We start from the raw sequence: 230686 nt of genomic DNA, 5'->3' as shown, positions 1-230686 counted from the left end.
AATACATATCCAACTCTTTGCAGGCTCATAACACGCAATCAGTCCATCGGCAGAGAAACAAACAGACACGCTGACCTATCTGCTCTGATACGAGTAGGTAGATCAGCAAGGAGGCATTGATGGTACAAGCAGAGACTCATCATTGGCATAACTGGTCTGGATCTGTGCAGGCAAGTCCACAACAGATCGCTACTCCGCAGAACATTGGAGAGTTAACAGAACTCGTCAAGCGTGCTGGACACGCTAGTCAGCATGTACGTGTGGTAGGTTCAGGACACTCATTTACTCCCCTGGTGCAGACCGACGATATATTAGTGTCGCTCGATCATCTGCAAGGAGTAGAAGCTGTCGATAGAGAGCACGGAACGGCGACTGTGCTCGGAGGAACAAAGCTCAAAGCGTTAGGGGATACCCTGCTGGCCCAGGGAGTAGCGCAGGAAAATCTGGGGGACATCGACGTCCAGAGTATCGCAGGAGCGATCAGCACAGGGACCCATGGTACAGGGATTCGCTTCGGAAATCTAGCCACACAGGTCGAAGAGATCACGCTACTCACAGCGGCAGGCGAGCTCCTGACCTGCTCGGCGGAACAGCATCCCGATATCTTCAAGGCCGCCCAGATCTCTCTGGGGATGCTTGGCATCATTGTAAAAATCAAGTTACGTGTGGTACCGGCCAGGCACCTACAATTCAACACGCGCCGCGAACACCTCCGCATCTGCCTTGCACAGCTTGAAGACTATAAGCAAAATTATAGCCACTTCGAGTTCTACTGGATGCCCTATACCGAATGGGTGCAGGCAAAATTTTTACATGAAACGGAGGAGAAGGCCACCGGTAGTAACTTATGGAGTTCATTCAATAAAGTCGTCCTGGAAAATGGCGTCTTCTGGCTACTCTCGGAGATCAGTCGCCTGTTTCCCCCATCCGCTCAACTCATCAGCAAGATCTCGGCCAGAGGGTTGAGTACCACCAGTGAGATAAATTATAGCCATCGCCTTTATGTGACAACGCGTGCGGTGCGCTTTCAAGAGATGGAATACAATATTCCCGTTGAGCACTTTCCCACCGTCTTGAACGAGATCCGTGCGTGCATCGACAAGCATCAGTTTGCCGTCCACTTCCCGATCGAATGTCGTTTCGTCCATGCAGACGACATATGGCTCAGTCCAGCGTATCAACGTCCATCGGCCTATATTGCCATCCACATGTACAAAGGCATGGCCTATCAGGAATATTTCCGCCACGTCGAAGAGATCTTCAAACGTTATCAGGGACGTCCTCATTGGGGCAAGATGCATACCCAAAATGCTGCCAGTCTGGCAAATCTCTATCCACACTGGCAAGACTTTCAACGCATACGAGCATCCCTTGATCCTCAAGGCATCTTCCTCAATGACTATTTACGTAACCTCTTTGGCGTCAAAGAAGCAGCGGAGGAACCTGCATTAGAGAATGATCAGTCCAGATAATCGCTTCCCTTGAAGTGCGTCATTAAGTGTATCAGATATTCTGATGACAAATACGTAAGCTATTTTTTTAAGGAGTACTATCGTGAGTGATGCATTATCTCCCTTGCAGGCACGTGATCAGCCTCCCACCCTCAACAAAGGAGTCCTTGGCCTGCGTCATGCCATCGTGATTTCGGTCGCCGTCATGTCGCCAGCCGCCTCAATCTTCTTCAATACGATTCCGCAAGCGGGGCTCGTCGGAGCGGCCATTCCACTCTGCTATGTGATTGGCTTCATCGTAGCGCTCTTTGCCGCCAATCAGTACAGCGAATTATCACGCGAGTTGCCTTCCAGCGGCTCAGCCTACACCTTTGTCGTAGAAGGGATCAACGGGCATTGGGGCTTTCTAACCGGCTGGATCGGCTTAATCGGTGTTGCTATTGGCGCACCTTATTCATTCGTCTTGATGAGCGCCAACCTTCAAGCGCTCGTCCAGCGCTGGTTTGGCGTCAACATCCACTGGACCATCTGGTTTGTGATCGCAGTTGGCATCGTTTTTGCGGCCTGCTATATAGGCATTCGCCAATCATTGAGGATCGATCTCACCTTACTCACCTTTGAGATAGGCATCTGTCTGATACTGGCGCTGTTGATCTTCTTGCATGTAGGTAGTCAGGGGGGATTGACACTCGCGCCGTTCAGTGTCAGCCAGGTACCAAAGGGGGGAGATCTCACCGTAGGCATCATCCTTGCCGTCTTGAGCTTTATTGGTTTTGAAACGGCGGCGACCCTGGGCGAGGAGACAAATGATCCTGGTCGCAACATTCCGCGTGCAATCTTTGGCTCGATGATTGTGGTAGGAGTTTTCTATGTCTTGATGGCCTATGCTGCGACCATTGGCTATGGCATTCCTAACATGGTGACTGGTTATGCGAACAATGCGGCGCCATTTGATACCATTGGCCGTCAGTTTGGAGGCAATATCTTCGCGCTACTGATTGACCTGACAGGCATATTTTCTTTCTTTGGGGCGGCACTCGCCATTGTGAATGGCGGGGCGCGCATTATGTATACGATTGGACGCGATGGCTTGCTTCCTCGTTGGACAGCACGCACGAGCAAATATCATACGCCAATTGGAGCGATTACATTCCTTTGCCTCTTTGCCCTCATCATCGGCATACCCATGGGCCTGCTGATGACTCCTATCGCCGCCTTTTCATTTCTGGGGACCCTTGACGCACTCTTTATCTTACTTATCTATATTCTCGTCAACATCGCCTGTATCCGCTTCTTCTGGCGCAAACGACGCACGCAATTTAAGATTATCCGTCACGCTGTGATCCCTGTCATCAGTACCCTGATCATGACAGCCATCTTCGTCGCAGCCTTCTTATCGCCGGGAAGTGCACCACTCAGCTTTGTGCCTTACGTGGTTGCAGCCTGGGTTCTCATCGGGCTCGTGGTATTGTTCATGTTGCGCAAGCAACTATAGTTATAGCAGAAAAGGAAGGTTGCACTACTGACGGGGATTTACAGACAAGCGTGTATCACTTCATGAATAAATTGGCTAGCAGTATGGATTTAAATGATTGGGACAGATTACTCTATATCTGGTTGAATGATGGTGAGCGGTACTCAATTTATGAAGCATTCGCTCGCAACAAACGACGAATCACCGTCTCTAGTTGATCTAGATCAAAGGGCTTCGTCAGCACGACGTCGACATCCACATCTTTCAAGGCGGGTATCCCTGCCGCGGTTAACAAGATAATTGAAGGACGCCTGCGTTTGCGAGAGGCTGCCTCTGCATAGAGTGACTTGATCAGATCAGCGCCATTCATTTTAGGCATCATGAAATCTGTAATTACCAATATAGGCCATCGTTCAAATGCCTGTGTCAGCGCTTGCTGTCCGTTTGGAGCACTATAGGGTAGATAGCCAAGGTCGCTCACAAATTCCGAGAGCAGATCCACAATTGCCTCTTCATCATCAACAATGAGGATAGAGAGCCTCTCCCTATCGTGCGGACGGCCTGCTGAGTCCCTGTCCATCATAGATTTACCTCTTCTACGACAATCTGGTCTTGGTCATTGCATGTGGGAGCGATGCTATTCCTTGCTGCTCCATCAGACCAAGTATAACCTCTTGCCCACTTTCATCTGGGGTCAGCACACTCAATCCTTCTGGAGAGACTATTTGAAACTCACGCAACATATAATCATGCGATGAAAACCGCATCTTGAGCACTGAGAGCACATTATGCAACATACCACGATACGCAATGTGCTGCAAAAGCAAGACATTCTCAGCCAAAATGGACAGAGCATCAGCCGAAAAATCTAGCTGGGTTGTAATACTCTTAGGAGTCTCTTTAAGCGCTAATAGGGTCACACCGCGTTCGCGTAAGAGGGATAATAGAGCTGCCAGATAATCTGAGCCACGCTCATGCCCACTCCCTTCCGAAATAGCCCGTTCCAGCTCAACAATGCTATCAATGATAACGCGTCTTGCCCCTGTGCGATCCAACGTCGAGAGAAGCCTCATCGCCACTTGATCGGGATCCAACTCAACTGGTTCCCAACGTTGCAGTGTCAGACCACCATTTTGAGCCAGAGCCGCACGTATTTGTTTCCCTAAAGAGAAATTCGTCGCCTTCTGGATCAATTGGGCACCCGTCTCGCGAAAGCTAAGAAATAGTGTCGCTTCCCCCTGACTCACTCCATGGAGAGCAAAATACAGCGCCATGAGCGTCTTTCCGGTACCCAGGCTGCCAGCCAGCAAAGTACTCGTCCCACGTGTCAGTCCGCCCCCCAGTTGCAGATCTAACTCCGCCAATCCAAAGCCGGCTCGCTGCATCAGTTCTGCATCAGTTCCCTCTATCGACCAATCCTCATAAAATTTTGGCCTCACAAGAGTCTCCAAACGAGGAAAGACCTGGACACCATCATCGGTTAAAAGCAAGCTGTGTTGACCACCCAGGGGAGCACGTCCCCGCACCTTAATCACTTCCAGATTACGGAAGGTACGCATCCCCATGGCTTTAAAATAAAGACCAATCAGTACATCGGCCGTCGTCATCTCAGGAAAGAGACCAGGATCATGAGGATCAGCTTCAGTGGTGATCAAGGTTGTTGTGCCACGCAAACTCATACGCGCACCCAGATCATAGAGCAGACGCCGTGCAGCCTCAAAGTCCGGTTCCATACTGCGAATACTTTGAAAGCCATCGAGCACCACCAGCTGCGCATTCGTTTGACGCACCGCTGCGATGATCTCCTGACTCGTCGCCGTCACCCCCTGCGGCAAGAACTGCTTTAAACTATAGACCTGCACCGTACTGCCAATCAGGCTCGGATCAAAGAAATTATACGAGCGCAAATGGGACAATAAGGTGGTAGTTGGCTCCGAGAGAGCGGTTAAGAGCATCACCGACTTTCCACGCTTGGCGGCCGCAAAGGCAATCTGACTTGCCAGAGTTGTCTTTCCACTGCCAGGCGGGCCAACGATGATTGATAAAGCTCCCTGGGGTATCCCTCCCCCCAATATCAGATCAAGCTGAGGCACACCAGTCAGTTCAAATTTTGTCTGCACAGGGGGCACAGACTCAGGGCCGATATCATTTATGTTACTCATCTTTTATCAATCGCACGGATACCCCTGTCTTCAGACATGGGGAGGAGTGCGCCTCCTCTTTTCTTCATCTGCAAGCCCCCTCATTCAGGCGCAGGAGACTTGACTTGCGGACCGAATACTACGGGAATAGTATGACATACAAACTACCTGAACAGCAAGTAAAATGAGGTTGAAATCACAACAGCCCGACGTTTTTGTGCCGCTCACTCACCACCAACCCAAAAGAAGTAAAGGGATCTCTTGCCACTGTAAGAGATCCCTTTACTTCTTAAGACGGCGTCTGACCACTACGAATGCAGAGAGCCACAATCATATAAATGTGTGTTTCCTGTACTTGAGCCATTCCACGTACTTGCTGCTACAGCGGTACAGTTAGTACTTACCCAGTTGGACAAATTACTTTGCGGTGAACCACCAAAGCCGCCAGCCCTGGCATCAAAACCATCAAAGCCAAAATCGAATCCTCTGCGTGCAGTATTCGTCGTACCTCGCGCCGTGTTCGCTGTTGTTCCACTCAACAGAAAGAAGCGCACTGTACCAGCAGTAATCAAACTCTTGAGCGTGCTCGTCGTCAAGATTGGATCACTACCACCAAAGCCACCCATAGCCATTACAGGCTCATTTGTAGAGAGAATAATTGCATCAGCAGTAGTCGAGCTTGGAGTCGCCACCAAAAACTTCGTACTCCCTTGATTAGTCTTCAGATAGGAGATAAGTGCGGTATCAGCTTGCGAGGAAGCATCCCCACCACCAAAGCCTGCCACGCCAGTACCATTGAAAGGATTCTGCGTCGCCGTCGCTCCATCTATGCCAGCGCGATTTCCCGCTCCAACTCCGACAAAGGCAAAAGTATTCGCACCACCGCGAGTTGTAGGACCTGCGGTAGGAAATGAAGACTCCAGATTATTGATAACCGAATAGCCAGACCAGATAGCTGGAGCAATCAATAGTACCAGCATACCGAGACCAAACACCAGACGACCAGCACTGAACAGCGATTGACGCACATTCATACGCGGCCGCAGCCTGAAGATCAGCAATACAACCACGACGATAGCCGTCCCGATACCGATCACTGGACTCAGCCACTGCGACCAATCAGGATAACTTGCCAGCATATAAATCTGTGCACCAGCCGTAACTGCCAGAGCAATCGGTAAGAGCCAGCCATGCCAGCTAGAGCCACGATAATCGTGCCACATGACAACCGCACCGATACCAACCAGCGCACTCAATCCCGGAGCCATCTCGGTCATATAGTATTGATGAAACGAAGCATCGGCCGAGAAAAAGATCGCCATCGTCAGTAGCCAGCCCCCCCAAAGCACAAGACCTAGCTGCTGATTATCTATCTGAAACCTGAAACGTCGCTGCCAGGCCAGGGCAACTATCCCTAAGAGGGCAAACGGCAAGAGCCAGGCAATCTGACCTCCCAGCGCTGTGCTAAAGAGATGAAATGGTCCAATTGCCCCTGTCTGGAAAGTGCTACCACCACCGCCAATGCCACCAGTACCTCCTCGATTCCCTCTTGTCGTACCAGATCCATCAGCAACATCAGATGTGCCGGGCTCATCGGCACGCGCTGCGAGCGTCTGCGTGCTAGAGCTTGTCGTCCCACCCGATGACTTCGATGGGCTTGCGGTTTGGGCTGTATTTATGCCAGTACTGGCGCGTGTATTTCTGCCCCCGCCCCCAAAGCCATTGCGACCAGAAGCGCCAATATGTAGGCGGCTCAAGCCATTATAGCCAAAAGCCAGATCAATTTCAGAATTATCCTGTGTCGAGCCCACATAGGGACGCTGCGAAGCCGGCGTCAGATCAACAGCTGCTGCCCATGAGAGCGAGATGAGCAACATGACCAGTGCGGCCAGCAAGAGATGCCAGATCCTCGTCCAGAGCTTGCGCGGCGCACAAAGGATGTATGTCAGGCCCAGAGCCGGCACCACAAGATAAGCCTCAGCCATCTTCACGTTGAATCCCAGACCGACAAAGACCGCCGTGAGAATTAGCCAGCGCAACTTCCCTGATTCGGCAGCATGGATCACCGCCCAGCTTGCCAGCAAGAGCACCAGCGCAAGTGTTCCATCGATAGTATTGTTGCGATCGGTTACAACGCTAATCGGCGTAATTGCCAGCAGAGCGGCGATCAGTCCAGCCACAGTCCCAAAATGTCGCTGCACCAGATAATAGAGCAACACAACCGCCAGCACGCCACATAGTGCTTGCGGCAGAAAAATACTAAAAGCGGTAAAACCAAAGATTTTTGTACTGAGTGTCTGTAGCCAGAAGCCCAGCGGCGGTTTATCAATCGTGACAAAACCACCAGGATCAAAAGAGACAAAGAAAAAGTTATGCCAATTATCCGCCATGCTCCTGACACCAGAAGCATAATAGAGATTGCCATATCCATTTTGTCCCAACTGGTAGAAATTCATAAAGATGGCGAGTAAAACAATCACCCCCAAAGAGATCTTTCCCCACCAGCTAGAGTTTTCTCTCTGCCATGACTCATCCCCAAAAGGCGATGTTAAAAAGGAGGTTGTATCGACGAGATCAGCCATACGTTATCGCAGCCTTTCCAAGGGAACATTCCCATAAGCGTTCATATTTATATTGCTCAAGCATTTTTTCCTCAGTACAAGAAAATAGTTGCATTCATCAGCTCTTACATACAGGAGAAAAGCAGTCAAAATGCACATTCTATTTTGACTTTCCTGCTATGTACAACTACTCGATCCCACACTTCACACATGCAATACCTTCTATCAGCATAAGTATAGAGAAACAACTTCAACAAACACTCTTGAAATTGTAAAGAAAATGTGAAAAGAAAGATATATTCAAAGCTATAAATATAGCTTATTCGCCCAATACATATGTATAAATAAAACATTTTCCCACCTAATATCAATCAACCCGATAATATGTATTGACATTTTTCTCTTTTTAGTGAATACTTCTAAGTAAGAGTATCTGGTGCCAAACGAAACAGAGAACTTTCTCTTTTCGAGATACTCGAGAAGGCTATGCATACGGGGGTATGGCATAGTAACTTTCACATCTATCTACTTGTATTGATGTTGTCTAAAGCACTGACATGAGATCCTTTATGCCCTTGTGCTCAGATAAGCGTCGTTATAAGCGCTTATAGACGCATTTGTGGATAAATGGTTCTTTCTGTCTACGGAAAGGAAGCCGTGTTGCGAAGACTTATTACCTCCCTCTCCTCGATGGCTGTTCTTGTTTTCCTTCTGCTAGGAACCTCGACAGCAGTATTTGCTCAATCAGAGAGCCTCACACCTGCATTCGTATCCCACAGTGTTTGTAGCCTCGCCAAAGTAGGTTTTGCTTCATGTAGTGCGATCCAGATCGACAAAAAAAATGGTGCTGTCACACCAAATGCTACCCCATCTGGTCTCAGCCCAGCAAACTTGATTTCTGCTTATAAGTTGCCTTCCTCAACTGCTGGTAGCGGACAGACGGTAGCGATTGTCGATGCATTCAACGATCCCAACGCTGAATCAGACCTGGCTGTGTATCGTGCACAATTTGGTCTGCCAGCTTGCACCACCGCCAATGGCTGCTTCAAAAAAGTCAACCAGACCGGTGGTACCAGCTATCCAAGCAATGACACTGGCTGGTCCGAAGAGATTTCGCTTGACCTCGACATGGTAAGTGCCATCTGCCCCAATTGTAAAATCATCCTTGTTGAGTCAACCAGCACATCCTTTACCAGCCTGGGTACCGCAGTGAACGAGGCCGTTGCACTGGGAGCCAATACTGTCAGCAACAGCTACGGTGGTAGCGAGTCCAGCAGCGAAACCAGTTATGCCTCTTACTACAACCATGCCGGTCATATCATCACCGCTAGCTCGGGCGATGGTGGTTATGGCGTTGAGGTGCCTGCCGCATATAACACCGTTGTTGCTGTAGGTGGTACATCACTGAGAACAAGCACATCCTCACGTGGTTGGGCTGAAACAGCATGGAACGGTGCTGGTAGCGGTTGTAGCAGATACATCGCCAAGCCCAGCTGGCAGACAGACTCAAGCTGCTCCAGAAGAACTGTCGCCGACGTCTCAGCAGTGGCTGATCCAAACACTGGTGTCTCAGTGTATGACAGCTACGGCGAAAGCGGTTGGCTCGTCTTCGGTGGCACAAGCGTTTCTTCGCCCATTATCGCCAGCGTCTACGCTCTGGCCGGTAATGCCAGCACCGTCAACGCCGCACAGTCTCTTTACTCCCATTCCAGCAGCTTGTTCGACGTGACCAGTGGCAGCAACGGCTCTTGCAGTGGAACATACCTCTGCACAGCCAAGACTGGCTATGATGGCCCAACAGGCTTAGGAACTCCTAATGGAGTAACAGCATTCTAATAGAGGAAGCGGCAAGACTACTCCTCTTGCCATATTACATGGTCCAGCCAGTACCAACGTTGTTACTGGCCGGACCAGCATCACTAATAAAAAGTTGCAGATTTACTAATTAACTCCTCTTCCAAACGTCCCCAGACCAGCGCTTCAATCTCGACATTACTTAGCGGCTGCTTACGATCCAGAGCATCGAGCATCGTTGCAGTCATCATTTGATGAAATTTGTCAAAATACACAAGTTGTTCAGCATACGGCAGCATCATTTCGAGCGCGATCTGATCTATTTCATAAAAGTCCGATGAGGCGAAAGCCAACGTCACCAGGTAGGCATAATGCTGCATCAAATCGGTACGAACCTCTGAGAGAAAATGGTTCGCCACAGTGCTAGAGATCATCAGAGCTCCAGCGACGCGACCAACATATAGTAGTGGATAAATAGCCACGCTTAGCTCCTGCTCATCGCGAGAGGAAATGAAAAGATGATGTTCTTTGCGCACATCCTGCACAAGCGCGGGATGGCAACGCGTCACAACGTCGCCAATCAGCGACTCGGCCCCCAGAAACATCGCCTCATGCTCCAGATTTCCCATCCATGGAGGTGTTCCAACACCGATGCAGCCACGTAAACTGCGTACTTTTTGCTGCGGTCCTGAAGGAGGCATACACCCAATTACCCAGATCGCCATCCCATGCCGCTCTGGATCAAGCTGCCCCAACGCGTGCTGCAAAACAAGTTGACACAGGGACCAAAAACGCATATGCGGATTGACAACGGCACGAGCCCTCAATGTACGCGCATAGATATCAGACAAGATAGTCCGAGAGAGTGTGCTAGGTCCCGACCAAACAGCATCATGTATCCCCTCCACCTCCGGCAGCAGAGCCTGCATCCGCTCTCGATACGGCGGTGACAGTACTCCAAGAAGCTGTTGCAAGTTGTGACGTCGAGGCTCAGATTTCCCATCCACCCAACGCATAAGCGTCACTGGCGAGATATGCAAAGCTTTAACCAAACGCTTCTTTTCGTTCGCATCGCAAATAATCTGCCCCAGCAGAACACGCCACGTCTGTGAGCCTGGAGATGATAGAACATGCTCTCCATCTGTATGAGCATAGGTGATTTCTTTACCCTGGACATCAGAAGACGACGCAGAGAGCATACTAGAATCTGTAAATGTGTATTCTTTGTCCAATTTCACATCTCCCCAAAACATGATTCGTATCCAAAACACCACATGGAACGCAAGATTTTCCCATATATAGCAGCATATTTCTTTATTTTTATCCATTTCAGGCTAGCGTATACACATTACGATCACCACACTATTTTCTTATATGTTCATTAATTATAGAACAATACTCTGGCTATAAAAATCAGTCAAGTGAAGGCTTCACAATACGACTGAGCATAAGAGAATTTTATTTGTGCTTATCATACGATTCACGAACAACTTTCGCATACTCTATTGTGACATCCTGGACACATTACACGTATTTCTTTAGAAGATCATAATCTGGATAGCAAAGCTTATAGATAACAAGAAAAGGATGAACCTATGCAAATCGCCTTAATTTCGGATATTCACGGCAACCTACCTGCTTTAGAGACAGTGCTACAAGATATCGCTCAAAGACAGATCAGACATATTCTCTGCCTGGGAGATGTCGCCTGTGGAGGTCCCCAACCGCATGAAGTTATCCAGCGCCTGCGTGAGGTAAATTGTCCAATCGTAATGGGTAACACCGACGACTGGCTCCTGCATCCACAACTCACCCAACATAACACGTTAGAGGAACAGAATAATCAGGATATCGAGTATTGGAGTGCTCAACAGCTCAACAAGGATGATAAAGACTTTATTCGTACCTTTGCCGCCACCTTTGAGTGGCAGATCAATGAGACAACTATGCTCCTTGGCTATCATGGCTCGCCGCGCTCGTTCCACGAGAAAATTTTACCCATCACATCTGATGAGACATTAGGGCAAGCCTATGCGCTCACATCCGCCCAACTACTGGCAGGTGGACATACTCATATGCAGATGCTACGACGCTATCAGGCACGTCTGGTCATTAATCCCGGCAGTATCGGAATGGCCTTGGATCGCACAGCTCCATCAGAAGATGTCTACAAAGCCCCCTGGAGTGAATACGCGATCCTCACTGTAGGCAAAAGTAAATTAAATACGGTTAACGTAGAATTCTGCCGGATACCCTTTGATCGCGAAGGCTTCCTGGAGACTGTTAAGCAAGTACAGATGCCTCATGCCAACTGGCTGGCCAATCGATGGGCGAAAGCATAGAGAAAATATTTTCCACTAGCCATTATCAATAGCGATCATAGACGTTCCAGGCATTACCTATGCTATAGTGATTACATAACTTATTTGTACTTGAAAGCGAAAGATAGCAAAGCGATGAGTAAACAACCGACCGTTGGCATTATCAGTCCTGGTGATATGGGCCATGCCATCGCCGGAGTACTACAAGCGCATGGACTCCGTCTGATTACCAATCTCCAAGGGCGAAGCGCTCGATCCGCCGCACTGGCATCCCAGGCGGGCATCATCGATGTTGCAGACGATGCCACCCTGGTACGGGAAGCGGATATTCTCTTATCTATACTGGTACCAGCGCGAGCGCGGGAACTAGCTGAACGTATAGCAAAAGCTGTCCAGGAGACTCAGACACATCTACTATTCGCCGACTGTAACGCCATATCGCCAGGCACGGTAAAAGCTATCGAGCAGATTGTGACGGCGACGGGCATCGATTTTGTCGACGCGGGCATCATTGGTGGACCGCCAAGCCCTGGCGCGAAGGGTCCAAGCCTATATGCCTCTGGACCTCACGCCACACAATTCGCCCAACTCAAAGAATTTGGGCTGGATATCCGTGTTCTGGGACCATACATCGGTCAGGCGTCCGCCTTAAAGATGTGCTATGCCTCGATGACCAAAGGACTAACGGCCCTCCTGACCGAAGCCTTTGCCGCCGCCGAAGCTCTTGGTCTAACCGATGCTTTATCCAGCGAGCTAGAATCGAGTCGGCCGGGCCTGCTGCGCTGGGCGGAGGGAAATGTGCCTGCCATGCCGCCCAAAGCCTATCGCTGGGTTGGCGAGATGGAAGAGATTGCACAGACGTATGCCGATCTGGGGCTACCACCACAAATCATGGCAGGAGCTGCTGCTATGTATCATTTTGTGGAGCAAACAGAGCTCGGGACAGAGACGCCAGAAAAGCGTCACAAGGGTCAGACGTTGGCCGAGGTTACCGCGATCCTGGCTGATGCATTAAAAAAAGAGGCATTGTAAGCTTTCTTTTTCTACCAAGACTCTACTAATTTCCCTTATATTCTAGAATATAAAGTCCGGCATTATAATCAGTGACGTAGAGTAATCCCTGCCGATCGACAAAGACGTCGCACGACTGGATTACTTGCGCACTTTCGGGACGCGGATCATACATACGCGCCGGTGCCGGCGGGATAAAGTGTCCGATATCTTCCGGGCGAAACGGATTCTTGATGTCAAAGACACGCACGCCCGCGTTCTGATAGGTGGCAAAGATAATCTCTGAACTCTGGAAGCTGCCTGGACGGTTCTCATGCAGGTTGTGAGGTCCAAAGTGTCCACCTTTGGCACAATAATCTTCCTCGCTCGGCGTGGGAAAGGTCGAGATGGTAACTGGATTACTGGGTTCTCGTACATCGACCACCCAGGTATACTTGACCTGATCGGAACAATTATCGGCCACACCTTCATCCGCCACGATTACCAGATCGCGATCCGGCAGCGGCAGGCTGGTATGAGTCCCACCTCCAAACGGAGGACTCCAGTTACGATGTGCAATTAACTGCGGAGCGCTGGGATCTTTGATATCGATCAATGTCAGGCCACCGTCACGCCACGAACCATAAGCCGTCGTCCCGGCGATGATCGCATGATGGAGCGCGTAACGCCTATCGGGAGCCCAGGTAGGCGTCTCGCCACCTTCGCGCCACATTCCCGGTATCCACCACTTGCCAAGCACATGCGGATGGGTTGGATCGGTCATATCGATGGTCAGAAAAATATGATCGGTATAGCCAGCCACCGATGCCGACGCGTACGCGTACGGGCCACCAACGTACCAGATGCGATGCAATCCAAAACCATTGACCGGCATAAAGCCAATCTCGCGTGGCTGATCAGGCTTAGAGATATCATAAACACGCATGCCAGCGGCAAAATCGAGCTCCTGCTTACCAAAGGTATCGGCAAAGGACTGGCTATAGTATTCCACTTTGTCGATGTGTATCTGGTCGGAATGGATATAGACACCGTTGATGACTAACAGAAGATCATCATGCGTCTGTAAGTGTAACGACCAGGTATTAGGTGGTGCCGGGATGAAGTTGACCGGCCTGGGATGCTTAGGATTGGAGACGTCGACAACGCTTACACCCTTACTAAACATATGGCCGATATAGGCATATCCTTTATGAACCATAATTTGCACGCCATCACCACGATCGCCGATATCTGAATAGCTCACAAAGTCAATATTCTTATGTGGAGAATCCTGTGGGGCATAGTTCATCAAGCATCAACCTTTCTCGCACCTTGTCACTTAGACCAGATAACATCCTCAGACTCCAGTAGCAGTATAGCATGCAGGTCAGAACTCTGTCTAATTGCTTTCAGCCCTGACATCGTAAAGACCAGATCAACACTTCATCGCTAATTCTTTGAGCTTTCGGTAGGAATCGCAACCATGATGTCATATGGTTCTGAATGAAAGACAAGTGGTTTTTTCTCAGTCAGTGAACTGGCCGCACGACCAATCATCTGGCTTAAAAAAAGAAAGTCGTAAGGAGAGAGATATAATCCTGCTTGCCCAATACGTAGAGAGACATAGTTATTATGGATACGCACGAGCGAGAACCAGGGTGCTTTCACATTTAAGGGTTTATTAGAAACCTCAGACGGTTGAAACGCTTTCGAAAGGGTTAAAAGATTCTCACGTGTGAGGTGAATAGTCATGATATCCCAACCCAAATGGATCGTTCCATGCTCGCACTGAGCAATATATCGTTGTTCTTCGAGCTCAGCCAGCATTATTAGATGTTGACACACAGTTATCTCACTTTCACTCGCCTCCCATTTTGTGCTATCTGCACAGAGAGAAGACAGATTCATGGTTCATTCGTGGGCCTAAAGTTTATATTAGGTCATGCTAATACCTTACTATTACACTCGGATATTAGCATGACCTAATATAAAAAGCAAGCGAGAGCTCCTCATCCAGAGATTTTTTGTTGGAGGATGAAGATCAGCAATAAAGATGGATGCGGGGTAACGATTCACAGTTGTATGAAACGAAGCATTTATCTAGACCAAAGGTACTAAATTTCTTTTTAGCCCTAAAGGGTTTTCTATTCCTAATTGTCCGATATTTGACAAAACATAGTCTAACGTGGTATATGTTTTGTGAAATAAGTAAGCAACTGTCCAGGCGCTTGTGAAACCTCGGGCAACCGGGTACCGGGTAATACATTGATATAAAGAAGGCAACATCTATTGTATCAAACTATTGCCCGGTTTTCTTTTTATGACGGCGTAACTGATAGAAACTATCCATATGAATAAGCACGACTATATCTAGTTCTACCTTTTGCTTCTTTCGCTGCCATAAATGTGCGTTCCAGACCCCGCACAGTGCAAACTCTACCAGCTACGTTTCACACCCACACTTCATAAGACAGTGCAAACAATTCTATCTCAGGATTCTAACACTATTGCGATGGCAATCGATTAAGATTGTATAAAAAAATCCTGCTATTTTCTTTGTCTGAATGCAATCTGATTGATAGTCACCCACATATCACACTCACTCCCTCATCAACTTTGCACTTGCAAGAAGAAATAAAATTTTGTTATTATAGCAGAGCCAAAAAAAATGAAGATCGATACCAGAATTTATGTCAGCAAATGGCCTACTTGTACCTGATTCAGGCTGCTCATACGTGAATACAGGAAAGAGGGAAAAGTTTAATACATGACACATATACCTGATCCAACACCCGATGAAACGAAATCGCTCTCCACATTGCTCACGGAAGTTAGAGAGACGGAACAGCGCTTCCAGGCAACGTTTGAGCAGGCAGCGGTCGGGATGGCACATGTGGCACTTGATGGTCGTTGGTTACAAGTCAATCAGAAACTCTGTACCATTCTGGGCTACGACAAGCAGGAGTTACTCAGCCAATCCTTCCAGGATATGACATACGCCGATGACTTACAAAAAAACTGGGATTATATCCATCAGTTAATCGCGGGAGACATTGAGAGCTACTCAATGGAAAAACGCTATATTTGTAAAGATGGGTCACTGGTTTGGGCCAATTTAACAGCAACGCTGGCTCGCGATGAGGTTGGACAGCCACAATATTTTATTTCTGTGATTGAAGATATCAATCACAGAAAACAGCTTGAAGAGAATCTCCGCCAGCAGCAGCTATCATTCCAGGCAGTCGCCGAAAACGCCCCCGATGTCATTGCTCGCTTTGATCGGCAGTATCGCTACATCTATGTAAATCCAGTCATTGAAAAGACGAGCGGGAAGCCCACAACCGCGTTCATCGGCAAGACGCATCTAGAAGTTGGGCTGGGCGTCGAGTATGCAAAAATGTGGAGAGGCTTTCTCGATAATACCATTTCCTCGCGGCAGATACAAGTGGAGGAATTTGCCTTTGATGGTGGTCCTGATGGACAGCGCTTCTACCAGGTACGTCTCACACCTGAATTCGATGCTACGGGGACGGTGACCTCGGTCCTGAGCATCGCCCGTGACTTTACCGAACACAAACGCCTTGAAATCGAGCGGGGACGCTCTCTCATCCTCGAACAAAACGCTCGTGCGGAGGCCGAAGCCGAGCGCAAGCGTCTCTACGAGCTCTTTATGCGAGTGCCAGCACTGATTGCCTTGCTTACCGGCCCCGAGCATGTCTTTGAATTTGCCAACCAACCCTATCTTCAGCTCAGCAGCCAGCGCGATATCATTGGCAAATCTATCCTTGAAGCGTTTCCCGAAGCTGGCGGTCAACATCTGTATCAACTACTTGATCAGGTTTATCATACAGGCCAGCCTATCGTCGGCAATGAAGTAAGGGTACCTGTAGATCGGCACCAGAATGGCACACTTGAAGACTGCTTTTTCAACTTTGTCTATCAGCCCTCATACAATGAACTTGGAGTCGTTGATGCTATTCTAGTGCATGCCGTAGAAGTCACCGAGCAGGTGCGGGCTCGCGAACGCTTAAAAGCCAGCCAGGAACGTCTGGAGCTCTCCCAGCGCACCGGTCGCGTGGGTACGTTTGAATGGCGCGTCCAGGAAAATCACATAATCTGGACTCCGGAGCTTGAGGCACTCTATGGGTTACCAGCCGGTAGCTTTGAAGGCAAATATGAAAATTGGACGCAACGTGTCCATCCCGACGATTTACAGCGTGCCGAAGAAAATCTCCTTGCCTCCACCAGAGGAGGCCCGGCCTACAATGTTGAGTTTCGCGTGATCTGGCAGGATGGCTCGTTGCATTGGATGCTGGGTAAAGGTGAAGTCGTCGAGCAGGTTGATGGACAAGCTATCCGCCTGATCGGCGTCAATATTGATATCACGGAACGTAAAGAGGCCGAGTTACAATTGGCCAGGACACTTGAACAGGTAAAATTCCTCGCCACAGCGGGTAAGCTTCTGGTCTCCACCCTCGACTTCCAGGAAATCCTTGAGCAAGTTGCCAGGCAGGCAATTCCAGCTATTGCTGATTGGTGCAGGATTGATCTCTATCATGATAAGGAGAACGTTCTCGCTCAGAGTATCTCATATCCACAGTCTACTCATACTTCAGAATCTGAGAGATCGAGCAAGCTCATAAAGGAGGTAACAACGCCTCAGGCCAGTATATCGGTCCATCAACAGCAAAAATCGGCTTTACATTTTCATCTGGCTTCCAACGAGCTGCATTTAGTTACAAGTGATCAGCAAGAACAGGCTTTGTTACAGAGCCTGGATGCGACCTCAGTGATGATTATTCCCCTGACCGTACAGGATCGCTGCCATGGTACCATCACACTTGTCTCCTCGTCAGAACGGGGACCCTATAGGGTGGACGATTTGAGTATCGGCGAGGAACTGGCCAGCCGCATTGCAATGGCGATCGAGCGAGCTCAGATTTATCATAACTTACAGGATCTCAATGCCAATCTCGAAAGTAGAGTCATCAAACGTACCGAGGAATTGAATATCCTTAACACGGAGCTTGAGCGAAGCAATCAAGAGTTACAGGAATTTGCCTATGTAGCCTCTCATGACCTGCAAGAGCCATTACGAAAAATACAAGCCTTTGGCAATCTACTTCAGGAGGAATATTCACCAGAGCTAGGCGACGGAGCAGAATATATCGATCGTATGCGCAACGCGGCTACACGTATGCGCGTCCTGATCGATGATCTCTTAACGTTCTCCCGCGTTGCCACCAAGACGCTGCCCTTTTCGCCCGTTAATCTGGCAACGATCGCCAAAGATGTGATCGATGACCTGGATACACGTATCGAGGAGACGCACGCCAGCGTAGAGATAGGACCTCTTCCAACTATCGATGCAGATCCACGACAAATGTACCAGATTCTCCAGAATCTGATTGGAAACGCCCTAAAGTTTCATCGTCCAGACGTTACACCTGATATCAAGGTAACAGCCAGCCTACAAGATAGCACGGCTATGGATGGCGGTTCCACTCGTCAGCAATGCGTGTTGAAGGTGGAGGATAACGGTATCGGTTTCGATGAGAAATATCTCGATAAGATCTTTACTGTCTTTCAGCGTTTGCATGGAAGAAACGAATATGCGGGCACCGGTATTGGCCTGGCAGTCGTCCGCAAGATCGTTGAACGGCATAGCGGACATGTCACTGCGACCAGTAAACTTGGAGCAGGTTCAACCTTTATCGTCACTTTACCCGCATCCCATCCAACGAAAGTAGAGACACTATGATCAAACCAAATTCAATCGTCATTCTCATGGCCGACGATGATGAAGATGATGTTCTGCTTACCAGCAAAGCTTTGAAAAAAGGCAAGCTCCTCAATACTCTCTTTAGCGTCAGCAATGGTGAGGAACTTTTAGACTATCTGCTCAGGCGCGGCAAATATGAGGGGGCCACCGATGAGATCGCTCCGCTGCCAGGACTGATTCTGCTCGACTTGAATATGCCCAAGAAGGATGGTCGTGAGGCGCTACGGGAGATCAAGGCCCATCCCGAATTACAGGACATCCCGATCGTGGTCTTTACCACCTCTAAGGCCGAAGAGGATATTTATCGTACGTACAAACTGGGCGTGAATTCGTTCGTGACCAAACCTGTGACGTTTGAGAAATTGATTGAAGTGATGCAGGCATTAGGAAAGTATTGGTTTGAGGTCGTGACCTTGCCATCTAAAATGAAGAAGGATACTTATGGAAATACAGCCAACGACGATTCTACTCATTGAAGATGATGAGGAGGATTATATCCTCCTCAAAAAGGTCCTTGCCAGAATCACACGTGCTCAATACCGGCTCACCTGGGAAAGTCGCTATTCATCTGGCCTTGAGCTTATGCTCACCGCACAACACGATCTCTGCTTGCTCGACTATCGCTTGGGAGCACATAATGGCATCGATCTGATCCGCGAGGCCAGAGGAAGAGGCTATACACGGCCAATCATTCTCTTGACCGGTGCCAACGAGTCTGAAATAGATATCCTGGCATTGCAAGCCGGTGCCGATGATTATATCCCCAAAGAGTACTTACAGGCTGATCTTTTAAGTCGTAGTATTCGCTACGCCATCGAACGCAAAAAAGCTGAACACGAGCGCGAAATCCTGTTGAGTGAGCAGCTCGCCAGCCAGGAACTGGAGAAGAAGCGCAACGAATTTATCAGTATGGTTGTGCATGAACTGAGAACCCCGCTTACCAGTCTTAAAGCGCATGCTCAACTGTTGCGCAAGCGCTTCTTGCTGATCGGGGACGAAGCGGTCATCCACACGACAACCCGCATGAATGCTCAGATCAACAAGCTAACCGACCTGATCTCCGATTTCCAGGACGTCACACGTATAGAAGGCGAACGGCTGCAATTTCGTCGGACCTATTTCTCTTTTGACAGCCTGGTGGATGAATTAATTGAAGAGATCCAACCCATCACAGAAAAGCATCAGCTCATCCGCGATGGCATCACGAATAAAACTATCTGGGGAGACCGCTCGCGCACGGGCCAGGTCATTACAAATTTATTAATGAACGCCATCAAATATGCCCCCGACAGCAACCAAATTATTATCAAAACGCATGCTACGGATGATACCGTGACGCTCTCGGTACAAGACTTTGGACCCGGTATTCCCCAGGAGCAGTTAGAGAAAATATTTGATCCTTTCTATCGGCTGGAAGATGCAAAGAGAAATGCAATCTCGGGCCTGGGCCTGGGACTCTATATTTCAGCCGAGATGATCAAGCGCCAGGATGGACACCTCTGGGTAGAAAGCGAGACAGGAAAAGGATCAACTTTTAGTTTTACGCTGCCAGTAGAAGGCAAACACACATCGGAAGAAGAGCCAGCGGTCTAGCACACAGATCTCCTACAGCGAGCAGTGCGTTAGACCATGCACCCCGACGCGAAAGATTTGCCACAGAACAACACTCCCGATCATAGTCCAGCTTCAACCTGGAATATAATCAGCAATGAGACTGAATATACCAGTTATCCACACCATCAAGCGCTTATGCACATGTCATCTCGACTTATACACAAAGCTTCCACACAATCGTCAGATAATCTGTGGATAAGCTACTAGATCTCAACGATACACTGCGCTACAATTTCCCCATAGAGTATTTATTCCGACGTACGCAGATAGAGACAGTCTCCTCCGGTTTGACTTAACTATTTCTTGTGATTATCTTAACTTATTCCTATTTGAGGAGGGGATATCATTATGCCAGTATCCAATACTTCCAGAGGTATGCCATCCAGCACGCTACGCCATCGACCGATCAACCCGACAACGGAAGATATCGATTTGATCACGCCCAGAGCATCGCGCCCACAGGGTCAACCTGAGAAACGTACGACAGGTGATACGCTTCTGGTCAAATCCGGCAAAAAATCCGCCCGAACCGCTACGCAATCGATCAGAGCAAATCCACAACCGCAGCGGCGCACAACTGGTGACGCACAACTGGTTAAGAGCAGCGAAAAGACCAGGAAAACCAACACGCAGCCAGTTAGAGTGAGTAGCCAACCAATCAAAGTAAACACGCGTAAACAGGGCCATCAGAGCATGCACTGGTCGCTAACAGTTGGCATCTCGATGCTGGCGATGCTTGCACTCTTGTGGCTGGGGCAGATTCTCTGGTCCTGGGGCACCATAACCTATGATGACATTAAGTACGGACGTCCCCGCACCACGCAAACAGATGCCTTTGTTGGGCATGAAACAGGAACAACGGCGAGTCACTTCATCGCCCTCAATGAGCATGGGCGTATCGAGATCATTGAGCTGCCCGGGGGAGACGCCGCACATGCCCGTATCTTCCTTGGTCCGCAACTGATGGGAAATGGAGCCGATCTGGCACCAATCACACTCACATTTATCCCATCCGCCCCACACAGCAAATTGCTCGACATGCAAGTCTCCTTCCAGGGAACGCATATCCTGTTTCACAACAGCAAAGGCACATTTGTGCTGGTCACATCCTGAAAAAAAAACGGTTAACCATTGACAAGTCCAACAAAATTTCTTTATGCTATTATCTCTATAAAGACTCATATCAATATTATTGTTTTTTAGCCAGAAACATCTCTCTTATGAATTCGTCTATCCGGTTTTGCGATAATTGTGGGGCAACCAATCGAGCAGATGCCCGCTTCTGTTATGCGTGCGGTCAACCACAACTCACAGTTTCCACTACAACTACGGCCACGGGACTCCTTACTTCTACCTATGAGCTAAAACAGCGCTACTATATTCTCGAAAAGTTGGGACAGGGAGGTTACGGTGCGATCTATAAAGTTAAAGACTCTCTTTTCAAACAGACAATCAGAGCGGTCAAAGAGATGGGGATGCGTGGTTTAAACGCGACAGAGATACAAGAAGCGATTGCCGCATTTCATCAAGAGGCCACCCTATTAGCCAATCTCTCACACCCCAACCTGCCCCGTATTTATGATCATTTTGAGGAGCGAGGACGCTGGTATCTGGTGATGGATTATATCGAAGGCCAGACGCTTGCCCATTATCTTGAGAAGCAACCAGATGATCATCTACCCATCAAAGAGACAGTTGAGATCGCGCTACAACTCTGTACAGTCCTGAGCTATCTGCACAGCCATCAGCCACCGATCATCTTTCGTGATCTCAAGCCCGACAACATCATGCTGACGGACGATGGACAGTTATATTTGATTGATTTCGGGATTGCGCGTTTCTTTAAGCCTGGTCAGGCCAAAGATACCATGAGTCTGGGCACGCCCGGCTATGCGGCTCCAGAGCAATATGGACGCATGCAAACGACCATCCGCTCCGACATCTACAGCCTGGGAGCCACCCTCTATCATCTCGTCTCCGGTATCAATCCAGGCCTCACGCCATTTCTCTTCCAGCCACTGCAACTCGACACACATGAGCCCGCCAACGCCATCCTGGAAAAGTTAATCATGCAGATGTTAGCGATGAAGGAGGATCAGAGACCTACTGATGCCAATGAAGTAAAACAGGAGCTTCAAAATATTCAGCAGATGCTCCAATCGGCCAGCATCAAAACCATCGTGTATCCTATCTACCAATGGCAATCCGGCCAACCGGTAACGCCCAATCCGAGTACAGCAGAACAGGATAGTGGACAGCCACGACCCAGCGTTGTCGTCTCGCAGCGAGGCGACGGAGACTACACATCACTCAAAGAGGCCATTCAGCAAGTGGACGCGAATAGCTTCATCTTGTTAAAAGAAGGCCACTATCAAGAAAGCATCGTCATCGACAAAGCCATCGAAATTATCGGTAACGGCCCCAAAGACCAGATCATCCTGGAGAGCAGCGACACTCATTGCATCGTCATTCAAACCTCCCATGCAATACTTCGTGGCCTGACAATCCGTTGTCAGGCTGGTACAGCAGAGAAAGATTATCAGGCCCTCAATATTATCGCAGGGCAAGCCTTGATTGAAGACTGCGATCTTTCATCGAACGCGGCAGCCTGTATTGGAATCCAAAACGCGGCATCCAATCCAACCATCCGCTACTGCACCATCCACGACGGCGCGACCCATGGTGTCACGATCACGAACAGCGCTCGAGCCACGCTCGAGTACTGTGAGATTTTCAATCAGCGATCAACGGGCATCTCCATTGCCACTGGAGGTAATCCCATGATCCGGCACTGCTCCATCTACAACTGCCAGCAATACGGACTCTCTATCCGCGATCATGCACAGGCAAGCTGCGAAGATTGTGAGATCAAGCAGAATGCAACTGGCATTGTGACGATGACACAAAGCAACCCACTATGTTTGCGCTGCCAGATCCACGATAATCAGATATACGGCATAGAGATCCTTCAGGAAGGACTGGGATCGTACCAGGATTGCAATATTGAGGCCAATCTTGAAGCAAACGTCTCCATCTCCACCGGAAGCACACCCTATTTCTATCGCTGCAAAATCCATCAAGGAACTTACGGAGTATCGGTCAGAGATAGTGGACGAGGAATACTTGAATACTGTGATATCTTTGCGCATAAGCAAGCGAATGTTCTCATCTCGACCAAAGGAGATCCCATGCTTCAACGGGATACGATCAGGCAGAGCGCCCAATACGGCCTTCAAGTCACCGACAACGGGCGAGGAACCCTCGAAAACTGTACCTTCGAGGATAACGCCAGGGGAGCTTTCAAAGTCGCGCCAGGATACAATGTCACATGGAAACAAAACTTCTTCCATTAATAAGCATCCATCTATTGCCTGATAATCTGCATCTGCGCATCTTTAAACTTGCACTTTTGTCTGTGCTGCATTATAGTGGACAAGAGCATTGCTAGACGCATAAGCTACTATATACTGGAGGAAGCATGACAATCAATCCCTTTAAAATCCAGGTAGATGACGCTATTCTGGCGGATCTCAAACAACGCCTGACACGAACACGCTGGCCCGATGAAATTCCCGCGACAGGCTGGGAGTATGGCACCAATCTGGCATATTTGCAGGAACTGGTGACTTACTGGCATGATACCTTCGATTGGCGTGCACAGGAACAACTCCTTAATTCCTTTCCACAATTCAAGGCTAAGGTTGATGGACAAGAGATCCACTTTATCCATGTCAAAGGTAAAGGGATTAATCCCCTCCCCCTCATCATCTCACACGGCTGGCCCGGCTCCTTTTTCGAAATGTACAAAATCATCCGGCCATTGACCGATCCAGTCAGCTTCGGCGGTAAGGCTGAAGATGCATTTGATGTGGTGGTGCCTTCCCTGCCCGGTTATGGTTTCTCCGGACGTCCACGTGAGCGTGGCATGGATGCCGGACGTGTCGCCGAGCTTTTTCAACGTCTGATGACGGAACAGCTCAACTACTCGCGCTTTGGCGCTCAGGGAGGCGATTGGGGAAGCATGATCACCTCACGTCTGGGACGGCGCTATCCTGCGAATCTCATCGGAATCCATCTTAATATGTTGATCGGGCTCCCTGGCTCTCAAAATGCTGAGCCAGATCCTGAAGAACAACGCTGGCAAGAGCGGATGAAACATTTTCAGCAGGAAGAGTCTGGTTACAGATATATACAGGGCACCAAGCCACAAACGCTCGCCTATGGCCTCAATGACTCGCCTGCCGGTCTGGCTGGCTGGATCGTCGAGAAATTCCGTACCTGGAGCGATTGCCATGGCGATGTTGAAAGCGTCTATACGAAAGACGAACTGCTCACCAATATCATGATCTATTGGGTGACGGAAACAATCAATTCGTCGACACGACTCTATTATGAAACGATGCACAATAGTACATTCACTCCGGAACGTATCACCGTTCCGACAGGAGTCGCCTTTTTCCCGAAAGATATTCCCCAACCTCCACGTGCTCTGGCCGAGCGGTACTATAACATCCAGCACTGGACAACGTTGGAGAAAGGTGGACATTTCGCTGCGCTCGAGCAACCAGAATTTCTCATCAACGAAGTACGTGAGTTCTTTCGACCACTCAGAGCTTAGTTCAGTACCTGATCAACAGACCGAGAAAGACAAGGAGAGAGATCTCTCCTCCTCTTTCTCCAATTTACTCGCTGAACTGAATAAACCTCGTCGTAAAACATCATACTAACGCAAGGATGGGTAAAAACCATGGCAGATCAAATAGATCAAGGGTTCAATGCACAGATATCGACCCTTATGATGCAGCTATTCGCGCTGGTTGAGGCATGTCCCTCTGGCCGCGTCACGACATACGGCTGGCTGGGCAAAGCGCTGGGATATCCCAAAGGCGCTCGTATGGTTGGCTGGATGATGCGCGCCACACCAGATGAAGTGCCAGCACAGCGCGTTATCAATAGTAAAGGAGAACTTTCGGGCAGCAAAGCCTTCGGGCAGGCCGGTCGCATGCGTAAGCTACTTGAAGATGAGGGGATTATTTTCTCGGCCAACGGCACAGTCAACCTGACTCGCTATGGCTGGGACCCTATGCGTGATCTCAGTGAGACCGAACGCCAACAGATCCTGGAGGCAAATACCACCAGCACAATCGAGCCAGATGCCAATCTATTGCATCTCTTACACGACGACCCTGCATCCCCATTTAAAGCGTAAAGCCCGTAGTGTGTTTTACAACAGAACGGGCAATAACGAATTATCTATCAGGCAAACCCAGGACGCCAGCCAATTTATGTAACATCTGACCCTCTTTGTGGCTGACAGCGGTCCCTCCCATATTCAAAATGTTGGCCCCTTCGTTTGCCGAACCAGCCACCTCCTGACCAATCTCTATCAGCCAGCGCTTATATTCATCGGCCTCAGCAGGAGTACTCTTGCGCTGTAGCACGCTTACAGCTCGACTACAGATATCCAATGTTTGGGCATCGTTTGATGGTGACTGCCGCAGCATATCGCGAGCCGTATTTGTCAATGCGTCGATCTACTCACGCTTGATACCCAACGGAGCTACGTCCTGGATAAGCTGATTCCCCGGATGATGATGAGCGGCGTTAAGCATCCCATTAACAATCGCCATCCCCTCTTTTAGAGTTCCGACGACGCCACTCGGCGATGCAACTGCAACGGCTCCACCTACTGACAGTGGAGCCGTAGTAAGAATTTTCCACTCCTCAGGAGTATAGTTTGTGTGTGTTGTCATAATATATGACTTCCTTTCAGTATTCAATCACAAATCTCAAGATCGACCATTACCTACACGTTGTAAACGGCCCCGATGGAACTCAACCTTGCTATTTTGCTTTTCAAAAGGAAGCTCATACCTCCGGCACATCTTACTCGGGCTGCGCCCAACCAGGCAGGTCGGGACGATTTTCGCCGCGCTGATGCAATTGTGTCATAGTTGTAGCGCGTCCTAAATAAGGGCTATGGATATCGTTACGCAGAGCCAGAAGATTGCGCACCTGATCCTGTATCTCGGCGGGCAAGAGAGGTAGCACGACGCCAAGCGCTTTCAGCACTTCGCCATCGGCTGTCTGCAACACGGCCTGATCATGTGCAGCACGTACCTTCAAATCCTGCAACAGCCCGATCGATTGATCGAGTGTCAAATGCACGCTGTGCACCACAGACTTATTTCCCGTATTTTTCATAGCTTATCCTTCTCACAATTTCATAGGCAAGAAATCTTTTCTCTCTAATCAGTATAATTGATTATCTCAAGCACAGGCACACATCAACACAAATTCATCCTCTAAAACTTTCAGACATTCTGCTCTTTTCACTCGAAATCATCATCTATACATACCTATTTTATGTCTACATCCTTTTATAACTTCTCACGTTCAGACACCTTTACCCATCAGAGAGCGTTTTGAGAGATCTAAAGCAAGAAGTTTATCTTCATAAGCGATGCCTTCAATTTCCAGGTATTCAAGCGCTATAAGAATTGCATCTTATTCTTCTCTTGCTATTTTCCTCAAGATATGTCAATATACAGGCAATATCGCATCAGGAGAGACGCTAGATGACAAGCATTCGATATCCAAGACGCCTACAACCGACGAGACTGAACGCCAAGCAGCGCCTCCACGCCCTACTACGCGAAAACACGTCACTCAATTCAGAGGAGCTTGCCCGAAGAGTCGGTTGTACACCCGCATCAGCGCGTATCTGGAAAAGCACATTCTTCGCCAAACAGTATCCCACACAGGAAGAGGAGGGACAGCCAAAGTCACCATAACTATGAAAGCTACAACTTGCGGCTGACTACTATCAGCGCGTAGAATTGAGAAAGCACAAGACAGATTTCACACTATCCCTGGCATAGCAAAGGTACAAAAAATCACATGATCGATTATAGCTGGGCAAACTGCTCAAAAGTCATCAAATCCGAAGTGCAGACCCTGCTCACAGAACTGCAACAGCGACTCGGAGAGAACGTCCAGGGGATCTACCTCAATGGTTCGTTGGCCGCGGGCGGATTTAATCCGGAGCGTAGCGATATAGATGTCCTGGCGGTGATCTCTCACGACCTGACTGGAGCGGTCAAACGTGAGCTGATCACATTACTTTTACGTATCTCCAGGATGCCCAGCCCTCTTGAGATCTATCTTGTCGTAGAAAATATGCTCCAGCCCTTCCAACAACCCATCTCAGTCCACCTCTTCTATGACGAAAAAGAACGCGAGCGCTATCAGCGCGAGATCCATCAAAACGACATGCAGTATTGGTCAACCGAAACGCAGCGCTCAAGCGACCTCACCATCTATCTGGCCACGCTGCGACAATATGGGATCTGCCTCTATGGAAAGAGTATCGAGGAAGAGATCCCGCTTGTACCAGCCGAAGCATTCCGCTCCTCGCTCCTGGTAGAGATGCAAAAAAAGCTTGATCATCGCCTACAAGATCCCATCACATTCATCTTGAACGCCTGCCAGACCGAAGCCTATCTCCGTACAAAAAGTATACTCTCCAAGAGCGCAGCCGGAAATTGGGCACTCACCCAGCTACCAGAAGAATTTCATCCCCTGATCGAGCAGGCACTGGCAACCTATCAAGGCGGGCGCTTGAAGCGTCCCGCAGGACGCGCCATGCTCGATACCTTTGCTGCTTTCATCCAGCAAGATCTGCATTGAGGCTACACCTCTGTCAACGGTGATATTACCCATGGCTTTTTTTATGGATTTTTCCTGTACTCAGTCATAGATAATTGATATTCTATTTTTTTTATGTTATAAACACATTAGTATCCATATATCAAAGAATATGAATATTGATGTTTCATACAAGGTTGTTATCCAGGTGCCACCAAAAAGAAGGACTATCTTTTTGGAAATGAGTACAATTTTTGTAGAACATTATGATGCAGTGAAAGGACATAGGATGTTCTCTTCTACTCGTATGCGTATATCCCAATATACGCGCATAACAGGGATGAGTCTGACTCTCCTCTTCTTCTTAAGCACATCATTATTTATCAATGCGCCAACCACTGTCGCTCGCAGCGCTCCACACATTGGAGCCTTGTCCGAGTACGGACATTGGACAAAGTGGGATGCCAATAGTGCTCCCAGCGATACAAGATGTCGTGCCAACATCGGCGTCCCATGCTACAGTCCCCAGGAGATCCGTCAGGCATATAACTTGAGCTCGCTCGTCAATCACGGTGACACAGGTAAAGGTCAGACAATCGTCATCATCGACTCATTTGGTAGCCCCACCGCCTATGCGGACCTGCAAAAGTTCGATGCCGACTATGGCCTACCTGATCCTCCATCATTTAAACAGCTCGCTCCACTTGGATCGGTGACATTCGATCCCACCAGCGGCGCTCAGCTCGGATGGGCCGAAGAAACATCGCTGGACATCCAATGGGCACACGCGATGGCTCCGGGCGCGAACATCGTAGTGCTCACCAGTCCAGTTGCCGAAACGGAAGGCGTCACGGGCATGCCCGAGTTCCTGAAACTTGAGCAGTATGCCGTCAATAATCACATCGGTAAGATCATCACGCAAAGCTGGTCGGCGACCGAAAATACCTTCTTCGATCCTCAGGGCAAACAAGTACTCAGCCAATTCGAAAAATTCTATCAATATGCCGCCTCGCAACACGTCTCTGTCTTCGCCTCAGCTGGCGACTCAGGCTCAGCCAACGTTGATCTCAATGACAACAACTACCCATTTCCAACCGTTGGTTATCCTGCGTCGTCTCCCTGGGTCACCGCAGTTGGGGGCACAAGCCTGTACGCCGATACCAGCGGCAACTATCAATCAGAGACTGTCTGGAACGATGGACTTGATAGCGCTACCGGCGGTGGTATCAGTCAGTACTTTAAAGAGCCTTTCTATCAAAGTCTAACCTTGCCGAGACAGACACAAAAGTTGTTGAAGGGATATCGTGCCATTCCAGATATCTCTATGAATGCCGATCCTAATACCCCGGTCCCCGTCTACCTGGGTTTCCTGGGTGGAGACAACAACGGTTACTACCTCTTCGGTGGCACCAGCGAAAGCTCTCCCCTCTGGGCAGGACTCACAGCTGATGCCAACCAATACGTTGGACATCCACTCGGCTTCTTGAATCCCATCCTGTACGCACTCGGAGCCAACAAGTTTACAGCCTCCAAAGTCTTCCACGACATCACAGTGGGCAATAATGCCCAGGGAACCATCCCCGGCTACCAGGCCGGTCCTGGCTGGGATGCGACTACAGGTTGGGGCAGTCCTGATGCACAACCTCTCTTCAGTACCTTGAAACTATTGACGCACTGATCCAGGCCCCACGCACAAGCGTACTGACAAGAGCCAACAACCTGCAAGAGATCCTACAGCATGTCAAATTTGATTGCTATAGGATCTCTTCCTCTATATCTCTCAAGATAAAGCATTATCAGGCAACAATGAATTTCTTCACAAGAAGATACTTCACACCGGCCATATTCTGTGCTATACTATTGTTGTATCCTAACAATAAGTAAGCAGGCGGGCAGAAACCTGACGAAGTGGAGATAATTATGACGACCTTAGAGACAAATGTAGCACAGCAGGAGATAAATCCGACCAGCTGGCCTTTACAAAGAGTGGGTTTACGCGTTCAAAATCTGGCACGTAGCATCGAATATTACCAGAGCCTGGGTCTCTCCATCGTCAGGGACGAGCGCGATGAGGCAGGCAACGGCAGCGTAGGGCTTGGTGTAGGGACACGTGAAGTGCTTCAGTTGCGCACGCTCCCTGGAGGCAAACCACGCCCACGCCATTCAGCCGGACTCTATCATTTTGCACTTCTGGTGCCGACGGAGGCCGAACTCGGCTCCTTCTTAACACACAGTCTGGACCGCAGCAATAAAATACCACTGGGCGGCGCTTCAGATCATCTGGTGAGCGAGGCACTGTATCTCACTGATCCAGAAGGGAACGGCATCGAGGTCTACTATGACCGTCCACGTACGCAGTGGCCCTATCAAGATGGACAGCTACAGATGGATACGATTCCACTGGATGCGCAGCGTCTAATCAAGCAGTCCACCGGAGCTTTCACCGGCTTCTCCGACAAACTAAGACTGGGTCATATGCATCTCAACGTCGGAGACCTGGAGCAGAGTTATGCTTTCTATCAGCAGATAGGCATGAAGCTTGTCGTCGGGATGGGCAATCAAGCCTACTTTATGTCCTGGGATGGCTACCATCATCACCTTGGCAATAATCTCTGGGCCGGCAGAAACGTCAGCCCTGTGGCCGAGGATAGTTATGGCATCGATTTCTATGAGGTCAAGCGTCCAGAACTGACGCCAGCGACGCTCAAAGATCCCAATGGTATCACGATAGAGCTCATCTAAGCATTTGCAGATGTGCCTATCTTAGATCGAAGAAGCAGAAGATATTTTCCGACGTTCTCTGCGTAGACGTAGTTTCTTCTGCTTCCAGAGCCACCACACGCAAAGGAAGATGAGACCAACGCCCAGGATAACTACGCCTGATTGCTCGATGATGCGCTGCAATTGATCAAATTCAACGGCGATAAAATAGCCGATCAGGCTGTAGGCAGTATTCCAGAGCGAGGCCGCGATCAATTCCCAAAAGAGAAAGTTCCGATAGCGCATATGTGTAATTCCGGCGCTCAGAGCGACAAAAGAGCGGAGATGTCCGACCACGTGGGATAGCAAAATAGCTGGACCGCCGCGTTTCGCCAGCATTCGACGAGCTAACCGCAAACGAACTTCGATCCGTAAGCGACGTCCCCAGGAGCTCTTACCCCATCTTGCCAGCAGTCCTGCCAGAGCATAGCGTCCAAGCAAGTAATCGATATGATAGCCAATCACGGTTCCGGCCGTGGCAAAAAAGATCACCCAGCCAAGATTGAGTGTTCCCTGCCTCGCATAGAATGCTCCCAGTAGAGCCAGCGTTCCTCCCGGCAAAAAGATACCGAGAAAGGCTGTGTTCTCACCCAGTGCTCCAAGGAACACAATCAGGTATCCATAGGTATCGTAGGCCGCTCGCAGCCATACAATCCATGTCTGGATATGAAACATAGAGCCTTTCTCGACTTTCTTTCTGACATACGACGACGACTACTTAGCTCGTGATTCGATCAATTGCACGTTTACATTCATCTGCTGCTGCCCGCGATAGAGCTGAATTGTGACTGTATCGCCCGGCTTTTTACTGGTCAGAGCCTCAGTAAGAGCAGGTGCGTTATCGATTATTTTGTCACCAACTTTGATGATAATGTCACCAACTTTTATACCAGCCTTCGTCGCGGCACCATCAGCCAGCACATTCACAATCAGAGCCCCGTGATCAACAGAAAACTGATTTTGCGTTGCCATGACGCTATCTACGCTGGTCACATTAACACCCAGGGCTGCTCGACCGGTATCAGTAACTTTCCCTTTCTCGATTAGTTGCGGCACAATAAATTGCACACGGTTCGAGGGAATTGCAAAGCCGACTCCATTGGCAGGTTTCTTAAACTCAGGATCAACAGCTGTGGCAGTCGGAATGCCAACGACTTTACCATCCAGATCGATCAAGGCGCCACCACTGTTGCCAGGATTGATAGCCGCATCAGTCTGAACAGTATCACGCAAAGCACCGACACTACGTCCCAGAGCACTCACAATACCGCTGGTGACTGTCTGAGTAATCCCTAATGGATTGCCCACAGCCAGTACTTCCTGTCCCACCTGAAGTTTTGAAGAGTCGCCCAGTTGCGCCACGACCAACTTCGTCTTCGGAGGATTAACCTTTAGAACTGCAAGATCGTCATCGCTCGTGGCGCCTACGACGGTGGCACTCAATAAGGTTCCATCTGAAAGCATCACCTGGATTTGTTGTGCCCCATTCACTACATGGTTATTGGTCACAATATAGCCACGAGCATCAATGACAACGCCTGATCCCAATCCTTTTCCCGTCTGGGTCACAACGTTCACCTGCACAATAGCCGGCCGAACCTTCGCGATAACGGCTTCACGGCGCGTTTCGATACTTTCTCCAGTAAAGGCGGGCTGCGTCAACGACGCGGTCGACGTTCCATTCGCCTGCGATGGACCTATGCCGGCGCCTCTACCTGTACCAAATTGCCAACCAGCAAATAGTCCAACACTAAAGACACTCAGCAGCACCAGCGCCAACAAAAAGATCGCGCCCGTGCGGATGCGCTGCGTCGAACGTCTGGGCGTATCGTATGGAGGCGGGATAGGGGTTGGAGCCATATTAGTTTCTGTACTTTGCATAGGAGCTTCCTCACTTCTTTCTATCAAGGGCATAAAACACATATCTATAACTATGACAAGCAAAAAAACGCTTCTTAAAGGCAGACATGAGATACATACCATATCGGAACTCCAGAGAGGTCAGAAAGCTTCATCGCTTCTTACCTCCCTGGATTACTATGAGCATACGCTATGTACATGAACTGCTACTGTGAACATCCTGAAATGAAACTGAGAAGACAAAATCAACACAATCCAACGTAGCGTCGTGCCCTCGGGCACGATGTCCCAGTAGCTCGTACGAAACAGCACGATCTCGTCGAGCCACACTGGCCTGCCTGATCATACGTCAAGTGGAACATAGTGCCCGAGGGCACGACGCTACGTCGGGTTGCGCTGATCCCTGACAGAGTCCTATGTTCGCAGTAAGAGTCAGTTCAAGAAGGGAGCCGTAAAGTAAGCGCATTTTCAGGCAAGAGGAAGCCAGATGCGAAATGTACTGCCCTGACCAGGGATGCTTTCAACAGTAATTCGACCATGGAGTTGGATCACTAACGTGTGTGCTATCGAAAGCCCCAGACCGGTTCCCTGACGCATGCGTGCACGGTCGGCTCGATAGAAGCGCTCAAAGATATGTGGCTGGTCAACTGGATCGATACCCATGCCAGTATCACGTATCTGCAAAACCGCCTCCCTCTCTTTGCTTTCGAGAGAAACGGTCACACGTCCTTCCCCTTTCTCCATTATACTGGTCGGCGTATATTTAATTGCATTATCGAGTAGAATGAGCATAATGCGACGTAACGTCTCTTCATCGCCGTGTACTCTGATCGGCTCGATGTGGCCAACATCAATGTGTACAGTGGTATCTTCACTTGCCAGTCGGCCACGCAACTGACGTACGAGTTGCAACACGATGCGATCCAGTTCTACAATTGATGAGGAGCTATGTTCAGCCAGTTGAGAGGATGTGGTCTGTGAAGAAGAAGTATCAATATTGGCATCGGCACGCGCCAGTAGTAGCAACTGCTCCACCAGTTCGGCCAGACGTAGCGTCTCTTCATAGGCATCGGAAAGCATTGTATGCTGCTCCGACGGCGATAGTTCATCGATATGGCGCTGCAAGAAGGCTAGATTCCCCTGGATGGTCGTCAGAGGCGCACGCAGCTCATGTGAGGCGTCAGCGACAAAGCGCTGCTGCCCATAAGCGGCGTGCTCAAGATCGGAGAGCATCGTATTCAAAGTATCAATCACTTGAGCCATCTCATCCTGTCCCTGAGGTCGTCGAATGCGTTGATGCAGGTTGCCGATGCGTGTACCACGCGCCGTTGTCGCTGCGATTGAGCGTGCTGTCCGAGCCATTTCAGAGAGAGGTGATAAGACGCGAGCCGCTATCGCCCAGCCGCCAATCAGAGTCCCGGCAAAGGTTGCCAACCCCACAAACACCAGTAACGTCTGAAAGAGAAACAGTGTTTGCTGGATTTCGCCACGCGACTTTGCGACCAATAACATACCAATGACTGGATCTGTAGCGTCAGCTTGCTGCGAGGAGAGGACAGGAGTCATCACAGGAGTCATCAATTGAGCCCCTATATGAGTAGTTGAGCGGACCATCCTGGCTTCAGTAGAGAGTTGGGGGCGAACAGGTACTGCCTCTACCTGTACCTCTCCTCCATCGACAGCGGCCTGGTATTGGATCGAGTTACCCGATAAAACTTTCTGCGCGTTGGCAACAGTGATCGGAATATGCGTGCGACTATTGTCATCCGAATCGTAAAGCATCGTGCCTTGCTGATTGATAACCTCGACCACAACGCCCGGCTCTTGATAAGCATCGAGCGTCTCCAGATGCACTTGAGCAGGCCAATAGGGAGAGCTGGATAAGAGTTCAGCATTGACTTGTGACTCGGCCACGCGCACTTCTCCATGCACCTGACTGGTGATACTTTGATTAAGCGCATCTGTGACAAGAAAGAGGACCAGCACTGCAAAAAAGAGCAAGGCACTGGCTACGAGCAGACCATACCAGAAAACCAGCCGCAAGCGTAAAGAACGTGGCTTTCTCTGCTCTGTAGGAAGAGATTGCTCGCTAGTTTGCAACGCACGAGGTTCATTCTTTAAAAACATAGCCAACCCCGCGTACGGTATGGATCAAGCGAGTATCGCCATTCGCCTCTAATTTCCCACGCAGATAGCCAACATAGACCTCCATCACGTTCGATGATCCTTCAAAGTCCATACCCCAGACGCGGTCCAGGATGATGTCACGCGTGAGCACCTGACGAGGCCGACGAAGAAAGAGAACCAGGAGTTCATATTCTGTTGGCGAAAGTTCAATCTCGCGCCCCTTGCGATGAGCGATACGCGTCCCCGTATCCAACTCAACGTCCGCATAGCGCAACACCTCCTGACGCTCCACCAGGTTTCTGCGCAGCAGCGCTTTGACGCGAGCCACCAACTCTTCAGGCGCAAAGGGTTTGACCAGATAATCATCTGCCCCCGTCTCCAAGCCCGCCACACGGTCTGAGATCGCATCACGGGCAGTCAGCATCAGGATAGGGACGTTATCGCCGGCAGCGCGCAGTCGCCGCGCCACCTCTAAGCCATCGATCCCCGGCAGCATAACATCAAGAATGACCAGATCTGGAGCACGCTCCAGCGTACTGGTCAAAGCAGCCTTGCCTGTAGCAGCCACGGCAACGCTATATCCTTCGTAGGCCAGGACACGCCGGAGCAGATCTGTAATGCGTGGATCATCATCCACAACCAGAAGATGTGCTTTCATGTTTAGCTTCTTTCCTCTCCTGAACATAAAGTGTTTGCAGATCTGCTGGTACACAACGTCCCAGACCACTTCGACCAGGACAACTTATTCGCTAAGAGAATTATATCATCCCACGCGGCTAACGCTCTCAACAGTCACCGCCGCTCTTTCCTGGAGTTGCCTCATGATCGACTCACGATTGACCACTCCCACCAACCGTTGATCCTCAACCACAGGAATATCTTGAATATCTTGCGCCACAATCATATCCAGAATCTCAGAAAACTGTTGATCGGCTGTAGCAACATACAGTTTTTCGGGCAGACGCATTACATAGCCAACAGGAGTCACCGCCCAGGCATCGCGCTCGACGCGTCCAATATCTGTCAGCGAGAGCGCACCAGCGAAGAAATCTCCCTGTACGACCATCACAGAATACAGGCTCCTGGGAATAAAGAACGTGTCGAACGCCTTCTGGATCGAGATATTCGCCGGTATGACTATAGGATGTGCATCCATCACCTCTGCGACACGCAGTCCTGAGATTGTCGATTGCAAAGCATTGCGCATCCGCGCCGTCCGAGCTGCATCGATCAAAAACCAGCCGATAAAGCCGATCCAGATCCCATTAAAGATATTTCCGGTGAAGAGGCTGAAAGCACCTACGATCATCAGAAGATATCCAAAGCCCTGGCCCACGAAGGTAGCAATATTCATCGAGCGGGAACGATTGCCTGTCCATTTCCAGATGATAGCTTGCAGGACACGTCCTCCATCAAGTGGAAATGCCGGAATGAGATTGAAGCCGCCCACCAGCAGATTCGTGATCGCCAGATAATCCAGCACAGCCTCGGCAGCAGTATCACTGCCCTGTAAGGGTAATGCCATTAAAACGGCCAGACCAGCCAGCAGAAAACTTGTCAGCGGACCCACTAACGCGATCCGTAGCTCGACCCCTGGACGCCTCATCTCCTGCTCGACATCTGCCATGCCACCAAAGACAAAGAGAGTAATCCCTTTCACCTTTTGTCCATAGAAGCTTGCCACCCATGCGTGAGCAAGCTCGTGCAGGAGAATACAGAGCGAGAAAAGTAAAGTGGCGGCAAGTGCGACCATCCAATAAGCCAGCGACGACCAACCGGCAAAAGACTGGGGAAACCAGCTCGTGGCCAGAGACCACGTCAACAGGACGAGAATAATAAACCAGCTAAATTGGGCGAACACATTGATGCCCAGGATTTTTCCAAGTCGAAATGAGCCAACCATACAAATGCTCCTTTCTGCATCGGCATGAAACACATATCTCTATGCAATCAGCAAAGAATTAAAAGATTGTCCCTACAACGCTCTCCTCATATTCAAAGCATACAGCCCCCATATGAGTTAGCACTGTGAAGAAACTGAGATGAAACTAAGTGTTTCAGCGTTTCCAAAAAGGAGCACTCACGCAGGCAGTGAACTCCCCATTGAAGGGGAGCCACCTACGACGCAATCTGGCTATGATGCTCCACCTGACGAGCGCGCAAGCGTAACCAGACATCAGCAATCAGGACAATACCTAAGGCAACAGCAGGTACAACGATCGCTGTCCATGAATAATCATCCAGAATAGCGCCCAGACGCAGATCGTGTAACATCATAGAAGCACCAGTCCAGGCCAGCACCAGAGCAGCGATATCCAGCAGCCAGGGAATCCATTTAATCAGCTCGGCCACCAGAGCACTCCCCACCAGCAAAATGATAATACTCAACAGGATACCGATCGCCAGCACCAGCAAATTTCCATGGGAAAGCGCCCCAACCGCCAGAACATTATCCAGACTCATCGTCACATCGGCCACCAGGATCGTCAGGAGCGCCGGAAAGAAGCCATTTGCAGCTGCGGGGACAAGAGGCAGCTTGACATGTCCAGAGGCTGAGACAGTATCCTGTCCTTCAACCGCAGGAGCTTCTTTGTGCTGCCGATCAGCCAGCAGGCGGATCGCAATGACCAAAAGAATGACACCTCCAATCGCCTGTATCCAGGCGAGTTGCAGTAAGAAGGAGGCAATAAACGCAAACAGGATACGTAAAACAACAGCGCCAGCGCCTCCCCAGAAGATAGCCAACCAGCGTTGCCTTCGCGGCAGTTTGGCGGCCGCCGCGCCAATCACAAGAGCGTTATCCCCGCTCAAGACAAAATCTACTAAGAGGATACCCGCAATCGCGCTCAAGATTTCTATCACAATACTTCTCCATTTTTTTCACATCTATAGATGGCCCACAATACTTATTATCAGAATGTTTATCTTTCCTGACTAAGTATAGTGGGCCTCTATGAGCTAATCCTATGAGAAAGCTTAAATAGAACTGAGAACGTTCAACCGCGCAGGACGACAGAAGATGAGGAAAGTCCCCAGGCTGGCCAGGCCAAACGCGGCAATGGCGAGCGCCATCGGCACAGCGCTCGTGTTGCCACCCAGGCCAACAAGTGGAGCAACGATCGCTCCGATCACAAGCTGCAACACGCCAAGCAGGCCTGAGGCACTTCCGGCGACGCGTGTAGTAGCGAGTGCCAGCGTGGTCGCGTTCGGCATGATCAGACCAAGGCTGGATACGAGCAGGAAGAAGGAGGGCAACAGGCCAATGAGACCGATCCCGGTGAGGACCGAAGCAAGCACACCCAGACCACCAAGGACAAGAATCCAATAGCCCCAGTTCAGAAGTGTCCGCGGCGAAAGCCGATCAATAAGCCGGGTATTAATCTGCGCCGCAATCACAATCCCCAGCCCATTTATCCCGTAGAGGATACCCAGCAGTTGAGATGAGACTCCATAGATCCCCTGGAGAATAAATGGCGAGATGGAGATATACACAATGGTGGCCGTAAAAGCAAAACCACAGGAAAGCGCATACCCCATGAAACGACGATCTATCAGCAACTCACGAAAATCCGAAAATGTGACAGAGATCCCCCCACGCCGTCGACGTGAAACGTCTAGCGTCTCGCCGAGTCCGAATACAGTAACGATAAACAAGAAAGTCCCATAAAGAGTCAGCGTGATAAAAAGGCCATGCCAGGAGGTAAATCTGAGCACCTGTCCTCCAAGCATCGGTGCAAGCATAGGAGTGATGCCATTGATCTGCATCAGTAGCGAGAAGAAACGCACGCGCAAGCTACCAACATAGAGATCGCTGGCAATCGCGAGAGCAATCGCAATGCCAACTGACCCGACAAAGCCCTGCACAAAACGCAGCAAGATGAGCATGATAATTGAAGGCGTAATGTTACAAAGTAGAGCGGTAAGAGCGTAGCTGGCGACTCCAACCAACAAAGGCCGACGTCGTCCCAGCGCATCGCTGATAGGCCCAACGATGACCTGTCCCAACGCCAGACCGAGAATGAAAGCGCTCAAAGTCATCTGTGCCTGCGATGTGCTAGCATGCAGATCATGACTGAGCGAAGGAAGAGCTGGCACATACATATCAGTCGCCAGCGCCCCAAGCGCTCCAAATCCACCTAGGACAAGCACATGAAACACGCGAATCCGGGTCAACGTCGTATGCACCTCAGAGCCCTCAACCGGCAGGCCGCCAGGATACCTCTTTTCACTCTGCTGCACCGACGAAGTATTATTGCTTGACATGATAATCTCCACAAATCATGAAATGGCACACTTATTATTTATCTGATTGAAACGGGAATGGAAAAACACGCTCTGGCTCGACAACAACGACAACTCTCTGCTCCCCTGGTCGCAAATTAGCCGTCGCATCCTGGCCCAGATACTTTTGAGAGAGTGCATTGATGACATCATAATTGAGATCTTCATCAATACGTGCGACCTTGCCTCGAATCTCAAGTGAGCGATAAGGGTTGGTGATGTCAGTGATGGCAAACGCGATACGAGGCTCGCGTACGAGATTACGATACTTCTGACGTACTTTATCCATGCTGAAGTAAAGATATGTTCCATCCCACCTAAACAATACAGGACTTACATGTGGCTCTCCTTTTGGACCAACAGTCGCCACATATGCCATAGCTTTCGATTGCAATATATCTTGATAGTCTTCCGGGATAAGTGACATAATATTCGATTTCCTTTCATTATTAACTTATAAATGTTATAAGTTAATTGATGCTCTTAAATTTTTACGCTTGCCAGGAGTATACTTGATCTGCTATAATGAACGCAAATCATATTTATCATAAGCTTATGAGGAATCTGCATATGAACTTTACACAGCTCCAAAGCTTTGTAGCGTTAGCCGACACGGGCAGTTTCACGGAAGCGGCCTACAGCATCAACCTGACACAATCGGCGGTCAGCCATGCCCTGGCAGCCCTTGAAAGCGAACTGGGTATCACCCTGATTGAACGCAACCGCAAAGGCATGGTGGCTCTCACCAGCGTCGGACAAACGATCATACCGCATGTGCGCTCGCTGCTGGCATCAGCTTCAAGCATCGAACAAGAAGCCAGAGCCGCACATGGAGAAGTTATGGGAAAGCTGCGTCTGGGAAGTATCAGATCCATCATCTCGCCCGGATTACTGGCTAGCGTCTTAAACTGCTTTCGCACTTCATATCCCGACATAGAGGTGGTGCTGTTTGAAGGGGCGATGCATGAGGTAGGCGATTGGATCGAAAAAAGCGTCATCGATGTTGGATTCGTAATCCTCCCCACACATTGCATCGAGGATACACCGATCACAACCGACGAGATGTGCGTTCTCGTCTCAGCCAAACATCCTTTACATACCAGAAAGGCAATAGCGCCCAAAGAGCTACGCGCTGAAGACTTTGTGATGGAAAAAACTGAATGTGCACTGGCACTCATGCAGAAAGCGGGGATGGAGTTGGGGAGAACCGGACCACATATTCGCTATCAAGCCAGCGATAGCGCCACTATTCTTGCGATGGTCCGCGAGGGGCTCGGTATCACACTCTTTCCACGTCAGATGCTTCCCAAAAAGCTTGACGGAGTCATCGCGCTACCACTTGATCCGCCAAAGCCGTTGCAGATCGGACTTGCAGTCAAATCCCAAACGACGGCCTCTCCGGGAGCAAAATTGTTTATCCAAACGGCATTGTCCTGGACACAGGAACAAGCCATATTGAATGTTGTTTGAAAATACTACTATCCTTTTGTAAATTTGTGTTCTTTACTATTGGCTATCTTTTTCTTCTTTGCCAGGTACCTGGGTATCCTGGATCTTATAAGGGCTACCTATCTCCTTCAGCTCTTTTTCAAGATGGGGGTTTAAAATGACTTTATCAATATAATCTGACTGGCCCTCATCTTTTTTCTTCTTATCATCGTCTACCACTACCACACCTCCTTCATCATAAAGCTTTGAGTACCCCAACAAGTTCCTCGATAAATGTATCCACACAATTCCATTCAGGCAACGGGATCAGGCGAAACGGAGTGGATTGATAGCATTTATGCGCTCCGTAAGCTCCTAAAACAAAATGCTGAGCCAGAAGACGTCGCTCCTCACACGCCAACTCAGAAAAATGTACAATCAACTTTTCATACAGGTCGTCGATTAACAGAAAGGAACGCGGTGATACTGCCAGTTGAGACGCAATAAGCCTCAATTTCGCTCGTGGATCCTCACAAAACCTGATGTTTTCCTGCATCGGAAACCGATAACGCTGCAACCATGTTCTTGTTGCTTGTTGCAAGTCATGATCCCAACGCTCAGTACTTCCTTTACGTGCTGTACAATAACCAATATCAACGTGATCCTGATACCGCGCAAGTTTCAAAGCGAAACAGCGAAGCCCAAACATGCCAGATACCATATAGAGTATATGTATCCCTACTACATCTATCACATCCTACACAGTATAAATTTAACCGAAAGCAACGTGTTTGTCAATACAAATATCCATGGTAATTCTGTTTTCCCACTTCTTATTCACTTGAGATTTTTTGGTCTCATTGGTATACTATGTTCGGCAACTCTGTCTGGTATCGAACGGTCTTTCAATCGACCACGTCCAAAAAGAAAGCAACGCATGAAACAGAGCACTCAGATAACAGGTACGATTCACAGTGGGATACTCGCCGTTCAAGCTGATGATCAACCTGCCATGACGATAACAGTTGGCTCTCCTGACTGGTTTAGCTGGTTGGATAGTGCTACTTCCTTTATCTTCTATGGTGAGGAGGGACATTTTACGGCGCATAAGACTCGTGCAGGTAACCAGCGCGGGAATGCTTATTGGCGAGCCACACGACGTGTCCAGGGAAAGCTCTACAGCGTCTATCTCGGATCATCTACAAAGCTCTCGCTCCAATCATTGCATAACGCCGCCCACGAACTGATGATACGGTCACATGAAACAACCTCATCATCTACAGAGACAGCAGCATCCAGCAACACAGATTCACCCACTGACCTTTTGTTGGCAACTAAATTTCACATTCCACGCCTGCCAGTACAACATATCAAGCGGCCACACCTGCTTACGTTACTGGAGCAAGGTGTCAGGATGCCTCTCACGCTGATTACGGCACCCGCAGGCTCCGGCAAGACAACACTACTGGCGGAATGGGCCATCACAACCTCTTTACCGGTTAGATGGCTCTCGCTTGAGGCTTCTGAGAACGATCCTACCCGCTTCCTCTCCTACCTCATAGCCACGCTTACGCCACCAGGGGAGCGTTCTGAAAATATCGAACAGGATTATCAGCCAACAAACCCTCAGGACTGGGAACCAATCTTGATTCGCGTGATCAACGCCATCACACACCAGTTCAAACAAGACACTATCTTGCTACTGGATGATTATCAGCTTCTCACCTCAGAAACTATCCATACTATCATGCGCTTCCTACTCGAACACTTACCAGCCAGACTGCATATTATTGTCGGAACGCGTACGAGTCCGCCATGGGCATTGGCGCGTCTGCGTGCCCACAATCAGATCTGCGAGTTAGGCATCAAAGATCTGGACTTCTCCTTTTCCGAAACAGCTGCGTTCGCACATAACATGGAACTGACACTCTCAGACGAAGCGACGCATTTGCTAGCAACCTCTACGGAAGGATGGATTGCGGGTATTCAGCTACTCACGCTGGCGCTACGCGGACATGAGGATGCGGCTCGTTTTCTAAGACAATCTGGTCCAATACATCATTTCCTGCGCGAATACATAGAAGAAGAGATTCTGGGACAACAGCCAGCAGAGATACAACGTTTTCTGCTGCATACCAGTCTGTTAGAACGGCTCTGCGCACCACTATGCGACGCGCTCCTCGGGACGACTGATGCCAAAAAGCAGTTGATCGAGCTACGGAAAGCCAATCTCTTTATCAGCGCCCTCGACGAAGCAGGTACATGGTATCGCTATCATCCTCTCTTCGCCGAAGCATTGTCAAACCAGTTACGAGAGCGAGAGTCTGAGCACATAGCAGAACTATATCGTCGAGCCAGTAGCTGGTATGAAGCACAACAATGGGATGAAGAAGCCTGCAACTACGCCTTTCTCGCCGATGATCAACCACATGCAGCGACTCTGGTAGAGAAGCTTCTGCCAGGTTTAATCGCCCAGGGGAAACTGATACTCCTGGGTACATGGTTTAAACAGCTCTCGCCTGAGATAATTATGACCTCTCCCACACTATTTATCACTTCAAGTATCTTAAAACTACAACACAATGGCATTTCAACCAATTCTGAACAGGTTATACAATCACTTTTCGAGCAGATCAATCAACAAGCCGACATGCATACTCAAAACACCGCATCATTCTGGGCTGAACTGCAACAAGGTCAGGTGCTCTTGCAGGCCATGGTAGCCATGAACCAGGGTGATATGGCACGCGTTATCTCTCTCATCAGCGCAGCAGCACCCACAAGCCCAGAAAAGGCAAGCGATTTAAGCAATATAATCACCGTGATCCAGAGAATCATGCTTGGAAATGCATATAGCGCGAGCGGAAAAATGGATGTCGCAGAACAAATTCTCCAGCAATCTATTCTGCCAGAGAAGAGTAATTCCTCATCGCTCATGAATCTTGCCCGATTGCCTAGCCTGATCAACCTGTATGAAGCGCAGGGGAGACTGCAAGAGCTAGGAAAGTATATTAAAACGCTGCTACAAGCACCAACGTCTCATCCCGATCATCCAATTCAACCAACCGTGTTCACGATGATGAACGAACGCTATGCAGAACTACTCTATGAGTGGAACCGACTTCCTGAAGCAGAGTTTTATGCGCAACAGGCATTCGAGCACAATCAAGCTCTAGATTACCCTATCCCCCTGATATCACTGTCAAGCCTGGAACTACAAGTACGTGTGGCTCTGGCACATAACGACAACGAGCAGGTTCAACAACTGCTCTCACACAATGAGTTCAAATTGGCACGCGATAAATATCTGCCTGAGCAGGGGACAAAACTCCTTGGGATCATCCTCGCACGCATTGCCCTCATCAGCGGACAACCAGAACTCGGCATATATGAGAAGGCCATCGCAGGAATACATTTCGATGATCAGATCACGCTTCATCTTATGAGCAACGACTACGCTGCTTATATCACGCTGGCACGTGGACTGGCTGCTCGCACACGTACACAACATCCGGTTCCCTGGTTAACACAAGAGCTTATCCTACTTCAGCAATTGGAAAGCATCACAACAGCCATGGGTTGTGATGGATGGCTCCTAGAGATCCAGATACTCACAGCCCTGGCGTTACACGCCCAGGGCAAGATCAAGCGTGCCCTGATGACACTAGGGCCAGCGCTTGCTCGGGCGGAGGTGGAAGGTTATATCCGCCTCTTTGCCGATGAAGGGGAGCCAATGGCTTCCTTATTAACTCAGATTGATGCGTATACAACGGCATCATCAGGTTATATTCAACGTATCCAGGCGGCCATCCGGCCCTCGCATGCTACAGCTAACACCTCATCCAGAACTGTATCAGGCGCTACGCTCCCCGAAGCTTTGAGCCCTCGCGAACAAGAAGTGCTGGCCCTCCTTGCACAAGGGCTCACCAATCAGCAGATAGCGGAGCAACTGGTTATCAGCCTGAATACCGCCAAGCGTCATACCAAACACCTTCTTGCAAAACTGACGGTCACCAATCGTACACAGGCAGTAATACGCGCACGCGAACTACATCTACTCTAACCTCACCGGTCAATAAATACCCCTCAGCAATGCTCCTTTGTGGGTAAGACTATTTCATCCACTCGCGATAGACTTACTGCTAACAGAGCCTTACTGTTACATCTTTTTTAATTCTATGATCACAAAAACAAGAGGAGTATATATTAATGTCCAATACATTACAGACCGATGTTTTAATCGTTGGCGCGGGGCCAGTGGGCCTGACATTAGCTCTGGAGCTTGCTCGTCGCGGCATCTCCTTTCACATCATTGATCAGGCTCAAAAATATGCCATAGGAACACGCGCACGCGGAATCAGTGCACGGACGCAAGAAGTATTCGAAGATTTAAACGTTCTAGAACCCTTCTCAGCTTATATTGAGACCTCTCAACCCACACGTTTCTACGATCATAACCAGTTAGTAAGTGAGGTAGCCCGTCAGATTGTACACCCAACTCCCGCCAAACCATATCCAGGTAACGTGCTCGTCAGCCAGCAGCATATCGAAACGATCTTGCGCGAGCGGCTGGCACACGATGGACACCATGTGGAATTGGATTGCCCCCTGATCGGTTTTACACAATCCTCGGAGCAGGTCATAGCCTCAGTGCAACGAGCAGGTAAAAAAGAAGAGATACAAGCACGCTACCTGATCGGTTGCGATGGTGGTAACAGTATTGTGCGTAAAACAGCAAAGATCTCGTTTCAGGGCGAGACCAGAGAAGAGATCACCATGTTGTTCGGCAACTTGAACGTAAGTGGAGTAGATCCCAACTTCGTACACTTCTGGGCACAGCCAGGGAGCGGCCCAGTTTCACTCAGTGCCATGCCTCTGAGCAACACCTGGTTTTTCACCGCGCCCATCGAACCAGATGAACATGGCAAGCTACCTGATCCAACCATGGAGACTTTTCAGCGCGTCTTCGCAGAACGCGTAGGAAATCCTGACATTCATTTCTCCGACCCTATCTACCTATCCATCTATCGACTAAACGTACGCATGGTCAACAGCTATCGCGCTGGTCGGATCTTCCTGGCTGGCGATGCCGCCCATGTCCATGCGCCCGCTGGGGGTCAGGGCATGAATACGGGTATTCAGGACGCGCATAATCTTGGCTGGAAGCTCGCGTACGTACTCGCCGGAGGTACAGATACTCTCCTTGATACCTATCAGGAGGAGCGTCTCCCCGTTGCCCAACAGGTACTCAATTCCAGCACGGCCCGCATTCAATCCTGGACGGAAACCGATGCTGCTAACAAATCATCTGGGATTCAGAATATGAGCAAGGCGATGCAGGGAAGTGATCCGTTCAGTGATACCACCCAGCTAAGCGTCAACTATCGCGGAAGCAGCCTGGCGCGAGATCTAGACGAGACAACGGGCATCCGTGCTGGTGATCGCGCCCCTGACGCCCCCTTGCTGCTCAAAGAGAACAAAGAAGCAGTTCGACTCTTCGAACTGCTACGAGGCACACATTTCACACTGCTCTCTTTTGGCAATCAGGACCTGCCCACTCTGCCCGCTGCGTACCAGAGTCAGATACACAGTTACAGAGTCATACAGACAAACGAAAACTCATCTGATGAGCACACCTTGATCGATAGCGCAAGCTATGCCCATAACGCCTACGGCATCACTGGAGACGCCATCATCCTCATCCGCCCGGACGGATACATTGGCCTCACGGGTAGCCATGCCGACGCAAAAGCAATTCTCGATTACCTGCGAGACATGGTCTTGCCTGTAACTCAAGACGCCATCAAAACAAAGTAACATCGTACGCTGAGCACACAATATTGTTCAAAGAAGGAAACGTTTCCTCCAAAGAGCTTAAGCCAGCAGACGTAGCGGCGCGGCTCCGCCGTGCTGTCAGTGGCTCGTATGATTCGGCCAAGAGGCTGTCTCTCAATGGACCCCCTGGGGAAACGTGATCATACGAGTCATAGACAGCACGGCGGAGCCGCGCCGCTACGTCGGTGAGCGTTGACACTATTAGATTTCTGGAACAGACAGAACGGCTCCTGTATGCGCCGATGTCACCAGAGATGCATAGCGACGCAGCCACGAGCTCTTGACACGTCCTTTCACATGGACCACCTTGCTCAGACGCTCCTCAATCTGTTCGGGAGTCAGTTGGACCTCCAGACGGCGCTCACCCAGATCAAGATGGATCATATCACCCTCATTGAGGGCTGCGATGGGACCATTCGCTGCCGCTTCCGGTGAGACGTGACCGATACAGGCTCCACGTGTGCCACCCGAGAAGCGACCATCGGTGATCAAAGCAACCTTATCGCCCAATCCCATCCCCATAATATTCGCCGTTGGAGCCAGCATCTCCTGCATACCGGGGCCACCACGCGGACCCTCGTAGCGGATCACGACGACGTCGCCGGCTTTGACATGACCGTTGAGAATACCAGCGCAGGCTTCCTCCTGTGAGTTGTAGATGCGAGCAGGACCAGTATGCTTCATCATCTCAGGAGCGACGGCCGCGACTTTCACAACCGCGCCTTCGGGGGCCAGATTGCCAAACAGGACTGCCAATCCGCCGCGCTCGTTGTAGGGATTCTCAAGCGAGTGGATAACTTCGGGATCTTTAATTTCGGCGTCAGCGATATTCTCTCCAAGCGTCTTGAGAGTCACCGTAGGACGATCCATATTGATCGTGCCTTCTTTCCTCGATAGCTCTTTGAGGATAGCTCCGATACCGCCAGCGCGATCCACATCCTCCATATGCCACGATCCAGCGGGACTGACCTTACACAGATGCGGTGTCCGCTCGGCGACACGATTGATCCGCTCAAGCGAATACTCAACACCGCCCTCATTGGACAGAGCCAGCGTATGCAGGACCGTATTGGTAGATCCACCCATAGCCATATCCAGAGCGAAGGCATTATCGATACTCTCCTGATTCACGATCTTGCGCGGCGTCAGATCTGCTTTAATCAGTTCGAGAATCTGACGACCAGCCTGTCGTGCCAGTTCAACACGTCCCTCACTATTCGCCAGCCTGGAGCCATTGCCTGGCAGAGCCAATCCCATCGCCTCCATCAGGCAGTTCATCGAGTTGGCAGTGAACATGCCGGAGCACGAGCCACAGGAAGGACAGCTCTTCTGTTCCAGTTCAAGCAACTGCTCGTCAGTAATCTTGCCCGCCTGATAGGCTCCGACACCCTCAAAAATACGAATCAGGTCAGAGCTACTCCCATCAGATAGCTTCCCGGCCGCCATAGGACCACCACTCACAAAAATAGTTGGGATGTCCAGACGCATCGCAGCCATCAGCATACCGGGAACAATCTTATCGCAGTTCGGGATACAAACCATACCATCAAAGCGATGAGCCTCAATCATAGTCTCGACACAATCAGCGATCAGCTCACGACTCGGAAGAGAATACTTCATCCCGATATGGCCCATAGCAATGCCATCATCAACACCAATCGTATTGAACTCAAACGGGACACCACCAGCAGCCCGAATAGCCTCCTTCACCAGCTTCCCAAAAGCCTGCAAATGCACATGTCCTGGCACCACATCCACATAGGAATTACAGACTGCGATAAAGGGCTTATTGAAATCATTCTCACCGACAACACCGGTTGCACGCAACAAACCACGGTGAGGAGCACGCTCGAAGCCGAGCTTAATCTGATCTGAACGCATTGCGCCTCCTTGACGCCAGCAGAAAGGAACGCATCCTGCCCAACGTCGACCTGACAAAAGATATAGAAGATAAATATATACGGCGAGGATCTTTTTGAGGAAAAAACATGGCGTGACGATTGCTTTTAATAGCATCTTATTTGAGGATAATCTGTCTCACAAGCTTCATAACCATATGTGCTCCTCAAAAAGATCCCTACAAGACTCAAGTATAGCACAGGCGTGCATCTATCCAAGTGGAGATAATTCCACCTGGACAAGCTTGTCCTTGCTGAGCTTTCTCGCATCCTTTAACTATAACAAAGGCAGTCTTCATTCAGAAAAGGCCACACAACAAGACGTTCCTGTTTAGAGAGCCAGACTTTGCGGTCGACCCCAGCTAACAATACCACGGACACGAAAAGTGACCAAGCCATCTGAATGGGATTTTTGCAAGATATCTGTCGCCTCATGATCAAAGGCATTGGCTCTCTCTAGACCCATTCTATCGCGTGAAAAGCCGCTACGCGCATGATACGACTCAACATACTGCTCAATTGATTGCGTTACAGAAACAAAATCGGTTACGCGTTCACCAAGAGGCAAAAAAAGGTGACGCTGCTCAAGTTCAGACACTATATCGTAGCCCTTAAAATCTCGATTCGTCGTATAGCGATCAATGACCTCATGTAGCTCATTAGCAAAGGGATGAGGCTCTATACCGAGACTCACGATGGCAAGCAAACCATGAGGCGTCAATAGAGAAGCGAAGCGAGGCAAAACCTGATACCAATCCATCCAATGCAGACTCTCGCCCGCCGTAATCAAAGCATAAAGAGGATCTAAAGGGACATCTTCAGCCCGACCCTGTATCCAGCGCAAGCGGGGATCATCTCCATGAGGTAGACCACGAGCATAATCAAGCATCGCCTGAGAAAAATCCACAGCATCAACGCGCCCAACACGCTCCACCAAAGAGCGTGCCAGATAACCAATACCGCAACCAACATCAAGCACATAGCGCGGCTCATCCCGTATCAGGGCCTCCAAAAGATCAAAGGTCGCCGCTGGATAGGATGGACGCAGCGAATAACTCGCAGCCACACTGACATCTTGAAATGCCATCGCGTGCTGCTCGCTTAAATAATCAGGCTTTGACTCCATCAAACAAAATCCTTTTAGCTTTCCGACATCTCGCCCAACTGTTTCAGACGATCTAGCCTTTCCTTCTCCTCAGCTACTAGCCAGCGATCCTGGCTCAACAGAGCATAGGCTTGCGCAAAATATGGGCGACTCTCGGCTATTCGTCCTAAGGCAAATAGACATTCAGCGATTTCCTCGGAGACATACCCTTCCTGTTCCTCATCACTCTGCTCCCATTCTACCAGAAGTTCCTGTTGGAGGGCCAGCGCCTCCGTCGTACGCTGCAAGGAGCGTAAAGTTCGACCCACGCACCAACGAGCAATCCGTATCCTGATCGCTGTACCATGCTCCAGCTGCCATTGGAGGGCTTTCTGGAAATAATCCAGTGCAACCGCATAGTCGCCCTGCTCATGATACATCCAACCTAAATTATTGTACAATGATCCACACCATCCACGCGCCTGCTCGTCAGACGAGGCTTCTGCGTGCTGGAGAGCGATCTGATTCCAGCGTAATTTTTCCTCAAAAGAACTGGCAGCAATCGCCAACATGTGAGCGGCATCAACAGCAAAGAATGCCTCAGCTTCCTGTGTCCGAGCAAGATCCCAGGCTTGCTGAAACCAGATCATTGCCTCACCAGCCTGATCTGAAGAGTTAAAGACCCGTCCTCTCTCCAAAAGATAGCGAATAGTTGGCAGAGCTTGTTCATTCCCTAATTCTTCCTTTACACGATCGAGAGTTATATTTGCCTCCGCAAATTGTCTTTGTAATCCTTGAGCGCGTGCGATCTGCGTGAGCAACTGCAAGTAATACAAGCGATCATGTGTGCTCTCTGCCTGTGGAAGCAGCCGACGAAATGCGGCTTCTGTCTGATCGGGATGTTGATAATCCCATAATGCATCAAAATCGAGTTGTGGCATACATAGTTCTCCGTAACTGCCATTACAGTAACATATCCAGGTCAAAAGAAATGAGGAACAGTCTCCTCCAGTCACTTGCTCATTCCGTCTGCGTAAGACTAAAATGGAAAGGAGAAATGTCTTGAGATAATCGTAATGGAGAAAAAACACATGGATACATCAGCGCTTCATTCTTCAATAGTACGAAGTACTTTGGATGCGATAAACGAGGGAAAACTTGAAGATTTTATGGCTCTGTTTGCTCCAGATGCGGCGGTTGTCGATGTCTCAACCTATACCGGCATCCAGGAGATCAGAAGCTGGGCGCAGCGAGAAACGTTCGGCGTGCAGATGCGCTTCCATTTAGAGGCTGAAAAGAATAAAGAGGGCACAATTGTGGAAGGACATGTCCATTCTCACGGTGGCTATAACGGACCCGCCACCTTCACATTTACACTGCGCAACAACCTGATCGAGCGCCTCCTCATCGAGTAGCGTCATACACTCGCGTAAAATACTGTAAAGATAGGAAATAAAAACCTTCGCCCAAGGCGTCAATGCTCACCTCATTGGGATCGCGTTTTCAATGCGACATCGGCGCGATGACCTTTTACAGAGTACTACGTGTACTTCCTTTACCTAAGAGTGTTGCTCGCGTACGGGTTACGGGACATCGTACGCGAGCAACACTCTTAGGCGGCTCGTTTGAGCAGGGTGGCCAGAAATTCTTTGTTATCAGATGCTTTGCCAAGCTGTTGGAGCAAGGCTTCTAAAGCATCCTGACCCTGCTGCTCGGAGAGTTGTGCAAACATGCGGCGCATCATGACGACGGCGTGATAGGTCTGAGGATCATAGAGAAGCTCCTCACGACGTGTACCAGAGAGTCCTATGTCGATAGCCGGGAAGAGACGACGCTCGGCCAGTTTGCGACTCAGGACCAGTTCCATGTTGCCGGTTCCTTTGAGCTCTTCATAGATGACGTCATCCATGCGGCTTCCGGTCTCGATCAATGCGGTAGCGATGATCGTCAGGCTTCCGCCCTCTTCCAGTTTGCGAGCGGCCCCAAAGAAGCGTTTCGGCATACTCATGGCGCTGGGATCAAGACCTCCAGACAGACTACGTCCGCTCGATTCGACGGTCAGGTTGTAGGCGCGAGATAAACGGGTGAGACTATCGAGGAGTACGACGACATCTTTCCCTTCTTCGACCAGCCGCTTGGAGCGCTCCAGCACCATTTCGGCGATATGGGTGTGGGTAAAAGCTGGCTCGTCAAAGGTCGAGCTGATAACTTCTCCATGTACGGCGCGTTGGAAGTCGGTGACTTCTTCCGGGCGCTCGCCAATCAGGGCGATGATGACATGCACGTCTGGATAGTTCTGCGAGATAGCGTTGGCGATCGCTTTCAATAAGATCGTTTTTCCGGCCTTTGGTGGAGCAACAATCAGGCCGCGCTGTCCACGTCCGATAGGGGAGACCAGATTCATTAAACGGCACGATAGATTACTTGGATCGCTCTCCAAACTTAGCATTTCGTGTGGGAAGATGGGAGTGAGAGCTTCAAAATGGGGACGGAGGCGGATGGATTCAACACTACGTTCGTTGACGTTTTCGACACGGAGCAGGCCAGCATACTGTTCACGCTCCTTGGGAGGTCGAATCTGACCACCGATAAAATCACCTTGCCGTAATCCGAAGCGGCGAATCTGCGAAAGCGAGACATAGACATCTTTGGAGCCGGGTAGATAACGCTCCGAGCGCAAGAAGCCATAGCCGTCTTCGACGATATCGAGCACGCCTGAACCGGGCATTGCCAGCTCTTGATCCGGAATGACAGGTGACGAAGGCACATTCATCATATTTCCCTCAATGTTGGTAGAATTACGCTGGAAATTTGGACGATTTGGACGAACCTGTTCTTCAGAGGCAGGCATCGCAGTATACATCATTGACTGAGTATTTTTCATAGGATTAAATGATAGGGGTCACAGGATCTGAAACTGTCCCCATCTCCTTTCGATGAAACAGATTGTTATGGGTAGAAGATTGAGAGGAAGGTTATAGGGTACATGCGTAAACACATATCCCCATGTATGCAGAAGTAAGCGTGATGGAGTAGCAATTGTAGCTTAAACAACATTCGCATTATTGATATAACCGGTCTGTAACCACCAGGTCAAGAGATTATCAATTTCTTCATCTATATGAACAATCAGGATGCTTGCTCTATTCCCAATCACGTTTTTCTGGCGAAAAAACAGACAGATCACCAGCATTCATCCCAAGAATGACTTCCTCTTTGAAGGTCTGCTCCTGGGACATTGATACTGGGAGCATGGATGAGTATGACTTCCTGACATTCATACATAGACACGATATATACCGGGCTTAGATTTGCCAGACTTCCACAGCATTCTGTGAAGCCGACGCGAACCTATTTCCATCCGGAGACCACACTACGTGATTTGAGCCGAAACGACCAGTGAGCGGACTGCCACCTTTTTGAGCATCCCACACATGCACCATACTACTCTTGCTCAACGACCAGCCAGATGAAGCAATGCGCCTCCCATCAGGAGCCCAGGCCACTGAATCTACATTCTCATAGTGACCCATATAGCTGAGCAAGGGATCTCTTTCATGAAAGGCATCCCAAATGTAGACCATGCCGTCACCACTGCCGGAAGCGATGCGCGTTCCATCTGGCGACCAGGAGATGGCTTGCACATAATTATGCATACCATCGCGCAAGGATGTTCGATTGGGAGGTCCAACAAAGGTCAGCGTGGGACGACCTTCTTTTTGCGTATTCCAGACGTGAATCGTATGATTGTTGCTGCCAGCAGCGATCCGCTTCCCATCCGGCGACCAGGCCACCGCAAAAGCGCTATACTGATCACTCTTCAAAATCAGGCGTGGATATCCTCCCACCTGGATATCCCATATCTGGACGGCTCCATCGCTCACAGAGGCAATCTGCATGCCATCTGGTGACCAGGCCACCGCATCTACTCGATCAGAGCGACAGGTGTACGTCTGTAAGAGAACGCCACGTTGCGTATCCCATACCTGTACTAACCTTCCTCGATCAGCTGAGGCCAGACGATTGCCATCCGGCGACCAGGCCACCGATTGAACCTCATTGGACAACCTGATCGAAAAGAGTAAGGGATTTTCACTGTTTACGACATTCCAGACTTTCATCGTTTTATCCGCCCCAGCCGAGGCAACACGTGTGCCATCCGGCGACCACGTCACCGACTGAACTAAATCAGTATGCCCTTCTCCAATTACCAGGGTTGTTCCTACCGATGGCCCTCCCGCTTTAGGCGAGGTAAACGTTGGTGAAAGTGGTGCCGAGATCGTAGGTGTTTTCCTCACTACTGCCTGGACAACGGGAACCGCTAAATGCGGCGAGGAATAATTAATTGGGGCCTGCGCCGCTTGCTCAAAAGCTTGTGCAAAATCTAAAATACGCGGGAAACGTTGCCTGGGATCTTTCGCCAGTGCCCGAAATATGACTGCCTCCAACTCGGCAGGAATCAAGGGATTGTAATGACGCAAAGGTGAAGGGATGGCGTCTCGATGCTGATAGGCCAGCGCATGGTTATTCCCATGAAATGGACGCACCCCACATAACCATTCATAAACAACAATCGCCAGCGCATACTGATCGCTCGCTACTACTGGCTTGCCTCGGAACTGCTCTGGAGCCATATAATGAGGCGTTCCTGTATTATCTGTGGTATCGACAGATGCAGAGTTATAGATCACCGATGCAATACCAAAATCGCTCAGGAGCAAATTATCACGCTCATCCAGCAACATATTCTCAGGCTTCACATCGCGATGAATAATGCGAGCATCGTGCGCATATTGCAAAGCTTCAGCCATATATCTAACGTAGGTTGTGACAGTTGGCAGAGGCACCTGCACACCTGTATCGTAACGATTGCGTAACGTTCCTCGTGCAGCGTACTGCATTACCAGAAACGGGGTATAAATATTTGCCATCCCAAAATCAAACACTGATAAAATATGGGGATGATTAAACGCAGCCACGATTTGGGCTTCGCGTAAAAAGTCTTTGACATCATGGGCTGTGAGCCGGCCAGATAAAACCTTGACAGCAACCTTTTTCTTCAAATACTTATGCTGCGCCAGATAGACCTCGGCATAGCCTCCTTGCCCTATCAGTTGAAGGAGTTGATAATTACCAAGGTTCTGTCTTAATCGATCGTTCATACAAATTATTCCTGCCTTTTTTTACTCCCACATTGCGATACTACCACCCCTTACCAGGGAGAGAATTTCTGCCTGAACACAGAATACCGCTGAGTATAGCCAGTCCTGCTTCGTTTTGGGTAATTATCGCATAAAAATCGGCGAATGCACTATTAACAGACATTTTGTGCTATTGATCTAGAAGTTAGAGATACCTCTAAGTCATGTTGGGACCAGTGCCTGATAAATAATACGCAATCTCTGGGCCAGTGTAAGGATGTCTGTAAAGTACACCACAAAAGTGTAAGAATGTCTGTAAAGCACATCACAAAACGGAAAGGACGCAGACAAAGTCGCTCAGTTTTCTCTTTTACAGAGGCGAAGCGTTAAAGACACAGAGCTACTACATTCTGGGAGCTGAAGTCTTAGGAAATAAGCGTTGTCTTAAGACTTCAAAGAGCGGGCTCGTTAAGAAAAGCACGAAGAATAAGATAACAATCTTTTCCATCATCCTGGAAAAATCCCCCTCGCACCCAATAAGATAAAATGATGAGCGCCAGAACAGAATGACCAGTGTAATAGCTGCCAAAATCAGAAGATGCCAGATAACAATTAAAACCTTACGCAATGTAGGATTCCTCGCCCACGAGACAGTCACAACTTGTATCTTATGTTCCTGATTATCTTCCAGCATGGCGAATCTCTTTCACGCAACAAGGTCAACAAAAGCACTTTTTCTTGTCAGAGTATATCATAAATCCCACAAGAAAACATATATACATACACATATGCACTATGACTCACCAAAAGTTGTATAGCATCTTCTCTTCAAATACCACAAGACCCGGACTATTTATTGCGGAGAAACTCCTTCCACGTCAGGTAATTGAAGCAAATAACCACCTTTCAAAAAAGCAGCAAAGCTCTGCATCTCTTGCTGGTAGCGTGCAAGCTTTGCTGCCTGCTCCTCCCTGGAGCGTTGCGGTTGATAGTCGCTCCCATTCATCTGAAGGCGACTATGTCCAAAACTATCATTATGCAGGTACAGTTGCTCGTCATATGAGGCCTGATGCACGCTATAAAAGGCCTCTAGAGCTTGATGTACCTTCCATGAACCCCGATAATAAGCAACGTTCTCCTCGTGAGCCAGACGAAACATCTCACTATTCAGTTGATTCAGTACGTCACGAGCAGCGCCACTCTCCTCAGCCTCCCGATAGCGCTGATTCGCCTCTGAAGCTCGTCGACGTATATCTTCAGTACCAACGGCATGAAAATCGACCCAGGGAGCAGCATGCCCATGATCAAGATGCCCTTCACAAGAAGAGCTCGTCACGACACCAAGCACATTCAATGCAATTGCCAGCTCCATAATGCCCGCATCGATCGGTCTCCCCAAAGCATCTTGCGCTCGTTCCAACTGCCTGGCAGCCTCAAGCCATCCTGCTGGAAGAGCTGATTGTTGATATGACATGTCTCATCCTTCATCATAAAATCCAAAAATGATATTCTCTTAAAGTTCCCTTCTTAAAGGAGAAATACAGTTCAAATATAACACCATATGCATCATCTTACCAACCTCAACCATTAAAACAATCACCGATAAATAGTAGAGATTATTCAGAGTGGAGCATATTACATCTGGGCCATGATTCTCTCGTATAAATACAGTGGCTCAAACTACGTGTGCTATACTAAATCATAAGAGAAACGTTCTAGGAACTAGTTGATAAATATACACCTACAAAGTAAACACAATCAGAGATTCTCAATGGAGAGAAGACGGCCCTCAATATGTGGACCATGATGACGCGGAAGGAGCACGTTTGACACATCATTTAAACGATCAAGAACAGGATTTTTCGACGCGAGAAACCAGAGAAGTATATTTACACTCCTTGCACCTGCACGATCAGGACGCCTATGCCGCAAGAATTCAGGATAGATCCACGCCACAATCCGAAGCAGCACGCCAACGGCGCAGAAGCATGACGAACGAAAGATATACCGCAGTAGCAGACAAGCCAGCTCCCCGCTTATCATCGCCAGCAGTTCCTATAAAAAGGCATACGCAGCGCATACGCCATAAGATTGCTCTGGGAGCCACATGTAGCCTCTTACTTTTGTCATTCGTCTCAATCATACGTTACGAACAGGAAAAGGCTCATTCAGTCATCACCAGCACCATTATCACCCAACCCACACAAAGTAATACAGAGAAACAACCCGCCCATAATCCTACGACGCCACAAGTAGCAGCAACACAAGCACCGTCACAACAAGCCATGCAGCCAGAACCTACCACCCTACCAGATCAGCAAGCAACATCGCTCCCCATACCGGCTCAAACGGCTTCCACGCCAGTACAGACACAAACAACGCCACCGATAACACCAACGCCAACATCAAAACAAATGACAAAAAATGAATACATCGCCATTGCCCGTTCAGACGCAAAAAAAGTCGGGATCAATCCAGATTATTTTGTCCGACAGATCCAGCTAGAAAGCGGCTTTAATCCAGATGCCCAGGCGCCTTCGGGAGCCACAGGCATCGCTCAATTCATGCCAGAGACAGCCAGCGGCCTGGGGATAGATCCCACAGACCCGCTAGCCTCGCTCAAAGCGGCCGCCCAGATGATGGCAAATCTCACGCACCAATTTGGCAACGACTATGCCAAAGCGCTGGCAGCCTACAACCTTGGATCGGAACGTGTCGAGGAGGCAGAGCAGACTGGAGGGGCCAATTGGCTTGAGCAATTGCCAACCAGCACACAAAATTATATCCACGAAATCATGGATTGATTACTGGATATAAACTATAGCGCGGATCTTTGGCACAAGCCAGTTCATCATGTCACTTACAAATTAAAATTTTCGCCAACCTTCCAGGCTTCCAGCACACAATGAAGAGGGACTTCAGCAATCCAAGGACCCTGATCTGATTGCTCCAGAAATTCTTCAGTGGGCTCTGGTTCTTCAAGAGCACCAACTAACAGTCCGGCGGCTCGCAAGGCACGAAAATACCACGACAAAGGGCGATGATGAGCAGTGGTGTAAACGACTTTATCCCCTACGTTCATCCAGGGCAGTTCGGTAGCATCTATCTCACGATAGTGGCTCATTTTGCGCCAGATGGTCGTCTTTGGATAGATGCTCTCAATATCCCATCCGGAAGTTTCCACTTTATCGAAACACGGATGAGATAAGCTTGCAATGAAGCGTCCCTGTGAACGAAGCACACGAGCAACCTCATGGATAGCTTCTGCGGCGTTCTCAATATCCATCAGCGCCATATTACACACAACCAGATCAAACGAGTTGTCTGCCAGTACTTCTAAGCGAGCAGCATCAGATACATGGTAAACAACACCCAAAGACTCCTGCGCTTCCCGAGCACGAATCCGCTCAATAATTGGTTCATTACGATCAACAGCGGTAACTATGGCTCCTTGCCTGGCCCAACGGCGACTCATATAACCATTTCCACAGGCAAGATCCAGTATGTGTAATCCATTCACCTCACCAACCAGACGAAGTAACGGAGGATCAATCAATGCCCGATGCCACAGATCTCCCTCATCGCCAAGCTTTTCATCCCACCATTCCGCCATCTGATCCCAACCAGAAAAACTCATACAACCAGACTCCCTTCTTTCATCAAAACACAAATACTAATACAAATGCGCAATTAGCGATTAGAGATCCAGATTATAAAGTAAAAAGTGATCTTCACGCAACTGGTTATGGGAAGAGTAGAGGAACTGCGCTTGATAAAATTATCAAGCGCAAAATCCCTCACCCTCACTAATGTAATAGAGCAAGCTCGCAAGAAACATCAGTGATAAGCGAGGAACCTTCATCGTCAGTCAAGGCGAATAGTAGACGCACGCGCCTGGGCCAGTTCACTTTCGGCCTCTTCAATATATTCACACCAACGCACTTCAAAAAGACGCCAATTACTTTGTCCTGTCAACAAAGCAGGCCGTCCATTGACCTGGACCATCGCACCAGCTCCTGCGTCAAGCAACTGGAGGTGATGGACAAATCCTTCGTTGCTTTCAATACGATGCGCATCAAAAGGAGTCCACAGCTCACCGTCACGTCGAAACAGGAGTGAGCCATGGGCCAACAGTTCAAGTCCCCAGGCCAGCTGCTCATCATCTGTCTCCAGGGCAAGCTCGTGGCAAAGTGAGGTAAAGGTAAATTCTTGCGTTTGGCTGCGTTTCCACCAGAAGAAGAGATCAACCCAGGATGCTTCCAATTGCGTACGCCACTGTTTAAGAGCTACTTTATTGGCTTCATCAGAAGCTGACAACCAATCCTGACAATGCACACCGGGCAGCAGTTGTAGCATAGAGAGTGGACGAAGTGCAGCCTTCCAACCATCAGTCACAATGCGAATGCTCCCATTATGGGCACCAGAAAGCGTCAATCCCAGATAAGGGGGAGAATTCTTCTGTCCCTGTACCAGCACAATCTCTCCAGCGACAGGTGTATTGAATATAGATTCGGCATCTGCAAACGACGATCTCTGATGCAGGTTGAACTCTCTCGTCTCGTGTTCAACTCCGCTTAATGAATGACCCAGCACGGTTTCACATGGCTGATAGATCGCCTGAGCGCCGATACGACTCCGTTTAAAGTAGGAAGAGGTATCATTTTTGAAGACTTGTTCAACGAATGGACGTAAGTTGGGGCGATAAGCAGAACCATAATAGGCCTGACCCAGTTCCACGATCGTCCACGGACGTAACGGTCCTAACCTCTTCGCTAATAACCAGAGCTCCTCAATGCTGGGTACATGCAGAGGTTCGTCAGGTCGCTCCTGATGATCCGCAGATAAAAAGGCAACGTCATCATCTCTCCCCACAGGAAAAGGAGCGCTACTGTGCCAGTGATTATGAAATGTCAATGTAGTGCCTACAACAGGGATATCGACACCAATATCCAGGAAACGCTGCTTGAGCGCTTCCAGTGCTTCAGGGGCTCCATGGACAAGAATAAGTCGGTGCGGCGCGACTTTCGTGACGACCTGACTGATCTGCTCGCTATCCGCGTGTCCGGATAGATTATATTTTTCGACTTTGCACGCCAGCATGACCGATTTTGAGCCAATCTGGAGTGGCATACCGGGGCGAGCTCTCAGTAAAGCGGCTCCAGGACTTTCTTCATCTTGATAGCCAGTAAGGAGCAAAGCATCCTGTTCGCGCGTCGCAATGTGAGCTCCATAGAGTGGAGAAGCGCCTCCAGTAAGCATGCCCGAACTGCTGATGATAATGGCGGGCTCTTTACGAGCCACGAGGGTGGGACGCTCCGAACTGCGTACGGCAAAGATATGCAGGTCAGGATCAACAAAAAGTGGTCGCCTGGCATTCTTCAAATAACGCTGTAAGTTAGGATGCAGATCGTGCACCTGACTTTGATATGCTTTACAAACTGATCTCACCATACCATCCAGATAAATGGGGACCGGCGAGATATAACCACTGGCACGATAAGATTTCAAGATTAAAACGATCTCCTGCGCTCGTCCGACGGCAAAGGCAGGACACAATACCCGGCCGTTACGTGCCAATGTAGCCTGGACCGCTTCCGCAAATTTCCGCTCCTCATCTTTTCTACTGGTATGGGAGCGATTACCATAGGTGCCCTCACAGATCATGATATCGGCATGAGGCAAAGAGTGCATCTCCAGCCCTTTGATGGTGCGTTGATCCGTCACAGAGATATCGCCCGTATGGAGAAGCGTCCCTTCAGGAGTGGAAAAATAGAGCATGCCAGCCCCCAGAATATGACCGGCCGGCAGATACCACACACGTATCTCTGGAGCATCAGGGAGAGGCGCAAAGGGCTGTTTAAACCCCAATGGTTGAATACGTCCCAGCAAAGCATCAACCTGCTCTACGTTGTACAGAGGAGTTTCTCCATCAGGCTTCAACCCTTCTTGCTCCATGATACGTACAGAGTCGCGTAGCAAGATTTCCGTGATGATCTTCGTGCTTTCAGTCGCATAGATCGGGATATGTGGGTAGAGCGATGCTATAAGTGGAAGGGCACCGGTATGATCAATATGCGCATGAGTAACTATCAGCGCTTCGGGAGGAAACCGATCAAGCAAAGAAAGGTCCGGTAGTCGTGATTGTCCATCGCGAGCCGCAGGACGCATCCCACCATCAATCAGCAAACAACGCCCGGCTACCTGCAACAGCATACTTGACCCGCCCACCTCCGATGCCCCTCCCAGAAATGTCAATTCCACTATGAGCTACCTTTCCCATATCTTCTTCAAAAACTATCAAAACAATTACATCGAACAAAATGCATTATTTAGTTTGACAAGTTGGTACGTTATTTTGATGTTTGAAGTATAACACAGAAAAGAAACTTAATTTGTGGTGCATCTCTTATTCAGTACGAAACAGAGTCGGTAGTAGCAAACAATCAGTTATAGCATGTGCAAAGACCAGAACCTCTTTGCAGGCTTATCTATACTGGGGTAACAGAGATATATGTTTCAGATTGAGAGAAGATCGAAAGTATCTATAATTATTCATTAAATATCATCCAAAACTTCCAACCTACAGCAATAGGTGATGAGTTCCAGGTGCTTCATTCAAGTATAACGGTGAGAAAATTATGCATACCAGACAACAAATACAACAAACAAGTACTCATTACTATGGCATAGCATGCCGGAAATCCAAAGTATGGCTTTATCTGCTATTCCTCATCACCTGTATCATGCAACCGACAAAGGTACAGGCCGATGGGGGAGCCCCTAACCTTGCCTATGTAGCAAGCAAAGGCGCAAGTATCAGCATTATCGACGTTATGCAACAAAAAGTGATCAGAACGATCAACGACGTCAGCAATCCACACGCCCTACTCTTAAGTGTCGATGGACAATACTTATATACCAGTCAGCCCCAGCAAGAACGAGTTACCATTCTGGCCGCCAACACAGGCAATGTCATCTGCACAGCCAATCTCACTGGAGAGCCAGCCTTTCTTGCTCTGGATACAGGTACCAATAGCCTCTACGTCGCCGGTCATGGCGCAGCGATCATCACAGCCCTTAACGCCACCAATTGCCAGATAAAACATACCTTTCAAGCCCCAGCAGTCATCAACGGTATTGCTCTTGCCTTCGCAGATACAAATCTGCCGGGAGCACAGGATACACAGCTCTGGGCCACCACAGCACAAGGATTGACAACTTTTCATACCACGACCGGACAACCCATCAGGAGCGTCTTAATGTCAAACGAGCCACACACAATCTCCATCCCTCCAGGCAAAACGGCTTACGTCACAACGCGAGCTGGAACCATCAGAGCCATCGACACCGACAGCTACCACAGCATCCTTATCATGCAAGGCGGCTCCTATGGTCCAATGGATTTTGATGAGCTCACCGGCGAACTCTATGTCCCGGATCTTTTAGGGAAACAACTCCTCATTCTCTCGCCTGTCACCATCGGCTTTGCCCACGCCCACGAACCATCGCGTATCATCCACTTCAACACAAGTCCCACCTCGGTAGCCATCACCAGCGATGGTCAACTAGGCTTTGTTTCACTCCAAAACGGGCAGGTCAGCATGTTAGATCTCCCTGGCAAACAGGTCGTCACAACGATTCCAGTCAAAGGCGCTCCCAACTTCATTATCACTGGAGTATATCCGCCGCTCGCACCCAATAACCTCCAGGAAGTCACCCTATCCGGCATCCTTGTAAGCATCCTGGCCTATGGACTCATTGCCATCATGATCATCGGACCAGCTATCTACTTCCTGTACAGACGTCAGAAACAGTCACCTAAAAGTCTTGCGCCCTGACTCCCAGCATCAGGATGTTCACAGTTGAGGCTTCCAATTTAGCTGAATCGAGAGCGCGGATTGTCCTTCAAGCAGAGACTCCTGCTGCGCAAATATTTTCCCTCGCATGTGGTCGATCAAAATGTTAATATTTTGGCGGGCCGCCTGCACACCACATTCCATAAAACCGATTGAGCCTTCAGCGGATGGCAAATATGTTCCGACGACCCCCACACCATCGGCGGCAAATTTCTTTGTCTTCGCAGCAAATCGCAAGAGTCGCACGACTTGTGTAGGACCAGGCGATGCGTAACACGGTAACAACGTGTCAGGCCCACGAAAAATAATCTGGCTCTTATCGAACAGCTCCTCTGCCGTACGCCCATTAGCAACAGCATATCTATTCAAACAATAATTTATCAGATCCATATCTTGCAATTGATTAAGCTTCTTCCCACCAATCAAAAACGTCCGCACATGCGAAGAAGAGCGCCAGGTTTGAAAACCGTCGCTGGAAATAAAGCAATCATTCATAGCCTCCTCACGCATCTTGACGACAAATTTAGCATTGTGCGTATATTGGGTCTCGCGCAGCAGAGCAATATCCTCTTGAGCAAAGCCAAGCTCTGGCAAGCCATTTAACTGACATAGAGCATAGGATGGCAGTCCTAGCACCACTTGATCGCAGGATGACGTCTGAGTACGAGAATCAAGTGTGACAGTGAATCTTCCATCTGCCTGCCTCACGACTCCAAGCACTTTGTGGTTTAAATAAATCTTTGCTCCGCGTTCTGTGACATACTGTTCAAGCTGCTTAATAATTTGCTCCATACCACCCGCAACGCGATAACCGCAATCACTATCCAGTAGAGTATCCAACTGAGCAGAGGACTCGTGCAGAAATTGCAAAGCAGAAACCTCCTCACAATCGCGGCCAGCTTCCGAGCAATAGGCGTTGCCCAAAGTCGTTACTACACTATCGATATCTATCGATGCTTGCGCCTGCATCGACTGTGAAGTGCTTGAGGTTGTAGCCTGTTCCAAAAGCGTCTCAGCACATGCCCCTTTTGCTTCCGTTGCCAGCCGCTCTAAGTACTGATCCACTGATAGATTATCAAGCTCCTGCGCGAACAGGCCTGAGGGATCGCTTACAACACGTTCTTTATCACGCGCCATTCTTTGCTTAATCGGGAGAGCAGCAGCCAAAAATGTTTTGTCGTCGACTACTTTCCCATTGGGCAAAAGAAAATTTATTTGCCCCTGATCTTTAGCCTCGACAACATGCACACCAAGTTTTTTACACACATTCAGCAAGCCAACCTGCACTTCGTCAATAAATTCTGCGCCGATATTGATTAACTGATCACCAAGCATAGCAGATTCAATTTTTCCGCCCATATGATCATCTGCACCGTAGATGTTCACATCATAGCCGGCATCCACCAATCCCACCGCAGATAGAAGCGCTGAAAAGCCTCCACCAACAATGTCTACCCGGGGTTTCGCCACACGATTCATAAATACAAAACTCCTAATTCTACACATATAAAATATATACATCAATATTAACATAGGCACCAGTAAATTTTTATACGGATTATAGCGATGCTATGTTAAAATGGTAGGGAAAAAAGTGCAGGGAGATTGGAAAAGTAGCTGTTAAATAATTCAGAGCAGAGAGTTTTTGAGTCAACTTACAGAAAATAAAGTTGGAATGTCATCATCTCACTGCATCTCTGGAGGGTGTATGAAAATTACCATTTGTGAACTTCCCGATGATCGAACAGCGTTCGCGCCTGCCTGGAAAGAACTTATAGCCTACGTCAAAACGCAGCAGAGCGATCTGGTACTGTTACCAGAACTCCCTTTTTGTCGCTGGTTTGCACGCACGCCGGAGTTTGATGCTCAGGTCTGGCAGAGCGCTCAGGAGGAGCACGATGCGATGATGGACCGACTTCCTGAGCTAGCACCAGCGATCGTACTGGGAACGCGTCTGGTGACAGAACGGGGGATGCATCTCAATCGTGGTTTCTCCTGGAGTTCGACAGGAGGCTACGAAGGCGTACATGACAAATATTACTTCCCTGATGAGGAAAATTTTTATGAGCGACGCTGGTTTGATCGCAATCAGCGCGACTTCACGCCGGCAGTTGTAGAGGATATGACGATCGGTTTCCTGATCTGCACCGAGGTGATGTTTAATGAGTGGGCCAGATACTATGGGAGACAGGGAGCCAATATCATTGCGGTTCCACGTGCATCCTCGCTTAACTATGAAAGCTGGCTCGTGGCGCTGCGTATGGCCGCAATCGCATCAGGAGCATTTGTCATCTCCTCCAATCGCGCAGGTGAGAATTTATTTCAGGGACGCGGAGTGGCGATCGATCCCAACGGAGCAGTACTGGCCACAACATCTCAGCAGCAGCCCTTTGCAACTGTTGAGATTGATCTGGCGGAGAGCGCTCAAGCGAAGCAGAGCTATCCACGCGATGTTTTAGAATAACGTGTCCTATCAAGCAGCTTATAACGCAATGAAACTTCACAGCAAAGAGTTTGTGAGACCAGAGCGCGTGGTGAGGCGTTGTACCTGGCGTAGTTGTGTCCGCAAAAGGTCGCCAAGGATAGCTATCCCCTGCTCGATACGTTCGGGAGTATGAGCCCCGAAACTGAGTCGCATGTGCGCGTACGGTTGTGCTTGCAGATAGAAAGCTGCTCCAGGGGCGATACCAACGCCCTGTTCGATCGCCTGCATATAGAAATCGTATTCGTGAATCTGAGGAGGCAAGGTCACCCAGAGATTCAGTCCTCCTCTGGGCTCAGTCCAGGAGCATTCCGGCAGATAACGTTGCAGAGCAGAGAGGAGAGCATCACGACGCGCACGATAAAGAGGTCGCACACGTTGCAAGTGAGCACTCAGATGATGGCGATACAAATAATCAGCCAGAGCCCGTTGCAGCAGAGGCGAACTGAAGAGATCACTGCTACGCTTGACTGCCAGTAACGATAGCAGCACTTTCTCTTCAGCCACAATTGCTCCGATCCGCACACCTGGCAGCAATATTTTTGAGAAGCTCATAGCATAAATAACGCGCCCATCAGCATCTGAGGCTTTCAGGGCAGGCGTCGTATAATCATCATAGGCCAGCAACCCGGCGACATCATCTTCAAAGATCAGAAAATCATATTTGTGAGCGAGACTCAGCAACATCTTATGGCGCTCGAAGGAGAGCGAGCGCCCCGTTGGATTATGAAAAGTAGGGATCAGATAGAGTAAGCGTGGATGATAGCGTTGACAGGCTGTCTCTAACGCCTCCGGCAGAATGCCCTCAGCATCTGAAGCCACGCCGACGATACGCTGGCCTCGTTGGATCGCCAGTTCGATCATCCCAACATAGGTAGGCTCCTCGACAAGCACCACGTCATCAGGAGAAAGGCAGGCACACAATGCCAGATCAATCGCCTGCTGGGCACCGGAGGTGATCATGACGCGATCAGGTGGCGTCACAATGCCACGATCAAGCAGAATATGAGCCACCTGCTCGTGTAATGACGTCTCGCCCTGCGTTGAGCCATAATTCAGCGAAGTAGGATCATCCAATGCGACGCGTAACGAGCGACTCATTTCCTGGATGGGATAGGTGGTGGTTTCCGGGATAGCCTGTGCAAAGGAGAGTAGATCGGGGTGCGCAGTCATACGCATCATATCAGCCAGAATCCCTTGACTCAACCAGGCCGGCGGCGAGATCTTCGGGGCTGGCTGCGCGTGCAGCGAGGTTGGAATCGGAAGTTGCGCTGCCACAAATGTACCACGCCCAACACCTGCCTCCACCAGTCCCTCCGCCTTCAACTCGGCATACGCGCTCTGCACCGTCAGACGCGTCAGACCGTATTGTCCAGCGAGTTCACGAATCGTTGGTAGACGACTTCCAACTGGTAAGGCACCAGTACGAATATATTCACGTACCTGATTCACTATCTGCCGATAGAGAGGTAAATGATCCTCACGCTGTAGAGAGAGCTTCATCGGGATCTCCTTTCATTGGCGAAACGCTACACCTCCATCTTACTGTAACGGAAATAATCCATATTGTACAGGGACAATCATGAAATTTGGCAGGAGACAATCTAAAAACCGTGCTCAACACAGCACAATTAAGATTGTCTCTCACCAAAAACAGCGATTGTCTCTGGACAAGTTAGAAAAATCCATCTACATTAGAACTATACATAGAAAGATCCCGCTCATCTTTACAAAGGAGATACGGCACAGATGCAAACACAATGGGAACAACGATTCGCACAACGTGTTCAATACATGAAGAGTTCGACAATACGTGAACTTCTCAAAGTCACCGAAAGGCCAGAGATTATATCGTTCGCGGGAGGATTACCTGCTCCAGAGGTATTTCCAATCGAGCGCGTAAAGATAGCTACCGATCAGGTACTGACAGAACATGGAGAGCAAGCCCTACAATATGGTGCCAGCGAGGGATATCGACCACTGCGTCAACTCCTTGCCCAGAGGCTCTCACACGGCAACCTGCAACTCACCACAGAGAATGTACTTATCACCTCTGGTTCGCAGCAAGCGCTGGATTTGGTGGGTAGGATTCTTATCGATCGAGGGGATCGCATCATCGTTGAAGCGCCTACCTACATGGGAGCACTCCAGGCGTGGAGCGCCTATGGAGCAACCTATACATCGATCCCGATGGATAACGATGGCATGCAGACTGAACATCTCGATGAAGCATTCCAGCAACAGCCAAAATACACCTATGTCCTGCCCAACTTCCAGAATCCGACCGGAGTCACCTTAACCCTGGAACGACGACAAGCGCTGGTAGAGAAATCGCGTGAGTATGGCTTACCGATTGTCGAAGACGATCCCTACGCGGAGCTACGTTTCGAAGGAGAGCCTCTCCCCTCGCTTCTGACCCTCGAAGGAGAGCAACAAGCAGGACCATCCTATCAAGGCAACATCATTTATCTGGGAACATTCTCAAAAGTGCTGGCCCCCGGACTAAGAATAGGCTGGGTGATCGCACCAGCAGAGGTGATCCACAAGCTCGTGCAGGTAAAGCAAGGAGCCGATCTCCATACGGCTTCTTTGACGCAGATGATCGCCTACGAGCTCTTGAAAGATGGGTTCCTGGACGAGCATGTCCATTTAATTCGTAACGTCTATCGTGAGCGGCGCAACGCCATGCTATCCGCAATGGAAGAACACTTTCCCAAAGACGTAACATGGACCCATCCCTCAGGTGGAATGTTTCTGTGGGTCACGTTGCCAGCCGAAAACGATATACTAGAGATCTTCAAACAGGCACTTGAGCATAACGTTGTCTTCGTTCCTGGTGCATCATTTTATCCAGACGCCAGCGGCCCCAACACCATGAGATTGAATTATTCACACGACGAGCCTGAACGTATCCATGAAGGCATCAAAAGATTAGCGAGCGTCCTCCACAAAACATCCGTACACGTATAACATTGAACAACATTCTCAAATGTTGAGATGGCAGATACCTTCCTCATAAGCCGCCACCCGCGCGAAGCCCAGACGCTGATAGCATGCGGTGGCGGCAAAATTTTCTGCTTTGACAACTATATCTTTATGCGATAAAGTTATAGTTTCCATCCAGAAATATCTATTCCTGCGACGTATCACCATCGCTTGTGCGAGCGAGATAGTCATATTTCTTCGCCTCATAAGCCAGACGTGCCAACTCAACCTGTGCAATGTGTTTTTCATGCACGATAAAGGATACAGCAATCGCCCAGCTAACAGAGCTCAGTAGAGCAGCTATCGGCACAGTAATAGCCAACAGTTGGCCCGTTGAGAGATGATCGCTGGATCTACCGTGAGATGGAGATGCCTCTGTAAATTTGTGTCTGACGCCAGCAAGATATTTCGACATCATTTCTACTCCTATTATTTATATACTTTTACTTTTTTTACTATAGATAAAGATCGAGAAAATAATACCACAATGTGGTGTGTTGATAAAGGGGATGTTTTTAGCAATAAAAAGCTCGCGATAATCACGAAGAAGCGGGAGAGAAACAACTTATAACTGGCATTAAACGTAATCAGGTTAAGAGGACATATTACTTAATAGAAATATAGCGGAGCAGATTGACGACAAGCGATCAACCCAGGTAGCGGATCAAAGGATACAGCATGAATATTGGTGCGAGTATACGCAAATTGTCTTATATCTTTATTCTCTGCTTCATCGTGCTCAGCGGTGGTCTCGTCTATTGGCAAGCTTTAAGGGCCGACAACGTCACAGCCACCCCCCACAATCCACGCATCTGCCTGGTCAGTAACACACCGCTACGAGGCAAACTCTTTGATCGCAATGGTGTCTTACTGGCGGAATCGCTACCCGATCAAAACGTCTGTGGAGGCTATATTCGTCACTACACAGAGCCCTCTTTAGCCAATATTATCGGCTACTATGTCCCTGGAGATTTTATGCCCGATGGTATCGAGAAAGAATATAATGATATCCTCCAGGGCACAAATAATACGACCCAGATGGATCAAGAGACCAATAAGCTTTTGCACACAGCCCCGATTGGAAACGATATCTATCTGACCATCGACGTGCGTATCCAACGCCTGGCGGTCCAGGAGTTCAACAACTATCATCCCACGACCGATCCTTTTTACTTTCAGAGCTACACCAGGGGACTCAACGCGCCGTCAAATAGAGGATCCGTTGTCATAAGCGATCCACACACAGGCGAGATCCTGGCCATGGTCAGTGCCCCCGGCTATGATCCCAATAAAATGGTCCAGACATTGAGCCAGAATGATTTTAAATACTTTAACCAGATGAATGCTGATCCCGACAAACCGTTACTCAATCGACCAGTAGCAGCGCGTTATGCTCCTGGCTCAATCTTTAAAACGGTCACACTGATGGCTGCTCTGGACTCAGGGGCAACCACACTGACAACAAATTGGAACCAGACACAAGCCATGGGACCTCTTTATTACGACGGACGGAAAATCATCGGAGATAACCTGGGCTTTGGAGAATTCGTCTTCCATTTTCCGATCAACACAGAATTTGCTTACGCCAACTCGGACAATATCGTCTTCGCCCAGATTGGTGTCAAGACCGGCGAAAAAACGTGGCTCGACTATACGAAGAGGCTCTATATTGACCAGCCGATCCCCTTCGATCTACCAGTCGCCGCCAGCAGCGTCTTAAATAGCGATGGCACACCTTTATCGACGCTTCAGCTCGCCTCGAACGCCTACGGACAAGGGATCGATAATATTACCCCGTTACAAATGTCACTGATTGACAATACAGTCGCCAACAACGGTATCCTGATGCGTCCGACATTGATCTCCCGCATTGTTGATCCTGATCAGAATCCACTTCAAACATTCAGCCCTCAGCAATTAAATACTGTAATCAGTCAGGATAGCGCCTTCAAAGTCCGACAGGCCATGTCAGCGGTCACGACCTGCGGCAGCGGTTGGCATCTCAGCCAGAACTTTGGCTATCAGAGTTCTATTGCCGGGAAGACAGGCACCGCTGAGATTGGAGGCAATCAGGTAGCGCACGGCTGGATGATCACGCAAGCTCCTTTTACACACATTACCACTGATCCCAATCAGATGCCGGCACTAACCATCGTCGCCATGCGCGAGAACGGCGGTGAAGGCTCCTCAGCAGTTGGGCCAGCAATCTGGAAAATGTACAACGATATTTTTAGCAAGGGATATGTCCAGGCACAGCTACCCGCACCACTCCAATCCGATCCTTACTGCCTCAACGCCAACTTGTGGCAGACGCGTTAAACTGACAAAAATGGAAGTAGCAAGAGATATCAGAGTGATCCTACAAATGCGGATAGAGCTCATTTGTACACAATAATAAATGAGAAAAAGTATTTATACACTTGCAAACATTGATCATCTATACTATCATCCAAACATAAATAGCTACGAATATAGATTAAAGGCGTCAAAGCGAAGGGTTCCTTGATGAATATCAGCACAAGCATACGCAAATTAACGTATGTTTTTATCAGTCTTTTTCTTGCACTCAGCGGAGGTCTCATCTACTGGCAGGTGGTAGAGGCGGAGAATGTCACATCCACACCACATAATCCCCGCAGTTGCCTCTCGGAGAACAATCCGGTACGCGGAAACATCTATGACCGCAACGGTGTGTTGCTGGCAACCTCAGTACCTAATCACAGTTCCTGTGGAGGAGGTTATATCCGCCACTATACAGATACAGGCTTAGCCAATGTGATTGGCTTTTACGCACCCGGATACTACTCTCCCCCAGGCATCGAGAGCAAATATAATGATATCCTCAACGGCAAAAGCATGGGGAGCACGGCATTAGACAATCAATTCAACAAGGTCTTACACAAAGCACCGGTTGGCAATAATATCTACCTGACCATCGACGAACGCGTCCAGAAGGCCGCCGAGCAAGAGTTCAATAATTATAATCCTGACACCGACACATTCATTGCGCAGATGGGAGTCTCTGTCAGAAGTATCGTCGATAACACGGATCGTGGCTCACTGATTGTCAGCGATCCACACACAGGAGAGATCCTGGCCATGGTCAGCGGTCCAGGCTATGATCCCAACCAGATGGTCCAGACGCTGGCGAAAGGAAACCTGGATTATTTCAATCAAGTAAACAATAATCCAGAGCAACCGATGCTGGATCGACCACTAAATGGACTCTATGCACCTGGATCAACCTTTAAGACGCTCACACTGATGGCCGCATTGGATTCCGATAACACCACACTCGATACTAATTGGGACAGGCAGCAAGCTGCGGATGATATGAATATTAATGGAACAATTGTGACCGGCAATAATCTTGGTATCGAGCAAGGCTTTGTCTCCCATTTTCCGATCAACACAGAATTTGCCTTTGCCAACTCGGATAATATTGTCTTTGCCCGCATCGGCATGAAAACAGGGGCAGATAAGTGGTTAGATTATGCGAAAAAGCTCTATGTAGGCCAGGAGATTCCATTCGATCTGAACACGGCAACCAGCACCGTCCTGGATCATGATCAGCCTTTAACAGATGCTATGTTGGCACTGGATGCCTCCGGGCAAGGAGCCACTCTGGTCACGCCCTTACAAATGACCTTGATCGATAACACGGTCGCCAACAATGGCGTTCTGATGCGTCCCATGTTGGTCTCTAAAATCACCGATCATAGCAATAACGCATTGGAGACCTTTTCTCCTCAAACATTGGGCACAGTTATCAGCCAGGACACCGCCTTCAAGGTGCGACAGGCGCTATCAGCGGTTACAACGTGTGGAAGCGGCTGGCATCTAGGCCAACTCATCGATGGTCCAGCCTCAAACGCCATCGCAGGCAAAACAGGCACAGGAGAGGTCGGAGGCAATCGGTTTGCCGAAGCCTGGATGATCACGCAGGCCCCCTTCACATTGAAGGTTACCGATTCTAACCAGATGCCAGCAATTACCATCACAGCCATGCGAGAGAACGGCGGCGAGGGTGCCGATGCGATCGGACCAGCAATCTGGCACACCTACAACAACATCTTCAGCAATAATTACGTCAAAGCGCAGATACCTGAACGCTTTACATCTCAAAGTTACTGTTATCCAAATAATCTCTGGCAGGTTAAATAACTATGACGAACAAATTCAACCAACTTCACAGCACATCAGCAGGCAGTATCAGTCTACCTGACGCGGAGCAACTAAGCTAACTTCACATGCTCCTGTCTTTGTAGTTGAGGCTTTCTTTCTCTTTTCGTAAACCTTCAATAATGAGGTTTAAGCCATATTGGAAGTGAGCATCAAAATCCCAGTTCTCAAACAACGGCAGGAGCTTGGTAAGAGTGGGATACAGCAAAGCGATGTGTTCTCCTTGCAAAGCATCGCGATGATTTACAGTAGAGGAGCGGGATGCCTGCTCCTCTATGATAAAACCAAGCACATAGTAGAAGATTGTCCAGGTAGCAGTAAACACAGAGCTGGGCGGATAGCCAGCTTGATAGAGCGTCTCGGTGAAAAGCTCCGCGTTACGAAGGGTATTCTGACCAGTAGTGTATGTACCACCCAGAACCCTGGCTCCATCGCGATACGCCAGCAGAGTCCGGCGTAAGTTTTGCACAAGCGTTTGCAAACGTTGTACCCAATCCTCAGTCTCAGGAACGACAACGCTACAGCTAGCAAGCATTGTTTCAGCCATAGCATTTAATAATTCCTGTTTATTCTTGAAATGCCAGTACAGCGCCGCCACCTGAACATCAAGCTGGTCCGCCAGTCGTCTCATCGTGAGGCCATCGAGTCCAACCTCGTTGAGCAGGTCAAGGGCTACCTGGACAATTTTTTCTTGCTGGAGCTGAATTGGTTTCTGACCTGTACGTCCAACGTTATGTGCCATCTTTTCCTCCTCGTACCTGTTCCTCTTGACTCTTGAACAACGTTCAGGTACAATGAACACTGTTCAAGAGGAATCTCCTCCTGATAGCAATAAAAGAGAGACCTTCAGTTTGATATATACCTGCATACGCATGAGGGCATGACGAGATGACAGGTTAAATACCATTATTAGAGCATGAACTATGCGTCATGTCAATTGACAAAAGTATAAGGAAGTGCTAAAAAACGTTCTTCACCAGCGCAACCAACGATTTTTTGGGAAATCCTGGATTGGAACAACAACATTTGTTCGGGAGAAAACACATATGCTCTTACTACAACCTCATACATTAATTAAAACCGAAGAAGAATTGCGTACACGCATTCCGCGCCCTATCCCACTCATGGCAGAAAAAAAAGCGCCAACCTTGAATGACAACGATAAGCGTTTCATTGCTCAAAGCCCTTTTCTCTGCGTTACAACACGAGGCGCAGATGGGGCACTTACCGTCTCTGCACATGGCGGAAAACCTGGTTTCATACAGATATTCAGCGAGAAAATACTTGCCATCCCGTTCTCAGTCGATCAACCACTCAGAGAGCTTCGAGAAGAGAGCTTGATGGAGAGTGAATGCGGTTTGATCTTTATTATTCCAGGCATCAATGACACGCTACGTATCAACGGGCAGGGAACAGTGATCAACAGAAAAAAACAGCTTGAAATGTACTTCCCTAAGGATGAGTTGCCCTCATCAGCACTTTTGGTAGACATCGCTGAGAGCTATATACAGTGTCCTAAAGCCTTGCTGCGTGCTCATATCTGGCAACCCCAGATTGAATCTTCATCCCTTGCTCAAATCAAGGAGACGCCCAAACCCCTGGCAGCATTGGATGCAAACTGCCGTCTCTTCCTTGAGCACGCCACCTTTCTATGCCTGGGAACCGGCAATGGGCAGGGAGAAGCTGATATCTCACCGCGTGGCGATCCAGCTGGAGCCTTTAAGCCATTAAATGATAATGTTTTGCTGATTGGTGATCGACCAGGAAACCGGCTCGTCGACAGCCACCGCAACATACTACAATATCCCTCAGTGGGCCTCATCTTCTTTATTCCGGGGACTAACCTCACACTGACTATACGGGGAAAGGCCAGCCTGACTACAGATCAGGACATCCTTGATTTATTAACGGTCCAGGAGAAAAAACCTTTGCTAGGGGTATGGATAACCATTGAATCTGTCTTCCTGACTCGTTCTCAGGCGCTGGGACGTTCCAACATTTGGAGTGTAGAGGCATATGCCGACCCAAAAACGCTACCTGGAATGTCAGCACGCCTTCTAGATTTCCTCAAACTTTTCCTGAAGAAACGTTTACAGCACAAACGGCACAGCGTGTAAGCAAACGAAAGATCGGAAGAGTACTTCACATCCATTTTAAACTCTTTCGGAAAGAGCAGGTGTCAATGGCCCAGGGTAACAACGCCCCAGTGGTAATATGCCACAATTGATAGGAAAACTGGGCAACCAACGCATTCTTTTCTTGCCAATACGAAATAGGAATGGTACACTTTTCATCAAAGCACCTATTAACAAGAATCACAGGTAACACATTAAAGGGTGAATCGATGAATATTAGCTCAAGTATACGTAATCTCACTTATGTATTCGTCGTGTTGTTCGTGGGCCTGAGCGGTGGATTGGTATATTGGCAGGTAGTACAGGCAGACAACGTTACCTCTACCTTGCACAATCCTCGTCGCTGCCTGGCCGAGAACAATCCGATACGCGGAAACATTTATGATCGTAACGGAGTCCTGCTAGCAACATCGATTCCAGATGCAAACATCTGTGGTGGCTACATCCGTCACTACACAGAACCCTCTTTAGCCAATATTATCGGTTATTATGTGCCCGGATATTATTCTCCTCCCGGCATCGAGAGCCAATACGGCAATATTCTCGATGGTGATACAGGCAGCACAGCATTAACTAACACGGTCAATAAAACACTTCATAAAGCGACCGTCGGCAATAACATCTACCTGACAATCGACGTGCGTATCCAGCGTCTGGCGGTCCAGGAATTTAATGATTATCATCCTGACACTGATCCCTTCTTCTTTCAATCCTATACATTAAATCAGGCGGCTAAATCTGACCGAGGCTCGATGGTCATCAACAACCCACACACGGGTGAGGTGCTAGCCATGGTTAGTGCTCCGGGTTACGATCCCAACAAGATGGTCCAGACGCTCAGTGCTGGTGATGAAAAATACTATGATTCGGTGGTCAAAAATCCAGAGCAACCAATGCTCGATCGCCCATTATATCAAGCCACCACACCAGGCTCAACCTTCAAAACGGTCACGTTGATGGCCGCTCTGGATACAGGCTCGACCACCCTGGATACAAACTGGGATCAAAAAGGAGCGATGGGTCCGCTCTTCTACGACGGAAGCCAGATTAAAGGTGACAACCTGGGCTTTGGAGAGTTTGTCTTCCATTTCCCGATTACAACAAAGTTCGCTTACGCCAACTCAGATAATATCGTCTTTGCCCAGATTGGCGTCAAGACGGGCCAACAAACATGGTTAGACTATGCGAAGAAACTCTATATTGACCAAAAAATTCCTTTTGACCTGAATACAGCCACCAGCAGTGTTACCAATAGCGATGGAACCCCCTTAACAACACTCCAGCTGGCCTCAAACGCCTTTGGACAGGGTGTTGATAATGTCACTCCATTTCAAATGTCTCTGGTCAATAGCACGGTCGCCAATAACGGCGTTTTGATGCGTCCAATGCTCATCTCGAAGATTACAGACAGCTCAAAAAATACGATTACCTCGTATAGTTCACAGCAGTTAAGTACAGTCGTCAGTAGTGATACCGCTTATAAGGTTCGGCAGGCCATGGATGCTGTGACGATGTGTGGTAGCGGCTGGCATCTGGATCAGAATTTTGGTTATCAGTACACAATCGCTGGCAAAACCGGTACAGGACAGCTTGGAACTTCACAGCCTGCTCAAGGCTGGATGGTCACGCAAGCTCCTTTCACACTGGGGCAACCCGATCAGATGCCTGCCATTACGATTACTGCCATGCGTGAGAATGGCGGTGAAGGCGCTGATGCCGTTGGTCCAGCCATTTGGAAGACCTATAACGACATTTTCAGTAATGGATATGTCAAGGCCACCCCTCCAACGCCACGCACCTCCGACGTCTGGTGTCCGGCGAACAATTTATGGCAGACAAAATAGTTCCCTGGAATAGAAAACATTAATCACGTATCCTCACACAATAAAAAGGATCTTCCAAGCAATTGGAAGATCCTTTTTGTATGTAAATGAAGATAATTGAGATGATGACGTTAAGCGCTGACAGATAATTCAGCGGATAGGGTCTCCATTTGCTGATCCATTTTAGCGGAGCAGGCAACGGCGAAGGCTCGAAACAGGCGTGTCCAGATGGGATATTCGCGGTATAATTCCTCGGGATGACTTTGCACGGCTAACATAAAGCTGCGCTCAGGAATCTCTATAGCTTCAATAATACCATCGGCGGCCTGGCCACTGACAACGATCCCTTTGCCTACTTTTTTGATGGCTTGATGATGGATGCTGTTGACCATGACGTTCTCCGTGCCCAGCACTTTATGGATACGGCTCTCCGGTGCGATATCGATAGCATGGATGATCTGATTGCGCTGTAAGGTCCCATTCGCGTGTTGAATGTCGCTTTGATAACTTGTAGCTAGATCCTGATAGAGCGTTCCACCGAGAGCAACATTTAATAATTGCATTCCTCGACAGATCCCAAGCGTCGGCACATCTTCTTGATAGGCCCAACGTGCGAGGACAAGTTCTAATTTATCAAGCTCTGGATCGGTTTCGGTGAGTGTGGCCTGGATCTCTTCTTGATACGTGGATGGTTGCAGATCGATGCCACCGGACAGCAATAAGCCATCCAGGCGAGCCAACAATGAATGCAGGCTATCGAAGTCTTTCATAAGGGGGATGATGATGGGCACGCCGCCAGCATGCTCAACTGCGTTAACATAGGATTGATTGCTATAATAAACTGGTTTCTCTGGATTACTCCCTCTGACACCCGCTCGACACGGGATACCTATTAAAGGACGCATAATCTCGCCACTCCTATCTACTTGTATATAACATCATATCAAAGTCAATATTTACTTGACCCTCCCTTCACCATTACACCCCTCCCGGCATGAGGTTAGACAAATCGTGCAGTTCATCGAGGAGTTTTTTTGAAGCAACACGCACCATGCGCGTCATTGGCCGCAGCCACTTTTTCCAAGTTCATTCTGAGAAAAAGAATCGTTATTAACGTTTTACAATTGTAACCCCGCTCTTGTCAAGCTCGACAGGACCTATGGGAAGAGGCCTCCATCCGCCTCTATCCTCCACCAGTCACATATTTAAGGGAGTATTAATATGTTCAGTCTCCCTTTCATAGAGGAAGCCATACATACCAATACTCCCGATACCCGACGAAACGTGCCTACGCATCTGCACTGTGAAACCGTCAGTCAGACATACGTATACAATTCTCAAAAATTGCTTTCACAGGCGAAGCGCTATCCTTGCCTTAAGATCGTGGACCTATTGGCAAGAGGAAAGGAGCCTTCACAGTTGTCAGCAGGCCAGCCAGAGCAGTATACCAGGCAATGATGGCGGTAATAATACCCAGCCATCCACCAATTACATTGAAACTAGAGCCGCCGCCTAATGTGCCAATAGTCAGTGCCAAAAACGTGAGGAAAAGAAAGAAGAACACACCAATCAATGCAAGATTACTACGCAATGTCCCTATCAGCATGATTGCGGTGAAAATGGTCCAACCAAGAAAGAAAAAGCCAAAGGCCGTTTCATTGGGAATCAATTTTAACTGGAGCATTGCCGCCACAGCTAACCAGAAGCCACCATAAGAACTGAAGGCAGTCGCACCAAAGGTGTTACCCATCCTGAATTCCCACATGCCTGCCAGGAGTTGAACAAGTCCTCCGTAGAATAGAGCCAGGCCAATCACGACCTCCGCGCCAGTAAACAAACCAGCATTAGCAGAGCTTAAAACGAACGTTGTCAGAGCAAAAGCAGACAAACCCAGCGGTGCGGGATTCACTACCCCTGGGGTAGCGACCGCATCGGTTGCTACGTTCTCATCTTTTAGCGAAAACTGTGCCATAGCATTCCCACCTTTCATAACATGTTTCATACTTCACATCGCTATCTCATCGACGAACAGCGATATCTCCATAGTATAGTGTGAGCAAGCATCTTTACCTGCATCAGGTAGGGAAAAATCAACCAGAACAGAACACGCTACAAATTACAAATATCCAAGGTATACAGAGACGAATATGGAATGTGCCATTCTCCTTTCACATCTTCAAATATACATCTCAGGCCACCTCGTATGCATGCTGACATATCTTATTGTACAATATATAGAAACGTTTTCCAATCTACTTTCGACCAGAAACAACGTATTCGCTATTTTCTATAAAAAACACGTCCATAGACCGTGCAACCTGATTCCGTTGGAGCGCTATTTTTCTGGCAATGGTACTCCACAGCACGAAAAAAGCATATGCCTTACTGCAAGACATATGCTCTGGGTCCGATTGGTTTTTTTATTTGCTCACAGGAGTTTCGATCGGCTCGGAGACTGGCTCAGAGACAGTTTTACGCGTGCGACCGAGTCCAAATCCAGCAGCTATACCGATTAGCAAGGCAATCAGTCCAATAACGATCGGTACCCAGATCGGTGTACCACCCGCATTGTTCGTACTCGTCGTCTCAGAGGTCTGAGCAGTTTTGGTAGGCTGAGCCGTAGGCGTAGCGCCCACTGTGAAAGCAAAGGCTCCTTGGGCAGGATCGTTATCATCAGAAGAGACGGTATGCCAGTTCACAATGTAGATACCATCCTTTTCTGGCTTGATGTTTACCGACATTTTCGTAGGGTCGTTCAGTGCCACCGTCGCATCGCCCTGACTGATCAAAGCACCATCAGGTCCATAGATCTCCAGATTACTATTTGCGGCCCCAGGCTTCATATTCTCAGCCGTCGTCACAGTTATCTTTGTCGGTGCCTGCTTGATGACTGAATTAATCGCTGGATCAGAGCTGATCACTTTAGCATGGTTCGGCTGAGCAAACGATGGACTGACAATGGCGAAAAACAAACCAAGGCTAAGTAGAGCCGCACCGAGAAAGTGTCCATGTTGACGAGAATGAGTCATAATAAAAATATCCCTGCCTTTCAAATCTATCATCTAATACTGCGATGGAAGCAAAAATCGCATCGTACAACTGAAATCACATTGATGCTAATAAATAGCTACTCTGAGCATAGGCTCTACAACAATATCTGTCTATTGGGGTGAATCCCTATTTTTTACCTAAGGTGCTTCCGTATTGATCTAACTTACCCAGGAGAAGTACATATATATACCACTAGAAACATCACTCATTTCTTTTTATCGGACAAAAGAATCAAGATTAATAGTATACCCATTCTTACAGATCTGCCCTATAATCAGTTAGTAGACAATAAGATTCCTCATCTAACGTCGGCACACGACCGATTTGTATTAAAAGAGGATCTTTATGTCCATATATTTGCAAGCATAAATATATCATGTGAAACGGGAGTAACAATCCATTCATGAAAAATTACAGAATTACTGCGCTCAGACTACTGGCGATCGGATTTCTTTCTCTCTGTCTGGCAGCCTGTGGAACAGCCAATAGCAATCAGATTCATATGACAGCCACCAACTTCTCCCAGGGCACTATTACCATTAATAAGGGGGAGAGCATTACACTCATCAATGACAGTGGAGTGATCCACGCCATAGATCATGGCCGTTGGCTTGATACAACACAACTTCCTGATACTGAGACCGGAGCGCCCGGTGTCGGTGCTGCTACATCTATGAATCCAAATGATACAGTTATCATTGGACCATTTAATCAGGCTGGCACATTTCATTATTATTGCACTATTCATCCCGGTATGAATTTAAGTGTAATCGTGAAATAAAAAAAACTGCTATCAAATTGTGTCTTTTTATTGCCAATGATGTCGTCTCTATAGATAAGATTATATAATTTCTTTATACTTAGAGGGCAATGAGGGTGGATAAAACATTTTAAGAAACATATCATCTTCCTTCATTTATTATGGAGAACGCGATGAAAGTTGATATTGCAATTATCACTATTCGTGAAGATGAATTCACAGCGGTGCGCGAGCGTTTTCAAACGAAGCGCCATAAGATGTCTGGTGGGCGCAGCTATCTAATTGGTGAGGTTACGGCCTACAATCAGAATGTGTATACGATTGCGATCACGCGTGCGATTGAGCAGGGAAATAACGCGTCACAGAGATTGACGCATTATATCATCGAGGATCTTGATCCCCAACTTATCTTGCTGGTGGGGATCGCCGGTGGAGTTCCTCATAACGAGTTTACATTAGGCGATGTGGTTGTCTCCACGCACATTGTGAATCCAAATATTGATGCCAGAAATGTCGATGGTACGACCGATTATATGGTGGGAGGAGGCTCGCTCCAACCGCTTGTAGAACATATCATCAGCCTCCTGCCGGGCGATCCACAATTACACAATTGGAATCAGCCCCCTTCGTTTCTGCTTGAGCGTCCCGAGGTCGATCTGCAACAACCTGCGCTGCACGAAAATAAGGAGTGGCATCAGCGTGTGCAGGATTCGCTCACCAAACACTTTGGGCAGGAGTCGAGTCGGCAGCGGCTACCTCTTTTCAAGATGGGACCAATTATCTCAAGCAATCATCTCTTGAAAGATCCGTTTGTGTTGGTGGACTTACTCAGGACACATCGTGCGATCCTGGCAGTCGAGATGGAAGCGGCTGGCGTCTACGAAGCGGCCCGCCGGCCTGATCGCTCTTATCCCGTGCTGGTGATACGCGGGATTAGCGATATCGTGGGATTGCCACGCGACGAACAATGGACAGCCTTTGCATGTCAAACAGCCGCTGCGTTCGCGGCGACGCTCATCCGAGCCGCGCTCATCGATCCTCGTGAAGCCTCAGAGCCAATCGAATCCGTTACAGAACCAACGCATACTAGTAATCTTGCGCAAGAGCAGGCAAAGAAAGATCAAAGCTTGATGGAGATAGAACATTTTCAAATGGAGCCCAAGATTACGAAGCCACGCTCAAATCTCAGCAAGATCGAAAATGCAATTAATAAAGTGGGAACTAACTGGACATTATGTTTTATCGGCGAAGATCAAACGAAAAAGCTTGCGACTCTCACACAAGACCTTAGAGGCAAGCCATCTAAGACAGGTGATGGTAAACAGATTGCCTCTGGCTTCTCCTATTGGGGTATCAGCCCCACCGTTGCCTGGGCGCTTGCCTGTAATGATCCATTCTACCTTGTCATGAGAGAAAGCATCGAGTCATTCAAAGCTCAATGGTCAGAGATATTCATGGCCCTCAACAACCAAAAGTATCACTATGTAAGCCTGGGAGTTGGCACAGGTCATAAAGACCGCGATGTACTCACTGACTTGTACCAAATTTATCCCGACCTCTACTACTTTCCAGTGGATATAAGTCCGGAGATGCTCAGGATCGGTATCCAGGAGGCTGTCAAAGGGATTGCCATGGAGCGGCGGAAGATTCTCTCGATCCAGCTCGATTTTTCCATCAAGACAAACGTTGAAGCCTATCGCAACCTGCTCAATCAGATAGTAGATAACGAACCGATCGTGTTCTCTTTACTCGGCAATACACTCGCAAATTTTGAAAAAGATGAGACGCTCTTAAAGACACTTGCACTCTTACTCAGGCCACAAGATCGCTTACTGATCGAGGTCGCCTACACCGAGGTCTTGGACGATGAAGCAGCCCAGGAAGCAGCTGAAGAGTACTCAAAGAGTCGACCTTTCCGCGAATTTGTGACCAGTGCGTTACGCCAAAACACGGATCTACGTATCAGAAGTAAAGATGTCTCGTTTGTAGGGAGCATAGAGTCAAATAGGAATCTATGCGTCAAAGCCCTCTATCAAAATAAAACGGATGAGACGATTGAGATCACGCTGCCTGACCGCACCACAGTGGACTTCCCGCCCGAAGATACCATCCGTCTCTACCTCTCGCGCAAATACACCAACAATGGTATCAAAAGTCTGATTGATGCATGTGGACTCACATTATTAAAGCGGAAACGCTCCATCTTCGATCCCACTCAGAGCCATTTCGACTTTGGAATAGAACTCATGCTCCTGACAGCAACAAAAGTCAGAGCCGAGCCTCGTAGCAAAGGGAAAAACGAGCACGGGCTCAGCACGCGAGGTGTCCTGGCTAAACATTAGCAGACACCTCTTCTGTAGGGATAGGTAGGGTAAACCAGAAGGCCGAACCGACGCCAATCTGACTATCCACACCAACCTGGCCTCCATGATGGGCAATGATAGTACGGCAAATATGCAATCCCAAACCTAGTCCCACGCCTGAGCCACTCTTCACCTCCACACCGGGTACGCGATAAAATCGCTCCCAGAGGTGCTGCTGCTGCGTCTCGGATAATCCCGGGCCTTGATCGATCACGGCAATGCGTATATTGGACTCCCAGCGCTGGACCTGCACGCTCACAGGGGCTTCAGCCTCGGAATATTTAAGGGCATTAGTAAGATAGTTGATAAGGACTTGTGCGATACGATCAGCGTCTATGTCAAGCAGGAGACTCTGATCTGCGGCAAGCTCGAGATCAATGATGCGACGATGAGCGACGCGCCTTTGCTCTTCGACAGCCTTACGCACAACAGCAAATAGATCGGTGGGAGCCAGGCGAATCTCTAGCTTGTCGGTCTGGATACGTGTAATGTCGATGAGGTCGCCAACAAGGCGATTTTGAAAATCGATCTGTTGTTCGGCACGCTCCAGCATAACCTGGATATCATTAAATTTTTGCAAGAGCTGCCCCGGCTCTGGAGATTGTTCCTGGAGAGCGCGACGGATCGAGCGTTTAGCCAGTTGGACGTTCCCTTTGATCGAAGTTAAGGGAGTTTTTAATTCATGGCTGGCAATCCCCAGGAAAGTATCCATGCGTTGGCGTGACACAACCTGTTCTGTCACATTGATGGCATGGCCCAGAATACCTTCAACCACACCTTCAACCGAGTAGAAAGCTTGATACACAAAATTCAGATAGACAGTCTCAAGTTGTCCACCTCGATCCAATTGCATCTGGACCTCGTTCCCAATAAAGGGCTCTCCCGTCTGATACACTCTATCGAGTAGCTCATACAAACCCTGGCCTTCCAACTCGGGAAGAGCCTCACGGATTGGTTTGCCCAGTAAATCTCGATTACCGACCGTCTGCTGATAAAGCGGATTGGCGAGTTCAAAGGTATGCTCTGGACCACGTAAGATACAGATAACCGCAGGCGCCTGTTGCAAAAGTTCATGCAGGTGATGCCAGGCCCTTTCGGCATCGGCACGTGCCTTCTGCTCGCGCAATAAGAGTAGATTACGTTCTTCTTCAGCCTGTTTGCGCTGCGTGATGTCCTCGGTCAAAGTGATAATGTGCAATGGCTGACCTTGAGTATCATGTCCTAATGAAACACTATTATGGACCCAGACGATTGCGCCATTTTTCTTGCAATAACGCTTTTCAATCACAAATCCAGGAATAGAACCTTTGATCATCTCCTGTATCAACTGCATTTTTCGCTCTCGGTCCTCAGGATAAGTAATCGCAAAAAAATCAGTCTGGAAAAGTTCTTCCGCTGCATAGCCAGTAATCACGCTATAGGCATGATTGACCTGCAAATAGTGTCCATGCAGATCGGTTAGAGCCATACCAACACGAGCATTCGCAAAAGCCGTCCGAAAAAGCTCCTCACTTTGACGCATCAGATCTTCGGCCCAACTTCTCTCAACGCCTAGAGCGATACTGCGCACAATCGAACCTATGACCTGCAAGATACTCTCAGTTAGTGGATGACGTGCAAAAAGCGCTATCACTCCCACCAGTTGATCTTCCACTAGCAAAGGATAACCTGCAAAGGAGATCAGGCCTTCGCGTATAGCCCAATCGTGATCGGAGACGCGAGGATCATCAGAGACAGAATTCGTGAGATAGGGCCGACGCTCAGCAGCTATGAGTCCAATCATCGTCGCTCCCAGGGGGATACGCGCATGTGAGCCATTCAAGTGGGTATACATACCGGAGCTCGCTTGCAGTTCCAACATCTCATCGTCAGCATTAAACGTCCAGATGCGGGCAAAAGCCGCCCCAACATGATCCACCAGAGCCTGGGTACATTGACGCAAACGATCACGTAGCGTACCTCTCTGGACCAAAGCAACACTTATATCTCCATTGAGAGCTATTAATCTCTGGCTCTCCTCTAAAATGCTCTCCAAGGGTCGGGAATCCACTTGTAAACCTTCCGACGCGACTGCGTGTATATGCACTTGATCTAATTCATTCATCGACGATGATATATAGAGCCGCTCAGCATTATTCATCGAAATCTTCCCCCTGGCTCAACTACACTCCTACAAGAAACAGAGAAAAACGCAGGAAGTAAGAGCAAATCATAGTCCTTCTACTCTATCATAAATTATCTATCTACACAAAAAATTCCACTATCTTGACAAACTAATACCATTAGTTTATAATGAAATAGTCTTAGCAAACAAACAAACCAGATTCATATAAGGAGAGCAAACAGCCATGAAAGTAAAAGCATCGCAGAATAATCTTTTCCATTTAGTCCATATTGGAGTAATGAACTGCTATCTCGTTCGTGAGGATGACGGTTTCACGTTGATCGATACAACCATTGGAGGTCAGGCACAAGCGATCATACAGCAGGCTCAACAGTTAGGGGCACCAATTGCACGTATCGTTTTGACACATGCTCATAGCGATCACGTTGGCTCCATGGATGCTTTACATGCAGCGTTACCCGACGTGCCCGTGATAATAAGTGAGCGAGATGCACGCTTTCTATCGGGAGACAAGAGCCTGGACCCATCCGAACCACAAGTGCCGCTACGCGGAGGATATCCCATCTGCCAGACAAAGCCCACACTCTTACTACACGCAGGAGACCGCATCGGCTCGCTCGAAGTGATAGCCACTCCCGGACACACTCCAGGTCACCTGGCCTTTCTCGACACGCGTGATCGCTCAGTGATCGTCGGCGATGCTTTTCAAACCCTCGGAGGCGTAGCTGTTGCAGGCACATTGAAACCACTCTTTCCGCTCCCGGCCCTGGCTACCTGGCACAAAGGATTAGCACTGCAAAGTGCGCGTGCACTCTTAGCGCTACAACCATCCATCCTGGCTGTCGGGCATGGTCCCATGCTCAGCCAACCGCAGCAGGCCATGGAACAAGCCATCCAGGTCATGGAGAAATCGCTCAAAAAAGAGGAGGCAAAAACACAGCATGACGCGTAGAATAGGACTGGATCAAGCCACGGTTATTGAGGCGGCTACAGCATTGATCGATGAGGAAGGAATCGCCCAGCTCTCCCTGGGACATCTCGCCGAGCGCCTGGGAGTACGCACCCCATCCTTATACAATCACATCGCGGGACTGCCTGGCCTAAAACGTGATCTAGCACTCTACTGTCTACGAGACCTGCTCGATCGTATCACGCGAGCAGCGGTCGGCAAAGCACGCACAGAAGCCATCTTTGCCTTCGTCAACGCCTATCGAGACTACGCCCGAGAAAATCCTGGACGCTACTCGCTCACACTTGCAGCTCCCGACCCTCAGGATCAGGAGCTGCAAGCGGTCGCACAACGATTGATAGAAGTTATCCAATCCGTACTCGCTCCCTATAAGCTCAGCCACGAAGACTCGATCCATGCCATCCGTAGCCTGCGCAGCATCGTGCACGGCTTCATTGCAATCGAGACAGCCGGCGGCTTCGGCATACCGATAGATCATGATGCCAGCCTGCAATGGATGATCAACGTCTTTATCGCTGGCCTGCAAGAAAATTCTCTTTAAAAGAACAAGTGACCAAACGTGATGCTGGATTTTGTGCCCAATACATCTCAAACAGCGAGAGTATCCCCCGAAGAGATCAAGCAACCCAACGTAGCGCCGTGGTCTTGTGCCCGGCGACCAGTTCACGCACGGAAATGTTCCCCATCATATTCCAGAGATACCAGTGCGCATGTTCAGCATTGTATGACGAAAACGAACGAATCGTACGTCACGAGTCCGCCGGGCACAAGACCACAATACTTCTCAGTTAGGCAAAGAAAAATATCCTAGAGAGATAGAAAAAGAAGTTCTTTTCTGGCACACTCTTTTTATACCGATATTCCAGTCGCCAGAAAGGAACTTCTTCATGTATAGTTTACGCCATATTGAGGCTCAAGACAAATTGAGTGACCAGCTCAACGGACATCTGTTGCTGTCCTTCTTCCCGCAAGAGATCCTCGATACGTGCTTTGCATCTTTGCTCCCAGCCAAGCAACGCCGCACACGCGTCTTTACTCGAACCCTGTTCTTCCTTCAACTGCTCATGAACGGGCTCTGCCCCGACGAGTCTCAGCACCGGGTGTGGCATGCACTGGCCCATCCCTTTGCCTTGCTGCATCCATCAGAGATCTTCCCATCCCTCTCGACGGGAACGATCAGCTATCAACGGGAACGCTTTGATGCGGACATCCTCCATCGCGTCATGATCGCGTGCTGTCGCCCGCGAGCCCATTGCAGCCGTCACCCCGCCTCCTTTTATCGAGGGCATCGTCTGGTAGCTCTTGATGGGACCAAGTTCAATGTGCCTGATACGGCGGCCAACGTCGAAGCGTTTGGGCGTTCCTCCAACCAGCATGGTGAGGGTCCCTATCCCCAAATTCAAGCGGTGGCACTCATAGAATGTGGAAGTCGTTGCGTGCTTGATGTGGTTCTGGGAACGCACGCGCAGGCCGAGATCCATGCCTTGCCCAAGCTCTTTCCCCACGTGAGATCCGACATGCTCATTCTGGGGGATTGTGGCTTTTTCAGCAGTTGGTTTTTTGAACACGTGCAGGATACGCTCAACGCCCAGGTGATATGTGCACTGAGCAGCACCGTGGGACGTCGCGTCGAGAAACGTCTCAGCGATGGAAGTTATCTGACCACCGTCACCCCCAATCGTCGTGCGAGCAACCATCAGGGGACACGCCCCGTTACGATCCGTGTGATCGAGTATGTGATGACAGATGCCAGATTTGGCACGCCCGGACGATGCTATCGACTGGCAACGACGCTGCTGGATGAACAGGTTTACCCTGCCAGTGAACTCATCGAGATCTACCGTGAACGCTGGGAAGTGGAGACGATGTTGAAAGAAATCAAATCGTCCTTGCGAGAGCAGATCAACGTGCTGCGCTCACGAACGCCTGAGGGGGTAAAGCAAGAGGTGTACGCCCTTTTCCTGGCTCACTATGCGGTGAGCGCGGTGAAATGGGAGGCAGCCGCTCAGCGACAGGTCGATGCGGATCAGATCAGCTTTACGCAGACCAAGCATGCACTCAAAGAAGCAATCAGAGAGAGTCTTCTGGCTGATCCCTCGTGTCAAAGCTGGCTGCTGGACCGCCTCATCCGACACGTGTCCATGCTCACGCTCTTGCCCGCACAGCGTGTCCGCATGAACCGACGGGAGCTCAAGCTGTATTACCAGAAATGGCATCGAAAAAAGCGGGACGTCCCTCCCTATGCGACCTTTGCTCCAGGAGAAAGCTTCCTCGATTTTGTGAAGATCTGGGAGCGACCAGAGGGGGTGGATCCACGTGAACAGGAGTGGAAGAGCAAAAAGCCCTCCCCACCCCAGGAGGTCATCGCATGAGATCCGTTTTCTGACCATCACAATGGTGAACAACAGAAGAAAAGAAACATGTTTAACTGAGAAGTATTGGGCACAAGACCACGGCGCTACGTTGGTAAGCATTTACGCCTAGTTCAAAGATTATTTCTCACATTTCGGAGGGAAAGGGAATATGCCCACACGAATTATATTCACATGCACTCTCTACCTTCTTCTGTCCCTGCTTCAATAAAGCGGTCAGGGGATTATTCAGCATATAGGTTCGCTGGGCATTCAAGTCTTTTTCATTCCGAATAATATGATCATAAAAATCTCTCTGCCATAAAGATCCAGGGTAGTCGGCATCTATTGCTTTCATATGTCGTAGCTGCGCGTTAGAGCAGTAGGATTTGTATCCATTGATGACATCAATAATGCTTTTGGTGTTTGTGCCTCTCCCATGATGCCAGATGATCCCATGAAGATGGTCGGGCATGATCACAATGAGATCTGGAGTAATACTGGCAAAATGTCGAGGCAGATGTCTCTACTCTTCTTTGAGGATATCATTCATAACTGCCAGGCTAAAAGGACGTTCCTGGCGATCATGAGCACATATTGTCACGGCATAGGCTCCCGCTGTTTGGTAGTCGTAATTGGCAAGATGCATACGTTTGCGGGGCTGATAGAGGATTGTACGGCTTGTTTTCTGCACGTGTGATAGCAAAATCATATACTCCTTTGATTACTAAACATATTTTCTATATACATACATACCCATGCTGAGCTCGAAACCGGAAAAAACATATATGCAATTTTGAGGAGCATACTTTTTGAGGCAGAAGGGGGGTGTCCTATTTACCTAGACGTCAGAGACATGTATGTAAGAATTGACACACAATCTGTTTCTCAAGCGTCTCTCTTTTCATGATAAAGAATGTGTATCCGGACGAATGCCTTTATATTTGTTGGAGGAGGATGTGTATGCGCCTTGGCTATGCCTGTATCAATATCACAATCGAGAGAACATTTCGTACTTTACGTCTCGCCACCTTAAAGACACAAGGGATGCCATATTTACAATTACTGGTCCATGAGAACATGAGCTTACTCTCCGAAATCCTGCGTTGGAATCGTGAGCATGACATCATGATGTATCGTCTCTCCTCAGAGTTAGTTCCCTTTGGCTCTCATGACTCGGTTAACCTATATGATCTCGACTTTTCACCCTATCGCGACCTGCCACAGTTAGCGCAAGGCATGCGCCTCTCGACCCATCCAGGACAATTCACCTTACCATCGGCCAAAGGTGACGTCTGGGAGAGGAGCGTGAAGGATCTACATTATCATTCTTCTCTGATGAATATCCTGGGTATCGATGGCGATATCGTCATCCATGGCGGCGGCGTGTATGGAGACCGCTCCGCAACCGCAGAGCGGATCACACACAACCTGCTTTCGCTTCCCCTCGAGATTCGTCACCGCCTACGCCTGGAGAACGACGAACGCTCCTGGTCGGTGGCTGATCTGCTCCCAATCTGTGAAGAGACAGGCATACCATTAATCGTCGATGCCCTGCATCACCAGTTACTTGGAAGCGTTCCACTGGTACAACTGCCATGGTCACGCATCCTGACCACCTGGAACGGACGCTTACCAAAGCTCCACTACTCCGAACAGAATCCAGCCAAACGACCGGGAGCCCATAGCGACTACATCGACGCTCCTACCTTTCGTCAGTTCACACGAGATCTTCCCTTGCCTGATTATGATGTCATGCTCGAGTGCAAAGCGAAAGAACTGGCCTTGTTGAAGCTGCGTGCGGATCTGGCAGTTCTCTCAACACCCACATCCATATAAACCAACGCCGAGAACAGAAAGCTGATCAGTCAGAAGAATCGCTGGGCTCATCCGCGCTGATAGTAATATTCATATGTGGCGTTGTTTCGCTCGTAAGTTGATATGTTCCCACCGACTCAAAGGTGACACTTACCGTCTGGCCTGGTTGCACGACCAATCCATTAGCGAGCTGAGCGGGATCGCTGTTCCCTTTTTGGCAATGCTGGTCTTTTCCCACACAGAGGATCTGCTTGACCCCATCGGCAGGATTGCGAAAATAGATGGTGTCTCCAGCAGTGATGTCAACAGTAGAGGTGCGAATGAAGCCGCTACGGGTCATGCCGATATTGGGATTGATAAAGGACGACCAGAATAAACCCACACCGACGCCAAACAAGATGGGTAGGATAAGTAGTAACTGGCCTAATTTATTGCGCGGCCAGCCCCCTAACACTTTCAGCAATATAAAGCAGACGACAAAACCCGCACCGACAAGCACTCCTATACCTAAACCACCATAAGGGAAATCTCGCTGGAAAAAGATAGGCAGAGGATGAGATTGGATTGTATGGATCACACCCAAGAAGATGGATGACACAATGCAAAAGATAAGTATCACGCCGAAGGCGAAGAGACACGCAAGGCAACCTTTTCGCCTCTGAGGCCTCACTGGAGAAAACTGGCTATTTGGAGGATAGAAGTTAGTTTGAGAGTAGGGATTCTGGAAGTTTGTCTGGTTATACGGATCGTTCGAGTTCAACATCCTTTTGCTCTTTCTCGCTCACGCGGGACGCCTCATGCTTTGATTGCTCGTCTTCCTATGCTACTCCGCTTCTCGCAAAGCTATATGAAGCCCCATAAGCAAAGGAGATTTATAAGAGAACTCTCTACGAGAAGCTCTTCATCAGCGCCATTGTAGCACAATTTTTGCCAGTGATCCACGCACTATGGGATTTCCTCAGATCATTCGCAGTGAAAGGTTCAAGCAAGGCATGTTTCGGACTGATCAGTACAATCCCATACATTGCAGTTGGTCGACAACTCCTTTGCTCAAGGCACAAATGCTCGCCGACGTAGCCCGGCAACCTCATGACGTACGTAACGTTCGCTTCTGTCACTCTATGCTGCAAAGCAACAAGGAACGTTTTCGTGCGAGAAATGTCCGCCGGGTACGTCGTGATCAAGCAAATTACAAGACCACGGCACTACGCTGGCTGACTTGACCTCTTCAGCGGAGACATATAGCTATCTGAAAAGGATTAGTCAGAACCGGTCATACATTCAGAAGGTTCGTCGCTCCAATATGATGGTGGGAATCTGACGTGTTGTCTTTGCCTGGTATTCGGCAAATTGCGGAGCAATTTGCACCTGTGCCGCATACAATTGATCACGGAGTTCACCGGTAGCCACGGTAGCCGTGACCTCAAACGTCTCAGTTCCCACCTCAAGGGTTGCCTGCGGATGTGCCATCAGATTGTGATACCAATCAGGATGGGCTGGTGAGCCTCCTTTACTGGCAAAGATCACAAAACGATCCCCGTAGGGAAGATACAATAAAGGATTCGTACGACGTTGACCACTCTTAGCTCCAATGGTCGTCAATAAAAGTACGTAGGTGCCCTTAAGTAGTTCATCATCGGGCTTGCCTCCTGTAGCGCGAAAATTCTCGATGACACTACGGTTCCAACTATTCATATCATTATCTTCTGCCATGTTACTTACCTTTTTTGAGCTTCTCTACTATCTTATCCTTTTCCAAAAGGCACATATATTATGTGTGATAGAATTATGCAACGAGAGTACGACTAGAACCAGGAGCTAACATACTCTAGCATAAAAACTAATAGGATAAGGGAAACGACAATGATTGAGCAAGAGCGACGAGCAGAACTAAGTCAATTTTTGCGGACACGTCGTGAGCGCATCTCCCCCAGTGAGGTTGGATTGCCAATGGGAAAGCGTCGCCGTACGCCAGGACTACGTCGCGAAGAACTGGCCGTGGCCGCAGGCGTGGGGACGACGTGGTATACCTGGCTCGAACAAGGACGAGACATTACAGTCTCGGTTCCAGTACTGGAAAGCCTGGCTCGTGTTTTACAGCTCGACGCAGACGAGCAAGCTCATCTCTTTATTCTGGCGCGAGAGCAGCTACCTGCTACGCCCTTTCCTGCGGAGGCCACAGTTGATCCTGCACTCCAGCTCATTCTTGATACGATGGGAGTCTATCCTGCCTATGTACTCTGTCCGCGTTGGGATATCATTGCCTGGAATCAGGCAGCCGTTCAGGTATATACTGATTTCAACGCGATGTCTCCCCGAGAACGCAATTTCCTCTGGTTTCTCTTTACAGATCAGCAACAACGCACGCAACTGCTTGATTGGGAGGGAGAAGCCCAACACGCGCTGGCTCTCTTTCGTGCCAGTACACAGCGCTATATTGGAGAAGAGTGGCTGACACAAATCGTCATGGATCTCAAGCAGATAAGTCCTGAGTTCCGCGAGTGGTGGCCGCGCCATGATGTACAAGAAGTATATAAGAGACAAAAACAGCTTTATCATCCTCGCGTTGGGCTGCTACTCATGCAAACAACCACCTTCCAACTGCCAGATCATCCCGGTCTACGCGTGCTGGTGGACACGCCACTCTCAGGGACCGATACCCTGACTAAATTGACCGCTCTTGCAAAATCGGGATCAGAACTGAAAGCGCTTCAAGCCATATAGAAACACTATTACTCTACTTCATCACCACTCGGGCTCTGACCAATATGAGAACAAGCTTAGCAGCTAAAAAAAATAGGTGGTGCATTTAAAGTGCAAAAGACGAGAGACTATCAGGCAACAAGTCTCTCGTCCTATCTTAAGCATTCACGCGCATCATATGTTCAAGTTGATACAGGTACTAAGATCGTACGATCAGGAGGTAGATCAATTGGACCAAGAAAAAAAACTCCGATGACCAGAACCGTCCGGTGTCCCGGCGGGGATTTTGTTGTACACCACACCCATGGCAAATGCGCTACTCAGAAAGTACGCCGCATAGGCCCTCTTACTGCGCCGAACATTGTAACTAGCCAATTGGAAGAACGTCATTAGTATTCACTCCTAAAATCTTATCTAAATGCATATGTCCCTCTTTCCAGATCAGGAATTCAAATTGACAGCGTACTGGAGTTGACGCAGATATTGCCCGCGCACCAGGACACAATAGATTAGTTGGATCAGGAAGAAGCATCCGATGACAACGACACCTAACCAGATTGATGATGTGCCGAGATCTCTTGTGTTTTGTAGTGCATAGATGGCAAATAGTGTATGCAGGATTGCCATGATAAAGGGAACAAAAAACAGAAAGGCTATCTGAATCGTGATACTTGACCTCATCTCTTTCAGGGTAAGGCCCACTTTTATCAGGGAGCGATAACGCCGTTTGTTCTCTGCCAGACTGCTATAGAGCTTGAAGTACAGAAAGCTACTTGAGGCAATCAAGAAGATGACTGCCACGAACAAGCCAACAAACATTAAGACATTGAATGCTTGATACGTTCCGAAGTAGTCAACGGCATGCGACTCCAGATAGAAGTAGCTATTCGGGGAGGATACATTATATTTTTGATAGATCAAACGCGCCTGATCTTGTAACGTCAGGGATAATTTCATAGTATCTTGCCAATCAGGACTGGCGTAGCCAATATAGAGGTTTTGTTGTACGCCTACCGTATACCTCTGATAATCTTGATCAGGCACGATCAGGGCATAGCTGATACCTACACCACTGTTGAACACTTGCTGGAGATGATTATTTATCACATGCACCTGCTGATGTGACTTATTCAGCAAAGTAATTGTGCTACGGTCGGCAAAGAGATGATTGTCTGACTGCAAGTCACTCACTTCGACGGCCTCGCCGGGCCTGACAGCAATTGGTGCTACCTGAGCAGCCGCAGCGAGACGATTATACGCGCTCACAGACATGAAGGTGGGATCATTGGATGGATGACCAGCTACCGAAAGCCTTGTATAGAGTCCCTGAGCAACCGTGTATCTGATATGCTGATTGTGCAAACTTTTAGTCATCAATGTTTCGATGGAGGAGACGGCTGCATTATTGGTATTATATGGTACAAACATGATGGAAAAAGCGAAGGGGAAAGTAGGGTGGCCAATTGTTTCTTCGAACAGCGCTAACATCGAAGTCGAGATAAAGCTGACGCTCAAAATCATTGAAATGACAAAGAACAAGCGAGCATTATCTTTCATACTATATGCCAACTCAGAGAGCCAGAGCATGCGCGTTCCACGCCAGTAAAAAGCACGCCTCTTTTTGAGGCTGCGGATGATCATAACGCTCAGCTGACTGTACAGAAAATAGGTCCCAATCGTGACCAGCACGATAATAAGCAGTAGAACACCAATCGACCTCCCCCCATCATTAATTTCAGGCCTAATCGCAATTGTGTACCCTCCCATCAAACATACAGCCGATAGTAGGGCCAGCAAGATAGATACTTTCGGCTCCTTCTTTGGTCTGACAACTCCTTTCAACAGGGTAAGTACCGTATTTTTGCGAATGAAGAGCGCAGTGGTCAATGACACGACGAAAAAAAGTAAGGCGAAAACTTCACTCGTGACAATCAATGCCTGTTCAGGAATATAAAAATTGAGTGGTCCTGTATAGAACAAAGCGGATCCAAGCAACAAAAAGAACTTCGATCCGATCAAGCCCATAATAATCGCAGCGCCAATCGCAGCGAGGCCAAGCAACATATTTTCCAGAAAAACCATCGACACCAATTGCCGATTAGTTATGCCTAGAATGGTGAGGATACCAAACTCTCTCGTGCGTCCCTTCAGAAACGAGCCCATTGAGTATAAGATGGAAAAAAAAGCAAAACCAAAGATCATATATTCCCCAACGGTCAAGCCATTTATCACCACAGCGCTGACCTCCCCTTGCTGCAATCTGGGATGATTAGCCAGCGTCGCGTAGAGAAAAAACATCAAAATGGCAAATGCACTACTCAAAAAGTAGGCCATGTATGTACGTGTGTTGCGCCGTACGTTGTAACTAGCGAACTGGAAGAACGTCATTGGTATTCCCTCCTAACAGTCCAAGCACATCAACAATCTGCTGATAAAAAGTGCTGCGATTGTTGCCACGACGAATCTCGTTATAGAAGCGACCGTCTTTGATGAAGATCACGCGCTGACAATAGCTGGCCGCCTGAGCATCATGGGTTACCAGCATCATCGTCGTTCCCAGATTTCGATTAATGGTCTCCATCATCTCCATCACATCGCGAGCCGCCTTCGAGTCCAGATTCCCTGTCGGCTCATCGGCCAGCAACAGGGAGGGATTATGGATAATCGAGCGACCAATGGCGGTTCGCTGTGCCTGTCCACCCGATATCTCGTAGGTGCGCTTGTTGAGCAAAGCTTCAATCCCAAGCTGCTGTGCTATAACTCGCAGTTTTTCATCCATCTCTTTAAGTGGGCGCTTATCGAGGGTCAGAGGCAAAATGATATTTTCAGCGACGGTCAGAGTATCGAGCAGATTATAATCCTGGAACACAAAGCCCAGCTCGCGACGCCGGAACAGAGCCAGTTGATTTTTCGAGAGCGTATAGGGATTCTTCCCGTTAATGGTGATCGTGCCAGAGGTTGGTATATCAATCGTGGAGACCATATTGAGCAGGGTTGTCTTGCCGCTACCAGAGGGACCCATCACACCCACAAACTCTCCCGGCGCAACCATCAGGTTAATATCCGAGAGCGCTTGATAAGCGATCTTGCCACTATAAATCTTATCTAAGTGTGTAATCTGAAGCATGGTTCTTATGACTCCTTTTCAGAATTTTTTGTTATTCAATGCTGCAAGGATACCAGCAAAAGGAGTCATAATACTATCGATCTAACTTACATCTAGCTTACATGTTTGTAAGGTTTTCTTCTCAACTCAGCGACGAAGTCTTGATAGAAGGGCCATCTTGCCTGACCGCAAAAAGCCGTTGAGCAACGAGGACCAACCATATCTCCAGAGGCACAAGAGAACCAAGTGCGAAAATGAGACCAACCGTTCCGGCAGTCGGAGGAAGTAGAGACATCACGCCCAGCAGCATGCCGATTAAAGCGGTCGCCTTATTGAAGAACTTACTACGTAGCATCACGATTGCAATAATCAGCAGACAGACACCCTCGAGAACATAACTTATGTCAAAAGCAGTTCCCTGATAAGTTGTAAGTGCAGCCTGTCCAGCAGCTAACAAGAGAGATCTCTGTGCATCTGTGGTAGCAGTGGCATATTGATTGCTCAGGGAAAGCATATCAAAAACCGCGCCAGAAGCAAAGTATGTTGTAATTCCAACCAGTCCAGCGACTAAAGCGAGTACCATCAGTGTCTGGCTGCTCCGCCTGAGCAGAATGTAGAGGGCCAGAATGACTATACCAAGCAGCATCTGATCAAAGAGCAACAAGAGATCCATATCAAGGAGAGCAATGAGTCGATTGCTCTGAAAGAGCGTAAACCAGTTACTCACAGTGGTTGGTGGCGGGCTCATTATAAACACAATTATCTGAATGGGTATGCAGACAACCATGATCAAAGCCGCGACCGCCCCTATTCTATAGAGAGGCTTCCAGGAAACCTCTGTCTTTTCCAGGTCAGACACCTCTATCACATTCCGATCCGCTGATAGGGATTGCATGCTGGATATTTTCATAATATTACTCCTTCATCTATACTGATGAATGTCCAACCAGATGCTCCACCTGTGTCTCGTATTGATGACGAACACCCAGAGCCCAATGGGCAGCGCGCTCCATTTCTGCATCCATTAAGGGACCTTCCTTCTTCATACCCTGTACAAAAAAGCTCTCAGGAGCAACCAGAGGCTCAACACCCATCACGCGCAGTTGCTTATCAAGACACGGTGCGGCAGAACGTTTCCATAAGAATCCATGGACACGTGTGTCAAAGCAAACCACCGGGAGATGTCCGAGTCGTTGCGTGATGATATTTCCCACAAAGGCCTGAATAGCCGGAGTCGGTCTTAATCCCTGTGTAGGACTTCCCAAAAAGAGCAGATCCACTCCCTGCAGTGAAACTGGATGTGCAGGATCTACACGGACAGCCTGCGCTTCTCCAAAGATACTCAAAGTCTCCGCAATGATCTGTGCAATCCGCTCAGTATTTCCATACTGTGAATCATAGACGACCAACGTCTTCATCGACATTCTCCTTTCAAGTTAAATCCCATTCGTATGTTTCATCAAGCATCTATTACACCATTTAGATGGTAACCGGCACATCTCTCTTACCCATCACAAAGCAACTACATATCCTCTCAATAACCACACACCACGGCGACAGATTTGTTTGAAGCCAGTCGGGGGGCAATTCTCGTTAGACGATGCCGTAAAGAAGAACACGCAAGTATCCCTGAAGATACTTGCGTGTCCTAGCGCTTGTTGAATAATCTGAAGAGAAGGAAGATTAGAAAGCAATCACAGCTTTAATAATGCCACTGTCACGATCAAACCAGTCTGGAAAGGCATCAACAACTGTCTCAGCAGTAGCACGATGAGTAATCCAGGGCTCAAGCTTGATCTGTCCGGCTTCGAGATAGTTGATGATACTGCGAAAGTCTGCGCTCGTCGCGTTGCGACTGCTCAAGAGGGTCATTTCGTGGCTATGAAAGTAGGGATCATGAAACGAGAGGTCTCCTTGAAAGAGTCCGACGAAGGTCAGGCGTCCGCCGTAGGCAACATATTGGAAAGCGCTTTTCATAGAGTGCGGATTCCCTGTCGCATCAAAGACTGCGGTCGGGAGATCATCACCGACCAGCGCTTGCAAGGCTGCTAAGGGCTCCTGATTACCATTGATGCAGGTTACTTCTGGCCACTGGCTCTGACAAAATTTGAGCCGGCTCTCGCTAATGTCGATGACAAATACTTGAGCACCAGCCAGGAGCGCAAACTGCGTGACAGCCAATCCAATTGGTCCTGCACCGACCACCAGTATCCGTTCACCAGGAGCAATCTGTGTGCGTGCGACAGCATGAGATCCTATCGCGAGCGGCTCAACCAGCGCCAGTTGCTCATACAAAAGTTTCTCGGCTGGATGCAGATAGGCTGCCGGTATAATAGCAGACTCGCGCATCCCCCCATCGATATGGACGCCAAAAACCTGGATATTCAGGCAACAGTTGGGTTTGCCGCGACGACAGGGAGGGCATTTCCCGCAGTGAAGATAGGGTTCAACGGCACAGCGTGCACCCACAGCCAGATGTTGTACCTGATCACCGACCGCAAGCACTTCCACCCCAAGCTCATGACCAAGGATGCGTGGGTAGGTAAAGAAAGGCTGCTCCCCTTGAAAGGCATGTAAATCGGTTCCACAGACTCCCACCTGTCGCACGCGAATCAGAGCTTCATCAGGTCCAGGAGTGGGCGGCTCCTCTCGCTGGATCAGACGCAACTGCCCTGGTGCATCTAAGATAATTGCTTTCATACAAATAATCTTTCCAATTAAAGCATCCTATAGAAACAAAGCCATAAGCATAGTAGAAGCATCTAACTCAATCGGTATGAAAAACTTCCCGCAAGCTTGTCCACCAGCTGCCATCTGCCTGAGTCTCATACGGCTCCTGCATAGGATCGGTATGCGTCCACCATTCCTGAGTTTTAGGATCAGCCGCCATCTTCTGCATATCGGCAGCATAATCATCGCCAACATACTCAAAGTACGCAAAGAGCAAATTCCCGTGCCGAAAAATGGAATAGTTTCGCATGTTGCAAGCATGGATGGTCTCCAATACTTCGGGCCAGACGCGCTCGTGGATGCGCTCATAATCTTCAATGCGATCTGATTTCACTTTGACGATCTGACTATAACGACGCATAGATAGGCTCCTCTTTGATCATATCTCGTCATTAACAAATATACCAATATCTCTTATTATAACAGCAACGCCCCTAACTTATGTGAGATCTGGCGCGTGTGCTCGACGATGAGTTGACCAAAGTGAGTTAGTTGCTCATCGGAGATACGATAACTGGGGCCAATGACATTAATGGCCCCAACAATACTATTATTCCGATCGAAGATAGGAGCGGCGACCGAAGAGACATCAGGTTCGACCGTATGCCGACTGATGACATACCCTTCCAGAGGGATCTTTCCAAGCATCGCCATACCAATCGCAGTCTCGGCAATCGGCACCGTCCGCCCTACCCAGGTCGCAGCCTGGACCGTATGCCGACTGGAGACCTGATCCACATACAGGACATTTCCTTCTCCGCCTGGAATACCGAGATGAGCGCTCTCTCCTGTCTCCTCGGCCAGCACGCGCAAGTGAGGTCTGGCCACATCGTAGAGAGACATATCACGCAGTGCGCCTAGCCCCAACTGAATAATCTGCGGCCCAAGGCGATACAACCGATCGGCGTCGCGACGCACAAATTGATAACGTTCCAAAACCTTTAACAGGCGAGCGGTGGTTGAGGGAGCAAGATCGGTCAAACGTGCAAGCTCGGTGAGGGATAAGCCATCGCTACGACTCTGAAAACAAATCAGTAAGTTCAGCACTCTCTCAACAGGCCCAACGGCAACATGCGCTTCCTCAAGAGATTCACTCAAAATAGACTCCTCACCATTGGGGGATTTACTAGCAGTAGCATAAAAAATAGCGTGCAAAAACAATGTTTAAAAGCTCAGTATTGACAGCTCACCAAATATAGCACAAGCACATTTGAGCGTCAAGATAAAACATAGTAGCCGTCGTATTATACTCAGGCATGTCGCAATCAAGCGAATTGATTGCGACAGAAGCCGATGAGCCTGTATTATTTTTCGAGCGAGACAGCAGTGAAACGTTGGCGCTCAAATTGAGGATGCTCAATCTCATCAACGAGTGCCACAGCGTAATCCTGGGTGGAGATGTAGCTCTCTCCTTGATCATTCTTCAGCAACTGATCTTTGCCGAGACGATATTTGCCGGTACGCCGTCCGGATTGAATCGTCGCCGATGGGCTGAAAAAGGTCCATTTGACGTCTGAGTCGCGCAACAGTTGTAATTGTTCCGCTTGCGCACGTGGAATAGCAATCCACTCATCGGGGATCACGCCAGTATCCACCAGTTGTTGGCCCGACTCGACGGTCAGGCTGCCTGCTCCACCTACGACAATTAAGCGCTTGTCGCCACCTGCCTGCTTGACACCATCGATGATCGCCTGGGTCGAGGTCAGAAAGAAGCTACGTGTATCCTTATCATTATTTTTCGCGCTGGTTGCATTGACCACCACATCACAATCAGCGATAGCTTGCGCGATACTGTATGCATCGAAAATATTTACTTGAGCCAGTGACAAAAGTGTATGCTCATGGGGAAAACTATCAGTATTGCGCACAAGCGCCTTTACCTCATAATCACGAGCTAACGACTCCCGCATAATCTGCTGGCCAATCATCCCAGTAGCACCGAATAAGGCAATTTTCATTATCAAATCTCCTTTGAGGCTATTTACGATACCGAACAACAATACTCAAATCCTTACACGTCCCAACGGATCAATAAGTACCATCATTCATGTACACAAAAACCCACCAGTCCCGATGAGCATTGTATGTCAATCCCTCATAAAGATATCACATTATGCGCTAAACAGCGGCTGCAAAAAACTGCGTTGCAGTGCGGTACAGAGCGCGCGAAGATCTGTCTGCGGTGCATTGTTCGCCTTGAGAAATGAGATATGGTTGCGAATAAGAGCATAGAGTGCCTGCGAGCCAACGCCCAATCTATCCTGGCGCTGGCGCAGATCAATCGCCTGCGCGGCACAAACCAGTTCGATGGTCGCCAATTGCAGCACCAGATCCGTCTGCTCATCGAGACGTCGAGCCCCAAGCGGAGACATCACGATACGATCCTCCACCGACTCTGCAATGCTGGAGGTCGGCAGCTCCAGCGAGACGGGCATCGCCAGCAGACGCGCCTCCGCAGCCAAAGCGGCCGCCCCATGCCCAAAGAGAGCCAAGCCATCCTCAGGCAGATCGGCACGCTCGCGCAGGCCGGTCGGCAAGCCAGTATGCTGAGTAGCCAACAACTTCTGGACCCGTTCGCACGAAAGCGTCAACGCCTGAGCCAATCCCAGTCGAGCATAATCCAGAGCGGTTGCCAGATTAGAAGAGTCGAAATTGCCCACCGAGAGGAAACGCCGATCCACAGTCAACAAAGGATTATCAGAAGCAGCCGCCAATTCAGCTTCGACGATCCGGACAGCCTGTCCATAAGCTTCCCAGGCAGTCGCATGCGTTTGAGGTGCCACCCGCACTGAGAGAGGATCTTGTAGGAGGCGAGGCGCTTCACGCCGCTCCAACAGAGCACCACCCCGCAACATACTACGCAGATGTCGCACGCTCTGCTCCAGGGTGGATGAGGGATGCGCTGCATAGACGGCTGGATCAATAGAGCCTGGATTGCTGAGAAAGGCTTCCATCGACAGAGCGGTTGCAGCTTCCAATGCATAAAGCACGTGGCGCATCTGATCCAGAGCCAGAGCCGCCCAACCGATAGCCAGCGAGTTCGCTCCGATCAAAGCCAGCGCCTCGCGTTCCTCCAGAACCAGGCCCCTCTTGATAAGAAACTCCGCAATTTCTGCCAGCGGAGCCAGATCAGCCTGACCCAGAGAGCCAATCGCCGACACAACAGGCAACTCATTTTTATTCAGCAGATCCAGCAGCGCCTCAATGACGGTAGGGCGCACGCCAGAGCCACCTAAAGAGAGCCCCTGAGCACGACAGAGAATGGTTGCCCGCACAATCTCAGACGTCAGTGGCGCTCCCGCTGAGACGCGATGACTAAGGATAAGCTTCCGATTAAAGTTACCCACATCATCACGTTTAACATTAACACTTTTGAGAGCACCCACTCCAGTCGTAAGCCCATAGACCGGCGTACCAGTCTGGCTTGCTTCCAGAACCGCGGTGCGAGCCAGCGTGAGACGTCGAGCACAAGCCTGGTCCAGGACCACAGGGCAGCCACCTACGGCGACAGAGATTACATCGTCGATGGTCAAGGCTTGACCTGTCAGACGTAAAGGCCACTGCTTGTCTGGCGGATTAGCCCACAAAGGTATCGCTGATGTCATGCAAACTTCTTATCTAGAGGCTAAGAAAAATAAATAATTATGGCAATATAAACCGCCAGAGAATCTAATACTGCCGAACGCTTCAAATATCAGCAATTTCCACTCAATGGAAATTACTATCATTAGATGCAAATATAGCATACTTTTTCTGGATGAGTCAATGCATTCTGAGATCAAATTTGATCACGATGATACTGCCAGACCTTGACAGAGCTATCCAGACTATGTTATTTTTTCCATTGAACGATATCTTTTTCCACTGAATGAAAAAAAATCAACGGCCTCTGTATCTGTGGAGTTTGTACATTGAAACATCTCGCTCCCGACTATGTGTATACGCCGCAAGGCTTGCAGCCCAATCTGATCGTTTCGCTCTCCGACGACGGAACTATCTACGCGTTGGGTGAGCGCAAACCCGACATGGAGATCACTGATCCAATGCCGGGTATCGCCCTGCTCCCAGGCTTCGTCAACGCGCACAGCCACGCCTTCCAGCGAGCGCTACGTGGACATACTCATCGAGCGCTCTCCACACACGACACCTTCTGGACATGGCGACGTGCTATGTACAAGGAGGCTGAGCGCCTTGATCCAGACAGTATATACCAGCAATCATTGCAGACGTATCGCGAGATGGTCGCAGCAGGATACACCAGCGTCGGCGAGTTTCATTATGTCCACCATCAAGCCGGAGGAGAGCCATACGTGCAGGAGAATAGTATGGCCGAGGCAGTGATACATGCTGGTCGGGATGCTGGCATTCGTGTAGTGATGCTGCTGACAGCCTACGCGCAAGGGGATTTCTTTCAATCACCAAATCAGACTCAACGCCGTTTTTGCGATGCCTCTCTCGACGCATTCCTCGCCCGCGCTGAGGCGCTACGCACACAAGGCATCCCATTGGGCATTGCTCCCCACTCGGTACGTGCCGTACCAGAAGACTGGCTCAGTGCGCTGGCCGACTACTGCCGTACGCATCAATTGCCACTACACATCCACGTTGATGAGCAGAAAGCCGAAATCGAACAATGCATGCAGGCAAAGGGATGCACGCCGATCGAATTGCTTGAGCGTTGTGGGGTGCCAGGGCCAAATTCCATCATGATTCATGCCACGCATGCCAATCAGAATGAGATCGAGCTCCTCGCCCGAAGTGGAGCAGGCGTCTGCGTTTGTCCGACTACAGAAGGGGATCTAGGCGATGGAATCGCTCCATATGCGGAGCTACTGGCAGCCAACATCCCGCTCTCGATCGGCTCTGACAGCAATACACGACTCGATCCGCTTGAAGAGCTACGCTGGGCCGAATATTCAGCTCGCATGCGTTATCAAAGCCGACGTATCTTGATCTCTGATCCACTCTCTGCGCCCGGTTCTCTCCTGCTGCGTTACGGCACCCGGAATGGGGCTAACGCATTGGGATTGCAAACAGGGAGTATTGCTCCCGGCCTGGCGGCCGATTTTATTGCAGTAGATCTGCACGCTCCTCAGTTAGATGGCTGGACCACCGAAGATTTTCTCGATGTACTCTTCTTTGGAGCCTCTAGCCAGATTATCTTGCAAACATGGGTCCAGGGAAAGAGAGTTTTTGAGCGTTCCTGGCATATTTCTTAACAATATATTTCTTGATAGCATAACCATTGAGCTATCGTTCGTCTTCAGTACAATCAAAGGAGTAAACAACATATGTCTGACACCATTTCTTCCAAAAGTAAGGCTGGTCCTCGGCCTGTACGTGCTCCACGTGGCACAGCGCTTTCGTGTAAAGGCTGGCCGCAAGAAGCTGCGATGCGTATGTTGATGAACAATTTAGATCCCGAAGTAGCTGAGCGTCCTGATGATCTTGTGATCTATGGTGGCTCTGGGCGTGCGGCTCGCTCCTGGGACGCTTTCGACGCTATTGTCCGTTCGCTCCAGCAATTGAATGATGACGAGACACTCCTGATCCAGTCGGGCAAGCCAGTCGGAGTTGTGCGCACGCAGACGAACGCTCCACGCGTCTTAATAGCGAACTCCAATCTGGTACCACACTGGGCCACCTGGGATGAGTTTCGCCGTCTCGAAGCTCTGGGTCTGACGATGTATGGACAGATGACAGCCGGTTCCTGGATCTATATCGGCTCGCAGGGCATCGTTCAGGGGACATATGAGACCTTTTTTGAAGCGGCACGACAACATTATGGTGGCACGCTCGAAGGCAAATTTGTCCTGACCGCCGGTCTGGGCGGCATGGGAGGCGCTCAGCCATTAGCTGTGACGATGAATGGGGGTGTCTGTCTGGCCGTTGAGATCGATGAGTCTCATATTCGCCGACGCTTGCAGACAGGTTACTGCGACGCCATCGCCAGTACGCTGGATGAGGCACTCCATCAGGTCCGCGAAGCCTGCGAGCAGAAGCAAGCACTCTCGATCGGCCTGATCGGCAACGCGGCCGAGATCTTCCCAGAACTGGTCCGCCGTGGCATTATCCCCGACATGGTGACAGACCAGACCTCAGCGCATGATGCTCTCAACGGCTACATCCCGGCCGGACTTTCAATCCAGGAGGCCGACGAGCTACGTCGAAGCGATCCAAAGACCTACATCCAGCGCTCCACAGCCTCGATGGTCGAACATGTACGCGCCATGGTCGAGCTTCAGAGGCGCGGCTCGATCGTCTTTGACTACGGCAACAATCTGCGCGGACAGGCTCTGGAAGCAGGTGAGGAGCATGCCTTTGATTATCCAGGCTTCGTACCTGCCTATATCCGCCCTCTCTTCTGTCGCGGCAAAGGACCGTTCCGCTGGGTTGCGCTCTCCGGCGATCCAGAGGACATCTATCGAACCGACGAAGCGATTCTTGATCTCTTCCCCGAGAATGCGAGCTTGCAGCGCTGGATTCCCATGGCTCGCAAAAAGATCCAATTCCAGGGACTGCCCGCACGCATCGCCTGGCTCGGCTACGGCGAACGCGACAAAGCCGCACTCGCCTTCAACGATCTGGTAGCCCGAGGCATCGTCAAGGCGCCCATCGTGATCGGACGCGACCACCTCGACAGCGGATCTGTCGCTTCACCATATCGCGAAACGGAGTCCATGAAAGACGGAAGCGATGCCATCTCCGACTGGCCACTCTTAAACGCGCTGGTGAACACAGCCTCGGGCGCAACCTGGGTCTCCCTGCATCACGGCGGAGGCGTCGGGATCGGCTATTCGCAGCACGCGGGACAGGTGATCGTAGCCGATGGAACGCCGGAAGCGGCAGAACGTCTGAAGCGCGTCCTCACCAACGATCCAGCCATGGGAGTTATACGCCACGCCGATGCTGGCTACGAAGAGGCTCTGGCTCAGGCGCAAGCCTACGGGATAAAAATCCCTATGCAAGATTAATGCCTACACCTCAACACAGTGTCTGCTTTTTCAGATAATCATCGTATGGTTGTCAGAAAGGATGCCTTGATGGAAATAAACTCTTTTTACGACCTTCCTGCTCAGGTCACTATTCGTGGCGATGCCCTGACGCTGATAGATGTCGTGGCGGTCGCACGTCATCACGTCCCCGTCACGGTCAGTGACGAGGCGCTGCAACGTATCCAGGCGGCCCGCCAGGTCATCGATCGCATGGCAGCCGAGGGACAGAAGGTCTACGGAGTCACCACCGGATTTGGACATCTGAGTAAAATCCGCATTCCAACCGATCAACTCGGCACGCTACAATATAATCTGCTGCGCAGCCATGCCGCTGGAGTCGGTGAGCCGCTGGCCGAAGAGGTCGCACGCGCCATGATGCTCCTGCTGGCGGCCAGTCTGGCACGTGGGCATTCAGGAGTTCACGTAGAGATCGTCCAGACCATTGTGGCAATGCTCAACGCGAACATCTATCCAATCATCCCATCACGCGGCTCGCTCGGAGCCAGCGGCGACCTGGCTCCGCTCGCTCACTTCGCCCTGACGCTGATTGGTGAAGGCAAAGCTATCTACAACGGTCAGCGTGGCAGCGGACTGGAGGCTTTGGAGTATGCCAATCTGACGCCACTCAAGCTCCAGGCCAAAGAAGGACTGGCTTTGATCAACGGCACGCATCTGATGGAGGCCATCGGGCTTCTCGCTATTTTTGACGCGGAGAACACTATCAGAACCGCTGAAGTGGCCTGCGCGATGAGTATCGAAGGACTGATGGGAAGTCATATCCCGCTCGATGCACGTATCCATCAGTTACGAGGACAAGCGGGGCAGTTGATCAGCGCGGCACGCTTGCTCCATATGGTCCAGAATAGCGAGATCAACGCCAGCCATCAGAACTGCGCTCGTGTACAAGATCCCTACACGCTGCGTTGCGCCCCTCAGGTGATCGGTGCCGTACGCGATGCCCTGACGTTTTGCACGACAATCTTCGAGCGCGAATTGGCCGCCGTCACCGACAATCCACTCGTCTTTCCCGAAGATGACGCGGTACTCAGCGGAGGAAACTTTCACGGTCAGCCTCTGGCCCTGGCTCTAGACATGCTGGCGATTGCGCTGGCGCAGCTTTCCGGCTTTGCCGAGCGACGCATTTACAGTCTGGTGGGGCCGCACGAATGGGAGGATGAAGGATCAAAGACGCCACTCTTTCTGACACCATTTCCCGGACTCCATTCAGGCTTGATGATTCCACAATATGTAGCGGCCGCCCTCGTCAGTGAAATCAAAGTGCAATGCCATCCATCCAGCATCGACTCGATTCCGACCTCCGCCGGCATGGAGGACTTTGTCAGCATGGGAGTCACAAGTGCGCATAAAGCCCGTAGCGTGGTTGAGAAAACGCAGCAGATCGTCGCCATTGAACTGATGTGTGCTGCGCAGCTCCTCGATTTCCGCCTACCACTCAAACCTGGATCAGGTGTCCAGCAGGCCCAGGAGATCGTACGCTCATACGTTACCACCTTAGAGGAAGATCGCGTGCTCTCGCCCGATATAGAGAAGCTCTCACAGGCAGTCAGAGAAGGAGCCTTCATCAACATAGAGTAAGTTTTCATCATTCAGAAAAGAGATACGTCACAAGGAGTATATGCCGATGAGCACTTCGAGCCAGATGCCAATCCAGGCCAGCACTATTATTCGCCATATTGGACAACTCGTCACCGTCTCCCAGCAAGCGATTGTTGGAGCTAGTGGCACGCTTCAGGTAATCTCCGACGCCGCTTTAGCAGTTCACAACGGACGGATCGTCTGGTTAGGTCCCGATAATGAAGCCGAACAAATTCTCTCACACGACACCTTTGAAGCCGCTCCTTCTTCGGCTATAGGAAGGGCAGGCGAAGCATCACAATCAACAACGATCATCGATGCTCATGGAGCAGTTGTCACGCCTGGATTGGTTGATTCTCATACACATCTCATCTTCGCAGGCGAGCGCACTGGAGAATTTCATCTGCGCCGCGACGGCAAAAGCTATGGCGACCTACTTGCTCAGGGACGTGGTATCCTGACCACGGTCCAGGCCACACGTAACGCCAGCACAGAAACGCTGATGCAGTCAGCTCATGCTCGACTGGACTCTATTCGCTCGCTCGGCACCACAACAGTGGAGGTGAAAACTGGCTATGGATTAGATTTCGCGACCGAAGAGCGTTGTCTACGCCTCATCAAAGACCTCAACGAACACGAAGCTGGATCAGCCTCTCCACAACGACTGCGTCTCGTGCCGACATTTTTAGGTGCCCACAGCATCCCGGCCGAATATCGCGATCGACGCGAGCTCTACGTCGATCAGATCGTCGAGCAAATGCTGCCAGCTTTCGTTGCTCTCGCTCGCTTCTGCGATGTCTATTGCGAGCGCGAAACCTATACCGTCGCCGAAACCCGCCGCATCCTTACCCGTGCGCAGGAACTGGGATACAAACTAAAAATCCACGCCGACCAGCTCAGTCCCTCGGGAGGCAGCCAACTGGCCGCAGAAGTAGGAGCCATCTCCGCCGATCATCTCGACTTCGCCAGCGACTCCGACCTGGACGCTATGAGCGCAGCCAATGTTGTCGCCACCCTCCTGCCTGGCTGCTCCTATACCTTACGCACACCTTATCCATCAGCGCGCCGCTTCATCGATCACGGGCTCAAAGTCGCACTCGCCACCGACTTTAATCCAGGCACCTGCTACTGCGAAAATATGCAGATGATTATCGGACTCGCAATGTCTGCCATGGGCATGTCGCTCGAAGAAGCGCTCACTGCCGCCACTATCAACGGCGCACACGCCCTCGCGCTGCAAGATCAGATCGGCAGCATCGAGGTCGGCAAGCGCTGCGAACTGGCTTTCTGGTCCATCAAGGATTATCGCGAAATTGGCTACCACTTTGGCGTCAATCTGCTACAATCCACACTCATCCTGGATTGATATGAGGTTTCAAGACACAATCAAATTGAAGATAAAGGTAGGAAATCGTTCACAACTTGCATAAACTCATCGAATTTACTACGATGGATATTATGGGAAGCCCCATCAATCCGAACAGCCCGGCTGCGGGTAGATAAATACAGCTTTGCTTGTTCCCACGCAGTAGCATCCAACGTTGTCCCAAGAGCGACATCTGCCCTGATCAGGAGAGTTGGAGAGGTAATGTTAGCAAGCCGTGGCAGAATGCTTCCTGCCGGAGTAGCTTCGGCAAAGATGCGGACAAGTGCTTCACGGGTTACTTTAAGCTCCCTGTAAGAGCGTTGCCCGCGAGGTCGCCCCCTGCAAGCGCAGTGATATCACCTCTTGATACTCGGGCGAGGAATACCAGCGTTTAAAGTGCTCCTCATTCTCAAATTCCAGGATCGCCACCGCTTGCGGCTGCCAGTTTCCTTCAACTGCCTCCGGCGCTCCTCCTATCACCACTAATTTTCCTCCATACTGTTTGATTGTCTCTACACCGCGCTGACTATATTCGGCCAGCTTTTGTTGATCGTTTACTTTCTCGATATCAAGGACAAAATAGACTGCCATTGATTTTTCCTCTCTTTTCCTTCAAAAACTCTTCCAACGTGTACGATACTGGTAGATGAAAGTTCTTCGTATGAAGATCTGCTCTAGTTATATCAGGGCAGAAGAGCTTTTGTAAGTACGCACATTTTTGTGATATGGTATCAAAAATAGACTTTGAAAAAGGAGAAGATACTATATGAAGAAGGGCGCATATGATTGCCATGCTGCTTGTTCTGTGGAGGCAGCGCTAGATGTAATTGGAGGCAAATGGAAGGGCGTAATTGTGTACCATTTGCTTTCAGGAACTAAACGGTTCAATGAATTGCAACGTTCCTTCCAGGGTATCACCCATCGTATGTTGATCTTACAACTACGAGAGTTAGAAGAAGATGGTGTTGTTCAGCGCAAAGTGTATCCTCAGGTGCCACCGAAGGTAGAGTATTCGCTAACTCCTTTCGGCCAAAGCTTGCGACCTATCCTGCTCCTAATGCGAGAATGGGGAGAGGAATATACAATACGGTAGAAATCTATGAAAATGTGACATTTCAGCAAGTAAATCGATAGTATCATTAGTATCTATATATATTCAGGACACTTTTATCTATAGGACCAGGGAACTTTTCATTGACTCCATATAGACTTATATTTATTGAAAGTGATCGCTAATCGATGAATAATGATCGTGATACAGAGCGACCAGGAGGGCTGCAAGAGCGTCTGGCCAGCATGGAGACGGTAATAGTCGATGCTATTATCCTGGAGGAAAACCAGATACCAACCCAGCCAATGCCAATTCCACCTCCCTCACGACCAGGTACAGGCAAGGCAAGTTCTCAATCAGGAAGATTTTCCCATTTCGCACGTGACATTTCAGAGATAGTCACATGGCGCGTGCCAGTTTATCGGCAGGCGCAGACCAGTCAAGCATTAAAACAACAACGAACCGGTATCTCCAGAAAAAAGTCTCTCTTATTTATCGCAATGCTCTGCATTATTCTTCTACAGAGTGTCGCTCGTGGTGCATGGCAATTCACAGGTGCCCAGGGCTGGAATTATATTCTCTATGGAAATCCAGCTGATACGGCGAATACAAAAGCCCTCGAAGAGATCACGCGTCATCCTCTATCCTCACAAAACGCCAACACGCTGACGCCACAACAATATATCAAGCTGATCGTCAGCAAGCTTTCGGTGGATCAAAAGATTGGTCAGATGATGATGGTTCAGTTTGTCGGGCCTGACTATTCGATCTCCCTGGATACAATGATCAAACAATATCATGTAGGATCAGTTTTACTGTTCTATGCCAATGGGAACATTATCGACCAGGAGCAACTCAAAACACTCACGCACCAGATCCAACAGGCCAGCCCAATCCTACCGATGGGCATCTCCATCGATCAAGAGGGTGGTACAGTCGATCGTCTAAGCAAGCTCGATGGAGCCCAACCATCCGAAGCGACCATTGGTGCTACCAATGATCCCAATCAAGCCCAGGCATCCGGCACACAGGTAGCCACAAACCTGGCAAGCTATGGCATTAATATCAACCTGGCCCCGGTCGTCGACGTCGATAACGATCCAGACTCCGAACTCCATCTCGACGGAAGAACCTATGGCAGCGATGCCACCACCGTCACCGCCATGGCGGGCGCGTATTTACAAGGCCTACAACAAAGCGGCAAAGTAATTGGGACGCTCAAACATTTTCCAGGGCTGGGAGATGTGAGCACAGATCCGCACTCAGGACTCCCATCGCTTCAACGCACCAGGAGCGACCTGGAGAACATCGATTGGGCTCCCTACCGTACGCTGATTAAGAGCGGCGCAGTACGTTCCATTATGGTCACGCATGAAGTTGTGCCAGCCATCGATCCAGACAAACCAGCCTCCCTCTCATCCAAACTGGTCACAGATATTCTCCGCAAAGAAATGGGATTCCAGGGTATCATCATGACCGATAGCCTGACCATGGACAGCATTTCACAATATTATACGCCGCAGCAGGCCGCCATCGCCGCCGTTGAAGCCGGTTCAGACATCATCATGGGAGCCAACAGTGCAGATGACCTTGCCACCATGGTCACTGGCATCAAAGAGGCAATTGAGAGCGGGGCGATTACACAATCAAGAATAGACGAGTCAGTTCAACGTATATTAATGATGAAATACCAGCTGGGACTCCTTACAATCCCAACAACAAAGAAATAGAGAGAGATGCATATGCTGCAAGAAAGCATACCTCAGACAAAAGCTATGCGCTACCAGAAGATAGCGCTGATTACAATCATCGTTCTAGACACCATACTGGTCACCACAGCCCTCGTACCGGCAGAGCTCTGGACACGCCTACTCCCACCATCCTCATCGACCGCGCTCAACGGACCATATCCAGCCAGCATCGCGCCAGTAATCAGCCTGCTACTCTATATATTACCAACATTGATCGGTTTCGGCTATCGCTCCTGGCAAAAAGCGCTCCTGATGGCAACGCTGCCAGCATGGATTGGATTGGGGCTATTTCTTGTCCTCGCCACATTTAAGATCGGAGCCTTCTATTTAGTATCAACCGATCACATCACAGCCAACATCAGTACCCTCGAACTCTTCGCCGCACTAGGAGGAATTGGCTGGTTAGCTCGCTTTCTATTCAAGATAGACTAAGGCAATTATATACAATCTCTATTGCACTTGATCGGCCTGGAGAGGGTCACCACTCCAGCTGATCCCCCATCATTTTCTCCCAACAGCACCTTGCCCCAGACACCAAAATGACTTAAGATATCTATCAGGTTGACGTTCACTCTATTTCCTCATATGGAACACCTTATTATGAGCAAGCATCTTGCCCACAGCTTCGCCTCTATGGATATCATCAAGAAGGGATTTTTGAGAACCAATGAAAAAAACACCCCGCAGTGCTAGTGATACAGGTAAAATGACGGAAGTCAAGGACGCTCCATCCGCAAGCACACACACCCCTGATCTACTCCGTCCTGGTACAAGCCGCACCTATACAGAACAAGCTTCAACGTCAGAGCAAACTTCAAAAGAAAAGCAATGGCTCCAAACTTTGCTCGGAAAGAAAGGCAAAGATGATCTCTATCGCACCATGTTGGAGGGTGACCCTGCAAATAAACCACATAAAAAAGAACGTGCTCAAGAACTCACAGAGAGACGCGCCGATGCAACAAAAGCTCTTCAGGATGCATTGGATGGTATCTCTGATAAGAGTCCAGCCGGTAGCTTAAATAAGACAGAAATCGTGGAAAAGTTGGAACGTATTACCAAGGATAGTGATACTTTGGCTAAGGTTATGACAGGAAAGTCTGGCCACGAGCGGCGCTATCGAGCTGAAAGGAATCTCAAAGCCAATATACAGGAGCTCAATAGGCTCACAGAGCGGGTTAAAGAGAACAAAGGCCTTTATGACGGTACTTTATCACCAGAACTTGCACAGGCGGCAAAAAAAGGACGTGATAAAGAAAAAGTTTTTGTAGACGAAGCAGAAAAACATGTTGGTAAAGATCTGGATACAACAAATAAATTTAATGCACTATTTAATCATGAAGTGGATAAAACACCCGATAGCGAAGGTTTCTACAAAGTACATGTAAGTGGTACAGATAGCGAGAACCCCAGCTACTTTATCAACAAAATGAGTGCTCACGGCGACCAAATCAACTGTGCGGTCAATACAAAGGACCGCTCACTTGACTATTCCTTCTCAGAAGTAGTATTTCATCAACGCCGCCTCGCGCTCAAACAAAGCGGCACCAAACAATCTGATGCCGCCGATCTTACTACCTGGAAAGACAGCCAGGTCGCGAATACAGATACACGCGCCCTTGTTCCACATCTCTTCGCCAGAACAAATGATGGTAGCGGATTCGAGACTGGCGAAAAAACCTATCATAGAGGAAGCCCTGAATTCGATGCCATGCGCAGCACCTCCCTTGGTCAATCAAAAGGATTTTTGGAAGCGCAACATCAGGATGCACTCAAAGGCAGACGTTTTGTAAGAGTCACCCTAAATTTAGAAAAGGATACCAATCCATTGCCAGCCAACCGACGATGGGGCGAGATAAAAGATGATCCAATACCTGGCTATAAACTCACAGCCACTTGGAACACCGATGACTAAGCTCTACTGCTAAGCAAAATTTAGCCTGGATGAGCAGAGCCTCCAACTTAAAGTTTAGCTGTATCTGCTCCCCTACTGAGTAGCAGATCAGAAATGCTTATGCTCGATCATTTATCTTCTCGTGTGCTTACGCCAACGCTTGCACAATATTTGCCAGCTCTTGTTGAGCCTGTTCGATATCTCCTGCGAAGATGACACCTAACGGCGTCTGTGTCATGCGACAGATAATCCTGGTGCCTGTCTTTTTGAGCTGGAGATCTTTCGCAACGATGCGGTCGCGTACGCGCCTGGGATCTACCTGCGCTGGCAGGTCGTATTTATCAATCGCCTGAAGTCTTTCCTGGATAGTTGTACGCATATTATTAATCGTTGGTTCTTTGCGATTGGCTCCGAGAATGCTCATGATAGCATCCGTATAGTTGGTCCAGCGAGGATTACATTCGGCCACGTAGAGTATCGGCTTTTGTCCACGTTGCTTCTGGAGTTGTTCTTCTAGCGGACCTGGTACCATGATGTCTATATTTGCGAGCCCATGCAGCGTTGAGAAGTCGAGATCGCACTTCTGCGCTGTTTGTCTTAGCAGGTCCTCAAAGCAGGCAATGGTCTGATCCTCGTAGGTCTGTTGCAGCCGTGCAATGGTACAATCCTGCGGCTGATAGTTACCCGTCCCAATACATGCTTTACTGCCAGCTTTTTGCAATTGTCCATTCCAGCGCAGCGATTCGAGATGTCCCTGCATGATAACCATCGACATACCTGGGGAGTCAGAAAATTCAATATAGCGACTCAGTACCACACGTGTCTCTTTTTGCGGGTCCATCGTTTCAAGCAGGACTTGTTGAGAGATCTCCAAACCCTCTGCCCAGGTTGTATAGCTGCGTGTCAGTTCCACAACACCATTTGGCACCAACGTGATCAAGCCATTGACCTCATAAAGCAAGCAACAGCCATAGTTACCATCGGACTCGGAGGCACGCATCATCAACCCAAGCGGATACTGTACCAGATCGGCCTCGGTATACATCGCTTCCAACGTGGTGAGAAATTCCGACGCCGCTTGCTGGAGGTTGTCGATATCTGTGATGCGATACTCTGGTGCCTGGAAACCGGGTAGATCATATTCATCAAGCAAATTATAAAAATCAGCTTTATTTTTAAGTAGTGAGACCATCTTTCCTGGCAGTCCCCACGAATGCGATGCAAACTCGGATTGAATCCACTGTTCCGTTTCCGGGACATTGATGTAAGGCACAACCAGGGCTGGATTTTCTGGCTCGTGCTGCTGCTCCTCGCGCAGTTCGGTTGCCGTCACAGCCCGCATCTCTTTCCCGAAGAGATCGCTCAGATACGCGATCTGAGCCGCAATGTCAGGAGTATGCTCAGTCACCAGAATACGCACCCTCTGACAATGCAAAGGAATATGTCCACAGCGCTCGCCATAATGCGCTTCAACTTTGTGGACCACCAGAGGATTTGAGGCGCGTAGGACTCCACTCCCAATGTTATGAAATCCTACTCCTATTTTTTCAGTCGCAGATGAAGCAAACAATGAAGTATCATATAAATTCATCCGTCACGTTTTCCCTTTATCTATTCTTCTTCTTATTCCCCTTCTCACTACAGAAAGCGGGTAGCACAATCCTACATCATCTGGCTTTCTCATGTCTAGTACAAGAATCTCAATAGAGCGCGCCATCTGCATCTCATCCATGCTGCTGCCTACAGCGGAGCCTCACTCCATAATCGTCCCGGCCCCAACTGGAAGAAGGACTTTTCTCCTTCCGACGCCATCCGAGCGGAGAGAAGGATCGGACGCGACGAGCAATCCAGCCAGATTGTAAAATTGCAGGAGACGAAGCATACTATCAGGGAAAGGTATGTCCAACGCGCTCCATGAAGAGTTGGATAAAGCGCTCTGCATCGACTTCTACCGATACGCGCGCGTTGGCCTCCAGACTTTCTGGGATATGAAAATAGCCAACGGTCTCACCCAATGTCAAAGTACCGTTGAGTTCGACATCGACATAAGCGGGCTCCCAGGTGATCAGATCTGGCTGGAAGACTGCAGCCAAGCAGAGTGGATCATGCATATGGAAATCCTTTATGCCAGAGGGAGTTGCGAACGCGTTGAAATAATGATCCAACATCTGTCGTATACAGGTTTTGACAGAACTCTCTCCCTGCGCAAAGGCATCCGCCGCCACGCGCGTAAAAGGAGTTCGATTGGTAGTATCCAGACTAACCATCCTGATCGGCCAGCCCGCGTGCATGACCACATGAGCAGCGTGTGGATCGGCATAAATGTTAAATTCGGCGTTCGGAGTGACGTTACCAGGAGTGCGGAGAGCGCCTCCCATTAAGACAACCTCGCGTACGGCTTGAGCGATACGTGGCTCATGACGCAGCGCCAGGGCCAGATTGGTAAGTGGTCCGATGGCGACCAGAGTGATCTCACCAGGATGGTTAAGGATCTTTTCGATGATGAGATCAACGGCATGCTGTGCTACAGGTTGTACAGTTGGCTCTGCCAGTATCGCCTTCCCCAGTCCTCGCTCACCATGAACATGAGTAGCGTGCACTGGTGCCCGCACAAGAGGATGACTACTCCCGCGAGCAACCGGAACATCGGTCCGTCCAACCAGCGTCAACAGAGCAAGAGCATTGTGCGTTGTCTGCTCTACATTGACGTTTCCGCTGACTGTAGTAATAGCTTCAAGCTGTATTTCAGGAGAAGATAAGGCTAAAAAAAGTGCCAATGCGTCATCCACACCGGGATCGGTATCCAGAATAATACGGTACAATGTTTTTCCCTGCCATTCTATATACTATAAGAAAGATAATCCAGACATCTGTGCTCATCTACTATCTCAAAGCTGTCAAGGGGACACATTAGAAGATCGATCTCTGCTACCAATCATAATATTAACGCATTATATACTGTTTTTGACACCTCATTGCCGCACTGGAACAAAAACGAGTCTCACATTGTTTTTCTTTAGTGGAATGTAAAAAGCGACCGTTAACGCCGCGCTCAAGCGGCTGCTTCGCTCATATAATTAAATAACATCATACTATATCGGGAGGATATATGCAGATCGGTGTAACTTTTCCGCAATCTGAAATTAGTTCAGACCCAGAAGCCATACGCACATATGCACTGGCAGTCGAAGAGATGGGCTATCGCCACCTGTTAGCCTACGATCATGTCCTGGGAGCCGATCCGGCCCACCGTCCCGGCTGGACAGGATATACACACAAGACTATGTTCCACGAGCCATTCGTGCTATTTGGCTATCTGGCCGCGCTAACAAAGTTGGAGTTAGTCACGGGCGTGATTATCTTACCTCAACGCCAGACGGCTCTGGTAGCCAAGCAAGCAGCTCAGGTTGATATACTTACCGATGGGAGGTTCCGCTTAGGGATTGGAGTCGGCTGGAATCCTGTTGAGTACGAGGCTTTGGGAGTCGATTTTCAACAGCGTGGACGTATCATGGATGAGCAAATCGACCTCCTACGCCATTTATGGAACGAAGACGTCGTCACATACAAAGGAAAGTATCACACCGTCACTGAAGCAGGCATTAATCCACTTCCCGTACGCCACAACATCCCTCTCTGGACAGGAGGCTCCTCGGAGGCCGCGTTGCGACGCACTGCCCGTATCGCCGATGGCTGGTTTCCGCTTGGTTCTCCCACCAGCGAGATGAGTGCAGCACTTGAGCGCTTATACAGATACCTCGAGGAAGCCGGGCGCGAGCGTAGCTCACTCGGCATCGAAGCACGTGTCAGTGCAGGCGAAGGCGATCTGGACACGCTGGTACGTGAAACCGCACAATGGGAAGCATTAGGGGCCACTCATATCACCCTTAACACCATGAACGCCAACTTCAAATCGCTTGACGAGCATCTTGACATACTGCGCCGCTATAAAGAAGCGGTGACACCATAATTAAGGAGAGATCTAAGGAGAACGTGGCAGTATGTTCATCAAAGATGGAATGGACTCTAGTAGAGGAACAGTGCTAGCGGTAAGTTGTCACGCCGATCATACTTTCAGCAAGCCAAATCGGGACAGCATCACGTTATTGAAAGGGCTGGGGGTTGAGGGAGATGCACATCTAGGCACGATAGTCCAGCATCGCTCACGTGTAGCTATTGACCCAACCCAGCCCAATCTGCGCCAGGTACATCTCATCCACGAAGAACTACACGGGGAACTGCGGGACGCTGGCTTCAGCGTCTCGCCCGGACAGATGGGTGAGAATATTACTACACGGAACATCAATCTACTCGCGCTACCTACTGGTACATTACTCCACATCGGAGAGGAAGCCGTGATCGAGATTACCGGCCTCAGAAATCCTTGCACCCAGCTTGACCACTTTCAGAAAGGTCTGATGTCTGCCGTCCTCGATCGTGATGCAGACGGAAAACTTATCCGTAAAGCTGGTATCATGGCCATTGTGCTCACAGGAGGTATCATCCGACCCGGTGACTCGATTCGCATCGTATTACCGCCCCTCCCTCATCAACCGCTAGAGCGCGTCTAGCCTAAAATCGTGCAGCATAGAAATAGGTTATCAGCAAAGCAGGGAGCATCACGCGAACAGCAAAATTGAGAATTGAGAGTAATGCTCCCTATCAGTCACTAAACGTTCTTTATTGCCACTGCTCTCGTCAACTACAATTAACCTAAGAAGGAATGATGATAGAAGACGGTATGGAACGAGCAAGCGGAGATGGCAGCAAAAGTGCACATTTACAGGGTGATGGTGGCGGCACAGCAGACGAACACGTTTGAATGAGACTGGAATCGAGAGTCACCGCACCATTGAGAGCATACAAGCCACAACTAGACGTGGCAGCAGTTGTAGCAGTAATCGAAGCCAGCGCCACGATACTACCAGCAAAACTGGTTGTCGTCCCCAATGTAGCAGAACTACCAACTTGCCAGAAGACATTACCAGGTTGAGCGCCATTGATTAATGCAATCTTAGCAGCACTGGCGGTGATAAGGGTACTGCCAACCTTAAAGATGAAGGTGGCATCAGGATTATTTTGAGCATCGAGAGTAAGAGTACCTGTTATGCCAGCTGAAGATGGGAAGCAGAACACTCCTGGCGTGAGAATCATCGCACCGATATCTGTAATTGGTGGAAACGTGGTTGTGCACGTTTGATTCACAGCCGACATATAAGCGCTCGTTGCATCCGCTTGAGCTTGCGCAACCGCAGCATCCGCCACATGGATTGATCCACTCACAACGCCGGGGCCACCGGTACAAGGAGAGAGAAATCCAGTGCATGAAGGCCCCGGACTCACTCCAAGATCACCTTTAACTAAAGTTGGCCCGGTATTTGTCACAGTCGTAGCTCCAAGCACAGCAAAGCTATCAGCAGGATCAAGTGAGAAATAATGCCCCGCAGCATGGGAATGCAGAGGTAGAACAGCCACAATGGCAACCATCATTACACTACAGAGCAGCATCACAGCAATAAAACCACGAAAGCTTCCTGGCAAAAAAATTCTTTTCATATATTTCTCCTACATCTAAAAATATCACAGACACTATAATAGTATAATAAAGAAAATTAGAAGCGTGATATTGACATTTTATTATTACAATTATTATTTGTACTATATCTTATAATGCACTATAATCACTAAATCAATATATTAGTTACAAATATACACCTGGAAACAAAGATGCCTGGTAAGCATTGCCAGAAAAGGTATTTTCCTGCAAGACATGCTACAATATAGTTGCAGTTCATAAGATCCTGCTTGTGAAGAAATGCATATATATATGCTGGATATTTTATATCAAAGCGTTTATGGGAGCTCAAACAATGTCAGCAAACGGTCAGGTAGTTAAAACAAACCGTACTACAGGTCTCCAGAGGTTTATCACAAAAACGCACATCGGCCTTTATCGCAAGACAAACGGTACCATAGGATCCCGTATAGGGAAGATACATTTCCTCCTACTTATGGCAACCGGAAGAAAAAGCGGACAGGAACGGACGACACCTCTGCAATATACAAGAGATGGCAACGATTATATCTTAATTGCATCTTATGGGGGAGCACCTCAGGATCCTCAGTGGTTCCGCAATCTGCAAACCAATCCCGATACAAAAATACAGGTTGGATCAAAGGTACTTAAAGTCACGGCACGCAAGGCCAATTCAGAAGAGAGAGCACGTATCTGGTCGATGGTAACCAGCCAATTTAAAAACTTTGCCGCTTACCAAACAAAAACGGCACGCGAAATTCCAGTTGTCATCCTCACCCCAAAGACCCAATAACCCATGCCCAAATTAATGAAGAGATAAATGGTTAGAAATACTGCTCTGGACAGCCTCATGTCTAGGCCGGCACCGAGTCGAACGGCACCTATTGGAGCTTCCTTACACACACGGCTACCGCACAAGCCTATCCAGAGAAGTTTTGCTAGTTACTTTACCAGTATACTTTATCTATCTATTAGAAACAACCCATGGCAAAAATAAATTACACTCGTTATAGACAGTCAGTCGGAAAGGTTCCTAATTCACTATGGAGCAACGAAAAAGATATTGGCCCACTTCTGCCTGGAGAACCATCACACCGCAAGAAGATGGCATTGATCCAGAAAATTTCAAATTACTGCACCAATATGCACAGGAAGAGGAAAGGACTCATAGCATTCTAATTGTGCATGCTGGCTCTATCATCTTTGAAGAATATTATCACGGAGGTGGACAGCATAAATATCACAATATCAACTCAATCACGAAAAACGTTACGTCAGCGCTTGTAGGCATCACATTACAACAAAAGCTCCTTGAAACAGTCAATATATCCATCGATACCTTTTTCCCCGAATATGTCTCATCAGATGCACATGAACAGCAGCAAGCGCTTCAATTGCACCATCTCCTCAGCCTCACCAGTGGTTTTGCATTCCAGGGATCGCCGGCCGTCTTCCTTGAACGCACGACATCTCTTGAGCAGATACTGAGCCGTCCAATCATACACAAACCCGGCACAGTCTTTTCATACGACGACATCGACATTCATCTGATCTCACTCATTCTCGCACGTATCACTGGTATGCCAACCGCAGACTTTGCACAGCAATATTTATTTGACCCTCTAGGCATCTGGCATGATGAACAAGGATCCATTTATCCCTGGAAACACGCTACAGCGGTGGCAGATACTCCTCATCCTTATGGGCTGTGGGATGATGCTAGTGATCAGTTATGGAGCGTAGAGCGGCAAGGCAATGTGATTGGCGCGTATGGGCTCCAGTTAACGACGCGGGAAATGGCGAAATTGGGTTATCTCTACCTGCGCCAGGGAATGTGGGATGGGCAACAGATTATCCCCACAGAATATATCCGGGCCTCCTTACATCCCTATCAGACAACCGCACAAGGCAGTGGCTACGGCTACTGCTGGTATCTTCCTCATTATCATGGCTATGACGCCTTCTATGCGATCGGTTATGGTGGACAAATCATCGCCTGCTTCCCTGAGCTTGATCTCATATTTGTGATGACTGCGCGACCTGATGAAGATGCTTCAGCTGCTCATCATAAAATTATGGATGAGGGACTGGCACCGCTGCTAGAAAAAGGTTTATTCAAGTTGGCATAATTTGGGTACAGGTTCTCATAGAAATTTTTGCCTGGCGACTTACCTCCAGTGTTTTTTGGGTCAGACACATCTATACATGCAAATGATTCATCTATCCATATTTTATTATTACAATTTCAATAAATTGCATTATAATAATAAAAAGGCATAAAGATTCCGCATTGATCAAAAAATGAAGAAATAACGCAAATATTTCTTTTTTTTGACAAGGTTGCCTGGAGGTTTATATGAACAACACGTCAACCTATCGGCATATTACACACAGTATTGGCATTTATCTTTTGCTCTTCGTTTTAACAATGATCCTCGTTTGTTCACACAATCGTCCTGAGCACGTTAAGGCTCAGAGCATCCAGGCTCCCTTCGGAATGCAAAGAATTCCCGGCCATCTGGTGCCAGTCCTTCAGCATGCACAGCCGCTCGGTTTAACTGATCCGAATCAACAACTCAAGCTCACCATTAACTTGAAGTTGCGCAACCAGCCAAAGTTGGATGCTCTGTTGCTGGCTCAATCTGATCCAAAGTCACCACAATATCATCACTTTCTCACTCCTCAAGCCTTTATCGCTCAGTTCAGTCCGACCCAGGCAACGATCAATACCGTCGTGTCTTACTTACATCACGAGCACTTCTCAGTACTATCAATTGCACCGAATCACTTAATTGTAAATATAATAGGGACGGTTGCAACTGTACAACAAGCTTTTCAAACTGAGCTTGATAACTATCAGGTCAAGAGTCGTGTTGTCTACGCCCCCGTTTTTGACCCTATGCTCCCAATACCGCTGCTTCACTCCATACAACTGATCGGTGGACTAAATAATGTCGTCCATTTCTATCCTGTCATAAATCGTATCAAGCATAACCCAATGTACAGAAGACTTGATCCAATCAGTGGTTTTACTCCAAACGAGATCCGTACAGCCTACAATGTACAACCATTACTTACAGCTGGAGCAGATGGAACAGGACAAACCATCGGAATCGTCGAGCTAGCTGGTTATAATCCGTCGGATATCAATACCTATCTGCAACATTACAAACTCGGTGCCCCCAAGTACACTCCTATCCTGGTTGATGGCGTCACTAATCGAATTACCGACGATTCATTGGAGGCAGCGCTGGACATGGAATTAGCCTCAGCTATGGCACCAGGTGCTCGGCAAAACGTGTACATTGGCCCAAATTCCCTGTCTGGAGAGATGAATCTCTATAATAAAATTGTCACAGACAATACTGTAAAAGTCGTAACAACCAGTTGGGGGGGATGCGAGTTGGAGGTTGTGCGCGCACGACTTGATGCACTTAACGCAATCTTTGAGGAAGGGGCAGCTCAGGGGCAGGCATTTTTTGCGGCCAGTGGAGACGCGGGAGCCTATGATTGTGGCACAGAGAACATTGCGGTAGATTCGGTCGCTAACGATCCCTATGTCGTTGGTGTCGGAGGCACCATCCTGCATCTAGGAGCAGCTAACACTTATGGGAGTGAGACTGCCTGGACGGACTCAAGCCACAACCAAAGCCCTCCGCTAAGAAATGGGAGTGGTGGTGGTCTCAGTACGCATTTCTTCCGCCACAGTTTCCAGAGTGGACCCAATCTGACAAGTATCTACCGTATGTTACCAGACGTCTCTGCCAATGCGAGTCCCCTTCCAGGATACTCCGTCTACTGTGCTACCTGTACCGCTACCGGCACTTCTGGTTGGGGAGTCCTTGGTGGGACCAGTGCCGCCGCTCCTCTCTGGGCAGGAATGGCAGCGGATATTAATCAGTATCTCCAGCAAAAGACTCCAACCGGAGGATTAGGAAATGCCATTATAACCCTCTATAACCTGTATAATACGCCACAGATGTATCCTCCCTACCACGATATTACGCTAGGCACAAACCTGTACTATCCGGCTCGTCCAGGATACGATCTCGCCACAGGCATGGGTAGTCCTAATCTTTGGAACATAGCCCGGGATCTGGTACATATGTCAGAAGGGCATCTTTCTAAAGAAAGTAGGTCTAAACCCTCTCCATAAGATATTCTGTTACATTTCCCGATCAAATTACGTATCAGTAAGAAATGACGGAAAGAGGCTCGCAGGCAACACCGATCAATGTTTTAGAGCCAGGAATCTACAAGAGTAATTCCGGCTCACCGCCTCTTTCCAGAAGGATACGCTTGTGTTTACTTCTTTAGGTATTATTCCTCTCCTGCTGCTCTTTGTGGTGGCTGCAGCGGCCGTCTGGATAGCTGGTATTCAACTCTCTAATACAACTGATGTGCTCTCTTCACGCTTCGGATTCGGACAAGCACTTGGTGGCATCATTGTACTGGCCATAGCGACCAATCTACCAGAAATCGCAATTACAGCCAGTGCCGCACTCTCACATAATCTGGGCATCGCCATCGGCAACATTCTCGGCGGCGTTGGGATACAGACCGTGGTCCTGGTCCTGCTCGATATCTTCGGATTAAAGCGCCAAAATGCATTAAGTTACGTGTCGGCATCTCTTGAACTGGTTCTCGAAGGGGTCCTGGTAATTGCGGTGCTGATTGTCTCCATCATGTCGACGCAATTGCCCAAATCGCTTGTCTTCGCTCGTATCGGTCCTGGTGAGCTATTGATCGTCATCACATGGATCGCCGGCGTCTGGCTACTCGATAAAGCTCGCACAGATCTGCCCTGGCAGGAAAAGGGCCATGCACCAGATACCCGACCAAAAAAACATGGAGATAAAACACAAGACACCACACAGAAATGGAGCAGTTCCCGCTTGCTACTGGTCTTCATCGCAGCAGCAGTCGTCACCCTGATAGCCGGCGTGATACTTGAAGAGAGCGGCGATGCGATTTCAACACATATTGGACTCAGTGGTGTCCTCTTCGGAAGCACGATTCTGGCCGCCGCCACCTCACTACCAGAGTTATCCACCGGCCTGCAATCGGTCAAAGCAGGAGCCTACAATCTGGCCTTTAGCGACATCTTTGGGGGAAATGCTTTCCTGCCAGTCCTCTTCCTGCTCGCCACCCTGCTCTCAGGACAAGCGGTCCTCCCTCTGGCTCAGAACACAGACATCTATCTGGCTGGCTTAGGCATCCTACTCACAACCATTTATATCTACGGACTGATCTTCCGTCCCAGGCGTCAAATATTGAGTATGGGTATCGATTCGTTAGTGGTGCTTCTCCTCTATGCACTGGGGATCGCAGGATTATTCGCGATTGCTCTGATGCATTAACGCTACGGTTTAGTGAGCCGTTCCATACGCGTGATGATGATGAGGGCTTCGGTTGAGGATTGTCCACATGTGTCGAGGTTGGCCTGAAATGCCAGACAGACGGCGGGACGTTCGGGCTTACCAAAGAGGTTACAGCGATTGTCTGCACTCAGATTGGCGCAACGCACCCCTGCTGGCTTGCCATCTGGCATGCCAGGCATGGGAGAGGATATTGATGGCGCGATACAACACGCGCCGCAACCGATTCTACATTCCATCGGATGCCTCTTCTCTCTAGACTGCTCCTGGTTCCATCGCTGTGATATAGGTTTCTACTGTAATTGTCGATGCTGCTTCATCTCCAACGAGCGTTTCGAGTTGCGTTTGATAATCCGCTATCGCTTCGTAGTGGTGCGCAATAATTTCGTGCTTCGCGACAATAGCAAAATTATGCATAATATGGTGCATCGCCTCACATTCTAGTGCAATCTTCTCCCGTAACTTTTCTACTTCACTCATGACTGGCTCCCTTAGATAGCAATCAAGGCGTCAAGCCTGACTATTCCTGCATGGTTTGATGCATTCGAAGTGAAAGTCATAGAGCAGCCATTGGCTGATGAAAGGCTCCTCGATCTCTTACAAGTAGTAAGCGTGTGAGGAGCCAGATAGATGTATATTTACCAGACCAAACTGTTTCTGCTTTCCTACTGATTATCTAATCATATTTCCACTGGTCTTTGCAATGCCAGAAAAGCTGCATACCAGCGACCGCTCTCTTTGATGATGCGTTTCTGCGTCGGGTAATCTACATATACAAGGCCAAATCGCTTGCTATAACCTTCTGCCCACTCATAATTATCCATTAACGACCAGGCAAAATATCCAATAATTGGTGCACTGCTTCCCCGCTCGATGGTATCGGCAATCGCCTGGATATGTCCCTGCAAATACTGTGTTCGTAACACATCGACTACTGTTCCCCCTGATTCCAGATGATCAGGAAAAGCTGCACCATTCTCTGTAATTATAATAGCATGGATACCAGTATAATCTTTCTGCAACCAGGTAAAGAGGTCAGCTAATCCTTGCGGATAGACTTCCCATCCCATATCAGTACTGATCACATCTGGTTCTGGTTCCAATATCTCTCGGGTACGCACCAGAGCGCCATGTCCATCATCTTTAGCGACAATACCTATACGTACTGGATTATAATAATTGATGCCCAGAAAATCAATAGGGGCGCTGATCAAATCCATATCGCCATCCTCTATTGGAGGGCCTGACACCTTAAGCGCGGCAAAGAATTTTTCCGGATACTGTCCTTTGAAGACCGGATCAAGAAACCAACGATTCCTAAAATCAATCTCATGCTCGACGCGCTCCTGCGTCTGCGGCGAATCATCGGTACCATAAACAGGAAAAAGGTTGGGAGCGATACCAATCTGGGCAGTCTCTTTGAGCGTCGCTCGCAGGCGTGGCAGAGCTAATCCATGCGACAAGAGCACATGATGAGCCGCAGCGACGGCCGATGGCACATCCGCCACGCCCGGAGCGTGAAGTCCATTGCCATAGCCCTGAAACGCGGTACACCATGGTTCATTATGCGTAATCCAACGCTCAACACGATCGCCTAAATGCTGTGCCACAATCTCGGCATAATCCGCGAACGCATAAGCCGTCGCACGATTCACCCAGCCACCAAGATCCTGCAACGCCTGTGGCAGATCCCAATGATAGAGCGTCACCAGAGGCTGAATATCTTGCGCCAATAAGGCATCGACCAGACGATCATAGAAATCCAGGCCAGCTTGATTCACCTTTCCCGTCCCCGTTGGTAGAATACGCGGCCAGGCAATGGAGAAACGATAAGCTCGCAACCCCATTTCGGCCATCAAGGCTACATCTTGCTTCATCGTATGATAGTGATCGATCGCGATCTGGCCCGTTTCTCCCCGATATGTCTTGCCAGGAGTTGAGGAAAAACGATCCCAGATAGACACCCCACGCCCATCCTCCTGAGTCGCACCCTCGATCTGATAGGAGGATGTAGCCGCTCCCCAGAGAAAATCTGCCGGAAAATGGGCTGCCAGCGAGACATGCTTATCAGCCAGGTATTGATTATCTAAGTCACTCATTTCGCCTCTTCTCTTGATAAAACTTGTGAACGTTAAATATCCTCAGCGCGGATAAGTAGCGTGCCCTGACGGGCAAGCGGTTCGCTACTACCTGGCTACTCATAGAGCAAGCAAAAGGCCATATCACAACTATGAGACATATTGAGGACTACCACTCGATGCACGCACGATCAGGTTCGTTGCCAATCTCACATGCACGGGAGTCACGGAGATCGCCTCCGCTCCCTGAATATGTTGCGTGGATTTCTGGTTCCAGGGCCGTACATTGACTACCGGTGGATCGATCATATTCAAGAGCACTTCCATTGAGCGCTTGCCCATCTCGTAGAACGGCTGCCTGACTGTGGTTAACGGTGGCTGCAATTGAGCAGAAAAAGATATATCATCAAATCCAACTACAGCGATATCTTGAGGTACCTGTAAGCCACCAGCGACTACTGCCGCCAGAGCCCCGTAGGCCATCAGATCGTTACCTGCAAAGATAGCGCTGGGACGATGAGACGCATACGAAAGTAATTGTTCTGTGCACTCTTTTCCTCCATTGGACGTAAAGTCACCTTGCAGCACCAAAGAGCTATCCAGCTCAATTCCGGCCTCCGCCAGGGCATCACAATAGCCTTGATAGCGATCAAGCGAGACCTGAAACTTGAGCGGACCCTGAATATGTGCGATACGACGATGTCCTTGCTGGATCAGATGACAGGTGGCTTCATAGGCCCCTGTCTGATGATCGGCACCCACCCAGGAGACATCTCCCGGAGGCACGCATTGATCATCGAACATCACCACTGGAAATCCGTCGCGGCAGAGCTCTGCCAGATGAGGCGTCACCTGGCCGGGATAAATCGCCAGCAGGCCAGCCGTCAGCTTGGTCGCTAGAATACGATCAATGACTTCACTATAGTTTTTCTGATCGTTCCCTCCATTAAAACTATAGAGGACCAGTTCATAAGGACTCTGATCTATCGCCTCTGAAATACCGAGCATGATCTCTGGAATCAAAGGCCAGTGCCAGACAGAAACAAGAGCACCTATCAGGCGGCTACGCCCACCAGCCAGCCCGGATGCGGTAAGGCTCGGGAAAAAGCCTTTCTCATTCATGATGTTCAAAACGCGTGCTCGTGTCTCAGGGTTCACATCCGGTCGATGGTTGAGCACACGCGACACTGTCGTCTTGCTCACGCCTGCCAGATGCGCAATATCTTGTATGGTGATCTTTCCTGCCATCAGCATCCTTCTTTGGCACAAACTGTTATATACACAATCTACACACAAAATTTCTAGCCGTTTTCGCTACCGTTAGCGGTTTCGGAAACGATTTCATAGATGAAGTTTAATGGCTAAAAACCGAAAGTGACGATAACGAAAGTAGTATTTTGAGGGTTTATTTTTCGCATGATTTCCTCTCTTTTTTGTACTTCAACTACCCCTCAAGGCCAGAAACAAGTTACCTAACAAGTACTTTATTGGAGCTGATAAGAGGCACGTAAGATATCCTCTCGTGCGAAAAACACTATGGTCACAGGATAGGATCTATAGTATACTGTAGTTATGTAACTTTGCCTCATTTAAAAGAGCACGACTCTACTAAAAACAGATCTTATCTTGCAGACAGAAACGAGTAGATAGTTTCAGACTATTCTAAGTTGAAGAGCATTGGTGGCTCAATAGCAAAAAAGTTACCGAACAGGCATATTCGACACCAATGCTGGTGTTGTGGAACTTTTATAGCAAACTTTAGGCGTAAGAACGAGGAGCAATGGCGAGCTCAACCCCCATCGTACGGACTGATGTACTGTCATATCTACACAATGAACAAGAGTCTACCTTATATGTAGACACACCAGCCTGGTATGACTGGCTGATAGATGCAACCACCTTTACGTTCAACAGCCCTATCGGCACCTTCACAGCCCGCAAAGAACAGGCCAGCAATAAGCGTGGTGGATGGTACTGGAAAGCGTATAGTAAACGAAAAGGGAGAGTACGCCATGCGTATTTAGGGAAATCTGAAGCGTTATCGCTGGAGCGACTGAACACAATCGCCGCAGAGCTCACGCGTGAGACGACACTCCACCCGACACAGGATGCTCCAGTGCCCTCTACCCAGCTAGAAATTAAAGGCGCATTTCCCTTACAGCCCACCTCTCTGGTCGGGCGCGAGCAGGAGACGCAGGCCGCTTGTTCACTCTTATTAAATGCGGATATCCGCCTGCTCACGATTACAGGACCTGGCGGTGTTGGAAAAACACGCCTGGCCTTTGCGGTAGCGCAACGCCTGGTTGAGTATTTCCTGGGTGGTGTCTATTGCGTCTCGCTGGGGCCTCTCTCAGATCCGGGACTGGTTGTACCCACCATTGCGCAGGCGCTCGGCTTTGTGGAAACGGGGAAAACATCACTGCTCACACGTGTCAAAGCCTATCTACGCGACAAGCATATCCTGCTCATGCTCGACAATTTTGAGCAGATCATGCCAGCCGCACCACTGATCGCCGACATACTGGCGTCCAGCCCTCACCTCAAGCTCTTGATCACCAGCCGCGAGATCCTTCATCTTAGCGGCGAGCACGAACTCATTCTCCCACCGCTCGCGCTACCCGATCTGCAACGGCTGCCCGACAGCGACACTCTGACCCAATATCCCGCCATCGCCCTCTTTACACAGCGGGCGACCGCCGTCAAAGCGGACTTTGCCATCACGATCGCCAACGCCGCCATCATAGCCGAAATTTGCACGCGCCTGGATGGGCTACCGCTAGCGATCGAACTCGCGGCAGCCCGTATGAAGCATCTACCTGCCCAGATGCTCCTGACGCGCATGGATCACCGCTTTCAGCTACTCGTCAGTGGAGCCCGCGATCTGCCTCGACGGCAGCAAACGCTCCGCGATGCACTCGCCTGGAGCTATGATCTTCTGGAGGCCGATGAGCAGATGATTTTTCGTGCTCTCTCTACCTGCATACGTGGATGTACGCTCGAGGCCGCCGAAGAGCTTTGCTCACTGCTCCATGGAGAGCACATCGACATCTTAAATACCATCACATCATTGATCGACAAAAGCTTGCTTCAACAGATCGAACAACCCAACGGCGAACTGCGCCTGAGTATGTTGGAGACGATCCGGGCATATGGACAAGAATGCTTGCTCGCCGCAGACGAAGCCATCGCGACGCGTCGCGCTCACGCGCTCTATTATCTGGCGCTGGCAGAGCGAGCCGAGCCAGAGCTACGTCAGGGACAGCAGGCATCATGGCTTGACCGCCTGGAACAGGAGTCTGACAATCTACGCGCAGCCTTGCACTGGTTCATCGAACAAGAAGAGAGCGCTTCATATCAGGAAGCCCTGCGACTCTGTGCAGCTTTATGGCGCTTCTGGCTGATCCGCAACCGTCATGATGAGGGCTATCAATGGGCAGAAAAGGCCTTGCAGAAGAGCGAAACGCAGGATGTTCCATCGTCGATACGTGTCAAAGCTTTTTTCGCGACAGCCACTCTGGCCGATAGTCAGGGACACTATCCACGCAGCATCGAATTATGGAAAAAGTGCCTGCTGCTCTATGAAGAGCTTAATGATCAGGCTGGTCTGGCAGCCACGCTTAATAAGCTAGGAACCGCCTATGCGCGCAACGCTCCAACCGAGGCCCATGAGCTCTACGAGCAGAGCCTGATGCTTGCACGCAGTGAGAACAATCGCTACGAGATCGCCGATGCCCTGGCATCGTTGGCCGACGAAGCCTTTGCATTGGGATTTCTCAACGAAGCGCGTATCTTCATCGAAGAGCGTCTGGCCATCGCTAGAACGCTCAATGACATGCGCAGTATCGCCTATTGTCTCGATGGTCTGGGACAAATCCTGGCACACGTCGGAGATTATCAACAAGCCAGCACCCTCCTTAAAGAATGCCTGGCCTTACATCGAGAGGTGGGAGATCGCGTCGGCATCACCTTTGCGCTCCTTCCGCTTGCCATCGTGACACTCTATCAGGGAGACTATAATACAGCGCAGTCCTTGTTGGAAGAGTGCGTGACGGTCTCAAGAGAACTCGGCAATCAGCCTCACATCACTAACTACCTGAACACGATCAGAGATACATCGTTCTTACACACCCAGGAACATATCCCTGTCAGCAAGCTCCTGGAGGAGAGCATTGCTACCTTTAAGGAAGCCGGTAACGATGAAAGTATTGCCACTAAATTATTTGCGCTCGGTTGTATCGCGTTCTCGCAAGGAAACTTTGCCAACGCTCAAAAATCACTGGCAGAAAGCCTCTCTCTTTTTCAAAGTCATGAGAACCGTGTCATGACAGCGGCTATCCTCAACATGCAAGGACATCTTGAAGCGCACCAGGGCAATTACGCCGTCGCCCATGCACTGATGGAAGAATGCCTGGTGCTCACGCGTGCCATAGACGATCACTGGATGCTCTCTTCGCGTCTGACACAGTTAGGCTTGATCACACTCAACGAAGGTGATCATGAGCAGGCCCGCACATTGATCGAAGAAAGCGTAATTACAGCCAAAAAAAGTGGCGATCAACGCTATATCGCCGAAGCCTTGCATATCATGGGATTACTTGCTCTCTATGATGGCGACGATACGACTGCTCAGTCGCTCTTAAACGAGTGTCTGGCGATGCAGAGCGAGATGCGCAGCGGCTCGACCAGAGCCTACGTGTTGGCCGATCTTGGATTGTTGGCGCTCCACCATGAGGACTTCGCCAGGGCTCATACCTTGATCGAGGAAAGTCTGGCTCTCTGTATGCGCTCGGGCGATCGCTGGTTCGTACCATCATGCCTGGAGCGCCTGGGAGAAGTTATCGTCATGCAAGGACAACCCTCGCGAGCCACCCTCCTCTGGGGAACCGCTCAAGCGATGCGTGAAGCCATCGGAGCACCAATTCCGACCATCGAGCGAGAGCTTTACCAGAGTTCACTGGCCACAGCTCGACGGCAGCTCGGCGAGTCACACTTCACAGACTGCTGGCAAAAGGGATATACCCTTACGCTTGAACAGGCATTGAACGTTTCAGAGGTGGAGGTACGTCCCATCACAGCCATCCCGGAGAGCAAATTGAAAACGCCAGATCCAGTGCCCCACAGATCCAGGCAAGAAGAGCGAGCGGGTGTAGTCACCCAGGATAAGACAACCATCCCAGAGCAAACGCTCACCGGTCGCGAGATAGAGGTCCTACAACTGGTAGCACGCGGCTTGAGCAATATCCAGATCGCGGAAACATTAGTGATCAGTCCACGCACGGTCCAGGCACATCTGCGCACAATCTATAGCAAGCTCGGCATCGTCTCGCGCAGTGCCGCCACACGTTATGCCCTCCAGCACAGTCTGGGATAAGATCATCTTCCCCCAAGCATCAGCTATTAGGCGTACGCCATTGCTCCATTAGAAAACATCACCGCCTCATAGCCGCCGGGCAAAGATACGTTCTTTCGCTGATGTATTGTCCTTGCGCTTTCTGTACACTAGTAGATACATGTTTCCCATTTCAATGCAGAAATAAGCCAGGAAGAGGATCAGCAATACATGGCTCGTAAACATATTCCGGTCGTTGTTGACGAATATTTATGGCTATCAGAACAGACCATCGATGGTGAAGAACAGGGAATACCGCTTGGATCAGATGATTGGTATCGCTGGCTGGCCGATGAGCTGCATTTATCTTTCTCGTTTCACCATCGCGACGGAACCATCACAGCGCGACACGAGCGCCAACGCAATGGATGGTACTGGTATGCCTATTGCAAACGTGATGGGCAGATCCACAAAACGTATCTCGGTCGTCCTGGCGAATTGACCATCGAGCGCCTCCAACATGGAGCCACAGTACTATCAACAAAAGCTGCACTCCATAAACGCAGGCCACAACCACAGCATATAGCAGACAGCCCTACAAGAAACAACCTGGTCTTGACCGAGAAGTTCTCTGTGCCTACGACCAATACAACGTCGATTACGCGACCGCAACTGCTCGAACGCATTACGCGAGGAGCCCGAAGCAAGCTTGTATTGCTGTCAGCCTCGGCTGGCTACGGCAAAACAATGCTCTTGAGCGATTGGTGTACACATGCACGTCAGCTTGATCCCCAGGGTGCATACGCCTGGATCTCGCTAGATAGAGATGATGATGAGCCCTCAGAGTTCTGGGCACATATCTTGACGGCAATCAATCGCGTACAGCCGAATATTGCCAGTGATGCTTTGACCTTACTAAACCAGGCACCGTCTTCAGCCATACTTTGTGTGCTCAAAACGCTGATAAATACATGTCAGACACTCTCAGCCGAGATTACAATTATTTTAGATAACTATCAAGCCATTCAAACACCAGACATCCACCAACAGATCGCCTTTCTACTCGACCATCTGCCAGCACGCCTGCATCTCGTGATAGCCAGCCGCGAAGATCCTCCCTTGCCTCTGACCAGATTACGCTTACAAAGTAGCATCACAAAATTGAGCAATGCCGATCTATGCTTTAGCGCTGAAGATACAGCACAGCTCCTCAGCACAAATATCCAACAATCGATCTCAGCCAGCGAATGCATCCCTCTCACAGAGCAAGCCGAGGGCTGGATCGCAGGCATACAGCTAGCATCGATGCATATGCAGAGCCAACCTCGCTTCATCGATACGCTCACGAGCGATCTGAGCAAGAACCGCGATATCCTCGACTATTTAATCGAAGAAGTATTATTGAAGCAAGCTCCAGCCATCCAACAATTTCTGCTCCAAACCTCTCTGCTTGAGAGCTTTAATAGCTCGCTCTGCAATGCCATCCGCGAGCAAAATGATAGTCAGCGCCAGCTCGAAAGGCTAGAGCACCTTAACATGTTTCTCATTCCCCTGGACAATCAAGAACAATCGTATCGTTATCATCATCTTTTCAGGCAAGCCCTGCGTAATCACCTGCACAGCAACTATCCAGCCAGTGTGCCCACACTGCACCGTCGAGCCAGTCTCTGGTATGAAGAGCGTGGACTCATGCTATCGGCCATACAGCATGCAACTCTGGCCTATGATGTCGATACGCTAACACGCCTACAGGGAGCGCAGAATACCGCTCCCTGCCCGAGCCAAACCTCACAGCCATCACAAACAATAGCCTCTGCTTCCGAACTCGCTACGATGCTATTGGAACCCCTCACCAGGCGCGAGTATGACGTCTTACAGCAACTGCTTCAGGGAGCCTCAAATCGCGACATCGCACAATCCTTGATTATAAGTGAAGGCACTGTCAAAAAACACGTCTCCAATATCTGTAGCAAACTAGGAGTGCAGAGCCGTACACAGGCTGTAGCTAAATCGATGCTTCTAGCACTCTGCTAATTGATAACTATAGTTTTACTAAATGCACCCCTAATTTTTAGCCCTTCCACGCGTTTACCTATGCAGAACGACGAATCAATGCATGTCACAATTCGTTTTCTATATTACGATAATGAATATTTCATGCATTTACATCTCAAGTATGATCTCGTATGATGAAACAAGTTTACATTCTCTAGATAACATTAGGGGCGGACATTCGCCACTGCGATAGGTGAGGTTTCATGAGTGCAGAATCAAAACGTCTGGGTAAATACGAATTACAAGAGCTATTAGGACAGGGAGGCATGGCAGAAGTATGGAAGGCGCTTGATCCCCAGCTGATGCGTTTTGTGGCCATCAAGATTCTGAAGGCCAACCTCCGCACCACACCCGATTTCAAGACGCGCTTTGTACGTGAAGGACAAGCGATCGCTTCATTACGCCATCCAAATATCGTCCAGGTCCACGATATCCATGTATCTGGACCAGAAGATCCAGAATCGCTCGCCTACATGGTTATGGACTATATAGAAGGGCCAACGCTCGCGGACTATATTCATCATATATCGAGCCTGGGTCATTTCCCATCGTTTGCTGAAATTGTACAAATTTTCTCCTCAATCAGCCAGGCAATCGACTTTGCGCATCAACACGGCATCATTCATCGTGACATCAAACCTGCGAACATCTTGCTTGACAGTCACAACACCAAGCTAAATCGCATCGGAGAACCCATCCTGACCGATTTCGGCATCGTCAAAATGTTAGGAGCAGAGACACTTACAACGACCGGAACATCATTGGGGACACCACTCTACATCGCCCCAGAACTGGTCCAGGGACAGCCCGGGAACGTCAAGAGCGACATCTATGCGCTCGGTATCGTACTTTACGAAATGTGCACAGGCACCACACCTTTCCATGGGGACAACTATTATGCAATCTTGCTTCAACATGTCAACAATAATCCAACGCCTCCCAGCCTGATCAACCCGCGCCTGCCCAAAGATCTGGATCATGTCATCGAGCACTGCCTGGCCAAAGATCCAGACAAACGTTTTGCGAACGCGATGTCGATGACAGTTGCATTGGCCCAGGCACTTGACGTTCCTTTTCCAGAGCAGATGAGATCAGCCGTCTCAGCGCTGGCAACATATCCTCAGGGAGATAATTTCAACTCATCATATCTGGAAGCATTTCTCAAGCGCTCAGCTCAGCTTGATGAGTACCTCAAGCTGGCCCCGGCAGCCGCAGACTCCAACCAGGTACAATTGGAAGACCTCCCTACCCGACCAAGGCAAACAAACACACCTGTGCCGCAGGGACGACCATCACTTCTGCGCTCGACGCCGACGCCAGCGCAGGCTCAAGAGATATTAACAGGAACCATTATACCTCAGCAGGTAGCACCAAAACGCTCAAGCAAGAGACTCGGCTGGTCAATCCTGATCGTCACACTCACAGTCTTCTTGATCCTTGGATCAACAGCTGCCCTTTATCGCTTTACCAACATCTTTCCCAAAGGCTCAAAAGCCCAGATACAAGTACAGGTACATCCCGCACCACCCAGCTTTGGAGAAGTCTCATTCTTCAACACGCGCCAACTCACCAGCACAGGCACGCCCGGCGTCAACGATGGTGTCCAGATAGAACTCGAAAATATTGCCCAGCCCGCAGCCGGCATGCACTACTACGCATGGCTACAGGATAACCAGACAGAAGAAACGTCAATATTACTCAATCCAACCACCACCATCAAAGCAGGATCAAACACGCTCACCTACACAGATCCGCAGCATCACAACCTGCTTTCCACCATGAGCCAGTTTCTGATCACAGAAGAGAGCGATCAAATCGTACCAGCCAGTCCGACACTTGATCAGAAGCAGTGGAGTTATCAAGGAGAAATTCCACAGGTTCGTAGCACCACAGATCACTTTAGCCAGCTCGATCATTTACGACACCTGCTCTCAGGAGATCCCACCCTCAACTCGTTTCATCTTTATGGTGGCATCGACTACTGGTTCCTCAACGATATCGAGCAGATACAGACCGCATCCCTGGCAATAAAAGATCAGCAGGATGACACGATCGTACGCCAACAATTAACAAACATCCTCTACTACCTGGATGGTCAATGTGCAGAGTCCGAGCTCATACCAACCTTTCTGCCATCCACGCCCGACAGCAACACGATTATTAACGATACCAAGATCGGCCTGCTTGCCTGCGCTAAAGTCAGTGCAGTTGGGCACGTCGCGCACCTGAGTAGTCACCTTGGAGGAATCATCAAAGCCCCCGGCACTACCAGTGCCCAGAAGACCCTGGCCTTCAAGATCAGCGACAACATCAACGACATCAACCAGTGGCTGACACAGATACGTACAGATAGCATCCAATTATCCAGCATGAACGATACGCAGCTCGAAAACGCCACCACACTCCGTAATGACCTCAATGTGCAAAGCGCATACGTCGTCAATGGTCGCATCGATCCAAAAACGCAAGTCACGGTGTTAAGCGCCTCGCAGTTGTGCAGCGAAATCGAATTGCTCGCTACATTTAAGGTCAATGCCTATACATCTAAATAGCGCCGTTCGTATCTATAGGTAGCAGCACTGTAAAAGTTGATCCCTGTCCAGGCTGGCTGGCGACCGAGATCGTTCCATGATGCATATGGACAATCCATTCGACAATCGAGAGGCCAAGTCCGGTGCCGCCAGCCGAACGTGAGCGTGCCACATCCGTACGATAGAAGCGCTCGAAGATATACTTGATGTGTTGCGGAGCAATCCCAATGCCGGTATCACTAACGGTGAAGGAGACCTCCGAACCTTTGACTTCAACATTCAGCAGAATCTGGCCGCCACGCTTCGTATAGGTCAAAGCATTCTCCAGTAAGTTCATCATCATCTGGAGCAGCCGCGCTTCATCGCCGACAACGATGGCAGGCTCACATTTTTGCAAGTTCAGATCAATACCGCGCTCAATCGCCAGCCATTCTAAAGAGGCCACCACGTTACTGGCCAACTCTTCCAGATGGACGGGCTGCTGCTCAAACTGAATGTGACCTTCATCCACACGTGCCAGCGTGAACAGATCATTAATCAAGTGAGCGAGACGTTCAGCTTGTCCATTGACATCACGCAGCAGACTAACATATTCTTCCTTCGGCATCTCGTGGATCAAAGCCACATCCGTCATGCTACGCATCGCGGCCACGGGAGTGCGCAACTCGTGAGAAGCATCGGCCGTAAAGCGACGCTGACGCGTGAAGGTATTATCCAGGTAATCAAGCATATCGTTAAAGGTAAGAGCAAGGTGTTGAACCTGATCATTCGCACGCGGAATAGGAACGCGCTGATGGAGATCTCCTCCCTGGATAGCACGTGCGGTCGCAGTCAGGCGCTCAATGGGAGCAAAAGCACGTGTGGCAAGCCAGTAGCTTCCAATCGCTCCAATCAGGAGCACCAGCGGAACAATGAGCAGAAGTTCCAACTCGACACTATGCAGTGTCGCATGTAAAGGAGCCAGTGAAATCCCTACCTGTACCACACCAAAGATACGACCGTGCGCCATGAGTGGCTTACTATACAACCGTAACTTTTGCTCATGATGCACGGTAATAGTGCCAAGCCACGCCGTGCCTTGTAATGACTGTGTCACGCTGCTCTCTGGCACAGCCAATGTGTGAAAGTCAGGCGTGCTATAGACGATATTTCCCTTCGCATCAAGAACGCGCATCAGCGCATCCAGATCAACATCGAAGTTGGGAGCCTCAAGATCACGAGCCACACCCAATGCATGTTCTCTCGACGTGTCGTCACTACTGACCAATCCAGCCAGCTCGCCAGTTTTATCATGGATGAGAATAGAGCCATCCACCTGCGTACTACTTTGCGTAATCTGTTGTGCACGTGCCTGTAGATTGGCATCAAAACTCGTCAACAGCGTCGAACTTAAATTCAGGTAGAAGACAATACCAAAGAGAGCCAGCAGGACCGAAAAGACTGTAATGTACCAGAGGGTCAACTGCGCTCGGATGCCGAGTGGCCAGTAGTTACGAAGAGACTTTTGCATTTCAAGGCTCCTTGAGTTGATAGCCAAATCCGCGCACGGTCTGGATCACGTTTGGCTCGCCATGCTCACAAAGCTTGCGGCGCAGGGTGCTAATATAGACATCAATCACGTTCGAGAGGTTCTCAGCATCGATATTCCAGAGATGTTCGGCGATCATCATGCGGCTCAACACCTGATGCGGATGACGCAGCAGGACTTCTAATAAAGTGTATTCTTTCATACTCAATATCAGGACATGGTCTCCCCGCCGAACTTCATGCGTCAACGTCTCCAATGTGATATCAAGGAAGCTCAAGCTCGTCGTCCTCGCAGGACTATTTCTCCGTAGCAATGCGCGAATACGGGCTTCCAGTTCACGAAAGGCAAAGGGTTTGGTCAGATAATCGTCTGCCCCCTGATCAAGACCGGTCACACGGTTATCAATATCATCAAGAGCCGTCAAAAACAAGATAGGGATATGCAAATGGAGGGCTCGGAGTTGTCGGCAGACTTCAAATCCATCAAGTTTAGGTAAAAGAATATCCAGAATGACAAGATCATAGGTCACAACACGCCCCAATGAAACCGCTTCTACCCCATCCGTCACCAGATCTACGGCATACTGTTGCCCTTCCAAGCCCTTTTTCAAACTGGCTCCTAAATAGAGATCATCTTCGGCTATCAAAATACGCATCGTCTACCTCCTTTCCATGCATCAGCATAGTATATGCTAGAAATGTGAAACGAGTATGAAAGAGCCTGCATAGCAACCGGAACAGTCGTCCGCGACTGAAGAAAAAAGAACTAGCTTTCATCTAAATTTCATAAGACATTTCTATACTACGTATATTGGAAACACGTCATGTTTCTATACCTCTTATCAAGAAAAGATTAGAAAGAAAGAGTTCTTACCAAATGTTTACTATGGCCCATTTACACCTTCTGGTAAATCATTTTCCTATCCTCGGTTCTATGTTTATCAGTGTCATGTTTATCATCGCCTTGCTGTTCAAAAACGTCTTCCTCCAAAAGGTATCGTTGTGGTTTCTCGTTGGAGTAGCGCTCTCTACAGCTTTGACATACGCTTCAGGAGATGGGACCAAAGCAGCGGTCCAGGGATTACCACAAGTTTCAGATACAATGATTCAGGCACACGAACAGGTTGCTCGCTACGGCCTGATTATCATGTTTATAGCCGGCTTTCTGGCGCTGGGTGGCATTGTCCTCTACAGTCGAAGGCCAACCCTTCCTCTGTACTTTCGTATCTCCATATTGGCGATACTTTTAATCAGTGTTGTCGTGCTTAGCTACGTGGGATACCTTGGGGGATTAATTATGCATACCGAAATCCGCTAACATGTGCCCCTTTTTACAGCGCCAACACAAGATCCTTCACGACAAAGAAATGTGGATGGACAAGAGCAGACAAGAACAAGCATGACTATACAAGTCCAGGAAAAAAATCTTTGCGGATATGTTTATGCTTTATATCCATATTTTCTAATACTTGTTCATAGGCATTCACCATGCTGGGTGGACCGGATAAAAAGTAAGTACGCTCCAGGTAATCCGGCACCACATGGTGAAGCATCTGCTCATTGACTCTCCCCACTAATCCAGTCCAGTTACGCGGGACAGACGTTACATCCGTCAGGGTATAGAATATCTTGATGCCAGTTTGAGGATGTATTGCGCTTAGCACATCTTTGTACACGATCTCATCGACGCTTCGATTGACGTAGAGAAGAACAATATCACGTTGCTGGCGGGAGTCAATGAGATATTTTAGCATGCTTCTAAACGGAGTAATACCGATGCCTCCGGCAATAAACACCAGTTTTTGTTGTGGATCAGCTGGCAGAGTAAAATCTCCAGCAATCTGAGCGGCTACAATTTTTGTCTTGCCATTCATATTATACATAGCTTTTTTAAAGCTACTCCCCTGATCATAGAAGCGTATCCCCAGATGCATAGTATTCTCGGTTGGCGATGATGCAATTGTGAAATAACGGCGATTTCCTCTGCTATCAGGATGAGGATGTTCCAGGGTAAATTCCATATATTGTCCAGGCAGAAAAGCCAGTTTTTGTGAAGGCTTAAAAACAAAATCCAGGATGCCAGGTGCCATCTTGATTTTTCGGCTTAACTTTAAGGCTACTTTTTGCTTCGGGCTGACCAGATAAGCAAAAACGTTCCCAATGACTAAGGCTAACTCGGGAGTCGTGTAAATATTCCCTAGATGCAATTGTGGAATGAACAGGATACCTGTAAGTATGCCATATATTCTTCTGAGCGCCTTTTTATGGGGCGCGGTAAGCGGCTCAGTAAGCATGATAAAGGCAAAGAAGAAGAGTGGCGAGAGCACAAATAGTTGCTTGAGCTCAGTGACAATATTCCCTCTTTGTATGAGGCTGATACTACAAGCAAGCACCAGTACCGTAAGACAAAAACTTATCACCATATCGGCCTGACGTAATTTCCTCGTCACCAGGCATCCTCCGACCAGCACAAAGGGCAACATGCTGATCGTGCCAATCCACCAGCTCGCCGACTCGCGCAGCACAAACGAGGTGATCACAACAGCAATGGCAGCAGGATTAAAGATATGCTTATTATACAGTGACAGAATATATTTTGAAGACATAGCTAATATCGCCACCCATCCCAAAAATTGCAGATCGCTCGGTATCTTGGCAGGATCAATAATCAGCGCCAAAATGAGGGCAGTAATCGGGGTAGATTCAACATTGGCAGGAATTTCAAAGATACGCGCCAGAATCGTATTCGCGCCCCAGCATATGATGACCAGGAATATACTTGATCCAATCAGCGCCAGTGGAGAAAATGAAAGCAGATGAAAAAAGGCCATGACAGTAGCGATGCCAATCAACGCAATCAGCAGATAGAGGACCAGCCGATACATCGTTATTCTATCTAATAGATAATCCAGTTGTTTTATCATTGATGTAACACATACCTTTCAAATCCACTTGTAAATGTTGCCCGAGCATCTACGCCGATAACATATCCCTCAAAGCCCGCTAACTTCTCAATAAAATTGATGCCTTTTTTGCCCATTGCAAATGCAGCCGTCGCGAACCGATCGGCTTCATAGATATTTGGGCCTATCACAGTGATACTCGCAAGCTCCACAAGCGGCTCCCCTCCATGATACGGATCATAGATATGTTGTCCACGAATAGCCGTACCTGAGGTCGCAATCCCTTCGTGAGTGAGTGCCAGCACTTTCACGATTTCAGTCCGCTTGAACGGATTGCGAATGCCGACCCTCCAGGGATGGTGATCCTTATTTCCTGACACCTGGATATCCCCACCTGCATCGATATAGAAATTGCGAAAATTTCGTGCGCGTAACATGTTAGCAGCATTTTGAATCGCCCAGCCTTTAACAAGTCCCGATGGATCATAGCTACCGTTATATTGAATATCGAAATACCCATCAGTATCTTTTTTCGTTTGCTCACTTAATGCCAGCACCGTCTTCATATCTGCACTGTACTGCGCTGCTGGAAGCGTGCCAGCGTTTATCTGTGAGATCTCGCTCGTCGTTTTATAGGTACTAAACATCTCATCAACTGACACAAAGTAGGCAAAGACAGCATCCAGATCGTTTTTTGTCACAGTTGTATCGACAACTTCAACCGTAATCGGCATATCCATAATTAAAGATGTCTGTTTCATGGTCACGCTTTAGCTTGCGCAAGAGCATCTGACAGAGATTGTATAAATGCCTCACTACTATCTGTAGCGCCACTCACTATATCCACATTGGCATTTTGCGCCTGAATGGCCTCGTTAGCGAGTTGGGGATCGGCATAATTATTAATATCGATGGAGCGATTACGATCATTGGGATATTGCAAAAACTGTACATCGGTGATCTTTCCCCCCTGAATGATCGCTTTGACCTGTATATTCCCCCATTGTGCATCCGCCACGCTGCCCGTATAAGAACCATCCTTATAAAGCGTACTCGATGTACCACCTGTGGCGTTGCCAGTGGCAGTAGGTACAGTAGAAATTGAGGAATTTGAACTATTTGAGCTCTCTGGCACGAGTGGCGCAATATTTGAGTGATCATAGATAAAGCTATAGATAACAAAGGCACCGATAATAAAAACAGCTACGATGAATTTCTTCATAGTCTGGCTACCCTTTCGCGATCTGCTGAGCAAGAGGTCTAATATAAACACATAAACATCAAGATCAACGCTCTGAATAACATATATAAGCATGCAACTTCTATGTGTTCATTCCTTGTGGAATCTATCTATCTACCGACATTGTCTTACATCGTAGTACGATGACATTAAATTTGAATGAAAGTAAGCAAAGAATCATACGTCTCATAGCAGACAGCACAACAAGCAAGCCTGTGTGTAATAGAGGTATCATACACACAGGCAAAACGCCTCTACCAAAGAATACTAGCAACGGGTCATTTTTATTGTCAAGATGAAACAACTCTGTTAGAGTCTACAGAACGCCATCGCTCAAAAATATATGAAAGGAACCTTGATCACATGGTCACATCATTCCGACGCTGGCAACGTCAAGAGTTAAAGCGTATTCAAGAGAATGGAATACTCGTGGCAACCGCTGCTGGCTCGGTGGAATATCAAAGCAGAGGAAAAGGCCCGGCAGTCATCTATGCGCACGGAACGCCCGGCGGCTACGATCAAGGACTGGCCTTCGCAGAATTTTTTGATGAGGACGCTTGCCGCGTCCTCTCGCTCTCGCGCCCTGGCTATCTCCGGACGCCTCAGACCTCGGGAGCATCTCCAGAAGAACAGGCCGATCTCTATGCGGCCCTACTGGATACGTTGGGGATCGAGCAAGCTAGCATTATCGGCTTCTCAGGTGGAGGGCCATCGGCGCTCCAATTCGCCTTACGCCATCCGCAACGTTGCCGCAGCCTGATCATGATCGGAGCGATCGTCCAGCGTTATAGCGTGCTGGAAAACATACAGATGCAGCTTCCCTGGCAGCGCCTGCTTGCCAGGCTTACCGAGCATCTACTCGTATCGGATCTCTTTCTCTACAGCATCCTCCCCATCATCCGCCTGCTGCCAAAGGGAGAGATCATGGCTGGCATGCTCTGTTCAGGAACCATCTATCGGCTTCGCAAAGCTGGCTATCAGAATGATCAGAAGCACTTCGCCGCCATCGAGCGGTATCCGCTGGAGAAGATCAGCATCCCCACCCTGATCGTTCACGGCACCGCCGACGACGACGTCCCTTTTGAAGATGCCTTACTCCTGATGCACAAAATCCCTCATGTCACACTTATCCCGATGCATAAAGGCAACCATGCCACCTTCTTCTTGCGAGCAAACATCATCATACCAATCATTCAAGAATTTATCACGCAGGAAGTTCCCCAACGTATTCAGCATTGATAAAACCCTATGTAGCCAGATAAAAAACAAGTGCGGCTCTAGGAGAAAACTAATGGAAGGCTCTTCACACCAAAGACTATCTCGTTCTTGATCTGTTCCAGAGGCTTATCGTCAAGACGACGCCAGGCAGGCATCAGGCGGAGCATCGCCTCTATAGCAATCTTCGCCTCCAGACGCGCCAGGGGCGCTCCCAGACAAAAGTGGATACCGTGCCCAAAAGAGATATGTCGGTTCGGTGTGCGTTGAATATCGAACAGTTCGGGCTGAGGAAATTGCTGCTCATCAAAATTGGCGGAGATCGTCGTAACCTGAAGAATATCTCCTTCACGGAGCAGTTGATCACCTAATTGCACATCGCGCAGTACTCGACGGCCACCAATAATGACGCGATTGCCTCCCGTACCACGATTGGGCGGTCGATAGCGCAGGACCTCTTCGATAGCGCTGGGGACCAGTGTAGGATCTTGTCGAAGTTGCTGCCACGCCTCTGGATGTTCGTCAAAGCAGAGCAGAGCATTACCAATCAGTTGGGTCGTAGTGATATTGCCTGCTACCAATAAAGTAACAAAGAAGCCATACAAATCATTATCGCTAAGATGTTCCCCATCCACTTCGGCTGAGAGCAACAAACTGAGAATATCCTGGCGGGGATGTTGACGCCGTTCTTCGATAGCTTGTGCCATACTGGCAAACATCATCTGCGCATAATCTTGCGCCTCCTGACTACCAGTTAGAGCATCCTCCTTCACCGAGTCCGTCAACAAAGCATCGGTCCACAACTTCATCAAGCGCCAATTTTCACTTGGTAACCCAAGCAGATCAGCGATCACAATAATAGGAAACGGCACCGTTAGATCAGCCACGGCATCCATTTCACCTTTGGCCAGAGCCTGCGTCAGCAGATCAGTCACGATCTCCTCAATACGCGGAGCCAGTTGTGCAATCGTGCGAGCCGAAAAAGCCTGCGTCACCAGCGACCGTAATTGTCGATGGCGTGGCGGATCCATACCAAGAATACTGATGCTGGCACCTTGATCCTCATTGGGTCCAGGCACAGAAGAAAAGGTGGCATAGTCGCTCTGGACACGCTGATGATCGGCATAGCGAAATATACGCCAGTTAGCATGCACCTCATCGTACCAGACAGGTTGATTGGCACGCATCGTCTGGCTCCATTGGCGCATCTGCTGATGCCATTCCAGAGGTGGCAACGTAAAATCATTGAAAAAAGCGGGAATTTGCATTCGTTCTACCTTCCACAATTATCTGAGAACAAGATCATCGGAGTCGCCTTCGATACCCTCGACTTGTTTGATCTCAAAAGAGAGATACTGATTGATAAGCGCAGGGGTGTTGATCAAAAGCAATTTTTGCGCACGTGGCAAGCGTTTCAAGGCGTATTCCACGCTCAGAGCCTCGCCTTTGGTATTACATTCCCAGGAGGCCACGAGACTGACCGGGAGGCGTGCTCGCGTATAACGTGCGCCTTTCCCGGTATTATGAGTGGCTATCCTGCGCTCAATATTGGTAGTGTAGCCAGTATACAAAGTATCATCAGAGCAGAGAACAATATAGACATAATGGTGCGTATCCAATGCCATCATAACCTTTTCTCGCTGAAGACCTACTTCTAATCCTATTATCTTATATTTTAACAGTCATAGCCACATTAGCCAGGAGCGAGAGAATAGATCACCACTTACAATGATTTTAGCATTTGAATATCCGTTGCTTGATATCCAAGCCTCTCATACATAGCGCGTGCGACATGATTCTGTCCAAAGACATGGAGTCCAATTTCATCCATACCCAGTGCACGCACCTTCATTTCCAGTTCCTTAAAAGCTTGAGAAGCATAGCCACGATGGCGATACGCCTCAACAATCTCTATATCATACACGAAAGCACGCGTCTTAACGCCTGCATGCTGAACTTTTCCAAACCAGAGATATCCAACATTCTGCTGCACATCATCTGCAATAATCTTATAGATATATTGATCCGGCGTCTGATTCCCTTCTGGAAGCAAACTTCCTATCTGCTCCTTAGCAGCGTGTAATGCTGCCTCAGCGGTCCAGTTACCGGCATCAACATGCGATTGAGCATAATTAATCGTGAGATTTGCCAGCCACCGCTCATATTCGAGCTCGGTCATTGCCATTAATTGCACCATACGAATGATTGGCCTCCATAGATTGATAGTAGATAGCACAATTTCACTATCTCACAAAAAGGGCAGAGATACAAGCAAATTTGCTTCCATGTATACTCTTGTTCCCAATCAAGCGTTGCAGGGGATACAATAAAAATAGTATCCGGGATTGTAAACATCATCGAGGGAGATACAAAATCATGGGAGACCAACAAGTACTCAATACCGTGAACGAAATTAAAACGACGACACAACTGCCCGATGGATCAATTGCGTTATGGTGGTTAGGGCAAGCAGGTTTCGTCATTAGCAGCGGGACAACGACAATTCTGATCGATCCTTTTCTAACACAGATGGAGGGCCGCACAGTAGCACCTCCATTTGCACCAGAGGACTGTCCGCCAATCGATCTTATTCTCTACACGCACGAGCATCTGGATCATCTGGATGTTCCTACGCTTAAAATTCTGGCGACAAATGCTGGCAATCCCCATATCATTGCGCCGCTTCCCATTCTCGATCAACTCCTGCAAGCTGGAGTGCATCAGGAGCGCCTCCAGGGGGTACAACCTGGCGAAGAGTTGCGCGTGGGCGATGCTAAGATTTATCCACTCGCATCCTTTCACGGCCTGACGTTTCCGCCAGTAGTTTACAGCTTCGGCAAGGAGATCAGTGATGGTCTCTATCGCTATCTTGGCTATGCAGTCGAGTTGAATGGAGTACGCATCTATCATGCAGGTGATACGCTTGTCTTTGATGGCTTAATTGAAACACTCAGGGACCTTCATCTTGACCTGGCCCTGCTACCTATTAATGGGCGCAGCTATTTCCGCGAGCAACAAAATCTGATTGGCAATATTGATGAACGCGAAGCGGCTGATCTGGCTGCGGCTGCCGGTATTAAAGCCGTCATTCCAGCACACTACGAGATATTCGCCACCAACGTTGGTCGACCAGGCTTCTTCGTTGACTACATCCTGGAGCATCATCCAGAGCTCACCTGCTATATTCCATCGCATGGTCGCCGTCTGGTTTATGTAAAATAGAGCGTCAAGACGTTTTTTTGGTGGATTATGAGGCGGATGACGAAAATTTACCACATTCACCGCTAGCAAAAAGAAAGAGTAGATAATCCATACTCGAAACTGAACGACTATTCAAGTTTATTGTGTGGAGAGCAAGTGAGGTATCCTCTGCTCATGGGAGTCAGGATACCTCTCTTTTTTGTTCATAGCCCAGCATTTAACTCTCAATAGCAGAAAGCCGATAGAGTATCTTATCTTTCATTGCATTTAGATAGGATAAAAAAGAGGCGCTCATGCAAAAACGAAAAAAATCATTAATCCGCTGGATAATTCTCATATGCTTTCTCCTATCAACGCTAGGTGCGCTAACCCTGCGTCATTTCGTAATGACAACGGCTAGATCAGTATATGCAACTCACCCCATCACATCTGACATAGGGAATCACACCTCCCTCATTACATTTAATCAAAAGCATCATGCATCCATCGACTTAACAAAGGCTCTCACAACGCCAGCGGGACAACGTGCCGTGCACACATCCCGTCACTTAGCCAGTCAGCTTGGTAAAAACCTGAAGCGTACTGTGGCAGCGACACGAGTATTACAGGCCAATGGATCATCGGCACAACCAGTAAACGGGACTTCAACGCAACCAACAAATGGATCATCCATGCAAGCAGGATCTACCGAGACACCTGCGGCACCAGGAGGTCAAGGAAAAGTCATTCTTATCAGCATTTCGAATCAGTGGATGTATATATACCAGGACGGTAAACAGATCGCCAGCACCGCAATTACAACCGGACGACCGGGACTGGATACACCTCTAGGGATCTTTCATGTCTTCAGCAAAGAGAGTCCTACTACCTTTTATTCAATGTGGCCAGTTGGGTCTGCGAACTACTTCGAGCCCACACATATCAATTTCGCCTTAGAATTCCTCTCGCCAGGCTACTTCATTCATGACTCACTCTGGCGTCACGACTACGGTCCCGGCTCAAACACACCCCATATGGTGCCCGCCTACGGAGCCGAATCGGGCTCGCATGGTTGCGTCAACGTCCCCTATAGCATCATGCCCTGGCTCTATCGCTGGGCAGACATCAACACACCAGTTGAGATTACAGATTAACCACACTTGGGACTATATGAATTCCTACTGTCCGGCATGTGATGAGAGCATTGTCGTCAGACAATAGCGATCTCTCATCGCATGCCTATGTCTTTATGGCGGGTAGCAGAAAGTTAGTGCTAAACAGAACAATTCATTAACATAAGCAAACGCAAATATGATACTATGCACGCACGTTTTTATTTTATCTATGCCGGTCACATTGGAGGTTATACATCAACTTTATGGACGAACAAACCAATCAATTAAAAGATGAAGGAAGCTACATCTTACAGCCTACGCTCACCCAACATACCATCTCCCATGCAGAAGAAGATCGCATTGCCTTTGTCTCTGGACACATCTTAGAGCGCGTCGATAGTCTCGTGTATTCAATTGTGGGCCTCTGTTTTCTACTCGGCGCTTTTTGTGCTCTTATCTATAGCTTTTGGGATTTCGGAACCTCATTAGACGTAGCCTTCACCAAAGAAAATCCAGCGGCTATTGCCACATCGGTCATACAATTCGTCTCCGACCTGCTCCTGGTCTTGATTATCATGGAAGTGCTGGGAACTGTCATCCATTACCTTAAAGAACGCGCCACCTCGCTGCGTCCATTTTTATTTATTGGTATCGTCTCCTCGACACGTGGCATACTCTCCATCGGAGCACGGCTCTCAGTCGAACATGTACAGGGGAACGAATTTACCACCGCGATGATAGAGCTGGGCGTCAACGCAGCTGTGATCTTAACACTCGGGATAACACTTAAACTCCTGGGCAAGCTCATCGAAGATAGATCCTAAGCAACACATTTTGTTGCATTCTCCGACTCAAGCGCACTCTGCTTTTTATATGTTATGCTCTAAGTACATAAATTCTATATGTTATACTATTGAAGTTAACTATACAAAGCAGAAAGCCACTACGATTCTGCAGCAGCCTCTACTGATACTATTAAAGCGATATTCATATGGGGAAACCTCTCACTTACATCTAAATATGCAGCAAAAACCACACTCCATGCCATTCAATGCTGTAAGTAAAGCTGTGCTAGCTCGGCATTCAGTAGCACTTTTAATGGTTTGCTGAAAACAAAACTTGTATGAATATTCAATTATCTCTATCTGGAGAAGATAAAGGATTATGTCATCGCCATCAGAACAGCAAGAGCACACGCATCTGATCTGGATTATTGTAAGCTTGTGCATTCTCGCAGTTTTCGCCATCATCCTCGTCGCCTTCATAGTGATTATGCAGCAAGGTATCATGACAGGAACAACAACCTTAACTCTGGTCTCCCTGGTTGTCGGCATGGTCGTCAGTATTCTGACTCTCCTCGTCAACTTCTTCCAATTGCACAGTGGGAACACCAATCCGACCGAGATCACAGTCTCGGCCCCACTAGCAGTAAGCTCAGAAATAGAGCAGCAGCACGCTGCCACTACCAGCGTCTTGCCTACGCTGATAGAGGTCCTGGCGCTAGAGAAAATTGAAGCGGGAGCAGAAAAAGTACTCGACAAAGCATATATCGATTGGGGTGAAGCTCCACCGGTCGAACATTTCTATGGCCGAGAGCAAGAATTAGAGACGCTGGCACGCTGGCTTGAAACCGAACATTGTCGCCTGATGATGATTCAAGGGATGGGTGGTGTAGGAAAAACCACGCTGGCAACAGCCATGACGCAAAAAGTCAGTACACGCTTTGATGTTATCTTCTGGCGCACCTTACGCAATACACCGCTCTTTGAAGATATCCTCATGCAATTCTTACGAGCATTGCCAGATCCAAAACCCTTAGACACAAACATTCCGCAGCATATTGATGCCCAGATCATGCTACTTATCGGTTACCTGCGACGTTATCGCTGCCTGATTGTGCTCGACAATTTTGAATCTGTGTTGCAAAGCGGTAGTGGTACAGGATATTACCAGGATGGCTATCAAAGCTTTGGTCGTCTGCTAGAATTAGTAGGAAATACTCAGCATCAGAGTTGTCTGCTGATAACCAGTCGCGAGAAGCCACGCGAGCTGGCGCATCTAGAAGGACAAACATTCCCGGTACGCTCACTCCAACTGTCAGGGATCAGTCAAAGTGAGGCCCAGAGCCTGCTCAAGCATGACAATCTCTTTGGAGATGATCAGACCTGGCAAAGGTTCATTCATCTCTATTCAGGCAATCCACTCGCACTAAAACTGGTAGCTGAGCTTCTGCGAGAGATCTTTCATGGCGACATTGCAGCCTTTCTGGCGCAGCCCGATACAATGGTCAGCGACATTCAAGATGTGTTGACACAACAATTCCAACGTCTATCCCCATTCGAGCAGGAGATCCTCTACTGGTTAGCCATCGAGCGCGAAAAGATAGACTTGCAGACGCTCCGCAACGATATCGTGCATACAATTCCCAGGGGCGAACTATTGGAAGCCTTGAAATCGTTGAAGCGGCACTCTCTGGTCGAGAGCCATACCAGCGCCTCATTCTCGTTGCAGCCTGTAATCATGGAGTATGTAACCGCCCATTTTGTCCTCAGAATACAGCAGGAGCTACAGACCGAGGTATTTCAACTTTTTCAAAGCCATAGCCTGATGAAAGCGGAAGCAGCAGACTACATCCGCAAAAGCCAGATAGCCCTCTTGATTGCTCCATTGAACGACTATCTATACGTCAGCTTCGGAGCATTGGAAATCGAAAAAAAATGGCAGCGCCTGCTCGATACATGGCGTGATAGCTCACTTCAGACCACAGGATACGGGGCAGGAAACATACTCAACTTATTGATTCAGGCCAACAAGCCATTAGATAGCTACGACTTCTCACATCTAACCGTCAGGCAAGCACATTTGCAGGACGTCCATCTGGCCGACGTTAACTTTTCCGATGCAGATCTCTCGACGTGCACGTTTACCGAGACCTTCAGCAATATTCTTTGCGTAGCACTGATGGCTAATCGAACCCGGCTGGCAGCTTCGACCGCCAACAGCTACATTGAATTATGGGACCTCCCCACAGGCATACCACGTGCGACGTTCCAGGGGCATAGCGATTGGATACGCTCAATCGTTTTCAGCTCGGATGATCGCTGGCTCGTAAGCGGCAGCGAGGATCACACAGTTCGCCTCTGGGATGTCCAAACCACGCAATGCCTGAACATCTTTAGAGGCCATCATGGCAGAGTCTATGCCGTCGCGATGAGCCCAAATCGACAGCTGATCGCCAGCGGCGGCGATGATCAAATGATCATCATCTGGGATGTGGCCAGGAGACAATCCACCCACATCTTGACTGGACCAGCAGGCCTGATACGCTCTGTGATCTTTAGTCCCGATGGTCAGAGACTGATTTGTGGTAGTGAGGATCACAGCATCATTATCTGGGATGTCGACACCTGGCAACAAACGCTCAGGATAGAAGAAACTCATGGGCGTATTTACTCGGTTGCCATCAGCCCCGATGGACAGTTGCTCGCCAGCGGCAGCGAGCAGCATATCAGTCTCTGGGATGCCCAAACCGGACAATTTCTACGCGAGCTCAACGGACACGAGCGCAGGATACAAACCGTGGCATTCAGTCCCGATGGCAGATTGCTCGCCAGCGGTGGAGACGATCAAGCCCTGCGCATCTGGGACATCACCACAGGCATGTGTCTTGCACGACTACAAGAACACCGCAACCGGATACGCTCAGTTGCATTCGACGCCAGTGGATCATTGATTGTAAGTGGCGGCGACGATCAGGCACTACGCCTCTGGGATGCTCATAGCAAACAGTGCCTGAAGACTTTGCAGGGACACAGCAGTTGGATCTATGCCGTCGCGATAGATCCAACTGGAACGCTGATGGCTGGCAACGGTGCCGGCCTGGAGCTCAATGTGTGGAATATCAAGAGTCGGCACTGCTTGAAAAAGCTTCAGGGACATAGTAGCTGGATCTATTCCGTTGCCTTTAGTCCCGATGGCTCACTGCTTGCCAGCGGCAGCGACGATGGAACGATTGGCCTATGGGATATTCAGCATGACTATCGCATGCACAAAATAACGGGACAAAATGGTCGTCTACGCTCAATCGCCTTCAGCCCCGACAGTACATTGCTTGCCAGCGGCGGCGATGATCAGCAGATACGCATCTGGGACATCCAGACCGGCCGCTGCAAACAGATCCTCAGAGGACATCAAGATCGGGTGCGCGTCATCAGCTTCATAGATAACGACACACTCATCAGCGGCAGCGACGACAGGAATATATGCGTTTGGAATATCAGCAATGGAAAATGCATCGAGCAGCTCCAGGAGCATACAGGAAGAGTCTGGGCGCTTGCCTACGATCCACATCACAACCTGCTCGCCAGTGGTGGCGACGATCAAACCATCCACCTCTGGCAGCGCCTGGAGGGGCAATTCATCAGCTCTGGCGTCTTTGAGGGACACACAAACCGCATCTATTCGCTGGCCTTCAGTTCCGATGCCTCAATGCTTGCCAGCGGCAGTGAAGATCATACAGTCCGCCTCTGGCAAATGAATCCGCAGCAGCCTCTGGCAAGCTTACAAGAGCACACCCAAAGAATACGTGCCGTCGCCTTCAATCCAACCGATCACACACTGATCAGCGGGAGCCACGACGACACCATCAAGCTCTGGGATAGTCAAACCTCGCAGTGTCTGCACACCTGGAGAAGCGATAGGCCCTATGAACGCATGAATATCAAAGGGGCCAGAGGGCTCACCGAAACGCAAAAAAATACGCTTCTCAGCCTGGGAGCTTCAGAGCAGTAAAAATCTCCTCAACATATAGATCTATAGATCATCCAGCTAGATGACGCCAACCCAGAGCATGTTCAAGGAGGGCCGTACGATATTCGGTTAGCCATGCTTCGCGCCAGAGAGAATGCTGTACGCGCTCTTGAATCCGACTTGCGGAGACCTGGCCAGTCAAATAAAGTCCAATATGATGCATCAGAGAGGCCGCGTCACGCAAGCGCATGATTTCAGGCAAAGCCAGCAACTCCTCATCCTCTAGAGGGAAAGCGGCCAGATAGGAACGACCAAGAGCGTTAAAGATTTCCCATTCGGTGCCAGTACCCATACGACTTACCGGCCACCAGCTCAAAGCTACACATAGATCCATCACACGCAGATCGACGGCAGCAAACTCAAAGTCGAGAACAGCGCTAACTCCCTGAGCATCAAAGAGAAGATTGCTGGTATCTACATCGCGATGCACCAGTTGTTGCGGAAGTCGAGCATACAAGTCTTCGACGCTGGCGAGGACTTGTGCCAGATTGAGCGATAAAAGTCGGCTCGGCTCTGGATCAAGTGGCAGTTCCCGCACAGCAACGAGTGGATCGGGCGTCGCAGGATAACGCCGGGCGAACGCACCAAAAGGCAAAGAATTGGGGGCCTCTGGAGGAACCAGGAGCGCTCTCTCAGACAAAGCAGCCAGAGCCTGATCAAGGAGTGCGAGAGCGTGTCCAGCCTGGGATGCATTGGTACATTCACCTTTTCGGGACATCTCGCCGGGCAAAAAGGGATAGATAGTGGCAAAGGCAGGCGTGCCATCTGTGTGCTCAAAAGAGACAATCACACCTCCATGAGATGCAGTCAACAAAGCAGGCACCAGAAATGGTAGGTTTTTTTGAGCCAGAGCCTGAAGCAGTCGATGCTCATAGCGGATACGCGCTTCCTGAGAATGATCCAGAAAAACGCACAGCACATACGATTTTTCATCTGCGGCATGCACGCGCCAGACAGATTTGTTGATGCCACCAATCAACGGAGTAAGCTGACAAGGTCCTACTATCGGCCAGGCAGCCCATATGTGAGAAAGATCCATGCTAAAACAGCTCCATCTTTACATGTCAATATCAGCAAAATCCAGTATGACAGCAGCAGCATGTTTTGGCAAGAGACGAGTCTGATGAGTGCCTACAGATAGACATAGAGAAAGATCCCCACCAGGGTATGGAGCATTTTGACACATCATGCAACAAAATGCAGCAGGGAAGGGCATCCATTTATCTCTAAAATTTCTGCTGTTGGGATTTTACTGGCCTCCAACGTTTATTTTAGTAGATACTTGATATAAGTACCGATTGCCAATCTATTGCACTCTTAATTCTTCTGATCATACATTGAGGAGAGAAATGATGTCCAATCAGCCTTCAGGTTTGTGCCGCAATTGCGGTACTCCATTAGATCCGGCGCAGCGCTTTTGCTCTAACTGTGGATCAACAGTCACGCTAGACAATGATCAACAGACGAAGAGATCGCAGGTAGATGAAAATCCCTACGTGCCAACAGGACCAACCGTTGGAGCATCTACACCTCCACCTCCACCGATACAGCCATACATTGAGCCGCTCCCATACGGACAGCAACAAGGATACCAATCTCAACCCACTCCTGGCACCTATCAGACACCACCGCCCAATTATGCGATGCCCGTTAAAGATTCCTCAAAGAGTGTCTTGCGGCAGATCGGATGTGGTTTCCTGGTCGTGATTTTAATCATTCTAGGTTTATGTGCAGGTGGCGGCTATCTGGCATATAACTGGATTAGCTCACAAGCTCATGATAGCTCTCAGAATGAAACAATAACTGAGAATATTCAGTCACAGGCTACAACCAAAGTGTCCAAGCCAGTAACGACTGCATTGCACACGTCTGAAGTCGTCTACGCAGGTGTAAGCACGTCCATCACCGACGTGCAGCAGGCTACCAGTATAGCAGATGACAATGCCAACACGTCCGGGGTACTGCGCCTCGATATCCACGAAAAGAACACTTCATCCCAGACAGCATACTACTCTTATAGTGATGTCATGCTCTTAAAACTCCCAGACGGCACCAGTGTTCATCCAACCGCCGAGCAAAATTCATCCGGCCCGGATAACGCCGTCACGCGTACAAACTGGATCGATTTCCCAGTACCAACCAGTTTACAACCAGGCCAGATCACATTAGTCATCGGAAAAAGCTCGGAATCACAGATCAGCATGCCGTTGAAAGCGGGAGTCGATCTCAGCCAATATCAGCCTCAAACCGCTGCCATTAACAAAAAGCTCGAGCCAGAGAGCGCCTCCGATGCCAGTTGGACCATCACCAACGTAACCAGTCAGACCAGTTATGAGACTACGCAAGCAGACGCAGGGAAAGTCTACATTGTTATTTCCATGAAAATCGATAACAACTCGTCAACAAACCTCTATCCCTCCGCCAGCGGTACCATGCGTCTACAAGCAGGCGACACAAAAAGTCAGCCAGACTCGAACACTTTATCCAGTAGCATAGCCGCCGGTCAGACAAACGTTCAGGGAGTATGCGTCTTTATCATGCCAGCAGGCAGCAAAGATTTTACATTCAGGTTCTCACCCGACTCCTCGAATGCACTCAAACAGGAGATGACGGCAACGTTCCAACTCAAGTAGCTGCGACCTGACCTTGTAATTTCATGCCAGCATCAGTATAATCAGTTTGAACATCAAAACAATCGATCATCAAAGGAAGAATCATGGCTTCAGAGCGTCTGACAGAGGATCTGCTTTTGCTCACGCGTCTTATGCGTCCCCTACGGCACACGGATATGACACCCGAGCAATACTGGTTGCTACGTCGCCTTCAGAGTACAGGCCCGCATAGTATCGGTGAGCTAGCACAGGGGTTAGGTATCACCACGGGCTCGACAACGGTGGCATGCAAGCGCCTGGAAAAAGCAGGTCTGATTACACGCACACGTCAGGCTGAGGATGAACGCGTAGTCCATGTCTCACTGACCGAGCAGGGACAGACTCAGATCAACCAGGTGTGGGAACAGAGACGTGCTTCGCTGACCGATTTATTGCAGGTGCTCGACGCGCAGGAACAACAGGAGTTGCAACGGCTGATAGAGCTGTTACTGGATGCTGCGAAGACACAAGGACTTGGAGACGTGAAAAAGAATGACAGCCATCATTAAAGTATCTCACCTCGTCAAGAAATTCAAAGAGTATGCGGCAGTCAACGATGTGAGCTTTGAGGTTGAGCAAGGTGAAGTGTTTGGTCTGCTCGGTCCCAATGGGGCTGGCAAAAGCACCACAATCAAGATGTTGACCACGCTATTGAATCCAACCTCGGGAGAGGCTCTGGTCAACGGCTTCGACATCGTCCATCAGACCACGGCGGTACGACACAGCATCGGCTATGTACCGCAGGCCCTCTCAGCTGATGGAAATCTATCGGGATATGAGAATCTCTTGATTTTCGCCAAACTCTATGATCTACCACGTGCGATTCGCGATACACGTGTCAAAGAAGTGCTCTCATACGTTGGACTGCTGGACGCCAGCAAGCAGATTGTGCGCAACTATTCAGGGGGCATGATTCGCCGTCTGGAGGTCGCCCAATCCCTGCTGCATCAGCCCCCGGTCCTCTTTCTCGACGAGCCAACCGTCGGACTCGATCCAATCGCCAGACAGTCGATCTGGGATCATCTGATGGATCTACGAGCCTCATCCAACATGACTATTTTTGTCACCACGCACTCGATGGAAGAGGCAGATAGTCTATGTACGAGGATTGGCATCATGCATCACGGGAAGATCGTCGTCATTGGCACTCCCGACGAGCTAAAAGCCACCCTTGAGATTGAAAATCCGACTTTGGACGACGTTTTTGTGCACTACGCAGGCGATGACCTGGTTTCTGGAGGTAGCTACCGTGACGCTTCACGAGCACGACGTACAGCACGCCGACTTGGATAAATCCACCACCCTGACACAATCAGATCCAACAAATCTCTCTTTCTTCAAGTACATCAGCGAATTTTTCAGAAAAACATTTACGATCACTGAATGGGAGATACGCAAAATACGCCACGACTACTCGGATCTAATCACCCGTGCAGTCCAGCCAGTCTTGTGGATGCTTATCTTTGGAGAAGTCTTCAACAGCCTGCATCCCATCGATACAGGCAACCCTAACGTCAGCTATCTCGCCTTTCTCGCGCCCGGTATTTTATCCCAAAGCGTTCTCTTCATTGCTATTTTCGGAGGCATAGCCGTCGTCTGGGAAAGAGATCTAGGAGTGATTCACAAATTCCTAGCCAGTCCCACGGCACGTGGCTCGCTAGTCTTAGGCAAAGCCCTCTCGGCCGGCATACGCGCCCTCCCACAAGCGATCGTCATCTATATCCTGGCCATCATCCTGGGCGTGCACATGAATTTCAACCCACTCGCCCTGCTAGGAGTACTCGCCTTCGCCATCCTGGGAGCCGCAGCCTTCTCAACCTTTTCACTAATCATCGCCTGCCTGCTAAAAACACGCGATCGCGTGATGGGTATCGGTCAGGTCCTGACCATGCCACTCTTTTTTGCCAGCAACGCCATTTACCCAATCGCCGTTATGCCACCATGGCTACAAGCCATTGCACGCATCAACCCGCTCAGCTACGTCGTCGACGGCATCCGCTCATTGATGATTGCCAACGTACCAATAGACCTGCCCAGCATCGGCACAGACTTTGGCGTCCTGATCGTGATTACCATCATCTTAATCACCATCGGAGCCTATCTCTACCCCAGCATCGTCCAGTAACGCGTACGAATACACTCCTCATAACCCGTGTCGAGCGGAGCGTCGGACGCTCCGCTCGATCTCTTTCTGCTTATCACTCAAAGCATTTTTTAATGTATACTTTATAGACATAGAGACATTGATGACTGGCAGTAAAAGGAAGGCGAATTATTCATGAGCAATGACATTTCTACGGAGAAGCAATGGGACGAACAAGCTTCAGCCAACTTTATCGATCTCAGTGCTATATTTGTCCCTGGGCGCGCAGAGCAGACAGCAACGCTGTTACGTTTGATCCCTGCTGAGCACGATGAAGCATGTACCATCATCGAGCTGGCATCCGGTGAAGGAGTGCTGGCACAAGCAATCCTGGAAGCCTTTCCACGCTGTCACTATCTCGCCCTCGACGGATCGGAGGTCATGCGGCAGCATCTGACAGAAAAGCTAGCGCACTTCTCCGATCGCCTGGAGGTTCGTGCCTTCGACATGCATCAGCAAGATTGGCGCACCAGCCTGCCTGAGGCGCGTTGTATCGTATCCTCCCTCTGCGTTCATCATCTCGATGACGCCGAAAAGCGTCAGCTCTTCCAGGATATGGCCGCCAAACTTGAGCCGAAGGGAGCATTCTTGCTAGCAGATATTATCCAGCCAGCCAATCAGCAGATCGCTGACCTGTTCGCCCAGCAATATGATAACATCGTACGCACACAGAGCCTGGAGCTTCGTGGAGATCTCAGCGGCTATGATCAATTCCTGGAGCAGCAATGGAACTATTTCACCTATGACTATAACGATCCCACATCGTTTGACACCCCATCACTCCTCGACGATCAACTCCGCTGGCTCCACGAAGCCAACTTTTCACTAGTCGATTGCTTCTGGATGCGTGCTGGTCACGCCGTCTACGGAGGCTATATCGCCTGACACTACCCGTAAGATTTTTAGCCCGGCAATTGATCAGTTCACAAACGGCTCTATGACAATATAAGTACGATCGCCTGTGCGCTGACTGGCGACCTGCTGAAATTGCGCACCATACTTCTGTATCAAGTGTGCACGTGCCAGTTCGCCCTCTGCGGATGTGGCTTCGTGTGCAGTGCCGACGATCTCGGACTGATCCAAAATTTTGCCGACGCGATCTGAAGGTAACATTGTCACACGACCATTGTTGCGTATACGCTTAATTTTTCCAGCAGTCTTGCCTGTCGTAATATAAACACGCCCTTGACTATAAGCAAACCACACGGTCGTTGAAACCGCGGTACCATCGCGGCGGTACGTGTTGAGCACGATAAATTCATAAGGTGCAAGTTTAGCCAACGGATCTTTTGCCTCAAGATTATTTGTAGCCATACAAATACTATCTCCCTCGAATAAAATATTTCCTGATATCTCACTAAGACATCAGCCAGTCAATAAATGGATAGTATCGAAATCTCAACTTATCCATAGTACTTTTAGGACGTTTTAGCCTCTACTAATACTGAAACCTTAACCTGACTTCGGTACTTTCATCCCAATTGAGCACATATATGAAAATAACTACATGCACATATGATAATATCGCAACTAGGTTCAGTAAAACTTTCGATGTCAAAACGGGTCAAATTATTTCATTCATATCCACTGATGCAGCGTATTCGCGAGCGCGGCAAAAGCAGAGCATGAAAATGACAGCGAAATGTGTATCCAGAGATCCCAAAGGATATAAGAAAACCACACCATTTCTCCACCGCGTTGGAAAGAGCGCTCAGAAAAATCTTCCAGCCAGAGGATCGAAAGAGTGGCAGTATATTTCAAATACAGCACAGAACAAGAGAAGGATTTAAACCCATGCGAAAACTACGACCGAGCTCCTCTGTACGAAGCCAACGTTTTTCGCCATTGAGTCTCATCGCAGTGGCAGTTACATTGATTCTCGTCCTGGGAGCGGGATTCTACTTTATCGTTTTGCCCAAGATGAATACGCACGCTGCGGCGGCCGACCCAAACGCCAATTGTACATTAATTGTACCACCTGATCCGCTCTCCCCTAAAGGGCTTGCCACGCCATATCAACTTACAGCGACAAATCCCAAAGATGGTCCCTGTAACGAAGCGAACGCTGCTCAGAGCGCCTTTGTCCAGAGTGTGATCTACGACCGTACAACAGGTCAATTCAGCATCTATAATCCACTTGTCATCGACAAAGGGACGCGCCCGGCTGTGAATCCCAAAGTTCCGACCCTACCCAAAGGAGCAATTGTCGGTCTCTGGTTCGGCTTCAACGCCACCAACCTGCAACTTAAAGCACAGAATAGGAATACCCTGACACAAGCCAATTGTGTCAATGGTCTGGGCAACTCGCTTTTCAGCCAGTTCGCCTACTGTAATGCGCCGGCATTCTTTGCAGCCGCTAATCAGGGAGTCGTAGCAGGCAAAGTAAAAATCCCTCAACTGACGACGGCAAAAGATGGACTGCCATGTCCAACGGTCCGTGACTTCAGCGTAGTCGACCAGGATCAAAGCGACAATGTCCAGACACAGTATCTAGCCACGGCTGATGGTCGTCTGGCGCAATTTTCAGCCGCCAACGCGACAAAATTACCAAACGCCATCACGGTAGCCAATCCAAGCGACAATGCTCTTCTCACCGCATTCATCGACCCGGCAATAGGATGTCAGGCATGGACAGCGCCCAACCTGGCCGACAACAACGCCCCCGCTGGAGCAATGGCGCTTGACGAGCTTCAGGCATCCGCACTGCAAAAAGCACCCATCGCCCTGGTACCTCTCAACAATCCGATGACACTCGTTGGCGACAACGAAAGCCTGACGAAAACAAACCTCTACCGTAGCGGTGTTGATCAAATTATTGCGGTCAGAAACAACCAGGCCAGCGGTGCCACATACTGCCTAAACTATCTTAAAACAGGATTGCCACGTTTAGCATTAGATAAGCCATACACCATGACCGCCGCCTCGCCAGATCCTGCTGCTGCCAATTCTCTCTTCACATTCCTGGCCCAGCGCTTCCAGGGATCATGGGACAATCTTAACTGCGCAAAATTGACCAACATCCCCAATCCGGTCACTGTCCAGACAGACGCCAATGGCATCGTCACCTCAGCCACCTTTGCCAACACCAGCACCGGTACGCCACCCACAGGATCAACACCTACTGCTGTACCAACGACCGCTGCGACCGCTCCTGTTACGACACCAACTGCCGTACCGACGACCGCTGCAACTGCTGTACCGACCGCGGTGCCAACATCCTCCTCAACCGTGCCAACACCGGTTCCAACCACAACTGGCAGCACCGGCTCCGGCGGCAATGGAGCAGCCATTAATTGCAGCGTGAATGGACAACTCATCAACGGCTGCACTGGTACCACAACAATCAATAATGTCCCCTGTACATTCTCTGTCGCATACAATACCGTCACGATAAATTGCCCTAAAAAGTAATTCTCTATTATGTTCATTGCATGAGATCGATTCTCATGCAATGAAAGCAGCATAAGCTGCATAAAGAACCCTGCTATTGTATGGTTCTTTATGCAGCTTCTCCATTTACCACTCATCAGACCAGAGCAATTCAAGGCAAATTCCCATCAAATTGTATCGTGTTGAGGGAATGTAATGTCCCTGGAGCATGCCCTCACCTCATTTCGCTTGCACATATTTCTCGCAGGATATATAATAACGAAAATAGAACATTTGCTCCACAAATACTAGCAAGTAAGCACAGAAAAATTATATAAAAAGTTTTATTTGTGTCTTCCCTATAAATAAAACAGATACGGTAGCATTTCCTCAGTCGAGGATAAAAGGTAGTCACAGCAGAAAGGCTTGTAATATGCGGTTAAAACAGTTACAATAGACTATATTATCTACTTACTTTTCAGAATTGTATTTTTTGTTCGCATCATCATTTGTCAGCCAGTTCACACAAGGAGCTGTCACTATGCAAAAAGTTTCCCTGCGTAAGGTGAAAACACCTGTCAGTTACTTGCAGGAAAACAGTGAAGAAGTCTTACATTTTTCATTGCAAGGCTTACTGCCCACCGGCCACACACTTGCCCTCAATACACCCCTGGGAACGCTTTCCCATCTTGCTTGTAAAGATGATCGTCCGCTGATGCTCATGGAGCAGCAGTTTACGACAAGTGAGATCTGTGTATTGATGCCCCTCCTTGATGCATATCCTTACTATTGTCCTTATGAGGTATTGCTAGCCAGCTTTAACAGCGGGCGTGCTTCGGACGCAGCGATTGCTCGCAGCCGTAAACGTTTGCAGGAGGCTCAAGAGGCTGGTATATGGGATCAGGAGATGAGACCCGTTCGCAATGTGCTTTCGCGCACACGCCTGAAGACACGTTCGTTCGGCATCGAAATTTCATCCATTTTAGAAACCGGATACATTTTAATGCATCTGCCAAGATATAAACATCCCGAAGTGTAATCTGCTCAACCCGGGCGTATTTTACTCATCAACACATATATCGTTACGTGCCTGATACGCACGCAGCCGGTAAACTTTCAGCGCGAGCAGAAGTGACAGGCGCTGTGATGCTTGCTCTAAGTCAAGTGCACAAAGCTTGTGAATACGACTGATGCGCTGAAGTAATGTGTTGCGATGGATCTCCAGGATACTGGCGGTTCGCGCAATATTTCCACCACATTCGAGATACGCTTCGAGTGTGTCCAAGAGATTCATCTTCTTACGAAGATCATGTTTCAGCACGGCCGCAATAGCATCCTGATAAGGATCACTGATACTCTGGGTCTGAGCAAAGGGATAGAGATAGCGATAGGCTCCTAGCTCGGCAAAAGGAGTGCAACGCAGATCTGCTTTAAAGCAGGAGCCAATGCGTACAGCCTCGCTCGCTTCTCTATATCCTCGCGGATAATCGTCCAGATCCAGGCAAGCGTTCCCCACCCCCACCGACATAGAGAGATGGCACTCCTGCTGAATCAAGCGGATCAGTGGCTCAAATTGCGCATGGATAGCGGCTAACTCCGGCTCGCTCTCGTATGGGAGCAGACAGACAAGTCCGTTTTCCCACTCATCGATCAAGATACCGGGATAGAGGGCATGCATATGCTGCTTAATCCGCGTCTGTGCGGTATCATAATGGATCAATTGCTCAGGTCCATTGACCGCCTTCTGCAGAGCATCCTCTGCAGCTTCGGTCACCTCAGATAGTTCAATCAGTGCCACAAGATGAGGCTTGAGTAGTTCAAAACCCAAACTATAAGCACGGCGCTTAAGGGCAGACTCCGTCTCAGCCTTGCCAGCAAACAGATCAGCGACAAAAGCTTTGACAAGATTCTTCTGCGTAACCACATCTTCTTCCAGATAGCGGCGATGCTTAAGCGCCAGAGCCAGCTGACTGGCAATGGTATTCAGCAACAATTGTTCATCTTCACTGCACATGCATTGCTGGCGGGCATAACAATTGAGAAGCCCTAGAGGCTCGGTACCTACACATAATGGAATGGATAACACTAAAGGTTGATGATCGCTGGATAATGGATCGAGTGTCACTTTTTCGGTGAGTGTCAGGAGCGGCAACTGCCCCTGGAGTGTAAATGTACGCAAATGTTCCCATAGAGGCGCATCGACATGAATCGCTTGTGCAGAAGAAGCATCTATCACATCAGGATAACTTACACATATACGCAACCTGTCATCCGCCTGATCCTGTAACAAGAGCAGACACAGATCAAGATCAAGTGTCTGGACGATCAATTCAGCCAGGAGCTGCAACATTTCAGGCAGACTTACAGACAAAGTCATCGTATTAACCAGCTGGCTGAGGACCTGATGAAGCTGAGATGCTCTCATTTGAGCCGATGGATTATGACGTTGAACGACGGATACCGGAGGAGATGATGAAAATGGAACCTCTGGATAAAGATCTGCCTGAGCCGGGATATGTGCTTTCATTTTAATGCTTCCATTCTAGAGACAGCATACAATCACAATACGCTTGTTTTATAAAAGCAACACAAAATGCATAAGTAGTATATAAAACACACAAGTATTATATAAATGAAAGTAGAAACCACTTTCAGCTTAGCACATTCTCTGTCCTTTGTCCATGCTAAAATGTATTAAATTTATATAAAATTCGTTAAACAATGTCTTACAAAGCGCTACATAAGACTGGTATAAGACAAATGATTTTTTTCTAGACTTCATTCTCGGTATAAGATTTTCAAAGAAGGGATCGTCTTCGCTACAGAGATTAAGCTCACCGACGTAGCGGCGCGGCTCCGCCGTGCTGTCTGTGACTCGTACGACAACGTTGTACGTGAGGTTCCATTGAGAGGTCTTCTCGCTGTGAAGCGTTCCGTGTGGTGTTCTTGAGAGAGATGCACCCGGGCGGAATCATACGAGTCACAGACAGCACGGCGGAGCCGCGCCGCTACGTCGGTGAGCTTAATCTCTGTGGCGAAGACGATCCCTTCTTTGAAAATCTTATACCAGAAATGCGTTGAAGATTTTTTTGTGTACATAGAGAAAAGGCAGTAGCTGGAAAATTTTTTCAGTGAGAGTGTACATAAGACATCGCAGATGTGCCATGCATAGGATTAACGCACAGGTAAGCCATGATAAGTCTGCCTCAAGAGAAAAAACGCACGAAGAAATATAGGAGGTCGTCGCAAGCTCAAAAATCTATACTCATTATAGGTTTTGTACTTGTAGACGCATCGCTCTTCTGGAGAAGGGAATGGTTCTCTTTCAATAAGAGAGATAGAACGCGGTTGAGGCGAAGCAGATGACGACGATAGGAAGCGGTATCTGCCAGCTGAGATGAAGTCTTCTCCCGGAGACGATGCAATGTACCAATAAGCTGTTACATTGATGCAGAAAGCTCTGTAGTAACATCTTCTATGCATGCAAGAGCGGCATGCAAGGGGAGCATTATTCGTGAAGAGCAAAGCAAGCGTTCAGTTACAACAACGCAATTATGTCCAGGAAAGGCCATTGCGATCCAGTTCTGAGCCCATACCCTTTATCAGAAATCATCAGGCAGATGCAGCGCCGAGAGTCGTGATAGCGCATGAAACGAGCCAGCTTATCACATGGCGTGTACGCATCATCAGTCTCTTGCGTGTTCTCTGTGGCTGCTTCTGCCTCTACGATATCTGGAATAAATGGCAGATCGGATTCAGTCACGACTATCTTGTAACGCTAACTCAGGCTGCCCATGGTCAGATACCGATCGTCACAGATTGTTTCAACGCGTGGCTGCACATCGCCCAGATCAATCCGTCAGGCTTTGTACTGGTCATCGGATTGCTCGAAGTAGGTGTGGGACTCTGTCTGATCGCAGGAACATGGACCCGGCTAGCGTGTGGAGTAGGATTAGTACTTACGCTATCTGGAAGTATGGGAGCCGGTTTGCTGCATACTTTCTCTGGAACGGTCTCATTTGACATCGGCGTAATCATCCTTTTCCTACTAGCATTTATCGGTCTGTTACTGAGTAACGCAGGTCAGCACTTCAGTTATGATCGTTGGCTATATCTCCGTAAATCGTAACGCTATCGCTATAACATTGTATGCAAGCAGTCTGAGAGGATCACCTTATGTCATACGAGGAAGCATCTCAATTTTCGGGCTTTCTGGGTGGGAGACCATCCCAGCACGGAGCCAATCCCATGATGCAACACATTGGGAACGCCTACTATAACGAACAGGCCCCCCCGGTTGTGGAGAAAGAGCCATCATTTTTCCACGGCGAGGCTCTGGCGCGTGATTTTTGGGCGGAACGTTATGGTCCATGGATCGTTCTAGGATTCTCAGCCGCCTTCTCACTCTTTCTCGTGGGTATGGTGTTGCTCGGACAGACACCGGGAAAAAGCTTTTCGCTCAAAGGAGCATCAGACATTCTCCAATTCGTTGGTGAGGGCATTGGCTTTATCTTTTGCACACGCATCGCCCTACGCCTCTACCGCGTCTCCAATCGGCTTGGTCGCCAACTGATGGAGCATCGCTCGGAGCGACGCTCGCCAAACGAGCTGGCCATCGTACATAACGAAGCGCAGGCCGCCCGCCGGGCATTCATGGCCTGGACCTTCCTGGCGATCGCCATCGCGCTGTACGCCGGCGGACAAGCCATCTGGACGACCTACGACATCCGCATGAATAGCGCCGATGTTCCCTTCCCAGGCATCTATGATATTGGCTTTGTGGCCTCGTATCCTTTCTTCCTGGTCGGAACCCTTTTCCTGACCCGGCGCAATAAAGCTTCAGCGGGACGAGCTCGCCTGCTGCTCGATGCACTGGCAGTGATCGGAACGGCCCTGACACTCTCCTGGTTCTTCCTATTGAGCCCGTTGATCGCTGGTCTGGCGCAATCGCCCAGCGCTGGAGCATCCTTCCTGTCGATTTATTTTCCAACAGGAGATCTCTTCCTGGTCGCCATTGGTGCCATTCTGATGTTTAGTCCGCTCGCCAACCGAGCACAACAACCTGTTTTCTTGCTGCTGTGCATGGGACTCTTTTTTCTAGCCGTCACAGACAGCCTGCTGGCATATTATAGTCTCTCATTCAGCTTCAACACAGGAACATTACAAGACGTGCTCTGGCCGTTAAGCCTTTCGCTGATCGGTCTGGCAGCCATCGAGTATCCACGCAGCGTTGCTCGAGAACAAGAGCAAGAAGAACACATGAAGAGTGCACGTCATCTCGGAATATCGCAGCTAGCGCCCACCCGACTGACACAACTGAGCATGACCGCTCAGACGATTGCTCCCTTCATCCTTGTCCTAGGAACCTGCGCCGTACTCCTGACCAACGTTGCACGTCGCGGTGGTACCACGCTGATCCAGGCAGACATCGTCGCATTGGCGCTGATCCTGATCGTGATTGCCCGTCAGGCCATGACACTACTGGAGAATAATCGGCTGACGATGCAGATGCGCGGCGAGCTGGTGATCTCTCGCCGTGAGTTACAGGTAACGCGACGTGAGGCGGATGAGGCAACGCGTTCGGCTCAGGACAAGCAGAGTATGGAGCAAGGTATCGCAGCTCTACGTGAAGTCCACGCACGGGTCGCACGAGGAGATATTGTCGCCCGAGCATCCACGGTATCTGGCCCATTATTGCCGATCGCAATCAGCTTAAACCTGATGTTGGATCGTATTAGCGCCCTCTCGCAGCGCGGTGCTCGCTACGATCAATTGGCACAGGAGTGTCGCACATTGCAGGAGAGCGTCGAGCGCCTGGGACAGGGACTACCTCTCTGGGCACCCAATCAGCCCATGCCCCAGGGTGCAGCAGAATTGCGCTCGGTCTACCTTGGCCTGAGTCATATGCAGCGTCGACAAGAAGGACAATGGAGACGTGTCGCCAGTGCCCTTGAATCGATCAACAAGCTCACCAAACGCATCCATGAAGCCCTGAACGAAGTCAAACAATCCAATCTGCTCAAATCGCAGACCAGCGCCGGCTTTGAGCGTATGGTACTCGACCGTGTCGTCCGCGAGATCGATCTGCTCGAAGAGCAGCAACACAACATCATCAGCCAGATTGCCCAGGTGACAACGACAACCAGCACGGAGACTCCCCGAGAGCCTCAGAGATCGAGCGGAGCAGCTCCACTGAGAACGTTACCACGGACTCAATATGCCACGGAGATAGAGAATACGCTCAATCCCGGGTTGCCAGCGACACCAGGACAGCTATCACCAATCCGACAAGGGTCACACAGCGCCTATAATCAGCGCTTCTACCAATTGAACCAAGTAGATCGTATGCCTGTAGATGAATAAGTAGCTAGTTGAGAGGGATACCTCGTGGCGGACTCCCCGGCATGAATATCCCTCACGCAGAGCATGTGTTTTCAGCATGGAAAAGGCATTCCGTCGTTCAAAAGAGAGGCAGAACGAGATGGATCACAATACACAATACGAGCCACACAGCGGCACCAGGGCTTCGTTTTGTCTTGGACATCCTTCACATCCCCTACAGCCTGAGGAGGTCATTTGCCGCGTCTGTGGCGCGCTGGCAAAGCAGACCACCCTTGGAATCTATCAGGTCCAAAAGCTGTTAGGGATTGGGAGAAGCGGACGTGCCTACCTTGCACATCATCAGCGTTCGGGTCAACCAGTCACAATCAAATTATCGCCATCCCAGACCGCCAATCCCGAGCTCTGGGAGAGCGTGCGGCGCGAAGTACGTATGACAACAGCACTACGCCATAACTCGATTCGTGCCGTTTTCAGTTGTGGTGCCTGGTCACCGGGACAAAAAGTCGGCGAGGGGAGTAGCCCGCTACATATACGACAAGCACCTGCATCCAGTACCTATCTGCTCACACTCTGCCAATTCATTCCCGGAACCCTGGATCATTTTATCGCCTATCTTCAAACTGGAGAGGCTCAACGCTCACTCAACGAACAAAGCAGCTCACCACGTGCATTATTAGTTCATGTCTTGCAACAGATAGGTATGGCGCTTCACACCATCCATACACGTGGCTCGGTCCATGGAGCAGTGATTCCTGGCAACATCTTATTTACAAGTTATGAACGTGTCTGGGTCGCCGATTTTGGACTGGCTCGCCTACAACCAGCGCCATCGCCATATCTCGCGCCGGAGCTCTATACGGCGGCACAAGCCAGCCAGCAAGGAAATGTCCAGGCATATTGGAGCTCGGTCAATCCGGCCAGCGATCAATATATGTTTGCCATCCTATGCCAACAGATCTTCACCCAGACCCTGCCACGGCAGGAATACGAAACCTTTCAGCCGGTCATCAACCGGGCAACACATCCCAAGCCGGAGCGCCGTTATCCTTCAATCGATCTGATGGTGCAAGATCTAAAGATGCTTGCCAGCCGGACAGTCCAGAAGCCAACACAGCCACAGATGCTCAGCCATTCAGGAGCACAATTGGTAGCGGCAGGCTCATCAGCAATACGTGGACCCATCAGTTCGCATGGCAATAACGCTCAGAGCTTTACACCAATACCGGGCTATGCAGCGGCTGGTCCGCTCACGCCTTCTCTGCCAGCCACACCGCTCACCCCGGCGGTTCCTTTGACGGCTGAAGATTGGGAAAAACGTGGCGACAAACTTTTTGCACTGCACGAGTATGAAGATGCCCTGCTATCTTATCATCGCGCAGTAGAGGTGAACGGAGAGAGAGCACACATCTGGCTCGCTCTGGGCGACACCTATTTCGCGCTCGGACGCCATAAAGAAGCACTGATGGCCTATGAGCAAGCGGTCTATCTCAATCCCAACGATCCACAGACCTGGGCGAACCGTGGCACCGCCCTCGACGAACTTGGACGCCATCGAGAAGCGCTCGATTGCTATGAACGTTCCGAGCAACTACGTTCAACATAAACAACGCGTCCAGCCTCGTTCCGCTCACCATCACGCCACAGAGACAAGATGAGCAATGGAGCTCTATCTCTTACCTGTTCTACTATTTAAAGAGGAGTTGTCTTCTATGCAAACGCTATCGTATGCTCAGTCACCCACACTGTATAGCCAGCGACCAGATCTCGCACTGCCCCAGAAGCATCTACTGATCCAGGGCTGTAGCCTGCTTGATCCTGACGATCCTGAAGAACTGCTGCGCGATCAAGATATTTTGATTGCGGGACAACGTATCGTCGCAGTGGGACCAACCGGTACGCTTGCATTTAATCCACGCCACCTTGAAAGAGTCATTACAGGTAAGAACCGTTTGGCGTTGCCAGGTCTGATCAATGCCCACACGCACTCGCTAGAAAATTTGCTTAAAGCGACATCGCCATCGGCGCCCCTGGAACTCTGGCTCGTGCCACTCTTCGCCGATGCGCTTGAATGGTCACCGCATCTGGTCTATCTGAGTACTTTGCTGGGCGCGATCGAGATGCTCAAAACAGGCACGACGGGCGTACTCGATCATCTCTGGACAGGTTCCGGCGTCGTGACCAGATATCTCGATGCAACCATGCACGCGTATCATGATGCTGGTATCCGTGCAGCGGTCGCGCCATCGATTGAAGATCAGGATTTAGTACTGGAGGCTGGCATAAAACATGGCATGACCTTTCCGAAGCATCCCTTCACCAGCCGCTTTGATGACTGGGCAGGCATCGATGAGCAGGTCGATGTGCTCGAACAATTTCTGCATACCTGGGACAATGCAGCCAATGGACGCTTACGCGGCTTTGTCGGGCCAAGCGGTATCCATTGGTGCAGCCCCAAGCTGCTGGAGAGCTGTCTGGATCTTACGGAACGCTATCAGACAGGCATGCATCTACACGCGGTCGAAACCGATCTACAGGCCCGTGTGATCCATGAAGCGCTAGGTCAGGGAGGCATTCCCTATCTCCAGCAGATGGGATTGCTTCGTGCGGGCACATCGTTAGCGCATACCATCTGGCTTGATCCAGGCGACCTGGAGATCCTTGCGCAAACGAGAACGACCGTCGTACACAATCCAATCAGCAACCTGCGTCTGGGCAGTGGACGCTTCCCGTTAACCGAGGCACTCGATCAAGGCGTGATGATCGCCCTGGGCAGTGATGGCTCGGCCAGCAACGATCGACAGAATATGTTCGATGTGATTAAACAAACCGGATTGATGCATAATGTTGCCGATGTAGATTATCATAAATGGCCGCAGCCGCCAGAGATCTTATATGCAGCAACCCAGGGAGGCGCTTCCGCCCTCGGCTTATCCCAAGATCTGGGCAAGCTGGAGGCCGGTCAATTGGCTGATCTCATGCTACTCGACCTCGATGCCGATAGCTTTATGCCTCTGCGCAATCCCTATCTGCATCTTATCTATTGTGAATACGGTAAAGCGGTCGACAGCGTGATTGTCAATGGTGAAGTCGTTGTCGAACGCGGCAAAGTCATCAACGTCGATGAGGCAGCTCTACGGCAAGAGATACGCGAGCATTGTACGTTTGCACTGTCAAAAACACCCAAGGGACAGCATAATAGTGCAATCACGCAAGAAGTTTTGACCAAACTCGAGATATTGCGCCATCTCATCCTACAGAAAACTCCCGTAGCGTAGTTATTTCCTACAGGAGACTTAATCCATTGCCATTATATATGATTCCATTATTTAGAAGAAAGGGACCAGACTCATGGACGATTCATTGAAGCATTCAGCTAACCTTGATGAGCAGACAGCTAATTCGACCACACAAGAAGGGTATCCTGAACAGCCACCTGCCATTGAAGGCCAGAGCAGTATCTCGACCAGTATCCGTTACACATTCCGCTTCACTGGCTGGCCAAGCCTGTCACAACTGGTCACAATAGCTGTCGCCACAGCGGTCTACACCATCTTATCATGGCTCGCCGTCATTGCATTACCAACTACAGGTCTGGGAGTCAGTGCACTCTTTATCGCAATCGGATTTGGTCTCGTCTTTGCCCTCTGGTTTGGCGGCTGGGCCTTTGTCATAGCCTACATTGGAAATTTCGTTGGGGCAGGACTACTCTCGAATATTCCGCCCTTGCTTGCCATCCCATTTGGAGCCGCAGACTTCATCCAACTCTGCATCCCGATGCTCCTTTATCGTTTCTTTGCCTATCGCTTTGGAGTTAGCCCAATTGGGAAAGATGTCTACACGCTACGTGGATTTATCTTTTTCCTGATCTGCGCGGTTCTACCAACCAACATCCTTGGAGGACTTTACGGAGTCTCTATTCTCACAGCCGGAGGCCTGGATACGCCCCAAACATTTTTTATTAACTGGGGTGCCTGGTCCATCTCTAATATACTGATCGTCGTAATCATCAGTCCGATCCTCCTCTCCACCCTGGGGCCGATCGTAGAGCGCTTTGGGTTGACTATCCGCGACGCCCTGCGCTAGTCAAACACCGAACCTTCAGCGCTGATTACAAAAGTTTTTATAGAGCAGTAGCATTGTCAGAAACATGTCACTACTCTATAAAAACTTTTTTTATCGTAGAAGTATCACATGAAACGTCATTTAAGCTCTGCCGTTAGAGTTCATAATTTTAATAGCTTTCGCTCTGACTAATAAATTTTCCTCAATAGTATTGATACCATTGACATATGCTACTTTCAATATTTATACTATAAAAGTCATAGTAATCTGATATGTAAAACAGTTGCTATCTTTTATGTATCTTAATAGAACCTGCATAGCACACCTTTTCTTGACTCTTTTACTGTTTATATGATTAAAAGAATGGATTTCTCGAAAATGCATATATACGATGACGCCGCATCATCATTATCCGCCAGACAGGCGCGTTGCCACGCAACAAAGATTGCATTTCTGTGCACATGTGTAGATTATCGCTTCACATACTCCTGAACAGGAAACGTATCGCCCATAATATTCTCTTGCAAAAGGTCGCCACCATTTAAATAGAGATGGGCTTGTCACTTCCCCAAACAATCAACCACCACCGTAGATGCCTTCAGGAACAATGATGTCCGTCTTTCTAATGCTATGTTCAATTCGCCTGAATTCTACATACATCTCATAGCTTATACGGAGACATCCTTTGAGTAATCAAAAAACTTCACTGCATGACCAGATAGCCAATCAATGTAAGTATTTTACCGGCCTTACGCAGCCGCGCTGCGGAGCCAATATACTCTACGATGATGTGATGGATAGTTCAAAACAACCTTACACCTTCCCTTGTATCAAATCGGATCACTGCTCGACGCGTTGCGCTCAAGTTTCCTATCCGACCGCAGCAGAAATCGTACAAAAAGTACAAGAAATTGAAGCTTGTGAAAATAGTCGCCTGGACGCCATCAGAAACAATCTATGTCCAGTCTGTATGCAACCAATGGAACGGCAACAAATCGTCAGGCACTGGATCTATTCCCTTCCGTGCGGACATCGACTGGGAACTATACAGCGATAGGGACGTGTCCACTTAAAAGCTCTGCTCCTGGCTATTTTTGCGGTAAGGAAGCACATCCATTGTAATAAATTCAAATTATGGCATAATGTATATTGAATAAATTATTTTTTATGGGAGAAACAATACAGAGGCTTACATAGTTTTTCAGATGAAAAAGGTATGGGAGAAGTAGTATGGATGATGTTATACGTAGATACCAGTTTCACTTATGTGATTATTGCGCCACAGCTCTGAGTGTTCCATGGTATCAAGGCTTATGGTACACATTCCGGTATACATTTAAACGCAAGCCGTGGTACTGTACATCGTGCCGCAGTGCATTTGATCATGTGGATGTGTGCCGTGTCATTGAATGTGAGACCTGCGCTAAATGGAACAATTATCTGGCAGATGCAGGGATGCAGGTAGAGGTGGAGTATCTACTCAAGAAGGCGAGGAAAGCAAATGCTGTGCGCACAAAACAAGAGCGCATCATTAGGGACATCAGAGAAGAGGCTTCATCAAAACTAGAGTAAGTTTTCTGGCACAACCAGCGGCTACGCTATGGTAGAAAAAGCCTGGTACAGAGGAGCAGTGTAGAGAAGGAAGGAAAGAGCTCCTCTGACCAGGATTAGGTTGATAGGGCGCAAATGGGTAAGACCACATGGATCGGCCTCTGAGGAGGCCACAGAGAGAGTATAACATAGTCTGTGAGGAAGCGAGCGAAAAGCTAATCACAATAGGACAAATGAATTACTCAAACAGATAGAGGACAAATACTTGCACTCTTTGTTTCTTACGAGGTATAGTCAGGGAAGCAAATCAAGGAACAGAGGTGCATAAATAATGGTAGATGTCTCGATAATGATTGAGGGGCAAAAAGGTTTGACCTGGCCCCATTGGAAACGTCTGGCCGCCGAGGTAGATCAACTCGGCTTTGCAGGTCTCTTTCGTTCGGACCACTTCACCGATCCTGAGCCACCCGACGCCGACTCTCTGGAAATGATCGTTTCTCTGACCTATCTGGCTGATCGCACGGAACATATTCATTTTGGACCACTGGTGGCTCCCATCTCATTCCGCGAGCCGACGCTACTTGCCCGTCAGGCGGCTGCTATCGATGATTTGAGCAATGGTCGTATGATCATCGGTCTGGGAGCAGGCTGGCAGGAGAGAGAGCATCATAACTTCGGCCACGAGCTAGGTGACTTGAAAACCCGCATGGCTCGTTTTGAAGAGGGCCTTGAGGTGGTAATACGTCTGCTACGGAGCGATGAGCCTGTCACATTCAAGGGAAACTTCTTCCAGCTCCATGACGCAATCCTACTCCCACGCCCACAACGCGCTGGCGGTCCAAAAATCCTGATCGGCGGCAATGGTCCCAAACGCACCCTGCCCTTAGCGGCTCGCTATGCCGATATCTGGAATGCCGTCTATCTCAGTCCAGAGGATTTCAAGGAGCGCTGTGTACGCCTGGATAGTTTACTCCCACAATTTGGACGCCAACCTGCAGATCTTAAGCGTACATTGATGCATCAGGTGATCTTAGGCAAAGATCATGGCGAGTTAGAGAGCAAGCTGAGTTCTTATCGTCAAGATCCTACGCTTCAGCATCTCTCAACCGAGGATCTGGTTACAACTCTGGCATCCACCAATAAAGCCATCGTGGGTACCAGGGAACAGATTATCCAGCAGATACATAGCTACGAGCAAGCTGGCGTTGAAGAGCTTATGCTCCAGTGGTTTAATCTCGATGATATAGACGGTCTACACGCCCTGGCTACAAACATCCTGCCACATCTCTAAGCCACCAGAGGGGCAAAATAGAGAGCGCGAGTGCATTTATCGCGATGCATATAGCAAGACAGCACAGATAGCGCATTAAAAAAGAAAAGACAATCATGGAAATCGGTATATACAGTTTCGGTGATACCCAACGTGACGAGAACGGAGCGCTCCGCCCAACCAGCGAAGCGATCGCCAATCTCTTCGAAGCCATCAAATTTGCAGACGCAGCCGGTCTCGATTATTTCGGCGTAGGTGAACATCACACGAACGAGATGCCAGCCTCATCACCAGCCACAGTTATTGCGGCGGCTGCAGGAGCGACCTCACGCATTACATTAGGCAGTTCAGTATCCGTACTCAGCACAGACGATCCGATACGTGTCTTTCAGCAGTTCGCGATTGCCGACGCGATCTCCGGTGGACGCGTGGAGATTACGGCTGGACGCGGCTCTAGCACTGAATCATTTCCTCTCTTTGGATACAGTCTTGATGACTACAACGAATTGTATGCCGAAAAGCTTGATCTACTGCTCAAAATTAACGCCAACGAACGCATCACCTGGCAGGGAAAATATCGCCCACCGCTAGAGGATGCCCTGGTGGTACCGCGACCGGTCAAGGGTTCTCTCCCAATCTGGCTAGCGACAGGAGGAACTCCTACCTCATCGGCACGAGCAGCCATCATGGGATTGCCCATCGCCTACGCCATTATTGGTGGCTACGCGAAAAATTTCGCCTCTCTGGCAGATCTCTACCGCAAGACTGCCAGAAGTGCGGGACAGCCAGAGGAAAAAATCAAAGTCTCCGTGGCAAGTATTGGTTTCATCGGAGAGAACAATCAGGATGCCAGAGATTTCTACTGGGAACACTGGATACGCGCGATGGCTCCCCATAGCGAAGTGCGCGGCTTCAGAGCTCCCAGTCGCGACGACTTTGAGCGTCAGGCAGGATCGGAAGGAGCGCTCTTCGTCGGTGGGCCTGAGGACATTGCTCGCAGAATCGTCGCGCTCCACGGACATCTTGGTCACATGCGGCAATTCTTCCAAATGGATCTCGGAAGCTTGCCTCACAATGTTTTCCTCAAATCCATCGAACTACTGGCAACCGAGGTTGTGCCCCGTGTTAAGCAAGCGCTCGGCGCATAGTGGCAATATCTCGATAGAGTTGAAGCAGGGATAGATGTATCTGTAGGTGTCACACACCTACAGATACATCTATCCCTGCTTTGCAGCCAGGATTACTATTTTAAAAATGACAGACTTCAATCTACACGCAGCACAAAACATTAATCGCTAGCCGCCAAAATAACTAACAATTAAAAGGAAAAGTGCTGGTTGACTGTTCAGCTCCTCCACTTTTATTGCTCAGTTGGATCACGATGTGGCCTTCGGGAGTCCTATAATGTGTGGTATCGGTAGCAGCCAGGACCCCTGGTGTAGCGGTAGGAACGTTCACCATCACCATGCGTTGCGTCTGTGCCGGAATCAACGGCAACTGTGTCTGAATATTGACAGGTATTTTTTGAGCGTCACCAACTGTATATGAAATATGCATCGATGACGTTCCGGCATCAGAGCCATCATTTTCGAGAGTGACATATATAATGCCCACGAAGGCTTCATGATGGCACGCAACCGGATGCAGAGCTTGCACAGCTTGTATTGGTTGTAATCCACAACCACTCAAAAGTATCACGATAGCAATACAGCCAATACAAAATAGATAGGGAAACCTGGGCATAGAGAGTCACTCCTGGCACTAAAATTCATATTACTTTGAAACGCCGGACAGTAAATAGTCATGTTTTCCTGCATATTTAGGCTCTGCATTCTTTCGCTTTCTATCAATCTGGCGCATAAAGACAAAGCGAATGCCAGCCAGAAAAGTTCCCCATAATAAGATAATCATCAAAGGCTCAAACAGCACATGGATACGCATATAATCGAGATCGCGATACCCCCCAAACGCCGTAATAATTATCCCGTACGTGCACAGAAGGATGAAAAATCCCAAGGACTGCACGCGTAATTGTTGCCGAACCTGCTTAATACACAAAGCACATATCCAGAATACCGCCGCCAGAGGAACGAATACATTGCTCTCGTGAAAATGACGTGCGGCCCGTTGCAGGCCGAAGAGGGGAGCAGCCATAAAACCGGTTGGCTCTACCACCGATTCCTTTGCAAACACAGTTAATGAGGTAAAAAAAATTGGGATGGTATTCCTTACGAAGGTTACAGGATGACGTATTATCAAAGAGACCGCATAGCTACCAGCCAGCTTTAAGTTGTCACGAAACATTTGTGGATGGTGCCCCATCATAATATAAGGATCGTAGATCCCCTGAGATTTATAACTAACAATCGCATGTTGAATAGTAGCATATTGCGCGGATGTCGCATCATTTTGCATATTATACTGCAAAATCTTTCCAAGCTCATTAATATTTTGCACCCAGGTCACGCCTACAAAATTATTTTGCGTCGCATTTACATAGATATATACACCGACAGCCATATAAAGCAGTAGCGTCGCAGCAATGGCATGTGGAAGGAGATAACGAAATTTCTGGCGCCAGAAAGCGATTAACAAAATGTAGGCAAAGAGCAAAGGTGGGAAATAGAGCCATTCAGGACGCGTCATAAAGAGCAGAAACATAAAAAAAACAACCAACCAGAAAAGACGCCGCCGTAAAGTCCGTAACAATAACACAGTGCTCAATGCCAGCGAGATCACCACCCACAATCCCAGGCTTTCAGACATCAATGGTTTGATATAAGACAAAAGCGTGAGATTACATCCTACAAACAGACTGATCAGTAACGCAATCCAGGCATGTTTAAAGATCAGGGCCGTTAAGATATAAATTTCGAGCGTAGCACACACAAATAAGACGCTCTGTGCAATACTTACAGCGGCATTATTCCCCTGTCCGGTCAATATATAGACAAATGTAATAAAAAACGGATAAGCGGGCAGTCGCCAAAAATTAACAAATTGCCCGGTTGTTTGTATACGGTCTACCACATAGAGGTAACTCCACGTATCAGAAAGGATTTCCACACCGGGATGATTCACATAATATGCCACAACGACGAGAATGGTTACAATCACTCCGCTTGAGGCAAAGATTATATGTTGAACAATTGCATTTTTACGCATAGAAATGGTAGTTCCTTGAGGTAAGACAACATCATCTAATTACGCATATATAACTAGACAGACATACAAAATAGAGAATATAAGTAAAGCACAACAAAAATATTCTCGCCGTTTTCTTGATGAATACAAGGTGCTTATTAAGATACAATAGAGTGAAAGTGCCTGTCAAGATCCGTCAATATTTATTTACTATTTGGATAAATGTCTCAGTTGACTCAGCATTTCAATAATTTTCCTGCATAGATCAAGGGTTGTTCAGATATTTTCGTCTTTTTATAAAAATAGGATTTTTACCGGTAGAATGCTTTATCCATCTCATGTATGGTATGATGAAAACGGTATATTTGCCACTTGCATGGCTAAAAGACGAAGGGAGTTACCCCATGGATAATCTCCAGGAGACAGGACGTATTGAAGCTTTTAGTGATGGTGTCTTTGCCGTTGCGATTACATTACTCATCCTCGATATCGCGATCCCAGGACCAGACATTAAAGCTGATCTTGACGAATATCTGCTCAGCCAATGGCCGATGTTGCTCGCCTTTGTGGCCAGCTTCTCCACGATCGGCGTCATGTGGATCAATCATCACAAATTATTCACGCGCATCCAATATACGGACAACACCTTGCTCTTACTTAATCTACTGCTGTTACTCATCATTGTTTTCATCCCTTACCCCACAGCCGTAGTAGCAGAGCAGTATAAAAACTATCCTAACGGAAAATTAGCCGCCATTATGTACAGTGGAACAAATATCGTTTTGGCCATCTGCTATAACCTGCTCTGGCGCTATGCCTCTTATCATAACCGACTCTTACACAAAGACGTTGATCCACAAGGTGTAAAAGCCATCAATCGACAATATACTTTAGGGCCGTTTATTTATATATTCACATTTGCCATGGCCTGGATCAATGTGCCAGCAAGTATCATCCTTAGCCTATTAATAGCAATCTTCTTTGCTCTGCCACAACGCCAGAAGAAAACCTCCTCTCAAGATCAGGGGGTTCCACATGCCGCTACTCCAGAAGGAATTCAAAAGAGGCCACAGATTACGCTTCGAGCCATCTCACCACAAGACGAGACGTGGCTGGCTCAATTTGCCAGTGAACGCTGGGGAGCACCTATCGTGATCAGCCATGGAGTAAGCTATGAGCTAGCCAGATTGCCCGGCTTTATCGCTGAAGACCAAGGTCAGCGCGTCGGTGTGATTACCTATCATCAAGAAGGGGCAATGTGTGAAATCGTGAGTATCGACAGCCTGCGACCCACACAGGGAATTGGAACGTTGCTCATTGATGCCGTAAAAAAAGCGGCGCAACAGGCTGGCTGCATGCGTCTCTGGCTCATTACCACCAATGATAATCTGACTGCCCTCCAATTTTATCAAAAGCGCAACTTTGTTCTGGTTACCGTCCACCGAAACGCTATAGAGCAGTCACGCCAGCTTAAACCGCACATTCCTTTGCTGGGAAAAAATGACATTCCTATACGCGATGAAATTGAACTTGAAATGTTCTTGACTCCAGTGATTTGACACGATAAAGACTGAAATACATGCATACGCTCGCAGATAAGCTCCAGGTATATACCTGGAGTGATGTCAGAAAAGAGCTGCCAGCAAACGAGACACTTGTTCAATTTGATATAATTTGCACACAATTGAGTAAGAATCTCTACTCCAGGCGTTTAAACGATGAGAGGATAGATGACAAGTGATGGAAACTGAGAAACTCGCTATTTTTACGAAAAAAATGGAGCGTATCGGCACACGCACGCGGGCAGAGGTACATGCATATGGTTATTGGCACGAGACGTTTCAATGCTGGTTTCTCACAGAAGAGCGGGGAAAACCATTTCTCATCTTTCAACTTCGTGCCGCACAAAAAAAGGACTTCCCCAACACATTAGATATCACAGCCGCTGGTCACTTGCTCTCCCACGAGACACCACGGGATGGTATACGCGAAATCCAAGAAGAACTAGGTCTGCATCTGGCCTTTGAAGATCTTATTGCTGCGGGTGTTATCAAAGATCAGATTACGCTTGGAAAGCTCAAAGATTACGAGTTTGGTCATAGCTATTTTTACCTTCTGAAACAGCCTCTGGATACCTTTATGCTGCAAGAAGAGGAAGTGCAAGGAATTTTTTCTATTGCCTTGCACGACTTTGAGCGCTTGATCCTGAGAGAAACAGAGAGCATCATTGCTCACGGCTATCTCAGGCAAGCGGATGGGACCTTACAGAGCAACGACAAGCAGTGCACGATCAGAGATTTTTGTCCCCATCACGCGACATATTATCTTGAAATCATGCACAAAGCACAAAAAATTCTGGGCGCGTTACGATGATTTCAGCGCCTCTTCCCATTGGGCGACCGTCAGTAAGGATGGAAAATCAGGCTGCGTGCGACGCATATAATTGGACAATGCCGCTGTGACCGGTGGACGCAGGCCCGTCTGTTGCAAAATTTCGTCGGTATTAAATAATTCCGCTGGCGTGCCGGTAAAGGATAATTCTCCTTCGCGGAAAGCTACCACTCGCTGACAATATTCCGCGACCAATGTCATATCATGTGTGATCACCAGGATGGTCTTGCCTTGTTTTTGGAGGTCGCAGAGCAGGCTCATAATGCTCGTGATCGAGTGATAATCCTGACCTGTAGTCGGCTCATCAACGACCAGAATGTCTGGTCCCATAGCCAGTACGGCCGCAACAGCCAGACGCTGACGCTGTCCCTTGCTCAAAAAGAGAGGATCCTCATTGGCATAACTGGTTAGCCCAACAGCCTCCAGAGTCTCAGCCACCATCGCACATCGTCGTTTGGCATCAATGCCCAGATTCTTTAATCCATATTCGATCTCGTCGCTGACCTTGCGGCAGAAGAGCTGGTGATCGGGATTCTGAAAGACGTAGCCAACTGAGCCTGGGAGCCGCGATCTCACTTTACGCGAGGCGGTATCCTGTCCAAAGACCTGCAAGCGTCCACGCGTGGCGCGATAAATACCAGCGATAATCTTGGCAAAAGTTGTCTTCCCGCTCCCATTTGGTCCAAGCAGAGCCAGCATCTCGCCACGATAGAGCGACAAATCAACGCCTTTCAAAGCCAGAGATCCATCACCGTAGCTATAGACAACTCCCTCAGCCTGGACAACGGCCTCCCGAGAAGCACTGGCAGCCGCCTCTACGATCGCTGGTAGCTGCACGCGCTCAAAGGCTGACATAAAAGCCACTTCAGCTTGAGGCAACGAAAGAGGAGCTCGCTCCTTAAAGGTACAGCCAGTTGCCCAGGAGATGCGGGTCAACTCTCCAGCCGAGGCTCCGCTGCGTTCCAGGACATCTTTGGCGCTATAAAAGTCGGCTGGTGGAGCGATCAATTCGATCCGACCTTTGTGCAGCAAAGCGATGCGATCACAGAATGCGGCCAGAATTTCAGGATCTTGTTCGACCAGGATGACTGTCATATGATAATCGCGACGCAGGCGGGCAATAGTTTCAATCACCTCGCGCTTGCCTACCGGATCAAGATCGCTGGTTGGCTCATCCAGGATGAGAATCTCGGGTCGCATCGCCAGAAACGAGGCAATCGCGACACGCTGCTTCTGTCCACCAGAAAGGTCTGAGGGATGCAGATACACGGCACCATGCCAGAGCTTTTCCAGGCCAACCCATTGCAGGGCCTGATAGATCCGTTCCAGAATCTCAGCTTTGGGCACATTTTGAATCTGGAGTCCCAACGCTAATTCATGCAGCAAACTCATACGCAAAAACTGATTCTCTGGATCCTGGAGCACCATACCCATCTTATGATCGGTAGAGGTTGTCGCATTGACAGATTTCCCCATCACACTGATCTGACCACGAAAATGATGTGGAAATTGCTCCTCAGTGAAACGCGTCGTATACGGGATAATACCAGCCAGTGCGCGACACAACGTCGTTTTGCCTGCACCACTGGGACCAGTAATCCCAAAGCACTCGCCCGGCTGCACCTGAAAAGTAAGATCGCGCAACGTCCAGGCACCGGCCTGCTCGCTAAAGGTTGGATAACGCCACCACAATCCCGCCACCTGCACAATCCCTTGAGGGGTCCCCATATCCAGTCTCCCTGCCACACCGGACAATGGCTGATCAGATCTATCTCTAAATTCCTTTGTCACCATCGTTTTACCACCATCTTTGGAACAGCACTGTCAGGCCGGGATAGGGACCAACAGCCATATACAACAGGGCCAGACAAATAATCAACACCATCCAATCGATTGCTCTCCAGGGACTCGTCTCGTAGAAATTCTCGCTTTGCTGCCTTAGATGATATCCGCGAGCCAGTAAGGCATCGCCAATCTCGCTAGAGCGACGTATCATCATCGCCACCATCGGCACAGCGATGCTTGCCAGATCGCGCAGGCGACGATAAAAGCTACGCGGCTGTGCATTGACAGCTCGTGCTATCTGCGCCTGATAGATAGTCTCATAGTCGCTCAGAGCCAGATTCAAAGCCCGGAAGACGGTACTCAAGAAGAAAATTATCGGCTGTGGCAGATGCAACTGTCGCAACAGCCCCATCAGTTCTATATCGCGACAGGTGAACACGACGGCCAGGGTAGTAATCATCATCCCAGAATAGCTAATCACCTTCGTCAACGCCAGCAGCAGTCCCTGATCACTGATCATCAAAGTCAGCGGATGATAGAGCGAAACGTGACCCAGCACCAACGAGGGCAATGGAAGCAGCCATGAGACAAGGATCGCAGCAACGCTCGCAAAGATCACACCATTGATAATCGCACGCTTCCACCAATAATAAGCAATCACAATCGCCAACCAGAGCGGCTGCCAGGCAGCCAGGCTGAGAGTAATAAAGCCAGGATAGACTTGAGTATCTACAAAGATTATTGATCCAGGCACAGGATTCAAAAAGGTCCAGGTTAAAAATAGACTCAAAAGAGTGGGGATGATTAATAACAGATAGAGGCGAGCAACCTTCGCATGAATACCACTAGAGAAGAATAAGAGAACACTCGGTATCCACAGCACAATCGACCCCACAATATCGGGATGAGCAGTGCTCATAGTGCGAAACTGAGCCGCCGAGAGACAGATAATCAACAGAATACGTGCCAGCAAGTGAATGCGCGCTAACGGAGCATCCACGCGGCGTGTAAAAAGAAACGAGCGCACATAACTGCGTCCCGGGGGCGGCTGCAAATAAGGAGCGCCCTCAAGAGCAGTCGGAACAGATTCATGACTAAACAATCGTTGCAGCCTCCATATGTAATGAGGGAGAAATACTCTTTCCCCAGGCATCAATGCTCGCCAACGTAGCGCCGTGGTCTTGCGCCCGGCGACCAGTTCACGCACGGAAATGTTCCCCATCATATTCCAGAGATACCAGTGCGCATGTTCAGCATTGTATGACGAAAACGAACGAATCGTACGTCACGTGGCCGCCGGGCGCAAGACCACGGCGCTACGTCTACTTGCTTGCTTGATTGTACGCTTATATACAATATTCCAATTCACGTAAGAAATCGTCATATGCAAGCAAATATATCTGAAACCAGGCCAATCCTCATCTTCGGGGACAAAAGTCCCAGGAGGGACAAGATCACAAAAAAAGGGCAGAAAGTGGCTCGTTTTGCTGACAAAAAGAACCGCTTCCACCCAATCACCACTCCCGGATGTTGCTCAATTATGAGCGAATCATCTCGATGAACTCCATACGCAGGTCGCGATCAGAGCGGAACGCACCGCGCATGACCGACGAGGACATCACACCAGGAGTACGAATACCGCGTGCCGACATACACAGATGTTCACCCTTGAGCGTTACAGCCACATCGGCGCTCCCGGTGATACGACTGATCTCATCGGCGATCTGCTGGCCAAGACGCTCCTGAATCTGGAGCTGATGCGCAAACTGATGGGCAATACGCGCGAATTTCGAGAGGCCAAGCACTTGCCCGGCGGGAATATAGCCAATCGAGACATCGCACCACATCGGCAAGAGATGATGCTCGCACAGTGAGAAGACGCGCATGCCTGAAACACAGACCATCTGATCGGTAGAGGTGGAGCTAAAGGTCGTTTCAGTTTTTCCTGGATCGTATTCAATAAACTCGCGCCACCAGTCGGCCCAGCGCCGAGGTGTATCTTGCAATCCTTCTCGATCAGGATTCTCACCCAGAGCTACAAGCAACTCACGCCCTAACTCCAGCAACCTGGGATAATCTACCATCCTTGTAGCTACTTGCTCTGCCGGAAGCTCATCCTGTGAGAGGTCCCAGTCTAGCACAGAGGCGTCTTCACCATGGCCATTATGTTGTGCATGACCATTATTTCTCGCGTGGTCCTGATCTACATGCAATACCATATTTATTTATCCTCATTTCAGTGCAGTTCGCTGTGTTGCCCAATGGGAATTATACGCCACGTTTATTCCCCCACAAGAGCGTATGCAATTGTGGAAGCACAGTCGCATCATACCAACGATCTGCAATTGTTCGCTGGATGAGCCAATCCATACGATCCAAGATGCCCGATATGTCAATCTGTGATGAAGATTGTGGCGGCGTATGATTTCCTGCTTGCAGGAAGATCGGTAATGCCGGATAGCGTTCGGTGACATATCTGGCATAAGCATAATCTTCTTCATCAAAGATAACAATTTTCAGGTTGATCTGTATTTCATGATCGGCTTGTTTATTCGTCGCGTTGAGTATACAACGATCCAGCCGTTCCCAACGTGTCACCTGTTTACTACTCGGTGGCTTAGGAGAAAGAGTCAGATAATCTAATTTAGCAAACCAGGGCTGGCTAACACTCCCCTGCGTTTCAATCGCAAAGGTATAGCCATGTGCATGTCCCAGGTCAATTAAATCTTCTAACGGCTGGATGGCAGGATTACCACCCGAGAGCGTGACGAGCAGTGGCGTGTCCCCCGAGAGACGCTGGATGTCTGCAAAGATCTGCTCGGTGTCCAGCGCCTGCCATTCTCCTTTGTGTTCCGGCAGGACAGCGTATAAGCTATCACACCATGAACAGCGATAATCGCAACCACCGGTCCGAACAAACACAGTCGGCTTCCCTATCAATGCGCCTTCACCCTGAATCGTGGGACCGAATATCTCGGATACCATGATCGTCTTCGTGCGTGGCAGCACAGTTTGAGTAGTCTCTATCATCCCTACAACTCCTCACGTTCGGCATGTGTAATCTCCACATACCCTTTTTCAGTTTCCCATAGTTTGATGCTGTAGAGCAGTGTATCGGGTACACCGCCTGCTACCAGGGCATCCCAGATCCAATGCACAAGATTCTCAGCCGTCGTACGAATGCCGGTAAGAGCGTTCAGATCATTATGATCCAGGCCACCTTTTTCCACCGGCTGAGCATCTTTTCCCAGAGGGACAGCGTCCGAGAGCTGGTCAAGGACCGTCGCACTCACAATCGTCTTTAAGTCATCGAAATCCATCACCATCCCATCGCTCGACTCGCCCGGCGCATTCGTAATCGGTCCACGCAAGGAAATCTGTAAGCGATAGGAATGTCCATGCGGACGGCGGCATTTACCGCGATGATTAGGAAGATGATGGGCTGCCTCAAAGGTAAATTCTTTGGTGATAATAGCGTATCGTGTCATCAGATTTCCTCGTCTCATTCTTCGTGTGGGCAAGCTCGCTTCCTGGTTCAATTATGCTTGATCGGCACGTCCGGGAACATGTAAATATTGTTCAGGATCGTTAGCATAGACAGTTGGATCGGGTACACCAGCGACTTTAAATGCTTCATAGCGTTCGACGCAGGTACCACAAATGCCACAATGGCTATCGCCTAAGCCTTCATTGCCACCCTCGTAGCAGCTCCAGGTCAACTCAAAGGGCACGTGCAGACTCGCACCGAGGCGCGCAATCTGAGCCTTTGAGAAGCGCATAAATGGCGACTCAACTTCGATCTGCTGCCCTTCCATCGCGACAGACAGCAGCGTATTAAACGCATCGACAAAGATCTTGCGGCAATCGGGATATTGTGCGTAGTCCCCTTGATGGGCGGCATACGCCACAACGCTGGCATGCTCATTCCACGCCACAGTGGCCGCCTGCAACAGCATATTCGGATTCCGATACGGAACGACCGTCGCCTTCATACTATCATCAGTATAATGACCATGAGGCATCTTGCGCTCCTGATTAATCAGAGCCGAGTCGGAATCGGTCAGAAGCCGAGCGATAGGCAGCTCGATCGTCGTCTGGACAATCTCCAGCTGAGGATAGCGCGTACGTAGATCGGTAATATAACGTTCGGCATACGTCAATTCTTTCACATGTTTCTGTCCATAATCGAATGAAAGCAAATGCAGTTGAAAGCCAGCGGCGGCATAATAATGAGCCAGCACACAGCTATCCATTCCACCACTGACAATCAAAACTGCTCGATTGGTTATAGGCATAATTTTCCTCCTGTTGCGCACAAATGGATAAATGATGAACTAGCCGGTAGTTGGAAGATAACGCTTCAACTCCGGACGTGCTCCCTGATAAGTCGGTTGGGCATACTCGGTTGTGATAACCGTTTTAATATTTCCACGGACGGTAAAATCGCCGACGACACGCATCCAACGAGGAGAAAGCAGAGCTACAAGATCATCCAGAATAGCATTCGCCGATGCTTCATGGCTAATTTGCCGATTACGAAAAGCATTAATATACAATTTTAAACTTTTTAGTTCAACCACAGATTTATCGGGCACATAATCAACAATGATGGTGGCGAAATCCGGGAAGCCAGAGCGTGGACAGAGACATGTATACTCCGGAATTTCAAAATGAGTCACATAATCCCGGTCAGGATACGCATTAGGCCACGCCTCTAACTGATTAGCCGCGATCTCTTCGAAACCATAGCGGCCAGCAACACGATCTGCTTCAGACTTTTGCATCAAAACCTCCGCACATAATAGGAACAACCTTTCTAACAGTAACAATAGCACATCAAGCAACTATTTTCCGGCAAAATAATCGCTATCAACGCGCATGTCGTGAGGTTGTTTGTCGGCGTTAGCATACCGATCTAGTACGGAGGTCGCAAAATGCGACGATCTCATCACACGCAACAGCCTTAAACCCACTCCCAGACTCCTGACGACTGTTATGCCACCCATTCCAGCCAATTGCCATGGGCCGAAGCCTTCCCCACCAACTGTCTCATTTCCGTCCCCTGCACATATAGAAACAGATCCAGCAGAGGATCTTTCGCCTGCGGAGTCAATCCTTCATAGGAGACACGAAAAATCTCTCGATGCCTGCTCGCTTCGATCAACACAGCCGAAAACTGTTTACGCGCTTCCGGAGAAAACTGATTCAGAGTAAACGAATGGAAAACACACAGAGTCATATCAAAGGGCACATTCGCCATAATCATTGGCAAAAGCTTCAGAGCATCGCCAGCCATCACCAGCGGTCGATGCTGCCTGACAACTTCCAGAGCGCTTTGTAATCGAGTGACGCGCTCGCTATGCTCAGGCCAGATCAAAGCTCGTAACCAGAGCAGCGCATCAGCATTATTGATATTAATCGGATGCAGATCCAATCCAATACGCAGGCTCACCGTCGGCATCTGCTGTGGAAGAGGAGCCTCTCGCTCGCCACGCAGCTCGCAATCCAGTTGTAAAGACGCACCCGGGAGGCCGTATGCTTTTCCGTCGCCATAATCGTAGCCATACTGATCCCAGAGAAGATTCACACCGGCACTCGTGCCGACCTCAATAATCGCCATCGGACGCCCCTGCCCCAGCTGATAGATAATCTCAAAGGCAGGAAGCATGCATGCACAACGACGCACCTCATTAGTCTGAACGAGCCGCGTACTCATAATCTCACGGATCTGCACCGCATACGCCAAACAGAACTCACGGAAGGTCGGATAGACCTCGCTGATACTCCTCGGAGTAGCCGTCAAGGTCGGATAAAATGCACTTAAGGGATGTTGAATTCCACTCAAAAGCAGATAATGCACAGCAGCAAGAAAGATAGGAGCCATCGGCTGATCTGGCGGAGCAGACTTGGCAAGAGCAAGCATTTCAGCATCGGCAGCAATATGGCGAGCCAAAAATGCATAGAGAGGAGAATCATCTGGCGCAGCCTGATATTCTGCGAAATGGAGAAAATGTCCAGAAATTTGCTCTAGTTCCGCTTTAACGCTATAATAAGACATCAAGACCCCCTTCATCACCGATGACCAATAAAAGATACTGTGCCATATTTTATCGATAAATACAAATATGAGTTAATTTACACAGTGACTCCTATGAATTATACACGATATCATTGCATATTGATATTTTTATTTTGCAATATATTGATAAATACGGGATCTGAAAAGTAGCGTCGTGCCCTCGGGCACGATGTCCCAGTAGCTCGTACAAGACAGCAGGATTTCGGCGCACCACGCTGGCCTGCCTGATCGTACGTCGAGTGGGACATCGTGCCCGAGGGCACGACGCTACTTTGAGGTGAGGCCTACGGCGATGACGCTGATATTATCGACGCCGCCGTGGTTGAGGGCGGCCTGGACGAGTAAAGCACTGATCTGAGAGGGATTATGCGAGGAGCTGGCGATGATCTTCTCAAGGGCATCGTCGCGGACCATCTCCCAGAGGCCATCGGAGCAGAGTAGCAGGATGTCGTCTACCTGCAAGCTGACGACGAAGGCATCCATTTCAACGGATGCGTGCTCGCCAAGACAGCGATAGATCTGGTTGCGCTTGGGATGCGTATAGATCTCGTCGGGCGTGATGATCCCGTCTTCGACCAGACGCGCTACAACCGAGTGGTCATGGGTGATCTGCGATAAGCCTTCGGATGGCCGATAGAGATAGGTGCGGCTATCACCTACGTTAGCGATGTAGGCGGTCGTGCCTACTTGTAGGGCGGCGGTGAGGGTAGTCCCCATCATATTCGGGGCCAGTTCACGATTGCGACGATAAAGGGCCAGGTTCGCTTGATGGACACCGTTTTTAAGCATATCCAGGAACAAAGCCTTTTCCTCTTTGGCGCTATTGCCGCTGACGTCGCGCAGAAGTGCGGGAACGATCACGTCGCTGATAGAGTGGATAGCAGTCCGACTGGCCTCACGTCCATTGGAATGACCCCCCATACCGTCTGCGACCACAAACAGTCCCGCCGGATGAGATCCTTCATCGGTGACGCGGATGCCCTGGATGGCAAACAGGCTGTCTTCGTTGGGAGCACCTTTACGTTTCAATCCTGGATCGATACCGATTCCCACTAGTAAGTTGAGCATACCACTGGTGGGGACACCATACTTGATCGGCAACGATTGTTGATCAAAATCAAAATCATCGCTCTCGCCTGGCAGCGTGGTATAACGTGCCGGAATGGGATATTCACCCTCTTGCAGCTCTTCACCCTGACTATCGAGAAAATCGTATTGATCAAGGTCCACCTCGTCCTTGAGATCATCAGAGCGTGTCTCCCAGAGATCGATCTCCAGGCCATCTTCAAACGAGCGTGTCTCCTCATCCTCATCTTCTATATAAGCGCTTTCATCATCATCTTCATCTATATACATCTCCTCATCCGCTACCCCATCGTCCAGCAGGCGTGTCTGCTCCTCATCCTGCCCATAAGCGCTTTCCAACTCATCATCCAGAATCTGTCCATCAAAGCTGATCTGATCGTAGTGACGAGGAGTCTCCGGCTCACGCGAGAGAGGCTCTGCAAAGATCTGATCTCCCATCAAAGCAGTGCTCTGGGCGCGCTGAGGAGCGTCCTCGACGGCCGTCTGAGGAATGGCGCGTAAGCGTTCACGCGTAGTAGGATCTTTCTGCGGAAGTGTAAGGAAAGATGGCTGACTATTGCGCGTAGCATACTGCGGCGCAGCTGCTGGACGTGATGCCTTCTGGCCAACTTCCCGAGCATCTCCATTTTGCTTTGGACGCAGGACAGGCGTTGGATAGCTCAAGCCTGGAAATTGCACTTCTGCGGTCGCTTTAGGAGCCACAGAAGCGGTCGCTTTCGCGGCCGCAGTAGAGGCTACCGCAGCGGTGCGCCGTTCAGCTTCAGCTTCGGTGAGAACTTTGGTTGTGCGTTGACGGACGGCATCAGGCTGTAACGAAGGAACACGTACCTGCATCGGTTGAGTCTGACGTTTTTGACCCTTTGAGGCTCCCTGTGTCGATACAACGGACAGATCAGGATGTTCATCCAGTGCCTGCTCGGCCAGTAGAGTGGCGGCGCGAAGATCATCCTCAAATGACTGACGAGCTGAAAAGTCGCGCCAGATATGCGTAATCACCTGGCCTCCCAGCACAAGCACAAGCATCCATAAGATAAGCAGCGAAAGAGAGAGCAAGCACAATCCAATCAGGGGCAAGAGAATAATGGCTCCCTGGGAAACCCAGAGCAATGGAAGATGTGGAATGACCTGGACAAGAAAACGCCATGCCCAGGGTGGAAAGCCTCCAGAACAAAGCGGTAGCAATAGAGCACTGAGCACAATGCCCAGCAATGCAACAAATTTTACCCAGCGATGATGTACGTATGCTTCTTTTACATTCTCAATCATCATATTCCATCCAAACTTTTTCCCTGAGAGCAGTGTTACGTCATCCCATTCCATACAAATTTCTCTTCCATATACTATCTATCTATACGTTATGAATCACCACCCATTGCTGCCGGGGTCGCCAGGAATGAGGTCATCTTCATGACCGTCGTTGACTGCAAGACTAAACGCAAGCCAGCCTGCCCACTCGTCAAGTACGTATCGGAAAGAGTAATCATCCAATCGATTGGCTCCTGCTTACCGCTCTGCCATACTTTCGCAAAGAGCAGCACGCCGATCGCCTGAAAACGGATGTTGTATACAATACCGTTTTGCGCCTGGAAGGGCACCGACTCAAGCTGATATGATGTGCCATTCACACGCCTCAAAATGATCAGATGCTGACCATCGATCAAGGCCTTATACCAATTATTATTATCTTTCCAGCGTAGCAGCGCTCCCATATTGACGCCTGAACCAAATTGATTCACCTGCCCACTCAGCTGTATATTCACATTGTCGCTCGCATTACCCAGGATAGCATTGAAGGTACCAGCTCCCGTAACCTGTCCGGTCGACGCCTTGATCGAGAAAGCATTAGATGTATTCGCATCTCCCTGCCACTGACGACCATCGCTGGATTGTCCCCACAGTTGCTGATTAGCACGCCGAAACGTGTCCTGGGCCAGAACCATCGATGGCACGGGAGTCGCCGATGCCATCGATGGTACGGGAGTCGCTGGTACTTGAGTACTACTCTTCCCTGGATTAGTCCCTGTCTGCTTGCCTTGCCCTGGCGGTGTCTTCGTCGCTGAGCTCATCTGCCCCTGACGCGTTGTCTGTCCCTGCATAAATGTCATTGAGGGCGTGAGCGCTTTCGCGATGGAGGATGAAAAAGTTCCTGCTATCCCTCCAATGATCACCAAAAGGGTGAGCATAATGAATAAACGCTTCTCCATACCTAATTCGCGCTCCTCCCACCGTCGACAGACAATGAGTTGTGTAAAACAGCAATTTTATATGTTTTTTGCCAAATCATCATTATTCCGCCTCAACAGGTACAAATGCCTTGGTACTCATCTGCCCGGGCAAGAGTTGCGGAATAGCACCACTGGCGTCGGGCTGTACTTTCGTTAGATTTACCGTCGCCAACAATTGCATGTGGTCGTGCAGCCAGCTGACCCCGGGCTGTGCCTGACCAGTTGTGGGATCAACTTGACCCGCAAAGGCACTATTCGCATTTGTGATCATGTCATTGATCAAAGTGAGCGTTGACGGTTGAGCAAACTGCGCATCACTCATTTTGACAATCTTTTGGGCGTCCTGACGAATCTGCGTCAGCCAGTGGTTGATATTGTTAATTGCGGCTATCAATTGAGTAATCTGAGCTCGCAAGCTAGCAGATGTATCATTTGCCTCCAACAAGCCGCGTAGATGCTTATTGATGTGCTCGACATAATCGGGCGGTTCCTGATCGGGACCATTCACATCAAGCAAGCCCACACGCGCCAGACGCTCGTCGACCAGCAGCGGAGAATTTGCCGGGATGTCCTTGTACAGAAACGTCGAGCCATCGAGATAAGCCAGGACACGCGTTGTCTGACGGCGCATAAACGCAGTATCTTTTGTATCCATCCAGGTCTCGCGCATACTGCCGGTCCACTCCACGAGCTTACCGGTATTATTGTAAAACCAATTATTTAATCCGCCCGGCAACTCAAGCTGATCCAGCGTTGGATCGGCGGCGAGGAGGTGGCGCAAATGATCCAGATAACTAAAATGATTGGGATTATCGGCAGCCACAATTGGCGCGCTCGAAAACGCTCCATAGTAGCGCCAGGTACTGGTATCCAGCGACGGAGACATCGGAGCAACAGCGGCATCTTCCTCAGTAATCAGAATACGACTTGTGGTCAGCAGCAAATTCGAATGCTTGGCATCGCCAGCGAACTTGAGCTGCGTCGTTCCATTCGTGACGGTTAACGTGCCCAGCGCCATAGAGGTTGGATCGCTCTGACTTTTGTCACCCAGTAGCCAGGCATAATATTTTTTGCCGCTCGCTGGAGCAGGTATATTATGCATACTGAGTACAACCTGATCAGAAATACCCTGGCTGCTACTCTCATTCATCTGTCCACTACTCGTAAAGGTTAGTTGTCCTACATTGACAATCGCTGGCGTGACAGCCTGATGGGTAGGGGTAGAAGCCGGCTGAAACGACCTTGAGACTATAAGAAATGAGCCAATGAGACCCAGGATTACGGCCACAGTCAGAAGAACCACAATCCGCGATAGACGCTTGTGTCTGGATGTCTGAGTGAATTGTGGTCGACGTGGTATGGCTTCATACGATCCTTCAGACGTTTCATGTCCTGGAAAGGAGCGGAATAAGAGATCACTATCCTTGCGCTGCTCGGACACAAACGTCGGTCGCGGCGGAGCACTATAGGGTTCCCGATAATCAAAAGCAGCAAAGCCATCCGGCGAACTGGGACGATTCCTGGGCGCTGAGGCAAATAGAGGCGCTTCTGTCTGTCTTATCACCGGCTCCGATGGAGTAAGCGGCAGAGTATCACGTTCAATCACCTGCTCTTGAGCAGTAAAAATGGCCTCATTTGCTCTCATCGCCGGCTCTCTGGGCGTAAAGGAGACTTCCGCCTGCCTCATTACCGGTTCATTAGGAGCAAACGGCACTTCTGCCTGCCTCATCAATGGTTCATCAGGGATAAAGGAGGTTTCCGCTTGTCTGGCCACTGGCTCTTTAGGTATAAAAGGCACTTCTGCCTGTCTCATCACCGGTTCTCTGGACACGAAGGAGACTTCCGTCGGTCTCATAGGCTGCTCGCCTGGAGCGGCTGATGTCTCGGTCGACATTGCCATATGATCCTGTAACGGGAGCGGTCTGGTAGTTCTCCGTGGTAGCTGCTCATCAAGAGGCAGCGTTGGGCGCGAGATCGCACGTTGACGAGACATTTGACCTACACTGATAGCATCCGCCAGCTTATCCATTGAGGAATAGACAGGAAAGCCATTCCTGATAGCCAATTGCTTCAGTTGATTGCTATGTCCAAAGACAAAAATGATCGTGAGGCTGTACTGACGTTTGATATGCTTGAGCGCCGAAAAATCTTCGGGACGCTGAAAGGCATGGGATTGTTCAGCCAGCATCAAGACCAGAGGTTTTTTCTGTCCTGCAATGACGGGAAAGAGTTCTCCCCTCTCATCATCTGCTTCTACATAGAGCACGCTAAAATCGCCTGCATCATTTTTTTTCATCGTTTCCTCGCTTCCATAGCTCCATTGTCATTCCCCCAATGCCAATGCTTTTCCAGCGGATCGTGATACGCGCGTTTCTGCGTGACTATACGAGGTCGATTGGGCACATGCGTTGGAGCTTCATATATTTCATCATCCGCCGGCTCGATATGCGCCAGACGAACACGGCGATGAAGATGACGTTGTTGTTCTAATGAATTTTCTTCTTCCAGCTCTTCATATGTGAGCTTTCTTGTCATGTAGACAGCATGAGCAGGGCCAGTGTATTGTTGTGGTGCATAGCTCATCTGTCGCAAAGTGAACAGGTCCAGATCGACGTCAGATGCCGATGTGGTCAAAAGTTTGCTACATACCCGATAAAAGACCAGTCCTCCCAGGATCGCAATCGTCAGCCAGGCCATGAACCAGCAGAGAGAACTTGCCAGCATCAGGATAGCATCCATGCGCTCTCCGCCTTGCAGCATCGGGAGTAGATGAGGCCACGCCTGCGCGAGATCCGACCAGACTGGCGGTGGAAATCCTCCGAGCTTGAAAACAAAGCAGGCACCCGCAATACAGCAGAGCAAAGGAGTGACAAAGGCTTGAAACCACGATGTCTGAAGCTGTTGACTGTTCATGGCACTTCGATGCATGACAAGTTGTCGCTGAGCGGGTCGCTCGATCGTGCCCCAGGTATGGATCAAGACACCCGATACAATCAACGCACCACCGATATACCCATCGAGTGGTAGCACCTCGTGCAAATAGAAAAATGCCACAATGGCCCCAAAGATCGGCTCCAGGATAGAGATAAACGAAACCGTCACGGGCGAGATATATTTTTGTAAGAGAACAGTGATCAGAGTTGGTAAAAAGATCGTACCCAGTCCTATATACAGAACCACGCCCGCGTCACCCGGCAGTGAGAAATTTACAAAATGCCAATCACCAAAGAGCAAAGCGATCAAATTAGCCCAGAGAGCCATCGTTAAGAGTTCAACCCCGAAAAGCGGCCAGTAAATTGAAGGATCTTTCTGTTCACGATCGGCCAGAAAAATGTAGAAGGTACAGAAAAGTCCACCGATAAAAGCGATCAAAGCGCCTCTAGCCCCACCCATCGAAGCATTGGCCATCAGCAGTACCGCCCCAACCACCGAAACCACGCCCGCAAACCAGGTCGACTTGTTCAACGGCTGCCGCAAAAAGGCCCAGGTAAAGATAGCCGCCAGCAGGCCGTTGAGCGATGGGAAAAAAGCTGTCCCGGTCGCGCTGTTATACTTCAGGGCCACCGCCAACGTGAATAATCCCAGGCACAGGCAACTACCCAGCAGGAAGCCGCTCTTCACCGCAGCGCGTGTCAGGTGTCGCCATGAAAAGGCCAGGATGCAGATAGCGGGCGGTACCAGAGTCATCATCGTGAAAAAAGTAAACACGATCGGATCAACACGCCCCAGGATCTCTTTGCCCACCGAATAATAGGAACCAAAGAGAAACGTATTCAGCACAAAAGCCAGAATAATCAGAAACTTCATCTTCATAAAAGCGACACCTCATACCCACAATAGGAAAACCGCACAAGCAAAGCACAATTCTATTTGCAACATCCAATCAGGATGCATGTATCGATAAAGACAGGAGATGTGCGCACGGCCCCGATCAAGCTAGAGCGCAGCCAGATCAGAACAAAGTCATCAAAAGTGTATAGGCGGTAGGAAGCGGTATACCGTATATTAGCTTACGAGAAAGCAGAAGCACTCAAAGAGCGAACTGTTCTGGTAATTTCGATACACTTCTCAAATCCCCATCCGCACACCCTGCAAGAAGTATACCCAAATGCAGCCGTGGAATGAGGCCATTTCTTCCACAGTTTCTCTGTTCCTGCTAGCAGACAAGAAGCGCCAAGCCATCACAGATTGGGACGCACAACCAACAGATATACGTCAGACCATCGCCGAAATTTTGGATGTCTGATAGACAGCCTTCCCTCTTTACAAATGCACACTAAATTCCTATCAAATCCCTTGACAAAGAGCTCTTTTTACTTTAACATTTCAGTATATGCTGAAATACTGAAATGGTGATCAATGGATCAAGAAATCATGCTTGCATTTAGCATTAAAAGGACTTAAAATTATGCCATCGACAGTTCACATTAATACAAGCTGGCCAATCATGACCGGTATTGCCCTGGTCTTTGTGATTATCTATCCTCTGGTGCTCGCCTGGATCGCCCGGCGCAGGCTAAATGTGGGATGGAAATACTTCTGGTTCGGTGCATTGGTCTTCCTGGTTGTACAATTACTCACACGCGTTCCCTTAGTAACGGTATTGCAGGCAACAGTACTGGCTGGTCCATTGAAAACGTCAACAACGTTCCTCTGGATCTGGCTGATCATTCTGGCAGTGACCGCCGGATTGTTTGAGGAAGTGGGACGCTATCTGGGATTTCGACTATTTATGGGTCGCGAGGAGAAGACCTGGAACAAAGCAGTGATGTTCGGGTTGGGACACGGTGGCCTGGAGTCCATCGTGCTAGTGGGCGGGCTGACTGTGCTTACACTGATCAATGTCCTTGTCACCTCGACACTCAACTTGAATACGTTATCGGCGTCACAGCATGAACTTGTCATCAAACAGTTTGCAGCGCTCAATGGGCAACCTGTATGGTTCCCTCTTTTAGGAGCCTGGGAACGTTTGTGGACCATCCCTGTACATGTCGCGCTATCGGTAGTAGTATTACAAGTTTTCCGCAAGCAAAACATCGCCTGGCTATTCCTGGCTATCGGCTTACATGCCTGCTTTGATTTTATCAGCGTAGCGATCCCACAGATATGGGGTAGCTCGACAAATATATCATTAATCGTTGAAGGTATCGTGCTCATCGGCGGATTGCTCTCGGTATGGATCATCTGGCGCTTGCATGAACCAGAGCGTCCTCAGATACAGGATGCCGTCGACGAGCCCGTTGTGGCTGAGTAGGAAGGGACATGGATAGATTGTGAATGGTAATGCAAGAGGCGTATAAAGCTATCGCTGATCCCACACGCAGGCGCATCTTAAAATATCTGCGCGGCGGCGAGCGGACCGCCGGAGACCTGGCAGAATATGTGGGAGCAGGTAGGACCGCGTTATCGCATCATCTCACCGTGCTCAAGATGGCCGATCTGGTGCGAGTCGAGCGCAGAGGGCAATTCCAGGTGTACTCGCTAAACACCACTGTGTTTCAGGATCTGCTGACAGAGATCGTGGGCTGGCTGGGAGGCTTCGATGAGTCCGAGGACGGACCTGAGAGGCCAGAAGAGGAACGCGATGACGCTGTCATGCCAGACAAATAATACGAGAAAATCGTAAGGTGGAGATTATGTCCGAGAAAATTGAAGATACAGGAATAGATAGAGAACGTCGCCAGCAACTTTTAATCATGTCACTGATCCTCATCGGCATCCAGGTGACCATCGCCATTATCGCCTACACATTTGTGCCAGACCAACTACCTATGCACTGGAATGCGCTGGGACAGGTCGATCGTTATGGACCAAAGCTGGAAGCTTTATGCTTTCCTCCGCTAACGAGCCTGATCATCTTAATACTCGTACGCGGCCTGGTCGCTTTAGGACCATACATCAACCGCGAAAACAAGAAGATAACCACCCTCTTTACCGATTATGTAATCGTCGCCATCATCGTACTCATGCAAGTAATCCAGTTGATCACCATAGCGGTCGCCCTGCACATCCCGATCGACACAACCGCGATTATATCGATAGCCGTCTCGCTGCTCTTTATCGGGATAGGAAACTATATGGGGAAACTGCGACGCAACTTCTACGCCGGCATCCGCACCCCCTGGACTATCGCCGACGATACCGTCTGGGAACGTACGCACAGGTTGGGCGGTTGGTTATTCGTGGCCGCAGGCATTATTGGCCTGCTCACCGCCTTCGCACCTGATCCACCCATCAGATTTATTGGCTTGATCGTGCCAATCTTGCTTGTCACGGCGATTACAGTTCTGTACTCGTACAAGGAATATCAGAGACTCCATCCAAAGTCTTTTTGATCAATACCTAAACATGTCAATAGGTACCAAAGGCATGGGATAAGCATTTTGAGCATGCTTATCCCATTTTCATTTTCACTAATTACTGATCTGTGGACTCATACGATGACGCTCCTCATAGGGTTCCATTGCGTGATCTTTCCGCCGTGAATCGTCTCGTCTGCGTTGCTTTCAGATGCACATGGAACGTTTTCGTGCGTCGAGTGACAGCACGGCGGTACGTTGCGATCAAGCAAATTGCCGCGCCGCTACTACTCTGTCAAAAGTCATCACGCCGATGCGGTATCGGTGATGTGTGTCCCAAAACAGCTCCGGAAGGCGATGGAGTGAGAGGCTCACCGACGTAGCGGCGCGGCTCCGCCGTGCTGTCTGTGACTCGTCCGACCACGCTCCCCATAGGGTTCCATTGCGTGATCTTTCCACCGTGGATCGTCTCGTCTGCGTTGCTTTCAGATGCGCATGGGACGTTTTCGTGCGTCTAGTGACAGCACGGCGGAGCCGCGCCGCTACGTCGGCGAGCCTGAGCGCCTGGTTCAAGGAGCCATCCTCCTTTGCCACGCAACGTCCTTCTGTGTTTTGACAGAGCACTACGTCGGCTGGCTTGATCACCTTGAACAAATGAGATCTTATCCACAGATACTCAATAGAATAACAATAGATTCTAACAATGGTCGCGTGCGATCGAGAGTAACGATTGCGCTTGCGGTGACATGGTTCCTGGTTTCCAAATCAGGGCAACGTTTACATTGATAGGTGGATCAATCACGCGATACGCAATTTCATCAGACCGCACATGGCTCAAACTTGCCATCGTGAAACAGACACCGATACCAGCAGCAACCAGACCAATCAGTGCCTGCTCGCTTGCAACCTTTTGAACCACATGCGGACTAAAACCCGCCGTGCGGCAGAGTTCGATCCACTGTTTATTTGCCTGCGGTTTGTCTTTACGTGAGCACATAACAAATGACTCGTTGGAAAGCGCAGACAGCTGAATTGTTTCTTGCACCGCCAGTGGATGATTAAACGGAAGCGCGATCGTTACCGCATCTGAGGCAATAGTTTCCATCTCCAACGATGGCACAGCTTGCATAGGTGGAACCACGATACAGCCAACATCAACCAATCCTTCAGCTATCTGCTGCTCTAGAGCTGGCGAATGCAACTCTTTTAATATCACTTCCACCGCAGGAAAACGCTCGCGGAAAATGCGAATAATGGTCGGTAGCACACTATAAAGCGTCGTACTCCAATATCCGACAATCAATCGCCCTATTTCTCCCCGCCTGGCGCGCTGCACCAGTGCGCGTCCCTCGTCCAGATGCTGAAAGGCCAGACGCACTTCCGCCAGCAATCCCTTCCCAACATCAGTCAATTCCACATGTCGCGTGGTCCGGTTGAAAAGGAGTACTCCCAACTCCTCTTCCAGCTGTTTGATCTGAAAACTCAATGGCTGTTGTGCCATATGTAAGCGCTCCGCAGCTCGTGCGAAGTGCAGTTCCTCTGCAACCATCATAAAGTAACGTAACTGACGTAATTCCATTCATCACCATCCTTCGAAAGATGAGAGTCGCAGACCATCTTACTCATTCTGCTGATTAAACACATGATCGATGTCAAGCAGAGGATTTCTCATTGCAATCGATGCTAGTATAGCAAGGGCAAGCTTCAAGCACAAGAAAGATCACATACACGTCATCACTTAAAACTAAAAAAGGCTCTCATTCCATTCTCATTATGTATCGTTTCAGTGTGAATAGATGCAAAATAAGTGTTGGACAAACAGAATTGCCACCTTTATGATGAAAGCGAGGATTTTATGGTTCTCATTTTTGCGACAGAAAGAACTCTTATGAAACTACCAAAGGGATAACTATCATGACAAAAAAGATATGGTTCATTACTGGATGCTCACGCGGTTTTGGTCGTTACTGGGCAGATGCTGCATTGCAGCGCGGCGATCTTGTTGCTGCCACGGCACGTAACGTCGACAGCTTGAGCGCTCTTGTGGACAAGTATGGGGATGCTGTGCTTGCACTTCCACTCGATGTAACCAACAAAGAAGCGGTCCGTGAGGCTGTCAGCCGGGCACATGAGAAATTTGGACGACTTGATGTCATCGTCAACAATGCTGGTTATGGCCTGTTTGGCATACTCGAAACCATCACAGAAGCACAGGCTCGTGCGCAAATGGAGACCAATTTCTTTGGAGCAATGTGGGTCACGCAGGCAGCGTTACCCTATCTGCGTGAGCAGAGGAGCGGTCACATCTTACAGGTTTCATCGATCAGTGGTATCAGTGCGTTTGCAGCACTGAGCCTCTACAATGCCTCGAAATGGGCACTCGAAGGGATGAGCGAAGCGCTGTCGCAAGAAGTTGCCGAGTTTGGTATCCACGTCACCTTGATTGAGCCTGGCGGATACAATACCGATTGGGGCGGCAGTTCTGCCGTGTGGGCAGATATGCAGATTCCTGATTATAACTCCCTACGTGAGCGCCTCCTCAAAGGCAATGGAAGCGCAGTGCGAGGTAATCCTGCGGCAACCGCGCCAGCCATTTTGACACTCGTTGACTCCCCGACTCCACCGCTCCGACTTTTCCTGGGCAGTTATCCATTACAGGTAGCCCGTGCCAGCTATGAGCAACGGCTTAAGACATGGGAACAATGGGATGACGTCTCCAGAGCGGCGCAAGGTAGCTAATCTAGAGGAAATCACGCATTAGTTATCTACGATGACATCAGCCGAAGGTAGGCTCGGACACTACCTTTGGCTCGCTTGATTACCTTGAATAAAGGAATATCATCCCCAAATGTGAATCTTTCTGTCCTCATGACGAGACGTGCTAGACAACGCAAGAGCTTCTCTGATACCATAGAAGAAATTGCATGTAACATATCTCATACGGCGAAGGAGATTCGGATGCCTACCTGGACAACAGTGTCACTTTTTATGCTTACGGCTCTGGGATTGCTTTTCATTCCTGGTCCCGCCGTTTTGTTTGTCATGACACGCAGTGCCGACGAAGGCAAGCGCGTCGGTGCCATTTCAGCGCTCGGCATTGGGACCGCAGATCTCATCCATACGACGGCGGCAGCATTTGGGCTATCGGCGCTGCTCATGACATCTGCCCTCGCGTTTAGCGTAGTGAAATATCTTGGAGCGGCCTATCTGATTTATCTTGGCATCCGCACGCTTGTGAGACGCGAGGAGAGACATCGGGCTGAGAGAGCTGAGCCAAAAACGCTTCCCCGTATGTTCTTCCAGGGAATGGCTGTAGAACTGCTTAATCCCAAAACCGCGTTATTCTTTTTAGCCTTCTTACCTCAATTTATTGATCCCGCCCGTGGAACGATCACACTGCAATTCCTCCTCTTCGGATGCTTGTTTGCGCTCCTGGGTCTCTGTAGCCTGACATTCTATGGGCTTCTGACCGGAACGATAACCACACTCCTCAAAAGAAATGTACGCTTTCAGCGCATCCAACGTTATGTAACGGGCAGCATTTACATAACGTTGGGTCTCGCAGCAGCATTAACTGGCTCGGAGAAAAAGTGATGTGCGCAGACTTGAGCACGAGACCGCACACAACACATCGTATCAAGCTCAATAGAGAAGCTGTCGCAGGGCACTCAAGCAGAGTTGGCGCATCTGCGTCGGGCTGAGCATGGGATTCTGAAGGGTGGCCTGGATGGCCAATCCATCGATCAAAGCAGCCAGTTGCGTCGCGGTGGCAACCGGATCAACCTCCGCAAATTCACCCGACGCGCTTCCTGCAGCAATAATGCGGGACAGGAAGCGTGTCCAGCGTCGATGTTGGCGCTCGCTCACCGCACGGAGCCGCTCGTTACGCGTGACTTCTCCCCAGAATGTCAGCCACAGGCGCCACTCGTCGCGAACCTCATCGGTTTCGGGCAGGCTCGCCGTCACCAGACGTTCCAAACGTTCCCAGGCACTCTGGGCACCCGTGAGCGCGGCTCGGAATGCGATCCCAGTATCCTGAACTTTATCAAGCAGGGCGGCTTCCAACATAGTATCCTTGTCACCAAAATAGTGAATGATGGTTCCCGTGCTGACATCGGCCGTCTCCGCTACTCCACGCACTGTGACACGCTCATAACCAAGCTCCACAATGCAGGTACGTGCCGCACGTAAAATCTGGGCACGACGTACGGCCTCATGTATCCCTGGGCGTGGGGGCATGTGAGGTCCTCCCTTTGGTAATTTTCTCTTCATATGATATCATAGTGCTATGATCGTTTATAAAACGCACGTTCGATTTATAAACAGTCCAAAAATGGACTTTTCAAGTTGTTCCCAAGGAGTTGATAATGATACGTACAACGACGTCAGGATATCCACGCATTGGCCGCAAGCGCGAGTTAAAGCGAGCTTGCGAGTCCTACTGGAGCGGCAAATCAGGAGCAGATGATCTCTACAAGACAGGGGCGATGCTGCGTCGCGCACACTGGCAAGCTCAGCATGACGCAGGTATCGACCTCATCCCGGTCAATGATTTTTCTTTTTATGATCAAGTTCTGGACGCAATCGCTCTGATTGGAGCAGTCCCTGAGCGCTATCACTGGACCGGCGAGTTGGTCGATCTCGACACCTACTTCGCGATGGCTCGCGGCGTACGCCGCGCAGGTCTCGATGCCACGGCCATGGAGATGACGAAATGGTTTGACACGAATTATCACTACATCGTCCCTGAATGGCATGCGGGACAGCGCTTTCGGTTAGCTTCGACCAAGCTCTTTGACGAGTTCGCAGAAGCACAAGCGCAAGGGATTCCGGCTAAACCGGTGCTCATAGGACCATTCAGTCTGGCGCTCCTGGGAAAAGCGCACAACGAGGAGCTAGATCTACTTGGCGAAACGCTCGCCAGTATTACTGCTATCTACGCAGAGATCATCGCTCGACTCGCCGCTCTGGGTGCCAGCTGGATTCAATTGGATGAGCCATGTCTCGTCCAGGATCGCACTCCAGCAGAGCTTGATGCCCTGCGCCGTACCTACGAAACGCTTTCCGCCTACAAAGAATCAGCCAGACTGATCATCTCAACCTCCTTTGGTCACGTGGGCGAAAGCTATGAGACACTGATAGCTCTACCTGTCGACGGCATAGGACTTGATCTGGTACATGGCTCCGAAAATCGTGATCTCTTGCACCGTCACGGATTACCATCCGACAAGATCCTGGTTGCGGGTGTCGTAGATGGACGCAACATCTGGCGCACCAATCTGCCTACCACGCTTGATCTGCTTGATGACATCACAACAATCGTCCCACGTGAACGCCTTATCGTGGCCCCCTCGTCCTCGCTGATGCACGTCCCCTATGACTCCTCACGTGAAAGCGGGATCGACCAGGAGGTACGTCAATGGCTGGCCTTTGCCGAACAGAAGCTCGTAGAAGTCGTCAACCTGGGTCGTGCCGTGCATGAAGGTCGCGACTCTATCGCCAGAGAACTTGAAGAGAGCGTCGCGATAACGCAGAGTCGAGCAACTTCTCTCCTGGCGCATGACGCTTCGGTTCAGGCCAGACTCGTCAGTCAGCAAGCAACCGATCGATCTTCGCCCTACGCCGAGCGACGTCAGATCCAGTCAAATCATCTGGGCCTGCCCTACTTGCCAACGACCACAATCGGCTCGTTCCCGCAGACTGCTGAGGTGCGTCAGATGCGCCGACGCTTCGAGACAGGACAGATCTCAGCCCAGGAGTATGATCATTTTATCGAGCAATCCATCACAGAGATCATTGCCAGACAGGAGGAGTTGGGGATCGATGTGCTGGTCCATGGAGAGTTCGAGCGCAATGACATGGTTCAATACTTTGGCGAGCAGCTATCCGGCTTCGCCTTCACGCGCTATGGATGGGTTCAGAGCTATGGCTCACGCTACGTACGCCCACCAGTCATCTATGGAGATGTCAGTCGTCCCGCGCCCATGACGGTCCGTTGGAGCAGCTACGCGCAGTCCCTGACCAACAAACCGGTCAAGGGGATGTTAACGGGTCCGGTAACGATGCTTAACTGGTCATTTGTGCGCGACGATCAGCCACGCGAGACAACATGCCGTCAGATTGCTCTGGCACTCAATCAAGAAGTCTCCGACCTGGAACAGGCGGGACTGCGTGTAATCCAGATCGATGAACCAGCCCTACGTGAAGGATTTCCCTTACGGCGTAGCCAATGGGATGCCTATCTCACCTGGGCAGTCGCCTGCTTCCGGCTAGCAGCCTCCAGTGCGGGACCAGCCATCCAGATCCATACACACATGTGCTATAGCGCCTTCAACGACATCATTGACGCCATAGCCGCACTCGACGCTGACGTCATCTCGCTTGAGAACTCCCGCTCAGGCGGAGAGTTGCTGGAGGTCTTCAGCCAGACCAGCTATGACAAAGAGATAGGTCCAGGGGTATACGACATCCACTCGCCACGCGTCCCCAGCGTCAACGAGATCGTAACCATGCTACAAGCAACGCTCCAGGTCTTACCGCCCGAGAATGTCTGGATCAATCCCGATTGTGGTCTCAAGACGCGTACATGGGAAGAAGTCGTCCCAGCCCTCGAGCACATGGTAGCGGCTACCCAACAAGTACGATTGCTCTTGTGATATCGGACGCTCGCGTCCAATACATTTCAGTTAGCCAAAAGCTCTCTTTGTGCCAGATACAAATGCTCGCCAACGTAGCGCCGTGGTCTTGTAATTCGCTTGATCGCGACGTACCCGGCGACCAGTTCACGCACGAAAATGTACAATATAATACATCGCATGCACAATTGCCTGCCTTTTTTTTGATCAGCTATAACATTCGGCACGCCACGATCAGGCGGATTCAACGGTTGACTCATGAGAGCCACGAAAGCGCACGATTACTCCGAAGAGAGCCAATATGACGGCCGTTCCACCACCCACGAGGAGTGCCAACTGTGTTCCGCCGCGATCGGCCAGGGCTCCGACGAGGAGTCCACCGATGGCGTTGGAGCCAGAAAAGATATAGCTATAGAGTCCGGAGACGCGTCCTTGCAGGTATCCAGGGGTGGAGAGCTGGACGATGGTGTTGGTGTTGGATGTGTAGAGGGTATAGCAGATACCTGTCAATAATAATGCAAGGACGGCTCCGATGACGCTGGATTGTGGGGCAAGGATGATTTCTCCGATCCCAAATCCAAAGGCACACAGCAACAGGACGCGCCAGCTGCCACGACCGATCGAGGCCGAAACCAGAGCACCGATCAGAGCACCGGCTCCAAAGCAGGCGGTGAGGAGTCCATAGACCTGTGCACCAGAATGGAGGGTATCACTGGCGACGAGTGGCAAAACAACGTTGAAGTTAATGCTCGCAGTGCAGATAAAAAGAAAGATCGTCAGCGCCAACCATACAGCTGGCGTCCGAAAGACATAGCGAAATCCCTCGCCCATACCTTGCAGCATCGAAGGCGTACCGCGTCGCTCGATAGGTAACAGCTCATCGATATGCATCATCAGCATCGCGACGACCACAGCCACATAGCTAATGGCATCGATGCTAAAACAGATACCGACTCCAAACGAAGCAATCAGGATGCCTCCCAATCCAGGACCAATGATCCGGGTCGCGTTGGCGACGCTTGAGTTAAGCGAGATAGCGTTGGGAAGCTCTTTCCTTCCCACCATCTGGAAGATAAAGGCCTGCCGACTGGGATTATTAAAGATAAGTACAACGCCGCGCATAGCAGCAATCGCAAAGGCTTCCCAGACAGTGACTATATGCATCAAAGTCAATATCGCAATCACACCGCTACACAGGGCCAGTATAACTTGCGTGACGATGAGTGTCTTACGATGGTCTAAGCGATCACTGAGTGCGCCACCGAATAGACCAAGTACGATGTATGGACCAAATTGCCAGAGGGTCAACATACCAACCTGAAATGCCGAGTGTGTCAACTCAAGGACCAGCCAGGCCATCGCTGCGCTTTGGAGCCATGTCCCAATCTGTGAAAGAAATTGACCGGAGAAATAAAGGCGGTAATTATGATGCTCACGCAGGCTGACGAATGTGCGTCCACTGAGCACTTTATGGGTGGCGACGCTGAGAGAGTATTTCATACCTTATGCCTTGCCAGCTGCTGCAAAGGTTCGATTGCCGCAGCAATGAGAGCCAGCGCTTCCGGTGAAAGCGCAGCCAGACGTGTTGCCAGCCATGCAGTACGTCGTTCCCGTAGCGTCTGTAGAATCTGGACTCCTGTTGAAGTAATAGAAAGATCCACGCGTCGCCGATCATTAGGATTTGTACGTATGCGTTCGACAAATCCTGCGGCCTCTAACTTATTAATGTGCGTCACCAGCGTTGGCGCGCTGATATGCTCCTGAAGAGCAAGCTCACTCAGTCCAACATTGGGAGTGCGCTGTATCGCGCCAAGTAAACTGGCTTGTGTGCTTGTCACACCAAGCTCATGTGCTTCCCCGCGCAGATAACGATGCAAACGCATCAATATTGGGCGCAGCTGATTAGCCACGACGAGCGCATCTACCACATCCTCACCACCTGGAGACCGATCCAGGGGAGACTTCTCAGGTAATTCTTCCTTCATATTTATCCTTACAGCAATAGGCAAGCCCACCGTTCTCCAAAGAGAGCACTCGTAAGTAATTAGTTAGGCTAACTATAGTATAAATGATTTATACAACATTATCAATCCAAGCCACAAGTACGCGAAACATCCCACTAGCTCGCTCCATCTACACACAGAGTCTATGTCGACAGGGATCGCAATTTTAATATCTCTACTGGTGGCAGCAAAAGAGCGACAAATCTCTCTGAAGTCAGGATATGAGCGCTTTGAAGACAATCATGATTAGTACTTTGAGATGGATAAAAAAGTGGCACTTGCAACGTTATAGGCCAAATTCTATACGGCTAGCAGAAGTCTGGCAGGCAAAAAAGAGAGAATGAGTTGAGTATAATGCAGCTATTATCTATTCTTACAACACGAAAAGAACTAAAGTAGAACTTGGAAACGTTAGTATACTTGTAAGCAGAAGCAGTAGTTAGATACTATCTAATGACCTACGTTTAGCTATAAGAAATAGGGCGTACTTGACAAGCAGGCCAATTTCCCGCTACTATTCTTTTTACGGATATATTTCGCTTTACTTTTCTTTTCACGCGTCTCACGGAGTACATAGAAGCAAGCTGGCATATCTGACATATATCCAGGAATGATTGGAATTGGGAGAAGCATAATGGAGATCTTTCCGTCACATACCATTCATGACCTATCCATATCGGCCCAGACAGAGCATCACCAAGGGGTTATTTCTCGCTTCAAGCAACATATTTTTAAGCATTCTGATCCACATCTGGGAGTCAACCCCAAGCGTGGTTTCAAGTCGCGACCTCTTGGCCTGACCGTTGCTCAGCGTACCGATGTCGGGCGCAAACGCCAACATAATGAAGATAGCGTGGCGTATATTATTCCAAAGGATCAGCAGCTCCTGGAAAGTAAAGGAGCGCTCTTTATCGTTGCAGATGGCATGGGAGGCCATGCCGCAGGAGAAGTAGCCAGTGAAATCGCCGTCGATACGGTCTGCACACTTTACTATCAAGACGCAGATACTGATATCCCCCTCAGCTTGAGACGTGCGATTCAATATGCCAACGCCACTATTTATCAACGTGCTACCGAAAATGCTCAGCATAGTGGAATGGGGACCACATGCGTCGCTGCAGTCCTGCGCGGGACGACCGCCTTTATCGCCAATGTCGGAGACAGCCGAGCGTATCTGGTGCGCAAAGGCCATGTGCGCCAGATATCGCAGGATCATTCCTGGGTTGCGGAACAGGTGCGTATGGGTCAGATGACTGTGGAAGAAGCTCAACTCCATTCCATGCGCAACATTATCACCCGCTCCCTTGGCCCTTTCCCGGAGGTCGAGGTTGACGTCTTCATCGAGCCGGTCGAAGAGGGCGACGCTTTTGTACTGTGTAGTGACGGACTCAGTGGTATGATTAGCGACGACGAGATCACAAGTATTGTTGAGCAATTTGGCCCGCAAGAAAGTGTCTACCGTCTGGTCGATTATGCCAATGCTCAAGGCGGCATGGATAATATTACTGCCATCGTCGCACGTGTCAACCAGCGCTAAGCCCGCACCAGCACGCCGCACAGCTAGCAGATCCGACTCATCATGTATCAGCTGCTAGACCAATGCCAGCAGCTGCCGGGCTCGCGCCACAATTTGTAAATGCTCAGAGCTTAACGCCTCCACGATGACCTGATCGAAGGCCGTACGTGCATCGTGCTGCTCTCCACGCACGTACGCAATATGCGCCAGCGCCAATGCCCCTTTCATGCGTATCTCCGCCTCCACCTCCAGGCGTAAAGCCCGCTCGATATCTTGCTGCGCATGAGCAAGCAAACGTGCACGCTCATAAACCGGCGTCGCTACATCCAGAGCCTGCCTGATACGTATATTGCCCAGCGTAACTAACGCTTGTCCAATACAAGGAGCATTCTGGATCGAACGGGCAACAAAGAAGGCCAATTCCATGCATTTGGTCGCTTTCTCCACCTCACCTTTCTCCAGAAGCACACTGGCCAGACCCGAGTTCCACTTACTCATATACTCACGATCGTTGAGGAGGCTGTTCAACTTAAGCGCACTCTCATATTGTGCTTCCGCTTCATCTAGATTGCCAACTGCGGCTTCCAGCTCTCCCAGATTGCTATGCACCAACGAGATGAGCGGTCTGTCACCGATGCTTTCCGCCAGATGGAGGGCGCGTCTCAAAGCAGCCTGAGCCTGATTATACTCAGCCATCTTCAAATGGATATATCCAATATTGCAAGAGACATGTGCAATCTGTCGCAATTCGGTATATTGCTCAAAGAACTTCAGGGCCAGATTCTGATAGGCTAACGCCTGACTTAGCTGTCCTATGGCGACCGCAATCGATCCCATATGCCTTTGGACCCGACCATAGAGATCAGGATAGCCTTCAATGATGCGCTGAAAGAGCGTTTTACAGATTTTCTGCCCTGCCGCGATCGGAGCCGGAGGAGATGTCCGCTCCGCATCAATCAGAGAGATCGCCTGCTGCGCACTCTCTAAGGCCTGGACGTATGATCCTTCGCATTGATAAAGATTACTCTGCGTGTAATAGAGCCGCGCCCAGACCGGACCTCCCACAACATCGGCTGCACGTAAGAGAGCCTCTCCCTGAGACCAACATTCCCAGGCGCGAGGAATATCGGCCACATAGCGCCATGTCCAACTCATCTGATCCCACAGCAGTGCCTGATTCTGAGCCTCCAACTGTTGATCGGCTAAAGGACGTAGCTGATTGCGGCGTAAATCCAGCACACGTTGGAAGATATCGCGAGCCTCCTCATAATTGCCACCGCTGTTCATCGTACATTCGGCCAGACGCTCAAGCAGCGAGATAAGCTGAGAAAGTTGCTCTGGAGCAAGCTTCTGCTCCAGATAACTCACAGCTTTCCGATAATGGAGCGTCGCTTCAGCATATGCAGAGACGATATAGGCGCTATTCCCAGCCAATTCAGCATAATAAGCGATCCGTGTGGGATCAGCACCAGCTTTTTCCAGATGCATCGTGACTGTCGCAGCGACCTCTTCCTCGCGCCCCTGATTGGTACTCACAATCGCATCGGCGGCCCGTCGATGCAGACGCGCACGACGCAATGCCGACAACCTATCCTCATATAAATAGTTGTCCAGCAGCGGATGCCAGAAATGATATGTGATCCGCGTGCCATTCCCCTCATCCATCAAGACGCCAGCATCGATAGCCTCGTCGAGCAAGGAGATAACCGTCTCACTTACATCGGTCCCGGAATCGGTCTCCATCGCACACAGGATAGGTAACTCAAATGATCCACCCAGGACAGCGGCGCGGCTTAGTAGATCCTGACACTCTGTCCGCAACTGATTCATACGATAGCGTAACGCCTCTTTAATCGTGACAGGCATATCGGGCGGCGTCGAGCGAGCAAGTTGCTCGGCGAAGAAGGGATTACCGGCGGCGTGGACCTGGATATGTGTAACCATATCCTCTGGCAGATTTGAGATGTCGGTCACCAGCAGCTTGATCTGTTCGCTGGAGAGAGGCTCAATGTCGAGCGTTTTAATCGTATGCTCACGCTGCATCTCCAGAATCAGCTTGCGTAAAGGTTTTGGAGTGTCGATCGTCCCTTTAATCACACGGCAGGTAGCAAAAAAGACTATCGTATACCCGGTCAGTTGACGAGCCAGATGTCCAAGCAGTTCATAGCTACTGACGTCGGCCCATTGGATATCATCCAGCACAACCAGAAGAGGACTACTCTCGCTGGCTTTTTTGAGCAGCTCGCAGATAGCATTGTAGAGCATATATTTGGCTTGCTCGGGCAGGAGGAGCGACGGGTTCGAGCTCGCATCTATCCCGGCCGGCAACAGGTCAAGCAAGCCGGGCAGCGTGGATAAAGCACGAAGCGTCTCAATGTTCAACTGCGGGATTAATCCAGGAACGGTCGTGAGAATCTTGCGCAGAGCCTCGATCCAGACGCGATAGGGAATACCACTCTCTTGCTGATAAATGCGATTCCAGATGATGTTCCAGCCCTCATGCTGAGCCGCGCTTCCCAGTTCTTCCACCAGACGTGTCTTGCCAATACCGATATCGCCTCGTAAGAGCAGCAACTGCGGCTGCCGTTGAGTGTCGAGAGGAATACCGCTAACACGACGTGCTCCGACTAATTGCAGATGGGCATTACGCTCGACATCTTGCAGCATAGCACGCATCATACGCAGTTCAGCCTCGCGACCGATCAACGCTCCCTGGTGGCGACGTCCAATCGACTCGCTGGGAGAACGTGGCACAAATAGATGATGAGAGCGTGGGGCATGTTCTGCTTTTGGCAACGTTGCAGCAACCAAACTGCTATCACTCTGCTCGGAATGTGGCAAGGCATAAGCATCGGTAAGGGTATCAATATCGGGCAAACCCTCGCCGGAGCAGACCGCGTCATACAAAGCTCGCATCTCGGCCGGGGGAGTGGCTTTATAGTCGCGCTGAAGCGTCTTCTCAAAACGCTGATAGGCTTGAATGGCTTCGATACGACGCTTCTGATGCATCAGCACCACAATCAGCTGCTGGATGGCTTGCTCATTGGTTGGATCTTTCGCCAGGAGATTGTTTAAGACATTAATGGCACCGGTATAGTTTTTGCGCGTGACATACAGACTGGATAATTTTAGCAGCAGCTCGATCCACTTATGGCGCAGGCGTTGACGCAGAGAGACAGCCCACTCGGCCGTACGCTCTTCAGGCAAAAAGTCGCCATTATACAGCTCAATCGCCCTTTGCAGCACATCCTCATACTGTGGAAGCTGACTTCCCTGCTCTTCAATCTGCTGAGACAGGCGCTCAAATTCATCCACATCGATCCAAACATGATCCTGGCCGGCCAGAAGCAACCAATCGCCGTCGGTCGAGAAACGCTCGCCGGAGTCTGCCTGACGCTCCTCGCCACTCTTGACAGAAGGATGTCCCAGAACTTTACGGAGCGCGTTGAGAGTCTTGTTCAAGGCGCTATTAGCTGTGGCGAGATCATCATCGGGCCAGAGCGCGACGATAGCCTGCGTGCGATTCACACGGCGCTCAGGACTACAAATCAAATAGGCCAGCAAAGCACGGACAGAACGCTGCTGCCACGCCACAGTATCAATCACGCGCCAGCCATCACGGCTCTTTTGCTTGCTGCGAGCAGGAGCACGCTGCTCTAAACGAAATTGGCCCAGCGTGGAGATCCGCAACACTACATTCTCCGCCTCGACGGTTGACGATGAACGCGTCACCTGGGATGGAAATGCAGTGAGATTTACAGACATAAAACTCTCTCCTGAGGCAACAGATGCCGTATCCAGACCAGCCTGTACAGTGGACGGGAGATCTTTTCCGATATACGAACGTGTCGTTTGACCGTTGATGGTCTGATAAGCGTACCAATATGGGCCGTGCCCGATCCCCTCACGGCACCTACGACAACGTGGCTTCCCACAATAAGTCACTTGTTGATGGTATGTGATTTTGCCGTGTTGTGTCATGCCGTACTCCTTCATCTAGGACCCATGCCTGCATAGCACACCACACCAATCAGCATATGCAGGAGACCAGTATATAGAATAAATGGCACACGCAGTACCCTCTAAACGCCACATGATATACATCTTCTCTTTTCCGAAGCTAGCAGGACACGTTCCACTTGACAGAAAGATGACATGAGGCAAACTGCCACAAAAGGGCGATTTTACCTTTTACCTCAATGTATGAAGATACCATATGATTTTCAAATCATCAATATTTAACGGTACGAGTTTTACTTGCATTCCAGCACGGCCTGCTTGATCAAGCTATCCCTGACCACAATCTATTTCCTCTATCGTCTACCACAATTTTACTACTATTCTATAGAAAAACACAAAGATAGGAACTATTATACCTGGCAGCATGGTTCTTAATGTTACTTATTTCTACTAGCACTCAATGCGCCCGATCTTTAACGCATGCCTTCGCGTCGATGCACGTTTACCAGAGGAGATTGCCAGAACAATTGCACGCTTGAGACTCTACAATCCATGTGATCAAAAACACAGTCCACTCTAAATAGTAGACGTAATTAAAGCAATGAAGTACAAAGATAAGCCATAAACGCATAAAATGACCTCAAAACACCTGACAATCCACTCTTACAAACTCGCTCGCGTGATCACACATTTAGCATGCAAAAGACTATAAGCGGGTCAAGATCAAATTTAATAGAATACACGTAATTTTTTATTATTTTGGCATTCCTGTATAATAATAGAGTTGTTGGATAATTTCCACAAGATTATTTTCGCTTAATAAAAAGGAGAAAACATGTCTTTACGATATAACAGCCTATGGCTACGCTCGATAAGTATCTTCTTCATGGTCATGATACTCATCGTAATGTCATCACAGATTACTCACGCCGCGACACGGATAACTTATACGACTGGACATCCTTCCCAGCAGACGCTTGGAGATGATACCATCGTCGCATTAAAAGCTGATAATGGCCTTTACCTTAGCCGCATCAACTATGGTGGCACTAATGGCACCAATCCCATCGAAGCCGCCAAGCAAACAATTGATCCTTACAGCCAATTTAAAATTGTTCGGCTTCCCAGTGGAAATTTCACACTGCAAGCTGATAATGGCCTCTACCTCAGCCGTATCAACTACGGTGGTGCTAATGGCACCAATCCGATTCAGGCTGCCAAGAAAACGGTCGATCCTTACAGCCAATTTTCCATCATTCTTTTCCTGGGAAATGGGAAAGTTGCATTGCAAGCTGATAATGGCCTCTACCTCAGCCGTATCAACCACGGTGGTGCTAATGGCACCAATCCCATCGAAGCCGCCAAGTCGACCTTTGATGCCTACAGCCAATTTGATCTCATCATGATTTCCCAGCCAGCAACGCCCGCATAGTAGCGTCGTACGCTTGCGTCCAATGTTGTAAAGTAGGGTATTAAAAACCTTTCGCCCGTGGCGTCAACGTTCACAGACGTAGCGGCGCGGCTCCGCCGTGCTGTCTGTAATTCGTACGACCACGTTGCCCATGTGGTTCCATTGAGAGACGTCCCCAAGCTGAATCAGACGAGTCACAGACAGCACGGCGGAGCCGCGCCGCTACGTCGGCTTGCTTGATCTCTTTGAGGGAGAGACTCCCTTCTTTGAACAGTATTGGACGCTTGCGCACAGCGCTACTAGATGCAGGTGATCTGGACAGCTCGTTGTCTGGGTCCGTCGAGCTCGACCAGCACAATACGCTGCCAGATGCCAAGCAACAGGCGTCGATTGGTGTAGGGTATGACGAGCGATGGACCTATCAACGAAGATATGATGTGGTCCGGTGCGTGATCCGGGTTATGCGGATGACGATAATTGAGATCAGGAAGAATATTTCTCAAAGCATCTAGAAAATCCAGATCGGTACCGGGGTCCAGATCAGCCGTAGTAATCGAGCAGGTCGTATGAGCCACAAAGAGTGTACAGATACCACTTTCATTTTTTGAGGTCCGTACATATTCTGCAACAGTTTCGGTGATATCAGTAATCTCGTCTTTACTTTGAGTGCGAATTTGTAATGTTTTCATAGATGTTCCGATCATGAGCTCCCTTCAAATAGTACAGGCTAAAATTATCTCTGCTAAAATTTTAGCACTTTAACGACCATCCATGTGAGGCCACAACGCACTCAAGTAAATTACAAGCGTCCAACACTACTGAGATAGGTTTCAAGCACGCCAGTAGCTAACTGAATAATCTCTGCGCGCAGTTCTGGTGGATCGAGGATCTCAACAAGCGTCCCCAAACTCAGAATATAGGCGCAGGCAGCCTCCGATGTATCAAAGCCTAACTGTACGTGCAAATGACCATCTACGGCAACCGGCGCTCCGATCTGATAGTGATGACCGATCGCGGACATACGCGCTATCCCTTCAGAAGTTGTGCGAATCGTCACGGTATAGCAGCGTAATCCGGCTTTGAAATTGTTTGATGAGTGCGACCAGTATGCTGCAAGGTCAAAGTCTTGCGGTCGCTGACATGTCTGCTCTAGCACCTGAACATGTTGAATACGCGAGACGCGATAGGTACGTATCTGCGCCTCAACGACTGCCACAAAATACCACGTGCTTCCTTTGGCGACCAATCCCAGAGGATCAGCCTGACGCTCTGCCAGGATGTCGTGACGAGGGTAGAGAAATGTGATTTTACGCTCTTGCCAGATCGCATGCTGCAAATTGGATAATTCAGGAGTAGCTTCCGCACGATTATGCCAGCTTGTGACATCAATATGGATACGCTGACTGACGTATTCCGCATCGCGCCGATGCATCACAGGCAAAGCCACAAAGAGCTTGAGAAGAGCCTCCTCTGAAGCTTTATGCCATCCAAGATCGGTCAGCAGCGACGATGGTCGAGCAAGAAAAAGGGATTGTATCTCTGGCTCCGTCAAGCCAGTCAAGTTCGTGCGATACTCTTCCAACAGGCTCCAGCCGCCTCCGATTCCACGCTCAGCCAACACCGGAATACCAGCCATGCAGAGAGCCTCCATGTCGCGATGAATGGTACGCTCCGATACTTCCAAACGTTGTGCCAGATCTCGAGCAGTTATCCGTCGATGCACTTGCAAAAGTAGTAAGATTGAGAGTAAACGGGCTGCACGCATAGTCGGTAGGCCCTCCGTAAGAAAAGCGATAGACATACATCTTCTTCTACACATAACTGTACCATAGAAATATGTCATTCTTTGTCATATTTTCAATCCAGTCGACGGAGATGAAAAACATGTAATGTGCTACTATAAAGAAGGGATGAACATCCTTACAGTCGCAACGAACATATCTTTTTTATTTTAAAGGGTGGATTTATACGTGAGCAATACCGACATTCAACAAAGCGAGCTCTGGGAAGTTTCGCGTCAGCTGATTGCGATGGATACCGTCAGTAATAAAAGCAATCTGGAAGCGGCTGAATACCTGGCAAAGTATCTGAGGGATAGCGGCCTGACAGTACAGATGCCGATCGATGTGATAGATGGTGTCAAAAAGGCATCCATACTGGCCTGGACCGGGCCTGTAGCTCCTGGCGGATTGATCATCTCGGGACATCTCGATACGGTACCATTCGACGGTCAACCGGGCTGGAAAACGAATCCTCTGGAGCTACAGACAGATGGCAAGCGGATCTATGGTCGAGGTACGGCAGATATGAAAATATTTATTGCCCAGGCCATGGTAGCAGCACGAAAGGTTCATCAACAACACAAAGAATTCAAACATCCACTGCTCTTTATCATCACCTATGACGAAGAGATAACCGGGCAAGGCTCAGGTATCCTGGTGCGCAACGTCCTGCCAACCTTCTTCAAAGAGACGCTGCCGATGCCAGAATATGCACTCATTGGCGAGCCAACCGACTACGAAATATATCCAGCACACAAAGGTATGGCAACCTTCGAAGTCCATATCCACGGGAAAGGTGGTCATAGCAGTGTCCCCAAAAATGGCTTAAACGCCATCGAGAAAATGGGAGACGTTATCCGCATCATCCACGAAATCGATATGGATTTACAAGCACACGCCACCGAAGAGAATACTCGGCTCTTCCCAGAATGTCCCACCTCGACCTTCAACTTCGGAACCATCACGGGAGGACTCGCCAACAATATGATCGCCGAGATCTGCATTGTACGCGTTAGCCTGCGCGTGTCACCAGGGGATAGTGAAGTTGAGATCATTGAGAGGGTAAAAACACGCATCGAGAATGAGGTCGCACAAGAGGTTCGTAAATTCGCGCCGGAATGCGATGTCACGGTAGAAAATATACATGGCACTCCCCCTATGAAATCGCCACTCGAGAGCCCATTCAACTCTTTGCTCAGACAGATTATCAAGAAGCCCGGCGATCAAGGCGCACCATACGGCACAGATGCAGGAAACTTTCAGGAATTGCACATCAACTCCTATATCTGGGGGCCAGGAGAATTAGCGCAGGCGCATCAGCCCAATGAGAGCATCGCCATCGAACACTTCATGGATGTCGAGGAGAAATTAGAGAGCATTATTTATGAATGGTGCGTCAAGGGACAATAATTTACGGCATAAAAAAGGCCACTCAACAAGTAGTGGCCACATTATTGGCTCCCCGAGCAGGACTCGAACCTACAACCAATCGGTTAACAGCCGATTGCTCTACCATTGAGCTATCGAGGATCAATGATCTTTACGAACGTAGGGATACTATAAAATATCGCGGCGTTTTTGTCAACACTTTTATCGTATTGGCTAGCCGTGATGCATAATATAAATATATGTATATATTAAAATTTAGATACTGGCATATATACTGTATGTAGAAAGAGATAGCCAATTGACAAGTTCCGATACAGGCCACCAGAGCATTACAATGGCCTATTTAGAGAGTGATACAAGCCTGACCGTGTCGCTTCTAACTGGTATTGTGCTCCCATACCAGCTCAGCGAGGTTACCATCATTGATACTACAAATCAGCAGAAAATCGGCGTCAGCGCTATCAAGAACGCTCCACGCTATCGTATGATCGTGGTGGGAGACATGCAACATCTGCTTGGTGTGCCAGGCGATTGGAATACAGATGATGATCATACCAGCTTACATGAGATCAATCCTAATCTCTACCAATATACTACCTCCTTGCCAGCAGGTACCTATCACTACAAGATAGCCTTCCATGACGGTTGGGAGGACGTCCTCCCGCACGATCATAACATTATGCTGATCATTCCAGATGGTACACAAAGTGTGACATTCTCGTACGTGCCACGCGATAGCGTGACGCAGGAGCCACATATATACGATTCGATCAACAATCCCACAGCAAAACTCCCGACAGCAGCAGAATCTCCAACCAGCCTCGTACAGATCACAGTGGATACAGCCATCGACGTCACCCATACAGTGCAGATCATATTGCCTAACGCCCCGGCAGTGACGATTATTCCCCGCAACGTGCTTGGTGCTGAGCGTTTTCTCTATACCGGCAATGATCTAGGAGCAACTTTTACGAAGCAGGCCACCAGCTTTCGCCTATGGGCACCCACGGCAGAAGACATCCAGCTGCTCCTGTTTGCCAGAGAGGATGGCCCACTGAGCCAGCAGATTCCAATGCAAAAAGCCGAACAGGGAACCTGGCACACAATGGTCGCCCAAAATCTGGAAAACTGGTATTACCTCTATCAAATAACCATCCAGGGACATACAAAGACAGCAAATGATCCTTACGCACGAGCCCTGGCAGTCAATGCCACTCGCACACTGATAGTCGATCTACAAAAACATCAGCCCGACGGCTGGGAGGCCGATGGCTATCAGAAAATGGAACATCCAGTCGATGCAATCATTTATGAAGTCCATATACGCGACTTCTCGATCAGTACCACCTCAGGAATACAGAATAAGGGGAAATTTCTCGCCTTTACCGAGCGAGAAACCTATAATCTTGAGCATCTTCCAACCGGGATCAGCAGTCTTAAGGAGTTAGGTGTCACGCATATACAGCTTTTGCCAGCGTTCGAGTTTGCCAGCATTGATGAGACAGACCCGACACAATACAACTGGGGCTACGATCCACGCAACTACAATGTTCCCGAAGGAGCCTACGCAACGACTCCTCACGGCGCAACTAGGATACTTGAGTATAAGCAACTGATCCAGAGTCTGCATGCACACAACCTGGGAGTCGTGATGGATGTCGTTTATAATCATACATTTTCAGCTGGGGATTCAGATTTCGATGCAATTGTGCCACACTATTACTATCGCACCGATTATAGTGGAACATATACAAATGGCTCCGGATGTGGCAATGAGATTGCCAGCGAGCGACCGATGGTGCAAAAATTTATTCGTGATTCTGTGAAATACTGGATGCAGGAATACCATATCGATGGTTTTCGCTTCGACTTGATGGCTCTACTGGGCGTGGATACCATGCAGAAAATATCAAAGGACCTCCATAGCATCAATCCTGACCTGCTCCTGTATGGGGAACCCTGGACAGGAGGTATATCGGCATTATCCAAGAATCAATTACTCACCAAAGGACAACAAAAAAACCTTGGCCTGGCCGTCTTTAACGACAACATGCGTAATGGCATCGTAGGAAGCGCCTTTGCCCTGGCAAACAAAGGCTTTGCCACCGGTGATACAGGTCAAGTAGATGCAATCAAGCGAGGAATTAGTGGAAGTATCCATGACTTTACTACAAGTCCAAACGAAACAATCAATTACATATCCAGTCATGACAATCTGACGCTCTGGGATAAAATCGCAGCCAGTACTGCTCAAAGTAGCGAGGCAGAGCGCATCAATAGAGACAAGCTTGCTCAGGCCATCATCATAACATCACAAGGGATTCCATTTCTGCAAGGTGGCGATGAGTTTCTGCGTACAAAAGAGGGAAACGATAACAGCTATAAAGCGGGAGATGCGATCAATCAATTAGACTGGGGACGTAAGACTCTTTATAGAGATGTCTTTGCCTATTATAGAGAACTACTCAAGCTCCGTCAGCATCATCCAGCATTTCGCATGACGACCGCTCAAGATATCGACAACCATCTAAATTTTTTGAGTAGTCCTGACAATACCATCGCCTTTCAACTGGGGGCATATGCCAATCAGGATAACTGGAAAAATATCCTTGTCATCTACAATCCCAACGTCGATGCCATCTCATTTAGCCTACCAGAAGACATCTGGACAGTAGTAAGTGCCCAGCATCAGATTAACGAACAAGGCATCCAACAATTATCAGGAATCATCACCGTCACCGGCATTTCGTGTATGATTCTCTATCAGGCCTGAGCCGGCAGTGGACACAGGAGATGCATTTGATGAAACATCTCCTCCGCACCACAGATATATTCACAACTATTTACAGCTACAGGTACTTTTCTAAGCGCTCCAGAGTGGGATTAAGCTTGAGAGCTTCAGCATAATCGTTTTTGGCTAAGTCAACTTTTCCAAGCAATTTATACACCGAACCACGCTCATAGTAGGCAACCCCTAATCCAGGTCTCAATTGGATCGCCTGACTATAATCCGCGACGGAGAGTTCATACTGCTTCAAAGAGAGATAATCGTGAGCGCGATTCATATACGCCTGAACCAACGTTGGTTCACGTGTCAAAGCCTCAGTATAATCCTCAATCGCCTTTTCGGGTTGATTCAAAATAACGCTATAGAGAATCCCACGGCAATAGTATGGTTCCGACAGATCTGGTGAAACCTGCGTTGCCCTGGTATAATCAGCCAGGGCTCGCTCGTACTGCTCCAGCATCTTATAAGCAACGCCACGACTACAATAAAAATGCCCCCGCTTGGCATCGAGTTCTAGTGCACGAGTATAATCAGCGACAACATACACATATTCTTCAAGCTTACGATAGGCCTCAGCACGTTGTCGATATAAATCAATCAACTGTTCCTGCACATCTGAGCGTAATACACAGAGATCAATCGCTTTGGTAAACTCATCAATCGCATTACGATATTCATGCAGATAATAGTATAAAGCCCCTTGCATACTGTAGACAACAGCGCTATCAGTATCTTCTTTTACCCCTGGCATGGCCGTATCCACCACAGTATCATCGTGAAGAGCATCCAATTCAAAAATTGGGAAAATGTCATCCATACGATGCTCCATGATGTAACCTTTCTTTTTATTTTTCAACACCTAGAGAAAGTCCCAGTTCCACTTTATAAAACAAACAGGGGGACCATTCCTTTTTTGATGGCATCTCCAGACAGATATATTACAATATAGTAATGGAAATACACAAAAAACTTTATCTTTACTCCCAAAAGAGTCAGTGGCGTTTGAGGTAATCATACAACATACATCATACACTTTCTAACGGCATTCTTCCACTATCCCTATGTCACCTTTGCACACATATAACTATTCCAGTAGCACCTTTCAGCTTGACATTGCAGTCCGATGTGCTTACACTTGCCCAGAAGATAGCATGGATATTTTGATATCGTTATAAAGGGGATTAGTTATGCCGAAGCAAGAGCTCACTGCGGCGGATCAGCTCTGGTCCATCGAGCAACATGGAATTGAGCCCATCACGGACGACGAACGCCATGGAAAGGCCGTCGAATTATTTTGGATCTGGTTTGCTGCCAACATTGGTATTTTAGGCATTGTTTATGGGGGGATACTGGCAGTGTCGGGTTTAAACCTGTGGCAGAGTATCCTGGTAGCCCTGCTCGCACCCACCATCTCATTCGCGCTCGTGGGGATAGTAAGCGTCGCAGGCAAGTGGGGAGGTGCACCAACACTCACATTATCACGAGCCCCCTTTGGTACGCGAGGCAATCTGGCGCCGACTTTGATCAGCTGGATCAGCCTGATTGGTTGGGAAACAATCTCTGTGATCACAGCAGCCTACGCGCTGCTAGGATTGATCAATCTGGCAGGGATACCATCAAATACAGCATGGACAGTTGTAAGCCTGGTCATTATCGCGCTACTAGTGGTAGGCATTGGCCTGCTCGGTCATGCAACACTGGTCTGGATTCAGCAAGCAGCTACCTGGATTTTTGGTGCGCTCACGCTTATCGTGGTCATCTTCTTGCTTCAAAAAACAAACTGGTCATCGATCCTCACGGCTCAGGCTGGTCCCTGGGACTCTGGAGTCTTAGCAACACTCAGCATCATCAGTGCGGGAACAGGCATCAGCTGGATCAACGTTGGAGCCGATTATACGCGCTATCTCCCGCGGGCAATCAGGGCACGTGCCATCACCGGCTGGAGTGTCCTTGGAGCAACATTACCGCTCTTCGTACTGATCATCACGGGTCGACTATTGGCAAGCAACATGGGAGAGTTAGCAAGCAGCACAAACCCGGTAGCCCTCATAGGAAGTGCTCTCCCCCCCTGGATGGCTATCCCGTACTTAATAACTGCGATCGGAGGATTAGTCACTGGCGCTGATCTCTCCATTTACTCATCCGGACTCAATCTTCTGACCCTGGGAGTCAAAATGAAGCGTTACCAGACAGTTCTCATCGATGGCATCCTCATGATTATAGGATCTGTCTATGTGATGCTTATTGCTCAGGATTTCATCGGACCATTTGAAAGTTTCCTTCAAGTACTGGCCGTTTTTCTGGCAACATGGGCGGCGGTCTTCCTGGTAGATATGTTGCTGCGACGACGCTATGACAGCAATGGCCTGACGCAGACAGGTCCAGGCAGCCATTATTTTTACATTGGAGGCGTTAATTGGACAGCATGTAGCGCCTGGCTCGCTGGACTACTGGTCGGCATCGCATTCACAGTCTCGCCATGGTTCATTGGACCATTTGCTTCTGGCATCTTCGCCACAAGCAGTCTGGGCTATTTTATTGGCTTCATCACCAGTGCGCTTCTTTATTGGCTACTCACCATCCTCACAACAAAAAAAACTAGAGCACAGCCTACCGCGGGTGATTCTCTCTCCGAACACGATCTACAGGCCAGGATACTATCATGAAAAAAACGCTACGCCTCCGACCACGTCGCCTCGTCTTAGTTGGTAGCGTGCTGGTAGATGTCTTAATGTACATCGAGCGACTACCAGAACGTGGCGGAGATATTCTCGCACAACGCAGCTTATTTACTTCAGGCGGCGGTTTTAACGTCCTGATTGGAGCACAACGCCTTGGCCTGGCAACCGCATATGCTGGCCGCGTCGGAGATGGTCCAATGGGTACACAGATCATGAATGATTTGAGTGCCGCAGCTATTCCACTCTTGCTCCCCCGCGTGCAGGGTGAGGATTCCGGATTTGACGTAGCTCTGGTAGAACAAGCTGCCGAGCGTACTTTTATCACCTCTCCAGGCGTAGAATCAAAACTGCGCCTGGAGGACTTACAAGAGATCACCCTACAAACTGACGACGTACTCTATATCTCAGGCTACGAATTATGTTATCCAATCTCAGGACCAGCGCTTGAGCAATGGCTCTCCACACTCCCATCTAAAACGCTCCTCCTCATTGATCCCGGACCGCTGGTTGCCGATATTCCGGAACAAAGGCTGACTCGGGTACTGGCCCGTACGGATATTCTCAGCTTGAATGCTCACGAGGCCGCTATCCTGACTGGCAAAAGCCAGTTGATTGATGCGATCCATGCACTTCTACCACGTCTGGCTCCCGACGCCTGGATCATAGCACGCGAAGGCGAGCAAGGCTGCTGGATAGCCAGTTCCAAAGATGCTCCGATACATATCGAGCCACGTCCCACGCAGGCGATCGATACCACAGGCGCTGGCGATGCCCATACAGCTGCCTTTTTGGCTTGTCTGGCTGCTGGAGATGATATATATCTGTCAGCCCATACAGCCAACATAGCGGCATCGCTAGCCGTGGAGCACAGCGGCCCGGCAACTGGTCCAACAGCGCACCAATTAGCACAGGTACTTTCTCACCAGACACGCTCACACCAGGCACCCTCTAACGATGAAAAGCACATCAGCGAAGGAGATTAGCCAACAAAGGAGAGTTAAAATCTACGCAAAAGTGGTCGCGAGGATTTCTTCTCCATCTGCTGCTTGATCAAGTTCGTGTAAAATCCATTTCTCAATAGTAGATCCTGATGTGTTCCATATTCGACGATGGTGCCCTGATCCATCACGAGAATCATATCCGCATTGCGCACTGTGCTTAAGCGATGGGCAATGATAATTTGTGTGCATGGGAGCGCTTCTAAGTTTTGTGCAACTACCTGTTCGGTAACGACGTCGAGATTACTGGTAGCCTCATCCAGGAGCAAGACTGCTGGATGATGAGCTATCGCACGTGCCAGCGAGAGTCGCTGGCGTTGTCCACCGGAGAGAGCACTCCCACCCTCGGCTACCAGAGTCTCATAACCCAGCGGCATCTTCACAATGTCATCGTGGATAGCAGCCATCTGAGCAGCATGAACCGCATACTCTTTTCCCATGCCGGGATTATTGAAGAGGATATTCTCCATGATAGAGCCGCTGAAAACTGCCGACTCCTGAAGCACAACGCCAAACTGTCGACGCACCTCCTGATATTGCATCTCATGCAAGGCCAGACCATCATAGTAGATCTGGCCTTCTGTAGGTATATACAAACCCAACAATAACTTACCCAATGTACTCTTACCCGAACCTGTGCGTCCAACCAGTGCGATTTTTTGTCCGGCAATAATATTGAGATTAATCGAATGCAAAACTCGCGGAGAGTCAGCCGAATAACGAAAACCTACGTTCTCAAGCCGGATATATCCACCCAGTTGCGGTGGCGATTGCACTTCCTGGAGACTTTGCTCCGGCTCGGCTGTCATGATATCTGCCAACCGATCAAGATGAGCCTTCACAAGCTGTATCTGCTGTCCACTGCCCACCAGCGATGATAACGGTGTGAGAAAAGAGGTAGCCAGCGAGGTCAACGCAAACATAGTACCAACAGTCATCGTTCCATTGAGAACCTGGATGGCTCCCACCCACAACAATGACATGGGGGCAAAAACCTGTAGGATTAATAAGATAGTACTGGCAACGGTAGAGAGGTAACTACGCCGCGTTGAGATGTTCAATTGATCAAAGAACAGATTGGTCCAACGATCATGAGCGCTATATTCAGCACCAGCGGCTTTTAAGGTGGCGATACCGGCCAGAGCTTCAGCCATGTAGCCTTGCGATTTCCCCTGAGCGGTCAGTTCTTGCGCCGCCAGACTCGCAATGGGCCGGTAGATGCAGAGAATAACCAGAACTTGTAACAATCCAATCGCCAGAGCCAGGAGGCCAAAGATGGGGGCCGCAATCATCAGGATGCAAAGATACAGGATCACCATACTTCCATCCAGAAATGTAGAGATCAATTGGCCACTGAGCGTATCACGAATAATCGTGTTGCTGCCCATACGCGTCAGGAGATCACCACTAGACCGCTGCTGAAAAAAGCTATAGGGTAGAAGTAACAAGTGCTCAAAAAAGCTGAGCATCATATGCGTATCAATACGAGCCCGTACATAAATGAGTAGCCACTCCCGCAGTAGAGACAGAAATCCTTGCGAGAAGATTAACACCAACATGCCTACACCCAGCAACAACATAGCGTTATTCAAACGCAGTGGGATAATTTTATCGATGATCAGCTCAGTCATAAAGGGAGGAGCCAATCCGATAGCCTGCAAGAATATTGAGGCCAGAATAACTTGTAGTAAGGCTCCAGGTGCTTGCCTGAGCGCCTGTATTGCATACATTCTAAGCGAAAGAGGAGAGGAGACCTTACGACGATGGAAGTCCATACCTGGCTCAAGCATCAGCACGATCCCAGTAAAGCCGCCGCTAAATTCCTCTTCGGTCATCTGACGCCGCCCTGATGCAGGATCAACGACGGTTACCAGTTCAGGCGTCCAGCGCTCCACAACCAGAAAGTGATTGAATTGCCAGTGGATAATCGCTGGTAAGGTTACATTTTTCAAATCGTTCTGGCGCAGCGAGACAGCTCGGGAAATCATGCCACAGGTACGCGCTGCCTTCACCAGATTCAAAGCCGATACACCATCACGGCTCGCCCCATATTGGGTGCGTAGCTCTGAAATCGAGGTTTCGCGACCATGATAGCTTAATAACATCGCCAGACAAGCCAGTCCACATTCAACTTCACTCATCTGTAGCAAGACAGGAACACGCTTTCTCCATATTTTATTGAGAAGAGATTTCAGCAGATATGAAGATGGCTGCTCACTCTCTTGATTTTGAACTGCATCCACTGGTTTATCAATACTATTCATAGCTCAGTCTTTATCCCCTCACAAAACTACCAACCCCCGGGAAAAGCGAGATGATGCGTTGCGATCCAATCTGCACCGTCGCCACAACTAAACTTCCCACATAATTAGCCGATGAAACATCTTTGAACTGGATCAGAGCGACTATCGATGGCTCGGTCACAACGTTAGCCACCGCTCCATAGCGTTGCTGGAGCGTCTTCGGGCTCGTAACAGTTGGCTCAAGCTTGACAACGGTACTGTTAAATTGCGTCTGCGCTGAGCCAATCTGGACCATTGCCACCTGACCTACATGGACATGACTCATCTGAGCTCTGGACAAAAAAAGCGCTGCGACCGTTTCAGAGTGATCTTTTGTCCCCTGACTATGCTGATCAAGTACCGTTCCAGCAACAGTCGTATAGACAGGAATCTGCTCAAACCAGGCTAATCCGCCAGCAATTAAGAGCAAAATCAATAATCCCCATAAAAGAAACATAACAGGAAAAGGAATAAATTTTGGAAGAGTCGTTTTATCTCTTCGTTGTCTATATTGCTCAATGGCCTCGTTTCGAAAAATTGGAGCATTCATAATACAGTCACCCCCATCTATCGATTACTTGATAAAGTGTCTTTTGTATATATTATAATCTACAATGCAAATTAGCTTGTACAACATCATTTGCTTACTTGCTGGCATAGATAGATGGATAGCCTAAAGTTTTGCTAGTAAACAATCCTTTTTGATGCATTTATAGTACGTCAATCTTCATATAAAGGCCGAAATCTATCAATATTTTATTCATTTTCTTAAATTTGACGAAAATACGGAAAATTTCATTCAATTGAGTTCAAAACAATCTCTGCAATAACAACAAACTAAAGTATGTCGGTATGAAAAGTATTTCATCAATACTCAACATAATAATTTTCTCTGCTACATTTATGAATATTTTCTTAAATTTATAAGTATTACATACAGTTTGCTTGTTTTATCCATTTTTATAATACATTCAGGTACCGAGATTGCTAAACATCATGCAAACAAATGTACGCGAAGAGAGGATAGAGATGTGTGCACTCGCTATATAAGCCTGTAAAGACTTCTCTATCTAGAGCTTCAAGTAAATTTTTTGCATACGTATGGTACTAAGAGTAAATAATTTTTTGCGGAAGCAAAAGGAAGGTTACATAACTATGAATATTAATATTGCACGAGCATGGAAAAACGCACAATACCGCGAGACATTGACCAGCGAGGAGCTCACACAGCTTCCAGAGAATCCTATTGGTACGCTTGAACTCACCGATGAGGATCTTTTTGCTGTAGCTGGCGCCTGTGGCAGTAGCTGCGGCGGTAATTTCAACTCCTTCGGTGGCGGGTTCGGTAGTTTCGACCCCGATGATTACGGTTTCGTTGGCTTCCATCACAGAATTTATGGTTTCGGTGATGGCGGATGTGGCAATGGCGGGTTCGGACTTGGTGGTTTCGGCCTTGGCGGCGGCATCATTCTGGGTGGCGGCTGCTAATACCCCATTAGCTCCTGTCACACACTGATTGCTCATCTAACATCCAACACAATGGGTTATTAAGATGTATAGGGCGAATAAATAATTATTGTTCGCCCTATAAACAATAGTATCTTATCAGTCTATAAACGTTTGATACAAGAAAGGACAACTAACATGAATAATAATAACGTACAACTTCTTGAGAATTCTACCACTATGCTTGAGTTGAATGATTCAGATCTAGCAATCGTCACCGGAGCTTGTGGAGGCGGCGGATGCTTGCCAATTCATATCGGTCTGGGCATCGGCCTGGGTGGAGGCTGCGGCTCCTATGATCCACAACCCTGTGCTGGCGACTTCTTCGGCGGAGCACACTTCGGTGGTGAAGTAACTTACTTCCCTATACCAGTTCCGAGGCCCTGTCACAGAGGTTGCTACGATCCCTGCCACTAATCATCAAGGATAACTTTGAAGTAGTTTGAAGTGCTCAAGGAAACCAGAGTAGCGACGTATCTCCCTGGAGGTGCGACGCTACTCCATAATGCAGGAATTTCGAACGATGCATGAAAAGATAAGACAATTTATATACTCAAATGCGCAGCAAATTGACTACAAAGCAAGCTGGTATCGTGCGCTCACACTCGCAGAACGCACAGTCATCCAACTACAAAGGATTCCAGAGCACCTCAAGGGTACTTCTGCTGAGTACGAAAATGGCCGCCAACGCCTGCAAAAGTGGAAAGAGCAATCACCGTTTACAGACGAAACGTACTTTTCACAGCGTCTCGCCGCGGATTCTTTGACCGAAGAAGATCTTTTAGCGCTTCTTGCAGAACCAGAAGAGCATCTACAAAAACGTCTCGCCGCCACAACTTCATGCTCCTGGCTTATAAACATGCAGCGAGCATTTGAGCGCTATGCAGATCATCATGATTTTTTACAGGCGCACAGGCAAGAAGAGAAGCAGCTCTCTTTTCTTGATACGCTGGCGCCACTAATATATGACAGTCTGGCACAACTCGACCAGGGGATACAAGAACTTGTCCACATCTATGCCCATCCTCCCTTTGATATTAAGAAGCTACCAATATTACTGCTCAACCACATACCAGAACGAGTCATGCCACAAGCCCTCAAAACGTTGGTACTTGAGCTAAACGTGGCCCGTGTACAGGGCCTCTTACATGGAGAAACAACCAGAGAGCGCTTCGATTACTTTATTGAACAGTTAATGCAACCAGCAGGATTACTCTCGATTTTGGAAGAATATACTGTGCTGGCACGCCAATTGGTAGAAACTCTTAACCTGTGGATTGCCTATGAATTGGAACTCCTGGCACGACTCTGCAACGATTGGCAGGAGATCTGCCAGACGTTAAGCCCCGACAATGATCCAGGAGAAGTAATCGCCATCCATGCTGGTCAAGGCGACACACACAGAAGCGGACGCAGTGTAGCGATACTCATATGCAGTTCTGGACTTCATCTGGTCTACAAACCACGATCACTAGCGGCAGACGCTCACTTTCAGGAGCTTTTAATCTGTCTAAACCAGTATGGATTTCAACCAGCGTTCCAGACAATCAAGGTCATTCAACGCGATCAATATGGCTGGACCGAGTTCGTGACGACTCATCCATGTACAATGCAAGAAGAGATAGAACGTTTCTACCAACGGCAAGGAGGCTATCTCGCCCTGCTCTATGCGCTGGAAGCAACCGACTTCCATGCTGAAAATTTAATTGCGGCGGGAGAACATCCAATCCTGATCGATTTAGAAACCCTTTTTCATCCAGGTACAGACATTCCTGATGATGCAGAGATACATACGTCAGGTTTAGATTATTCTGTCTTACATACTCATCTCCTCCCTCAACGTATATGGACAAACAAGCAAGCTCAAGGACTCGACATCAGTGGCCTGGGAGCAACCCCAGGACAGATCTCTCCTACACCAATGCCTTCATGGACAAATGTTGGCACAGACAATATGCAACTACATCTTGAGCATTTTGAAGTATCCATCAGCGCACATCGCCCCACGCTCAATGATCAAGAGGTTGATACATATACATTCTGTGACGCAATCATTACCGGCTTTACAGCAATGTATCAGTTACTCATGCAGCATTGCAATGAATTTTGGCTCATCATTGCACAATCCTTCTCCAACGATGAGATACGTTGCCTGATACGTCCCACCCTGCTCTATGCCACCTTGCTCAAAAATAGTTACCATCCCGACATTTTGCACGATGCGCTCGATCGGGATCGCTTTTTTGACCGCTTATGGGTGACAGCCAAAGATCAACCCCGCATAGACGAAATTATTACTGCCGAGAGAGAGGATCTATGGCATGGCGATATACCACTCTTCACAACCACACCCAGTTCTCATGACCTCATTACCAGCCATGGAGGCATCATTACCGACTTCTTTGCAGAAACTGGTTTAGAGCGGGTAGAGCAGCATCTCCGCTCCTTTGATGAGCGCGACATGAAACAACAGATATCGCTCATCAAAGCTGCCTTTGCCAATTTTACGTCAGCAAACGAGCAACAGTCCCATGATCGTGTCCAGCATCAAGTTCCCCACAACTGAACGGCGACGGATTAAAGAAGGAGGTAATAAAATACATATCCTCTTTATAACAAGATATTATTATCCTGAAAAAGCCGCGGCGGCGGTCTGCGTAGGAGAGATAGCAAAACGTCTTCTCACGTACGGCCATCAAGTAACTGTCCTGACGACAATGCCTAATTATCCAACTGGCGTCGTCCCGCTCGAGTATCGAGGACGTCTACGACAGACAGAGATCATCGAAGGGATACAAGTTGTACGCACGTGGAGCTACGCAAGTCCCAATCGGGGATTTTTTAGACGCATCCTATCGCAGTTTTCCTTTGGGTGCCTGACAATACTTCTCAGTCGACCGATCATCGCCACCCCGGATATCATCATAGTTGCATCACCGCCTCTTTTCAACGCGCTTGCAGCTCACATACTGGCATGGTGCGCCAAGCGCCCCTACATCTTCTGGGTTGCGGATCTCTGGCCAGCATCAGCGATAGAACTGGGGGCATTGCAGAACAACCTCCTGATCAAATTAGCGGAGTGGCTTGAATGGGAAACGTATCAACGCTCCCGATTGGTCTGGACGGTAACCGAAGGGATGCGCGAGATGCTTATCCAAAGAGGTTTGCCAGCCAGTAAGATATTACTACTTCATAACGGCGTCAATACCAGACATTTTAGACCTCAACCTCGTGATCTGGCACGCCAGAAGTGGATCTGGCATGATGATTTCGTCGTTCTGTACGCCGGGACACATGGTCTGACCCATGGCCTGATGACGCTTCTGGATGCTGCCGAACAGTTGCGTGAACAAATATCCATACGCTTTATCCTGGTCGGAGATGGCGCAGAAAAAGCCAATCTAATCGCCACGGCCTGTCAGCGGAGACTCACAAACGTGCAGTTTCTTGATCCCATTCCCCACGAGCAGATACCTCTACTGCTTGCAGCCAGTGATATCTGTCTGGCGCATACGCGAAATTTACCGCTCTTCGCCGCCATGCTTCCTATAAAAATGTTCGAGGCGATGGCTTGCGGCCGTCCTGTGCTACTGGCAGTCAATGGAGAAGCCCGCAGAATTGCCGAACGGGAAGCCCAGGCGGCAATCTATTGTGAGCCAGAAAATGCGGCTGCTCTCGCAGCCACCATTAGCTACCTCTATAAACATCCAGAGATAGTCAAGCAGCTGGGAGAGAACGGACATAACTATATTCGCAAACATTTTGATTACGAAATATTAGCGGCAAGATTAAATCAACAACTTCAGCAGATACAATTCGGTAAAGAAGAGGAAAGATAAACAATGGCTTTAAGTCAGCATGTCTGCATGCATGTCATGAGGGATATAGCCGATGACGTACGCCTACGACGCTCAGCGACTACTCTAGCCCAGATAGGATGGCGGGTAACTGTGGTAGATATCAGAAGTGCTCGGGAAGATATGCTCAATAACGATTCTATGACATCACAAACATGTCCATATACAATACAGCACATCACCACAAGCTCCAAATTTAGACACAAGCGTTTTGCGGGAATGAGTGCCTGGCAGATACTATTCCTTATCATACGCACAACAATTGCAGTATGGCAGCAGCCAGCCAACGTCTATCACGCCTGCGAATGGACAGCCCTACCGGCATGTTATATAGCGTCACTCCTCCGACGCAAATCCTTGATCTTCGAAGCTTACGAACTTCCCTTGCAGGATTATCCACACTTAACCAGACACATGGGTAGGCGCATACTGTATGCCTGCATGCAGCGCTTCCTGGTCTACATATTGCCACGTTGTGCAGCCGTGATCACAGTATCACCGCCAATTGTTCATGAGATGCAACAAAAATATCGGATACCACATATCACCCTGCTACGGAATATCCCCAATTATCAGGCAACTACAAAAACACACTATCTGAGAGATCACCTTAAGCTCCCCAGACAAACACGGATCGCGCTCTACCAGGGAAATATCCAGCCCGATCGTGGCCTGGAGCTTCTTGTACAAGCGGCAGCATATCTGGCGCCAGGATGCGTAGTGATAATCATGGGACATAACGTCGGGACCACACAAGCTAAACTTGAACGATTAATCATCGGGCAACGCATCTATGACTATACGAAGATCATGCCAGCTGTCCCTTATGATTCTCTGACCACCTGGACTTCGTCCGCAGATATCGGACTGACTATCATGCCTTTCAACTCTACACCGAATATGACCATGTGCTTGCCAAACAAGCTCTTTGAATATATCCAAGCGGGTCTACCAATACTCTCATCGCCATTACCTGCCGTACAAGAGATCCTGACAAAGTACGACATTGGCAGGGTTATTGATTCAATGAATCCAGCAGAGATTGGTGCGGCTATCAGTGCGTTGTTGAACGATTCCGTTACGCTACAACGGATGCATGACAATGCTCTTCAAGCTGCTCGTCAAGATCTTAATTGGGAGAACGAAAGCCAACACCTGATCAAACTTTACCAACGGATAGAATAGATAAAAGTAAAAATCGATATCAGCCGTGTAGCACCTAAAAGCGCTCATTAGTACTATAAGATGAAGTGTAGCGTTGACAAGTATTTAATTCAACACTATAATGCACAATATATGTAACATAAATTGCTAAATTGATCGGTAGTTCTATTCCATATACATATTCACATTCATCGAACTGACAACTACCATGTACGAGAAGTCAAAATAGATGAGCTAGGAGAGATTACGTTGGCAATCATCAAAGATGTTCTCAAAAACGAGAACGGGGACAACATCACTATGTATATCGAGGTGGATGACGAAACGATGTCAGCATCCATCGGAGACGCCGATCCTCCCGCCGGTTATGGCCTCACAAGAAACAGACTCCCCCACCTGGCTCAGGATAGTTTCGCACAGGCAATGAGCCTGATAAAAACCTGTTCATCACAAGTCTCCACCACAGTTCAGGCCATCCCACAGGAAGTTCGTCCAAAGCAAATTGAAGTAGAGTTCGCAATAAGGATCGACGCCCAATTTGGAGCAATACTGGCCAAAGCCAGCGGAGAAGCTCAACTACAAGTCACGTTGACATGGGGCGAACTGGGCTAGCAATGCGTACATAGCCTGGTTATTCAGCCACAGGATGCCTTAGATGATGGCCATGCCAGAAAATGTAGGCCATCACAATCATCATCAGCGCCACCAGCACACCGGATTCGCCGATCCAGTAAGAGGAGTCGCCATGGCTGGTTACAGCATCAAATAACTCAAGAATACAGAAGTTCCACGTGGCATGTAGAACAATCGAGGGCCAGATGCTCCCCGTTTGCAGACGCAGACGTGCCGCCAGACATCCCAGGCATGTGATGGTCACCACAAAGATGCAAGCCGATAACAATATCGATAAACTTAGATGATCTGCCTCTAAAAATATATATGGCCAATGCCAGAAAGACCAGACAAGTCCACTCACCAGGACAGGATGTGGGACGCCAGCGTCAATCAAGCGAGTCAACATATACCCACGCCAGCCAATCTCCTCCCCGGCGGCACTCACAACCTCAGCAAGCAGAAAAGCCACGATCAACAAAGCCATCATCCACCATGACAAAGGTCTACCCAGAAAAGCGATACCGAAAT

The 230686-nt window shown here is 49.3% G+C and carries 192 protein-coding genes and 1 tRNA gene (2 of these 193 running past the window's edge); 96 read left to right on the top strand and 97 right to left on the bottom strand.

Annotation, left to right across the window (positions count from 1 at the left end; translation table 11 throughout):
* The 3 genes from AC27N8_RS12160 to AC27N8_RS12150 form a co-directional block, all read left to right on the top strand.
* Positions 1–2 carry a 2-nt sliver of an amino acid deaminase/aldolase gene (locus AC27N8_RS12160; RefSeq protein ID WP_487067306.1) on the top strand. The gene continues 1237 nt to the left of window position 1, outside the view, so a 2-nt sliver of its 1239-nt coding sequence is all that appears in the window; its start codon lies beyond the left edge, outside the window; its stop codon straddles the left edge of the window (only 2 of its three bases are visible, at positions 1–2).
* A 117-nt stretch (positions 3–119) separates the two neighbouring features.
* Complete coding sequence (locus tag AC27N8_RS12155) at positions 120–1472, top strand: D-arabinono-1,4-lactone oxidase (RefSeq protein WP_487067304.1); 1353 nt, start codon at positions 120–122, stop codon at positions 1470–1472.
* 82 nt (positions 1473–1554) lie between these two features.
* Positions 1555–2946 carry an APC family permease gene (locus AC27N8_RS12150; protein ID WP_487067302.1) on the top strand — a complete coding sequence of 464 codons (1392 nt, stop codon included), beginning with the start codon at positions 1555–1557 and terminating at the stop codon, positions 2944–2946.
* A 148-nt stretch (positions 2947–3094) separates the two neighbouring features.
* Here the strand turns inward: AC27N8_RS12150 and AC27N8_RS12145 are convergent, their stop codons facing one another.
* The 3 genes from AC27N8_RS12145 to AC27N8_RS12135 all read right to left on the bottom strand — a co-directional run bounded on the left by AC27N8_RS12145 (position 3095) and on the right by AC27N8_RS12135 (position 7648).
* Positions 3095–3508 carry a response regulator gene (locus AC27N8_RS12145; RefSeq protein WP_487067300.1) on the bottom strand — a complete coding sequence of 138 codons (414 nt, stop codon included), beginning with the start codon at positions 3506–3508 and terminating at the stop codon, positions 3095–3097.
* Positions 3509–3521: 13 nt separating this feature from the next.
* Positions 3522–5087, bottom strand: coding sequence for a DUF7125 family protein (locus AC27N8_RS12140; protein ID WP_487067298.1), 1566 nt, complete (start codon positions 5085–5087; stop codon positions 3522–3524).
* A gap of 287 nt (positions 5088–5374) precedes the next feature.
* Positions 5375–7648 carry a glycosyltransferase family 39 protein gene (locus AC27N8_RS12135; RefSeq protein ID WP_487067296.1) on the bottom strand — a complete coding sequence of 758 codons (2274 nt, stop codon included), beginning with the start codon at positions 7646–7648 and terminating at the stop codon, positions 5375–5377.
* Positions 7649–8254: 606 nt separating this feature from the next.
* On the opposite strand from AC27N8_RS12135, the gene AC27N8_RS12130 reads away from it, so the two are divergent.
* On the top strand, positions 8255–9463 hold the full coding sequence (locus tag AC27N8_RS12130) for a S53 family peptidase (RefSeq protein ID WP_487067294.1): 1209 nt from the start codon (positions 8255–8257) through the stop codon (positions 9461–9463).
* Between the two features lie 83 nt (positions 9464–9546).
* On the opposite strand, the gene AC27N8_RS12125 is transcribed toward AC27N8_RS12130, so the two are convergent.
* Complete coding sequence (locus AC27N8_RS12125; RefSeq protein WP_487067292.1) at positions 9547–10653, bottom strand: GAF domain-containing protein; 1107 nt, start codon at positions 10651–10653, stop codon at positions 9547–9549.
* A 363-nt stretch (positions 10654–11016) separates the two neighbouring features.
* On the opposite strand from AC27N8_RS12125, the gene AC27N8_RS12120 reads away from it, so the two are divergent.
* Entirely contained in the window at positions 11017–11763 is a 747-nt protein-coding gene (locus AC27N8_RS12120; protein WP_487067290.1) for a metallophosphoesterase family protein, read from the top strand.
* Between the two features lie 114 nt (positions 11764–11877).
* A complete protein-coding gene (locus AC27N8_RS12115; protein WP_487067288.1) occupies positions 11878–12774 on the top strand; it encodes an NAD(P)-dependent oxidoreductase in 897 nt (298 codons plus the stop codon).
* Positions 12775–12799: 25 nt separating this feature from the next.
* Here AC27N8_RS12115 and AC27N8_RS12110 read toward each other — a convergent pair whose 3' ends face one another.
* Together AC27N8_RS12110 and AC27N8_RS12105 are read right to left on the bottom strand one after the other, a co-directional pair.
* The gene (locus tag AC27N8_RS12110) at positions 12800–14041 is read right to left on the bottom strand and encodes an LVIVD repeat-containing protein (RefSeq protein WP_487067286.1); all 1242 of its coding nucleotides are present in this window, start codon (positions 14039–14041) and stop codon (positions 12800–12802) included.
* Between the two features lie 140 nt (positions 14042–14181).
* The gene (locus tag AC27N8_RS12105) at positions 14182–14577 is read right to left on the bottom strand and encodes a hypothetical protein (protein WP_487067284.1); all 396 of its coding nucleotides are present in this window, start codon (positions 14575–14577) and stop codon (positions 14182–14184) included.
* A gap of 922 nt (positions 14578–15499) precedes the next feature.
* On the opposite strand from AC27N8_RS12105, the gene AC27N8_RS12100 reads away from it, so the two are divergent.
* The 7 genes from AC27N8_RS12100 to AC27N8_RS12070 all read left to right on the top strand — a co-directional run bounded on the left by AC27N8_RS12100 (position 15500) and on the right by AC27N8_RS12070 (position 25337).
* Positions 15500–18493 carry a PAS domain-containing sensor histidine kinase gene (locus tag AC27N8_RS12100; protein WP_487067281.1) on the top strand — a complete coding sequence of 998 codons (2994 nt, stop codon included), beginning with the start codon at positions 15500–15502 and terminating at the stop codon, positions 18491–18493.
* On the top strand, positions 18490–18990 hold the full coding sequence (locus AC27N8_RS12095) for a response regulator (RefSeq protein ID WP_487067279.1): 501 nt from the start codon (positions 18490–18492) through the stop codon (positions 18988–18990). Before AC27N8_RS12100 ends, AC27N8_RS12095 begins: the two co-directional genes overlap by 4 nt.
* Positions 18956–20107: a sensor histidine kinase gene (locus AC27N8_RS12090; RefSeq protein ID WP_487067277.1), complete on the top strand. Its 1152-nt coding sequence runs from the start codon at positions 18956–18958 to the stop codon at positions 20105–20107. The genes AC27N8_RS12095 and AC27N8_RS12090 overlap by 35 nt, the downstream gene beginning before the upstream one ends.
* A gap of 369 nt (positions 20108–20476) precedes the next feature.
* Positions 20477–21241: a hypothetical protein gene (locus AC27N8_RS12085; protein ID WP_487067275.1), complete on the top strand. Its 765-nt coding sequence runs from the start codon at positions 20477–20479 to the stop codon at positions 21239–21241.
* A gap of 107 nt (positions 21242–21348) precedes the next feature.
* Positions 21349–23481 (top strand): pectinesterase family protein, encoded by a 2133-nt coding sequence (locus tag AC27N8_RS12080; RefSeq protein ID WP_487067273.1) that lies wholly within the window; start codon positions 21349–21351, stop codon positions 23479–23481.
* A 125-nt stretch (positions 23482–23606) separates the two neighbouring features.
* Entirely contained in the window at positions 23607–24746 is a 1140-nt protein-coding gene (locus AC27N8_RS12075; protein ID WP_487067271.1) for an epoxide hydrolase family protein, read from the top strand.
* A gap of 129 nt (positions 24747–24875) precedes the next feature.
* Positions 24876–25337 (top strand): MGMT family protein, encoded by a 462-nt coding sequence (locus AC27N8_RS12070; protein ID WP_487067269.1) that lies wholly within the window; start codon positions 24876–24878, stop codon positions 25335–25337.
* A gap of 40 nt (positions 25338–25377) precedes the next feature.
* Here AC27N8_RS12070 and AC27N8_RS12065 read toward each other — a convergent pair whose 3' ends face one another.
* From AC27N8_RS12065 to AC27N8_RS12055, 3 genes are all read right to left on the bottom strand, one after another.
* Complete coding sequence (locus AC27N8_RS12065; RefSeq protein WP_487067267.1) at positions 25378–25653, bottom strand: hypothetical protein; 276 nt, start codon at positions 25651–25653, stop codon at positions 25378–25380.
* A 9-nt stretch (positions 25654–25662) separates the two neighbouring features.
* Positions 25663–25881 (bottom strand): hypothetical protein, encoded by a 219-nt coding sequence (locus AC27N8_RS12060; RefSeq protein ID WP_487067265.1) that lies wholly within the window; start codon positions 25879–25881, stop codon positions 25663–25665.
* 133 nt (positions 25882–26014) lie between these two features.
* Positions 26015–26332: a hypothetical protein gene (locus tag AC27N8_RS12055; RefSeq protein WP_487067263.1), complete on the bottom strand. Its 318-nt coding sequence runs from the start codon at positions 26330–26332 to the stop codon at positions 26015–26017.
* A 374-nt stretch (positions 26333–26706) separates the two neighbouring features.
* Here AC27N8_RS12055 and AC27N8_RS12050 point away from each other — a divergent pair, with 374 nt between their 5' ends.
* The 4 genes from AC27N8_RS12050 to AC27N8_RS12035 all read left to right on the top strand — a co-directional run bounded on the left by AC27N8_RS12050 (position 26707) and on the right by AC27N8_RS12035 (position 30517).
* On the top strand, positions 26707–26922 hold the full coding sequence (locus AC27N8_RS12050; RefSeq protein ID WP_487067261.1) for a hypothetical protein: 216 nt from the start codon (positions 26707–26709) through the stop codon (positions 26920–26922).
* Between the two features lie 106 nt (positions 26923–27028).
* Complete coding sequence (locus AC27N8_RS12045; RefSeq protein ID WP_487067259.1) at positions 27029–27817, top strand: aminoglycoside adenylyltransferase domain-containing protein; 789 nt, start codon at positions 27029–27031, stop codon at positions 27815–27817.
* Between the two features lie 247 nt (positions 27818–28064).
* Positions 28065–29453: a S53 family peptidase gene (locus tag AC27N8_RS12040; RefSeq protein WP_487067257.1), complete on the top strand. Its 1389-nt coding sequence runs from the start codon at positions 28065–28067 to the stop codon at positions 29451–29453.
* A gap of 242 nt (positions 29454–29695) precedes the next feature.
* Positions 29696–30517, top strand: a complete 822-nt coding sequence (locus tag AC27N8_RS12035) for a VOC family protein (RefSeq protein ID WP_487067255.1) — start codon at positions 29696–29698, stop codon at positions 30515–30517.
* Between the two features lie 21 nt (positions 30518–30538).
* Here the strand turns inward: AC27N8_RS12035 and AC27N8_RS12030 are convergent, their stop codons facing one another.
* The 8 genes from AC27N8_RS12030 to AC27N8_RS11995 all read right to left on the bottom strand — a co-directional run bounded on the left by AC27N8_RS12030 (position 30539) and on the right by AC27N8_RS11995 (position 39230).
* Positions 30539–31210 carry a DedA family protein gene (locus AC27N8_RS12030; RefSeq protein WP_487067253.1) on the bottom strand — a complete coding sequence of 224 codons (672 nt, stop codon included), beginning with the start codon at positions 31208–31210 and terminating at the stop codon, positions 30539–30541.
* 39 nt (positions 31211–31249) lie between these two features.
* Positions 31250–32416, bottom strand: a complete 1167-nt coding sequence (locus tag AC27N8_RS12025) for a S1C family serine protease (RefSeq protein ID WP_487067251.1) — start codon at positions 32414–32416, stop codon at positions 31250–31252.
* 447 nt (positions 32417–32863) lie between these two features.
* Positions 32864–34522 (bottom strand): sensor histidine kinase, encoded by a 1659-nt coding sequence (locus tag AC27N8_RS12020; protein WP_487067249.1) that lies wholly within the window; start codon positions 34520–34522, stop codon positions 32864–32866.
* On the bottom strand, positions 34506–35180 hold the full coding sequence (locus tag AC27N8_RS12015) for a response regulator transcription factor (RefSeq protein WP_487067247.1): 675 nt from the start codon (positions 35178–35180) through the stop codon (positions 34506–34508). The genes AC27N8_RS12020 and AC27N8_RS12015 overlap by 17 nt, the downstream gene beginning before the upstream one ends.
* Before the next feature lie 105 nt (positions 35181–35285).
* Positions 35286–36425 (bottom strand): site-2 protease family protein, encoded by a 1140-nt coding sequence (locus AC27N8_RS12010; RefSeq protein ID WP_487067245.1) that lies wholly within the window; start codon positions 36423–36425, stop codon positions 35286–35288.
* Between the two features lie 215 nt (positions 36426–36640).
* Positions 36641–37384, bottom strand: a complete 744-nt coding sequence (locus tag AC27N8_RS12005) for a YjbE family putative metal transport protein (protein ID WP_487067243.1) — start codon at positions 37382–37384, stop codon at positions 36641–36643.
* Positions 37385–37498: 114 nt separating this feature from the next.
* Positions 37499–38785, bottom strand: coding sequence for a multidrug effflux MFS transporter (locus tag AC27N8_RS12000; protein ID WP_487067241.1), 1287 nt, complete (start codon positions 38783–38785; stop codon positions 37499–37501).
* A gap of 34 nt (positions 38786–38819) precedes the next feature.
* The gene (locus AC27N8_RS11995) at positions 38820–39230 is read right to left on the bottom strand and encodes a PPOX class F420-dependent oxidoreductase (RefSeq protein WP_487067239.1); all 411 of its coding nucleotides are present in this window, start codon (positions 39228–39230) and stop codon (positions 38820–38822) included.
* 143 nt (positions 39231–39373) lie between these two features.
* Here AC27N8_RS11995 and AC27N8_RS11990 point away from each other — a divergent pair, with 143 nt between their 5' ends.
* Entirely contained in the window at positions 39374–40273 is a 900-nt protein-coding gene (locus AC27N8_RS11990; protein ID WP_487067237.1) for a LysR family transcriptional regulator, read from the top strand.
* 36 nt (positions 40274–40309) lie between these two features.
* Here the strand turns inward: AC27N8_RS11990 and AC27N8_RS11985 are convergent, their stop codons facing one another.
* Positions 40310–40471: a hypothetical protein gene (locus tag AC27N8_RS11985; protein WP_487067235.1), complete on the bottom strand. Its 162-nt coding sequence runs from the start codon at positions 40469–40471 to the stop codon at positions 40310–40312.
* Positions 40472–40487: 16 nt separating this feature from the next.
* Positions 40488–40940 (bottom strand): hypothetical protein, encoded by a 453-nt coding sequence (locus AC27N8_RS11980; protein ID WP_487067233.1) that lies wholly within the window; start codon positions 40938–40940, stop codon positions 40488–40490.
* A gap of 228 nt (positions 40941–41168) precedes the next feature.
* Here AC27N8_RS11980 and AC27N8_RS11975 point away from each other — a divergent pair, with 228 nt between their 5' ends.
* Positions 41169–44294, top strand: a complete 3126-nt coding sequence (locus AC27N8_RS11975; RefSeq protein WP_487067231.1) for a winged helix-turn-helix domain-containing protein — start codon at positions 41169–41171, stop codon at positions 44292–44294.
* Positions 44295–44440: 146 nt separating this feature from the next.
* Positions 44441–46048 carry an FAD-dependent monooxygenase gene (locus tag AC27N8_RS11970; RefSeq protein WP_487067229.1) on the top strand — a complete coding sequence of 536 codons (1608 nt, stop codon included), beginning with the start codon at positions 44441–44443 and terminating at the stop codon, positions 46046–46048.
* A gap of 219 nt (positions 46049–46267) precedes the next feature.
* On the opposite strand, the gene ilvD is transcribed toward AC27N8_RS11970, so the two are convergent.
* The 3 genes from ilvD to AC27N8_RS11955 form a co-directional block, all read right to left on the bottom strand.
* Complete coding sequence (gene ilvD, locus AC27N8_RS11965) at positions 46268–47947, bottom strand: dihydroxy-acid dehydratase (RefSeq protein WP_487067227.1); 1680 nt, start codon at positions 47945–47947, stop codon at positions 46268–46270.
* A 348-nt stretch (positions 47948–48295) separates the two neighbouring features.
* A complete protein-coding gene (locus AC27N8_RS11960) occupies positions 48296–49090 on the bottom strand; it encodes a class I SAM-dependent methyltransferase (protein WP_487067225.1) in 795 nt (264 codons plus the stop codon).
* A 14-nt stretch (positions 49091–49104) separates the two neighbouring features.
* Positions 49105–49989: a tetratricopeptide repeat protein gene (locus tag AC27N8_RS11955; protein WP_487067223.1), complete on the bottom strand. Its 885-nt coding sequence runs from the start codon at positions 49987–49989 to the stop codon at positions 49105–49107.
* Positions 49990–50139: 150 nt separating this feature from the next.
* Here AC27N8_RS11955 and AC27N8_RS11950 point away from each other — a divergent pair, with 150 nt between their 5' ends.
* Entirely contained in the window at positions 50140–50463 is a 324-nt protein-coding gene (locus AC27N8_RS11950; protein ID WP_487067221.1) for a nuclear transport factor 2 family protein, read from the top strand.
* 197 nt (positions 50464–50660) lie between these two features.
* Here AC27N8_RS11950 and rho read toward each other — a convergent pair whose 3' ends face one another.
* The 3 genes from rho to AC27N8_RS11935 all read right to left on the bottom strand — a co-directional run bounded on the left by rho (position 50661) and on the right by AC27N8_RS11935 (position 55663).
* On the bottom strand, positions 50661–51899 hold the full coding sequence (rho, locus tag AC27N8_RS11945) for a transcription termination factor Rho (protein WP_487067219.1): 1239 nt from the start codon (positions 51897–51899) through the stop codon (positions 50661–50663).
* Positions 51900–52353: 454 nt separating this feature from the next.
* The gene (locus tag AC27N8_RS11940; protein WP_487067217.1) at positions 52354–54210 is read right to left on the bottom strand and encodes a WD40 repeat domain-containing serine/threonine protein kinase; all 1857 of its coding nucleotides are present in this window, start codon (positions 54208–54210) and stop codon (positions 52354–52356) included.
* Between the two features lie 832 nt (positions 54211–55042).
* Complete coding sequence (locus tag AC27N8_RS11935; RefSeq protein ID WP_487067215.1) at positions 55043–55663, bottom strand: hypothetical protein; 621 nt, start codon at positions 55661–55663, stop codon at positions 55043–55045.
* Between the two features lie 352 nt (positions 55664–56015).
* Between AC27N8_RS11935 and AC27N8_RS11930 the strand changes: the two genes are divergently transcribed.
* Entirely contained in the window at positions 56016–56993 is a 978-nt protein-coding gene (locus AC27N8_RS11930) for a lytic transglycosylase domain-containing protein (protein ID WP_487067213.1), read from the top strand.
* A gap of 56 nt (positions 56994–57049) precedes the next feature.
* Here the strand turns inward: AC27N8_RS11930 and AC27N8_RS11925 are convergent, their stop codons facing one another.
* Together AC27N8_RS11925 and AC27N8_RS11920 are read right to left on the bottom strand one after the other, a co-directional pair.
* Positions 57050–57826 (bottom strand): class I SAM-dependent methyltransferase, encoded by a 777-nt coding sequence (locus AC27N8_RS11925; RefSeq protein ID WP_487067211.1) that lies wholly within the window; start codon positions 57824–57826, stop codon positions 57050–57052.
* Between the two features lie 227 nt (positions 57827–58053).
* Positions 58054–60450 carry an MBL fold metallo-hydrolase gene (locus AC27N8_RS11920; protein ID WP_487067209.1) on the bottom strand — a complete coding sequence of 799 codons (2397 nt, stop codon included), beginning with the start codon at positions 60448–60450 and terminating at the stop codon, positions 58054–58056.
* 377 nt (positions 60451–60827) lie between these two features.
* On the opposite strand from AC27N8_RS11920, the gene AC27N8_RS11915 reads away from it, so the two are divergent.
* Positions 60828–62027 carry a YncE family protein gene (locus tag AC27N8_RS11915; RefSeq protein ID WP_487067207.1) on the top strand — a complete coding sequence of 400 codons (1200 nt, stop codon included), beginning with the start codon at positions 60828–60830 and terminating at the stop codon, positions 62025–62027.
* Positions 62028–62045: 18 nt separating this feature from the next.
* On the opposite strand, the gene AC27N8_RS11910 is transcribed toward AC27N8_RS11915, so the two are convergent.
* Complete coding sequence (locus AC27N8_RS11910) at positions 62046–63524, bottom strand: flavin monoamine oxidase family protein (RefSeq protein WP_487067205.1); 1479 nt, start codon at positions 63522–63524, stop codon at positions 62046–62048.
* A 229-nt stretch (positions 63525–63753) separates the two neighbouring features.
* Between AC27N8_RS11910 and AC27N8_RS11905 the strand changes: the two genes are divergently transcribed.
* Complete coding sequence (locus tag AC27N8_RS11905; protein ID WP_487067203.1) at positions 63754–64509, top strand: carbon-nitrogen hydrolase family protein; 756 nt, start codon at positions 63754–63756, stop codon at positions 64507–64509.
* A 36-nt stretch (positions 64510–64545) separates the two neighbouring features.
* On the opposite strand, the gene pdxR is transcribed toward AC27N8_RS11905, so the two are convergent.
* A complete protein-coding gene (gene pdxR, locus AC27N8_RS11900) occupies positions 64546–66030 on the bottom strand; it encodes a MocR-like pyridoxine biosynthesis transcription factor PdxR (protein WP_487067201.1) in 1485 nt (494 codons plus the stop codon).
* A 246-nt stretch (positions 66031–66276) separates the two neighbouring features.
* Here pdxR and AC27N8_RS11895 point away from each other — a divergent pair, with 246 nt between their 5' ends.
* A complete protein-coding gene (locus AC27N8_RS11895) occupies positions 66277–67497 on the top strand; it encodes an aminotransferase-like domain-containing protein (RefSeq protein ID WP_487067199.1) in 1221 nt (406 codons plus the stop codon).
* Between the two features lie 15 nt (positions 67498–67512).
* Here the strand turns inward: AC27N8_RS11895 and AC27N8_RS11890 are convergent, their stop codons facing one another.
* Both AC27N8_RS11890 and AC27N8_RS11885 read right to left on the bottom strand, forming a co-directional pair.
* Entirely contained in the window at positions 67513–67647 is a 135-nt protein-coding gene (locus AC27N8_RS11890) for a hypothetical protein (RefSeq protein WP_487067197.1), read from the bottom strand.
* A gap of 10 nt (positions 67648–67657) precedes the next feature.
* Positions 67658–67930: a hypothetical protein gene (locus AC27N8_RS11885; protein ID WP_487067195.1), complete on the bottom strand. Its 273-nt coding sequence runs from the start codon at positions 67928–67930 to the stop codon at positions 67658–67660.
* A gap of 260 nt (positions 67931–68190) precedes the next feature.
* On the opposite strand from AC27N8_RS11885, the gene AC27N8_RS11880 reads away from it, so the two are divergent.
* Both AC27N8_RS11880 and AC27N8_RS11875 read left to right on the top strand, forming a co-directional pair.
* Complete coding sequence (locus AC27N8_RS11880; RefSeq protein WP_487067193.1) at positions 68191–69831, top strand: peptidoglycan D,D-transpeptidase FtsI family protein; 1641 nt, start codon at positions 68191–68193, stop codon at positions 69829–69831.
* A 186-nt stretch (positions 69832–70017) separates the two neighbouring features.
* A complete protein-coding gene (locus tag AC27N8_RS11875) occupies positions 70018–71676 on the top strand; it encodes a penicillin-binding transpeptidase domain-containing protein (RefSeq protein ID WP_487067191.1) in 1659 nt (552 codons plus the stop codon).
* Between the two features lie 82 nt (positions 71677–71758).
* Here AC27N8_RS11875 and AC27N8_RS11870 read toward each other — a convergent pair whose 3' ends face one another.
* Entirely contained in the window at positions 71759–72436 is a 678-nt protein-coding gene (locus AC27N8_RS11870) for a TetR/AcrR family transcriptional regulator C-terminal domain-containing protein (protein ID WP_487067189.1), read from the bottom strand.
* Positions 72437–72740: 304 nt separating this feature from the next.
* On the opposite strand from AC27N8_RS11870, the gene AC27N8_RS11865 reads away from it, so the two are divergent.
* Together AC27N8_RS11865 and AC27N8_RS11860 are read left to right on the top strand one after the other, a co-directional pair.
* On the top strand, positions 72741–73811 hold the full coding sequence (locus tag AC27N8_RS11865) for a pyridoxamine 5'-phosphate oxidase family protein (protein WP_487067187.1): 1071 nt from the start codon (positions 72741–72743) through the stop codon (positions 73809–73811).
* A gap of 227 nt (positions 73812–74038) precedes the next feature.
* Entirely contained in the window at positions 74039–75673 is a 1635-nt protein-coding gene (locus tag AC27N8_RS11860) for a penicillin-binding transpeptidase domain-containing protein (RefSeq protein ID WP_487067185.1), read from the top strand.
* 110 nt (positions 75674–75783) lie between these two features.
* On the opposite strand, the gene AC27N8_RS11855 is transcribed toward AC27N8_RS11860, so the two are convergent.
* The 3 genes from AC27N8_RS11855 to AC27N8_RS11845 all read right to left on the bottom strand — a co-directional run bounded on the left by AC27N8_RS11855 (position 75784) and on the right by AC27N8_RS11845 (position 78681).
* Positions 75784–76557, bottom strand: a complete 774-nt coding sequence (locus tag AC27N8_RS11855; RefSeq protein WP_487067183.1) for a gamma-glutamyl-gamma-aminobutyrate hydrolase family protein — start codon at positions 76555–76557, stop codon at positions 75784–75786.
* A 470-nt stretch (positions 76558–77027) separates the two neighbouring features.
* Positions 77028–77624 (bottom strand): acetate uptake transporter, encoded by a 597-nt coding sequence (locus tag AC27N8_RS11850; RefSeq protein ID WP_487067181.1) that lies wholly within the window; start codon positions 77622–77624, stop codon positions 77028–77030.
* 448 nt (positions 77625–78072) lie between these two features.
* On the bottom strand, positions 78073–78681 hold the full coding sequence (locus AC27N8_RS11845; RefSeq protein ID WP_487067179.1) for a copper resistance CopC family protein: 609 nt from the start codon (positions 78679–78681) through the stop codon (positions 78073–78075).
* Between the two features lie 425 nt (positions 78682–79106).
* On the opposite strand from AC27N8_RS11845, the gene AC27N8_RS11840 reads away from it, so the two are divergent.
* A complete protein-coding gene (locus AC27N8_RS11840; protein WP_487067177.1) occupies positions 79107–79484 on the top strand; it encodes a cupredoxin domain-containing protein in 378 nt (125 codons plus the stop codon).
* 152 nt (positions 79485–79636) lie between these two features.
* A complete protein-coding gene (locus AC27N8_RS11835; RefSeq protein ID WP_487067175.1) occupies positions 79637–81805 on the top strand; it encodes an L-histidine N(alpha)-methyltransferase in 2169 nt (722 codons plus the stop codon).
* Here the strand turns inward: AC27N8_RS11835 and AC27N8_RS11830 are convergent.
* A complete protein-coding gene (locus AC27N8_RS11830) occupies positions 81795–83966 on the bottom strand; it encodes a sensor histidine kinase (protein WP_487067173.1) in 2172 nt (723 codons plus the stop codon). The genes AC27N8_RS11835 and AC27N8_RS11830 overlap by 11 nt on opposite strands.
* A 208-nt stretch (positions 83967–84174) precedes the next feature.
* Here AC27N8_RS11830 and AC27N8_RS11825 point away from each other — a divergent pair, with 208 nt between their 5' ends.
* The 3 genes from AC27N8_RS11825 to AC27N8_RS11815 all read left to right on the top strand — a co-directional run bounded on the left by AC27N8_RS11825 (position 84175) and on the right by AC27N8_RS11815 (position 87293).
* The gene (locus tag AC27N8_RS11825) at positions 84175–84903 is read left to right on the top strand and encodes an MBL fold metallo-hydrolase (protein WP_487067171.1); all 729 of its coding nucleotides are present in this window, start codon (positions 84175–84177) and stop codon (positions 84901–84903) included.
* Positions 84893–85462, top strand: coding sequence for a TetR/AcrR family transcriptional regulator (locus AC27N8_RS11820; RefSeq protein WP_487067169.1), 570 nt, complete (start codon positions 84893–84895; stop codon positions 85460–85462). The genes AC27N8_RS11825 and AC27N8_RS11820 overlap by 11 nt, the downstream gene beginning before the upstream one ends.
* A 346-nt stretch (positions 85463–85808) precedes the next feature.
* Positions 85809–87293: an IS4 family transposase gene (locus AC27N8_RS11815; RefSeq protein WP_487064900.1), complete on the top strand. Its 1485-nt coding sequence runs from the start codon at positions 85809–85811 to the stop codon at positions 87291–87293.
* 505 nt (positions 87294–87798) lie between these two features.
* On the opposite strand, the gene AC27N8_RS11810 is transcribed toward AC27N8_RS11815, so the two are convergent.
* Entirely contained in the window at positions 87799–87978 is a 180-nt protein-coding gene (locus tag AC27N8_RS11810) for a hypothetical protein (protein WP_487067168.1), read from the bottom strand.
* A 257-nt stretch (positions 87979–88235) separates the two neighbouring features.
* Here AC27N8_RS11810 and uvsE point away from each other — a divergent pair, with 257 nt between their 5' ends.
* The gene (gene uvsE, locus AC27N8_RS11805; RefSeq protein WP_487067166.1) at positions 88236–89111 is read left to right on the top strand and encodes a UV DNA damage repair endonuclease UvsE; all 876 of its coding nucleotides are present in this window, start codon (positions 88236–88238) and stop codon (positions 89109–89111) included.
* A gap of 25 nt (positions 89112–89136) precedes the next feature.
* Here uvsE and AC27N8_RS11800 read toward each other — a convergent pair whose 3' ends face one another.
* Positions 89137–89853, bottom strand: a complete 717-nt coding sequence (locus AC27N8_RS11800) for a cupredoxin domain-containing protein (protein ID WP_487067164.1) — start codon at positions 89851–89853, stop codon at positions 89137–89139.
* 229 nt (positions 89854–90082) lie between these two features.
* Between AC27N8_RS11800 and AC27N8_RS11795 the strand changes: the two genes are divergently transcribed.
* Positions 90083–90313: a hypothetical protein gene (locus AC27N8_RS11795; protein ID WP_487067162.1), complete on the top strand. Its 231-nt coding sequence runs from the start codon at positions 90083–90085 to the stop codon at positions 90311–90313.
* Between the two features lie 58 nt (positions 90314–90371).
* On the opposite strand, the gene AC27N8_RS11790 is transcribed toward AC27N8_RS11795, so the two are convergent.
* A complete protein-coding gene (locus tag AC27N8_RS11790) occupies positions 90372–90803 on the bottom strand; it encodes a nitroreductase family deazaflavin-dependent oxidoreductase (protein WP_487067160.1) in 432 nt (143 codons plus the stop codon).
* A 150-nt stretch (positions 90804–90953) separates the two neighbouring features.
* Between AC27N8_RS11790 and AC27N8_RS11785 the strand changes: the two genes are divergently transcribed.
* On the top strand, positions 90954–91814 hold the full coding sequence (locus AC27N8_RS11785; RefSeq protein ID WP_487067158.1) for a helix-turn-helix transcriptional regulator: 861 nt from the start codon (positions 90954–90956) through the stop codon (positions 91812–91814).
* A gap of 420 nt (positions 91815–92234) precedes the next feature.
* On the opposite strand, the gene AC27N8_RS11780 is transcribed toward AC27N8_RS11785, so the two are convergent.
* The 9 genes from AC27N8_RS11780 to AC27N8_RS11740 form a co-directional block, all read right to left on the bottom strand.
* On the bottom strand, positions 92235–94181 hold the full coding sequence (locus AC27N8_RS11780; protein ID WP_487067156.1) for an FtsX-like permease family protein: 1947 nt from the start codon (positions 94179–94181) through the stop codon (positions 92235–92237).
* Positions 94159–94920: an ABC transporter ATP-binding protein gene (locus AC27N8_RS11775; RefSeq protein ID WP_487067154.1), complete on the bottom strand. Its 762-nt coding sequence runs from the start codon at positions 94918–94920 to the stop codon at positions 94159–94161. Before AC27N8_RS11775 ends, AC27N8_RS11780 begins: the two co-directional genes overlap by 23 nt.
* Before the next feature lie 121 nt (positions 94921–95041).
* A complete protein-coding gene (locus AC27N8_RS11770; protein ID WP_487067152.1) occupies positions 95042–95809 on the bottom strand; it encodes a DUF4386 family protein in 768 nt (255 codons plus the stop codon).
* Between the two features lie 16 nt (positions 95810–95825).
* The gene (locus AC27N8_RS11765) at positions 95826–96317 is read right to left on the bottom strand and encodes a flavodoxin family protein (RefSeq protein WP_487067150.1); all 492 of its coding nucleotides are present in this window, start codon (positions 96315–96317) and stop codon (positions 95826–95828) included.
* Positions 96318–96582: 265 nt separating this feature from the next.
* Positions 96583–97599: a zinc-binding alcohol dehydrogenase family protein gene (locus AC27N8_RS11760; RefSeq protein WP_487067148.1), complete on the bottom strand. Its 1017-nt coding sequence runs from the start codon at positions 97597–97599 to the stop codon at positions 96583–96585.
* Positions 97600–97666: 67 nt separating this feature from the next.
* Positions 97667–97990, bottom strand: coding sequence for an L-rhamnose mutarotase (locus AC27N8_RS11755; protein WP_487067146.1), 324 nt, complete (start codon positions 97988–97990; stop codon positions 97667–97669).
* 56 nt (positions 97991–98046) lie between these two features.
* Positions 98047–98727 (bottom strand): IclR family transcriptional regulator, encoded by a 681-nt coding sequence (locus tag AC27N8_RS11750; protein WP_487067144.1) that lies wholly within the window; start codon positions 98725–98727, stop codon positions 98047–98049.
* A 206-nt stretch (positions 98728–98933) separates the two neighbouring features.
* Positions 98934–99587, bottom strand: coding sequence for an NAD(P)-dependent oxidoreductase (locus tag AC27N8_RS11745; RefSeq protein WP_487067142.1), 654 nt, complete (start codon positions 99585–99587; stop codon positions 98934–98936).
* A gap of 153 nt (positions 99588–99740) precedes the next feature.
* Positions 99741–101234: an aromatic amino acid lyase gene (locus tag AC27N8_RS11740; protein WP_487067140.1), complete on the bottom strand. Its 1494-nt coding sequence runs from the start codon at positions 101232–101234 to the stop codon at positions 99741–99743.
* Positions 101235–101540: 306 nt separating this feature from the next.
* Between AC27N8_RS11740 and AC27N8_RS11735 the strand changes: the two genes are divergently transcribed.
* From AC27N8_RS11735 to hutI, 4 genes are all read left to right on the top strand, one after another.
* The gene (locus AC27N8_RS11735) at positions 101541–102848 is read left to right on the top strand and encodes a formimidoylglutamate deiminase (protein WP_487067138.1); all 1308 of its coding nucleotides are present in this window, start codon (positions 101541–101543) and stop codon (positions 102846–102848) included.
* A gap of 72 nt (positions 102849–102920) precedes the next feature.
* Complete coding sequence (gene hutU, locus AC27N8_RS11730; RefSeq protein WP_487067136.1) at positions 102921–104603, top strand: urocanate hydratase; 1683 nt, start codon at positions 102921–102923, stop codon at positions 104601–104603.
* Between the two features lie 69 nt (positions 104604–104672).
* Complete coding sequence (gene hutH, locus AC27N8_RS11725) at positions 104673–106220, top strand: histidine ammonia-lyase (RefSeq protein WP_487067134.1); 1548 nt, start codon at positions 104673–104675, stop codon at positions 106218–106220.
* Between the two features lie 46 nt (positions 106221–106266).
* Positions 106267–107586: an imidazolonepropionase gene (gene hutI, locus AC27N8_RS11720; RefSeq protein WP_487067132.1), complete on the top strand. Its 1320-nt coding sequence runs from the start codon at positions 106267–106269 to the stop codon at positions 107584–107586.
* Positions 107587–107886: 300 nt separating this feature from the next.
* Here hutI and AC27N8_RS11715 read toward each other — a convergent pair whose 3' ends face one another.
* A complete protein-coding gene (locus AC27N8_RS11715) occupies positions 107887–108177 on the bottom strand; it encodes a DUF1330 domain-containing protein (protein ID WP_487067130.1) in 291 nt (96 codons plus the stop codon).
* Positions 108178–108352: 175 nt separating this feature from the next.
* Here AC27N8_RS11715 and AC27N8_RS11710 point away from each other — a divergent pair, with 175 nt between their 5' ends.
* The 4 genes from AC27N8_RS11710 to AC27N8_RS11695 all read left to right on the top strand — a co-directional run bounded on the left by AC27N8_RS11710 (position 108353) and on the right by AC27N8_RS11695 (position 112300).
* Positions 108353–108679 carry a winged helix-turn-helix transcriptional regulator gene (locus tag AC27N8_RS11710; RefSeq protein WP_487067128.1) on the top strand — a complete coding sequence of 109 codons (327 nt, stop codon included), beginning with the start codon at positions 108353–108355 and terminating at the stop codon, positions 108677–108679.
* Between the two features lie 146 nt (positions 108680–108825).
* Complete coding sequence (locus AC27N8_RS11705) at positions 108826–110367, top strand: glycoside hydrolase family 3 protein (RefSeq protein WP_487067126.1); 1542 nt, start codon at positions 108826–108828, stop codon at positions 110365–110367.
* Positions 110368–110373: 6 nt separating this feature from the next.
* Positions 110374–110820, top strand: coding sequence for a hypothetical protein (locus AC27N8_RS11700; protein ID WP_487067124.1), 447 nt, complete (start codon positions 110374–110376; stop codon positions 110818–110820).
* A 235-nt stretch (positions 110821–111055) separates the two neighbouring features.
* On the top strand, positions 111056–112300 hold the full coding sequence (locus tag AC27N8_RS11695) for a hypothetical protein (protein ID WP_487067122.1): 1245 nt from the start codon (positions 111056–111058) through the stop codon (positions 112298–112300).
* Between the two features lie 127 nt (positions 112301–112427).
* On the opposite strand, the gene AC27N8_RS11690 is transcribed toward AC27N8_RS11695, so the two are convergent.
* From AC27N8_RS11690 to AC27N8_RS11680, 3 genes are all read right to left on the bottom strand, one after another.
* Positions 112428–113870 carry a hypothetical protein gene (locus tag AC27N8_RS11690; protein ID WP_487067120.1) on the bottom strand — a complete coding sequence of 481 codons (1443 nt, stop codon included), beginning with the start codon at positions 113868–113870 and terminating at the stop codon, positions 112428–112430.
* A gap of 162 nt (positions 113871–114032) precedes the next feature.
* Complete coding sequence (locus AC27N8_RS11685; protein ID WP_487067118.1) at positions 114033–114185, bottom strand: hypothetical protein; 153 nt, start codon at positions 114183–114185, stop codon at positions 114033–114035.
* On the bottom strand, positions 114166–115101 hold the full coding sequence (locus AC27N8_RS11680; protein ID WP_487067116.1) for a nucleoside hydrolase: 936 nt from the start codon (positions 115099–115101) through the stop codon (positions 114166–114168). The genes AC27N8_RS11685 and AC27N8_RS11680 overlap by 20 nt, the downstream gene beginning before the upstream one ends.
* A gap of 287 nt (positions 115102–115388) precedes the next feature.
* Between AC27N8_RS11680 and AC27N8_RS11675 the strand changes: the two genes are divergently transcribed.
* Together AC27N8_RS11675 and AC27N8_RS11670 are read left to right on the top strand one after the other, a co-directional pair.
* Complete coding sequence (locus tag AC27N8_RS11675; protein ID WP_487067114.1) at positions 115389–116249, top strand: LLM class F420-dependent oxidoreductase; 861 nt, start codon at positions 115389–115391, stop codon at positions 116247–116249.
* A 31-nt stretch (positions 116250–116280) separates the two neighbouring features.
* On the top strand, positions 116281–116850 hold the full coding sequence (locus AC27N8_RS11670) for an MOSC domain-containing protein (RefSeq protein WP_487067113.1): 570 nt from the start codon (positions 116281–116283) through the stop codon (positions 116848–116850).
* 142 nt (positions 116851–116992) lie between these two features.
* On the opposite strand, the gene AC27N8_RS11665 is transcribed toward AC27N8_RS11670, so the two are convergent.
* Entirely contained in the window at positions 116993–117835 is an 843-nt protein-coding gene (locus AC27N8_RS11665) for an ice-binding family protein (RefSeq protein WP_487067111.1), read from the bottom strand.
* A 314-nt stretch (positions 117836–118149) separates the two neighbouring features.
* Here AC27N8_RS11665 and AC27N8_RS11660 point away from each other — a divergent pair, with 314 nt between their 5' ends.
* The 4 genes from AC27N8_RS11660 to AC27N8_RS11645 all read left to right on the top strand — a co-directional run bounded on the left by AC27N8_RS11660 (position 118150) and on the right by AC27N8_RS11645 (position 123175).
* On the top strand, positions 118150–118608 hold the full coding sequence (locus AC27N8_RS11660) for a nitroreductase family deazaflavin-dependent oxidoreductase (protein ID WP_487067109.1): 459 nt from the start codon (positions 118150–118152) through the stop codon (positions 118606–118608).
* 250 nt (positions 118609–118858) lie between these two features.
* Positions 118859–119944, top strand: a complete 1086-nt coding sequence (locus tag AC27N8_RS11655) for a serine hydrolase domain-containing protein (protein ID WP_487067107.1) — start codon at positions 118859–118861, stop codon at positions 119942–119944.
* A 227-nt stretch (positions 119945–120171) separates the two neighbouring features.
* Positions 120172–121971: a S53 family peptidase gene (locus tag AC27N8_RS11650; RefSeq protein WP_487067105.1), complete on the top strand. Its 1800-nt coding sequence runs from the start codon at positions 120172–120174 to the stop codon at positions 121969–121971.
* Positions 121972–122116: 145 nt separating this feature from the next.
* Positions 122117–123175 (top strand): sodium:calcium antiporter, encoded by a 1059-nt coding sequence (locus tag AC27N8_RS11645; RefSeq protein ID WP_487067103.1) that lies wholly within the window; start codon positions 122117–122119, stop codon positions 123173–123175.
* 2 nt (positions 123176–123177) lie between these two features.
* Here AC27N8_RS11645 and AC27N8_RS11640 read toward each other — a convergent pair whose 3' ends face one another.
* The 4 genes from AC27N8_RS11640 to AC27N8_RS11625 all read right to left on the bottom strand — a co-directional run bounded on the left by AC27N8_RS11640 (position 123178) and on the right by AC27N8_RS11625 (position 126519).
* Positions 123178–123432, bottom strand: a complete 255-nt coding sequence (locus tag AC27N8_RS11640; RefSeq protein ID WP_487067101.1) for a YkgJ family cysteine cluster protein — start codon at positions 123430–123432, stop codon at positions 123178–123180.
* Between the two features lie 16 nt (positions 123433–123448).
* Positions 123449–123673, bottom strand: a complete 225-nt coding sequence (locus tag AC27N8_RS11635) for a hypothetical protein (RefSeq protein ID WP_487067099.1) — start codon at positions 123671–123673, stop codon at positions 123449–123451.
* 200 nt (positions 123674–123873) lie between these two features.
* On the bottom strand, positions 123874–125292 hold the full coding sequence (locus AC27N8_RS11630) for a GH1 family beta-glucosidase (protein ID WP_487067097.1): 1419 nt from the start codon (positions 125290–125292) through the stop codon (positions 123874–123876).
* Between the two features lie 129 nt (positions 125293–125421).
* Positions 125422–126519, bottom strand: a complete 1098-nt coding sequence (locus AC27N8_RS11625; RefSeq protein ID WP_487067095.1) for a LacI family DNA-binding transcriptional regulator — start codon at positions 126517–126519, stop codon at positions 125422–125424.
* Between the two features lie 532 nt (positions 126520–127051).
* Between AC27N8_RS11625 and AC27N8_RS11620 the strand changes: the two genes are divergently transcribed.
* The 3 genes from AC27N8_RS11620 to AC27N8_RS11610 all read left to right on the top strand — a co-directional run bounded on the left by AC27N8_RS11620 (position 127052) and on the right by AC27N8_RS11610 (position 135207).
* Positions 127052–130642, top strand: coding sequence for a tetratricopeptide repeat protein (locus tag AC27N8_RS11620; RefSeq protein ID WP_487067093.1), 3591 nt, complete (start codon positions 127052–127054; stop codon positions 130640–130642).
* 189 nt (positions 130643–130831) lie between these two features.
* The gene (locus AC27N8_RS11615; RefSeq protein ID WP_487067091.1) at positions 130832–132634 is read left to right on the top strand and encodes a winged helix-turn-helix domain-containing protein; all 1803 of its coding nucleotides are present in this window, start codon (positions 130832–130834) and stop codon (positions 132632–132634) included.
* Between the two features lie 224 nt (positions 132635–132858).
* Positions 132859–135207, top strand: a complete 2349-nt coding sequence (locus AC27N8_RS11610; protein WP_487067089.1) for a serine/threonine protein kinase — start codon at positions 132859–132861, stop codon at positions 135205–135207.
* On the opposite strand, the gene AC27N8_RS11605 is transcribed toward AC27N8_RS11610, so the two are convergent.
* Positions 135200–136696, bottom strand: coding sequence for a sensor histidine kinase (locus tag AC27N8_RS11605; protein WP_487067087.1), 1497 nt, complete (start codon positions 136694–136696; stop codon positions 135200–135202). The genes AC27N8_RS11610 and AC27N8_RS11605 overlap by 8 nt on opposite strands.
* 1 nt (position 136697) lies before the next feature.
* Positions 136698–137369 (bottom strand): response regulator transcription factor, encoded by a 672-nt coding sequence (locus AC27N8_RS11600; protein ID WP_487067085.1) that lies wholly within the window; start codon positions 137367–137369, stop codon positions 136698–136700.
* A gap of 221 nt (positions 137370–137590) precedes the next feature.
* Between AC27N8_RS11600 and AC27N8_RS11595 the strand changes: the two genes are divergently transcribed.
* A complete protein-coding gene (locus tag AC27N8_RS11595) occupies positions 137591–138031 on the top strand; it encodes a hypothetical protein (RefSeq protein ID WP_487067083.1) in 441 nt (146 codons plus the stop codon).
* 85 nt (positions 138032–138116) lie between these two features.
* Here AC27N8_RS11595 and AC27N8_RS11590 read toward each other — a convergent pair whose 3' ends face one another.
* The 3 genes from AC27N8_RS11590 to AC27N8_RS11580 are packed head-to-tail and all read right to left on the bottom strand — an operon-like array spanning position 138117 to position 140838.
* The gene (locus AC27N8_RS11590) at positions 138117–139637 is read right to left on the bottom strand and encodes an RnfABCDGE type electron transport complex subunit D (protein ID WP_487067081.1); all 1521 of its coding nucleotides are present in this window, start codon (positions 139635–139637) and stop codon (positions 138117–138119) included.
* The gene (locus AC27N8_RS11585; protein ID WP_487067079.1) at positions 139634–140377 is read right to left on the bottom strand and encodes an FAD:protein FMN transferase; all 744 of its coding nucleotides are present in this window, start codon (positions 140375–140377) and stop codon (positions 139634–139636) included. The genes AC27N8_RS11590 and AC27N8_RS11585 overlap by 4 nt, the downstream gene beginning before the upstream one ends.
* 2 nt (positions 140378–140379) lie before the next feature.
* The gene (locus tag AC27N8_RS11580; protein WP_487067077.1) at positions 140380–140838 is read right to left on the bottom strand and encodes an FMN-binding protein; all 459 of its coding nucleotides are present in this window, start codon (positions 140836–140838) and stop codon (positions 140380–140382) included.
* A 381-nt stretch (positions 140839–141219) separates the two neighbouring features.
* Between AC27N8_RS11580 and AC27N8_RS11575 the strand changes: the two genes are divergently transcribed.
* Positions 141220–142095 carry an alpha/beta fold hydrolase gene (locus tag AC27N8_RS11575; RefSeq protein ID WP_487067075.1) on the top strand — a complete coding sequence of 292 codons (876 nt, stop codon included), beginning with the start codon at positions 141220–141222 and terminating at the stop codon, positions 142093–142095.
* Between the two features lie 38 nt (positions 142096–142133).
* Here AC27N8_RS11575 and AC27N8_RS11570 read toward each other — a convergent pair whose 3' ends face one another.
* The 3 genes from AC27N8_RS11570 to AC27N8_RS11560 all read right to left on the bottom strand — a co-directional run bounded on the left by AC27N8_RS11570 (position 142134) and on the right by AC27N8_RS11560 (position 144268).
* Complete coding sequence (locus AC27N8_RS11570) at positions 142134–143339, bottom strand: cytochrome P450 (protein ID WP_487067073.1); 1206 nt, start codon at positions 143337–143339, stop codon at positions 142134–142136.
* Between the two features lie 18 nt (positions 143340–143357).
* Positions 143358–143699 (bottom strand): GIY-YIG nuclease family protein, encoded by a 342-nt coding sequence (locus AC27N8_RS11565; RefSeq protein ID WP_487067071.1) that lies wholly within the window; start codon positions 143697–143699, stop codon positions 143358–143360.
* 95 nt (positions 143700–143794) lie between these two features.
* Positions 143795–144268: a GNAT family N-acetyltransferase gene (locus AC27N8_RS11560; protein ID WP_487067069.1), complete on the bottom strand. Its 474-nt coding sequence runs from the start codon at positions 144266–144268 to the stop codon at positions 143795–143797.
* A 179-nt stretch (positions 144269–144447) separates the two neighbouring features.
* Between AC27N8_RS11560 and AC27N8_RS11555 the strand changes: the two genes are divergently transcribed.
* The 4 genes from AC27N8_RS11555 to AC27N8_RS11540 all read left to right on the top strand — a co-directional run bounded on the left by AC27N8_RS11555 (position 144448) and on the right by AC27N8_RS11540 (position 151157).
* Positions 144448–145293, top strand: coding sequence for an MBL fold metallo-hydrolase (locus AC27N8_RS11555; RefSeq protein ID WP_487067067.1), 846 nt, complete (start codon positions 144448–144450; stop codon positions 145291–145293).
* A 272-nt stretch (positions 145294–145565) separates the two neighbouring features.
* A complete protein-coding gene (locus tag AC27N8_RS11550; RefSeq protein WP_487067065.1) occupies positions 145566–146405 on the top strand; it encodes a L,D-transpeptidase in 840 nt (279 codons plus the stop codon).
* Between the two features lie 224 nt (positions 146406–146629).
* On the top strand, positions 146630–147190 hold the full coding sequence (locus AC27N8_RS11545; RefSeq protein ID WP_487067063.1) for a phosphate-starvation-inducible PsiE family protein: 561 nt from the start codon (positions 146630–146632) through the stop codon (positions 147188–147190).
* A gap of 340 nt (positions 147191–147530) precedes the next feature.
* On the top strand, positions 147531–151157 hold the full coding sequence (locus AC27N8_RS11540; protein ID WP_487067061.1) for a WD40 domain-containing protein: 3627 nt from the start codon (positions 147531–147533) through the stop codon (positions 151155–151157).
* Positions 151158–151185: 28 nt separating this feature from the next.
* Here the strand turns inward: AC27N8_RS11540 and AC27N8_RS11535 are convergent, their stop codons facing one another.
* Complete coding sequence (locus tag AC27N8_RS11535) at positions 151186–152214, bottom strand: phosphotransferase enzyme family protein (protein WP_487067059.1); 1029 nt, start codon at positions 152212–152214, stop codon at positions 151186–151188.
* 310 nt (positions 152215–152524) lie between these two features.
* On the opposite strand from AC27N8_RS11535, the gene AC27N8_RS11530 reads away from it, so the two are divergent.
* The 5 genes from AC27N8_RS11530 to AC27N8_RS11510 all read left to right on the top strand — a co-directional run bounded on the left by AC27N8_RS11530 (position 152525) and on the right by AC27N8_RS11510 (position 156854).
* A complete protein-coding gene (locus tag AC27N8_RS11530) occupies positions 152525–153808 on the top strand; it encodes a DUF4352 domain-containing protein (protein WP_487067057.1) in 1284 nt (427 codons plus the stop codon).
* 83 nt (positions 153809–153891) lie between these two features.
* Positions 153892–154335, top strand: a complete 444-nt coding sequence (locus AC27N8_RS11525; protein ID WP_487067055.1) for a MarR family winged helix-turn-helix transcriptional regulator — start codon at positions 153892–153894, stop codon at positions 154333–154335.
* The gene (locus AC27N8_RS11520) at positions 154319–155119 is read left to right on the top strand and encodes an ATP-binding cassette domain-containing protein (RefSeq protein WP_487067053.1); all 801 of its coding nucleotides are present in this window, start codon (positions 154319–154321) and stop codon (positions 155117–155119) included. Before AC27N8_RS11525 ends, AC27N8_RS11520 begins: the two co-directional genes overlap by 17 nt.
* On the top strand, positions 155076–155951 hold the full coding sequence (locus tag AC27N8_RS11515) for an ABC transporter permease (protein ID WP_487067051.1): 876 nt from the start codon (positions 155076–155078) through the stop codon (positions 155949–155951). Before AC27N8_RS11520 ends, AC27N8_RS11515 begins: the two co-directional genes overlap by 44 nt.
* Positions 155952–156104: 153 nt before the next feature.
* Positions 156105–156854 (top strand): class I SAM-dependent methyltransferase, encoded by a 750-nt coding sequence (locus AC27N8_RS11510; protein WP_487067049.1) that lies wholly within the window; start codon positions 156105–156107, stop codon positions 156852–156854.
* Positions 156855–156887: 33 nt separating this feature from the next.
* On the opposite strand, the gene AC27N8_RS11505 is transcribed toward AC27N8_RS11510, so the two are convergent.
* The gene (locus AC27N8_RS11505) at positions 156888–157283 is read right to left on the bottom strand and encodes a PPOX class F420-dependent oxidoreductase (RefSeq protein ID WP_487067047.1); all 396 of its coding nucleotides are present in this window, start codon (positions 157281–157283) and stop codon (positions 156888–156890) included.
* 480 nt (positions 157284–157763) lie between these two features.
* Here AC27N8_RS11505 and AC27N8_RS11500 point away from each other — a divergent pair, with 480 nt between their 5' ends.
* On the top strand, positions 157764–159380 hold the full coding sequence (locus tag AC27N8_RS11500) for a hypothetical protein (RefSeq protein WP_487067045.1): 1617 nt from the start codon (positions 157764–157766) through the stop codon (positions 159378–159380).
* A gap of 499 nt (positions 159381–159879) precedes the next feature.
* On the top strand, positions 159880–160377 hold the full coding sequence (locus tag AC27N8_RS11495) for a hypothetical protein (protein ID WP_487067043.1): 498 nt from the start codon (positions 159880–159882) through the stop codon (positions 160375–160377).
* Positions 160378–160398: 21 nt separating this feature from the next.
* On the opposite strand, the gene AC27N8_RS11490 is transcribed toward AC27N8_RS11495, so the two are convergent.
* Both AC27N8_RS11490 and AC27N8_RS11485 read right to left on the bottom strand, forming a co-directional pair.
* Positions 160399–161865 (bottom strand): helix-turn-helix domain-containing protein, encoded by a 1467-nt coding sequence (locus tag AC27N8_RS11490; protein WP_487067041.1) that lies wholly within the window; start codon positions 161863–161865, stop codon positions 160399–160401.
* A gap of 251 nt (positions 161866–162116) precedes the next feature.
* Entirely contained in the window at positions 162117–162437 is a 321-nt protein-coding gene (locus AC27N8_RS11485; protein ID WP_487067039.1) for a hypothetical protein, read from the bottom strand.
* A gap of 415 nt (positions 162438–162852) precedes the next feature.
* Between AC27N8_RS11485 and AC27N8_RS11480 the strand changes: the two genes are divergently transcribed.
* The 8 genes from AC27N8_RS11480 (at position 162853) to AC27N8_RS11445 (ending at position 173711) form a co-directional block, all read left to right on the top strand.
* The gene (locus AC27N8_RS11480; RefSeq protein WP_487067037.1) at positions 162853–163467 is read left to right on the top strand and encodes a DoxX family membrane protein; all 615 of its coding nucleotides are present in this window, start codon (positions 162853–162855) and stop codon (positions 163465–163467) included.
* 47 nt (positions 163468–163514) lie between these two features.
* Positions 163515–165701 (top strand): hypothetical protein, encoded by a 2187-nt coding sequence (locus tag AC27N8_RS11475; protein WP_487067035.1) that lies wholly within the window; start codon positions 163515–163517, stop codon positions 165699–165701.
* Between the two features lie 118 nt (positions 165702–165819).
* On the top strand, positions 165820–167283 hold the full coding sequence (locus tag AC27N8_RS11470; RefSeq protein ID WP_487067033.1) for a tetratricopeptide repeat protein: 1464 nt from the start codon (positions 165820–165822) through the stop codon (positions 167281–167283).
* Positions 167284–167389: 106 nt separating this feature from the next.
* The gene (locus tag AC27N8_RS11465) at positions 167390–168955 is read left to right on the top strand and encodes an amidohydrolase family protein (protein ID WP_487067031.1); all 1566 of its coding nucleotides are present in this window, start codon (positions 167390–167392) and stop codon (positions 168953–168955) included.
* 73 nt (positions 168956–169028) lie between these two features.
* Positions 169029–169763: a hypothetical protein gene (locus AC27N8_RS11460; RefSeq protein ID WP_487067029.1), complete on the top strand. Its 735-nt coding sequence runs from the start codon at positions 169029–169031 to the stop codon at positions 169761–169763.
* A gap of 664 nt (positions 169764–170427) precedes the next feature.
* On the top strand, positions 170428–170799 hold the full coding sequence (locus AC27N8_RS11455) for a hypothetical protein (RefSeq protein ID WP_487067027.1): 372 nt from the start codon (positions 170428–170430) through the stop codon (positions 170797–170799).
* A gap of 825 nt (positions 170800–171624) precedes the next feature.
* Positions 171625–172584 (top strand): TIGR03560 family F420-dependent LLM class oxidoreductase, encoded by a 960-nt coding sequence (locus tag AC27N8_RS11450; RefSeq protein ID WP_487067025.1) that lies wholly within the window; start codon positions 171625–171627, stop codon positions 172582–172584.
* A 95-nt stretch (positions 172585–172679) separates the two neighbouring features.
* Positions 172680–173711, top strand: a complete 1032-nt coding sequence (locus tag AC27N8_RS11445; RefSeq protein WP_487067023.1) for an LLM class flavin-dependent oxidoreductase — start codon at positions 172680–172682, stop codon at positions 173709–173711.
* Positions 173712–173874: 163 nt separating this feature from the next.
* Here the strand turns inward: AC27N8_RS11445 and AC27N8_RS11440 are convergent, their stop codons facing one another.
* Positions 173875–174306, bottom strand: coding sequence for a hypothetical protein (locus AC27N8_RS11440; protein ID WP_487067021.1), 432 nt, complete (start codon positions 174304–174306; stop codon positions 173875–173877).
* Positions 174307–174336: 30 nt separating this feature from the next.
* Complete coding sequence (locus tag AC27N8_RS11435; protein ID WP_487067019.1) at positions 174337–175728, bottom strand: hypothetical protein; 1392 nt, start codon at positions 175726–175728, stop codon at positions 174337–174339.
* A 383-nt stretch (positions 175729–176111) separates the two neighbouring features.
* Here AC27N8_RS11435 and AC27N8_RS11430 point away from each other — a divergent pair, with 383 nt between their 5' ends.
* Both AC27N8_RS11430 and AC27N8_RS11425 read left to right on the top strand, forming a co-directional pair.
* A complete protein-coding gene (locus tag AC27N8_RS11430) occupies positions 176112–177266 on the top strand; it encodes a GNAT family N-acetyltransferase (RefSeq protein ID WP_487067017.1) in 1155 nt (384 codons plus the stop codon).
* A 181-nt stretch (positions 177267–177447) separates the two neighbouring features.
* Complete coding sequence (locus AC27N8_RS11425; RefSeq protein WP_487067015.1) at positions 177448–178080, top strand: NUDIX hydrolase; 633 nt, start codon at positions 177448–177450, stop codon at positions 178078–178080.
* Here the strand turns inward: AC27N8_RS11425 and AC27N8_RS11420 are convergent.
* From AC27N8_RS11420 to AC27N8_RS11365, 12 genes are all read right to left on the bottom strand, one after another.
* The gene (locus AC27N8_RS11420) at positions 178072–179826 is read right to left on the bottom strand and encodes an ABC transporter ATP-binding protein (RefSeq protein ID WP_487067013.1); all 1755 of its coding nucleotides are present in this window, start codon (positions 179824–179826) and stop codon (positions 178072–178074) included. The two genes, AC27N8_RS11425 and AC27N8_RS11420, sit on opposite strands and share 9 nt — an antisense overlap.
* Before the next feature lie 70 nt (positions 179827–179896).
* A complete protein-coding gene (locus tag AC27N8_RS11415; protein WP_487067011.1) occupies positions 179897–181108 on the bottom strand; it encodes an energy-coupling factor transporter transmembrane component T in 1212 nt (403 codons plus the stop codon).
* 313 nt (positions 181109–181421) lie between these two features.
* Positions 181422–182102 (bottom strand): GTP cyclohydrolase I, encoded by a 681-nt coding sequence (folE, locus tag AC27N8_RS11410; RefSeq protein WP_487067009.1) that lies wholly within the window; start codon positions 182100–182102, stop codon positions 181422–181424.
* 49 nt (positions 182103–182151) lie between these two features.
* The gene (gene queE, locus AC27N8_RS11405) at positions 182152–182913 is read right to left on the bottom strand and encodes a 7-carboxy-7-deazaguanine synthase QueE (RefSeq protein ID WP_487067007.1); all 762 of its coding nucleotides are present in this window, start codon (positions 182911–182913) and stop codon (positions 182152–182154) included.
* 2 nt (positions 182914–182915) lie between these two features.
* Complete coding sequence (locus tag AC27N8_RS11400) at positions 182916–183371, bottom strand: 6-pyruvoyl trahydropterin synthase family protein (protein WP_487067005.1); 456 nt, start codon at positions 183369–183371, stop codon at positions 182916–182918.
* 51 nt (positions 183372–183422) lie between these two features.
* A complete protein-coding gene (gene queC, locus AC27N8_RS11395; RefSeq protein WP_487067003.1) occupies positions 183423–184178 on the bottom strand; it encodes a 7-cyano-7-deazaguanine synthase QueC in 756 nt (251 codons plus the stop codon).
* A 39-nt stretch (positions 184179–184217) separates the two neighbouring features.
* Positions 184218–184667 (bottom strand): preQ(1) synthase, encoded by a 450-nt coding sequence (gene queF, locus AC27N8_RS11390; protein ID WP_487067001.1) that lies wholly within the window; start codon positions 184665–184667, stop codon positions 184218–184220.
* 209 nt (positions 184668–184876) lie between these two features.
* Complete coding sequence (locus AC27N8_RS11385; RefSeq protein ID WP_487066999.1) at positions 184877–185941, bottom strand: DUF2332 domain-containing protein; 1065 nt, start codon at positions 185939–185941, stop codon at positions 184877–184879.
* Positions 185942–186229: 288 nt separating this feature from the next.
* Positions 186230–188368, bottom strand: coding sequence for a PP2C family protein-serine/threonine phosphatase (locus AC27N8_RS11380; RefSeq protein ID WP_487066997.1), 2139 nt, complete (start codon positions 188366–188368; stop codon positions 186230–186232).
* A 35-nt stretch (positions 188369–188403) separates the two neighbouring features.
* Positions 188404–189252 (bottom strand): hypothetical protein, encoded by an 849-nt coding sequence (locus AC27N8_RS11375; RefSeq protein ID WP_487066995.1) that lies wholly within the window; start codon positions 189250–189252, stop codon positions 188404–188406.
* Positions 189253–189334: 82 nt separating this feature from the next.
* Positions 189335–191569 carry a hypothetical protein gene (locus AC27N8_RS11370; protein WP_487066993.1) on the bottom strand — a complete coding sequence of 745 codons (2235 nt, stop codon included), beginning with the start codon at positions 191567–191569 and terminating at the stop codon, positions 189335–189337.
* A complete protein-coding gene (locus AC27N8_RS11365; RefSeq protein WP_487066991.1) occupies positions 191566–193086 on the bottom strand; it encodes a DMT family transporter in 1521 nt (506 codons plus the stop codon). Before AC27N8_RS11365 ends, AC27N8_RS11370 begins: the two co-directional genes overlap by 4 nt.
* Positions 193087–193381: 295 nt before the next feature.
* Here AC27N8_RS11365 and AC27N8_RS11360 point away from each other — a divergent pair, with 295 nt between their 5' ends.
* From AC27N8_RS11360 to AC27N8_RS11345, 4 genes are all read left to right on the top strand, one after another.
* Positions 193382–193519: a hypothetical protein gene (locus AC27N8_RS11360; RefSeq protein ID WP_487066989.1), complete on the top strand. Its 138-nt coding sequence runs from the start codon at positions 193382–193384 to the stop codon at positions 193517–193519.
* Between the two features lie 162 nt (positions 193520–193681).
* On the top strand, positions 193682–194527 hold the full coding sequence (locus AC27N8_RS11355) for a YhfC family intramembrane metalloprotease (protein WP_487066987.1): 846 nt from the start codon (positions 193682–193684) through the stop codon (positions 194525–194527).
* Positions 194528–194556: 29 nt separating this feature from the next.
* A complete protein-coding gene (locus tag AC27N8_RS11350) occupies positions 194557–194883 on the top strand; it encodes a metalloregulator ArsR/SmtB family transcription factor (protein WP_487067924.1) in 327 nt (108 codons plus the stop codon).
* Positions 194884–194909: 26 nt separating this feature from the next.
* On the top strand, positions 194910–195608 hold the full coding sequence (locus AC27N8_RS11345; RefSeq protein WP_487066985.1) for an SdpI family protein: 699 nt from the start codon (positions 194910–194912) through the stop codon (positions 195606–195608).
* A 228-nt stretch (positions 195609–195836) separates the two neighbouring features.
* Here AC27N8_RS11345 and AC27N8_RS11340 read toward each other — a convergent pair whose 3' ends face one another.
* On the bottom strand, positions 195837–196166 hold the full coding sequence (locus AC27N8_RS11340; RefSeq protein ID WP_487066983.1) for a hypothetical protein: 330 nt from the start codon (positions 196164–196166) through the stop codon (positions 195837–195839).
* A gap of 103 nt (positions 196167–196269) precedes the next feature.
* On the bottom strand, positions 196270–197151 hold the full coding sequence (locus tag AC27N8_RS11335; protein ID WP_487066981.1) for a LysR substrate-binding domain-containing protein: 882 nt from the start codon (positions 197149–197151) through the stop codon (positions 196270–196272).
* Positions 197152–197486: 335 nt separating this feature from the next.
* Here AC27N8_RS11335 and AC27N8_RS11330 point away from each other — a divergent pair, with 335 nt between their 5' ends.
* Positions 197487–198311, top strand: a complete 825-nt coding sequence (locus tag AC27N8_RS11330; RefSeq protein ID WP_487066979.1) for an SDR family oxidoreductase — start codon at positions 197487–197489, stop codon at positions 198309–198311.
* A 219-nt stretch (positions 198312–198530) separates the two neighbouring features.
* The gene (locus AC27N8_RS11325; protein WP_487066977.1) at positions 198531–199166 is read left to right on the top strand and encodes a LysE family translocator; all 636 of its coding nucleotides are present in this window, start codon (positions 198531–198533) and stop codon (positions 199164–199166) included.
* Positions 199167–199214: 48 nt separating this feature from the next.
* On the opposite strand, the gene AC27N8_RS11320 is transcribed toward AC27N8_RS11325, so the two are convergent.
* Positions 199215–199811, bottom strand: a complete 597-nt coding sequence (locus tag AC27N8_RS11320) for a TetR/AcrR family transcriptional regulator (RefSeq protein ID WP_487066975.1) — start codon at positions 199809–199811, stop codon at positions 199215–199217.
* Positions 199812–199939: 128 nt separating this feature from the next.
* Between AC27N8_RS11320 and metE the strand changes: the two genes are divergently transcribed.
* Positions 199940–202228, top strand: a complete 2289-nt coding sequence (gene metE, locus AC27N8_RS11315; protein WP_487066973.1) for a 5-methyltetrahydropteroyltriglutamate--homocysteine S-methyltransferase — start codon at positions 199940–199942, stop codon at positions 202226–202228.
* Positions 202229–202441: 213 nt separating this feature from the next.
* Here the strand turns inward: metE and AC27N8_RS11310 are convergent, their stop codons facing one another.
* Both AC27N8_RS11310 and AC27N8_RS11305 read right to left on the bottom strand, forming a co-directional pair.
* Positions 202442–203707 carry an MFS transporter gene (locus tag AC27N8_RS11310; RefSeq protein WP_487066971.1) on the bottom strand — a complete coding sequence of 422 codons (1266 nt, stop codon included), beginning with the start codon at positions 203705–203707 and terminating at the stop codon, positions 202442–202444.
* The gene (locus AC27N8_RS11305) at positions 203704–204192 is read right to left on the bottom strand and encodes a MarR family winged helix-turn-helix transcriptional regulator (protein ID WP_487066969.1); all 489 of its coding nucleotides are present in this window, start codon (positions 204190–204192) and stop codon (positions 203704–203706) included. Before AC27N8_RS11305 ends, AC27N8_RS11310 begins: the two co-directional genes overlap by 4 nt.
* Before the next feature lie 652 nt (positions 204193–204844).
* Here AC27N8_RS11305 and AC27N8_RS11300 point away from each other — a divergent pair.
* Positions 204845–205747: a Stp1/IreP family PP2C-type Ser/Thr phosphatase gene (locus tag AC27N8_RS11300; RefSeq protein WP_487066967.1), complete on the top strand. Its 903-nt coding sequence runs from the start codon at positions 204845–204847 to the stop codon at positions 205745–205747.
* A gap of 54 nt (positions 205748–205801) precedes the next feature.
* Here the strand turns inward: AC27N8_RS11300 and AC27N8_RS11295 are convergent, their stop codons facing one another.
* Complete coding sequence (locus AC27N8_RS11295) at positions 205802–209707, bottom strand: DUF6788 family protein (RefSeq protein ID WP_487066965.1); 3906 nt, start codon at positions 209705–209707, stop codon at positions 205802–205804.
* A gap of 814 nt (positions 209708–210521) precedes the next feature.
* Here AC27N8_RS11295 and AC27N8_RS11290 point away from each other — a divergent pair.
* Positions 210522–211118, top strand: a complete 597-nt coding sequence (locus AC27N8_RS11290; protein WP_487066963.1) for a fascin domain-containing protein — start codon at positions 210522–210524, stop codon at positions 211116–211118.
* A gap of 70 nt (positions 211119–211188) precedes the next feature.
* Here AC27N8_RS11290 and AC27N8_RS11285 read toward each other — a convergent pair whose 3' ends face one another.
* The 3 genes from AC27N8_RS11285 to AC27N8_RS11275 all read right to left on the bottom strand — a co-directional run bounded on the left by AC27N8_RS11285 (position 211189) and on the right by AC27N8_RS11275 (position 212898).
* Positions 211189–211389 (bottom strand): hypothetical protein, encoded by a 201-nt coding sequence (locus tag AC27N8_RS11285; protein ID WP_487066961.1) that lies wholly within the window; start codon positions 211387–211389, stop codon positions 211189–211191.
* 7 nt (positions 211390–211396) lie between these two features.
* Positions 211397–211786, bottom strand: a complete 390-nt coding sequence (locus AC27N8_RS11280; RefSeq protein WP_487066959.1) for a secondary thiamine-phosphate synthase enzyme YjbQ — start codon at positions 211784–211786, stop codon at positions 211397–211399.
* Positions 211787–211896: 110 nt separating this feature from the next.
* Entirely contained in the window at positions 211897–212898 is a 1002-nt protein-coding gene (locus AC27N8_RS11275; RefSeq protein ID WP_487066957.1) for a helix-turn-helix transcriptional regulator, read from the bottom strand.
* Between the two features lie 169 nt (positions 212899–213067).
* Here AC27N8_RS11275 and AC27N8_RS11270 point away from each other — a divergent pair, with 169 nt between their 5' ends.
* A complete protein-coding gene (locus AC27N8_RS11270) occupies positions 213068–214288 on the top strand; it encodes a M20 family metallopeptidase (RefSeq protein ID WP_487066955.1) in 1221 nt (406 codons plus the stop codon).
* Positions 214289–214333: 45 nt separating this feature from the next.
* On the opposite strand, the gene AC27N8_RS11265 is transcribed toward AC27N8_RS11270, so the two are convergent.
* A tRNA-Asn gene (locus AC27N8_RS11265) sits at positions 214334–214408 on the bottom strand.
* Between the two features lie 157 nt (positions 214409–214565).
* On the opposite strand from AC27N8_RS11265, the gene pulA reads away from it, so the two are divergent.
* The gene (pulA, locus tag AC27N8_RS11260) at positions 214566–217040 is read left to right on the top strand and encodes a type I pullulanase (RefSeq protein WP_487066953.1); all 2475 of its coding nucleotides are present in this window, start codon (positions 214566–214568) and stop codon (positions 217038–217040) included.
* Between the two features lie 76 nt (positions 217041–217116).
* Here pulA and AC27N8_RS11255 read toward each other — a convergent pair whose 3' ends face one another.
* A complete protein-coding gene (locus AC27N8_RS11255; RefSeq protein WP_487066951.1) occupies positions 217117–217872 on the bottom strand; it encodes a tetratricopeptide repeat protein in 756 nt (251 codons plus the stop codon).
* A gap of 370 nt (positions 217873–218242) precedes the next feature.
* Here AC27N8_RS11255 and AC27N8_RS11250 point away from each other — a divergent pair, with 370 nt between their 5' ends.
* The gene (locus AC27N8_RS11250; protein ID WP_487066949.1) at positions 218243–219721 is read left to right on the top strand and encodes a purine-cytosine permease family protein; all 1479 of its coding nucleotides are present in this window, start codon (positions 218243–218245) and stop codon (positions 219719–219721) included.
* The gene (locus AC27N8_RS11245; protein WP_487066947.1) at positions 219718–220719 is read left to right on the top strand and encodes a PfkB family carbohydrate kinase; all 1002 of its coding nucleotides are present in this window, start codon (positions 219718–219720) and stop codon (positions 220717–220719) included. Before AC27N8_RS11250 ends, AC27N8_RS11245 begins: the two co-directional genes overlap by 4 nt.
* Before the next feature lie 14 nt (positions 220720–220733).
* On the opposite strand, the gene AC27N8_RS11240 is transcribed toward AC27N8_RS11245, so the two are convergent.
* On the bottom strand, positions 220734–222998 hold the full coding sequence (locus AC27N8_RS11240) for a peptidase domain-containing ABC transporter (protein WP_487066945.1): 2265 nt from the start codon (positions 222996–222998) through the stop codon (positions 220734–220736).
* Between the two features lie 10 nt (positions 222999–223008).
* Complete coding sequence (locus tag AC27N8_RS11235) at positions 223009–223566, bottom strand: hypothetical protein (RefSeq protein WP_487066943.1); 558 nt, start codon at positions 223564–223566, stop codon at positions 223009–223011.
* A gap of 605 nt (positions 223567–224171) precedes the next feature.
* On the opposite strand from AC27N8_RS11235, the gene AC27N8_RS11230 reads away from it, so the two are divergent.
* From AC27N8_RS11230 to AC27N8_RS11205, 6 genes are all read left to right on the top strand, one after another.
* The gene (locus AC27N8_RS11230; protein WP_487066941.1) at positions 224172–224504 is read left to right on the top strand and encodes a mersacidin/lichenicidin family type 2 lantibiotic; all 333 of its coding nucleotides are present in this window, start codon (positions 224172–224174) and stop codon (positions 224502–224504) included.
* A gap of 156 nt (positions 224505–224660) precedes the next feature.
* Positions 224661–224939 carry a hypothetical protein gene (locus AC27N8_RS11225; RefSeq protein WP_487066939.1) on the top strand — a complete coding sequence of 93 codons (279 nt, stop codon included), beginning with the start codon at positions 224661–224663 and terminating at the stop codon, positions 224937–224939.
* A gap of 106 nt (positions 224940–225045) precedes the next feature.
* Positions 225046–227088 carry a type 2 lanthipeptide synthetase LanM family protein gene (locus tag AC27N8_RS11220; RefSeq protein WP_487066937.1) on the top strand — a complete coding sequence of 681 codons (2043 nt, stop codon included), beginning with the start codon at positions 225046–225048 and terminating at the stop codon, positions 227086–227088.
* The gene (locus AC27N8_RS11215) at positions 227054–228361 is read left to right on the top strand and encodes a glycosyltransferase family 4 protein (RefSeq protein ID WP_487066935.1); all 1308 of its coding nucleotides are present in this window, start codon (positions 227054–227056) and stop codon (positions 228359–228361) included. The genes AC27N8_RS11220 and AC27N8_RS11215 overlap by 35 nt, the downstream gene beginning before the upstream one ends.
* 3 nt (positions 228362–228364) lie before the next feature.
* Positions 228365–229564: a glycosyltransferase family 4 protein gene (locus AC27N8_RS11210; RefSeq protein WP_487066933.1), complete on the top strand. Its 1200-nt coding sequence runs from the start codon at positions 228365–228367 to the stop codon at positions 229562–229564.
* Between the two features lie 228 nt (positions 229565–229792).
* Positions 229793–230155 (top strand): CU044_2847 family protein, encoded by a 363-nt coding sequence (locus AC27N8_RS11205; RefSeq protein ID WP_487066931.1) that lies wholly within the window; start codon positions 229793–229795, stop codon positions 230153–230155.
* Positions 230156–230174: 19 nt separating this feature from the next.
* Here the strand turns inward: AC27N8_RS11205 and AC27N8_RS11200 are convergent, their stop codons facing one another.
* Positions 230175–230686, bottom strand: partial view of a CPBP family glutamic-type intramembrane protease gene (locus AC27N8_RS11200; protein ID WP_487066929.1) — the 3' portion only. The gene runs 514 nt beyond the window's last position; 512 of the gene's 1026 nt are visible here — the last part of the coding sequence; the start codon falls outside the window, past its right edge — the gene reads right to left on this strand; its stop codon occupies positions 230175–230177.

This window comes from Dictyobacter sp. Z7_2 (assembly GCF_057551105.1).
This window is presented reverse-complemented; position numbering and strand designations above follow the sequence as displayed.

Excerpts from the sequence above, each read along its gene's own strand:
- AC27N8_RS11275 (WP_487066957.1), bottom strand. The coding sequence starts at position 212,898 with ATGTCTATCGCTTTTCTTACGGAGGGCCTACCGACTATGCGTGCAGCC.
- rho (WP_487067219.1), bottom strand. The coding sequence starts at position 51,899 with ATGCCTGCCTCTGAAGAACAGGTTCGTCCAAATCGTCCAAATTTCCAG.
- AC27N8_RS11610 (WP_487067089.1), top strand. The coding sequence starts at position 132,859 with ATGAGTGCAGAATCAAAACGTCTGGGTAAATACGAATTACAAGAGCTA.
- AC27N8_RS12135 (WP_487067296.1), bottom strand. The coding sequence starts at position 7,648 with ATGGCTGATCTCGTCGATACAACCTCCTTTTTAACATCGCCTTTTGGG.
- AC27N8_RS11840 (WP_487067177.1), top strand. The coding sequence starts at position 79,107 with ATGAAAAATTACAGAATTACTGCGCTCAGACTACTGGCGATCGGATTT.
- AC27N8_RS11290 (WP_487066963.1), top strand. The coding sequence starts at position 210,522 with ATGTCTTTACGATATAACAGCCTATGGCTACGCTCGATAAGTATCTTC.
- AC27N8_RS11345 (WP_487066985.1), top strand. The coding sequence starts at position 194,910 with ATGTCCGAGAAAATTGAAGATACAGGAATAGATAGAGAACGTCGCCAG.
- AC27N8_RS11785 (WP_487067158.1), top strand. The coding sequence starts at position 90,954 with ATGATTGAGCAAGAGCGACGAGCAGAACTAAGTCAATTTTTGCGGACA.
- AC27N8_RS11550 (WP_487067065.1), top strand. The coding sequence starts at position 145,566 with ATGCAAAAACGAAAAAAATCATTAATCCGCTGGATAATTCTCATATGC.
- AC27N8_RS11705 (WP_487067126.1), top strand. The coding sequence starts at position 108,826 with ATGAATAATGATCGTGATACAGAGCGACCAGGAGGGCTGCAAGAGCGT.
- AC27N8_RS12100 (WP_487067281.1), top strand. The coding sequence starts at position 15,500 with ATGACACATATACCTGATCCAACACCCGATGAAACGAAATCGCTCTCC.
- hutU (WP_487067136.1), top strand. The coding sequence starts at position 102,921 with ATGTCTGACACCATTTCTTCCAAAAGTAAGGCTGGTCCTCGGCCTGTA.
- queF (WP_487067001.1), bottom strand. The coding sequence starts at position 184,667 with ATGCAAAAGTCTGAAGCAGATCGTGTTGCTGGCCGCTATGGTTTCGAA.
- AC27N8_RS11425 (WP_487067015.1), top strand. The coding sequence starts at position 177,448 with ATGGAAACTGAGAAACTCGCTATTTTTACGAAAAAAATGGAGCGTATC.
- AC27N8_RS11895 (WP_487067199.1), top strand. The coding sequence starts at position 66,277 with ATGCAAACACAATGGGAACAACGATTCGCACAACGTGTTCAATACATG.
- AC27N8_RS11605 (WP_487067087.1), bottom strand. The coding sequence starts at position 136,696 with ATGCAAAAGTCTCTTCGTAACTACTGGCCACTCGGCATCCGAGCGCAG.
- AC27N8_RS11765 (WP_487067150.1), bottom strand. The coding sequence starts at position 96,317 with ATGAAGACGTTGGTCGTCTATGATTCACAGTATGGAAATACTGAGCGG.
- AC27N8_RS11870 (WP_487067189.1), bottom strand. The coding sequence starts at position 72,436 with ATGGCACATAACGTTGGACGTACAGGTCAGAAACCAATTCAGCTCCAG.
- AC27N8_RS11670 (WP_487067113.1), top strand. The coding sequence starts at position 116,281 with ATGTTCATCAAAGATGGAATGGACTCTAGTAGAGGAACAGTGCTAGCG.
- AC27N8_RS11235 (WP_487066943.1), bottom strand. The coding sequence starts at position 223,566 with ATGAATGCTCCAATTTTTCGAAACGAGGCCATTGAGCAATATAGACAA.
- AC27N8_RS11320 (WP_487066975.1), bottom strand. The coding sequence starts at position 199,811 with ATGCCCCCACGCCCAGGGATACATGAGGCCGTACGTCGTGCCCAGATT.
- AC27N8_RS12045 (WP_487067259.1), top strand. The coding sequence starts at position 27,029 with ATGATCGATTATAGCTGGGCAAACTGCTCAAAAGTCATCAAATCCGAA.
- AC27N8_RS11220 (WP_487066937.1), top strand. The coding sequence starts at position 225,046 with ATGCATGAAAAGATAAGACAATTTATATACTCAAATGCGCAGCAAATT.
- AC27N8_RS11490 (WP_487067041.1), bottom strand. The coding sequence starts at position 161,865 with ATGAAAGCACATATCCCGGCTCAGGCAGATCTTTATCCAGAGGTTCCA.
- AC27N8_RS11970 (WP_487067229.1), top strand. The coding sequence starts at position 44,441 with ATGTCCAATACATTACAGACCGATGTTTTAATCGTTGGCGCGGGGCCA.
- AC27N8_RS12020 (WP_487067249.1), bottom strand. The coding sequence starts at position 34,522 with ATGTTTTTAAAGAATGAACCTCGTGCGTTGCAAACTAGCGAGCAATCT.
- AC27N8_RS11830 (WP_487067173.1), bottom strand. The coding sequence starts at position 83,966 with ATGAATAATGCTGAGCGGCTCTATATATCATCGTCGATGAATGAATTA.
- AC27N8_RS11460 (WP_487067029.1), top strand. The coding sequence starts at position 169,029 with ATGGACGATTCATTGAAGCATTCAGCTAACCTTGATGAGCAGACAGCT.
- AC27N8_RS11905 (WP_487067203.1), top strand. The coding sequence starts at position 63,754 with ATGAAAATTACCATTTGTGAACTTCCCGATGATCGAACAGCGTTCGCG.
- AC27N8_RS12035 (WP_487067255.1), top strand. The coding sequence starts at position 29,696 with ATGACGACCTTAGAGACAAATGTAGCACAGCAGGAGATAAATCCGACC.
- AC27N8_RS11585 (WP_487067079.1), bottom strand. The coding sequence starts at position 140,377 with ATGAAACAGACATCTTTAATTATGGATATGCCGATTACGGTTGAAGTT.
- AC27N8_RS12095 (WP_487067279.1), top strand. The coding sequence starts at position 18,490 with ATGATCAAACCAAATTCAATCGTCATTCTCATGGCCGACGATGATGAA.
- AC27N8_RS11715 (WP_487067130.1), bottom strand. The coding sequence starts at position 108,177 with ATGGCAGTCTATTTTGTCCTTGATATCGAGAAAGTAAACGATCAACAA.
- AC27N8_RS11445 (WP_487067023.1), top strand. The coding sequence starts at position 172,680 with ATGGAAATCGGTATATACAGTTTCGGTGATACCCAACGTGACGAGAAC.
- AC27N8_RS12075 (WP_487067271.1), top strand. The coding sequence starts at position 23,607 with ATGACAATCAATCCCTTTAAAATCCAGGTAGATGACGCTATTCTGGCG.
- AC27N8_RS12060 (WP_487067265.1), bottom strand. The coding sequence starts at position 25,881 with ATGACAACACACACAAACTATACTCCTGAGGAGTGGAAAATTCTTACT.
- AC27N8_RS11615 (WP_487067091.1), top strand. The coding sequence starts at position 130,832 with ATGGCTCGTAAACATATTCCGGTCGTTGTTGACGAATATTTATGGCTA.
- AC27N8_RS11375 (WP_487066995.1), bottom strand. The coding sequence starts at position 189,252 with ATGGAGAAGCGTTTATTCATTATGCTCACCCTTTTGGTGATCATTGGA.
- AC27N8_RS11755 (WP_487067146.1), bottom strand. The coding sequence starts at position 97,990 with ATGCGTCGTTATAGTCAGATCGTCAAAGTGAAATCAGATCGCATTGAA.
- AC27N8_RS11360 (WP_487066989.1), top strand. The coding sequence starts at position 193,382 with ATGCAGCCGTGGAATGAGGCCATTTCTTCCACAGTTTCTCTGTTCCTG.
- AC27N8_RS11815 (WP_487064900.1), top strand. The coding sequence starts at position 85,809 with ATGTATAGTTTACGCCATATTGAGGCTCAAGACAAATTGAGTGACCAG.
- AC27N8_RS11245 (WP_487066947.1), top strand. The coding sequence starts at position 219,718 with ATGAAAAAAACGCTACGCCTCCGACCACGTCGCCTCGTCTTAGTTGGT.
- AC27N8_RS11505 (WP_487067047.1), bottom strand. The coding sequence starts at position 157,283 with ATGGCTACAAATAATCTTGAGGCAAAAGATCCGTTGGCTAAACTTGCA.
- AC27N8_RS11430 (WP_487067017.1), top strand. The coding sequence starts at position 176,112 with ATGGATAATCTCCAGGAGACAGGACGTATTGAAGCTTTTAGTGATGGT.
- AC27N8_RS11335 (WP_487066981.1), bottom strand. The coding sequence starts at position 197,151 with ATGGAATTACGTCAGTTACGTTACTTTATGATGGTTGCAGAGGAACTG.
- AC27N8_RS11625 (WP_487067095.1), bottom strand. The coding sequence starts at position 126,519 with ATGGCAGGAAAGATCACCATACAAGATATTGCGCATCTGGCAGGCGTG.
- AC27N8_RS12040 (WP_487067257.1), top strand. The coding sequence starts at position 28,065 with ATGTTCTCTTCTACTCGTATGCGTATATCCCAATATACGCGCATAACA.
- AC27N8_RS12145 (WP_487067300.1), bottom strand. The coding sequence starts at position 3,508 with ATGATGGACAGGGACTCAGCAGGCCGTCCGCACGATAGGGAGAGGCTC.
- AC27N8_RS11660 (WP_487067109.1), top strand. The coding sequence starts at position 118,150 with ATGTCAGCAAACGGTCAGGTAGTTAAAACAAACCGTACTACAGGTCTC.
- AC27N8_RS11385 (WP_487066999.1), bottom strand. The coding sequence starts at position 185,941 with ATGTCTTATTATAGCGTTAAAGCGGAACTAGAGCAAATTTCTGGACAT.
- AC27N8_RS11980 (WP_487067233.1), bottom strand. The coding sequence starts at position 40,940 with ATGTTTGGGCTTCGCTGTTTCGCTTTGAAACTTGCGCGGTATCAGGAT.
- AC27N8_RS11780 (WP_487067156.1), bottom strand. The coding sequence starts at position 94,181 with ATGACGTTCTTCCAGTTCGCTAGTTACAACGTACGGCGCAACACACGT.
- hutI (WP_487067132.1), top strand. The coding sequence starts at position 106,267 with ATGAGCACTTCGAGCCAGATGCCAATCCAGGCCAGCACTATTATTCGC.
- uvsE (WP_487067166.1), top strand. The coding sequence starts at position 88,236 with ATGCGCCTTGGCTATGCCTGTATCAATATCACAATCGAGAGAACATTT.
- AC27N8_RS11770 (WP_487067152.1), bottom strand. The coding sequence starts at position 95,809 with ATGAAAATATCCAGCATGCAATCCCTATCAGCGGATCGGAATGTGATA.
- AC27N8_RS11580 (WP_487067077.1), bottom strand. The coding sequence starts at position 140,838 with ATGAAGAAATTCATCGTAGCTGTTTTTATTATCGGTGCCTTTGTTATC.
- AC27N8_RS11280 (WP_487066959.1), bottom strand. The coding sequence starts at position 211,786 with ATGAAAACATTACAAATTCGCACTCAAAGTAAAGACGAGATTACTGAT.
- AC27N8_RS11555 (WP_487067067.1), top strand. The coding sequence starts at position 144,448 with ATGGGAGACCAACAAGTACTCAATACCGTGAACGAAATTAAAACGACG.
- AC27N8_RS11800 (WP_487067164.1), bottom strand. The coding sequence starts at position 89,853 with ATGTTGAACTCGAACGATCCGTATAACCAGACAAACTTCCAGAATCCC.
- AC27N8_RS12115 (WP_487067288.1), top strand. The coding sequence starts at position 11,878 with ATGAGTAAACAACCGACCGTTGGCATTATCAGTCCTGGTGATATGGGC.
- AC27N8_RS11545 (WP_487067063.1), top strand. The coding sequence starts at position 146,630 with ATGGACGAACAAACCAATCAATTAAAAGATGAAGGAAGCTACATCTTA.
- AC27N8_RS11575 (WP_487067075.1), top strand. The coding sequence starts at position 141,220 with ATGGTCACATCATTCCGACGCTGGCAACGTCAAGAGTTAAAGCGTATT.
- AC27N8_RS11295 (WP_487066965.1), bottom strand. The coding sequence starts at position 209,707 with ATGACACAACACGGCAAAATCACATACCATCAACAAGTGACTTATTGT.
- AC27N8_RS11465 (WP_487067031.1), top strand. The coding sequence starts at position 167,390 with ATGCAAACGCTATCGTATGCTCAGTCACCCACACTGTATAGCCAGCGA.
- AC27N8_RS11510 (WP_487067049.1), top strand. The coding sequence starts at position 156,105 with ATGAGCAATGACATTTCTACGGAGAAGCAATGGGACGAACAAGCTTCA.
- AC27N8_RS11215 (WP_487066935.1), top strand. The coding sequence starts at position 227,054 with ATGATCGTGTCCAGCATCAAGTTCCCCACAACTGAACGGCGACGGATT.
- AC27N8_RS11350 (WP_487067924.1), top strand. The coding sequence starts at position 194,557 with ATGCAAGAGGCGTATAAAGCTATCGCTGATCCCACACGCAGGCGCATC.
- AC27N8_RS12030 (WP_487067253.1), bottom strand. The coding sequence starts at position 31,210 with ATGTTTCATATCCAGACATGGATTGTATGGCTGCGAGCGGCCTACGAT.
- AC27N8_RS11565 (WP_487067071.1), bottom strand. The coding sequence starts at position 143,699 with ATGATGGCATTGGATACGCACCATTATGTCTATATTGTTCTCTGCTCT.
- AC27N8_RS11530 (WP_487067057.1), top strand. The coding sequence starts at position 152,525 with ATGATGTCCAATCAGCCTTCAGGTTTGTGCCGCAATTGCGGTACTCCA.
- AC27N8_RS11225 (WP_487066939.1), top strand. The coding sequence starts at position 224,661 with ATGAATAATAATAACGTACAACTTCTTGAGAATTCTACCACTATGCTT.
- queE (WP_487067007.1), bottom strand. The coding sequence starts at position 182,913 with ATGATAGAGACTACTCAAACTGTGCTGCCACGCACGAAGACGATCATG.
- AC27N8_RS11300 (WP_487066967.1), top strand. The coding sequence starts at position 204,845 with ATGGAGATCTTTCCGTCACATACCATTCATGACCTATCCATATCGGCC.
- AC27N8_RS12070 (WP_487067269.1), top strand. The coding sequence starts at position 24,876 with ATGGCAGATCAAATAGATCAAGGGTTCAATGCACAGATATCGACCCTT.
- AC27N8_RS12130 (WP_487067294.1), top strand. The coding sequence starts at position 8,255 with ATGGTTCTTTCTGTCTACGGAAAGGAAGCCGTGTTGCGAAGACTTATT.
- AC27N8_RS11440 (WP_487067021.1), bottom strand. The coding sequence starts at position 174,306 with ATGCCCAGGTTTCCCTATCTATTTTGTATTGGCTGTATTGCTATCGTG.
- folE (WP_487067009.1), bottom strand. The coding sequence starts at position 182,102 with ATGGTATTGCATGTAGATCAGGACCACGCGAGAAATAATGGTCATGCA.
- AC27N8_RS11400 (WP_487067005.1), bottom strand. The coding sequence starts at position 183,371 with ATGACACGATACGCTATTATCACCAAAGAATTTACCTTTGAGGCAGCC.
- AC27N8_RS12050 (WP_487067261.1), top strand. The coding sequence starts at position 26,707 with ATGACAAGCATTCGATATCCAAGACGCCTACAACCGACGAGACTGAAC.
- AC27N8_RS12080 (WP_487067273.1), top strand. The coding sequence starts at position 21,349 with ATGAATTCGTCTATCCGGTTTTGCGATAATTGTGGGGCAACCAATCGA.
- AC27N8_RS11240 (WP_487066945.1), bottom strand. The coding sequence starts at position 222,998 with ATGAATAGTATTGATAAACCAGTGGATGCAGTTCAAAATCAAGAGAGT.
- AC27N8_RS11925 (WP_487067211.1), bottom strand. The coding sequence starts at position 57,826 with ATGAGTTTTTCTGGTTGGGATCAGATGGCGGAATGGTGGGATGAAAAG.
- AC27N8_RS11540 (WP_487067061.1), top strand. The coding sequence starts at position 147,531 with ATGTCATCGCCATCAGAACAGCAAGAGCACACGCATCTGATCTGGATT.
- AC27N8_RS11535 (WP_487067059.1), bottom strand. The coding sequence starts at position 152,214 with ATGGATCTTTCTCACATATGGGCTGCCTGGCCGATAGTAGGACCTTGT.
- AC27N8_RS11665 (WP_487067111.1), bottom strand. The coding sequence starts at position 117,835 with ATGAAAAGAATTTTTTTGCCAGGAAGCTTTCGTGGTTTTATTGCTGTG.
- AC27N8_RS11230 (WP_487066941.1), top strand. The coding sequence starts at position 224,172 with ATGAATATTAATATTGCACGAGCATGGAAAAACGCACAATACCGCGAG.
- AC27N8_RS11475 (WP_487067035.1), top strand. The coding sequence starts at position 163,515 with ATGTCATACGAGGAAGCATCTCAATTTTCGGGCTTTCTGGGTGGGAGA.
- AC27N8_RS11700 (WP_487067124.1), top strand. The coding sequence starts at position 110,374 with ATGCATATGCTGCAAGAAAGCATACCTCAGACAAAAGCTATGCGCTAC.
- AC27N8_RS11330 (WP_487066979.1), top strand. The coding sequence starts at position 197,487 with ATGACAAAAAAGATATGGTTCATTACTGGATGCTCACGCGGTTTTGGT.
- AC27N8_RS11690 (WP_487067120.1), bottom strand. The coding sequence starts at position 113,870 with ATGAATTTATATGATACTTCATTGTTTGCTTCATCTGCGACTGAAAAA.
- AC27N8_RS11420 (WP_487067013.1), bottom strand. The coding sequence starts at position 179,826 with ATGGGGACCCCTCAAGGGATTGTGCAGGTGGCGGGATTGTGGTGGCGT.
- AC27N8_RS11500 (WP_487067045.1), top strand. The coding sequence starts at position 157,764 with ATGCGAAAACTACGACCGAGCTCCTCTGTACGAAGCCAACGTTTTTCG.
- AC27N8_RS11415 (WP_487067011.1), bottom strand. The coding sequence starts at position 181,108 with ATGATGGGGAACATTTCCGTGCGTGAACTGGTCGCCGGGCGCAAGACC.
- AC27N8_RS11365 (WP_487066991.1), bottom strand. The coding sequence starts at position 193,086 with ATGAAGATGAAGTTTCTGATTATTCTGGCTTTTGTGCTGAATACGTTT.
- AC27N8_RS11305 (WP_487066969.1), bottom strand. The coding sequence starts at position 204,192 with ATGAAGGAAGAATTACCTGAGAAGTCTCCCCTGGATCGGTCTCCAGGT.
- AC27N8_RS11860 (WP_487067185.1), top strand. The coding sequence starts at position 74,039 with ATGAATATTAGCTCAAGTATACGTAATCTCACTTATGTATTCGTCGTG.
- AC27N8_RS11695 (WP_487067122.1), top strand. The coding sequence starts at position 111,056 with ATGAAAAAAACACCCCGCAGTGCTAGTGATACAGGTAAAATGACGGAA.
- AC27N8_RS11885 (WP_487067195.1), bottom strand. The coding sequence starts at position 67,930 with ATGATGTCGAAATATCTTGCTGGCGTCAGACACAAATTTACAGAGGCA.
- AC27N8_RS11975 (WP_487067231.1), top strand. The coding sequence starts at position 41,169 with ATGAAACAGAGCACTCAGATAACAGGTACGATTCACAGTGGGATACTC.
- AC27N8_RS12120 (WP_487067290.1), top strand. The coding sequence starts at position 11,017 with ATGCAAATCGCCTTAATTTCGGATATTCACGGCAACCTACCTGCTTTA.
- AC27N8_RS11940 (WP_487067217.1), bottom strand. The coding sequence starts at position 54,210 with ATGAACGATCGATTAAGACAGAACCTTGGTAATTATCAACTCCTTCAA.
- AC27N8_RS11650 (WP_487067105.1), top strand. The coding sequence starts at position 120,172 with ATGAACAACACGTCAACCTATCGGCATATTACACACAGTATTGGCATT.
- AC27N8_RS11865 (WP_487067187.1), top strand. The coding sequence starts at position 72,741 with ATGCTCTTACTACAACCTCATACATTAATTAAAACCGAAGAAGAATTG.
- AC27N8_RS11845 (WP_487067179.1), bottom strand. The coding sequence starts at position 78,681 with ATGACTCATTCTCGTCAACATGGACACTTTCTCGGTGCGGCTCTACTT.
- AC27N8_RS11620 (WP_487067093.1), top strand. The coding sequence starts at position 127,052 with ATGGCGAGCTCAACCCCCATCGTACGGACTGATGTACTGTCATATCTA.
- AC27N8_RS11255 (WP_487066951.1), bottom strand. The coding sequence starts at position 217,872 with ATGGATGACATTTTCCCAATTTTTGAATTGGATGCTCTTCACGATGAT.
- AC27N8_RS11950 (WP_487067221.1), top strand. The coding sequence starts at position 50,140 with ATGGATACATCAGCGCTTCATTCTTCAATAGTACGAAGTACTTTGGAT.
- AC27N8_RS12140 (WP_487067298.1), bottom strand. The coding sequence starts at position 5,087 with ATGAGTAACATAAATGATATCGGCCCTGAGTCTGTGCCCCCTGTGCAG.
- hutH (WP_487067134.1), top strand. The coding sequence starts at position 104,673 with ATGGAAATAAACTCTTTTTACGACCTTCCTGCTCAGGTCACTATTCGT.
- AC27N8_RS11600 (WP_487067085.1), bottom strand. The coding sequence starts at position 137,369 with ATGCGTATTTTGATAGCCGAAGATGATCTCTATTTAGGAGCCAGTTTG.
- AC27N8_RS11520 (WP_487067053.1), top strand. The coding sequence starts at position 154,319 with ATGACAGCCATCATTAAAGTATCTCACCTCGTCAAGAAATTCAAAGAG.
- AC27N8_RS11955 (WP_487067223.1), bottom strand. The coding sequence starts at position 49,989 with ATGCCACAACTCGATTTTGATGCATTATGGGATTATCAACATCCCGAT.
- AC27N8_RS11760 (WP_487067148.1), bottom strand. The coding sequence starts at position 97,599 with ATGAAAGCAATTATCTTAGATGCACCAGGGCAGTTGCGTCTGATCCAG.
- AC27N8_RS11850 (WP_487067181.1), bottom strand. The coding sequence starts at position 77,624 with ATGGCACAGTTTTCGCTAAAAGATGAGAACGTAGCAACCGATGCGGTC.
- AC27N8_RS11655 (WP_487067107.1), top strand. The coding sequence starts at position 118,859 with ATGGAGCAACGAAAAAGATATTGGCCCACTTCTGCCTGGAGAACCATC.
- ilvD (WP_487067227.1), bottom strand. The coding sequence starts at position 47,947 with ATGCGTTCAGATCAGATTAAGCTCGGCTTCGAGCGTGCTCCTCACCGT.
- AC27N8_RS11355 (WP_487066987.1), top strand. The coding sequence starts at position 193,682 with ATGCCATCGACAGTTCACATTAATACAAGCTGGCCAATCATGACCGGT.
- AC27N8_RS12055 (WP_487067263.1), bottom strand. The coding sequence starts at position 26,332 with ATGAAAAATACGGGAAATAAGTCTGTGGTGCACAGCGTGCATTTGACA.
- AC27N8_RS11210 (WP_487066933.1), top strand. The coding sequence starts at position 228,365 with ATGGCTTTAAGTCAGCATGTCTGCATGCATGTCATGAGGGATATAGCC.
- AC27N8_RS11795 (WP_487067162.1), top strand. The coding sequence starts at position 90,083 with ATGTTTCGGACTGATCAGTACAATCCCATACATTGCAGTTGGTCGACA.
- AC27N8_RS11960 (WP_487067225.1), bottom strand. The coding sequence starts at position 49,090 with ATGGAGTCAAAGCCTGATTATTTAAGCGAGCAGCACGCGATGGCATTT.
- AC27N8_RS11450 (WP_487067025.1), top strand. The coding sequence starts at position 171,625 with ATGGTAGATGTCTCGATAATGATTGAGGGGCAAAAAGGTTTGACCTGG.
- metE (WP_487066973.1), top strand. The coding sequence starts at position 199,940 with ATGATACGTACAACGACGTCAGGATATCCACGCATTGGCCGCAAGCGC.
- AC27N8_RS12090 (WP_487067277.1), top strand. The coding sequence starts at position 18,956 with ATGGAAATACAGCCAACGACGATTCTACTCATTGAAGATGATGAGGAG.
- AC27N8_RS12000 (WP_487067241.1), bottom strand. The coding sequence starts at position 38,785 with ATGTCAAGCAATAATACTTCGTCGGTGCAGCAGAGTGAAAAGAGGTAT.
- AC27N8_RS11325 (WP_487066977.1), top strand. The coding sequence starts at position 198,531 with ATGCCTACCTGGACAACAGTGTCACTTTTTATGCTTACGGCTCTGGGA.
- AC27N8_RS11710 (WP_487067128.1), top strand. The coding sequence starts at position 108,353 with ATGAAGAAGGGCGCATATGATTGCCATGCTGCTTGTTCTGTGGAGGCA.
- AC27N8_RS11880 (WP_487067193.1), top strand. The coding sequence starts at position 68,191 with ATGAATATTGGTGCGAGTATACGCAAATTGTCTTATATCTTTATTCTC.
- AC27N8_RS11560 (WP_487067069.1), bottom strand. The coding sequence starts at position 144,268 with ATGGTGCAATTAATGGCAATGACCGAGCTCGAATATGAGCGGTGGCTG.
- AC27N8_RS12010 (WP_487067245.1), bottom strand. The coding sequence starts at position 36,425 with ATGGTTGGCTCATTTCGACTTGGAAAAATCCTGGGCATCAATGTGTTC.
- AC27N8_RS11855 (WP_487067183.1), bottom strand. The coding sequence starts at position 76,557 with ATGCGTCCTTTAATAGGTATCCCGTGTCGAGCGGGTGTCAGAGGGAGT.
- AC27N8_RS11640 (WP_487067101.1), bottom strand. The coding sequence starts at position 123,432 with ATGGAATGTAGAATCGGTTGCGGCGCGTGTTGTATCGCGCCATCAATA.
- AC27N8_RS12110 (WP_487067286.1), bottom strand. The coding sequence starts at position 14,041 with ATGAACTATGCCCCACAGGATTCTCCACATAAGAATATTGACTTTGTG.
- AC27N8_RS11635 (WP_487067099.1), bottom strand. The coding sequence starts at position 123,673 with ATGAGTGAAGTAGAAAAGTTACGGGAGAAGATTGCACTAGAATGTGAG.
- AC27N8_RS11910 (WP_487067205.1), bottom strand. The coding sequence starts at position 63,524 with ATGAATCGTGTGGCGAAACCCCGGGTAGACATTGTTGGTGGAGGCTTT.
- AC27N8_RS11835 (WP_487067175.1), top strand. The coding sequence starts at position 79,637 with ATGAAAGTTGATATTGCAATTATCACTATTCGTGAAGATGAATTCACA.
- AC27N8_RS11250 (WP_487066949.1), top strand. The coding sequence starts at position 218,243 with ATGCCGAAGCAAGAGCTCACTGCGGCGGATCAGCTCTGGTCCATCGAG.
- AC27N8_RS11370 (WP_487066993.1), bottom strand. The coding sequence starts at position 191,569 with ATGAAAAAAAATGATGCAGGCGATTTTAGCGTGCTCTATGTAGAAGCA.
- pdxR (WP_487067201.1), bottom strand. The coding sequence starts at position 66,030 with ATGAAGCTCTCTCTACAGCGTGAGGATCATTTACCTCTCTATCGGCAG.
- AC27N8_RS11825 (WP_487067171.1), top strand. The coding sequence starts at position 84,175 with ATGAAAGTAAAAGCATCGCAGAATAATCTTTTCCATTTAGTCCATATT.
- AC27N8_RS12025 (WP_487067251.1), bottom strand. The coding sequence starts at position 32,416 with ATGCAAAGTACAGAAACTAATATGGCTCCAACCCCTATCCCGCCTCCA.
- AC27N8_RS12085 (WP_487067275.1), top strand. The coding sequence starts at position 20,477 with ATGCCAGTATCCAATACTTCCAGAGGTATGCCATCCAGCACGCTACGC.
- AC27N8_RS11435 (WP_487067019.1), bottom strand. The coding sequence starts at position 175,728 with ATGCGTAAAAATGCAATTGTTCAACATATAATCTTTGCCTCAAGCGGA.
- AC27N8_RS11915 (WP_487067207.1), top strand. The coding sequence starts at position 60,828 with ATGCATACCAGACAACAAATACAACAAACAAGTACTCATTACTATGGC.
- AC27N8_RS11745 (WP_487067142.1), bottom strand. The coding sequence starts at position 99,587 with ATGAAAATTGCCTTATTCGGTGCTACTGGGATGATTGGCCAGCAGATT.
- AC27N8_RS11990 (WP_487067237.1), top strand. The coding sequence starts at position 39,374 with ATGAACTTTACACAGCTCCAAAGCTTTGTAGCGTTAGCCGACACGGGC.
- AC27N8_RS11935 (WP_487067215.1), bottom strand. The coding sequence starts at position 55,663 with ATGTCATATCAACAATCAGCTCTTCCAGCAGGATGGCTTGAGGCTGCC.
- AC27N8_RS11875 (WP_487067191.1), top strand. The coding sequence starts at position 70,018 with ATGAATATCAGCACAAGCATACGCAAATTAACGTATGTTTTTATCAGT.
- AC27N8_RS11630 (WP_487067097.1), bottom strand. The coding sequence starts at position 125,292 with ATGAGTGACTTAGATAATCAATACCTGGCTGATAAGCATGTCTCGCTG.
- AC27N8_RS11495 (WP_487067043.1), top strand. The coding sequence starts at position 159,880 with ATGCAAAAAGTTTCCCTGCGTAAGGTGAAAACACCTGTCAGTTACTTG.
- AC27N8_RS11470 (WP_487067033.1), top strand. The coding sequence starts at position 165,820 with ATGGATCACAATACACAATACGAGCCACACAGCGGCACCAGGGCTTCG.
- AC27N8_RS11995 (WP_487067239.1), bottom strand. The coding sequence starts at position 39,230 with ATGTCACTTATCCCGGAAGACTATCAAGATATATTGCAATCGAAAGCT.
- queC (WP_487067003.1), bottom strand. The coding sequence starts at position 184,178 with ATGCCTATAACCAATCGAGCAGTTTTGATTGTCAGTGGTGGAATGGAT.
- AC27N8_RS11740 (WP_487067140.1), bottom strand. The coding sequence starts at position 101,234 with ATGACATCAGCGATACCTTTGTGGGCTAATCCGCCAGACAAGCAGTGG.
- AC27N8_RS11485 (WP_487067039.1), bottom strand. The coding sequence starts at position 162,437 with ATGTACACAAAAAAATCTTCAACGCATTTCTGGTATAAGATTTTCAAA.
- AC27N8_RS11890 (WP_487067197.1), bottom strand. The coding sequence starts at position 67,647 with ATGGAAACTATAACTTTATCGCATAAAGATATAGTTGTCAAAGCAGAA.
- AC27N8_RS11675 (WP_487067114.1), top strand. The coding sequence starts at position 115,389 with ATGCAGATCGGTGTAACTTTTCCGCAATCTGAAATTAGTTCAGACCCA.
- AC27N8_RS11775 (WP_487067154.1), bottom strand. The coding sequence starts at position 94,920 with ATGCTTCAGATTACACACTTAGATAAGATTTATAGTGGCAAGATCGCT.
- AC27N8_RS11820 (WP_487067169.1), top strand. The coding sequence starts at position 84,893 with ATGACGCGTAGAATAGGACTGGATCAAGCCACGGTTATTGAGGCGGCT.
- AC27N8_RS11380 (WP_487066997.1), bottom strand. The coding sequence starts at position 188,368 with ATGGAATGGGATGACGTAACACTGCTCTCAGGGAAAAAGTTTGGATGG.
- AC27N8_RS12015 (WP_487067247.1), bottom strand. The coding sequence starts at position 35,180 with ATGAAAGCACATCTTCTGGTTGTGGATGATGATCCACGCATTACAGAT.
- AC27N8_RS11595 (WP_487067083.1), top strand. The coding sequence starts at position 137,591 with ATGTTTACTATGGCCCATTTACACCTTCTGGTAAATCATTTTCCTATC.
- AC27N8_RS11790 (WP_487067160.1), bottom strand. The coding sequence starts at position 90,803 with ATGGCAGAAGATAATGATATGAATAGTTGGAACCGTAGTGTCATCGAG.
- AC27N8_RS11310 (WP_487066971.1), bottom strand. The coding sequence starts at position 203,707 with ATGAAATACTCTCTCAGCGTCGCCACCCATAAAGTGCTCAGTGGACGC.
- AC27N8_RS11590 (WP_487067081.1), bottom strand. The coding sequence starts at position 139,637 with ATGATAAAACAACTGGATTATCTATTAGATAGAATAACGATGTATCGG.
- AC27N8_RS11525 (WP_487067055.1), top strand. The coding sequence starts at position 153,892 with ATGGCTTCAGAGCGTCTGACAGAGGATCTGCTTTTGCTCACGCGTCTT.
- AC27N8_RS11570 (WP_487067073.1), bottom strand. The coding sequence starts at position 143,339 with ATGCAAATTCCCGCTTTTTTCAATGATTTTACGTTGCCACCTCTGGAA.
- AC27N8_RS12155 (WP_487067304.1), top strand. The coding sequence starts at position 120 with ATGGTACAAGCAGAGACTCATCATTGGCATAACTGGTCTGGATCTGTG.